247 protein-coding genes, 5 tRNA genes and 1 pseudogene (2 of these 253 cut by a window edge) are annotated in these 228,294 nt (G+C 44.8%); 148 read left to right on the top strand and 105 right to left on the bottom strand.

The genetic code is table 11. The features are described 5' to 3' along the window. The 7 genes from HWN40_RS12560 to HWN40_RS12530 all read left to right on the top strand — a co-directional run. Positions 1-430 carry the 3' portion of a type IV pilin N-terminal domain-containing protein gene (locus tag HWN40_RS12560; protein ID WP_176966052.1) on the top strand. Its footprint begins 221 nt before the window's first position, so only the last 430 of its 651 coding nucleotides appear in the window; its start codon lies beyond the left edge, outside the window; the stop codon is at positions 428-430. Between the two features lie 46 nt (positions 431-476). Next, positions 477-2,666 (top strand): ATP-dependent DNA helicase, encoded by a 2,190-nt coding sequence (locus HWN40_RS12555; RefSeq protein ID WP_176966051.1) that lies wholly within the window; start codon positions 477-479, stop codon positions 2,664-2,666. An 89-nt stretch (positions 2,667-2,755) separates the two neighbouring features. Continuing rightward, complete coding sequence (locus HWN40_RS12550) at positions 2,756-3,190, top strand: GerW family sporulation protein (protein ID WP_176966050.1); 435 nt, start codon at positions 2,756-2,758, stop codon at positions 3,188-3,190. Between the two features lie 51 nt (positions 3,191-3,241). Continuing rightward, positions 3,242-3,961: a DUF2953 domain-containing protein gene (locus HWN40_RS12545; RefSeq protein ID WP_176966049.1), complete on the top strand. Its 720-nt coding sequence runs from the start codon at positions 3,242-3,244 to the stop codon at positions 3,959-3,961. Between the two features lie 49 nt (positions 3,962-4,010). Then, the gene (locus HWN40_RS12540) at positions 4,011-4,970 is read left to right on the top strand and encodes a beta-ribofuranosylaminobenzene 5'-phosphate synthase (RefSeq protein ID WP_176966048.1); all 960 of its coding nucleotides are present in this window, start codon (positions 4,011-4,013) and stop codon (positions 4,968-4,970) included. Next, positions 4,948-5,982: an NOP5/NOP56 family protein gene (locus tag HWN40_RS12535; RefSeq protein WP_246275920.1), complete on the top strand. Its 1,035-nt coding sequence runs from the start codon at positions 4,948-4,950 to the stop codon at positions 5,980-5,982. Before HWN40_RS12540 ends, HWN40_RS12535 begins: the two co-directional genes overlap by 23 nt. After that, positions 5,979-6,677 carry a fibrillarin-like rRNA/tRNA 2'-O-methyltransferase gene (locus HWN40_RS12530; protein ID WP_176966418.1) on the top strand — a complete coding sequence of 233 codons (699 nt, stop codon included), beginning with the start codon at positions 5,979-5,981 and terminating at the stop codon, positions 6,675-6,677. Before HWN40_RS12535 ends, HWN40_RS12530 begins: the two co-directional genes overlap by 4 nt. A gap of 303 nt (positions 6,678-6,980) precedes the next feature. Here HWN40_RS12530 and HWN40_RS12525 read toward each other — a convergent pair whose 3' ends face one another. Beyond that, the gene (locus tag HWN40_RS12525; RefSeq protein ID WP_176966047.1) at positions 6,981-7,574 is read right to left on the bottom strand and encodes a hypothetical protein; all 594 of its coding nucleotides are present in this window, start codon (positions 7,572-7,574) and stop codon (positions 6,981-6,983) included. A 63-nt stretch (positions 7,575-7,637) separates the two neighbouring features. Beyond that, on the bottom strand, positions 7,638-8,465 hold the full coding sequence (locus tag HWN40_RS12520; protein ID WP_218165472.1) for a hypothetical protein: 828 nt from the start codon (positions 8,463-8,465) through the stop codon (positions 7,638-7,640). Between the two features lie 138 nt (positions 8,466-8,603). On the opposite strand from HWN40_RS12520, the gene HWN40_RS12515 reads away from it, so the two are divergent. After that, complete coding sequence (locus tag HWN40_RS12515; protein WP_176966045.1) at positions 8,604-8,909, top strand: nucleotidyltransferase family protein; 306 nt, start codon at positions 8,604-8,606, stop codon at positions 8,907-8,909. 126 nt (positions 8,910-9,035) lie between these two features. Here HWN40_RS12515 and HWN40_RS12510 read toward each other — a convergent pair whose 3' ends face one another. Next, complete coding sequence (locus HWN40_RS12510; protein ID WP_176966044.1) at positions 9,036-9,719, bottom strand: SAM-dependent methyltransferase; 684 nt, start codon at positions 9,717-9,719, stop codon at positions 9,036-9,038. A gap of 106 nt (positions 9,720-9,825) precedes the next feature. On the opposite strand from HWN40_RS12510, the gene HWN40_RS12505 reads away from it, so the two are divergent. After that, entirely contained in the window at positions 9,826-10,314 is a 489-nt protein-coding gene (locus HWN40_RS12505) for a small multi-drug export protein (RefSeq protein WP_176966043.1), read from the top strand. A gap of 40 nt (positions 10,315-10,354) precedes the next feature. On the opposite strand, the gene HWN40_RS12500 is transcribed toward HWN40_RS12505, so the two are convergent. The 3 genes from HWN40_RS12500 to wrbA form a co-directional block, all read right to left on the bottom strand. Continuing rightward, positions 10,355-14,563, bottom strand: a complete 4,209-nt coding sequence (locus HWN40_RS12500; protein ID WP_176966042.1) for an alpha-2-macroglobulin family protein — start codon at positions 14,561-14,563, stop codon at positions 10,355-10,357. Positions 14,564-14,728: 165 nt separating this feature from the next. Next, the gene (locus tag HWN40_RS12495) at positions 14,729-15,328 is read right to left on the bottom strand and encodes a hypothetical protein (RefSeq protein ID WP_176966041.1); all 600 of its coding nucleotides are present in this window, start codon (positions 15,326-15,328) and stop codon (positions 14,729-14,731) included. Between the two features lie 5 nt (positions 15,329-15,333). Further along, positions 15,334-15,951 carry an NAD(P)H:quinone oxidoreductase gene (wrbA, locus tag HWN40_RS12490; protein WP_176966040.1) on the bottom strand — a complete coding sequence of 206 codons (618 nt, stop codon included), beginning with the start codon at positions 15,949-15,951 and terminating at the stop codon, positions 15,334-15,336. Between the two features lie 180 nt (positions 15,952-16,131). Between wrbA and HWN40_RS12485 the strand changes: the two genes are divergently transcribed. The 4 genes from HWN40_RS12485 to HWN40_RS12470 all read left to right on the top strand — a co-directional run bounded on the left by HWN40_RS12485 (position 16,132) and on the right by HWN40_RS12470 (position 17,654). Then, a complete protein-coding gene (locus tag HWN40_RS12485; protein WP_176966039.1) occupies positions 16,132-16,527 on the top strand; it encodes a hypothetical protein in 396 nt (131 codons plus the stop codon). A 22-nt stretch (positions 16,528-16,549) separates the two neighbouring features. After that, positions 16,550-16,756 (top strand): helix-turn-helix transcriptional regulator, encoded by a 207-nt coding sequence (locus tag HWN40_RS12480; RefSeq protein ID WP_176966038.1) that lies wholly within the window; start codon positions 16,550-16,552, stop codon positions 16,754-16,756. 19 nt (positions 16,757-16,775) lie between these two features. After that, positions 16,776-17,324: a TOBE domain-containing protein gene (locus tag HWN40_RS12475; RefSeq protein WP_176966037.1), complete on the top strand. Its 549-nt coding sequence runs from the start codon at positions 16,776-16,778 to the stop codon at positions 17,322-17,324. Between the two features lie 111 nt (positions 17,325-17,435). Next, positions 17,436-17,654: a hypothetical protein gene (locus HWN40_RS12470; protein ID WP_176966036.1), complete on the top strand. Its 219-nt coding sequence runs from the start codon at positions 17,436-17,438 to the stop codon at positions 17,652-17,654. An 18-nt stretch (positions 17,655-17,672) separates the two neighbouring features. Here HWN40_RS12470 and HWN40_RS12465 read toward each other — a convergent pair whose 3' ends face one another. The 10 genes from HWN40_RS12465 to HWN40_RS12420 form a co-directional block, all read right to left on the bottom strand. Further along, positions 17,673-18,788, bottom strand: coding sequence for an SO_0444 family Cu/Zn efflux transporter (locus HWN40_RS12465; RefSeq protein WP_176966035.1), 1,116 nt, complete (start codon positions 18,786-18,788; stop codon positions 17,673-17,675). After that, the gene (locus HWN40_RS12460; protein ID WP_176966034.1) at positions 18,788-19,141 is read right to left on the bottom strand and encodes an ArsR/SmtB family transcription factor; all 354 of its coding nucleotides are present in this window, start codon (positions 19,139-19,141) and stop codon (positions 18,788-18,790) included. Before HWN40_RS12460 ends, HWN40_RS12465 begins: the two co-directional genes overlap by 1 nt. Positions 19,142-19,217: 76 nt before the next feature. Next, a complete protein-coding gene (locus tag HWN40_RS12455) occupies positions 19,218-19,994 on the bottom strand; it encodes an energy-coupling factor transporter transmembrane component T family protein (protein ID WP_176966033.1) in 777 nt (258 codons plus the stop codon). Next, entirely contained in the window at positions 19,991-20,821 is an 831-nt protein-coding gene (locus HWN40_RS12450; RefSeq protein ID WP_176966032.1) for an energy-coupling factor transporter ATPase, read from the bottom strand. Before HWN40_RS12450 ends, HWN40_RS12455 begins: the two co-directional genes overlap by 4 nt. Further along, a complete protein-coding gene (locus HWN40_RS12445; protein ID WP_176966031.1) occupies positions 20,806-21,618 on the bottom strand; it encodes an energy-coupling factor transporter ATPase in 813 nt (270 codons plus the stop codon). The genes HWN40_RS12450 and HWN40_RS12445 overlap by 16 nt, the downstream gene beginning before the upstream one ends. Before the next feature lie 6 nt (positions 21,619-21,624). Further along, positions 21,625-22,170 carry a biotin transporter BioY gene (locus HWN40_RS12440; protein ID WP_246275919.1) on the bottom strand — a complete coding sequence of 182 codons (546 nt, stop codon included), beginning with the start codon at positions 22,168-22,170 and terminating at the stop codon, positions 21,625-21,627. 284 nt (positions 22,171-22,454) lie between these two features. Then, the gene (gene thsA, locus HWN40_RS12435; protein ID WP_176966416.1) at positions 22,455-24,050 is read right to left on the bottom strand and encodes a thermosome subunit alpha; all 1,596 of its coding nucleotides are present in this window, start codon (positions 24,048-24,050) and stop codon (positions 22,455-22,457) included. Positions 24,051-24,244: 194 nt separating this feature from the next. After that, positions 24,245-24,655: a hypothetical protein gene (locus tag HWN40_RS12430; protein WP_176966030.1), complete on the bottom strand. Its 411-nt coding sequence runs from the start codon at positions 24,653-24,655 to the stop codon at positions 24,245-24,247. Positions 24,656-24,873: 218 nt separating this feature from the next. After that, positions 24,874-25,029 carry a hypothetical protein gene (locus tag HWN40_RS12425; protein ID WP_176966029.1) on the bottom strand — a complete coding sequence of 52 codons (156 nt, stop codon included), beginning with the start codon at positions 25,027-25,029 and terminating at the stop codon, positions 24,874-24,876. 170 nt (positions 25,030-25,199) lie between these two features. Further along, a complete protein-coding gene (locus HWN40_RS12420) occupies positions 25,200-26,528 on the bottom strand; it encodes a COG1470 family protein (RefSeq protein ID WP_176966028.1) in 1,329 nt (442 codons plus the stop codon). A gap of 233 nt (positions 26,529-26,761) precedes the next feature. Between HWN40_RS12420 and HWN40_RS12415 the strand changes: the two genes are divergently transcribed. Further along, the gene (locus HWN40_RS12415) at positions 26,762-28,006 is read left to right on the top strand and encodes a PAS domain-containing sensor histidine kinase (protein WP_176966027.1); all 1,245 of its coding nucleotides are present in this window, start codon (positions 26,762-26,764) and stop codon (positions 28,004-28,006) included. Here HWN40_RS12415 and HWN40_RS12410 read toward each other — a convergent pair. Beyond that, positions 28,000-28,383: a hypothetical protein gene (locus HWN40_RS12410; RefSeq protein WP_176966026.1), complete on the bottom strand. Its 384-nt coding sequence runs from the start codon at positions 28,381-28,383 to the stop codon at positions 28,000-28,002. The genes HWN40_RS12415 and HWN40_RS12410 overlap by 7 nt on opposite strands. Positions 28,384-28,472: 89 nt before the next feature. Between HWN40_RS12410 and HWN40_RS12405 the strand changes: the two genes are divergently transcribed. Further along, positions 28,473-28,760, top strand: coding sequence for a hypothetical protein (locus HWN40_RS12405; RefSeq protein WP_176966025.1), 288 nt, complete (start codon positions 28,473-28,475; stop codon positions 28,758-28,760). 120 nt (positions 28,761-28,880) lie between these two features. Here HWN40_RS12405 and HWN40_RS12400 read toward each other — a convergent pair. Continuing rightward, positions 28,881-28,952, bottom strand: a tRNA-Arg gene (locus tag HWN40_RS12400). Between the two features lie 124 nt (positions 28,953-29,076). On the opposite strand from HWN40_RS12400, the gene HWN40_RS12395 reads away from it, so the two are divergent. Next, complete coding sequence (locus HWN40_RS12395; RefSeq protein WP_176966024.1) at positions 29,077-30,258, top strand: redox-regulated ATPase YchF; 1,182 nt, start codon at positions 29,077-29,079, stop codon at positions 30,256-30,258. Positions 30,259-30,293: 35 nt separating this feature from the next. Next, on the top strand, positions 30,294-30,959 hold the full coding sequence (locus tag HWN40_RS12390) for an undecaprenyl diphosphate synthase family protein (protein ID WP_176966023.1): 666 nt from the start codon (positions 30,294-30,296) through the stop codon (positions 30,957-30,959). 5 nt (positions 30,960-30,964) lie between these two features. Here HWN40_RS12390 and rimI read toward each other — a convergent pair whose 3' ends face one another. Further along, complete coding sequence (gene rimI, locus HWN40_RS12385) at positions 30,965-31,384, bottom strand: ribosomal protein S18-alanine N-acetyltransferase (RefSeq protein ID WP_176966022.1); 420 nt, start codon at positions 31,382-31,384, stop codon at positions 30,965-30,967. Positions 31,385-31,459: 75 nt separating this feature from the next. Here rimI and HWN40_RS12380 point away from each other — a divergent pair, with 75 nt between their 5' ends. The 3 genes from HWN40_RS12380 (at position 31,460) to HWN40_RS12370 (ending at position 34,169) form a co-directional block, all read left to right on the top strand. Then, a complete protein-coding gene (locus HWN40_RS12380; protein WP_176966021.1) occupies positions 31,460-31,975 on the top strand; it encodes a DUF5817 domain-containing protein in 516 nt (171 codons plus the stop codon). Between the two features lie 164 nt (positions 31,976-32,139). Next, positions 32,140-33,417: an ATP-binding protein gene (locus HWN40_RS12375; protein WP_176966020.1), complete on the top strand. Its 1,278-nt coding sequence runs from the start codon at positions 32,140-32,142 to the stop codon at positions 33,415-33,417. 11 nt (positions 33,418-33,428) lie between these two features. Next, the gene (locus HWN40_RS12370) at positions 33,429-34,169 is read left to right on the top strand and encodes an MBL fold metallo-hydrolase (RefSeq protein WP_176966019.1); all 741 of its coding nucleotides are present in this window, start codon (positions 33,429-33,431) and stop codon (positions 34,167-34,169) included. Between the two features lie 29 nt (positions 34,170-34,198). On the opposite strand, the gene HWN40_RS12365 is transcribed toward HWN40_RS12370, so the two are convergent. The 3 genes from HWN40_RS12365 to HWN40_RS12355 form a co-directional block, all read right to left on the bottom strand. Beyond that, a complete protein-coding gene (locus HWN40_RS12365; protein WP_176966018.1) occupies positions 34,199-35,113 on the bottom strand; it encodes a DUF5803 family protein in 915 nt (304 codons plus the stop codon). 77 nt (positions 35,114-35,190) lie between these two features. Next, positions 35,191-35,982 (bottom strand): ABC transporter permease, encoded by a 792-nt coding sequence (locus HWN40_RS12360; RefSeq protein ID WP_176966017.1) that lies wholly within the window; start codon positions 35,980-35,982, stop codon positions 35,191-35,193. After that, entirely contained in the window at positions 35,979-36,884 is a 906-nt protein-coding gene (locus tag HWN40_RS12355) for an ABC transporter ATP-binding protein (protein ID WP_246275918.1), read from the bottom strand. The genes HWN40_RS12360 and HWN40_RS12355 overlap by 4 nt, the downstream gene beginning before the upstream one ends. Positions 36,885-37,073: 189 nt before the next feature. Here HWN40_RS12355 and HWN40_RS12350 point away from each other — a divergent pair, with 189 nt between their 5' ends. Further along, positions 37,074-37,481 (top strand): fasciclin domain-containing protein, encoded by a 408-nt coding sequence (locus HWN40_RS12350; RefSeq protein WP_176966016.1) that lies wholly within the window; start codon positions 37,074-37,076, stop codon positions 37,479-37,481. A gap of 50 nt (positions 37,482-37,531) precedes the next feature. On the opposite strand, the gene HWN40_RS12345 is transcribed toward HWN40_RS12350, so the two are convergent. The 3 genes from HWN40_RS12345 to HWN40_RS12335 all read right to left on the bottom strand — a co-directional run bounded on the left by HWN40_RS12345 (position 37,532) and on the right by HWN40_RS12335 (position 39,056). After that, positions 37,532-37,609, bottom strand: a tRNA-Pro gene (locus HWN40_RS12345). A 33-nt stretch (positions 37,610-37,642) separates the two neighbouring features. Further along, complete coding sequence (gene ribB, locus HWN40_RS12340; protein WP_425487357.1) at positions 37,643-38,392, bottom strand: 3,4-dihydroxy-2-butanone-4-phosphate synthase; 750 nt, start codon at positions 38,390-38,392, stop codon at positions 37,643-37,645. Then, positions 38,385-39,056 carry a winged helix-turn-helix domain-containing protein/riboflavin kinase gene (locus HWN40_RS12335; protein ID WP_176966015.1) on the bottom strand — a complete coding sequence of 224 codons (672 nt, stop codon included), beginning with the start codon at positions 39,054-39,056 and terminating at the stop codon, positions 38,385-38,387. The genes ribB and HWN40_RS12335 overlap by 8 nt, the downstream gene beginning before the upstream one ends. A gap of 296 nt (positions 39,057-39,352) precedes the next feature. Between HWN40_RS12335 and HWN40_RS12330 the strand changes: the two genes are divergently transcribed. The 9 genes and pseudogenes from HWN40_RS12330 to crcB (HWN40_RS13695) all read left to right on the top strand — a co-directional run bounded on the left by HWN40_RS12330 (position 39,353) and on the right by crcB (HWN40_RS13695) (position 44,904). Beyond that, a complete protein-coding gene (locus HWN40_RS12330; protein WP_176966014.1) occupies positions 39,353-40,555 on the top strand; it encodes an HD domain-containing protein in 1,203 nt (400 codons plus the stop codon). A 1-nt stretch (position 40,556) separates the two neighbouring features. Beyond that, on the top strand, positions 40,557-40,913 hold the full coding sequence (gene lpdD, locus HWN40_RS12325; protein WP_176966013.1) for a prenylated flavin chaperone LpdD: 357 nt from the start codon (positions 40,557-40,559) through the stop codon (positions 40,911-40,913). Position 40,914: 1 nt separating this feature from the next. Further along, on the top strand, positions 40,915-41,466 hold the full coding sequence (locus tag HWN40_RS12320) for a UbiX family flavin prenyltransferase (protein WP_176966012.1): 552 nt from the start codon (positions 40,915-40,917) through the stop codon (positions 41,464-41,466). A 1-nt stretch (position 41,467) separates the two neighbouring features. Beyond that, positions 41,468-42,241 carry an ABC transporter permease gene (locus HWN40_RS12315; RefSeq protein WP_176966011.1) on the top strand — a complete coding sequence of 258 codons (774 nt, stop codon included), beginning with the start codon at positions 41,468-41,470 and terminating at the stop codon, positions 42,239-42,241. 105 nt (positions 42,242-42,346) lie between these two features. Then, positions 42,347-42,421: transfer RNA gene (locus HWN40_RS12310), tRNA-Pro, on the top strand. Positions 42,422-42,548: 127 nt separating this feature from the next. Further along, a complete protein-coding gene (locus tag HWN40_RS12305; protein ID WP_176966010.1) occupies positions 42,549-42,830 on the top strand; it encodes a ubiquitin-like small modifier protein 1 in 282 nt (93 codons plus the stop codon). A 21-nt stretch (positions 42,831-42,851) separates the two neighbouring features. Beyond that, complete coding sequence (locus HWN40_RS12300; RefSeq protein ID WP_176966009.1) at positions 42,852-44,054, top strand: molybdopterin molybdotransferase MoeA; 1,203 nt, start codon at positions 42,852-42,854, stop codon at positions 44,052-44,054. Between the two features lie 19 nt (positions 44,055-44,073). Continuing rightward, positions 44,074-44,412, top strand: a pseudogene (crcB, locus tag HWN40_RS13700) (fluoride efflux transporter CrcB); the annotation flags it as partial. A gap of 123 nt (positions 44,413-44,535) precedes the next feature. Then, a complete protein-coding gene (crcB, locus tag HWN40_RS13695) occupies positions 44,536-44,904 on the top strand; it encodes a fluoride efflux transporter CrcB (RefSeq protein WP_176966413.1) in 369 nt (122 codons plus the stop codon). 41 nt (positions 44,905-44,945) lie between these two features. Here crcB (HWN40_RS13695) and HWN40_RS12285 read toward each other — a convergent pair whose 3' ends face one another. After that, on the bottom strand, positions 44,946-46,082 hold the full coding sequence (locus HWN40_RS12285) for a cytochrome c biogenesis protein CcdA (RefSeq protein ID WP_176966008.1): 1,137 nt from the start codon (positions 46,080-46,082) through the stop codon (positions 44,946-44,948). After that, complete coding sequence (locus HWN40_RS12280; RefSeq protein ID WP_176966007.1) at positions 46,045-46,497, bottom strand: hypothetical protein; 453 nt, start codon at positions 46,495-46,497, stop codon at positions 46,045-46,047. The genes HWN40_RS12285 and HWN40_RS12280 overlap by 38 nt, the downstream gene beginning before the upstream one ends. Before the next feature lie 159 nt (positions 46,498-46,656). Here HWN40_RS12280 and HWN40_RS12275 point away from each other — a divergent pair, with 159 nt between their 5' ends. Further along, entirely contained in the window at positions 46,657-46,992 is a 336-nt protein-coding gene (locus HWN40_RS12275; RefSeq protein ID WP_176966006.1) for a DUF190 domain-containing protein, read from the top strand. An 11-nt stretch (positions 46,993-47,003) separates the two neighbouring features. Here the strand turns inward: HWN40_RS12275 and HWN40_RS12270 are convergent, their stop codons facing one another. From HWN40_RS12270 to HWN40_RS12260, 3 genes are all read right to left on the bottom strand, one after another. Beyond that, the gene (locus tag HWN40_RS12270) at positions 47,004-47,264 is read right to left on the bottom strand and encodes a YhbY family RNA-binding protein (RefSeq protein WP_176966005.1); all 261 of its coding nucleotides are present in this window, start codon (positions 47,262-47,264) and stop codon (positions 47,004-47,006) included. A 134-nt stretch (positions 47,265-47,398) separates the two neighbouring features. Beyond that, positions 47,399-48,106 (bottom strand): RAD55 family ATPase, encoded by a 708-nt coding sequence (locus HWN40_RS12265; RefSeq protein ID WP_176966004.1) that lies wholly within the window; start codon positions 48,104-48,106, stop codon positions 47,399-47,401. A 182-nt stretch (positions 48,107-48,288) separates the two neighbouring features. Beyond that, positions 48,289-48,828 (bottom strand): MogA/MoaB family molybdenum cofactor biosynthesis protein, encoded by a 540-nt coding sequence (locus HWN40_RS12260; protein ID WP_176966003.1) that lies wholly within the window; start codon positions 48,826-48,828, stop codon positions 48,289-48,291. 45 nt (positions 48,829-48,873) lie between these two features. Here HWN40_RS12260 and HWN40_RS12255 point away from each other — a divergent pair, with 45 nt between their 5' ends. The 5 genes from HWN40_RS12255 to HWN40_RS12235 all read left to right on the top strand — a co-directional run bounded on the left by HWN40_RS12255 (position 48,874) and on the right by HWN40_RS12235 (position 53,429). After that, positions 48,874-49,953: a DUF1786 domain-containing protein gene (locus HWN40_RS12255; protein WP_176966002.1), complete on the top strand. Its 1,080-nt coding sequence runs from the start codon at positions 48,874-48,876 to the stop codon at positions 49,951-49,953. Positions 49,954-50,123: 170 nt separating this feature from the next. Then, on the top strand, positions 50,124-50,642 hold the full coding sequence (locus HWN40_RS12250; RefSeq protein WP_176966001.1) for a 50S ribosomal protein L16: 519 nt from the start codon (positions 50,124-50,126) through the stop codon (positions 50,640-50,642). A 28-nt stretch (positions 50,643-50,670) separates the two neighbouring features. Next, positions 50,671-51,282, top strand: a complete 612-nt coding sequence (locus HWN40_RS12245; protein WP_176966000.1) for a translation initiation factor IF-2 subunit beta — start codon at positions 50,671-50,673, stop codon at positions 51,280-51,282. Positions 51,283-51,445: 163 nt separating this feature from the next. Beyond that, positions 51,446-52,249, top strand: coding sequence for an RAD55 family ATPase (locus HWN40_RS12240; protein WP_176965999.1), 804 nt, complete (start codon positions 51,446-51,448; stop codon positions 52,247-52,249). After that, positions 52,230-53,429: a radical SAM/SPASM domain-containing protein gene (locus HWN40_RS12235; protein WP_246275916.1), complete on the top strand. Its 1,200-nt coding sequence runs from the start codon at positions 52,230-52,232 to the stop codon at positions 53,427-53,429. Before HWN40_RS12240 ends, HWN40_RS12235 begins: the two co-directional genes overlap by 20 nt. Before the next feature lie 14 nt (positions 53,430-53,443). Here the strand turns inward: HWN40_RS12235 and HWN40_RS12230 are convergent, their stop codons facing one another. Beyond that, a complete protein-coding gene (locus HWN40_RS12230) occupies positions 53,444-54,001 on the bottom strand; it encodes a hypothetical protein (protein WP_176965998.1) in 558 nt (185 codons plus the stop codon). A gap of 253 nt (positions 54,002-54,254) precedes the next feature. Between HWN40_RS12230 and HWN40_RS12225 the strand changes: the two genes are divergently transcribed. The 4 genes from HWN40_RS12225 (at position 54,255) to HWN40_RS12210 (ending at position 62,774) form a co-directional block, all read left to right on the top strand. After that, the gene (locus tag HWN40_RS12225; protein ID WP_176965997.1) at positions 54,255-55,553 is read left to right on the top strand and encodes a tryptophan--tRNA ligase; all 1,299 of its coding nucleotides are present in this window, start codon (positions 54,255-54,257) and stop codon (positions 55,551-55,553) included. 18 nt (positions 55,554-55,571) lie between these two features. After that, on the top strand, positions 55,572-57,050 hold the full coding sequence (gene pheS, locus HWN40_RS12220; protein ID WP_176965996.1) for a phenylalanine--tRNA ligase subunit alpha: 1,479 nt from the start codon (positions 55,572-55,574) through the stop codon (positions 57,048-57,050). Positions 57,051-57,340: 290 nt separating this feature from the next. Then, positions 57,341-57,841, top strand: a complete 501-nt coding sequence (locus HWN40_RS13590) for a PEF-CTERM sorting domain-containing protein (protein WP_246275915.1) — start codon at positions 57,341-57,343, stop codon at positions 57,839-57,841. Positions 57,842-58,184: 343 nt separating this feature from the next. Then, complete coding sequence (locus HWN40_RS12210; RefSeq protein WP_176965995.1) at positions 58,185-62,774, top strand: fasciclin domain-containing protein; 4,590 nt, start codon at positions 58,185-58,187, stop codon at positions 62,772-62,774. Between the two features lie 133 nt (positions 62,775-62,907). Here HWN40_RS12210 and HWN40_RS12205 read toward each other — a convergent pair whose 3' ends face one another. Genes HWN40_RS12205 through larE form a run of 4 tightly spaced genes read right to left on the bottom strand, consistent with a single transcriptional unit; the run spans position 62,908 to position 65,469 of the window. Then, positions 62,908-63,654, bottom strand: coding sequence for a DUF166 domain-containing protein (locus HWN40_RS12205; RefSeq protein WP_176966411.1), 747 nt, complete (start codon positions 63,652-63,654; stop codon positions 62,908-62,910). 24 nt (positions 63,655-63,678) lie between these two features. Continuing rightward, the gene (locus HWN40_RS12200) at positions 63,679-64,227 is read right to left on the bottom strand and encodes a DUF531 domain-containing protein (RefSeq protein ID WP_176965994.1); all 549 of its coding nucleotides are present in this window, start codon (positions 64,225-64,227) and stop codon (positions 63,679-63,681) included. Between the two features lie 19 nt (positions 64,228-64,246). Beyond that, positions 64,247-64,672, bottom strand: a complete 426-nt coding sequence (locus tag HWN40_RS12195) for a GNAT family N-acetyltransferase (RefSeq protein ID WP_176965993.1) — start codon at positions 64,670-64,672, stop codon at positions 64,247-64,249. Then, the gene (gene larE, locus HWN40_RS12190) at positions 64,669-65,469 is read right to left on the bottom strand and encodes an ATP-dependent sacrificial sulfur transferase LarE (protein WP_176965992.1); all 801 of its coding nucleotides are present in this window, start codon (positions 65,467-65,469) and stop codon (positions 64,669-64,671) included. The genes HWN40_RS12195 and larE overlap by 4 nt, the downstream gene beginning before the upstream one ends. A 105-nt stretch (positions 65,470-65,574) precedes the next feature. Here larE and glmM point away from each other — a divergent pair, with 105 nt between their 5' ends. Further along, positions 65,575-66,918: a phosphoglucosamine mutase gene (gene glmM, locus HWN40_RS12185; RefSeq protein WP_176965991.1), complete on the top strand. Its 1,344-nt coding sequence runs from the start codon at positions 65,575-65,577 to the stop codon at positions 66,916-66,918. Positions 66,919-66,925: 7 nt separating this feature from the next. Here the strand turns inward: glmM and HWN40_RS12180 are convergent, their stop codons facing one another. Both HWN40_RS12180 and HWN40_RS12175 read right to left on the bottom strand, forming a co-directional pair. Then, entirely contained in the window at positions 66,926-67,516 is a 591-nt protein-coding gene (locus HWN40_RS12180) for an endonuclease dU (RefSeq protein ID WP_176965990.1), read from the bottom strand. A 119-nt stretch (positions 67,517-67,635) separates the two neighbouring features. Next, positions 67,636-68,928, bottom strand: a complete 1,293-nt coding sequence (locus tag HWN40_RS12175; protein WP_176965989.1) for a proteasome-activating nucleotidase — start codon at positions 68,926-68,928, stop codon at positions 67,636-67,638. Between the two features lie 81 nt (positions 68,929-69,009). Here HWN40_RS12175 and HWN40_RS12170 point away from each other — a divergent pair, with 81 nt between their 5' ends. The 3 genes from HWN40_RS12170 (at position 69,010) to HWN40_RS12160 (ending at position 70,897) form a co-directional block, all read left to right on the top strand. Next, entirely contained in the window at positions 69,010-69,492 is a 483-nt protein-coding gene (locus HWN40_RS12170) for a multiprotein bridging factor aMBF1 (protein ID WP_176965988.1), read from the top strand. 41 nt (positions 69,493-69,533) lie between these two features. After that, positions 69,534-70,349, top strand: a complete 816-nt coding sequence (proC, locus tag HWN40_RS12165) for a pyrroline-5-carboxylate reductase (protein ID WP_176965987.1) — start codon at positions 69,534-69,536, stop codon at positions 70,347-70,349. 170 nt (positions 70,350-70,519) lie between these two features. Beyond that, the gene (locus HWN40_RS12160) at positions 70,520-70,897 is read left to right on the top strand and encodes a DUF356 domain-containing protein (protein WP_176965986.1); all 378 of its coding nucleotides are present in this window, start codon (positions 70,520-70,522) and stop codon (positions 70,895-70,897) included. A 21-nt stretch (positions 70,898-70,918) separates the two neighbouring features. Here HWN40_RS12160 and HWN40_RS12155 read toward each other — a convergent pair whose 3' ends face one another. From HWN40_RS12155 to HWN40_RS13675, 3 genes are all read right to left on the bottom strand, one after another. Continuing rightward, positions 70,919-71,368, bottom strand: a complete 450-nt coding sequence (locus HWN40_RS12155) for a toprim domain-containing protein (RefSeq protein ID WP_176965985.1) — start codon at positions 71,366-71,368, stop codon at positions 70,919-70,921. 423 nt (positions 71,369-71,791) lie between these two features. Next, a complete protein-coding gene (locus HWN40_RS12150) occupies positions 71,792-72,115 on the bottom strand; it encodes a DUF167 domain-containing protein (protein ID WP_176965984.1) in 324 nt (107 codons plus the stop codon). Between the two features lie 85 nt (positions 72,116-72,200). Next, positions 72,201-72,323, bottom strand: a complete 123-nt coding sequence (locus tag HWN40_RS13675) for a hypothetical protein (RefSeq protein WP_281361344.1) — start codon at positions 72,321-72,323, stop codon at positions 72,201-72,203. Positions 72,324-72,452: 129 nt separating this feature from the next. Here HWN40_RS13675 and HWN40_RS12145 point away from each other — a divergent pair, with 129 nt between their 5' ends. The 6 genes from HWN40_RS12145 to HWN40_RS12120 all read left to right on the top strand — a co-directional run bounded on the left by HWN40_RS12145 (position 72,453) and on the right by HWN40_RS12120 (position 77,359). Next, positions 72,453-73,556: an amidohydrolase family protein gene (locus HWN40_RS12145; RefSeq protein WP_176965983.1), complete on the top strand. Its 1,104-nt coding sequence runs from the start codon at positions 72,453-72,455 to the stop codon at positions 73,554-73,556. A gap of 38 nt (positions 73,557-73,594) precedes the next feature. Next, on the top strand, positions 73,595-74,050 hold the full coding sequence (locus tag HWN40_RS12140; RefSeq protein WP_176965982.1) for a universal stress protein: 456 nt from the start codon (positions 73,595-73,597) through the stop codon (positions 74,048-74,050). Positions 74,051-74,063: 13 nt separating this feature from the next. Beyond that, positions 74,064-74,918, top strand: a complete 855-nt coding sequence (locus HWN40_RS12135; RefSeq protein WP_176965981.1) for a CBS domain-containing protein — start codon at positions 74,064-74,066, stop codon at positions 74,916-74,918. Between the two features lie 54 nt (positions 74,919-74,972). After that, entirely contained in the window at positions 74,973-75,650 is a 678-nt protein-coding gene (locus tag HWN40_RS12130) for a 2,5-diamino-6-(ribosylamino)-4(3H)-pyrimidinone 5'-phosphate reductase (protein WP_176965980.1), read from the top strand. 110 nt (positions 75,651-75,760) lie between these two features. Beyond that, a complete protein-coding gene (locus tag HWN40_RS12125) occupies positions 75,761-76,681 on the top strand; it encodes a thioredoxin family protein (RefSeq protein ID WP_176965979.1) in 921 nt (306 codons plus the stop codon). A gap of 24 nt (positions 76,682-76,705) precedes the next feature. After that, complete coding sequence (locus HWN40_RS12120) at positions 76,706-77,359, top strand: cytochrome c biogenesis CcdA family protein (protein ID WP_176965978.1); 654 nt, start codon at positions 76,706-76,708, stop codon at positions 77,357-77,359. A 54-nt stretch (positions 77,360-77,413) separates the two neighbouring features. On the opposite strand, the gene HWN40_RS12115 is transcribed toward HWN40_RS12120, so the two are convergent. From HWN40_RS12115 to cbiT, 7 genes are all read right to left on the bottom strand, one after another. Next, on the bottom strand, positions 77,414-78,133 hold the full coding sequence (locus tag HWN40_RS12115; RefSeq protein ID WP_176965977.1) for a precorrin-8X methylmutase: 720 nt from the start codon (positions 78,131-78,133) through the stop codon (positions 77,414-77,416). Beyond that, the gene (gene cobJ / locus HWN40_RS12110; RefSeq protein WP_176965976.1) at positions 78,123-78,914 is read right to left on the bottom strand and encodes a precorrin-3B C(17)-methyltransferase; all 792 of its coding nucleotides are present in this window, start codon (positions 78,912-78,914) and stop codon (positions 78,123-78,125) included. Before cobJ ends, HWN40_RS12115 begins: the two co-directional genes overlap by 11 nt. Beyond that, the gene (locus HWN40_RS12105; protein WP_176965975.1) at positions 78,883-79,236 is read right to left on the bottom strand and encodes a cobalamin biosynthesis protein; all 354 of its coding nucleotides are present in this window, start codon (positions 79,234-79,236) and stop codon (positions 78,883-78,885) included. Before HWN40_RS12105 ends, cobJ begins: the two co-directional genes overlap by 32 nt. Next, a complete protein-coding gene (locus tag HWN40_RS12100) occupies positions 79,233-79,685 on the bottom strand; it encodes a cobalamin biosynthesis protein CbiG (protein ID WP_176965974.1) in 453 nt (150 codons plus the stop codon). The genes HWN40_RS12105 and HWN40_RS12100 overlap by 4 nt, the downstream gene beginning before the upstream one ends. 62 nt (positions 79,686-79,747) lie before the next feature. Further along, a complete protein-coding gene (cobM, locus tag HWN40_RS12095) occupies positions 79,748-80,491 on the bottom strand; it encodes a precorrin-4 C(11)-methyltransferase (RefSeq protein ID WP_176965973.1) in 744 nt (247 codons plus the stop codon). A gap of 15 nt (positions 80,492-80,506) precedes the next feature. After that, the gene (locus HWN40_RS12090; protein WP_176965972.1) at positions 80,507-81,118 is read right to left on the bottom strand and encodes a cobalt-factor II C(20)-methyltransferase; all 612 of its coding nucleotides are present in this window, start codon (positions 81,116-81,118) and stop codon (positions 80,507-80,509) included. Between the two features lie 2 nt (positions 81,119-81,120). Further along, entirely contained in the window at positions 81,121-81,690 is a 570-nt protein-coding gene (gene cbiT, locus HWN40_RS12085; protein ID WP_176965971.1) for a precorrin-6Y C5,15-methyltransferase (decarboxylating) subunit CbiT, read from the bottom strand. Positions 81,691-81,809: 119 nt separating this feature from the next. Here cbiT and HWN40_RS12080 point away from each other — a divergent pair, with 119 nt between their 5' ends. From HWN40_RS12080 to HWN40_RS12035, 10 genes are all read left to right on the top strand, one after another. After that, a complete protein-coding gene (locus HWN40_RS12080) occupies positions 81,810-83,294 on the top strand; it encodes a cobyric acid synthase (protein WP_176965970.1) in 1,485 nt (494 codons plus the stop codon). 229 nt (positions 83,295-83,523) lie between these two features. Further along, complete coding sequence (locus HWN40_RS12075) at positions 83,524-83,760, top strand: FeoA family protein (protein ID WP_176965969.1); 237 nt, start codon at positions 83,524-83,526, stop codon at positions 83,758-83,760. Between the two features lie 34 nt (positions 83,761-83,794). Then, on the top strand, positions 83,795-85,816 hold the full coding sequence (feoB, locus tag HWN40_RS12070) for a ferrous iron transport protein B (RefSeq protein ID WP_176965968.1): 2,022 nt from the start codon (positions 83,795-83,797) through the stop codon (positions 85,814-85,816). A 24-nt stretch (positions 85,817-85,840) separates the two neighbouring features. Continuing rightward, a complete protein-coding gene (locus HWN40_RS12065) occupies positions 85,841-86,302 on the top strand; it encodes a hypothetical protein (protein ID WP_176965967.1) in 462 nt (153 codons plus the stop codon). After that, positions 86,302-86,598, top strand: a complete 297-nt coding sequence (locus HWN40_RS12060) for a FeoC-like transcriptional regulator (RefSeq protein ID WP_176965966.1) — start codon at positions 86,302-86,304, stop codon at positions 86,596-86,598. The genes HWN40_RS12065 and HWN40_RS12060 overlap by 1 nt, the downstream gene beginning before the upstream one ends. Before the next feature lie 177 nt (positions 86,599-86,775). After that, positions 86,776-87,798: an anthranilate phosphoribosyltransferase gene (gene trpD, locus HWN40_RS12055; RefSeq protein WP_176965965.1), complete on the top strand. Its 1,023-nt coding sequence runs from the start codon at positions 86,776-86,778 to the stop codon at positions 87,796-87,798. After that, positions 87,791-88,468, top strand: a complete 678-nt coding sequence (locus tag HWN40_RS12050) for a phosphoribosylanthranilate isomerase (protein ID WP_176965964.1) — start codon at positions 87,791-87,793, stop codon at positions 88,466-88,468. Before trpD ends, HWN40_RS12050 begins: the two co-directional genes overlap by 8 nt. Next, positions 88,461-90,035 carry an anthranilate synthase component I gene (trpE, locus tag HWN40_RS12045; RefSeq protein ID WP_176965963.1) on the top strand — a complete coding sequence of 525 codons (1,575 nt, stop codon included), beginning with the start codon at positions 88,461-88,463 and terminating at the stop codon, positions 90,033-90,035. The genes HWN40_RS12050 and trpE overlap by 8 nt, the downstream gene beginning before the upstream one ends. Beyond that, positions 90,035-90,622 (top strand): anthranilate synthase component II, encoded by a 588-nt coding sequence (locus tag HWN40_RS12040; protein ID WP_176965962.1) that lies wholly within the window; start codon positions 90,035-90,037, stop codon positions 90,620-90,622. The genes trpE and HWN40_RS12040 overlap by 1 nt, the downstream gene beginning before the upstream one ends. A 24-nt stretch (positions 90,623-90,646) precedes the next feature. Next, the gene (locus HWN40_RS12035; protein ID WP_176965961.1) at positions 90,647-91,198 is read left to right on the top strand and encodes an adenylate kinase family protein; all 552 of its coding nucleotides are present in this window, start codon (positions 90,647-90,649) and stop codon (positions 91,196-91,198) included. On the opposite strand, the gene HWN40_RS12030 is transcribed toward HWN40_RS12035, so the two are convergent. From HWN40_RS12030 to HWN40_RS12020, 3 genes are all read right to left on the bottom strand, one after another. Next, positions 91,199-93,322 (bottom strand): PAS domain S-box protein, encoded by a 2,124-nt coding sequence (locus tag HWN40_RS12030; RefSeq protein WP_176965960.1) that lies wholly within the window; start codon positions 93,320-93,322, stop codon positions 91,199-91,201. Positions 93,323-93,622: 300 nt separating this feature from the next. Next, complete coding sequence (locus tag HWN40_RS12025) at positions 93,623-93,916, bottom strand: hypothetical protein (RefSeq protein WP_176965959.1); 294 nt, start codon at positions 93,914-93,916, stop codon at positions 93,623-93,625. Between the two features lie 156 nt (positions 93,917-94,072). Then, positions 94,073-94,402: a hypothetical protein gene (locus HWN40_RS12020; protein WP_176965958.1), complete on the bottom strand. Its 330-nt coding sequence runs from the start codon at positions 94,400-94,402 to the stop codon at positions 94,073-94,075. 261 nt (positions 94,403-94,663) lie between these two features. On the opposite strand from HWN40_RS12020, the gene HWN40_RS12015 reads away from it, so the two are divergent. From HWN40_RS12015 to HWN40_RS12005, 3 genes are all read left to right on the top strand, one after another. Beyond that, positions 94,664-94,736, top strand: a tRNA-Cys gene (locus HWN40_RS12015). Positions 94,737-94,780: 44 nt separating this feature from the next. After that, the gene (gene cysS / locus HWN40_RS12010) at positions 94,781-96,214 is read left to right on the top strand and encodes a cysteine--tRNA ligase (protein WP_176965957.1); all 1,434 of its coding nucleotides are present in this window, start codon (positions 94,781-94,783) and stop codon (positions 96,212-96,214) included. Positions 96,215-96,276: 62 nt separating this feature from the next. After that, a complete protein-coding gene (locus HWN40_RS12005; protein ID WP_176965956.1) occupies positions 96,277-97,065 on the top strand; it encodes a PhzF family phenazine biosynthesis protein in 789 nt (262 codons plus the stop codon). A 124-nt stretch (positions 97,066-97,189) separates the two neighbouring features. Here HWN40_RS12005 and HWN40_RS12000 read toward each other — a convergent pair whose 3' ends face one another. After that, a complete protein-coding gene (locus tag HWN40_RS12000) occupies positions 97,190-97,372 on the bottom strand; it encodes a hypothetical protein (protein ID WP_176965955.1) in 183 nt (60 codons plus the stop codon). Between the two features lie 70 nt (positions 97,373-97,442). Between HWN40_RS12000 and arsM the strand changes: the two genes are divergently transcribed. Further along, positions 97,443-98,474 (top strand): arsenite methyltransferase, encoded by a 1,032-nt coding sequence (arsM, locus tag HWN40_RS11995; RefSeq protein ID WP_281361343.1) that lies wholly within the window; start codon positions 97,443-97,445, stop codon positions 98,472-98,474. A 20-nt stretch (positions 98,475-98,494) separates the two neighbouring features. Continuing rightward, positions 98,495-99,022 (top strand): (2Fe-2S)-binding protein, encoded by a 528-nt coding sequence (locus HWN40_RS11990; protein ID WP_246275914.1) that lies wholly within the window; start codon positions 98,495-98,497, stop codon positions 99,020-99,022. A 33-nt stretch (positions 99,023-99,055) separates the two neighbouring features. Here the strand turns inward: HWN40_RS11990 and HWN40_RS11985 are convergent, their stop codons facing one another. From HWN40_RS11985 to mer, 3 genes are read right to left on the bottom strand one after another with little or no spacing between them, the layout of a single operon-like run. Beyond that, complete coding sequence (locus HWN40_RS11985; RefSeq protein WP_176965953.1) at positions 99,056-99,577, bottom strand: nicotinamide-nucleotide adenylyltransferase; 522 nt, start codon at positions 99,575-99,577, stop codon at positions 99,056-99,058. A 12-nt stretch (positions 99,578-99,589) separates the two neighbouring features. After that, on the bottom strand, positions 99,590-100,618 hold the full coding sequence (gene fpoF, locus HWN40_RS11980) for a F420H2 dehydrogenase subunit FpoF (protein ID WP_176965952.1): 1,029 nt from the start codon (positions 100,616-100,618) through the stop codon (positions 99,590-99,592). A gap of 29 nt (positions 100,619-100,647) precedes the next feature. After that, a complete protein-coding gene (mer, locus tag HWN40_RS11975; RefSeq protein ID WP_176965951.1) occupies positions 100,648-101,628 on the bottom strand; it encodes a 5,10-methylenetetrahydromethanopterin reductase in 981 nt (326 codons plus the stop codon). A gap of 412 nt (positions 101,629-102,040) precedes the next feature. Here mer and HWN40_RS11970 point away from each other — a divergent pair, with 412 nt between their 5' ends. The 8 genes from HWN40_RS11970 (at position 102,041) to afpA (ending at position 106,590) form a co-directional block, all read left to right on the top strand. Beyond that, complete coding sequence (locus HWN40_RS11970) at positions 102,041-102,280, top strand: DUF2180 family protein (protein WP_176965950.1); 240 nt, start codon at positions 102,041-102,043, stop codon at positions 102,278-102,280. A gap of 8 nt (positions 102,281-102,288) precedes the next feature. Next, positions 102,289-102,507, top strand: a complete 219-nt coding sequence (locus HWN40_RS11965) for a DUF2180 family protein (protein ID WP_176965949.1) — start codon at positions 102,289-102,291, stop codon at positions 102,505-102,507. Between the two features lie 42 nt (positions 102,508-102,549). After that, positions 102,550-102,921 (top strand): carboxymuconolactone decarboxylase family protein, encoded by a 372-nt coding sequence (locus HWN40_RS11960; protein ID WP_176965948.1) that lies wholly within the window; start codon positions 102,550-102,552, stop codon positions 102,919-102,921. A gap of 122 nt (positions 102,922-103,043) precedes the next feature. Continuing rightward, positions 103,044-104,438, top strand: coding sequence for a multiheme c-type cytochrome (locus HWN40_RS11955; RefSeq protein ID WP_176965947.1), 1,395 nt, complete (start codon positions 103,044-103,046; stop codon positions 104,436-104,438). 12 nt (positions 104,439-104,450) lie between these two features. Continuing rightward, positions 104,451-104,642: a 4Fe-4S dicluster domain-containing protein gene (locus HWN40_RS11950; RefSeq protein ID WP_176965946.1), complete on the top strand. Its 192-nt coding sequence runs from the start codon at positions 104,451-104,453 to the stop codon at positions 104,640-104,642. 22 nt (positions 104,643-104,664) lie between these two features. Continuing rightward, the gene (locus HWN40_RS11945) at positions 104,665-105,291 is read left to right on the top strand and encodes a flavodoxin family protein (RefSeq protein ID WP_176965945.1); all 627 of its coding nucleotides are present in this window, start codon (positions 104,665-104,667) and stop codon (positions 105,289-105,291) included. A gap of 5 nt (positions 105,292-105,296) precedes the next feature. After that, complete coding sequence (locus HWN40_RS11940; protein ID WP_176965944.1) at positions 105,297-105,995, top strand: ferredoxin--NADP reductase; 699 nt, start codon at positions 105,297-105,299, stop codon at positions 105,993-105,995. A 49-nt stretch (positions 105,996-106,044) separates the two neighbouring features. Then, entirely contained in the window at positions 106,045-106,590 is a 546-nt protein-coding gene (gene afpA / locus HWN40_RS11935) for an archaeoflavoprotein AfpA (protein ID WP_176965943.1), read from the top strand. Between the two features lie 21 nt (positions 106,591-106,611). Here afpA and HWN40_RS11930 read toward each other — a convergent pair whose 3' ends face one another. Together HWN40_RS11930 and HWN40_RS11925 are read right to left on the bottom strand one after the other, a co-directional pair. After that, positions 106,612-107,433 carry a DUF429 domain-containing protein gene (locus tag HWN40_RS11930; protein WP_176965942.1) on the bottom strand — a complete coding sequence of 274 codons (822 nt, stop codon included), beginning with the start codon at positions 107,431-107,433 and terminating at the stop codon, positions 106,612-106,614. A 12-nt stretch (positions 107,434-107,445) separates the two neighbouring features. Further along, entirely contained in the window at positions 107,446-108,549 is a 1,104-nt protein-coding gene (locus HWN40_RS11925; protein ID WP_176965941.1) for an inositol-3-phosphate synthase, read from the bottom strand. A gap of 282 nt (positions 108,550-108,831) precedes the next feature. Between HWN40_RS11925 and HWN40_RS11920 the strand changes: the two genes are divergently transcribed. The 10 genes from HWN40_RS11920 (at position 108,832) to HWN40_RS11875 (ending at position 117,866) form a co-directional block, all read left to right on the top strand. After that, on the top strand, positions 108,832-109,320 hold the full coding sequence (locus HWN40_RS11920; RefSeq protein WP_176965940.1) for a ferritin family protein: 489 nt from the start codon (positions 108,832-108,834) through the stop codon (positions 109,318-109,320). A gap of 13 nt (positions 109,321-109,333) precedes the next feature. Continuing rightward, positions 109,334-110,548 carry an FprA family A-type flavoprotein gene (locus tag HWN40_RS11915; protein WP_176965939.1) on the top strand — a complete coding sequence of 405 codons (1,215 nt, stop codon included), beginning with the start codon at positions 109,334-109,336 and terminating at the stop codon, positions 110,546-110,548. Positions 110,549-110,615: 67 nt separating this feature from the next. After that, positions 110,616-110,891, top strand: a complete 276-nt coding sequence (locus tag HWN40_RS11910) for a ferredoxin-thioredoxin reductase catalytic domain-containing protein (RefSeq protein WP_176965938.1) — start codon at positions 110,616-110,618, stop codon at positions 110,889-110,891. A 107-nt stretch (positions 110,892-110,998) separates the two neighbouring features. Next, the gene (locus tag HWN40_RS11905; RefSeq protein WP_176965937.1) at positions 110,999-111,487 is read left to right on the top strand and encodes a CBS domain-containing protein; all 489 of its coding nucleotides are present in this window, start codon (positions 110,999-111,001) and stop codon (positions 111,485-111,487) included. A 3-nt stretch (positions 111,488-111,490) separates the two neighbouring features. Further along, a complete protein-coding gene (locus HWN40_RS11900) occupies positions 111,491-112,690 on the top strand; it encodes a cation:proton antiporter (RefSeq protein ID WP_176965936.1) in 1,200 nt (399 codons plus the stop codon). Between the two features lie 63 nt (positions 112,691-112,753). Beyond that, positions 112,754-113,218, top strand: a complete 465-nt coding sequence (locus tag HWN40_RS11895) for a PAS domain-containing protein (protein WP_176965935.1) — start codon at positions 112,754-112,756, stop codon at positions 113,216-113,218. 111 nt (positions 113,219-113,329) lie between these two features. Further along, positions 113,330-114,178 carry a PfkB family carbohydrate kinase gene (locus tag HWN40_RS11890; RefSeq protein ID WP_176965934.1) on the top strand — a complete coding sequence of 283 codons (849 nt, stop codon included), beginning with the start codon at positions 113,330-113,332 and terminating at the stop codon, positions 114,176-114,178. Positions 114,179-114,231: 53 nt separating this feature from the next. Continuing rightward, positions 114,232-116,925, top strand: coding sequence for a cation-translocating P-type ATPase (locus tag HWN40_RS11885; RefSeq protein WP_176965933.1), 2,694 nt, complete (start codon positions 114,232-114,234; stop codon positions 116,923-116,925). Positions 116,926-117,014: 89 nt separating this feature from the next. Further along, the gene (locus HWN40_RS11880; RefSeq protein WP_176965932.1) at positions 117,015-117,422 is read left to right on the top strand and encodes a bacteriohemerythrin; all 408 of its coding nucleotides are present in this window, start codon (positions 117,015-117,017) and stop codon (positions 117,420-117,422) included. Positions 117,423-117,494: 72 nt separating this feature from the next. After that, positions 117,495-117,866 (top strand): ArsR/SmtB family transcription factor, encoded by a 372-nt coding sequence (locus tag HWN40_RS11875; protein ID WP_176965931.1) that lies wholly within the window; start codon positions 117,495-117,497, stop codon positions 117,864-117,866. Positions 117,867-117,870: 4 nt separating this feature from the next. Here the strand turns inward: HWN40_RS11875 and nikR are convergent, their stop codons facing one another. After that, the gene (gene nikR / locus HWN40_RS11870; protein ID WP_176965930.1) at positions 117,871-118,290 is read right to left on the bottom strand and encodes a nickel-responsive transcriptional regulator NikR; all 420 of its coding nucleotides are present in this window, start codon (positions 118,288-118,290) and stop codon (positions 117,871-117,873) included. Positions 118,291-118,433: 143 nt separating this feature from the next. Here nikR and purC point away from each other — a divergent pair, with 143 nt between their 5' ends. Together purC and HWN40_RS11860 are read left to right on the top strand one after the other, a co-directional pair. After that, entirely contained in the window at positions 118,434-119,147 is a 714-nt protein-coding gene (gene purC / locus HWN40_RS11865) for a phosphoribosylaminoimidazolesuccinocarboxamide synthase (RefSeq protein WP_176965929.1), read from the top strand. A gap of 58 nt (positions 119,148-119,205) precedes the next feature. After that, entirely contained in the window at positions 119,206-120,654 is a 1,449-nt protein-coding gene (locus HWN40_RS11860; RefSeq protein ID WP_176965928.1) for a phytoene desaturase family protein, read from the top strand. Positions 120,655-120,672: 18 nt separating this feature from the next. On the opposite strand, the gene HWN40_RS11855 is transcribed toward HWN40_RS11860, so the two are convergent. The 7 genes from HWN40_RS11855 to yciH form a co-directional block, all read right to left on the bottom strand. Next, complete coding sequence (locus tag HWN40_RS11855; RefSeq protein WP_176965927.1) at positions 120,673-121,365, bottom strand: TIGR00153 family protein; 693 nt, start codon at positions 121,363-121,365, stop codon at positions 120,673-120,675. Continuing rightward, positions 121,362-122,348 carry an inorganic phosphate transporter gene (locus HWN40_RS11850; RefSeq protein ID WP_425487356.1) on the bottom strand — a complete coding sequence of 329 codons (987 nt, stop codon included), beginning with the start codon at positions 122,346-122,348 and terminating at the stop codon, positions 121,362-121,364. The genes HWN40_RS11855 and HWN40_RS11850 overlap by 4 nt, the downstream gene beginning before the upstream one ends. A 163-nt stretch (positions 122,349-122,511) precedes the next feature. Continuing rightward, complete coding sequence (locus HWN40_RS11845) at positions 122,512-123,750, bottom strand: Nre family DNA repair protein (protein WP_176965925.1); 1,239 nt, start codon at positions 123,748-123,750, stop codon at positions 122,512-122,514. Then, complete coding sequence (locus HWN40_RS11840) at positions 123,747-124,109, bottom strand: transcriptional regulator (RefSeq protein WP_176965924.1); 363 nt, start codon at positions 124,107-124,109, stop codon at positions 123,747-123,749. The genes HWN40_RS11845 and HWN40_RS11840 overlap by 4 nt, the downstream gene beginning before the upstream one ends. 23 nt (positions 124,110-124,132) lie before the next feature. After that, positions 124,133-124,504: an iron-sulfur cluster assembly scaffold protein gene (locus HWN40_RS11835; RefSeq protein WP_176965923.1), complete on the bottom strand. Its 372-nt coding sequence runs from the start codon at positions 124,502-124,504 to the stop codon at positions 124,133-124,135. Between the two features lie 22 nt (positions 124,505-124,526). Continuing rightward, entirely contained in the window at positions 124,527-125,696 is a 1,170-nt protein-coding gene (gene nifS / locus HWN40_RS11830) for a cysteine desulfurase NifS (protein ID WP_176965922.1), read from the bottom strand. Between the two features lie 159 nt (positions 125,697-125,855). Continuing rightward, on the bottom strand, positions 125,856-126,164 hold the full coding sequence (gene yciH, locus HWN40_RS11825) for a stress response translation initiation inhibitor YciH (protein WP_176965921.1): 309 nt from the start codon (positions 126,162-126,164) through the stop codon (positions 125,856-125,858). 83 nt (positions 126,165-126,247) lie between these two features. Between yciH and HWN40_RS11820 the strand changes: the two genes are divergently transcribed. Further along, complete coding sequence (locus HWN40_RS11820) at positions 126,248-126,604, top strand: DUF192 domain-containing protein (protein WP_176965920.1); 357 nt, start codon at positions 126,248-126,250, stop codon at positions 126,602-126,604. Positions 126,605-126,691: 87 nt separating this feature from the next. Then, positions 126,692-128,839 carry a phosphoribosylformylglycinamidine synthase subunit PurL gene (purL, locus tag HWN40_RS11815; protein ID WP_176965919.1) on the top strand — a complete coding sequence of 716 codons (2,148 nt, stop codon included), beginning with the start codon at positions 126,692-126,694 and terminating at the stop codon, positions 128,837-128,839. 36 nt (positions 128,840-128,875) lie between these two features. Here the strand turns inward: purL and HWN40_RS11810 are convergent, their stop codons facing one another. Then, on the bottom strand, positions 128,876-129,076 hold the full coding sequence (locus HWN40_RS11810; RefSeq protein WP_176966409.1) for a DUF378 domain-containing protein: 201 nt from the start codon (positions 129,074-129,076) through the stop codon (positions 128,876-128,878). Positions 129,077-129,254: 178 nt separating this feature from the next. Continuing rightward, positions 129,255-129,905, bottom strand: a complete 651-nt coding sequence (locus tag HWN40_RS11805; RefSeq protein ID WP_176965918.1) for a flavodoxin family protein — start codon at positions 129,903-129,905, stop codon at positions 129,255-129,257. Between the two features lie 125 nt (positions 129,906-130,030). On the opposite strand from HWN40_RS11805, the gene HWN40_RS11800 reads away from it, so the two are divergent. Next, positions 130,031-131,335 carry an APC family permease gene (locus HWN40_RS11800; protein WP_176966408.1) on the top strand — a complete coding sequence of 435 codons (1,305 nt, stop codon included), beginning with the start codon at positions 130,031-130,033 and terminating at the stop codon, positions 131,333-131,335. Between the two features lie 81 nt (positions 131,336-131,416). On the opposite strand, the gene HWN40_RS11795 is transcribed toward HWN40_RS11800, so the two are convergent. Continuing rightward, positions 131,417-131,626, bottom strand: coding sequence for a TRAM domain-containing RNA chaperone (locus HWN40_RS11795; protein ID WP_176965917.1), 210 nt, complete (start codon positions 131,624-131,626; stop codon positions 131,417-131,419). 278 nt (positions 131,627-131,904) lie between these two features. On the opposite strand from HWN40_RS11795, the gene HWN40_RS11790 reads away from it, so the two are divergent. Then, on the top strand, positions 131,905-134,142 hold the full coding sequence (locus HWN40_RS11790; protein WP_176966407.1) for a CDC48 family AAA ATPase: 2,238 nt from the start codon (positions 131,905-131,907) through the stop codon (positions 134,140-134,142). Between the two features lie 48 nt (positions 134,143-134,190). Further along, positions 134,191-134,466: a PRC-barrel domain-containing protein gene (locus tag HWN40_RS11785; RefSeq protein ID WP_176965916.1), complete on the top strand. Its 276-nt coding sequence runs from the start codon at positions 134,191-134,193 to the stop codon at positions 134,464-134,466. A gap of 40 nt (positions 134,467-134,506) precedes the next feature. Here HWN40_RS11785 and HWN40_RS11780 read toward each other — a convergent pair whose 3' ends face one another. Together HWN40_RS11780 and radA are read right to left on the bottom strand one after the other, a co-directional pair. Continuing rightward, positions 134,507-135,202 (bottom strand): phosphoglycolate phosphatase, encoded by a 696-nt coding sequence (locus tag HWN40_RS11780; RefSeq protein ID WP_176965915.1) that lies wholly within the window; start codon positions 135,200-135,202, stop codon positions 134,507-134,509. Positions 135,203-135,288: 86 nt separating this feature from the next. Then, positions 135,289-136,266: a DNA repair and recombination protein RadA gene (gene radA / locus HWN40_RS11775; RefSeq protein WP_176965914.1), complete on the bottom strand. Its 978-nt coding sequence runs from the start codon at positions 136,264-136,266 to the stop codon at positions 135,289-135,291. A gap of 146 nt (positions 136,267-136,412) precedes the next feature. Here radA and HWN40_RS11770 point away from each other — a divergent pair, with 146 nt between their 5' ends. The 3 genes from HWN40_RS11770 to HWN40_RS11760 are packed head-to-tail and all read left to right on the top strand — an operon-like array spanning position 136,413 to position 138,094. Beyond that, positions 136,413-136,874, top strand: coding sequence for a phosphopantetheine adenylyltransferase (locus HWN40_RS11770; protein ID WP_176965913.1), 462 nt, complete (start codon positions 136,413-136,415; stop codon positions 136,872-136,874). Positions 136,875-136,928: 54 nt separating this feature from the next. Further along, the gene (locus HWN40_RS11765; RefSeq protein ID WP_176965912.1) at positions 136,929-137,261 is read left to right on the top strand and encodes a hypothetical protein; all 333 of its coding nucleotides are present in this window, start codon (positions 136,929-136,931) and stop codon (positions 137,259-137,261) included. Then, entirely contained in the window at positions 137,261-138,094 is an 834-nt protein-coding gene (locus HWN40_RS11760; protein WP_176966406.1) for a TIM barrel protein, read from the top strand. Before HWN40_RS11765 ends, HWN40_RS11760 begins: the two co-directional genes overlap by 1 nt. A 22-nt stretch (positions 138,095-138,116) precedes the next feature. Here the strand turns inward: HWN40_RS11760 and HWN40_RS11755 are convergent, their stop codons facing one another. Together HWN40_RS11755 and HWN40_RS11750 are read right to left on the bottom strand one after the other, a co-directional pair. Beyond that, positions 138,117-138,803, bottom strand: a complete 687-nt coding sequence (locus tag HWN40_RS11755; RefSeq protein ID WP_176965911.1) for a HoxN/HupN/NixA family nickel/cobalt transporter — start codon at positions 138,801-138,803, stop codon at positions 138,117-138,119. A gap of 450 nt (positions 138,804-139,253) precedes the next feature. Further along, positions 139,254-140,222: a cation diffusion facilitator family transporter gene (locus HWN40_RS11750; protein WP_176965910.1), complete on the bottom strand. Its 969-nt coding sequence runs from the start codon at positions 140,220-140,222 to the stop codon at positions 139,254-139,256. A gap of 500 nt (positions 140,223-140,722) precedes the next feature. On the opposite strand from HWN40_RS11750, the gene HWN40_RS11745 reads away from it, so the two are divergent. The 3 genes from HWN40_RS11745 (at position 140,723) to HWN40_RS11735 (ending at position 142,490) form a co-directional block, all read left to right on the top strand. After that, positions 140,723-140,917, top strand: a complete 195-nt coding sequence (locus tag HWN40_RS11745) for a hypothetical protein (protein WP_176965909.1) — start codon at positions 140,723-140,725, stop codon at positions 140,915-140,917. A 205-nt stretch (positions 140,918-141,122) separates the two neighbouring features. Beyond that, a complete protein-coding gene (locus HWN40_RS11740; protein WP_176965908.1) occupies positions 141,123-141,677 on the top strand; it encodes a winged helix-turn-helix domain-containing protein in 555 nt (184 codons plus the stop codon). 198 nt (positions 141,678-141,875) lie between these two features. Further along, entirely contained in the window at positions 141,876-142,490 is a 615-nt protein-coding gene (locus HWN40_RS11735) for a hypothetical protein (protein ID WP_176965907.1), read from the top strand. Positions 142,491-142,626: 136 nt separating this feature from the next. Here the strand turns inward: HWN40_RS11735 and HWN40_RS11730 are convergent, their stop codons facing one another. From HWN40_RS11730 to mutL, 7 genes are all read right to left on the bottom strand, one after another. After that, positions 142,627-143,979: an energy-coupling factor ABC transporter ATP-binding protein gene (locus HWN40_RS11730; protein ID WP_176965906.1), complete on the bottom strand. Its 1,353-nt coding sequence runs from the start codon at positions 143,977-143,979 to the stop codon at positions 142,627-142,629. 10 nt (positions 143,980-143,989) lie between these two features. Next, entirely contained in the window at positions 143,990-144,772 is a 783-nt protein-coding gene (gene cbiQ, locus HWN40_RS11725) for a cobalt ECF transporter T component CbiQ (RefSeq protein WP_176965905.1), read from the bottom strand. Between the two features lie 295 nt (positions 144,773-145,067). Continuing rightward, positions 145,068-145,352 (bottom strand): energy-coupling factor ABC transporter substrate-binding protein, encoded by a 285-nt coding sequence (locus tag HWN40_RS11720; RefSeq protein ID WP_176965904.1) that lies wholly within the window; start codon positions 145,350-145,352, stop codon positions 145,068-145,070. After that, complete coding sequence (locus tag HWN40_RS11715; protein ID WP_176965903.1) at positions 145,349-146,044, bottom strand: energy-coupling factor ABC transporter permease; 696 nt, start codon at positions 146,042-146,044, stop codon at positions 145,349-145,351. Before HWN40_RS11715 ends, HWN40_RS11720 begins: the two co-directional genes overlap by 4 nt. A gap of 272 nt (positions 146,045-146,316) precedes the next feature. After that, positions 146,317-146,898: a cobalt-precorrin-7 (C(5))-methyltransferase gene (locus tag HWN40_RS11710; protein ID WP_176965902.1), complete on the bottom strand. Its 582-nt coding sequence runs from the start codon at positions 146,896-146,898 to the stop codon at positions 146,317-146,319. Beyond that, complete coding sequence (locus HWN40_RS11705; RefSeq protein WP_176965901.1) at positions 146,895-147,911, bottom strand: cobalt-precorrin-5B (C(1))-methyltransferase; 1,017 nt, start codon at positions 147,909-147,911, stop codon at positions 146,895-146,897. Before HWN40_RS11705 ends, HWN40_RS11710 begins: the two co-directional genes overlap by 4 nt. Before the next feature lie 41 nt (positions 147,912-147,952). After that, the gene (mutL, locus tag HWN40_RS11700; protein WP_176965900.1) at positions 147,953-149,854 is read right to left on the bottom strand and encodes a DNA mismatch repair endonuclease MutL; all 1,902 of its coding nucleotides are present in this window, start codon (positions 149,852-149,854) and stop codon (positions 147,953-147,955) included. Between the two features lie 161 nt (positions 149,855-150,015). Between mutL and HWN40_RS11695 the strand changes: the two genes are divergently transcribed. Continuing rightward, on the top strand, positions 150,016-151,203 hold the full coding sequence (locus HWN40_RS11695) for a multidrug effflux MFS transporter (protein ID WP_176965899.1): 1,188 nt from the start codon (positions 150,016-150,018) through the stop codon (positions 151,201-151,203). A 27-nt stretch (positions 151,204-151,230) separates the two neighbouring features. Here HWN40_RS11695 and mutS read toward each other — a convergent pair whose 3' ends face one another. Next, complete coding sequence (gene mutS, locus HWN40_RS11690; RefSeq protein ID WP_425487355.1) at positions 151,231-153,891, bottom strand: DNA mismatch repair protein MutS; 2,661 nt, start codon at positions 153,889-153,891, stop codon at positions 151,231-151,233. Positions 153,892-154,056: 165 nt separating this feature from the next. Here mutS and cofD point away from each other — a divergent pair, with 165 nt between their 5' ends. From cofD to HWN40_RS11615, 15 genes are all read left to right on the top strand, one after another. Beyond that, a complete protein-coding gene (cofD, locus tag HWN40_RS11685) occupies positions 154,057-154,980 on the top strand; it encodes a 2-phospho-L-lactate transferase (protein WP_176965898.1) in 924 nt (307 codons plus the stop codon). A gap of 74 nt (positions 154,981-155,054) precedes the next feature. Further along, a complete protein-coding gene (locus HWN40_RS11680; RefSeq protein ID WP_176965897.1) occupies positions 155,055-155,939 on the top strand; it encodes a formylglycine-generating enzyme family protein in 885 nt (294 codons plus the stop codon). Between the two features lie 149 nt (positions 155,940-156,088). After that, a complete protein-coding gene (locus HWN40_RS11675; RefSeq protein ID WP_176965896.1) occupies positions 156,089-156,496 on the top strand; it encodes a hypothetical protein in 408 nt (135 codons plus the stop codon). A 40-nt stretch (positions 156,497-156,536) separates the two neighbouring features. Continuing rightward, positions 156,537-157,658 carry a magnesium chelatase ATPase subunit I gene (locus HWN40_RS11670; RefSeq protein ID WP_246275913.1) on the top strand — a complete coding sequence of 374 codons (1,122 nt, stop codon included), beginning with the start codon at positions 156,537-156,539 and terminating at the stop codon, positions 157,656-157,658. Between the two features lie 13 nt (positions 157,659-157,671). Further along, the gene (locus HWN40_RS11665) at positions 157,672-159,276 is read left to right on the top strand and encodes a VWA domain-containing protein (RefSeq protein ID WP_176965895.1); all 1,605 of its coding nucleotides are present in this window, start codon (positions 157,672-157,674) and stop codon (positions 159,274-159,276) included. Between the two features lie 119 nt (positions 159,277-159,395). After that, the gene (locus HWN40_RS11660) at positions 159,396-159,614 is read left to right on the top strand and encodes a hypothetical protein (RefSeq protein WP_176965894.1); all 219 of its coding nucleotides are present in this window, start codon (positions 159,396-159,398) and stop codon (positions 159,612-159,614) included. Then, positions 159,611-159,865, top strand: coding sequence for a type II toxin-antitoxin system RelE family toxin (locus tag HWN40_RS11655; RefSeq protein WP_176965893.1), 255 nt, complete (start codon positions 159,611-159,613; stop codon positions 159,863-159,865). The genes HWN40_RS11660 and HWN40_RS11655 overlap by 4 nt, the downstream gene beginning before the upstream one ends. Positions 159,866-160,006: 141 nt before the next feature. Continuing rightward, complete coding sequence (gene hpt / locus HWN40_RS11650) at positions 160,007-160,561, top strand: hypoxanthine/guanine phosphoribosyltransferase (RefSeq protein ID WP_176965892.1); 555 nt, start codon at positions 160,007-160,009, stop codon at positions 160,559-160,561. A gap of 1 nt (position 160,562) precedes the next feature. Continuing rightward, a complete protein-coding gene (dph2, locus tag HWN40_RS11645) occupies positions 160,563-161,555 on the top strand; it encodes a diphthamide biosynthesis enzyme Dph2 (RefSeq protein ID WP_176966403.1) in 993 nt (330 codons plus the stop codon). Next, entirely contained in the window at positions 161,556-162,143 is a 588-nt protein-coding gene (locus HWN40_RS11640) for an METTL5 family protein (RefSeq protein WP_176965891.1), read from the top strand. 334 nt (positions 162,144-162,477) lie between these two features. Beyond that, on the top strand, positions 162,478-163,047 hold the full coding sequence (locus HWN40_RS11635) for an exosome complex RNA-binding protein Csl4 (protein ID WP_176965890.1): 570 nt from the start codon (positions 162,478-162,480) through the stop codon (positions 163,045-163,047). Between the two features lie 33 nt (positions 163,048-163,080). Beyond that, positions 163,081-163,359: a DNA-directed RNA polymerase subunit L gene (locus HWN40_RS11630; RefSeq protein WP_176965889.1), complete on the top strand. Its 279-nt coding sequence runs from the start codon at positions 163,081-163,083 to the stop codon at positions 163,357-163,359. A gap of 148 nt (positions 163,360-163,507) precedes the next feature. After that, positions 163,508-164,083: a flavodoxin family protein gene (locus tag HWN40_RS11625; protein ID WP_176965888.1), complete on the top strand. Its 576-nt coding sequence runs from the start codon at positions 163,508-163,510 to the stop codon at positions 164,081-164,083. A 79-nt stretch (positions 164,084-164,162) separates the two neighbouring features. Next, positions 164,163-165,326: an O-phospho-L-seryl-tRNA:Cys-tRNA synthase gene (pscS, locus tag HWN40_RS11620; RefSeq protein WP_176965887.1), complete on the top strand. Its 1,164-nt coding sequence runs from the start codon at positions 164,163-164,165 to the stop codon at positions 165,324-165,326. A 64-nt stretch (positions 165,327-165,390) separates the two neighbouring features. Then, positions 165,391-166,344, top strand: coding sequence for a mechanosensitive ion channel domain-containing protein (locus tag HWN40_RS11615; protein ID WP_176965886.1), 954 nt, complete (start codon positions 165,391-165,393; stop codon positions 166,342-166,344). A gap of 56 nt (positions 166,345-166,400) precedes the next feature. Here the strand turns inward: HWN40_RS11615 and HWN40_RS11610 are convergent, their stop codons facing one another. Next, on the bottom strand, positions 166,401-167,102 hold the full coding sequence (locus HWN40_RS11610) for an alpha/beta hydrolase (RefSeq protein ID WP_176965885.1): 702 nt from the start codon (positions 167,100-167,102) through the stop codon (positions 166,401-166,403). A gap of 206 nt (positions 167,103-167,308) precedes the next feature. Between HWN40_RS11610 and HWN40_RS11605 the strand changes: the two genes are divergently transcribed. The 3 genes from HWN40_RS11605 (at position 167,309) to HWN40_RS11595 (ending at position 170,835) form a co-directional block, all read left to right on the top strand. Continuing rightward, positions 167,309-167,379, top strand: a tRNA-Gly gene (locus HWN40_RS11605). Between the two features lie 667 nt (positions 167,380-168,046). Then, a complete protein-coding gene (gene trkA, locus HWN40_RS11600; protein WP_176965884.1) occupies positions 168,047-169,381 on the top strand; it encodes a Trk system potassium transporter TrkA in 1,335 nt (444 codons plus the stop codon). Positions 169,382-169,401: 20 nt separating this feature from the next. Next, entirely contained in the window at positions 169,402-170,835 is a 1,434-nt protein-coding gene (locus tag HWN40_RS11595) for a TrkH family potassium uptake protein (RefSeq protein WP_176965883.1), read from the top strand. 256 nt (positions 170,836-171,091) lie between these two features. On the opposite strand, the gene HWN40_RS11590 is transcribed toward HWN40_RS11595, so the two are convergent. Then, positions 171,092-171,352, bottom strand: coding sequence for an amino acid permease (locus tag HWN40_RS11590; protein ID WP_246275912.1), 261 nt, complete (start codon positions 171,350-171,352; stop codon positions 171,092-171,094). Positions 171,353-171,589: 237 nt separating this feature from the next. On the opposite strand from HWN40_RS11590, the gene HWN40_RS11585 reads away from it, so the two are divergent. After that, the gene (locus HWN40_RS11585) at positions 171,590-171,805 is read left to right on the top strand and encodes a hypothetical protein (RefSeq protein ID WP_176965882.1); all 216 of its coding nucleotides are present in this window, start codon (positions 171,590-171,592) and stop codon (positions 171,803-171,805) included. A 248-nt stretch (positions 171,806-172,053) separates the two neighbouring features. Here HWN40_RS11585 and HWN40_RS11580 read toward each other — a convergent pair whose 3' ends face one another. Both HWN40_RS11580 and HWN40_RS11575 read right to left on the bottom strand, forming a co-directional pair. Continuing rightward, complete coding sequence (locus HWN40_RS11580) at positions 172,054-172,854, bottom strand: archaellin/type IV pilin N-terminal domain-containing protein (protein WP_176965881.1); 801 nt, start codon at positions 172,852-172,854, stop codon at positions 172,054-172,056. 195 nt (positions 172,855-173,049) lie between these two features. Beyond that, the gene (locus HWN40_RS11575) at positions 173,050-173,847 is read right to left on the bottom strand and encodes an archaellin/type IV pilin N-terminal domain-containing protein (protein WP_176965880.1); all 798 of its coding nucleotides are present in this window, start codon (positions 173,845-173,847) and stop codon (positions 173,050-173,052) included. Positions 173,848-174,208: 361 nt separating this feature from the next. Between HWN40_RS11575 and HWN40_RS11570 the strand changes: the two genes are divergently transcribed. The 7 genes from HWN40_RS11570 to HWN40_RS11540 all read left to right on the top strand — a co-directional run bounded on the left by HWN40_RS11570 (position 174,209) and on the right by HWN40_RS11540 (position 181,228). Then, entirely contained in the window at positions 174,209-174,814 is a 606-nt protein-coding gene (locus HWN40_RS11570; protein WP_176965879.1) for a YkgJ family cysteine cluster protein, read from the top strand. A 181-nt stretch (positions 174,815-174,995) separates the two neighbouring features. Then, positions 174,996-175,772 (top strand): CBS domain-containing protein, encoded by a 777-nt coding sequence (locus tag HWN40_RS11565; protein WP_176965878.1) that lies wholly within the window; start codon positions 174,996-174,998, stop codon positions 175,770-175,772. A 101-nt stretch (positions 175,773-175,873) separates the two neighbouring features. Beyond that, complete coding sequence (locus tag HWN40_RS11560; protein ID WP_176965877.1) at positions 175,874-176,875, top strand: CBS domain-containing protein; 1,002 nt, start codon at positions 175,874-175,876, stop codon at positions 176,873-176,875. 497 nt (positions 176,876-177,372) lie between these two features. Continuing rightward, positions 177,373-178,167, top strand: coding sequence for a helix-turn-helix transcriptional regulator (locus HWN40_RS11555; RefSeq protein WP_176965876.1), 795 nt, complete (start codon positions 177,373-177,375; stop codon positions 178,165-178,167). Positions 178,168-178,754: 587 nt separating this feature from the next. Further along, complete coding sequence (locus HWN40_RS11550) at positions 178,755-179,165, top strand: DUF6144 family protein (protein ID WP_176965875.1); 411 nt, start codon at positions 178,755-178,757, stop codon at positions 179,163-179,165. A 58-nt stretch (positions 179,166-179,223) separates the two neighbouring features. Continuing rightward, a complete protein-coding gene (locus HWN40_RS11545) occupies positions 179,224-180,174 on the top strand; it encodes a mechanosensitive ion channel domain-containing protein (protein ID WP_176965874.1) in 951 nt (316 codons plus the stop codon). Positions 180,175-180,547: 373 nt separating this feature from the next. Next, the gene (locus HWN40_RS11540) at positions 180,548-181,228 is read left to right on the top strand and encodes a PEF-CTERM sorting domain-containing protein (RefSeq protein ID WP_176965873.1); all 681 of its coding nucleotides are present in this window, start codon (positions 180,548-180,550) and stop codon (positions 181,226-181,228) included. A 32-nt stretch (positions 181,229-181,260) separates the two neighbouring features. Here the strand turns inward: HWN40_RS11540 and HWN40_RS11535 are convergent, their stop codons facing one another. From HWN40_RS11535 to HWN40_RS11525, 3 genes are all read right to left on the bottom strand, one after another. Continuing rightward, on the bottom strand, positions 181,261-181,770 hold the full coding sequence (locus HWN40_RS11535) for a gamma carbonic anhydrase family protein (protein ID WP_176966402.1): 510 nt from the start codon (positions 181,768-181,770) through the stop codon (positions 181,261-181,263). Between the two features lie 55 nt (positions 181,771-181,825). Further along, positions 181,826-182,653, bottom strand: coding sequence for a hypothetical protein (locus HWN40_RS11530; RefSeq protein ID WP_176965872.1), 828 nt, complete (start codon positions 182,651-182,653; stop codon positions 181,826-181,828). 1,497 nt (positions 182,654-184,150) lie between these two features. After that, a complete protein-coding gene (locus tag HWN40_RS11525) occupies positions 184,151-186,763 on the bottom strand; it encodes a tetratricopeptide repeat protein (protein ID WP_176965871.1) in 2,613 nt (870 codons plus the stop codon). 453 nt (positions 186,764-187,216) lie between these two features. On the opposite strand from HWN40_RS11525, the gene HWN40_RS11520 reads away from it, so the two are divergent. The 9 genes from HWN40_RS11520 to comE all read left to right on the top strand — a co-directional run bounded on the left by HWN40_RS11520 (position 187,217) and on the right by comE (position 196,505). Continuing rightward, on the top strand, positions 187,217-190,417 hold the full coding sequence (locus HWN40_RS11520) for a tetratricopeptide repeat protein (RefSeq protein WP_176965870.1): 3,201 nt from the start codon (positions 187,217-187,219) through the stop codon (positions 190,415-190,417). Between the two features lie 58 nt (positions 190,418-190,475). Next, entirely contained in the window at positions 190,476-191,123 is a 648-nt protein-coding gene (locus tag HWN40_RS11515; RefSeq protein WP_176965869.1) for an HAD family hydrolase, read from the top strand. Positions 191,124-191,164: 41 nt separating this feature from the next. Further along, a complete protein-coding gene (locus HWN40_RS11510; RefSeq protein WP_176965868.1) occupies positions 191,165-191,887 on the top strand; it encodes a tetratricopeptide repeat protein in 723 nt (240 codons plus the stop codon). 175 nt (positions 191,888-192,062) lie between these two features. Next, on the top strand, positions 192,063-193,319 hold the full coding sequence (locus tag HWN40_RS11505) for a cysteate synthase (protein WP_176965867.1): 1,257 nt from the start codon (positions 192,063-192,065) through the stop codon (positions 193,317-193,319). Then, positions 193,316-194,080 carry an ATP-binding cassette domain-containing protein gene (locus HWN40_RS11500; RefSeq protein ID WP_176965866.1) on the top strand — a complete coding sequence of 255 codons (765 nt, stop codon included), beginning with the start codon at positions 193,316-193,318 and terminating at the stop codon, positions 194,078-194,080. Before HWN40_RS11505 ends, HWN40_RS11500 begins: the two co-directional genes overlap by 4 nt. Beyond that, entirely contained in the window at positions 194,077-194,775 is a 699-nt protein-coding gene (locus HWN40_RS11495) for a GTP-binding protein (RefSeq protein ID WP_176965865.1), read from the top strand. The genes HWN40_RS11500 and HWN40_RS11495 overlap by 4 nt, the downstream gene beginning before the upstream one ends. A 2-nt stretch (positions 194,776-194,777) precedes the next feature. Beyond that, the gene (locus HWN40_RS11490) at positions 194,778-195,413 is read left to right on the top strand and encodes a (Fe-S)-binding protein (protein ID WP_176965864.1); all 636 of its coding nucleotides are present in this window, start codon (positions 194,778-194,780) and stop codon (positions 195,411-195,413) included. Between the two features lie 7 nt (positions 195,414-195,420). Further along, entirely contained in the window at positions 195,421-195,939 is a 519-nt protein-coding gene (comD, locus tag HWN40_RS11485) for a sulfopyruvate decarboxylase subunit alpha (protein ID WP_176965863.1), read from the top strand. Then, complete coding sequence (comE, locus tag HWN40_RS11480) at positions 195,936-196,505, top strand: sulfopyruvate decarboxylase subunit beta (RefSeq protein ID WP_176965862.1); 570 nt, start codon at positions 195,936-195,938, stop codon at positions 196,503-196,505. Before comD ends, comE begins: the two co-directional genes overlap by 4 nt. Here the strand turns inward: comE and HWN40_RS11475 are convergent. From HWN40_RS11475 to mdh, 6 genes are all read right to left on the bottom strand, one after another. After that, positions 196,468-197,751: a methanogenesis marker 16 metalloprotein gene (locus tag HWN40_RS11475; RefSeq protein WP_176965861.1), complete on the bottom strand. Its 1,284-nt coding sequence runs from the start codon at positions 197,749-197,751 to the stop codon at positions 196,468-196,470. The genes comE and HWN40_RS11475 overlap by 38 nt on opposite strands. Positions 197,752-197,849: 98 nt before the next feature. Continuing rightward, the gene (locus HWN40_RS11470; protein WP_176965860.1) at positions 197,850-198,983 is read right to left on the bottom strand and encodes a hypothetical protein; all 1,134 of its coding nucleotides are present in this window, start codon (positions 198,981-198,983) and stop codon (positions 197,850-197,852) included. A gap of 73 nt (positions 198,984-199,056) precedes the next feature. Beyond that, complete coding sequence (locus tag HWN40_RS11465; protein ID WP_176965859.1) at positions 199,057-200,007, bottom strand: tyrosine--tRNA ligase; 951 nt, start codon at positions 200,005-200,007, stop codon at positions 199,057-199,059. Positions 200,008-200,066: 59 nt separating this feature from the next. Beyond that, entirely contained in the window at positions 200,067-200,813 is a 747-nt protein-coding gene (locus HWN40_RS11460; protein ID WP_176965858.1) for a tRNA(His) guanylyltransferase Thg1 family protein, read from the bottom strand. A 7-nt stretch (positions 200,814-200,820) separates the two neighbouring features. Further along, positions 200,821-201,090: a PRC-barrel domain-containing protein gene (locus HWN40_RS11455; protein WP_176965857.1), complete on the bottom strand. Its 270-nt coding sequence runs from the start codon at positions 201,088-201,090 to the stop codon at positions 200,821-200,823. Between the two features lie 100 nt (positions 201,091-201,190). Then, the gene (gene mdh, locus HWN40_RS11450) at positions 201,191-202,105 is read right to left on the bottom strand and encodes a malate dehydrogenase (protein WP_176965856.1); all 915 of its coding nucleotides are present in this window, start codon (positions 202,103-202,105) and stop codon (positions 201,191-201,193) included. A 155-nt stretch (positions 202,106-202,260) separates the two neighbouring features. On the opposite strand from mdh, the gene HWN40_RS11445 reads away from it, so the two are divergent. From HWN40_RS11445 to HWN40_RS11430, 4 genes are all read left to right on the top strand, one after another. Continuing rightward, positions 202,261-203,016 (top strand): ribonuclease H-like domain-containing protein, encoded by a 756-nt coding sequence (locus tag HWN40_RS11445; protein WP_176965855.1) that lies wholly within the window; start codon positions 202,261-202,263, stop codon positions 203,014-203,016. A gap of 1 nt (position 203,017) precedes the next feature. Then, a complete protein-coding gene (gene uvrC / locus HWN40_RS11440) occupies positions 203,018-204,838 on the top strand; it encodes an excinuclease ABC subunit UvrC (RefSeq protein ID WP_176965854.1) in 1,821 nt (606 codons plus the stop codon). An 80-nt stretch (positions 204,839-204,918) separates the two neighbouring features. After that, entirely contained in the window at positions 204,919-205,650 is a 732-nt protein-coding gene (locus HWN40_RS11435) for a glucose-6-phosphate isomerase family protein (RefSeq protein ID WP_176965853.1), read from the top strand. A 60-nt stretch (positions 205,651-205,710) separates the two neighbouring features. Then, positions 205,711-206,463: a DUF128 domain-containing protein gene (locus tag HWN40_RS11430; RefSeq protein WP_281361342.1), complete on the top strand. Its 753-nt coding sequence runs from the start codon at positions 205,711-205,713 to the stop codon at positions 206,461-206,463. Positions 206,464-206,480: 17 nt separating this feature from the next. On the opposite strand, the gene recJ is transcribed toward HWN40_RS11430, so the two are convergent. Then, entirely contained in the window at positions 206,481-207,863 is a 1,383-nt protein-coding gene (gene recJ, locus HWN40_RS11425) for a RecJ family nuclease (RefSeq protein ID WP_176965851.1), read from the bottom strand. A 7-nt stretch (positions 207,864-207,870) separates the two neighbouring features. Beyond that, on the bottom strand, positions 207,871-208,371 hold the full coding sequence (locus HWN40_RS11420; RefSeq protein WP_176965850.1) for a hypothetical protein: 501 nt from the start codon (positions 208,369-208,371) through the stop codon (positions 207,871-207,873). Between the two features lie 100 nt (positions 208,372-208,471). Between HWN40_RS11420 and HWN40_RS11415 the strand changes: the two genes are divergently transcribed. Further along, entirely contained in the window at positions 208,472-208,660 is a 189-nt protein-coding gene (locus HWN40_RS11415) for a hypothetical protein (RefSeq protein WP_176965849.1), read from the top strand. Positions 208,661-208,680: 20 nt separating this feature from the next. Next, positions 208,681-209,097: a secondary thiamine-phosphate synthase enzyme YjbQ gene (locus HWN40_RS11410; protein WP_246276028.1), complete on the top strand. Its 417-nt coding sequence runs from the start codon at positions 208,681-208,683 to the stop codon at positions 209,095-209,097. A 36-nt stretch (positions 209,098-209,133) separates the two neighbouring features. On the opposite strand, the gene HWN40_RS11405 is transcribed toward HWN40_RS11410, so the two are convergent. Continuing rightward, positions 209,134-209,535 (bottom strand): DUF1699 family protein, encoded by a 402-nt coding sequence (locus HWN40_RS11405; RefSeq protein ID WP_176965847.1) that lies wholly within the window; start codon positions 209,533-209,535, stop codon positions 209,134-209,136. A 553-nt stretch (positions 209,536-210,088) separates the two neighbouring features. Here HWN40_RS11405 and HWN40_RS11400 point away from each other — a divergent pair. After that, a complete protein-coding gene (locus tag HWN40_RS11400) occupies positions 210,089-210,907 on the top strand; it encodes a hypothetical protein (RefSeq protein ID WP_176965846.1) in 819 nt (272 codons plus the stop codon). 12 nt (positions 210,908-210,919) lie between these two features. Here HWN40_RS11400 and HWN40_RS11395 read toward each other — a convergent pair whose 3' ends face one another. The 6 genes from HWN40_RS11395 to HWN40_RS11370 all read right to left on the bottom strand — a co-directional run bounded on the left by HWN40_RS11395 (position 210,920) and on the right by HWN40_RS11370 (position 217,557). Beyond that, positions 210,920-211,666 (bottom strand): MinD/ParA family ATP-binding protein, encoded by a 747-nt coding sequence (locus HWN40_RS11395; RefSeq protein WP_176965845.1) that lies wholly within the window; start codon positions 211,664-211,666, stop codon positions 210,920-210,922. 92 nt (positions 211,667-211,758) lie between these two features. Then, positions 211,759-212,100 carry a helix-turn-helix domain-containing protein gene (locus HWN40_RS11390; protein ID WP_176965844.1) on the bottom strand — a complete coding sequence of 114 codons (342 nt, stop codon included), beginning with the start codon at positions 212,098-212,100 and terminating at the stop codon, positions 211,759-211,761. Positions 212,101-212,212: 112 nt separating this feature from the next. Then, entirely contained in the window at positions 212,213-213,865 is a 1,653-nt protein-coding gene (locus tag HWN40_RS11385; RefSeq protein WP_176965843.1) for a tRNA uridine(34) 5-carboxymethylaminomethyl modification radical SAM/GNAT enzyme Elp3, read from the bottom strand. Between the two features lie 38 nt (positions 213,866-213,903). Then, complete coding sequence (locus HWN40_RS11380; RefSeq protein ID WP_176965842.1) at positions 213,904-214,944, bottom strand: AAA family ATPase; 1,041 nt, start codon at positions 214,942-214,944, stop codon at positions 213,904-213,906. A gap of 16 nt (positions 214,945-214,960) precedes the next feature. Continuing rightward, positions 214,961-216,658 (bottom strand): preprotein translocase subunit SecD, encoded by a 1,698-nt coding sequence (locus tag HWN40_RS11375; RefSeq protein ID WP_176965841.1) that lies wholly within the window; start codon positions 216,656-216,658, stop codon positions 214,961-214,963. Continuing rightward, on the bottom strand, positions 216,655-217,557 hold the full coding sequence (locus HWN40_RS11370) for a protein translocase subunit SecF (RefSeq protein ID WP_176965840.1): 903 nt from the start codon (positions 217,555-217,557) through the stop codon (positions 216,655-216,657). The genes HWN40_RS11375 and HWN40_RS11370 overlap by 4 nt, the downstream gene beginning before the upstream one ends. Before the next feature lie 104 nt (positions 217,558-217,661). On the opposite strand from HWN40_RS11370, the gene HWN40_RS11365 reads away from it, so the two are divergent. Then, positions 217,662-218,111, top strand: coding sequence for a deoxycytidylate deaminase (locus tag HWN40_RS11365; protein WP_176965839.1), 450 nt, complete (start codon positions 217,662-217,664; stop codon positions 218,109-218,111). Between the two features lie 27 nt (positions 218,112-218,138). On the opposite strand, the gene HWN40_RS11360 is transcribed toward HWN40_RS11365, so the two are convergent. Continuing rightward, positions 218,139-218,900 carry a coenzyme F420-0:L-glutamate ligase gene (locus tag HWN40_RS11360; protein ID WP_176965838.1) on the bottom strand — a complete coding sequence of 254 codons (762 nt, stop codon included), beginning with the start codon at positions 218,898-218,900 and terminating at the stop codon, positions 218,139-218,141. Positions 218,901-219,331: 431 nt separating this feature from the next. Between HWN40_RS11360 and HWN40_RS13730 the strand changes: the two genes are divergently transcribed. Then, a complete protein-coding gene (locus HWN40_RS13730; protein ID WP_176966401.1) occupies positions 219,332-219,667 on the top strand; it encodes a potassium channel family protein in 336 nt (111 codons plus the stop codon). Between the two features lie 203 nt (positions 219,668-219,870). Here HWN40_RS13730 and HWN40_RS11350 read toward each other — a convergent pair whose 3' ends face one another. Continuing rightward, a complete protein-coding gene (locus HWN40_RS11350) occupies positions 219,871-220,329 on the bottom strand; it encodes an Hsp20/alpha crystallin family protein (RefSeq protein WP_176965837.1) in 459 nt (152 codons plus the stop codon). Positions 220,330-220,476: 147 nt separating this feature from the next. Next, the gene (locus HWN40_RS11345; protein WP_176965836.1) at positions 220,477-221,679 is read right to left on the bottom strand and encodes a cofactor-independent phosphoglycerate mutase; all 1,203 of its coding nucleotides are present in this window, start codon (positions 221,677-221,679) and stop codon (positions 220,477-220,479) included. Between the two features lie 155 nt (positions 221,680-221,834). Here HWN40_RS11345 and HWN40_RS11340 point away from each other — a divergent pair, with 155 nt between their 5' ends. The 5 genes from HWN40_RS11340 (at position 221,835) to HWN40_RS11320 (ending at position 226,225) form a co-directional block, all read left to right on the top strand. After that, positions 221,835-223,001 carry a hypothetical protein gene (locus HWN40_RS11340; protein ID WP_218165471.1) on the top strand — a complete coding sequence of 389 codons (1,167 nt, stop codon included), beginning with the start codon at positions 221,835-221,837 and terminating at the stop codon, positions 222,999-223,001. 102 nt (positions 223,002-223,103) lie between these two features. Continuing rightward, entirely contained in the window at positions 223,104-224,498 is a 1,395-nt protein-coding gene (locus tag HWN40_RS11335) for an aspartate kinase (protein WP_176965834.1), read from the top strand. 10 nt (positions 224,499-224,508) lie between these two features. Continuing rightward, the gene (purM, locus tag HWN40_RS11330) at positions 224,509-225,510 is read left to right on the top strand and encodes a phosphoribosylformylglycinamidine cyclo-ligase (RefSeq protein WP_176965833.1); all 1,002 of its coding nucleotides are present in this window, start codon (positions 224,509-224,511) and stop codon (positions 225,508-225,510) included. 18 nt (positions 225,511-225,528) lie between these two features. Beyond that, entirely contained in the window at positions 225,529-225,810 is a 282-nt protein-coding gene (locus HWN40_RS11325) for a DUF1894 domain-containing protein (protein ID WP_176965832.1), read from the top strand. A gap of 31 nt (positions 225,811-225,841) precedes the next feature. Then, positions 225,842-226,225 (top strand): PspC domain-containing protein, encoded by a 384-nt coding sequence (locus tag HWN40_RS11320; RefSeq protein WP_246275911.1) that lies wholly within the window; start codon positions 225,842-225,844, stop codon positions 226,223-226,225. Positions 226,226-226,235: 10 nt separating this feature from the next. Here HWN40_RS11320 and HWN40_RS11315 read toward each other — a convergent pair whose 3' ends face one another. Beyond that, positions 226,236-226,802 (bottom strand): hypothetical protein, encoded by a 567-nt coding sequence (locus tag HWN40_RS11315; RefSeq protein WP_176965831.1) that lies wholly within the window; start codon positions 226,800-226,802, stop codon positions 226,236-226,238. 445 nt (positions 226,803-227,247) lie between these two features. On the opposite strand from HWN40_RS11315, the gene HWN40_RS11310 reads away from it, so the two are divergent. Both HWN40_RS11310 and HWN40_RS11305 read left to right on the top strand, forming a co-directional pair. Further along, positions 227,248-228,024: a DUF1638 domain-containing protein gene (locus HWN40_RS11310; protein WP_176965830.1), complete on the top strand. Its 777-nt coding sequence runs from the start codon at positions 227,248-227,250 to the stop codon at positions 228,022-228,024. A gap of 257 nt (positions 228,025-228,281) precedes the next feature. Then, positions 228,282-228,294, top strand: the start of a protein-coding gene (locus tag HWN40_RS11305) for a methanogenesis marker 8 protein (RefSeq protein ID WP_176965829.1). It continues 836 nt past the right edge of the window; 13 of the gene's 849 nt are visible here — the first part of the coding sequence; the start codon lies at positions 228,282-228,284; its stop codon lies off the right edge, out of view.

Raw genomic sequence — 228,294 nt, 5'->3', positions numbered from 1 at the left:
TGATCAAAACTACGTGATACTTATTCACAAAGGCGGTGATTCCTTACAAACAGCTTCTACAAAAATAACAATTGGCGGTGAAGGCAATGCTTACATTGGAATTGTTGGTAATGGAAATCAACCTATGGATGGTGAAGTTTTAATTACTTATGATGATCTCACAACCGATAGAAAAAATCCTCCATACGCTTCACATAACCCGGATATTCTTGATGGTATCTGGTCTGCAGGAGAAAAACTTGTTCTGAATGGTAGGGATAGTGTGATCGGAAATGGTCCCACATCAGTACATGTTGTCCTCAACGGAATGACAAACACTTCTGACAATTACGGACTCAGGGAAAACAGCATAATCACGATTAAAATCTTTGACAGTAAGAGTGATAAGATCATTGCAGAGTTTGAGCATGAGGTCACCCCTGCACAGTAAATCACATCAAAACCGTTTAAGTAAGGTGAGCTCATAGGGGAGTGCAATGAGTGCTAAAAGCGGTTACATGAAATACTTCCCCAAGGACGCCTGCTATCCAAATCAGCAGGATGCCATGGATAAGATACATGCTGCACTGATGAATAAGGAAATAATTCTTTTTGAGGGTGCCTGTGGTACGGGTAAGACCCTCAGTGCCCTTGCTCCTGCCCTTCAGGTGGGCAAGCAGCTCCAGAAAACTGTGATCATCGCCACCAATGTGCACCAGCAGATGGTACAGTTCATCAACGAAGCCCGTGAAATAAAACAGGATAATGATGTGAAGGTAGCGGTGGTCAAGGGCAAGACCACCATGTGTCCCAACGGTGTGGACTATGATGAGTGTGCCCTTAAGAGGGAGAACACCTTCGAAGCGCTTGAACTGGAGCGGGAGATCGCCCTGAAGAAACAGGAGATGAAATCCGCAACAGAGAACTACAAGCGTTCCCGGGATCCTGCACTGGTGGCCCTGCGCGATGCCCTTTCAAAGGAACTGGAGGTCGCGGAAGAGAAGATAAGGGAAGTCAGGAACCGCTCCTGTAATCATTTATATGAAGTACTGCGCAGCGACAGCGAATCATTCAGGCAGTGGCTCTTTGCGGACGTACGCACTCCTGAAGAAGTCAATGACTATGCCTTCCAGAAAGGAATGTGTGGGTATGAGCTGCTAAAGCGTGAACTCAAACACGCTGATTTTGTGATCTGTAATTATCATCATGTCCTTAACAGTGATATTTTCATGACCGTCCTGAACTGGCTGGAAAAGGAGCCACAGGATGTAATAACTATCTTTGACGAGGCACACAACATAGAGGCTGCTGCAAGGTCGCATTCCTCGCTGACCATCACCGAGCACACCATCGAGAAAGCTATCTCCGAGATCGAGGCGAACATGGACCAGATGCCCGATGGTGGCTCTCATAATCTTTTCAAGATACTTCTCAATATCATCAAAGACACCTACAACGCCCGCTTCAAGTTCGGCGAGCGTGAGAGGATCGGTCGGAACTGGTACGACATGCGTATAAGTGATCCTTATGAGCGCAATGATATGGTAAGCGGGAAATTCCTCAGGCTTGCAAAAGAATCCGGATTCGGTGGTGAAGAGGAGATCCAGAAGACATTGTCCGAGGCAAGTGCCTTTGGAGCCATGCTTGATGAGAATTTCCGCGAGCAGTACAAGAAGGGTCTGAGCAAGGTACTGAAGCGCTCACACATCCGATATGTGGCGGACTTTATATCCTCATATCTGGTGCTTGCGAACAATCCCAATTATTATCCCATACTGAATGTAAGGCGGGATATGGATAACGAGATATACGGCCGTCTGGAGCTGTTCACCTGTATTCCGAAAAATGTCACAGAGCCCCTGCTGGACTCGGTATTCTCCGCCATACTCATGTCAGCCACCATGAGGCCCTTTGATATGATACGATCCACTCTTGGAATCGGAAGGGAGGTTCGTGAGATTGCCTACGGGACTTCTTTCCCGGAAGAGAAGCGTCTGACAATTGCAGTATCTGTCCCTCCTCTTTTTGCCAAGAGCAGGGATGATCCGCAGACCCTTCAAGCTGTGGAAGAGGTAATTTTCGATGCCGTGGAGAACAGCCAGGGTAATGTCATCATCTTTTTCCAGAGCTATTACGAGGCAAAGCGCTACTACAGTAAAATAGATGCCAATTTCAATATTCCTGTCTTCCTTGATGAGGTAGGCGTATCTTCACAGGAGGTCAGGGAGGATTTCTTCCGTATAGGTGAAGATGGTGGCAAGGCGGTGCTCATATCCTATCTCTGGGGTACCTTGAGCGAGGGCATAGACTACCGTGACGGAAGGGGAAGGACCGTGATTATCGTGGGTGTGGGCTATCCGGCTCTCAATGACCGGATGCATGCTGTTGAATCTGCCTATGACCACAGCTTCGGGTATGGTGCCGGATGGGAGTATGCGGTGCAGGTGCCTACAGTTCGTAAGATAAGACAGGCAATGGGAAGAGTGGTACGTTCACCAGTGGACTATGGTGTAAGGATATTACTGGACGGGCGTTATCTCACAGACGCACCTGCAAAATTCGGCAAGTTTTCGGTATTCGAGGCTTTCCCACCCGAGGAGCGAGAAGAGTTTATCGATGTGGAGCCTGAAAAGGTGAAGTATTCTCTGATGAACTTCTTCCAGGATAATGCAGAAGATTCCTATTAACGTTCTCAGGATTTTCAGATATGTTTTTTAATTATGAGAATCAATGATAAATGGGATTATGTAAATTGTCCTATTAAAGGGGTTATTGCATGGCAGTTGAAGAGATCATAAAAGATATTTCCGGTGAACTTGAAAGACTTGTGAACACAAAGACCGTAGTTGGAGATCCGGTAGTTTGCGGAGATACCACCATAATACCTGTGACGAAAGTTTCCTTTGGATTTGGAAGCGGAGGGGGCGAAGGCAAGAAAAAAGATGCTGAAGAAGGATTTGGTGGTGGCGGTGGTGCAGGTGCCAAGATCGAACCTATCGCATTCATAATAATGTCTCCCGATGGCGTGGAGCTTTTACCGATAACCGGCAAGGGTGGACTTGACAAGATCATGGACTCGGTTCCCGGAATGATAGAGAAGATGAAGTCCATGAAGTCAAAGAAAGATAAAGGCGAGGAAGCTGAAATCTACAGGGAACCCCAAAGCCCTGCTGAAGCTCAGGCCCAGTCCGAATCAAGTGCAAAGCTGTAAGAAGACGTGACCCGTCTTCTTTCCGATTACTGACATCTGTGTGGGGCAGTCATGGTTCTGGAAATTCTCATAGCTCTGCTGATACTATTGCTGCTGTTGATATTATTCGTATCTTTTCATGTGATGCTGGTACTTGACAAAAGAGGGGGAGAATTCCAGCATAAGATACGTATAAAATGGCTTTTTTTAAGCTATTCTGTGGATCCTGTGAAGCTTGCGGGAAAGGACAAATCCGGGAAAAAAAAGAAAACCAGCAAAGCAACTGAACCTCCGGCTGATAAGCCCAAAAAAGAGAAGAGTGAACCGCAGCCTGTTGAAGCAGAGAGGCAAAAAAAGGACGAATCTACTGTAAGTGCTGATCAAAAGAAGGAAGACAAAGAATCTGAAAGATGGTCGGTAAGCAATATAATCAAGATGCTCAGACTGCTTATAGTGCCCGTGATCAGGCTGGCAGAAGGGATACTCGGAGCAATTGATATCCACAAACTGAACCTTGATCTGAAGTTTGGTTTTGATGATCCGGCGGATACGGGTATGGTGGTTGGTTACCTGTATGCTTTAAGAGGATATCTGGAATATCAGTATGAAAGGGTCAGGCTTTACGCGGAGCCCAATTTTATAGAAATGATGCTTGATTTCCACATTATAGGTGATATCAAGTTCAGGATAGCCAGTTTAATCCCTGCTGTCATGAAATTTGTCTTCAACAGAAATGTACTGAGGCTTTCCTGGGCACTCATAAGAAAGAAGGATATTCCCGATCCTGCATGAGTCGAATGTGCTAATTGTTTAATAGTATGTTGAACTGATAGACATTAGCATGATCAGAATAACGTCTCCTTCCAGGTTACACCTTACACTCATCGACATGAATGCATCATGGGGCAGGATAGATGGTGGTGCAGGTATATCCCTGGAATCTCCTCATATTACAATTTCCGCAGAAAAATCCGATCAGATAGAGGTTGCAGGCGATTCTATTCTGAAGGAAAGGATGGAGGCCGCAGCCGGGAAAGTCCTTCCTGAAGGTGAAGGAATAAGAATTCTTATCGAAGAGGATATGTATTCCCACGTGGGTCTTGGATCGGGAACCCAGGCGTCCCTGTCCGCTGCTGCTGCTGTCAATGAGTTGTATGGTCTTGGGATGGGTGTCCGGGAGCTGGCCATTGCCGTGGGACGTGGCGGCACTTCAGGAATCGGCGTAGCGTCTTTTGAATCAGGTGGCTTTATCGTTGACGGTGGACATAAATTCAGCGAAAAAGGTTCTTTTTCCCCGTCCTCGGCAAGCAGGGCCGATCCCGCACCTGTACTATTCAGGCACGATTTGCCTGACTGGGACATCGTTCTTGCACTTCCTGACACTCAGGGTGCACATGATGCAAAGGAGGCCGATATTTTCCGCAAGGTATGTCCCATACCACTGAATGAGGTTCAGGAAGTATCTCATATGATCCTCATGAAAATGATGCCCGCCATAATTGAGGATGATATCGAGGCCTTCGGACGTGCTGTAAATCATATACAGACCCTGGGCTTTAAGAAACGTGAAGTACAGCTCCAGCGTCAGGCTGTAAGGGATGTGATCACCCTGATGCAGGAGTCCGGTGCATATGGTGCGGGTATGAGCTCTTTTGGTCCCGTTGTCTATGGAGTTGTGGACAGCAGGGAAGATGCAGCTTACATCATGGAAGATGTGCAGGACCATCTGGACAGGACCATCGGTGGCAGGGTGATGATAACCCAGGCAAACAATACTGGTGCGGACATCAGGAGGGTCTGAACTGGCTACTGAGTTCAATTCATGGTTTGGCAGTTTCACCCTGGACGCGGAGGGTGAAATCACAACTTACCAGCTCTTTGAAAAAGACCCGGAAATGCTGGCTCTGCGTGTTCTAGAATTGCAGGAGAGCGGTCAGACTATTCCGGATCTGAGGCAGCTTGCCCTGGATTGTGGTTTTGTGGATCTGGATGAGGATTATGATATACTGCTGAGGGATGTCTGTATCAGGGCAGCCAAGAGCCGTATCTCCGGCACAGATACAGATGATGTGCGAATTGTACATGCAGTGGAAGCTCTGGATGATATCGATAAGAATGTCAATGAGCTCAGCGAGCGCCTGCTGGAATGGTATGGTATGTACTTCCCTGAACTGGAGCTTACCGGAGAGCCGCTTGCAAGGTTTGTGATGGCTTTCGGATCACGTGGCAATGTGCCTGAAGATCATCAGCTTTTTGATAAGGCATCAAAGTCCATGGGTTCGGAACTTTCTTTTGCGGACGAGGAGCTGCTGAAGGCATTTGCATCCAATCTCTGTGGCCTGTACGATACCCGCAGGCAGATCGAAAGCTATATTGTTACAGGCATGGGTTCGCTTGCACCGAACCTGACGGATGTTGCAGGCGGACTGCTTGGAGCAAGGCTCATAAGCATTGCAGGAAGTCTGGAAAAACTTGCAGCTTTCCCTTCCAGCACGGTACAGGTAATAGGCGCCAACAGGGCGCTGTTCAAGCACCTGCGCTCGAACACACCATCCCCTAAGCATGGTATTATTTTCAACAACGTTATCATCAAGAACGCACCCTGGTGGCAGCGAGGAAAACTGGCAAGGGCTTTTGCGGCCAAGATCAGCCTTGCGGCAAGAACGGACTTTTATTCAGGTGAAAAGGATCCGTCAATCAAAGAACAGCTTGAGAAAAAACTCAGTGCTATCAGAAAGGCAAATCCGAATCCACCAAAGAAAAAATCAAAGCCAAAGGGTAAGGGAAGGAAAAAGAGAGGAGGTAGACGCTGATGTCTGTTGAAGAGATCAGTGACGGAATATTCGAGATCGACCTAGATGACAGGAAAAGCCTGGCAACCAGAAACCTCATGCCAGGTATCAGTGTCTACGGCGAGCGCCTGATAGAGGAAGAAGACGAAGAATACCGCCTCTGGGACCCAAAACGCAGTAAACTGGGTGCCATGGCTCTGAAGAAGTTCGAGATTCCGATAACTTACGATTCCACGGTACTCTATCTTGGAGCAGCCTCGGGCACAACCGTCAGCCATGTATCGGACATTCTCCGGGACGGCCTGGTCTATGCAGTGGAGTTCTCTCCGCGCACCATGCGCGACCTGCTGCAGCTCTGCGACCAGCGTCCGAACATCATCCCGATACTGGCCGACGCCAACAAACCCCAATCCTACGCCCACATAGTGGAAAAAGCGGATGTGATCTTCCAGGATGTGGCCCAGCCCAACCAGGCCGAGATCGCAGCAATCAATTCAAAGTATTTCTTAGAAGAACACGGCCACCTGATGCTCTCCATCAAGTCAAGGAGTATCGACACCACAGCCAGCCCCAAAAAGATATTCAAGGACGAGGTCCGCAAACTGGAAAACGTCTTTGGTGTGGAGTTTGAGGTGCTGCAGAGAAAAGAGCTCGATCCGTTCCACGAGGACCATCTGGGTCTGGTGGCGCGGATGTTTGTGGATGATGAGGAATGAAATTATTTTAAGGAATAAGGCTTTCAGGATTAGTTCCTGTGCTATCAGCCGCTGCAGGCGGCACGTTTCATTTAAGACATTGAATTGATTTCTATCTTCGATAACTCTTCAATTATCAGTCTCTTTTTCCCAAGATTGCCGTTCCTTTTTCAGATATTTTTCTGAATCTACATTTTTCCAGACTTCTTTATGTAAGCCACGAAGCTTATTTGTGTAATTTTCAGTCATTTTTATTTCAATATTGTTTTTATGTTTAATATTCTCTCAATTATGTATTTTGCTTCAAATGTTGTCATCCATAAATTATCTTGCAAAGTCAACTAATCTTTGAATAATATGTTCTTTCAATTCTATTGTGCTTTTCACTTTTTCCAATGGATAGGCAAAAGTTATAATGCATTTTGAGTTGTTGTAATGTCCAGATGGTATTTCATAAATTCTTGGTTTCGAGATATCATCGTTTAGTATGTTATTTTCTTCAGGATTTTCCACCCAGAACCATCTTTTAGATAACCAGCCTTCAAATTTAAAAGACTTCGGATTATGTGGAATGATGATGCCACAAACAATTAGTGGAACATTGTCATTCATTATTATATCTTTACAGCCACCTTCGTATCTTAAAAAGAGACTAATAAACAAAATCTCATTTGGACTCTTCTCATCAATTTCTGATTCAAGAGCATAAGCTCTGCAGAAATATGAGGGAATCCATGCTTCTGAATTCAGCAAAGATCTACTCTGCTCGTAGATGGCTGTATTCCCATTAAAAGTTGTGTAGCCTTCTTCACCAATCAATCGGTCACAATCTCTTAGTAAAGATGCAATCTCATGAAAAAAATCATTCATATTTTCAAAAGATTGGCTTAATTGCTGGCTGAAATCTATATTCTCCATGTTTTACTCCTTTATTATGGTATTGTATGAGTTTTGAGAATAATTTGTTAATATCATATTCTTCTATGTTTTATCTTTTCTATAATTGTACGATATTGAAGGAATACAGACTAAGAACCGATATCTCATGTCAATGTGGTCTTTAATTTCTGATGTATATGAATAACGTGGGAAATCAAAATTTATGGTAAAAACTCCACTAAACCTTGAAAGTTTCTTGGCCTGTAATACATCTTTGATATGTCTTATTATTCTGTTTTTTGTTTTATCTTCAAAATTGCAGTGTTCTGCTTTAGTTGCGATATGTTCTATTTTCCACCAGGGAAGCCAGTACAAGGGCAGTTCCATAGGTTTTTTATAATTTATTTCTTTAGCCTTTTTAATGAATTCACTAGCAGAGTCAGAAAGTGATTTTTGTGGTATGGTATCGTCGGCAGTTACATAGACCAAGGCTTTTGAAATAATCTCTTTACTTTCAAGCCCTGATAATTGCACATATAGCTGTTGTTCTTCAATTATTCTTAGTTCTCTTGCTAACTGATCTGTAACATCATCTACGTCATAGTCTGCTTCTGATGATTTTCCAGAGTTGTATTTTGCTTCTACAAGAATTAAAGTACATTTATTTTCAGGATGATCTAGGATGATTATAACATCAGGTTCTGTGCGTGTTCTTCCTGTTTTTATCATTGGCCAAAAAATGTATTTATCTGAAAAAACCGGTTCGATAATAGCCAATTTTTTTCCTTCATTAAAATGTATTGCTTCCTTTAGTACGCATTTTAATAATTCTTCGTAGTTCAAGAAAGAACAGCACCCAAGTATGTCTGATGTCAGAAGGTCTTCTGAATTTACAGTTGTCAGTTTGTTATTAATTTCTGAGAAGGTCATATTACTTCTTCTTTTGTTTTAGGAAATCTCATTAAATAAACAGTTTCAATAAATAAAAAATTATTGAAATGAAAGACAAACAACTTATACATATGAAAAATAACATATAAATCAAAAAAGACCTTTCCTGAGGTGACAATGCCAGCCAAAAAAGATGTTGAAACTTACAGAAGAAAACTTCATGAAATGCTACCGGAGTTGAAAGAGGAATACAATGTAAGTTACATAGGTCTGTTTGGGTCCTATGTGCATGGAGAGGATACACCGGAAAGTGATCTTGATGTGCTGGTTGAGTTCAGCAGGAATCCTACTATTTTCCGTTTCGTGAATCTTGAAAATTACCTTTCGGATAAGCTGGGAGTCAAAGTGGATCTTGTTATGAGAAGTGCACTGAAGCCAAACATCGGTAAATACATACTACGTGAAGTCGAAGCGCTAGTTTGAAGATAAAAAATTCTTTATTTTTAAGCCGGTACAAGCACCCGCCGCAGGCGGCACATTCCATTGCTTTGAACTGTATTAAAAAGAGAGTACACCCGTTGGAAACAAATTGAAGTTCAAAATTCTTGTTTAACACTTCAACATCTTCAACATCCTGTTCCCGCCTTTCTGAAACTCATACTTCACCTTCTCTTCACGAACAGAATATCCTTTGTCAGCAACATAATCTATCACTTCATCAACATGCAGAGAACGCCTTGAGTTCAGGTCAAGCAACGGGAATATCCTCACTTCGCCTGCAACCCTGAGCAGTTCATCAACCGCACTAAGATGAAACTCAAGGGACAATTGTTCCGAATACAGGAACAGCAGATGCGATACAAGTGCCATGTCAAAGGAACCGTCAGCAAACGGCAGCTCCGGCAGTTCTCCTGCAACATAGCGTCCTTGCTGTTTGCCAGCCTCAAAGTCATCAAGGAAAAGCTTCATGGATTCCATGCGAATTCTCCCCAGCTCTTCGACCGAGGAAATGTTCTCCCAGACGAACTTATCCTGATTTGCTTTGGTCTGCTCCAGTACTTCAACGTAGGTCCCATAGATTCTTTTTTCGATGGCATCCCTGTCAAAACTGTAGACAGGATCAACTGAAACAACCAATCTTCCCTGTTGTGTCATCTCGTAGTTAAAACTAGCAGGCCCGTCGCCACATCCGAGAATGGATCTGTTCAGATCTTCGTCACTGAGGTGGAACATATCAACGTACTCCCGGAACGAACGACCCCAGGGGACGATATTCTTGTATTTGACAGGCATGAGAAATTGATGTCTCCAATATCACATAAATCAGACGATACAGTCATCCAGTAAAGTTTCGAAGCCTGTAAGAAAATATATATGGTTAGAATCCAATCTCTGGATAATGATTGGACTAGAGTTGTTGGAAAGCTCCGAGGGCTTTGTTGCATATGCACTGGTGTTCATACTAGCAGCTATCCCATGGATAGAGATACTTCTTGTCATTCCGGTGGGAATTGCCATTGACCTCAACCCTCTGGCTGTTGCGGTACTGGCAGCCGTCGGGAATCTGGCAACTGTTTATCTATTGATATTTGCACATGATTCCCTGCATTCTTTCTGGCAAAAACTCAGACTAAACGGTAATGGTAAAAGGCCTGAGGGAAGAAAAAAGAGAGCAATGCATACGTGGGATTCTTATGGCCTGCCGGGTCTGGCAATGCTTGCACCCGTGGTTACAGGTACTCATCTTGCTGCACTCATTGCCCTTGGTCTTGGTTCCAGGCGTTATTCGGTAGCCCTGTGGCTGACCCTGAGCATTTTAATATGGACTGCGGTGGTAACTGCCGCTTCATATTACGGGATCGAGAGCCTGAAATGGCTATTTGGGTAGTGTGGTAAAGCAAAAAAAGAGAGAGGGAGGGGAAATCCCCTCAAACAACAGTCACATTACTACCATTAGATTCAGCCACAACCTCCGGATTGTAGTAAGAGTAAGCCTTGCTCTCAGACACGATGGCCTTCACAGGGAACAGTGCCCGGACCTGTATGCTGAAGCTGATCTCCTCGCCGGGTTGCATGTCATCTATGTAGAGTATCACCTTACGGCCTGCAATCTCGTATCTGGTAATCGTGCCATCTTTCTTGAGTGCATCAAGGCTTGATGATACAGGTGTGAATCCGGTTGGTACCGCGATGTCCACTATCATCATTCCGCTGGAACTCACAGAACCGTCTATTCCCTGTATTCCGTTGTACTTTAGACGGGTATCCACGGTGACTATATCGTTTACCGCGACATCGGTGGAGTCATATTCCACATCAAGCTCGATCTCGTTCTGCTCAACTACCTCCGGAAGGATCACATTGAAGCGTCTTACAAGCTGGTAGTTCAGCTCTCCTGTACCGTCAAGTTCGAGTGTGACATTTGATGCGTTTTTGGGAATCTCCACTATCTGCACGACATCGAAGTTTTCAGAGTTCACATTGATGGATTTGATCTCTTCACCATCTGCAATCACCTGGACTGTAGCATCGATATCCCTTCCTGCAGTAGCTGCTGCGGTCATCAGTGCCCTGAAGGCCATGACCGTATCCTGGGTACTGGAGAAGCCGCCGTTTGAATTACGCTGTGCAGCTATCCATTTCAGTGATGAGCTGGCTGTAGGATTATTTGCCTCTATCAGGGCAAGGGTTGCGTAGGCTGTGGTCTCCACGTTCTTGCTGGAAGGTGCGATGAAGTTGTAGCCTTCATACTCATAGGGTTTTGCCACAGCACCGTCACCGTAGCCCCAATAGGTACCGTCATCATCCTGTTTTGCGATAGCCAGCAGGTCGTTCAGAGCCTCGTCGGCAAACGGGCTGTCAAGTCTCTGCAGGGCAAGGGTGCCGATTGCCAGAGCATAGGGGTCATCCTGGGCTGCAAGATTCTCCTCGAGATACTTCTTCGCATCAGCCATAACAACAGGACTTGCAGAACCGTATTCATCAAGTGCAAGTGTGACATACGCAGTCAGTGCATAGGTGCCACTGACACCTCCCATCATGTCCTCGTGTATCACAAAGCCAACCTGTTCCCAGGAACCATCTTCCTGCTGATGTGATTCTATCCATGAGGCAGATTCCGCAAGAATATTCTCATCAATGGTGGTCAGGTCCCTTGCACCGCTGAACTGGGACAGCACGAAGGATGTCAGCCAGAGGCTGCCTTCTGGATCACTCTCACCGAATGCCGAGAATGAGCCGTCGCTGTGCCTGTAGGTCAGCTCTCGCTGGTAACCTGTGACAATATACATCTCGGCCTTTGCCTTCAGTTCAGGATTATCCTGCCCTGTGGCTTCCAGGTAGCGCAGCACTTCCACATCGGTGGAAAAGAGCATCATATTCTGCTCACCGCAGCCGTAGGGCATTCCAAGCAGGTTGTCCACACCGTTTATGGTCTGGGCGACTATACTCGGGGTAAAGCTCACAAGCGCCTTGCCTGAGTCAGCAACTATTTCCTCAGGCAGGGTCGGATCAAGTTCTACTGAATCATTCTTCAGGACGCCGTTATCCACAATCTCCCTTGTAGCACCTTCCGGTTCGATGATAATTTCCTTGCGAACCGCATCGGCTTTCTCATTTGTCTGGCCTGTGATCTCAATCAGCTGCTTTCCAACATCCGTGGGCTGGATAGTGAAGCTTGCATGGGCCACACTGTTTGCTTCAACTGCTACTTCCTGAACATCATTACCAATAATATCGAACCAGTCTGCATTCGATAGTGTGAGTTTTACTTCCTGTTCCGTGTCAAGATAGTTGTAGACCTGTATTTGCACAGGGAACTCCTCGCCCCTTGTAACCGCATAAGGCAGGTCGGGGTCGATGAAGAAATCCTGGAAAACCGTCAGGCTGGATTCGGAGATCCCTATGCCCTCCGGACCTGATGATACTGCATGCAGTTTCCATGTGGTGATGCTGTCCGGCGCTGTCAGGTCAAGGCTGGCATGTCCCTGATCATCTGTAAGCAGGTCTGGCATCCACAACCATGTTTCGGGGAAGAACTGGCGTACTCTTTCTACTTCGGCAAGCGGCTCTGCACCTGCAGCCGGAGCTTCGGTGGGAACAGCTTCTGGCATTGCCACTTCCTCTTCAACCACATCCATCGCTACTTCATCAACAACAACATCTCCCAGAAAATTCTTCTCTTCAACTCTGTCATAACCGGTCGGAGATTTCGGCACATTGATTCCGGGTGATACCATAACGGTCACACCGGAGTTTTCCAGCATCTCGTATGCTCCTTTCCGATTCCACACCGGATGGGATTCTGCCTGTGGTTCCATGAAGCGCTTTTCAAGTTCATCGAATACCTGTTTCAGGTTGAGCCGTCCCTCGCTAAGAGCATATACCGACTCGTCAACGATGGAAAAGCCGATCATGGATCTGCTGCCTGCATCGAAGTTAACGCTAACATTGTCTCCGGGCTCAACTGAATCGCTATCAAAGGAGCTGGAAAGGTCCACCTTTGTAGAGAACTGCACATCAAATGGCAGCACATCAACAGAGACCTCGCTGTTGGGATTGATCATGTATGCAACAACCTTTGCCTGTGGACTCATTTGCGGGGTGACAGGTATGCTGATATCCTGCTCATTGCTGGTTGCCGAATATACGGTCCTGCCGTTGGCAAAGACATCATAGAACACAGTTCCGGGATTTGTGGAGTATACCCTGAAGGATATGGTATCTCCTACTTCAGGAACTCCTTCGCTTGTCTGGCTGATGTGAATGAAACTTGCACTCGGTGAGTAGACCGCTCCCATCTCCCTGTAGGCTGACGCCTCATTTGCACGGGCATTGAGGTAGCATGCTGTGGTGGATTCAGGGACATCGTATGTTATCAGGGCAACACCATTACTGGTTGTGACTGTATCCTGCTCTTCTGTTTCCTCATAGGACTCGTTTCTGAAGGTAGCATCCATATCCACCTCAGTATCAACAGGATTTCCTCCGGGATCTTTTGTAACTACAAGCACCTGCAGGAGCATTCCCGGCTTGACATAGTCGGATTCAGGTATCAACTGCAAAACTACAGGGGAATCTGCAATCGTGAGTAACTTGTTTGTGGTCTCGCTGTGATTACCTGTGTCGGTCACAGTCACATTGAGCATCAGGCTTGCCTGCCCTCCCGCACCATAAGTGCCGGCTGCATACTCCACTGCCGGGAGCTCGAATTCAAGAGAACCATCTTCAATTTCTCCGCTGAATGTTGCGTACTGTTCCCACTCACCCACATAGCGTGAAGCCTCAACAAGTACCTCACCTTCCACATCCTTGCCGAAGAAGTAGTTTGCCGAAACAGTACCCGTAATCTCATCAGATACCAGGAACCATTCCTGCGGCGTGCTGAGTGAAATATCGAATTTGGGCAGCACATACTTGTCAACTTCGATATCAACACTGGATGTTGATTCCCCGGAAGTTGCGATTATCTTCCATGTGCCAAGATTCAGTTCGCTGGCAAGTGGAATGTCAAAGCACGCCACGCCGTATTCATTGGAGCTCAGCTCTTGTTTGAATACCTTGATGCCTTTGGCATCTGTTATCTCGACATTTATATCCTGCTCCACTGGCACAAGATTGTTGTTCAGGGAAAGTATCCTGCCATGTACTGTCTGTCCCGGTTTGTATATGGGTTTGTCAGTCTCGATGAAGAGCGGATTGTTCTTTACAACTTCCACAGTGGCGGTAAAATTGCGCTCATAACCCGCCGGACTTGCGGTGAGTACATAACTTCCTTCCTCCACATCGGGTACTTCAAAGGATGCCACCGAATTTCCTGATTCGGATGTGGAAACCTTTGTAAGTGGTATCTCTTTATTGTCCTCATCGGTCAGTGTATACTCGATGCAGCGACTTACAGGCTCTCCGGCCTCAAATGCTGCCATGGTAACGGAACTCTCTCCCCCGGAGAATAGCATCTTCGGAGCGAGTATGAAGAACTCGTCACCTGAGTCTGCGAGCTGTCCGCTGCACTGGCCCGCCTGATTGGAGGGCAGTTGTGAGTCGTCGTTATAATTTCCGATACACCCTGAGAACAGGGAGAAAAGGATCAATATGCAAAGTAAATATGATTTTAAACTGTTTCCTTTTAGTTTCATTTTTCTACCACACCCGACATATGGTTAGGATTATTGTTTATGATAGAATGTAGGGGACATGACTGTATATACCTTGCTTAAACTTCAAAGAAGTTCGAAGTTATGTAAAGGGGAGCAGCCTGAAAAGAAAAATTCGAAATATCGGCTATATTCAGAGGGAGTGGATCATTGATTGCGTTCAGTTATTTCTTCCAGAAGCTTGTAGGTATCTTCCAGCTCTTTTCGGATATTTTCAATGCGTCTTTTTGATGGTACGAACAATATATGGTCTCCTGTGGATTCGATCGTGTAGCGCTTTTGAATTGTTTGTGCAAGGCTTTCGGTCATAAAAGAAGAATCCCCTTCCAGGGAAAAGTATTCGTTGTACACTTTCCTGGAGATCGGTGATTTTGTTCGCAGTAAAAAAACAGGTGCTCTTTTTTCAAAGATAATACCTGAGGACTTGTAAGTATTGCCATGTGGTGTTCCGGTTCCATATCCCAGGTTCCCGACGGAGGTATCCATATCGAAAATAATTGTTCTTATTCTCTGAAAAGTACCTGTAAAAACATTGTATATCTTTTGTCGGTTTCCCATTCTTGTTTCTTTGAAACCTTTTGATTCGACTATATCCTTCGAGCCCGGTCTGAAACCAATATCCTGATATTTTTCTAGCAGGGACTTGGAACGTGTTTTTTCCTTCAGGGACAATACTACGATAGCTGACACGAGTATGACCAGTGCAGATCCGAAGAAAACAATTAGAAAGATGATCCTGAAATCCATTTATCTCATTCACCGACAAGCTTCTTTGTGATCTCCGCCACATGTCTTCCCTGGAACCTCGCAATGCCTAGCTCGTTCTCACTTGGTTGTCTTGTATCCGGGCCGCTGCCTGCAACAGTGGAAGCTCCGTAGGGACTTCCTCCAGTGATCTCGGTGAGGATGGACTGCCTTTCTTCTGAATAGGGCACGCCTACGATTATCATGCCGTGGTGCAGCAGTGTAGTGTGAAAACTCAGGATGGTGGCCTCCTGTCCTCCATGCTGGGTGCTGCTGGATGTGAATACACTTCCGACCTTGCCTATGAGAGAACCGTCTGACCAGAGGCTACCGGTCTTATCAAGAAATGCACGCATCTGTGCGGCCATCATACCAAACCTTGTGGGTGTGCCAAAGATTATGGCATCTGCTTCCTCGAGATTCTCGACAGTTGCAACCGGGATGTGGCTGAACCTATTCTTTGATTCAGTGGCTCCCATCTTCTCGAGTATTTCGGGACTAAGTGTTTCCTGTACCTGGAAGAGTCCTATCTCTGCACCCTCAACCTCGCCGGCACCCTCGGCAACCGCCTCTGCCATTTTGTAATTGTGCCCGTAGAGACTGTAAAATATAATATTGATCTTCATTATTTCACCTATTGACTTTAGCAGTATATGGCATCAGTAATTAATAATGGGAATGTGACCTGATAAATAATTTATCTGTTTTTGAGTCAATGCATTGATTTAAATAGGTAATGTTAGATATAGATAACATAATAATAGTAATATCTAACATTATGTTAGAATTATTTCAGGTGATATTTTATGGAAAAACTTGAAAAATATGTACGTGCAGGTTATTCGCTCGGCATTGTGTTCATTCTTACAGGTGTGGCTCTGGTTGTTTTTGCCGAGGAGTATATGAAGGGAGCCATTACTCTGATCAATATCGGGTCTGTTCTTCTTTTTGTTACGTTCCTCAGGGCAAGAAGACACCGCAAAGGGCTGGTGAAGGATGAGAGGACTGTCAGGATCGGTTCATATGGATTATCATATTCGTGGTTTGTCAGTTTTATTGTGCTTAACCTGTTGTTCTGGATAGACAACCTGTCTTTGCTAAAGTTCACGGTTCCTCAGGTGATAGGTATAATGTTCATCGTGATGATCGCAACTGCAAAGGGGTTTCAGTGGTACCTTTTAAGAAAGGGTGATGTGGAGTAGCCCGATAATCCTGGTGAAAAATATGAAGACCCGGATAAAGGAGCTCAGGGCCAGGTATGATATGACCCAGGAGGACCTGGCCAACAGGGTAGGTGTCAGGAGGGAAACCATAGGTTTTCTGGAAAAAGGGAAATATAACCCCTCACTAAAACTTGCCTACAAGGTTGCACTGTGTCTGCAGACGAGCATTGACGAATTATTCATCTTTGAAGAGGATGATCTGAAATAATCTACTATCAGGTGAAAATGTGGAAACCAAAACAAAAGTATGGCTGGCAGAGGATGGAAAACCGGTGATCGGTGCCGGTAAGGTTGCCCTGCTCAAAGCCATTGATGAGGAGAGGTCTTTAAGGAAAGCCTGTAAGAAACTTGATATCTCCTACAAACACGCATGGAATGTGCTAAACAACATGAATGAAAGACTTGGCAGTGATGTTGTAAGGACTGTCAGGGGAGGAAAGGATCAGGGAACTTTTCTAACTGAAGCAGGCAGGCAGCTCATTCGTGAGTATGAACTCAACAGGGACTTTGTCGAGGGTACTATGAAAGACGAAGGTTCATGGGAGAATATCGGATTGAAACTTTCAGCCCGCAATAAGATTCCTGGAAAGGTTGTCAGCGTGGAAAAAGAAGGTCTGGTATCAAAGATCAGTATTGAGATCGAACCTTCCGCCCTTACATCCATTATAACCTCGGAGGCTGTTGAAAGGCTTGACATAAAGCCGGGTGACGATGTCTTTGCAATTATTAAATCCACTGAAGTACTTGTTGGAAAGAGTAAACAAAAGGAAGAATAAGTCCCGGTTAATAAATATTATTCTATGGATATGTAAAAAAAGGTATATAGTTAAAGAAGACATATATAAATCTGTGGGCTCTTTAGCCCATTCTATGGTTGTGGTGTTGAAATGACAGAAAAAAATGATTTCACGTGGGGAAAAGACCGTATCAATAAGAACGGCAACATCGGAAAGATCGTGGTGATCCCACCGGAGTGCGGGGATGAAGAAATAGATGATGGTGAGGCATCTTTTGCCCGTGATGAGGATGTGGATTTCGAAGTTGACGAATTCAAGGAAAAAACAGCAGAGAAGCTATCAAGGGAACTGCATAAGGACCAGTCCTGACCTGGCAGCTTCTTTGAGTTAATGTTTGTATATCCCGTATATCATCAGTGGTATCAGGATCAACGCAAATACAATCTTTACCTGAGCCGGTAATATTTCACTTGCACTGCCTACTATGGATATTGCTTCCACACCAAGCCTGAAATATATCATATCAAGCACCAGACCGAATATTAGTGAACATACAGCTATGGTTGTCAGATAGAGCACCGCACTTCTTTTTCCCAGGAATTTTGTAACCATGGTTATTGTTGCTGCATTGGTTGCAGGACCTGCAAGCAGGAATACGAATGCTGTCCCCGGACTCATACCCTTGGCTATAAATGCGGCAGCCAGCGGGGTTGAAGCCGTGGCACAAATATAGAGTGGAATGCCCACGAGCAACATCACAAGCATAGAGAGGATTCCTCCTCCAAGATAGGTGTGCACGACTTCATATGGTACTGCATATGAGATGATTCCTGCAATGACAATACCGAATACCAGCCATTTTGAGATATCTCCGAGTAGTTCCACATAAGCATACTTCATGCCTTCTTTGAGACGCTGCGATCCGGATAGTTCTGTATTATCTGACGGTACATGGCAGGAACATGAACTGTCTTCGCATGCAGCTGTCGGCTGGGTCATTAGCAGGTTATTGTTCAAGGGTATTTTGTTTTCAGCAGTCTTATTCAAGGCAACCGTTCTTTTCTCTTTTCCAAGAAAATTCTCCGCAATCCCTGCAGAGAGAGCTGTAATCAGTGTTGCAAGCGGCCGGAACACTGTCATGATCGGATCAAGCAGGGCATAGGTTATCGATATGGAATCCACTCCTGTTTCCGGTGTGGAGATAAGGAATGAGAGGGTTGCACCTTTTGTTGCTCCTCTTTTCTGAAGAGACAGGGCTGTGGGAACCACTCCGCATGAACACAAAGGGATTGGTATTCCCATAAGCGAAGCATTAAGTGATGATCTGATCTTTCCTGCGGATTCTCCAAGATACTTGATGATCTTCTCTTCCGGTACGAAGATGTGGAGCAGCCCTGCGACAGTGAAACCAAGGAACAGATACGGAGCCATCTCCAGAAAGAGACTCCATGATTCCAGGGTAATTCCCCACAGTGCGGACAGGATCGTATCGACTAGTGGCATTATTTGCACTCTCCTACGTGCTGTCTGCACATGTCAAGGAAGGTACCTACGTGTTCGTCTGAGAGATGATAGACTGCAAACCTTCCTTCTTTTCTGGACTTTACCAGGTTCAGTTGCCGAAGTGTTCGCAGACTGTGTGATATGGCAGACTGGGAAATATCAAGTGCCATCTCAAGCTCCTTTACGCAGAGTCCACCCTCTGAGAGAAGAAACAGTATCTTCAGGCGTGTTTCAGAATGGAGGGCACTGAGAATATCACATATCCTGCATAATTCCTCTTCTGAAGGAATACCTGCCTTCTTTGAGAATATGGTTTTTTCATCGACGCATGTGTGTTCTCTGCTTTCTTCCATGTATATATGAACATATGTTCATATATTTATTCTTTTTCAGATCCGGACCTTATGTGAAACTTACACGTAGACAATTTCAGGCAAGAAGGACGATACTACCCATAATTAATGCAAAGCCCAGCAGGGCTGCAAAATCCATTCTTTGCATCCGTGGCTCAAAAAGGGAGGTCCTGTTAACTCCCTGGTAACAGCGGCTTTCCATTGCAAGGGATACCTCTCCTGCTGACCTGAATGCTATCTTCATCATGGGGACTGAAAGGGAATAAATTGTCCTGAGAGGATTTTTTTTAAGATCCAGGCCACGGGACATCTGTGCGTCCCTGAGATGTCCGAAATGCTCGTACAAAAGAGGGAAAAAATGTATCGACAGGGACATCATGGTTGCAAGATCAAAAGATGATATGCCTGCCCTTTCCAGAGGTAAATGACGCAGCATGCGCTCTATAGCGACGGTCAGCATTGAAGGTGCTGTGGTTGCAGTGAGGATCGAAGCAAATAAAAGCAGGTACACGAATCTCCAGGTCAGTAGCAGTCCTGCTTGCAGACCTTCCAGTGTGGCATTAAATCCTGCCAGGGAGAAAAGTATTGTCTCTCCCGTAAGGAACAGTTGCATAAGGAAAATAATAATCAGAAATATCATCATGGGTCTGACTGCAGACAGGGGTGCCCTGTAGGAAATACGGGACATAGAGAACAAAACCAGAAAGACAGCTCCGATCAAAGCCATTTCTCTGAATGATCCTGAGTTGAAGATAATTATACTGGCTACCATTACAGAGATTATCTTTGTCCTGGGGTCAAGACTGTGGATAGGGGATGTGCCGGGAATATAACCAAAAAACAGATTGCTCACTGCATACTCCCCGATCTTTCTTTTTTTACACGGATTATCTCGTTAAGGGCTTCCTCCACATCGAAGATATCATCTCTTACATCAAAGCCTTTTTGCTTCAGTTCCTTCATCAGGGATGTTATTTCGGGAAGGGGAGTTGAGGTGGATTTTACATACTCTTCAGGACTTCCTTCAAAGGATATTTTTCCCTTTTTCATCAGGATAATTTTATCCGCAAGGGGCAGCAGGTCTGCTATCAAGTGTGATACGACAATAACGGAGATACCCTGCATGTGAAGACTTTTGAGTATTTCTAGAAGGGATTCTCTGTGCTCGGGGTCAAGTCCCGAAAGCGGTTCGTCCAGTACAAGGTAGTCGGGTCTGATGGCCAGTACACCTGCAATGGCAACCAGTCTCATTTCTCCTCCGCTCAGTGTAAAAGGTGAATGCTCATACAGTTCTTCTCTGACACCTACCATTTTCAGGGCTTTTGTGACCCTTTTCCTGAGTTCATCGCCTTTTTCCCCGAAGTTGGCAGGTCCGAAGGCTACGTCTTCGTATACTGATCTGGCAAAGAGCTGGTTCTGCGGGAACTGGAAAAGGATTCCAACTTTTTTCCTGATTGATTTTACGTGAGCCTCCACGCCGTCCACGCTTACACTGCCTGAAGAAGGCCTGAGCAGACCATTGAAGTGTCGTATAAGGGTAGATTTTCCTGAGCCGATCTCGCCTCCGATCAGTATGAATTCTCCCCTGTCAATGGAGAGGTTCACATTTTGCAGAGCAAGTCTCTCAAGGCTGGTGCCGGGATCATAGGAGAAGCTGACGTTTTTTACATCGATCGACATAGTTCCTCCACAAGCTCTTCCTTTGACAGCACTCCTTTCCGGATAATTCCTTCATCTGAAAGCTTCCTTGATAATTCAAACAGCGGAGGCAGTCTGAGGCCGTGTTCTTGTAGAAGCTCTCGATTTGCTAAAACTTTATTCGGCACTCCTTCAAGAACGATCTTTCCTGAATCCATTACTATCAAACGGTCGGCATCAACGGCTTCTTCCAGCCTGTGTGTGATGTGCACGACGGTAGTTCCATTTTCGTTAATGTTTTTTATTGTTGCAAGGATCTCTTCTCTTGAAGCAGGATCAAGCATGGATGTTATTTCATCGAAGACGACACATTCCGGCTCCATGACGAGTACCCCTGCGATCGCAACCTTTTGTTTCTGCCCTCCGCTCAGGATGCGAGGTGTATATTTTTTGTATCCCGAAAGTCCCATGGAATCCAAAACACTGTCAACAAGCATCCTTATTCTCTGTGTTTCAACTCCTGTATTCTCAAGTCCGAAGGCTATGTCTTCCTCAACTGTCATTCCGGCGAACTGGGAATCGGGATTCTGGAAGACCATTCCTACCTTCCTGCGTATCTGCGGGATATTTTCTTTTTTTGAAGTACAGAGGTCTTTAACTTTGACCGAACCGGATATTGGAAGAAGCAGGGCATTCATATGCTGCACAAGGGTGGATTTCCCACTGCCGTTCCTGCCGGCAATGACAACGAACTCACCTTTTTTGATGTCCAGACTCACCGAATCAAGAGCAATTTTTCCGTCCGGGTATCTGTGGCTTAAGTCGTTGATCTCGATCATGTCTTTTCATAGGGAATATTTTGAAACGATAAACGATGCAAGAGCAAGCTTTAGGAGGTCAGCAGGCAGGAACGGGAGTACACCCAGTTTAAGTGCATTCTCAAATGTAATATTCGCAGCAAAAGCCAGATACGAAGTTCCCAGTAAATATATTATGAAAAGTCCTGCAAGCATAAAGGACGCGTTCAATAGCATGTTTTCGGTCCCTTTCTTATCTGCGAGTGTTCCGATGAGAAAAGCAGCTATTGCAAAGCTGACAAGGTATCCTCCGGTGGGTCCGAGAAGCATCCCGAGTCCTGAGGTACCTCCTGAGTATACCGGCAGGCCGATGATTCCAAGAAGCAGGTATACGATTACACTTAATGTGCCCCATCGTGCACCAAGCATGGCACCGGCCAGGAATACGAAAAACACCTGTAGTGTAATTGGGACGGGGCTGAAGGGAATTGGTATCTTCAGATAGGCACCCACAGCTATAAGAGCGGCAAAAAGCGATGCAAGTGCCATTTTTTTAATGTCACTTCCACTGTATTGGTAATTATTCTGATCCACTGTTTTTTTCCTCTCTTGCTTAAAATCCTATCTTGCTTACAATGACACGTCTGGTTTGTGTAAGAAGTGTTAATTAAACACTATATGTAAGCAGAAGGATTGTTAACCTTTATTTTGTAACTAGTTTACAAAATATAAAAGGCTTGCTCCTCCTGAAAAAGGATGCCTCTCATCTCAGGATCTATTTGTGAAAATAAAAAAGTCCGGTTTACAATGCGGGAGAAAACACAAAAACAGTTAAAGTGCCGGGCTTGCCGGCACATGAAAATGAAAAATCGGGAGATTTACATCTCCATTTCAGGCTGTGGCATTCCAGGTGGCATTGCGCCCTGTTTGGAACTTGCCGCAACCACGTCATCGATCCTGAGGATCATTACGGTTGCTTCGGTTGCTGCATTGAGGGCCTGTGTCTTGATCCTGAGTGGCTCAAGGACGTTGTTCTCGTACATGTCGACGATCTTTCCGGTGTAAACGTCAAGACCTGCCTTCTTATTGCCCTGCTCGTGCTGTGAACGCATCTCGATGATCTTGTCGATCGGGTCAAGACCTGCATTCTCGGCAAGGGTCTGTGGTATGATCTCAAGTGCTTCTGCAAACTTGGCCACAGCAAGCTGTTCTCTTCCCTTGAGTGTTGACGCGTACTCGCTGAGTCTCAGAGCAAGTTCTATCTCCGGAGATCCGCCACCTGCTACTATCTTCTCGTCTTCAAGTGCTACGCCGACCACACAGAGGGCATCGTTTAGTGCACGCTTGAGACTGTCTACGATATGTGTGGTACCGCCGTGGAGTACAAGTGATGTTGTCTTTTCTTCCTTGCATCCTGTAAGGAATGTCATCTTTGCACCGCTGATGCTCTTTTCCTCTACAACAGCAGCTTCTCCGAGATCTTCCGGCCTGACATCAGTGACATCCTGGAACAGGGTTGCACCGGTTGCCTTTGCAAGCTTCTGGAGGTCGCTTTTCTTTATCCTTCTGCAGGCATAGATTCCGGCCTTTTCAAGATAATACTGTGCAAGGTCATCGATTGCCTTCTGGCAGAATACGACATTTGCACCGCTTGCCACGATCTTGTCTACCATTTCCTTGACCATTCTCTCTTCCTGGTCAACGAACATCTGCATCTGATCAGGAGAGGTGATCTTTATCTCTGCATCCTTCTCGATCTTGTGGAACTCGATTCCGAAACTTGCCAGCATGATCTTTGCGTTCTCGATCCTCTTTGGCATGTTTGGTCTTACGCGTTCCTTGTCGATAATGAGTCCGGGTACAAGTTCTGTGTCAAGGATGCTTCCGCCTTCTCTCTTCTCGATAGTGATATCGTCGACGTCAACCGTGATTCCTTCTTCGGTTTCTTCGGCAACTGAAAGTACAGCGTCGATAACCATGTCTGCCAGGAATTCCTTTTGCTCTCCGGCACCTTTTCCTGTAATGGATGTCATGGCAATCTTTCTGAGTGTCTCTCTGTCATCCCTGGAAACATCGATTGTAATCGTCTTGAGGATCTCAGCAGCCTTCTTTGCAGCATGCCTGTATCCTGATGCGATGATTGTGGGGTGTACACCCTTGTCAATGAGTTCTTCAGCCTTGGCGAGAAGTTCTCCTGTAATTACGGCTGCGGTTGTGGTACCATCTCCGACCTCGTCGTCCTGGGTCTTTGCAACTTCCACCACCATCTTTGCTGCCGGGTGCTCGATATCCATTTCCCTGAGGATGGTTGCACCATCGTTAGTAATTACAATGTCACCAAGTGAATCTACCAGCATTTTGTCCATACCCTTTGGGCCAAGGGTGGTCCTTACTGCCTTTGCCACTGCTTTTCCAGCAAGGATATTGATGCCCTGGGCATCCCTTTCCCGCCTTTTATTCCTGTTTCCTAACATGTATGTGGGCTGTTGTCCTGCCAAATTATAACCTCCTTATAATAACAAACCATTGCGTATCGATATAGAAGTTAGCGTTATCTCGATAGAGTATCCTGGATACTCATGCTGAACAATCTAAATGCAAGCAGTTCTATATAAAGATAACCACTGATCAATATGCTTTCAAAAAAGATGGCAGGAACCCTCGTAGACTACTGGTTCCCATATAAGCTGCCAAGATGTGTGCTGATAAGACAGCAAATGTGTCTTCTGTAAAGTGATTCATCGGGTATTGTGAAAATTGCAAGACTTCCTACATTCCAGTTTACGTCTTTGATTACTCCTTTTTCTTCCATCTCATCAACGAGCATCTTCACCTTGCTGAAATCACTGGCAGTATTTCTCCAGTCCCCTGGATGTGTGTCAGAAGAAGCAGTTCCTTTCTTGAGATCAAGTTGCTGCAATGCAAACTCGTATACTTCAAACCATTCTATATCTTCCGGTTTAAGTTCGATCAGGCCTCTTTTCGAGTCCTGGCGTAACCTTTTCATCAATATGGGAAAATCGTAAGATCTCAGGGAATAATTTTGCACTTTACCAAAAACATCTTCCTCTTCACTCATGTTTACACCTGTTATCAGAAATAACTGTCCCAATTTTAAGATGAAGGTCAATGCAAATAAGACTTTTGTCCGCGTTAATTGAAGGTCATTGCCGGGAGACAGTCACTTATTAAAAAAGTAAATCTCATAATTCAACATGGGGTCGCAATGGCTAAAGGCCCCTGCATGATGTGCCGGCGGGCGTCTCCGGCTTAGTTGCTTACTGTGATTCCCATCACTTAGTAAACAAGAAGACTTTTAATACAGGCGTTCTTGATGAACTGGATCATATTATTCCTGAGGAGGAACTCCTGGTCTGAAAGGTCCTCAGGATCAAGATATCTGTTGAACACTTCTTTGAATTCATTGAACGTAGCTTCATCTTTATTATTCATACAAGACTCCCTTTCAGAACTGAATAATAATATTAATACAATTATTATATTATCTGGTATAAATAGTTTGTGTACTTCTGAATTTATTGTATATGACTGAAAGTGAATGCAGTTACGTTTGAATGGAATAATTTTCCTGCTAAAAAAGAAAAAGGGTTAAAACCCTTATTTTAGCTGAGTACTGTAATACTATATTCAAAACTTTCCGTGTTTTCGGGAAGTATACTCAGTGACCATTCTCCTGCCTCTCCGGATACCTCATACACTTCTGTGTAAGTACTGACACCTGTCTGATAATCGTAATTATCCGCAGGCATCAGAGGACGCACTGTTCCTGTTGTTCCGTAATTCACATTTCCTTTGCTTGTGCTGCTGACCAATCGAAGGTTCACTTTCTCTTCAGCCTTATTAAGTGTGACTTCAAAGGAAGGTGCCTCATGGCCTGAAACACTGTTGCCGGAAGCCGGATAATATGTATACTGTGTGCTCGATACTTCTATCCTGATGGTTCCGTTCGAGCTTGTAGTAAATTCCCTGACAAAAGGCTCCTCGGGTTGCTGCCATACAGTGAAGTAGAGCTGGACCTGTTCCTCCCAGTCACTCAGTGCAGGATCATCTATCCCCAGATCCACAGAAGCGCTGAAACTTCCGATCGTTGCTTCAGGGACCTCCAGATGTAGGTTTACAGTCGCAGTTTCTCCCGCTCTGATGACTGACGGAGCATCAAGTGTTATTGCACTTATATCGATTACCTGGCCACTGCTTTCTTCATCGAAACGATAAGCAATGCTCTCTTCGGCGTAGTATATATCACTCAGAACTACCTGCGGGTCCATGGCTATATCCTCCTCACCGACATTGCTAAGCTTTATTTCGTAATCATAGCTGTTCCCGGCTTCAACGCGGTCATTGATGTAATTTGTCAGAACCTGGATGCTTGGAGGTATCCAGACTTCAATGGACAGTTCCATAGAGCCATCGTATCCGGAATATGTACTGTATTCTTCTTCATTATATTCTCCGAAAACAATGAAGGCATTATAATAACCTATATCAGCATCCTCTGGAATTGAAACTTCCACAGTGAACTCCTGCTCTGCATCAGGTATAAGTTCCACACTCTCAGGTGAGATTTCTACCCAGTCGTCTTCCAGATAGTTCTCGGTATATGGTTGCATGACCAGCTTCGGATCAATTGTGATTGTCTCATCTTCCCTGCTGGTAACGCTTACTGTGAATTCCCTGCTTTCACCGGGTTGCAGTTTCAGGCTGGAGTATCCGGGTTTTATAAGCAGCTTGCTGGAGATGCCATCTGGATAAATTACAGCCTCCTCGACTTCTACAGGCATGCTGGAAACCGCATAATCTGATGAAACCAGCTTTGCATCTGTGGTAAGTGGTCGTATCAGAGGGCTTTCCACATCTGCCATCGCACCTGATATGAACAATGAACTGATGGCAATAAGCCCTATGGTTAAGTAAGTAAAGATTTTTTTCATATATCTTCCTCTTTCAGATTTTAGTTCTCAATGGACATATACGCTCTACTTATTAAAGAATTATCTAAACTTCAATGTGGTTCGAAGTTATCAGCTTCTTCAGCTGCCGATAAAAAATTGTGCTGGAAGTCGATATGTGATATTTAAATAATTTTCAGTGTCTAAGCTTTTTATAAAACGTTATCCTATATTGGTCACTTATACACTGCTGATTTTAACTAAAAATGGTTGGTATGGAAACAAAAAAACATCACCGTGATCTCTTCTTGGAATCGGAAAACACAGCGCAATTAAACAGAACAGCAGGTACAGATATATTCAGCAAAGTGTTTGATAATGCACCCCTGCTAATGATAGTTGTAAACCGGGATGGAAAAGTAGAGAATATCAACTACGCCACTTCGGAAGCACTTGGAATAGATAAAAAGGATGCTTTAGGTCTTCTGGGTGGAGAACTGTTCGGTTGTATCAATTCATTTGACGGTGAAGGCTGTGGAATGAATCATGAATGTAGTGAGTGTATTGTTCGCAATACGGTTATGCGGACCTTTATGACCTCGGAGGAGGTCTACAAAAAAGAAGGTGAACTCACAATATGGATCGGTGAAGAATTTTCTACCAGATCGCTGATAATCTCTACAACTTTGATCGAGCCCGGAGATCTGAGCAGAGTATTACTTACTGTTGACGATATCACTGGACAGAAGCTTGTCGAAAAGGAGTTAAGGGAAAGCAAGAAGATGCTTGAAGCAGCAAAGAATGAAGCGGAATTTGCCAATCGTGCAAAAAGTGATTTCCTTGCAAAAATGAGCCATGAGTTACGTACTCCTTTAAACTCTGTTATTGGTTTTTCAGATATGTTGCTGACTGAGAACTTCGGTAAAATGAATGAGAAGCAATCAAGATACGCAAAGCATATATCGTCAAGCGGAAAGCATCTGCTCGGCCTGATCAATGATATTCTCGACATATCCAAAGTTGAGGCCGGAAAGATGGAGTTAAATCTGACATCCTTTTCTGTTCCTGATACCATCCAGGAGATACTGGGGATAATCTCACCACAGGCAGCAGAGAAAAACATTGCTTTGAAAAGCGATATTGACCTGCAGATCGATCAACTGTGTGCCGATGAAGCAAAATTCAAACAGATATTGTTAAATCTTCTCAGCAACGCCGTCAGGTTCACTCCGTCAAATGGCTGTATTAAGATAGAAGGAAAGATTGTCCGTAACATGTTATCGGTTTCTGTAGCTGATAATGGTATCGGGATTGCCCCTGAAAAGCAGAGAACTATATTCGATCCCTTTGAACAGGCCGATCCTTCACTATCCTCTGAGTATGGAGGAACAGGCCTGGGGCTTTCCATCGTCAGGAAATTTGTGGAAATGCACGGCGGGCAAATTTATGTTGAGAGTGAGATCGGAAAAGGAAGTACATTCACTTTTGATCTGCCTCTTTCATACCCTGAATTTCAGTAAACTTCGTAACTGATATCCAGTGAAATATCATCTGTTTCATTGTTTACCAGAACAAGGTACCAGTTTCCCTCATATGGAGCACTGAACTCAATATTGCTGGAAAGGACGTTCTCATAGTATGCGTCATATTCGAAGTAGTTGAGATTTTCATACCTGTAAAGGTTCTCACTGTCCAGAATATATAGATCGACAGGACTGCCGTCTGTCATGATCTCCAGATCAAGATATTCTCCTTCGAGCATGGGGAACTCATAATAAGTGTAGCTTTGTGCTTCAAGTACAAATGATTCCTCTCCCGAATAGGCGGATGTGCAGCCTCCGGAGAGTATTGCAGAGAGCAGCAGTATTGTTGCTACAAAAAGCGGTTTTTGATTCATGGTGATCTCCTTCTGTTAGGTAAAAATTTGCCTGATCTGTAATTTAAAATTAACTGAATATTTATATATCCGGATGCTATGTTAGGCCTATGCAGGAAAAAAGATATCCAAAAGGTCATTTCATGGCAGTGGGAATAGCTATAGGTCTTCCCCTTGGAATCCCAATCGGTCTGCTGTTGGGAATGATCGCAATCGGTCCCGCGATTGGTGTGGCTCTTGGCGTGGCGATTGGGACATATCTGGAAAAGAAATACAATCCTGATCCCTTGCCGGTTTCACCGGAAGATGAAAGCAAAAGAAAAAAGATCATTCTTGTACTTGGTGTAATATTCCTGCTGGGGATGCTTGCACTGGCTTACCTGGTTATGATGAGTTGAGATTACTCTTACCATCAATAAATCTAATATTTATTTTCTATTTGCACTATATTTTATCCATCAAAAAGCTCAAAAAGCTGTCTTCTAGCAGAATAAAATTTTTTTAAAATAAAAAAGGTACGTCCCGACCGAGGATCGAACTCGGGTCTAAGGCTCCGCAGGCCTCAAGGATATCCGCTACCCTACCGGGACACAAGGTTTCTGTTCTAATGTCTTTCTCCAATATAAAGATTATTGGTTAAAACAAGCATTGAATGCTTCACACAAAGCCTTATGCACTGATAAAAGTTAAATCCTGCGACAGTGATTAGTAAGCATGACAATGACAATAGGACTTGCAGGAAAACCCAATGCGGGTAAATCCACATTCTTCAAGGCCGCGACAATGGCGGACGTTGAGATTGCAAATTATCCTTTTACTACTATCAATGCAAATAAAGGTGTCACATATGTGCGTGCAGAGTGTCCATGTGTTGAGCGCAGCAAGCGCTGTGGGCACTGCGTTGAAGGAATCCGCTACGTACCCATAGAAATGATCGATGTGGCCGGGCTTGTGCCTGATGCTCATCAGGGTCGGGGTCTTGGTAACACTTTTCTGGACGAACTCAGGCAGGCCCAGGCAATCATTCATGTGATCGATGCATCCGGCGGAACCGATGTGGAAGGCAACCCTGTGGATGTTGGAGAACACAACCCAATGGATGATGTTGATTTCCTGAACAGGGAAATAACCATGTGGATGTTCGGCATCTTAAAACGCAACTGGGACCGCCTTGCACGTAAGATACAGGCCGAGGGGCTCAAGATCGAGAAAGTGCTCTCGGAACAGCTTGCAGGTGCAGGGGTGGATGAGTATCATGTCATATGCTCTCTGTCCGAGTGCAAACTTGATCATAACCATGTGAAATGGAGTGATGATGATCTTGTCCGTCTGTGTGATGGTATACGTATTATGAGCAAACCCATGATAATAGCAGCCAACAAGGCAGATGTTGCTCCTGGGGGTTTTGTCAGTGATCTGCAGTCCCTCGAGCAGATCGTTGTGCCGACAAGTGCGGCTGCAGAACTTGCTCTCAAATCCGCATCCAAGAGCGGGGCGATAAAATATGATCCAGGCGATGATGACTTTTCCATCATAAAAGAAGATCTGACCCCTGCACAGAAGAAAGGTCTGGAGAACGTACATGCACTGATTGAAAAAATGGGTGGTACCGGAATACAGGATTGTATCAACAGGTCGGTGTTCGAGCTGCTTGACCTGATCATAGTTTATCCGGTGGAAGACGAGGGTAAATGGACCGATAAGAACGACCGGATGCTGCCTGATGCTTTTCTTATGAAGAGAGGTTCCACAGCCCACGATCTTGCATATAAGGTACATTCCGATATCGGTGAAAGTTTCCTTTATGCGGTGGATGCTAAAACGAAGATGCGTCTTGGGGAAAAACATGAACTCAAGGACGGTGACGTTGTAAAGATCGTATCCACAGCAAAGTAAACAGTATCATCTAACAGGGAAGCCAGAGGACGATAATGAGCATTGTTACTTCACTTTATGAGAACTATCTTCTGAGCCAGGTGTCAGGATCGTCCGCAAAGGTTCCCGAGCACGTATCACTGGTACTGTCGGAAAGAGATCTCTTGCAGTCCAACGGATTTGTGAAACTTAAAGAATATATCTCATGGTGTTGCCAGCTGGACATCAGGGTGACCAGTATCTATGTTGATGTGATTGACACAGAAGAGGATCTCAGGTCCGGGATAATTGAGAGGCTTCTGGAAGAACTTGAAGAGCTCTTTCCGGATTTACCCCCGGAGATCGGCTTTGAAGTCTATACCGATGACGGGGATCTCCACCTCAAAAGAGAGGACAGGAAGATGCTTGTCTATGTTTCCGTGGGATTCGGGGGAAGGAAAGAGGTTACAAAGGCGGTGCTTTCCATACTTTCCGATGTTAAGAACGGCAAGATGAGCTCATCGGATATTCTTGAAGAGACCATAGAATCCCGTCTGAAGGTAAAACATGAGCCTGATATCTTCATACGCTCTGGAGGCAAGCATCTCTCCGATTTTCTGATCTGGCAGGCAGTATATTCAGAACTCTATTTTACCGATGTAAACTGGCATAATATAAGAAAACTTGATCTTCTGAGAATAATCAGGGATTTCCAGAAAAGGCAGAGAAGATTCGGGAAATAGTACCATCACAGTTTTCTTCCCATGATTATGGCGTTATCATTTTCATAATAATCCTGCACTTTTCCCCTTTCCTCGAATCCTTTCTTTTTATAGAATAGCTGTGAACCGGTGTTCTTTTCTCTTACTTCGAGCACGATCTCGCGATATCCGTAGAGTCTGACAAGGTCCATACACCATTCAAGCAGTTCCGTCCCGATGCCCTGTCTTCTGGAATCCGGATGTACTGCAATGTTCTGAAGATGGGCTTTTCCATCAGCATCACCTATGATCGCATAGCCAATGAGATTCTTTTCCTTTTCGTAGACCACGAATCCGGGATTATGGAGATGAGCCTTGAAAAGAAAGTCAGGCCATGGAACAGAAAAGCATGCCTTTTCGACCTGCACTATCTTCGGGATATCATCAATAAGAGCTCTGCGTATCATGGTCGATCGGATTCCGGATTCTGATAAAAATATCTCCGGAACTATTATTTATATTTGCTACACCAAGCATAGAGCATGGCTTCCTTTGGAGTAATAGTATGCCCGAAATGCAGGGAACATGCCCAGATAATCGAAACTTCTGGCTCAAAGAATACCAGATGCCAGAAATGCGGTTCAAACCTTGAGATAAGAAAACTGCGTATATTCTTCCAGTCCGCAGACGTGGAGGAAGCCATCTCTGCAAGGACCGTTATACAGGCAAGACTCCATGGTCAGGAAAAGGATTTTGAAGCTGTTTTTTCTGACAGCTTTAATGCTGCGAAAACACCTGAAACTACAAACTTCGGTGAATTCGGCGTTTCACTAAAGGACTTTAAGGACAAGAGGAAACCCCGGAAGCCGAAGAAAAACAAGATTCAGGTAATACTTGATATTCTACGCTTAAACGGTGGCAGGATGGGCATTGAGTCTCTTGAAGATTCTGTAAGGAGATATGGTATTGACGAGGATGATCTTGAAAAGATAATTGAAAAACTGATCAGCTCCGGAGAGATATATGAACCCTCAACAGGCATCCTGAGTCTTATATGAGGGCCGGATATACAGGCTGGCTGTTCCATGAGTTTTTTGCGTTTCCTGATTGATTATTCTATTACTTCTATACAAAAGATATATTTGAAATGAAGCCTTACATGTAATGTCTGAACGATTTCACTTTCAAAGGGTTTCAACTATCTCATCGACCAGGTAAGAACATGTCTGACGTAAAGCTTGATATTATTGAATTATTGCTTACTGCACAGGTATATAACAAATATCCGGAACTGGATGTAAATGACCTTCCAAAACAAATACGTAAATTCTACTGGAGCAGAGAACAGCGAACAGTTCCAAAACCTATCAGGGTAAAGACCACAGACATAGAAAAGTTATTCGAGCTGGATAATGCAGGCATTGCTCTCAAACCCCTGCCCTTTGTTGCAATAGATGATGTGGATTTCTCGGTGAAGATCACAGCCCTTGAAGTAGGTGCCGAATGGTTCCAGAAAAAGGAAGGATCAAAGGACAAAATCTCCCATAATCCGGTACTTGCCTTCTATTATGAAAAAAAACAGGCTGAGGGTGCTGACTACAAGAGTGCGAAGTCCAAGGTCAGACCCAAGGAGGTTGATAGGGAGTGGATCGAATCCCTGATGGAAGAGATATCCAAGGAAGAGGGCGGGGAAGACATGTTAAAGCTTGCCCAGATAAGTGCTCCGGAGGATATCAGGCAAACTCTTAAGGAATTCATCCTGACAAATGAGCAGGAAGAAGAGGTCAAAAAGATTGTCAAGGCCATACAGTATCGTGATTATCTGAGGCGTATCGGTCTCTATGATGTTGGAAAAATACTGATGGTAGGTCCGCCGGGTACGGGGAAAACCTCACTTGCCAAGGCCATGTCGGAACACCTCGCAATTCCCTTTGTGGAAGTAAAACTTTCCATGATAACCGATCAGTATCTGGGTGAGACTGCAAAGAACATTGATCGTGTATTCGCCCTTGCAAAGAGACTGAGCCCATGCATACTTTTTATTGACGAGTTCGATTTTGTCGCAAAGACACGCTCATCCGATGAACACGCAGCGTTGAAAAGAGCTGTCAACACCTTGCTCAAGGCCATAGATGATATCAGCCTCACAAACGATGGTGTCCTCCTGCTGGCTGCAACAAACCATCCAAAAATGCTCGATACCGCTGCATGGAGGCGTTTTGACGATATAATGAAGTTCCCTCTGCCAGACACGGAAATGCGCAAGAAGATACTTGATATTGTAACAAAGGATATAGAAGGGGATTTCGATAATACGGAGATTGCTTCCCTGACTCACGGTTACAGTGGTTCGGACCTTCGCATGGTTATCAGGGAGTGTGTCCTCAGTGCACTTGTACGTGAACGTACGAAACTTACTCAGAAGGATATGCTCAGTGCGGTTGCATCATTTGATGAAAGGGCCGTGCTCAAGACGAATGAATATGATGCGACCATGTGATCGGGGCATTTATGAAGATCACTCTCCTTGGCACAGGTGATGCTACAGGGACGCCTGTTATTGGCTGCAGTTGCAGGACCTGCATGGCTGCACATGAAGGTGGTAAAAGCCGCAGGACCAGATGTGCGGTGCTGGTGGAATCTGATAGTGGTTCAGTGCTTATAGATACCGGTCCGGACCTCCGTTACCAGATGCTGAAGAATAATGTCGGCCATGTGGACGGGGTGATATGGACCCATGGGCATTACGATCATTTTTCAGGCTTTGCCGAGTTTCACAGGGTACAGTACAATGTGGATGTCTACGGACTTAGGGAAACACTGGATTATATCATGGATTACCTGCAGTTTCTCAGACCAAGGAAGCATTATGTATCCATGTACGAGACCTTTGAACTAATAGGCCTGGAGTTCACATTGTTCAAGGTAGTGCATCCCCCTGCAAAAAATCCCATGGGGGTCATAATCCGGGAGGGTGATAAGAAGGTGGTCATCACGGGGGATACCCAGAGAGAAATACCTCAGAAAAGTATGGAAATGATCACGGACCCTGATCTGCTGGTCGCCGATGCGATAGTCCCTCCCACCGTAGAAGTCAAAAAACACATGAATACCCTCGAGGCCATGGATCTTGCAAGAACATTAAGGGCAAAAGATGTGGTGTTCACACATCTGAGCCACTTCTTCAAGCCACACGATGAGGCAATTAAGGAATATCCCCTTGCTTATGACGGTATGGTCTTTGAACTGTAGCCTGGTTATTATTTTCTGTGATAATTATCTCAATCTTTTCCTTTCCCCTTTTTCTCCCGGAACTGGCCTTCGATATCCTCCCTGATCTTACCGAGTTTTCTCTTTTCACGGTAGTATCTTGAAAAGACGATCAGTGCTGCAAGACCTAGTATCCCCACTGCAATTATCAGACCCTGCGGGGCAGATTCAGAATAGTACTTGACACTGATTGCCCTTGGGACCGGCTCAATTTCTGATTCGTTCTCTCCGGAAAAGCTCTGCAGACTCTCCAGGATACCGCTGGTGGACATTACTTCATTGATCCACACAAGGTTTTCCCGGTTCTGTGAATCATAATATCTCTCAGTGGGTTCCGGGTTTGTTTTACCAATGAAAGGGTTGCCAGTGGTATAGCCTTCGGGAAGCACAAAACGTACAACCGAAGGTGGAGTGGTCACGTGTACGAAATCCTGTCCCATTGGTGTGGCCAGGGTGAATGCTACAAATCCTGTAACCGGTTCACTGAATTCGATATAGATGTGTTTCTGTCCTCTGATCACATCTTCGGATAATGTGTAATTGATCTCTGCCGGTTCAGGAGACGTTGATAGTTCTGTGAAATATTCCACAGAAGCATTTGTGGAATTTGCATAATCTCCGACAACCACAATATTGCTTACAGGATCCTGATTGGGTGAGCTGAGATCCTCAAGCGGTATGACATCTATGGTAGTCTCATTTTCAAGAATATGGACTGCTTTTGCATTTTCTTCTGAAAGGTAGAATGTACTGGTATGTAGGAACTCTCCGTCCACGAAACTATTGTTCAGGAAAGGTTGGAACTCATAGGTGGATGCATCCTGTGTTGTGGTCTCCCCGTCCACGGGAACAAGTTCGTCGATACAACCTCCTGCAAGTACACCAAGAAGTGAAATACAAAGCACAAATGTGATCCATTTTCTCATCAGTACACAGATTAACAATGTATTTTATGAAACTATCGCTGATTAACACCGTAAATTACGGGTAAAAGTAACAAGAATCAAACGACAAGTCTCTTTTTCATCATATTTATTGAAAGCACAAAAAGTATGGCGCAGACAATTATTATCCATACCACATCGAACAACAGGGACAATTCCAGCACCCCGTACCCGAGAGACCTTATCACGTTCACAACATGTGTGAGAGGCAGAAAAGCAACTGCAAAGTACTGGATTATCTGCGGAAGGGCGCTCAGCGGGAAAAATGTACCGCTGAACAGGAACATGGGTGTAATGAACAGAAGTACCGGATAGTTAATGGACATGATGTTCGGGGTAACTGCAGTAAAACACATGCCTATAGCTGCAAAAAGCAATCCTCCAAGGAATGCGAAGGGTATTATGAGCAGCGAATAACGTAGGTCGATAAGGCCGAACAGTGCGATAACCGGTATCATCACGGTTGCATTGATCATACTTCTGGTGGCACCCCACAGCATCTCTCCTGCAATCACTTCTTCAATTGTCAGGGGTGTGGCGATGATGGCATCAAAGGTCTTCTGGTAGTACATCCTGACGTAAGAGCCATAGCTGCACTCGAAGAACGATGCGTACATCACGGATATGGATATCAGTGCAGGGGCTATGAATTGTGCATAGGGTACGCCATCAATGCTCTCAACAAAGCGTCCGAGACCAAAACCAAGTGCTATCAGGTATAATATGGGTTCAAGGAAAGGAGGCAGGAAATTCAATTTTATGTCTTTCATGAAAACATCCTTGTTGCGCTGCCAGACCTTGTATGCATTTGAACTGATCCTTGGTATTTCAAAATAGCTCGCAAATCTCATTCCCTCAGCCTCCTTCCGGTGAGTCTGAGAAAAACATCTTCAAGTGTCGCGGGCCTTGCACTGAACTTTGTAATTGAGCACTCCATTGTCAGGTAGTCCGTGATCTGTTTCGGATCATCAGTGTAGATATGTACGAGGTCCCCGATAACCTCATAAGAGGCTTCTCTTTCATTGAGACATTCCAGAAGCTGTGGATCGTTCTCAGCCTCCACAATACCGGATCCCACATATTTTTCAATAACATTTGAGGGGCTGCCTTCCACCAGGATATCTCCGTTATCCATGACAACCAGCCTGTCACATAGCTTTTCAACCTCATCAAGGTAGTGTGAAGTAAGGACTACCGTAACACCGTTCTTCTGAAGCAGGCGCAGTCTGTCCCAGATCAGGTGACGTGCCTGCGGATCAAGACCCACGGTAGGTTCGTCAAGTATCAATAACCTCGGGCGGTTTACAAGTGCTCTTGCGAGAATGAGCCTGCGTTTCATTCCACCGGACAGGCTTTCTGTCATTGTGTCCTTCTTGTCGGTAAGCTGTACGAAATCAAGCAGCTCTTCCACTCTTTCTTCAGCTTCTTCCTTAGGGATATCAAAATATCGGGAGTAGACCATAAGATTTTCATAAACGGTAAAATCCATGTCAAGATTGTTTTCCTGTGGCACGACACCCATGAGCGATTTGATCTCCCTTTGGTGATCTGAGACGTCCATGCCGAATATTTCCAGACTGCCGGATGTTACCGGGGATATGCACTGTATCATACGCATGGTTGTGGTTTTTCCTGCACCGTTTGGTCCGAGAAAACCGAACATCTCCCCCTCTTCAATACTGAAACTGATGTTATCTACGGCAACAAGGTCCTTGAAAGTCTTCCTGAGATCTCTGGCAACGATTACAGGCACTATGAATGATCACCCTTTATGGATGTGGAAGTATATGTATTAACCATTTCGATGCTTTTTTAATTCTGTTTATGTGTGATTTCGGGGATATTTCCAGATATTATTGTATGAAGTGCGTATTGCACTATTTACAATACAGACTGAAACTATTTTTATTGAAGAAAAGCGTTATTCATATCAGAGGATAAAATGGCGGAATTAAACAATCTTATCGATACTGCAAGAGAAAAGGGTTCTTTCCCTACATTGCTCAAGGCTGCTGAAATACTAGGTCTCCTTGATAAGTACAGAAACGAAGGGCCTTATACTGTGTTTGCACCGGTTGAGTCTGCTTTTGACCCGATACCTGATGACGTCATCGATGAATCCTTCGAGGATCATGAATATCTTCTGGGAATCATAAATTATCATATAGCAAAGGGAAAATACACCACTGAAGATCTTAAAAATCTGAATTCCCTTGAAACTGTCAGTGGCAACAACCTTAAAATAAGTTCAAATGGCGGGATAAAGGTCGACACAGCCAGGATAATCGAATCTGATATCGAGTGCACAAACGGTATCATACATGCCATTGACGAGATACTTGTGCCATAAATTTTAAAGAAATTATTCTGATATTAAGATTACTTTATTTAGAAAAAATTTGGTGGGATCGCGGAGATTTGAACTCCAGTCGCTAGACCCCCAGCCTAACAGGATGGACCAGGCTACCCTACGATCCCGCAGGATTGTATCTAGATATACATTACAGTATTTTAGTTTTTCTGAGTCTGTGAACGCAGCCAGATCTCATATGCTTCGACAACTTCCTCGCCTTCAACAAAGACTATGTCATTATCAATTCCGTACTGCTTTGCATCATCTTTCTCGAGTGCTCTGCCGGTATCGTCGTCAAGCATCTCACAGACAACCATTGCAGGTGTTATGCCTGCTATTTTCGCAAGGGTTATGGAGAGCTCTGTCTGCCCCATGCGTTCATGTACCAGTCCCTTTGCAGCGCGCAGGGTTGCAACATGTCCGGGAGTCCTGAACTCACTGCCGAAGTGAATCTCTTCGCCGTTCAGGGTTTTGTCAACAACCTCTCCCAGTTTGTTGATGGTAAGTGCACGGTCGTTGTCCGGGATTCCGGTTCTTGTATCCCTGTGGTTAACCCAGATGGAAAATGAAGAACGGGAATCGTACTTGAGGTCCCCGCCCTTTTCCACGACCTTGCCCAGTGAGATGTTCTGCTGGTTTGCCTCTCTTATTATATCGGCCATAAGGGGCAGACCAAGTTCCTCCGAAGCGTCCGGGTCCAGGGCAACGCAGATAAGACCTCCCGCATCTTTGCGCATCCATCTGACATCAGAGGGCTTGACAGCCATTGCCGGAATGGTGAAGTCGGTTTCAGCCTCACGTCCCTCAAGGTCAAAAAGCAGTATCATCTCACCGTTCTGAAGAGCGGTGATGGCTCTTCTTATATTCTCACTGTATCCGTTTGCACCTGAATCCATTGTATCACTCACATCTTTGAGGGTTCTTCACCACTATCCTTACTTCGTCGCCGTCACTTATATCGAGCGTTTCCCGCAGTTTAAGCGGTGCGATAATCTCTAAAAGGTCTGTGGGATAATGTGTCCTGTCAGGGATTATTGCCGCACCTTTTATGCCTTCTATTTCCACAGAATAACATTTGACCCCTCCAAAGCTTCTCTCACCGTCATTGAAACCATGGACGACCATGGGCTGTATCATGTCCATGTTGTCGCGTAACTGTGCACTCTGATCTTTGAGTCTCACATTAAGTGTCCCCGGGAATGGTCTGAAATCAAGTTTTTCCCTGAACTGGGACATATAGCCTTCCTTTGCAATGTAGTACTGTCCTTCCCCAAGACCTGTGATCACATGTCCGTAGAGTTCAAGGTCCTCATGTTCCCTGCAGAATATCTGCTGATAATCGGTATATTCCCTTTTCAGGATCTCGACTCCTGCTTCAGTCAGCTGGACCATCTGTCCGCCCGCAACAAGCTGTCTTCCGATATAACCATCCTCTTCCAGTTGTTTGAGCACCCTTGCAGCGGTTTTTGAACTTGCGGATATATGGTGCTTAAACTCACTGGATGATATCTTTACGGGTTTTTCAATAGCTTCAAGCAGTGCCAGACTTTTCAGGGATCGTATTGTATACATTGCCGGACCACGCATATCTCATTTTTGAGCAGAATCTCATTTATGAGATGTATGCAGATAAAGCTTTTGACCTGAAAAATAAGGCTATTCACGAGAGGATTCAAATTATATCAAATAAGGCAATAATATGATTTAAATATCAAATTTAAAAAATGCTAAAAGAATGCCTTTACTATCCAGATTCCAGAACTTGGTGGCAATATACGGTAAATGTCACTGAATTGCCGGTAATTTGATATCTGTCCCCTCTGTGTATAGAATAAAAATTCAGCATACACATATCGGAGTTTAAACAAATGAAAGTCATCCGTGATCCCATTCATGGTTACATCGAACTTGACGAACTGACACTCTCTCTTATTGACTCTCCCCCATTGCAGCGTCTTCGTCGAATAAGCCAGTTAGGACTTTCTAACCTTGTATATCCGGGAGCCAATCACACACGTTTTGAGCATTCGCTCGGGGTCATGCATCTTGCAAACATACTTACTTCCGGCATTGATACGGTCAGCCGGGATGAGAAACAGGAACTGAAGGTCGCTGCATTATTGCACGACATCGGTCACGCCCCCTTCTCGCACGTCACAGAGGGTCTGGTTAAGCATTATACAAGACAGGGGCATGAGGACATCAAAGAGATAATGAAAAGGACCGAGATCGCGGATATATTGGATAGCCACGGTATCAATCTTTCAAAGGTCGAGAATCATATACAGGGGAAGACGGACTTTGGGAAAATACTCAACAGCGAGATCGATGTTGACAAGATGGACTATCTTGTAAGGGATTCTCATTATACTGGTGTGGCTTTTGGTCTTGTGGACCACATGAGGCTCATCAATGAGATGCAGTTCTATGAGAACAACCTTGTAGTCACCGAAGGCGGTGTCAAGGCTGCGGAATCGCTGCTTGTCTCACGTTTTCTGATGCATCCTTCTGTTTATTATCATCACGTTTCCAGGATAGCGGAAACCATGTTCACAAGGGCGGTGGATGATCTGATTCAGCAGGGCGTACTTGAGCCATCTGAGCTGAGGAGGATGGATGATTCAAGAACATTTGAGATGATCCGAAATAATGGGGGCTATGCTGCCGAGCTTGCATCCAAACTTGATGACAGGAAATTGTACAAGAGAGCCCTGTATGTGGGTTTTGATGAAGTAGGAGAAGGAGTGCTCAGGCACCGGAAGAACGTCAGGCGTATAGAAGCTGAGATTGCCGATATGGTGGGAATCAACAGCAGGGAGGTTCTGATCGATATTCCCAGAGATCCTGAGATCGTTGAAATGAAAGCCCTCGTAAAGGTGAATGGCAGGATGCTCCGCCTGGATGAAACCTCACATGTGGTGGCAACCCTTGAGCAGGCACACATGGATAACTGGAAAATGGGTGTCTACACCACCAAGGAGCACCGTGAGAAGGTAGGAAAGGCCGCCAGGGATTTCTTCGATGTAAAAAAGACCGTAAAACAGTTCCGTTTAACGGAGCTGGAGGGTTAGAATGCAAAGGCTTGAGAGTAATGCCGGCAGAGTAAACCTTATCCTGGAATGGGAAAAACTGGGTGAGGATCATCTTGTGAAACTAACCGGAGGTGCGGTTCATATCGGGGCTGCAGCCCTGGGTATATTTGACATTGAATCTGGACTTGCATCATCATCTGTGCTGACAGTACCCGGGCACCGTGAAGATGAGATCGTATTAATAGGTGCCAGAAAACTCAGCGAGGCCAGCCGCTCGTCAACTATGTTTCTGGCCGGTATCCACGTGGATGGTATTAACAGAAAAGAGATTGAAGAGATCGTTGCGGTTTCAAAAGAAATGATTAATGAGCTGGCACGTATCCTGCAGGAGGAGTAATATGGAAATAGTTATCGGAATCAGTGGTGCATCAGGGTCCATGTATGGTATAAGATTGCTTGAGATCCTTTCGAAGATGGATATTGTAACTCACCTTGTGATCACAAAAGCTGCAAGACAGATAATCGAAATAGAGACCGATTATTCCGTTATAGAGATAGAGGATCTGGCAAGTCATGTTTACATGGAAGGCGAGTTCACCGCGCCTATTGCAAGCGGTTCTCACAGATTCGCAGGTATGATAGTTGCTCCATGCAGCATGAAAACACTGGGCGAGATCGCAGGCGGTATGTCGGACAATCTCCTGGGACGGGCTGCGGATGTATGCCTGAAAGAGAAGAGAAAGCTTGTGCTTATGCCAAGGGAAACACCACTCAACCAGATCCATCTTGAGAACATGCTCAAGCTTGAGAGAGCCGGTGCTATAATACTTCCCGCATGTCCGGGCTTCTATTCAAGACCACAATCAATAGACGATCTTATAAATTCGATGGCAGGGCGTGCTCTTGATCTGCTCGGTATCGATAACGAAGTTTACAAACGCTGGGGATAGAATGGATCTTACAGAGATGAAAAACTCTCTGAATACAGTCTACACCCTGTGGCTCAGGGAGATGCTCCGCTACAAAAGATCCAGATCCCGGATCATAGGTTCCCTGGCAACTCCGCTTTTTTTCCTGGTAATCATGGGCTCTGCCCTTGGCAGTACAATGACACTGCGTAGCGGCAGATATATCGACTATATGGCACCCGGCATAATCGGGATGTCCATTCTCTTTTCCTCTCTCATGGGAGGTGTTTCCATTATCTGGGACAGGGAGTTCGGTTTCCTTAAAGAGATACTCGTAGCCCCCGTCAGCCGTATCTATACGGCACTCGGCAAGGCAACAGGGGGTGTAACTGCGGCAATAATACAGGGAACGTTGCTGATGGTTATCAGCGGTTACATCGGGGTTAATTACGTATCCGTTATCGGGCAGTTGTTCTGTATTCTGATCATGTTCATTATGGGGCTCGGCTTTATCGGTCTGGGAATAACCCTTGCTTCAAGGATTGATTCTCATGAGGGTTTCCAGATGATGATGACCTTCCTGACCTTCCCAATGCTCATGGCAAGTACTGCCTTCTATCCAATGGAAAATCTTCCTTCCTGGCTTGAGATTCCTGTGCGTCTGAACCCTCTGACATACGGGATCGAAGCCATGCGATGGTCACTGATCGGTGTTTCGGAAGTGCCTCTGATGCGATCTATGTTTGTGATCATAATTTTTGCTTCTGTCATGCTTACCCTTGGAAGCTGGTCATTTGACAGGGCAGGTGATCATTGAAATTTTTTTTATTCCGGTATGGATCATTTTCTTTTTCCGGCAAACGCCGTTCTGCACGCAAAGTATTTATCTGAAAACGTCTATTGAGGAGCTACCCTTCTGAATGGGATAGTAGGGTAGCTTGGTCCATCCTCGAGCGTTTGGGACGCTTGGACTGCGGTTCAAATCCGCGCTATCCCATCATATTTTCTTTTCAAATTCCTGCTAAGTTCCTAATATTATCTTTCAGTATTCCAGTTAGCTATAATTTATACTGCTTTTGAGGTCTGGAATAGGTTTATTAATTATATGTTAAGAATAAAGTTCCATGCCAGAGATTAAAGTCAAACTGTTCGCCAACCTGAGGGAAAAGGCCGGCGAGTCCTCGGTAACGCTACAAGGAGAAACAGTTAAGGATGTACTGTTATCTCTCACGGACCTTCATCCCTCTCTTGAGGAACTGATTTTCGAAAAAAGGGAAGAAGCTGAACTTCACGGCTATATCAATGTCTTTCTCAACGGGAACAATATCAAACACATGGACAAACTTGAAACCCGCTTGAACAATGGTGACGAAATAGGCATTTTCCCCCCTGTGTCAGGGGGATGAACCAGCTCAGAAGGTGTCAGCATGGACAGGATAATGAAAGAGCGTACCGGCGTAGGCTATGCAAAGAGACTTTTCCTTGAAGCGATAATGCCGCTGAAGCGCACCGAAAAGGCCGAGATATCCGATTGTGTAGGGAGGGTTATTTCCAGCAGCATCCTCGCACCAAGGAATGTTCCCCATTACCGCCGCTCTGCAATGGACGGGTTTGCTGTTCGCTCGGCAGACATAATCGGAGCATCTCCCACAAATCCCGTTATGCTGCAGGTATCCGACGATATCGAAGAAGGTAGCAGCGTACAGGTCAGTACCGGTGAATACGTGCCAGATGAGGCAGATGCTGTCATCATGCTGGAAGATACTATTTCCATCGGTGATATGATAGAGGTACGTGCGCAGGTGCATCCAGGGAAGAACATAGGCGATGTAGGGGAAGATGTGAGGAAGAATGAGATAATATTCAATAAAGGACATCAGTTAAGAGCCTGTGACATAGCGGTTCTTGCTTCCCTGGGTATCAAGGAGGTCACCGTTTACTCAAAACCCGTGGTTGCCATACTTCCCACGGGTAATGATCTGATCCCTCTGAAGGATAATGAGGTCCCTTCTCCCGGCAAGACACTTGATATCAACAGCCTGATGATAGGTCTCTATGTCACAAAATGGGGTGCAGAGCCCAGGTACTGTGATATTGTATCCGAGGATCGTGATCTTATTGAGGAAGCAACCAAAAACAATCTTGATGCTGATTTTATCGTAGTTTCAGGAGGAACTTCCGTAGGTGAGAAGGATTTTGTACCTGGTGTGGTGGCTTCCCTGGGCAAAAAACTTGTACACGGGGTCGGCTTGAGTCCGGGTAAACCCACAGCTCTTGGTATTATAGATAATGTTCCCGTGCTCTGTATGCCGGGATATCCTGCTGCGGGACTTGTGGCACTGTTTGCTTTTGGCAAGCCTGCGATCCTGAAGACGGGAAATCTACCTGAAATGCCTGATCTCACTGTAAAGGCCCGGCTCACAGGTAAGATCAATTCCAGGGAAGGATATGTGAGTTATGCCAGAGTCATTCTTGAAGAAGACTCCGGCCAGACTCTTGCCCGCCCTCTTATGACCGCAGGGGCCGGGATATTGAGCTCGATGGCAAAATCAGGCGGTTTTGTGATCATACCCGAAAATGTTGAAGGTTACGAAGAAGGAAACGAAGTGGACGTTGTATTAATTGAATAGCGGTAACACTCTTAATGAAATGTCACTTGCGCTTCTGACAATAGCTGCGGGTGGATTTCTGGGAGCAACATCCCGTTTTGTATTTGCAGGTTATTTCCAGTCATCAGCCGGTACACTGGCGGTTAATGTGATCGGAAGCATGCTGCTTGGTTTTTTAATGTATAATTCCGACTTTCTGGGCTATGTAAGCCCGGGAACCAGGATGTTTTTTGGTATAGGTTTTCTTGGTTCGTTCACGACATTCTCCACTTTTTCGGTACAGACTTTCCAGATGCCTGCAACTCTGGCTCTTCTCAATATTGCTGCGAACATAATGCTGACACTGGCAGGAGTTTTCATTGGAAGGGGAGCTGTAGTCTACCTTGCGAATCTCAGGGATGGATCAGCTTATCCGGGATTTATAACTTCAACATCCGGCAGTAGATATGCCGGTTACATGAAAACGGGTCTTGTAAGCGCATCTATTCTGTTTTTGCCTCTGATGGGAGGTATCTCCGGCCTGGGATTCGAGATTTTGCTCGTGGGTGCCGGAGGACTTATTGGTGCGCCTTCCAGATATTTGGTTTCTGGTGCTATCCCCCGATTAAAGGAAATGCCGATAGGAACCCTTGCCGTGAACACTATGGGTAGTTTCGTACTTGCATCACTTACTTTTTCAACAGTTTCGGGTTCACTTGTGTACTTTCTAAGTATCGGGATGCTCGGTTCGTTCACCACTTTCTCGACATTTGCCTATGAGAGCTTCAGACTTCTGGACGAAGGCGAGACAACTTCTTCTTTGTTGAATATAGTCTTCAACGTAGTTCTGTGTTTGACAGGAGTCGCTGCAGCTTATCTTTTATTCGCTTAGTCCCGGGTCATCGCACTATAGAATACGGGACTAATTTTCTTTCAGATCACATTTAAATATAGCAGGATTGCCAGAACTATGAGTGTTATTCCTGTTATCAGTCGTATCTCGACCCGCTTTTCATCCTTGAAATCAGAAACCCTCTGAGGATCAAGTCCGAATGCAAGAAGACCTCCCAGTATTAATATAGGCAAAACAACTCCGAAATTGTAGACGCCAAGGTATATTGAACCTTCCAGGACATTGTTCCCTGACATCAGCATTTCGAGAATTGCAAGATATACTGCCCCGACACAGGGGGCTTTCACCAGAGAGAAGAGTCCGCCGGCAGCAAATGACAGGATAAGTATGTTCTTCCCTCGGATATTCCCTATAAAATCAATGAGAAAACCAGGAGTCTTGAAGGATGAATCTGAATTTTGTCTCATGTAGTATGCATCGTATAAATGCCAGAGTCCCAGAAAGCCTACAAGAGTTACCATTAACAGATTGATGGCTGCTTCAATGCCGGGGAAGGACTTTACCGTGTTAAGTATGCCGATTCCGAGTATCATATAGGTAATGAAGATGCCTGCACAAAAACCTGCAACAAGTGTGAGCAAATCACGGCGGGTACCGCTTGATGATATTAATACTGAGGACAGGAAAGCCATCACTGCAAGCAGGCAGGGATTAAATCCCGCAAGTATTCCCGCGGCAAACACGAATAAATATGAATTGTCCGATCCATACCATGCTGGCTCTTCCTGGCTGGTCTCTCCAGCCTGGTGTTCGATATTGTTTTTCTCGTCAGGGGCTGGGGGTGCGTTCTCAATACCTTCTATGAGGAGCTTTTCCAGCAATTCGGTGTCGTCCCTGTAATCATTATAGTTTATTACCAGACTTTTGTTTATCACGATCGTGGGAACAACGGTAATATCATATTCCCGGATATACTCAAATGACTCCATAATGTCATATTTGGTATAATTGACATTATCATACTGTCTCACGACTTTTTCTATAGCAGGACTTGCTTTTTCACATTTGAGACAGCCATTCTCATAGAAGAACTCAACCGTCACTGTGCCGGAGCCTGCATATGCGTTGGATGATATCAAAAGCAGAATCAGTAAGCAAAAAATGCTTCGGGCTATTGTCCTAGTGGCAGCTTGTGGAAGAACATGTCGTTTTTTCATAGTCCTTCTCCGGGGCTCTCATGGTCTCGACACTGATAAGATCGCCGGTGTCGGCATCCACGTAAGCTTCTACAACGTAGAGTGTAGATGTGCCTGGACATGCGCAGGTACGTTCCATAATTTCAACTTTCCAGAATCGATCGGCGCCATTCTGTAAGGTGTTGTTTTGATCTTCAGTTGTCTGTTCCATAAAAGTGGTCTTAGTTGCTCTCCAGTCGGAAACTTTGAACTTGTTCTCAATGAACTCACTTGCGTTTGAATCACTTTTGACAATACTTACAGCCTGCGATGAATTGATATTTACGTCAGGTTCCGTATGGATAAGTCCATCCAGATATCCCGTCCCTGCAAAAGTTCCTCCGACAATGAGAATAAAAGCAAAGGCTGAAAGGAACAGGATCTTATTCTTATCCATAAATCTTACTTTGTTGCTTTAGATTATAAGTTTTGCTAAATTCAACTGGCTTCAACTTCTCTACAATATCATCATCCGGACAGGAAGAATAATAAAGCAACCAATACAAGTTCTGTACATACTTTCGATGTAAGTGGTCACAAAAAGAAGGTTATGAAAATGAAAGCATCACTTCTCAGGATATATCTTAGTGAGAATGACAAATATGAGGGTAAAACTGCACACCATGCAGTGCTTGAGTTTCTGAAGGATGCGGGTGTGGCAGGTGCGACAGTACATCATTGTATGGAAGGGTATGGGGTACATAACCGGATACATACGGCAGGTGTACTGAGTCTTGGAACAGACCTTCCGGTAATCATACAGGCAGTGGATAAGGAAGAAAAAATAAAGCTCATCATCCCTCAACTTAAGAAAATGCTTCCCAACGAGCTTATAACTCTCCAGGAGATCGAAATTGTCTCCGGGGAAGGTTTCAGGGATGATATTGGATAGCTATCGCAGGATTATCTGTACAAAACCACTGTATTGCCACGTATCTCGATAAGAGTGGTTTTAGTGGAGTCTGCAAGTTCCTGGGCTGCATCTTTTATATTCTCTGCTCCGGGGGTGGTCTTCAACATCTTTATTTTAACAAGGCGGTTTGCTTTTACCTGTTTTTTCACTTCTTCTATTACCGAATCTGTAATGCCGTTCTTGCCGACATTGAGAATTGGCTTCAGCCCGGAGGCTTCTGCCTTTAATTTGTATAATTTGTCTTTTTCCATGAATTACACCTGATTGCTTATTGATCCAAGTAGTATATGATATTTCATATGGTATGGGAAAGTGTTTTGAAAATTAGATTTTCTCAAGGGAACAATTACGTCCTTGGCCTGATAGCTTTATGACATGACCCTGTTCAGGCATTCCCGGACTCTACCAGGCTGACATCTGTGCCTTCGATGGCGTACTCAAACCATGGTGTGGGCTTTGAGGTCAGGCCAACGACCCTCATTGCATAGGTATCGCCTACTGCCTTTATTTCGATCATGCCATCGAACAGTTGTTTCAGGGTGGCAATGGTCTGTGGATCATGCATCTCGTCCTCGACTACATAAAGACCAAACCCGCCTGCAGCTTTTACCCGCCCTGTGAAGACGTGCAGGAATCTGAAAACAGTCTGCAGGTTAGAGTACATAAGTATGGTGGAAAGTGAGTTGATACAGAGCCTGATCTTGTTCATTTTTTTCCTGACAAGGAATTCTTCCAGGAATTGACTGATCTTCACTCCGATCCCGGTAAGGTCCACAGGACTTGAAGCTCTCTTTATATTTGCTGTATCCGGAGCTCCCATCCCGAGTGTCTTTGTAACACAGTCGACCACCCCTATATTCATTGTAGAGATATCCATGCCCTGTTCCTCGAACCACGAAAGGACACGCTCTCCTGGTTCTCTGGTTGAGACAAGTATCGCTGCATTATCATTGTTGAGGTTCTGGTAAATGATCGCATCAAGCAATTCATCTTTCCGGCTCATGGGTGGACCTATCATCATAAGATTGGTGCCTTCCCGAATGCCGCCCAACAGGTCATCCAGCTCTTTGATACCTAATGAATAAACGGACATGATCTATTGTGTTCCTGACTATGGATTACCCATAAAGATACTTATAATCTCTTAACGAAAGTGCAATGCATATCTTTTATAGATATGTGCGATATATAATTGTTGCCTTTATATTATGACAGGCCAGATGTGTTTCTGAATATTTACAGTAACATATTACAAACAATATTAAAGTTTTTTGTTTACTGTTTTACATGTTTCACGATATGGCCGGCTTCAGGGATAATTATTTCCTTCATGCCCAGTGTTACTGCTGCCGGGGATCCGGGCATACAGAATACTGCTTTACCGTTTATGGTTCCTGCGGATGCACGGGTGAGTATCACAGAGGCACCGATCTGTTCTATACTCCTGTATCTGAACAGCTCTCCAAACCCGGGTATCTCCTTCTCGAACATGGGCGTTACGGATTCGATGGTCACATCCTTTGATGTAAGTCCGGTACCTCCGCTTATAACTATGATATCTGCATCGGATCGTAAAGCTCTGGTAAGCGCATCGATTATGGAGGTCTCATCATCTATAACAAGGGAATAACCTGACAATTTATGGCCTGCTGCCTGAACGAGTTCCTCCATGATCTGGCCGGAGCTGTCTTCAGCATCCTGTGGTGAGGATACTTTTCCGTACTTTTCAAACCTTGAGGTCGATATAGTGATTATATAAAAATTACAGGGACCTTTGCTTTCTTTCTTGTGTTCTTTTACTGTAAAGTCATTCATACGAAGTCTTATACATTAAAAGATATATGAAACACTCGATTCGATATGAGAATACTGGCAATCGATGTAGGTACAGGTACCCAGGACATACTCCTGTACGATAGCGAAAAGGAAGTTGAGAACAGCCTGGTAATGGTGATGCCCTCCCCCACAGTCATAATTGCCGGGAAGGTACGGGAAGCTACTTCCGCCGGAAAGGCGATTTTTCTCAAAGGTGGTGTCATGGGAGGCGGACCTTCTTCTAGGGCCATCAGGGAACATCTGAATCAGGGTCTGGAGGTATACGCGACTCCAAAGGCTGCGTTGACCATTAAGGATGATCTTGACAGAGTAAGGGAAATGGGAATAAAGATCGTTGATGATGCAGGAGAGAAGGTTCCTGCGGAAGATTACGAAGAGATATTCCTGCAGGATATCGATCTGAAATCCATAGAATCCGCACTTAGCTGCTTTGGGGTGGAGATGCCGGAAGTTTTTGCAGTCGCGGTCCAGGATCATGGCAACTCTCCGCATGAGAGCAACCGCATTTACAGGTTCAAAATATTCGAGAGGCTCATTGATGCGGGAGGGAAGTTCTCCGATTTCGCATATAAGCATAAGGATATTCCCGAGGATCTTACACGTATGATCTCCTCCTCAAAAACTCTGTATGGAAAGGAAGCGGTTTTTATGGATACCGGGCCTGCTGCGATCTTCGGAGCACTACTTGATCCGGCTGCCAGGCAACCCTGCCTTGTTGTGAACATTGGTAACGGTCACACTCTTGCAGCCATTGTTAAGGATTACAGGATCGTTGCCCTGTATGAACATCACACATCCTCACTGACAGGTGAAGGGCTTCAGGAGCAACTACTGCGCTTTGCGGAAGGAGAACTTACATTCGATGAGGTCTTTGATCAGGGGGGACACGGATGCTACACCAGAGGGAGTACAGACTTTGATCAGGTGAAGTCGGTTATGATCACCGGTCCCCGACGCAGTTTACTGATGGACATGGAGGAGGATTTAAAGGACAGCAAGCTCTGGGACAGACTGCATTTTGCCGCACCCTTCGGGAATATGATGTTGTCTGGCTCGTACGGTCTGCTCACTCCTTACCTGCCTGGAAAAGTTGATGAGCAATAAGACTTATAAAGTCCAAGGTAGTAGGGGATGAACCGTCCAGATGAAATTGTATCTGACTGATGTTTAACGGCATCAACAAATTCATATACAGACATTTCAATTAAGGACCGTTGCAAAGCGGTACTAGTTGACGCAAATCATTACAATAATTATTCAGGAGATTTAGATTCATGGTAAGAAAACCAGCAAGTATGTACAGGAACGTGAGGCAGCGTTCATACACAAGAAGAAAATACATGGGTGGTGTGCCGGGAAGCCACATCATTCACTACGATATGGGTAACAAGACCGCTGATTTCCCTGTAAAGCTATCTCTGTTATCTGAGGAAAAATGTCAGATACGTCATACAGCTCTTGAAGCTGCACGTATTACAGCCAATAGGGCTATTATGGCATCTGCCGGCCGTGCAGGATATCACATGAAACTCAGGGTCTATCCTCATGAGGTCTTGAGAGAGAACAAGCAGGCAACAGGAGCAGGTGCTGACCGTGTATCCAGTGGTATGCGTGGAGCTTTCGGAAAGAATGTGGGTACGGCTGCCAGGGTTTCACCCGGTCAGAAGATTTTCACCATTTCAGTCAACAAGGAACAGTTCAAGACAGCAAAGGATGCTTTGAGAAAAGCAGGCCAGAAACTGCCAACACCTGTAAGGATAACTGTTGACAAGGGAATGGAACTTGTACAGTGAAAGTGATTACTATTTCGGGAGGATTTGAATGAAAGATTACGAAGCGCTTTTGGACCGTGCTATAGCAAACTTACCTGACAAGGAGACCACGGACACACGTTTCGTGATCCCCGAACCGAAGATCCTGGTTGAAGGTAAGACCACGATCCTTGATAATCTGAGCAATATAGCAGATGTACTGAACAGAGATCCCGATCACCTGATGAAATTCCTTACCCGTGAAATGGGTACTGCAGGTAAGATCGATGGTAACAGGGCTGTATTCCAGGGACGCTTTTCCAAGGAGCAGATCAAGAACAACATACAGGCATATGTAGATGAGTTTGTCATGTGCTCCGAATGTTCAAGACCTGATACCCAGCTGACCAAGATGGACAGGGTACTGGTACTCAAATGTGCCGCCTGCGGAGCTCACAGGCCTGTCAAGAAGAGGCGTGCAACCGCACCGGTCCAGCAACAGGATGCAATCGAGGAAGGTAAGGAATATGAAGTCCGTATCGATGCCGTCGGTTCAAAGGGTGACGGAATTGCCAAGGTGGATAAATATACCATCTTCGTGCCCGGCACTACCAAGGGTCAGACCGCAAAGATAAGGGTCAAGCGCCTGAGCGGTACACTTGCTTTTGCAGAGAAGATCTGATCCGGAAAGGATCTGATTCTTTTCTGAACTTTTCTTTTTTAATCCTGTTTGGATAGTTTCGACGACTTCATAGTCTGTTTTATCTGCTTTTTTAAGGAATAAGTTATATTACATCAGATCTATTAATATAATTACACTCGAAAACAATATGTCGAGGTTTTAAATGGCTCGTATACCCACAGGGATTCCCGGATTTGATGAACTAATAGAAGGCGGTTTCATAGAGAATGATGTAGTCCTGCTAATCGGCGGACCGGGAGCAGGCAAATCCACATTCGGTGCACAATATCTCTACGAAGGCATCACGTCCTATAACGAGCCGGGTGTCTACATCACTTTTGAAGAAACGCCTGCCCGAATCATGAGGAATATGTGGAGGCATGGCTGGGACCTTGAAAGACTTATCAAGGAAGACAAGCTCAGGATAGTGCGTGCCGATCCCATTGCCTATGGCCGCTATATCGAGAAGAACAGGGATCCTGAGTCTGCTAAGGAAACGGACACCACTACCATTGAAACCGTTCTGCGGCAGATATATGCCAGCGTGCAGGAAATCGGAGCCAAGCGTCTTTTTATTGACTCCATGACCTCACTTAAGATATCTCCGGATCCTGTCAATGTAAGGTACATCATTCTTGAATTTATCAAGAACATAGAGAGCTTTGACTGTACCACCCTGATCACAAGTGAGATACACAGGGAGACCAATTACTTCAGTGTTGAGGAGTATCTTGCCGAAGGAGTTATTTGCCTTAAGGTATTCAGGATTGGCGGAGAAAGGATCAGAGCCATCGAGATACTTAAAATGCGAGGCACAAAACACGATGAAGTGCTACGTCCCTATGTAATGTCTGACAACGGGATCTTCGTTTACTCATCCCAGTCCGTCATAGGCAAAGAAGCAGATGTTTTCTCCACCGAGCTATTCAACTCCAGGGGAACATTGGATGAAACAGAATTACGCTGATTCACAGGACGACGAGAAAATTACATTACTTTCGATTCCGGGACTTTCTATTAAAATGGACAAAACAGAGGATTTTGTCCAGCTGAAGGCAACAGGAGGCCTTCGTAAGGCATGTGCTCCTTTTCTGAACAGGATCAATGAAAGGCTCCGGGTGGAAAAACCGGCACTTATCAAAGATGATGAGGTGATTGCCTCTACATGGCTTCCCCCGATTCCCAGTAAAGCCTTCAAGAGACTTCTTATGGCAGAGACCCAGATCGCTCTGGGCAGGTATGTTCCTGAAACAGTTTCTTTTGAGATCACACGCAATTGCAAATGTAATTGCGAGCACTGTGTGGTGAGCGGCGGAGAAGGCGACCTGGACATCGAGACAATGAAGCGTGCCATAGATGATGTACTTGATATGGGAGCCATGGTCATCGTATTCACGGAAGGGGACCCCATGTTGCGCGAGGATATCTACGAGCTTATCGATTATGTGGATAAGGAGCGTGCCATAGTTAACATGTATACTCCCGGTACGGAAATGACTCCGGGGAATGCGCAGCGTCTGAAGGAAGCCGGACTACATAACCTTCTGGTCAGCATATATTCCACAGAAGCCGAGAAGCACGATGCAGTACGCTGCCTGGACGGTGCTTTCGAAATGGCCACAAATGCCATGAAAATGGCACTTGATGCAGGTCTGCTTGTCACCATGGCAACACATGTGTCTCCTAAGAATATAGATGAGTTACCTGCAATGTATGAGCTTGCAAGGGATATCGGGGTACATGAGTTCTCCCTCTGGGAGTCCGTACCCAAAAAGAAAGGTGATGCCATTATCACTGAAGCTGACAGGCAGCAGGTGCTTGAGATGTACCACCGTATCAATTCCACAAAAGGCGGACCAAGAATATTTTCCAATTCCTATTTCGAGGGTGAGATGCTGGGATGCATGGCGGGACAGCGCTGGCTGCACGTTTGTGTTGACGGCTCGGTAAAACCATGTCCTTATATACCTTTCAGCTACGGGAATATTACAGAACAGTCCATGAAGGATATCTGGAGCAAGATACGCAAGGACAGGTCATTCAGGGGACAGCGTAAAACATGCCTGATGCAGGAAAGTGAATACCTGCAGCTTGTGGATAGCATACCTGAGGGTGCGTCTAAACCTTATGATATTGATTTGATATAAGCTACAGAATATTCTCATTCTGTTCCTTTTTCAGAATCCAGCTTTTCAAGCAGTTTTTTGTTCTGGCGATAGTATCCTATTATTACTATACCTGCAATTATGCCCATTAGATAATACTTGCCTGAGAATATGTCGAGCCAGAAACCCGGCCAGATATAGGATGCTATCAGGAACATCAGGAACACGGGTAAAGCAACCCAGATTGATATGATAAGTGAGGCTTTTTTCGGACCGTACTTATGATTCAAACGGTGGAGTAGTTTCCATCCTGTGAAAAAATCTGTGATATTCAGCGGTTCATTATCATTGTCATCTTTTATGAACTTTTCAATTCTCTTATCATGGTTTTTCTGTATCTTTTTGCGGTTTACAATAGTGAATAGTGCTGTGAACAGGAAAGCCACAGAACCATATTGTCGTGGTAATAGCAGTATCAATAGCGTTGATATAAACATCAGGGCTCCAATTATGGCAGGAAAATAACTTTCATTGTACCTGCGGGCTGAACTTATGTTGTATATTGTCATAAAGCCAAAGAATACAATTCCAAAATGAAATATTGTAATATCCATTATTATCTCCGCCACACGTGTCATTGGAATTTTAACTATTTGCTTTTAGAATTGCTTTAATGCATAGAAAAATATGTTGGTTTCATATTCATATATTTACTAAGTGGTGTGTACTTGTTTGCATGGTATATCTTTATCCTCCATTTAGGTCCAATAATAACCTTTACATATCACCACGTGTTCTTACTAACAATTTCATTGACAGAAAAAAGACATGTTCTACCCGAACATCCCATCATACAAGAGGCCCTATATGAATATGAAGATCGACCCATGGAGTGCATTGAGCATCGATGATTATTCCAAACTATTCGAGGAATTCGGGATTTTGCCCTTTGATCAATTGCTTCCTGAGATCAAAGATCCCCACAGATACATGCGCAGGAAGATCATCTTCGGCCACAGGGGATATGATCTGATAAGCGATGCCATGAATAACGGAAAGCCTTTTTCGGTGATGAGCGGTTTTATGCCATCCGGAAAGATACACCTCGGTCATAAGATGGTAATGGAGGAGATCATATGGCACCAGCAGCAGGGAGCCGATGCTTTTGTGGGTATTGCCGACAGGGAGGCACACTCGGTAAGGGGTTTTTCATGGGAAAGATGCAGGGACATAGGCGTTAACGAGTATATTACAAGTCTTATTGCTCTGGGCTTTGAACCGGAAGGACATATTTACTTCCAGTCTGACTCGGAACAGGTCAAGGACCTTGCTTTCGAACTTGGTTCAAAGGCCAATTTTTCGGAACTGAGTGCCATCTATGGCTTCACAGGTGAGACAAGCGTATCCCATATGTTAAGTGCCGTCACACAGAGTGCAGACATATTACATCCTCAGCTTGATGAATTCGGAGGGCCGAAGCCTACGGTGATTCCCGTAGGTGCAGACCAGGATCCTCACATACGCCTGACCAGAGGACTCGGTCACAAGATGAACATGTTCAAGATCGAGGGACGTGAGGATAAGAAAGGCAGGCACTATTTCAGTATCAGAAGCAAATCAGCACCGGAAGATACCCTGAAGGAGCTGGCTGAACGCATCCCCGGAACTACAAAACTGTTCGAGGGTCATGTTGATGTACTGGATTTCGACAACTTCGAGGAACTCTTGAAGACTGTCAGGGCTGTAGAGCTCGAATTTGGAGGATATGCGTTTGTGCCACCGTCTTCCACATATCACCGTTTCATGTCGGGACTGCAGGGTGGAAAGATGTCAAGCAGTGTTCCTGACAGTTATATATCGCTCACCGAGGACCCCAAGGGAGCTGCAAAGAAGGTCAAAAGGGCAAAGACCGGTGGCAGGATAACACTTGAGGAACAGAAAAAGCTTGGCGGTGAGCCAGACAAATGTTCGGTTTACGAATTACTGTTATTCAATCTTGTTGAAGATGATGAGGAACTGGCACAGATCTATAATGACTGTGTCAGCGGACAGAAGGTATGTGGAAACTGCAAGGCTCTTGCAGCGGAAAAAATGGAGAAGTTCCTGAAAGAGCATCAGGAACTGCGTGAAGTGGCAAAGGACAGGCTCGACGAATACGGACTATAGATTATCAAGGTGTAATATATGGCTTCAGATTATAATCTCACACCCAATGAGAAAAACGTGCTGTTAGCACTGGAAGAACTGAAAAATGCAAATCCTGATGAACTTGCACAAAAGGCAGGAATGAAAGTGGAAACTGCCATGCAGGCTGCATTTTTGCTTGATGAGAACGGGCTTGCAAGGGTTGATGAAAAGGTCATCGAGACATATGGACTGACTGACGAAGGTAAAAAGTATGCAGATGAAGGCCTTCCCGAAAGGCAGATCATCAATTCCATCTCCGGGCCAGTATCCATGGATGAACTTAAGGATAAGTTCAATCCTGCCGTAGTCGGCATAGCTACAGGATGGCTGCGCCGCAAAGCCTGGGCTACGATTGAGAAGGGAATGATAGTACCGACAGGAAATGCTGATTCCGGTGATGATGAAAAGGTCCTGGATAAGTTCGGGGGACAGGAAAGAACCCTGGAAGAGCTTGATGCCAGCCCGGCTCTTATGAAGGACATGCTCAAGCGCAAACTCGTAACTAAGAACGAGGACAAGCACAGGTCTGTGAGCATAACTAGCGAGGGGAGCGAACTTGTTGCAGCGGGAATCGAAGTAGAGGAAGAGATCGCACAGATCACATCCGAGATGCTCAAGAGTGGCCAGTGGAAGAACAAAAAATTCAGAGCATACAATATCCAGACTCCCCCACGTCAGATCTACGGGGCCAAGGTTCATCCTTACCAGCGCCTGATCGACCAGATGAGGCGTATCTTCCTTGACATGGGTTTCACCGAGATTAAAGGTGAGATTGTACAGAGTTCCTTCTGGAACTTCGATTCACTGTTCCAGCCACAGGACCACCCGGCAAGAGAGATGCAGGATACTTTCCACCTGTCCAGCAGGTCGGAACTTCCGCCTGAATACAAGGATCAAGTTTGTGCCATGCACGAGCACGGTGGAGATACCGAGTCCACCGGTTGGGGAGGTAAATGGAGTGAGGAGATAGCCTGTAAGAATGTGCTGAGAACCCATACCACAGCACTCACCATTAAATATCTTGCAGATAACCCCGAACCTCCGGTCAAGGCTTTCTCCATTGACAGGGCGTACCGCAGGGAAACGATTGATCCCACACACACTCCTGAATTCGAACAACTGGAAGGTGTTGTCATGGATAAGGATATGTCCTTTGCCAACCTGCTGGGCTGCCTGAAGGAGTTCTATCACAGGATGGGATTTGAGGACGTACGTTTCAGGCCGGGATATTTCCCGTACACAGAGCCAAGCGTGGAACCCGAAGTATATGTTGATGGCCTTGGATGGGTTGAGCTTGGAGGCGCCGGTGTATTCAGGAAAGAAGTAACAGACCCTCTGGGAATTAAATATCCCGTGCTTGCATGGGGTCTTGGTGTAAGCCGTCTTGCAATGCTCAAACTGGGTCTTAAGGACCTGCGTCTGCTTTACCAGTCAGATATCGACTGGTTGCGCAAGAGTCCTGTGTGCCAGCTCTGAATTACTTTTTACACGTCCCTGTTGTTATTTTTGAAGGCAGGGACTTGTTTTTGAACTATAATTTTCTGGAGAAGTTAGCGAAAGCTCTGAAAGGATGTTGGGCAGCAAGTATGCAGCACTTCTGTATTGTTTAGTTGTATGAAGTCTAGGCGCTATATCATCATTATGATAATAATGACTTCTAAATCTTTTAGTTAATGTTATAACTATTGAAGGTAATATTGTTACATAACTATACTCCAAAAATATAGTCCATATTAATGTTTAGGATATAGGAGAGGTGGTACGTTATGAAAAGAATTGTGATACTAACTATGGTAATGCTAGTAGCTGCTATGTCACTGGCAAACGCGGCAAGTGTAGCTCCAGAGCTTTTCGATAATTGGCAATCCGGCGATGCGGAATTTGAATGTGAGGAAGCTGGTGCATGTGACTACTATTCTTATAAGATAGATGAATGGGGAAATGCAAACTATTGGGGAGATAGTGATATGAACGGTACTTATGATGGCGAAAATATCAATATCACTGAATCAACAGAATATCCGGTTTGTGCAGTCATCGTGAAGGCTGGAACAGGTGCTAACGTTTATTATTATCCTGAAGGCACCTATGAAGATACTGGTCTCTATGCATATGATGAAAAAGAAATAAGCCATGTGACTTTCTGTTTCGGCGAAGAAGATGATCCGGGCGAACCTCAGGAAGAAATTCCAGAATTCCCGACAGTTGCACTTCCAATAGCTGCAATACTTGGTCTGGCATTCCTGTTCCAGCGCAGAAAAGAGTGAACTTTTAAGTTCATTTCTTTTTAATTTTATTTTATATTTCATTCATTTATTAATTCTGTATTCTAATACCGAATTTTCTTGTTTTGTAATTTTAGTTTATTAGAGTTGAATTAATACTTCGTATTAATGCTATTCTTTGTTCGAATTTCCATAATGTATCTATGTTCTTTAAGTTTTAAATTTATTTATTATTTTAACATTTAAAATTTTAAAGACATAAGTAACTATACTAATATACTAACATTTTTTATCACTATCAGAATTATGTATTATTGTTTCACAAAGCGCATATATCAGCAAAAAGACAACGTACAGTGACTACAATATAAGTAGGTGGTACGATATGAAACAAAGAATATTTTTGATAACGTTAGCTCTTGCTGTCCTTTTAACCGGGCTTGCGAGTGCGGATTGTTATCTTAATGACGTGCAGGATGATAAGAACCAGTATGAGGGATATCTGAATGTGAGTATGATAGTAAACAATGAATCTACTCCTTATACTGCTTCAATGGAACTTACAGACGACACAATGTTATTCTTCCCTGATTCACAGGTAACAGGTGTAGTACTTAATGTACCTGCGGATCAGATCGCAAATGTTAGCGACTCGGCAGGTAACGAGTGGGAAATAATGGAGGCAGACGAAAATAATCCACTGGGCACTTTCCAGGCTGAGGCAAGTGCACCGGATTCAAATGTCACCCCTCCTGTAGTAGTAACCTTTGAAGACACATGGGACGGGACATTGCCTGCAAATGATGAAGGAAACCCGTTAGCTGTGAATATTGAAAACATTGGAGAGAACAATGAAGATACAGCATGGGTGACCCTGGGATTCTGTGAAGAAACTGGAATTGTTACAGAAGAGGGAGCAGCTGATAATGTAACAGATGATAATGTCACAGACGAAAACGTCACCGAAGGTAACATGACAGATGGAAATGTGACCGACGGAAATGTAACTGACGGTGAAACTACTGATGACAATGTAACTGATGATGGAACAACAAATGGAGACATTGTAGCTACTGATGAGGTCTTAATAACCGACTCAGGTATTGACCCCGCCAATATTCGTGTTCCTGTGGATGAAGGTGTTACATGGACCAATGATGCTAACCAGAGTGCTACTGTAAGCGATGGTTCCTTCGATTCAGGATCAATCGAACCTGGTAACATGTACAGTCGTCTCTTCAGAACTGCCGGAGTATACGAATACACAGTTCAGGTTGGAGATGATTCCTACGATGGTACTATAAATGTCGGTAACGGTGCTGTAGTAACTGAACCTGATTCGGCTAACGAAACAATGGACAATGCTACTGATGACAACGTAACTGACGGTAATGTATCCGACGGAAATATGACGGAAGGAAATGCTACTGATGGAAATGCTACTGATGGAAATATCACCATAGCCGGAACTGTTGCGAGTGACGAATCTTTCTCCACACTATTAACAGCTCTGGAAACAGCTGGTCTTGTTGAGACACTGGATGGAGAAGGTCCATTTACGGTCTTTGCACCAACTGACGATGCTTTTGATAAGCTTCCTGAAGGTACTGTAGAGTCACTTCTTGAAGATCAGGAAGCATTGACCAGCGTTCTGACTTACCATGTGGCTGAAGGAGAATATAACTCCAGTGCACTTGTCGAATTAGATAATCTGACAACCGTTCAGGGCGAGAACCTTAGCATATCTGTTGAAAACGGCGAGGTAATGGTCAATAATGCAACGGTAACTAATGCTGATATTGAGGTCAGCAATGGTGTGATACATGTAATAGATGAAGTATTAATCCCACCATCCATGCAGGAAAATGTTACTGACGGCAATGTCACTGATGGTAACGTAACTGACGGTAATGTTACAGATGGTAACATGACCGATGGCAATGTAACTGAAGGCATTGACTTCACAAACGCTACAACTTGCTATCTCAATATAGTAGAAGATAACAAGAGTCAGTATGATGGTCAACTCAATGCCTCCATGATGGTCAAGAACGAAACTGTTCCTTATGCGATACAGCTGGATCTGACCAATGACACTATGGAAACCTTCCCGGATGCTGCACTCGGCAGTTTCATGCTGAATGTTCCTGCTGACCAGATCATGAATGCAACAGACTCAGCTGGTAATGAGTGGGTTGTAAATAATGTTGATGACGAACCTGACGATAACGTAAGTGCTGAGCTTGGAGGCGAGAATGTAACAATCGCCGAGGTAGCTGCGAGTGCTGACTCACTCGAGACACTTGTCATAGCCCTTGATGCAGCCAATCTTACAGATACACTGGCCGGAGAGGGACCATACACTGTGTTTGCACCAACAAACAAGTCCTTTGACAGACTGCCAGGAAATACGCTTGATATGCTTCTTGAAGATGAAGCTGCATTAACCGGTGTTCTGACCTATCACGTAGTTGAAGGAGAATACAACGCTACTACTCTTGCTGAGACTGACAACCTGACCACGGTTCAGGGAGAAGTGCTCAATGTAACTGAAGAAAATGGCACTATTATGGTAAACAATGCCACAGTAACTACTGCTGATGTTGAGGCCAGCAATGGTGTAATACATGTAATAGACGGAGTACTTATCCCACCAACAACAGAGGAAGCACTCGGAGACCTTTATCCTTTCGGAACCTTTGCAACAGAAGTTGAACCTGGTATGAACGCAACCAACGTAACCGGTCCGGTAACTATCTACATGAATGGTACCTGGAATGGTACACTGCCGGAAAATGCTGAAGAATACATCGTAGCCCAGGATGTCCAGAACATCGGAGAAATGGGCAACGAGAGTGCATGGATTACCGGATATTGTGACAACATGACTGAAAATATGACAGATAGCAACGTTACCGGTGAATGGGAGCTGAGTGATGAACTGCCCGAAGGTGTGATGATTGACTTTAATGTTACATGTACTGATGGGCAGCTGAACATTACAGATGCAAGCGACTATGGTGGTCTTGAAGATGCAAACCCCGGTATTAAATCAATACTTGTCAAGCCGGGATCTGAAAATATAACAGACAGCAACTCTTCAATTGAGTGGGACGTTTCTACAGAGACACCTTTCCCAGGACCATATTCTGACAGGTTTGAAAATGGTGATGCTTACTATGAGATAAGCGCAGCAAATGAAAGAAGTACAGGTGTCACAGTAGAATACGATGAATGTCCGGAAGAAGTCGACCTGGCAATCCATATTCGCTGGGGTGAGGATTCCTCTGTATGGGCATACAACAACATCACAAATGTGACTGTTACTGATGGTGATGCTACGGGTAATGTGACCGAAGGCAACATGACAGATGGTAACGTGACTGATGGAAACGTGACTGATGGAAACGTGACTGATGGAAACGTAACTGATGGAAACGTAACTGATGGAAACGTAACTGATGGAAACGTAACTGATGGAAACGTAACTGATGGTAATGTAACCGATGGTAACGTAACTGATGGAAACGTTACAGAAGGCAACCTTACAATGTGCTATCTTAACGTAGTAGAGGATGAAAAGAGCCAGTATGATGGTCAGCTTAATGCTACACTATTGATAGATACAAGGTCAAGTCCTTACATGGCTGAGATGAACCTGACGAATGATACCATGGAAACGTTCCCTAATGCAACTGTGAATACATTTCTGCTAAATGTCCCGGCTGATCAGATAGCGAATGTAACTGATTCATCTGGTAATGAGTGGGAAGTAACTGCACTTGATACTGAGAATCCATTCGGTTTCTTCCTTACGAGGATAACCACAGAGGAACTAATGGACAATCCATTCGGTGATTTCACTACAATGGTCACAGTGAATGAAACTGCAGCCGATAATGCAACAGGTCCGATATCCATAAACTTCGATGAAAGCTGGAATGGCACACTGCCTGAGAATGAAGAAGGCTATGTGATTGCAACAGACGTCCGGAACATCGGAGAGACAGGAGACGATAATGCCTGGATCACTATCGGAATGTGTGAAGAAGTGGAAGAAGGTGAAGATGGAGTAGTAACTCCTCCGGCTGGTATGGACAATGTAACTGACAATGTTACAGATAATGTCACATGCTACCTTAACAATGTGGAAGAGTCCAAAAGTGAATATCAGGGAGACCTGAATGCAACTCTCATGGTCAACAATGATACCACTCCTTACACTGCGGAAATAGAGATCACCAACCAGACAATGGCAACATTCCCGGATGTCGTGATCAATACAATTCTCCTGAACGTACCAGGGGACATGATCACAAACGTGACCGATAGTCAGGGTAACTGGACGGTATTGAACCAGGCTGAAGGGGCCGTGATCACGAGGATCATGTCCAATCAAAGTAATATGTCCAATGGTCCGATAACAATCTACTTCGATGATTCATGGGATGGTATGCTGCCTCCGAATGACGAAGGATATAGTATCGCAGTAGATTTCGACAATATCGGAGAGATGGGAGACGACAGCGCATGGGTAACATGTAATGACACTGCCACTATGGATGAGAATGCGACCGGGGACATGAATGCGACTACGGATGACACAGCCATGGAAAATGAAACCGGTAACATGACCAATGAAACAATGGAGGACGGAACCTCAGACAATGCAACTGAGAATACCAGTGAGGATTCTCAGGCCACTGTTCAGGGTGAAATTGTGAATACTGACGAGGTATCAATCAGTGAATCTGGCATTAATCCTGAAAACATCCGTGCTCCTGTGGATGAAGGTATTACATGGACCAACACTGGTAGCCAGACTGCTACTGTAAGCGGTGATTCATTCGATTCTGGCTCAATCGAACCTGGTAGCATGTACAGTCGTCTATTCAGAACTGCCGGAGTATACGAATACACAGTTCAGATCGGAGAAGATACATATCAGGGTACTATTACAGTAGGGAACGGATAAAAGCCAAAAGAAACATTTTGAGATATAGTGGAGATACAGAGTTCCTGTTTCCTATCAGGATCTTAAATTTCCACTATATTCTTCCAAATTTTATTTTTTTTTAACTAGCTGTTTTTAATTATCACTTATTAATTTACTCTTCTTCCATTGCATCTTCCACACTTTTCCTGATGATATAGCCTGCTTCATGGAGGATGGTATCTCCAATCTGCGGGTCCTTTTCCATGCTTGCAGTACATGGATACGAATGATGAGCACCGGAAATTGTTTCCTTGTAATCTTTAACATCTGACCACTTGAGTTTCTTTGCAACAAACCACGTGGACCCACATGGTGCATCCCTGAGAACTTCTGTATGAGTGAAAATATTATTCTTTTTATCCAGCTCGATTTTCAAAAGAGGTTTTCCGAATCCAAGTTTCACAAATTCGTCTATTGGGTCTTTTCCTGTAATGTCCAGTGAACAGAAAGGCTTGGGACATTCACATTCAATACCCTTTGCTTCCAGCTCTTTTTTCACCTGTTCGGTCAGGCCTGCGGGTGTTAATCTTGAGTCATCCACCGGGATGATAACACCTTTTGCGCCGGAGTTTTCAGCAATTTCGGGTATTGCCATAAGAAGATCGGGATTGAGGTCAATTGCAAGTATCAGGTCACAATCAGGAATATTTTCCGGCATGTATTCCATGGGCTCTTCCACAAAGTCCGGGAGATCGGTTCTCAGTTCGAATATTCCTGTGATGATATCTGCAAAACCTTTGCGGGATTCCCTGCAATGGTCACACAGGTCTCCACAGGACACACAGAATCTGTCGGAGTTTATGAGGTTTCCAATCACTTTTTTTCCGAAATCGCCTGAATAAAAGACGTTAAGACGCATGTCGGGATTTTTCGGTATCAAATCTTAATTAGGTTTCCCCTGGATACCTGCCTTTGAATTCACAAGTCCCATGAGATATGCCGGAATACACCCGATGGCGGTGCAAGTTTCCAGGGAAATACCATTCCCTGTGATATCAAGATGATATGGTGCCATTCCTAAGAGTTTTTTTGGCAGACCTTTGTGCCCCAGTCCCACAAGCAGCAGGAATGATCTGTTATTCATGATCTCATTAGCCAGTTCTTCCGGGCTTATGGCATTTTTATCCTCGGGTTTTGAGGATGTGACCACAACTGAGCCAAACTGGGCCTGGAATCCTTTTTTTGGGAGGTCGAATACAAAGAGCTTCCTGTTCTCATGCAGCAGGCGAAGGAATTTTCCGGATTCACCGATGGTGGTCTTGTCGGCCACATAGTCCACGAGTTCATCGGCTGTCATCTTAAAGGGAAAATCAAACAAAGCCAAAGAGAATCCGAAGGCATGGCATATGGGAGCAGCCCTTGCAATGGCCCTGTAATGGGCATCAAGAACCTTTATTTTATCATATGTATTCACTATTCCAAGGGTCAGCATAATTTCACCGTTTTCTTTTTTATTCCAGTTTAAGGCACATGACAGATTGATTACATGTATTTAACCTGTTGCATTCTGCACAGTCTTCCCATATTTCTGTCTTTTTCAAAGGATCCGTTTCCACAAACCCTGCCTTTTCAAAAAATCCAGGGGATGTCGTTCTGGCATAAACAGAACTCTCATCCCTGACTCTTGGTAATAGGTATTGTATAAGGGATTTGCCGATTCCTTTTCCACGGTAACTGGGATGCACAGCTATTGAATGGATCTCTGGAAAAATATCATACACAAGGGCACACGCACCTATTATTCTCCCATCGAGTTCTGCAACTGCAAAATTGTCCGCTGGTATTTCCTCTATGTCAAGGAAATATATTGACATCAGTATCTTTATGGCTTTGAGATCATCTTCCATTGCGTCACGAATGGATATATCCGGGTTCACAATATCTCATCCATACTGCCACTTCTGAATCCTTCCAGATCCAGTGTCACATAATCAAAACCAATGTCTTTGAAGTAAGAAACGATATTTTTCCTGTGCATGAGCATATCCCTGAAATCAAAGGGTTTTAGTTCGATACGGGCTATTCCGTTATGATCCCTAACTCTCAGCTCCGCAAACCCCAGATCCGAGAGGAAATTCTCTGCCAGTTCAACTCTTTTGATCGCATCTTCTGTCAATTTATTTCCGTAGGGAAACCTTGAGGCAAGGCAGGGAGATGGAGGTCTTCCGGCAACAGAGAGTCCTGCACTTCTGGCAATCTCACGTATTTCTTCCTTTGTAATATCGAGTTCAAGATAAGGGGAGTAAACGGGCTCAGAGCTTTCCTGAATGGCTTTTCTTCCCGGTCTGTAGACATTCCTGTCTGAAGCGTTACTGCCTTCCATGATAACATTGAACCCGAATTCCTGTCTGACATCATCAAGCAGATGCAGTATCTCTTTCTTGCAATGGTAGCATCTTTGGGCAGTGTTGCTGGCTATTGAAGGTATTTCCAGTTCATTGAAGAATATGACATGGTGTCTGATCCCTATCTCCCGGGCGACATTTCTGGCATGCTCAAGCTCCCTGTCCGGAAATGAGTGTAATTTGACGGTGACGGCCACTGCCCTGTCTCCAAGTACCCTGTGAGCCAGATATGTCAGGGTTGCACTATCAACTCCTCCCGAAAAGGCTACAATGGCACTTTCTTTATCCCTGATCGCAGTTTCAAGCTCTGTGATCTTTTTTTCCATCATATTACTGAATATGGGAAAATGCCTTATTAAGATAATCACATTAAGAATAGCATAAAGTCTTAGTTCTAAGATAATATCTGATTATTGTACACGGGTGATATTTAAATGGCGTTTTTTGGAACAAATGGTGTTAGGGGAATAGCAAACGAATACATTAATCCTCAGCTTGTGATCGATGTTGCCAGAAGTGTTGGTACCTATATGGGTTCAAAGGGAACGGTGGCCATAGGCAGGGATACGAGAGCTTCAGGAGAGATGCTCAAATCTGCTGCTATAGCAGGTGCACTGTCTGCAGGACTGACAGTTATAGATGTGGGAATAGTCCCCACGCCTTCTATTCAATATTATGTAAAGGATCATGCCGACGCAGGTATCGTGATAACTGCCTCGCATAACCCCCGTGAGTACAACGGAGTAAAACTTGTGGCTGCGGATGGTAGTGAATTCTCCAGGGAAGGGGAGAAGGAAGTTGAGAAAATATACTATTCCAGGGAATTCTCAGCCGTATCATGGGAGAGGACGGGAGATCTTAGAACCGATCTCAATGCCAATGAGTACTACCTTAACGGAATAATAAACTCAGTTGACAGTAAAAGTATTCGTGACAAAAGGTTCAAAGTGGTAATGGACACCGGTTGCGGAGCGGGCTCTGTAACTCTTCCTTTCCTTCTCCAGAAACTCGGCTGCGAAGTGATTACTATCAATTCACAGGTGGATGGAACGTTCCCCTGGAGAAATCCCGAGCCAACTCCTGATGTTCTTGTGGAGCTGATCGATCTTGTGAAAACAACAGGTGCCGTTATGGGAGTGGCCCAGGATGGCGACGCTGACCGTGCGGTTTTCATTGATGAAAAGGGCAATTTCATACCGGAAGACGTGCTGCTTGCGATGATGGCAAAGTATGTACTTGAGCGGAAAAAAGGTCATGTGGTAACGCCTGTAAGCTCTTCTTCCAGGATGGTGGATATTACTGAAGATGCAGGTGTAGATCTTGTATGGACGGCAGTGGGTTCTATCAACGTTGCCCGTAAGATGATGGAAATTGATGCTGTGTTCGGTGGTGAAGGCAATGGCGGGCTCATCTTCCCTGAACACCAGTACTGTCGTGACGGTGGCATGGCCTGTGCGAAATTCCTGGAAATCATCGCGAACGGAAAAAAACTTTCCGAACTTGCATCAAGTGTTCCTGTATATTATAATTCCAAAACAAAGATCAAATGTGATGATCTTGAAGATACCATGGAAAAAGTGAAACAGTCTTTTGAAGGCAGTGAAAATAAGGTGGATACCATTGACGGGGTTAAAGTGTGGTATAGTGACGGCTGGGTACTCGTGAGGCCTTCAGGAACCGAGCCCATCATACGCATTTTCGCAGAATCGAAGACACAGGACAGAGCAGAAGCATTGATGCAGGACGGAGTAAAGCTTGTGGAAGAATGCAAGGCATGATGATGCTTCAGGCTTTTCCTCTTGATTCACCGAGAATGATCCCTGTGGCAATTAGATGAGCCACACGCAGAGGCTCAGGTATATTACTTCTTGTGGCGCTGATCCGGACTATTGTGGCAGCGTCCTTCATTTCTATCCCGCTGCACTGGATGTAGACCGGGTTGTTGACATCTCCTGTATTCACCTTTACTATTTTTCCTGCCTTTTTGATTATTTCACTGCGCATTTCTTTATGTGGGAGGTATGACAGTGCCCTGTCTATCATCTCAAAATCAGGAAGCTGTCTCATCAGGACTATTACAGGTATATCGGTTTCCTCATATAGTTGAACTATGTCTATGGTATTGAATCCGCCATATGTTATGCCATCCAGCATTATGATGCGGATCTGAGGATAATGTTTACTGCTTTTGACCATTTCCATCAGAGTATCCGTACCATCCAGTCCGTCCTTTGTAAGGTAGGAACTCATTACACCGTCCATCCACAGCCCTCCCCTGAAAAAAGCCCCTACAACAAGTATCTTTTCACTTATCAGGGCAGAGTCATCGATACCCAGTATGCGAATCTCTTCTTTGATATGAAAACGTCTGCTCACAAAAGCAATTATACAGAAGATTGCAGAAGTAATTTACCGATTGGCAGAGATTTCACTCAGATACAGGATAATTACTGGTCTGATCAATCGAAGCCCGTAAAATAAAAAATGAGGCTGAATTAGCCGAACATTCCTGTTGGTAATTCTTCCTGTTTGCTTTCGAGTTTTGACATGACTTTCCTGGTGGATTCAAGGAAATCTTGCATTCCAATGGATTCCTTGTCGAATCTGACGGCAAGCATACCTGCTTCCATTGCAATTGCATTCAGGTCTGCTCCGCTTGCAGTTTCGGTCATACGGGCAAGCTTTTTGAAATCAACATCCTCTCCAAGGTTCATGTAGCGTGAGTGGATCTTCAGGATATTTGCCCTTGCCTCTTCATCAGGCATCGGTACGTAAACTACCCTGTCAAACCTTCCCGGTCTCAGGATTGCAGGATCCAGTACATCCAGCCTGTTTGTGGCTGCAATGATACGTATCTCTCCCCTGCTGTCAAAACCATCCATCTCTGCAAGCAATTGCATCAGAGTTCTCTGTACCTCACGGTCAGCTCCGTTTGTGTCATTCAGACGTCTTGATGCGATGGCATCAAGTTCATCTATGAATAATATGCTCGGGGATTTCTTTCTGGCCATGTCGAACAGATCCCTTACAAGCTTGGCACCGTCTCCGATATATTTCTGTATCAATTCGGAACCCACTACTCTTACAAAGGTAGCCTGTGTCCTGTGGGCAACGGCTTTTGCAAGTAGCGTCTTACCGGTTCCCGGCTCACCGTACAGTAATACTCCTTTTGGCGGGGATATACCTATACGGGCAAATGAATCCGGCTTTAAGAGCGGCAGTTCCACAGATTCTATCAATTCCTGTATCTGCTCGTCAAGACCACCAACATCATTGAAATCGACATCCTGGGCCTCTACAACTTCCATTGCGGAGACTGTCGGATCTTCGGTAGCAGGAATTACATCGACAATTGCCAGGGTCTGCTGGTTCAAAGCTACCTTGGTACCGGGTACAAGGCTGTCGTCGTCTATGTATTGGGATACATTGACCATGAACTGAGGACCTGTAGAGCTTCTCACAAGGATCTTATCATTGCTGATCACATCCATTATAGTGGCAACTACCAATGGAACGGTCTTCAGACGGTCGATCTCAGACTGAAGCCTTCTGACCTCTCTTTCATATTTCAATTTCTGGCTTTCAACAAAGCGCTTCTCAGATTCCATCTGATCGCATTGTTCTTTTAGCATGCTGTTGCGCGATTCGAGTTGCCTCATGCGGTCAAGAAGGTACTTTGAAAAATCCTCTTCGCTTCCTGCACCGGCATAACCGAATTCCGCCTTGTTAACGCCTGTGAAATCGTATCTTTCGTGATTATTTACATCACTGTCAGTGGTTTCGCTCATATGCCTCCGAACATTATTTAAGCCCGAAGGGTATATAGCCCTTTCGTAAAGACGAGATTTGGCTTGTATGAGTTGAGATCTATGCAATGTGAAATATGTGGCACCGATATTAAGGGGCCTTCTTTTAAAGTAAGTATAGACGGTAGTGAACTCACTGTCTGTGGAAGATGTTCACAATATGGTAAAAACGTGGATAAACGCACACCGGTATCCCGAAAAATAGCACCAACAGCACCTGCTGCCCAGCGGAGGAAAAAATCTAAACCAAAAGGTTTTGAGACCTTTACTGATGAACTTGTGCCTGATTACGATTCTATCATCAAGGAAGCAAGGGAGAAAAAGCAGCTTACACACGATGAACTTGCTCACAAGATAAAAGAGAAGTCATCGCTGGTCAAAAAGCTTGAACGGGGAGATATCGTACCGGAAGAGGATGTCCGTAAAAAGCTGGAAAGGGAACTGGACATCAAGCTTACGGAAAGGACCAGCCAGGATGACTGGAGTGGAGAGCGCCTGAACAAAGGTACTACGCTCGGCGATATAGTAACGATCAAAAGGAAATGATTTATTTTTATTTTTATTGACAAGAGGATCTAGTGGTTATAATGGGCTTGGACGGAAAAAAAATTGGTTTTATCGGAACAGGAAAAATGGGAAGTTCTTTAATAAGAGGTATCCATGCTTCAGGGATCATTCCTGCTTCTGACATATATGCAAGTGATGTTTTCGAAGCATCTCTTAAGGAGCTGCACGATGATCTCGGAATCAACGTATCAACGGATAATCTGGATACAATACAAAATTCTGATATTATCATCCTTGCCGTAAAACCACAGATATTGAAATCCATTCTTCATAATATAAGAGCTGAGATCGGCTCTGACAAACTGGTCGTATCTATCGCAGCAGGTGTCAAACTGGAAGCACTTGAGAGAGAGCTCAAGCCGGATACACGTGTTGTACGGGTGATGCCCAATATTGCCGCAACAGTAGCCGAAGCAGCTTCTGCAATATCGCCCGGTAAAAACGCATCCGTAGAAGATGCTGATGATGTACTGGAGATCTTCGAACTGGTGGGTAGCTCTTTGATCGTGCCGGAACACCTTATGGACGCAGTGACCGGACTCTCTGGAAGCGGACCTGCGTTTATTTTTCCTGTTATCGAGGCAATGGCCGATGGGGCTGTATTTGAAGGTCTTGACAGGAACAGTGCACTGGTACTTGCGGCACAGACCGTACTTGGTGCCGCTAAGATTGCACTTGAGACCGGTACGCATCCCGGAGAACTAAAGGATATGGTCACCTCCCCGGGAGGAACGACCATAAGGGGTGTTCATGTGCTCGAAGAAAGCGGTGTGAGGGCTGCTTTTATGAATGCCGTTATAGCATCTTCTAACCGTTCTAAGGAACTTGGGGATTAATTAATATTTACCTTTTATTATTTTTATACGAATCAAAATAGAAAAGCTTATTATATCGCAAAGTTTTAATAAGATTTAAGCTGGTATTTCTATACTGCCGTGGAGAGGGTAGAAAAACAAAAAGGATTGAAATAAACTAGCAAGTAAAAAAACAGGGGGATAAAATTAAAATGGGGATCGAAGTAAAATCTTTTGCCGTAATCCGGGGCGATAATCCGGATAAAGTAAATGTTGCACTACATGACCTTGAACATTATGGACACATGAGGTTCGCCTCCAAACCAAAACGGATCGAACCAAACTTTGCTGACAACCTGCTTGTAAGCGTTGCCGGCGTTCCGCTCAGGGCTAAATGTAGTTCAGCCGCTCTTGTTGAACTTGACAACAATGCAGGTGCGGCAATAAGCAAGCTTAGGAAGATACATCCACCTGCCCATGTGGTTATAGTCAGCCCGAGGCATGATGTATACACCGAACTGATGGATAAGTCCGAACTCTATCCTGAATTTGAAAGGACGTGGGAACCACATCATAACGATACTTTCTGATCGATCTTAACGAATTTAGTCTTAAAGTGTGGAATATCCTGTTATATGTCTTAATTTCAGGACGTAGGTGGGAAGGCCTTCCACATCTTTTATTTCTTTCTGGACAATAGCTATCAGACGTTCACGTATCCTGACATCGGGGTTTACACCAAGGGAATGGAAATGCTTTGTCAGATCGGACATGAGCATGTTCCCCCGACGGTCCCAGTCTGTCAGGATTATCACATTTTTGCCTGTTTTTGCAATATCCTCGCAGAGATTTGAAGTTGAGCCATGGGTTGCCATTTCAAAATGTCCTTTTATACCAAGCCTGTTAAGTGCTCTGACATCTCTTTTACCTTCGACTATGATCACTGTATCCTCTGGCAGGTGCAGAAGCTCATCAATGATCTCTTCGATATTCTCAAGTCTTTTTTCATAGACATGCAATGGTGCTTTTAGAGATCTGCGGTCTTTTTTATATCTGGACATGAATTCCCTGAACTTCTCTGATTTCAGATATACTTTATATCCCTATATTTCTGTCAGGTTAAGAATAAAAAAACAATGGCCTTAAAAGTTGCTACGTATTTTGATTTAATTATATACGGGTAAGAAAGAAATAAACGGAGAACAAGTGAAAGTAGGCTCCCTGCCGCAACGAAAGCAAACCGTTTGGAATCAGGAGGGATTTGCGGCAGAAGCCGGAATACTATCACTTGTAATAACGAACGAATTCTTCGAACTGTTCATAGTAAGTTGCTCTATCTACCAGATTTTCAAAATATTCATCCATCTGTTTCACCTCAGTCTGTAAAATGGCTTCCCGCATATATTAAGGGACTCCGAGCGGGGTGAAAGTATTCTTTAATTAGTATCTTTATAGATCGTATAAAAAAATCGTAGTAAAAACAGTTATTCGGCTCCCTCAAGGCTGGCTTTGAGAACGGAAATGACCCTGGAAATATCAATACCTTTTACAAGAACTGATTTCCTGGTGCTTTTATGTCCACTGCTGATCGCAACGTCTGATGGTTTCAGGTCGAAAAGAGCTGCGATGTTCTCGATCAACTGCTCGTTAGCCTTACCCTTACGGGCATTTTCCGAGAGCCTGACCTCTATTCTCTTTCTCCAGGGATTGTATCCGCTGGGAATGCATATGTTTCTGGATCCCGGTGTTACTTCCACATGGATGATGACACCGTTCTCAGCCTGTTTTAACGCATCCTCAAAAGACATAACAACGCTCGTAACCGTATATGATTACTTAGACATAAAGAATAAGTGAGATAATGCTGTCGCCTGACGCACTAACTCCGGAAGTTCATCCTCTGGGATTCCCGCTGTCCCTTCCGGTTTCCCTCGTGACAGGCTTGTGTCGCACTATCCTGATGTAGCGTATTGAGGTTGTCTGTACAATCACGGATAGGCTCTGCCATTTTCTCATGCAAGGACCTAATAATACGCAATTCCATAAAGAGGAAATTGGTTTATATATCTGTCGATGCTATGAAAAGCATGTATAATAACTAATATTAGTAGTAAGGTAGAATATCTACTGCTAAAAGATGATTCTATGGTTAGCGAGCAGACAGTCCACGGAACAATCCTTTACGGCCCTGAACTGGAACCTATTCAGGGATATATTGCCATAAAAGACGGTATCATTACCGAAGTTGCTGAAGAGAGGACAAGGTCAGAGAATATCATAGCACCATGTTTTGTAAATGCCCATACTCATATCGGTGACTCGGTGGTAAAGGACCCTCCGCTTGGAAAATGTGCGGACTATTATGTGGAGAGGGATTTGAGTTCACTGGTACAGCCTCCTCATGGCCTCAAACACAGGGTACTCGAAAGTACCGGGCACGATGAGCTTGTGGAAGGCATGAGGCGCTCTATTACGGATATGCTCCGGACGGGAACTTGTGCCTTTGCTGACTTCAGAGAAGGTGGTCTTGATGGAGTTCTTGCACTTCAGGAGGCTCTTCAGGACTCAGAGGTGACGAGCAGGATACTTGCAAGACCCAGGGACATTCATACTGAGAATCAGGAACTGCGCCAGGAGGTCGAGCGCATCCTGCTTGACGCAGACGGGCTCGGAATGAGTGGAGCCAGTGACATGGATATGCGAATCCTTAGAACCGTAGAGCAGCTTACAAAAAGCAATCAAAAGACCTTTGCCATCCATGCAGGGGAAAATGGCAGGGATGATATTGACAAAGCACTTTCCCTGGATCCTGATCTTCTTATACATCTTACACAGGCTGACCATACTGACCTGAAAGAAGTGGCTGATATGGATATACCTGTTGTCGTATGTCCGCGGTCCAATTTCATAACCGGGGTCGGAATGGCACCTGTAAGGGAAATGCTAAAGGCCGGGATTGATGTTGCCGTGGGAACTGACAATGTAATGCTCAACTCGGTCAACATGTTCTCTGAAATGGAGTTACTATCTAAAGTTTTTGGTCTCGAGGACAGACAAGTATTTATTATGTGTACACTTATGGGTGCAGCAGTATTAGGACTTGGTAACATAGGTCCTATTATGGAAGGGAACAGAGCTAAAGTGATGATCCTCAATGGAAATTCAAGTAATCTCTCAGGAATAAAAAACCCCGTAAGCAGCATCGTTCGAAGGGGGAGACCTGACGATATACTATCTGTAATCCTTTGATTCCGTATTATCACATATTATCACATAGGAGAGGGATTATGAAAAGCGATCTCTACAAGAAGATTTTTATTGCAACTGACGGATCCGAGCAAAATAAAAATGCAGTCCAGCATGCACTGGAGCTTGCAAAGACATGTGGGGCAAAACTGTATGCAGGATATGTGGTTGACACGGCTGCTTTTGCTTCGATACCAATGGATGCGGGGTGGGAAATGATGTACGAACTCCTGGAACAGGAAGCCAAGGAATCAACCAGTGTAGTTGGAGAAATGGCGGAAAAAGAGTCTGTACCATTTGAATCTGTAGTCCTTGAAGGACACCCTGGTCCTGAGATAGTCCAGTTCGCAGAGGAACAGAACATGGACCTTGTTGTTATGGGAACTCTTGGAAAAAGAGGACTCGATCACTTTTTACTTGGTAGCGTTGCTGAGAACGTCATCAGAAATTCAAAGGTGCCAGTACTTGTAGTACGTGGTAAATCCTCCGAAGAATAATTGGAGGCTTAAGATGCCAAAGAATGTTAAAGTAATGGATATAATGAGAACGGATGTTGCTTTTGCGACATTGCCCGGTTCAAGGGATGAGGTTCACGCATTGCTCAAAGAGAAAAGGGTATCCGGTGTGCCCGTCCTTAAAGACGGAAAAGTTGTAGGGATTGTCAGCAGGGCTAACCTGCTTAAAAATCCCGAAGAGGAACAACTGGCTTTATTGATGACCCGTAATCCACTGACCATCGATCCGAATGTGGATATCACCGTTGCAGCCAAAACACTGCTTGATAATGGTATCAGAAGACTGCCGGTTGTTGAAGACGGTAAACTCAGGGGAATTATTTCCGTGGCGGATATCGTGGCAGTACTTGCTGAAATGGAAATTCCCGATCATGTTGGACAGTACATGAATCCTAATTCAGTACCTGTATGGACAAACACTCCGCTGAATGTTGTGGCAAGGATAATGGAGCTTGCAAAGTCAAAAGCTGTCCCTGTGATCGACAGTGACCTTGAGGTAGTGGGTATGATCACTGACCGTGATGTCATCAGTGCAAGCGTCATTGAGGATTCAGTTGAAATGTCAGATATGTCAAACGGAGCAGATGACGATGAGTGGACATGGGAATCCATGAGAGACACCATGAGCATCTATTACAGTGTTTCAAGGGTCCAGGTGCCTGCAATCCCCGCAAAGGATGTAATGGTCAGCGACCTTGTAAAAGCCGCTTATATATCCGGTGTCAGCGAATGTGCGCTTAAAATGAAGCGCAATCGTATTGACCAGATCCCTATCGTTAATGCAAATCAGCGTTTCCTCGGTCTGTTGAAGGACCGTAATCTGCTGAAAGCAATCGTTAACGGCAACTGATATGGAACCCCCCTTTGGGTTCATATTTTTCTTTTTTGATTTTGAGTGATTACCATGGGAAGACCTTTTGTATTTATCAATTCTGCGATGTCCGCTGACGGAAAGATATCCACAAGGGAAAGAAAACAGGTACGGATATCCGGTGATATTGATTTTGACAGAATGGATGCTCTTCGGGCAGGTTCGGATGCTATTATGGTGGGTATCGGAACTGTACTTGCAGATGACCCCAGCCTGACAGTCAAATCGGAAAAAAGGCGGGCTGAACGTAAACAGGCAGGACTCGAGGAAAACCCCATAAGAATTGTTATTGACAGTAAAGCAAGAATATCTCCGGATGCCGATATTTTTAAGAAAGGTAAGGGAAGAAGGATTGTAATTGTTTCCGAATCAGCACCATCCTCTAAAGTCAGAGAACTTGGGGATATCGCAACCGTGATAGTTGCAGGTAGGGACAAAGTGGACCTTGTCGCCTCCATGAGCAAAATTAGGGACATTGGTGTCCGAAGACTGATGGTCGAGGGAGGAGCCACCCTTAACTGGGGTATGGTCTCGAGTGGCCTTGTTGATGAGATATATACATTTGTGGGCAATCTGTTGATGGGGGGAATCACGTCTCCCACTTTGATCGATGGCGAGGGTTTTACCGAAGAGGAGACAATAAAACTTGATCTCATGGAAGCAGAAAAAATTGAAGAAGGAGTTCTTCTGAAATGGAAATTGCTGCCCTGAATACCTGATCAATATTTTTTTGATAAAAGCTTTTGTAAGGTGTATCCACAACCATGCATAAATACATGTAAAAAGAAGTCTATAATAATTAAGAAAAGCATGGTAATATTATGAACAAAATAATCTTGCGATCAATATTTATTGTAGCCCTGATACTCCTGTTCAGCGGTTGTGTCGACAATAGTGGTTCGGATGCGAACACATCACAGCAAGGCACGGGTATGGTTGCAGTGACTGACATTGAGGATATCGATCGGGCACTCGAGAGTGGCCCGGTACTTGTGGAAGTTGGCTCTGAGACTTGTTCTGCCTGTGCTGCCCAGAAAGGTATAATGGACGAGATTGCAGCCGAATATGAAGGTCAGGCAAGTGTTATGTATGTTGATACCAGGGATGCCACCCCTGTAGCTCTGATCTTTGGTGGTATTGAATATGTACCAGATTCCTTTGTAATTGTGGATAGGGAAGGCGATCAGTATGTCTATATGGGAGCTGACGGCCAGACCACAACAGACAGAAATAATGAAAGATTTGTGGGCCTGACCAACAAAGAAAGTCTTGTGCAGGCTCTTGATCCTGCAGTAGAGATGCGCCAGGGGGAAAACAGCTCGGTTGAGGCCGAAGCAGCTCCTGTTGAAATACAGGAAAGTGTTGAGATGACAGAGGTCACCACTTTTGAAGAGATAAATCAGAGCCTTGCCAGCGGACCTGTGATGGTGGAAGTGGGTTCTGAGAGTTGCTCTGCCTGTGCTGCCCAGAAACCTATAATGAATGAGATAGCAACCGAGTATCAACAGGATGCCAGTGTGCTGTATATTGATAACAGAAGAGGTAATGAGCTTGCTGCATGGTTCGGGGCAGGCTATGTTCCTGACTCTTTTGTCATTGTGGATATAGAGGATGGACAGTACGTTTACATGAAACCTAACGGTCAGACTACCACAGACAGAAGTACTGCCAGATTCCTCGGGCCTGCTGAGAAAGCTTCGCTTGTGCAGACCCTTGAAGAAGCAATAGAAGTCCGGCAGTAAAGCCAAGCCTTATGTTGAACTGATATGTCCGATACACTGATACTGGATCCCATTGCATCTTTTGTTGCAGGTGTGGTAAGCATACTTTCCCCCTGTGTGCTCCCCTTACTGCCGGTAATCCTCGCATATTCCACGGATCAGAGCAGACTTCGACCGTTTGCCGTTGTCGTGGGACTCAGCTTTACCTTCGTAATTATGGGAATAGCTGCATCTGCATTTGGTGCGATTTTTCAGACCTATATACAGTTCTTCAGAATACTGGCCGAAATCCTGATTATCATATTCGGACTGGCAATGCTAGCGGATTATGATCTATTCGGGGTATTCGCACAATATACGGGAAAACTGCATGTGGAAAAAAAAGGAATGTTTGGCGGCCTGCTGGTCGGCGCTTCACTGGGTATAGTATGGATTCCCTGTGTGGGCCCAATTCTTGGTGCGATACTTATGGGAGTGGCAATTGAAGGAAATATTGTTTACGGGGCAACACATCTTCTAATTTACTCCATAGGTTTTGCCATACCAATGCTTTTGATCGCATATTTTGCCAACCTTTCATCTGCAAGGCTGAATGATATATCAAGGTTTGATGTCAAACTGAAAAAACTGGCAGGTCTTGTGCTTGTGCTGGCAGGTCTGTGGATGATCTATAGCAATCATCTTGTTTTCTACCTGTGAGGATGGATCAATAATAGAATGAATCAAAAATAGTTAGAAATAGGGTGAATGTGCTCAGTCAATCACACATTCATCGTCGTTTGCTATTGCAACAAGCTCATTGACACAGGCTACTGCCATTGGTGTTCCGCCACGTGTTCCCTCACAGGTGATGGAAGGTACCGGTTCTTTCCTGACAGCTTCCTTTGATTCCGCGGCATTGACAAATCCCACGGGAGTTCCTACAACAATTGCCGGCTTGATGCCATGTTCGATCATCCTGCATACTGCGAATGCGGCAGAGGGTGCATTGCCGATGGCAACGATCGAACCCTCAAGGATGTCCTTGCATTTCAAAAAACCTGCTGCTGTCCTGGTGATGCCGTGTTTTCTGGCAAGTTCCGCATCTTCATCTTTATCCAGGACACAGATTACCTCGCAGTTGTGTCCTCTTTTGGTAACTCCTGATTTGACCATGTTTATATCGACAAGAATAGGAGCACCTTTTTTGATGGCTTCAACACCTGCTTTGATAGGATTGTTGACAAAACGCATGAGGTCTGCGACCGCAGGGTCACCTGTTGAGGTTACACAGCGCTGTTTAACTTTATCCTCTAATGTCTCATCACCTACAAGCTTGCGGGCGATATTGCGGCTGGACATGTAGATGGCCTTCGCCTCGTCGGTCTGTGATCCAAGGTCATTACATATGGCAACAAGATCCGGATCGATCTCGGTTGTCATTTCCACAAGTTCTTCGATACCTGTGTTCTTCTTTTCGGATTCAGTAGTCATATTTGCGGTGATACCCCCTGGGAGTGATTATCCTCTTGCCGTAAGGTGAATCCCATATGCGGGAGTCATTGCTTGTGATAAGGATCGTTGTGCTCATGTCCACCCAGTCATTATATTCCATAACTTCACCAAGGGTGGTAACAATATAGTCCTGGTTCTCGTCCCTCAGAGCGTTCTTTACCAGACCAACAGGGACGGAATCATCCTTGTGCTTTCTGATAATCTCGATTGCCCTTGCGAAATTGGACTTGCGCTGGCGACTCTTGGGATTATAGAGTGACATGATAAAATCTGCTGATGCTGCGGCGTCCAGCCTTTTCTCGATGACTTCCCATGGTGTCAGAAGGTCACTGAGACTTACGGTGCACATGTCATTGACGATCGGTGCACCAAGTACACTGGCGGCTGCCGTAATGGCCGTTACACCGGGAAGTACTTCTATCTCGACATCCAGGCCTTCATGTTCTGCAACTTCAAGAACAAGACCTGCCATGCCGTAAACGTTTGCATCCCCTCCGCTAATCATGGATACAACGTGTTCCTGTGCGAGTTCCACTGCCTTGCGTGAGCGGTCAACTTCCTTGCCCATGGCGCTGCGAACGATCTCCTGTTCATTCAGGAGTGATGCCATCTGGTCCAGATAGGTACCGTTTCCTACAATGTAGTCCGAGTTCAGGATTACATCCCTTGACTTAACTGTTAGCTGTTCCACGGAACCCGGGCCTATGCCGATAATGTAAAGTTTTCCTTTACTCTGCGATTGCGATTGTGATCCTTCCATATACTTTCTTCCTTAGTATCAATTCCTTTTTTTCCGACAACGCCAGCGCAGCAGGTTCTGCCACACCTGTAAGCCCGAAGCGTTTTGCCTGCGAAGCCGACGGCGTATCATAGTTATTCAATTCTTCGTGATCTATGAATGTGATTGTGAGCCCGAGTGACTTTGCTGCTTCATGCAGACCTGTTTCGTTCTCTTTTAATTTTGCAGATGCCAGCCCTTCCACTTCATCAATACTTCTGCTTGCCTCCGCAAGTGCATTGTTTATGGCATCGATGGCTTCCTGACTGTCGATACCCCGGCGGGCTCCGATACCTATGATCATGATTTTTTGGCCTTTTCCTTATCTCTTTTCAGGACCGATACATCATCCCCGACAATGACTATTTTAGGACCTTTTATTTCAAGAACCTCAACGTCCTCATCGAGCAGAGCACAGTTCACCTGCACGGTAGATGGCTTGTTGACAATGTCACATCCGAGTGCCTTGGCTATACCTTCCACGGAATTCCTGTTATGGACTTCGGTGGCAGTCGTGACAACGGGAATCGGACCTATCTCCGCGATCTTCCTGACGACCTCATTGCCTCCGTGGTGTCCTCCCAGCAGTGGAATTGCGAAGTTCATATTCGAATCCACCACTATGACAGCAGGGTCCTCCCACTTGTCCTCTATGAGCGGTGCTATCTCACGCACTACAATGCCTGTAGCAAATACAGCTACAATGGCATCATAATCATCAAAGGCCTTTTTGAAGGCACTTTTGTCATACATCAGGACATCGGCATTGAGATGTCCTGCCAGGCGCTCAGCAACCCCAAGATTTCTTTCAAAGGTTATGACAGCGGTTCTTGTGCTACTCCGTATAGGTAAGACCTCCCGAAATTGCCGTATTCCACAGGCTCGACGACTCCGCCTATCAGGATCATTGCAGAGCGCTTGATTCCTGCTTCCTTGACCTTGCCGGCAATATCGGAAACCGTTCCCTTTATGATCTTCTGGTCAGGCCATGATGCATGGAAGACCACCGCAACAGGGGTGTCAGGTGCGTATTCCACCTTCTCCATTATCTGTTCTATCTTCTGGGTTCCCAGGAAGACTGCCATTGTTGCGTTGTGTCTTGAAAGTTCCTTTATCTGGTCCTTCTCTAGTGTCTTGCCTGCAGGGCGTGTGATGATGAGTGTTTCTGAAACATCATTTAAGGTAAGCTGTGTCTGAAGTGCTGCTGCGGTTGCGAAAACTGATGATACTCCAGGTACGATCTCAACCACCACGTCGAACTTCTTGAGCTCCTCGATCTGCTCAACAATCGAACCATAGAGTGAAGGGTCACCGCTATGCAGTCTGACGACCTTTTTGCCTTCTTCGAGATTGTCAACTATGAGCTTGTTGGTCTCGTCAAGGGTAAGCCCGTAACTGTCGATCTTTTCACCCTTGCAGTAATCGAGTACTTCGGGATTCACAAGGGAACCTGCATATATCACGAGGTCAGCTCCTTCGAGAAGCTCTTTGCCCATTACTGTTATGAATTTAGCATTTCCGGGGCCAGCCCCCACAAAGTAGACTTTTCTTTCTGTCATTGGATTCACCTTGGATTATTCCTTTTCCGCAAACACTATACTGAAATAGTTCCCTTTCTCAGGGATCTTCTCTCTTTCTGTGATTATAACTTCCTTGTCGCTGAAAAGACGTTCACAGAAAGTAAACTTGTTAAAACCTTCCTTCTCAAAGGAATCTATGATCTCCACAGGCCTGCTTGCCTTAAGCCTGATCTTATACTTGCTGTCGGAACCATCACTGACCTCAAAAGAAGAATCAACTTCCGATCCGGTCTGTGCTGCAAAAGATGTTATGGAACTGATTCCCGGGATCGTTGTTGTCTCTACATCCGGGTAGAATTTTTTCATAACACGCTTTAAGTGAGTGAATGTTGAGAAAAAGTTGGGATCGCCGATCAGGCCGAAAGCAATAAGCTCTTTCCTTGATTCGTCCGCAAGCATGTCAGCGTTCTTCTTCCAGACCTCATTGAGCACCTCATAATCTGTCAGCATGGGAAACTCGAGGATCTCCGCATCTGCATAGGGTTTTACAAGATCGGCCGCAAGTCTGCCGGGTACGTATACCTTGTCTGCTTTTTTCAGGGTCTCAACGGCCTTAAGTGTCAAAAGTTCCGGGTCTCCGGGTCCAAGTCCTACTCCAACAAGCATTTTCAATCACCATTATTTTTTTTAGCACCTGATCTGCCGACAACCATGTATACCGGATTCTCAGGCTTGAACATGGTCTCACCTGTAAGTGGTGCACCACGTGAAACAATTAAATGCAGTACCTCATCGAATAAGCCAAGTTCTTTCATCTTGTTTATTACATTTACGACTGTCTCGATCCTGACCGCGTTGACCACCACGCTGCCTGCCTTTTTCTCAGCAAGGACCTCAAGTACCCGGGAAATGTTCTTGGTACCGCCGATAAAGGCACAGTCAATACTGCCCACCGGCTGCTTCTCAAGTATCTCAGAGGATTCTCCCGAATAGATGCTTACGTTTTCAACATTGAAAGATTCGAAGTTCTTCCTTGCAACCTCTATGGCCTCTTCCCTGGCATCAATGGCATGTATCTTCAGGTCACGCACCATTTTGTTGGCTTCGATCGACACCGCTCCTGTGCCACAACCTATGTCAAAGAAATTGCTGCCATCCTTCAAATCAAGTTTAGATAGGGAAACTGCAATTATCTCTGGTTTTGTAGGTCCGCCACTTACTCGCAAAAGTTCTGTCATGTTCCACCTTAACTAAGATAAATTTGATTTACTGGAGTTAAGTAGATATAACTTGTCCCTCATAAAACTGTTGCATTATTGTATGATTTATACAGTTCAGACTTAAGGGTTGTTTCAAAATGGCAGATAATAAAAAAGCAAAGAAATTATTGGTCCTTGGTACCGCCTCGGACGTCGGGAAAAGTATAATGGTTACCGGACTTTGCAGGATTCTCTCCAGGAAGTACAAGGTTGCACCATTTAAAGCCCAGAACATGAGCCTGAACTCATGGATCACAAAGGATGGCAAGGAGATCGGAATAGCCCAGGCCATACAGGCAAAGGCGGCTGGTGTGGAGCCGACAGCCGAGATGAATCCCGTCCTGCTTAAACCCAAGGGTGACAGGACCTCCCAGGTGATCGTTATGGGGGAGCCGTATGCCGATAAGTCTGCAGGCAATTACTATGATTCTATCGAGGAAATGCATGAGGTACTCCGTGGAGCCCTGGAAAGGCTGGAATCCGAGTATGATCTTATAGTCATGGAAGGTGCAGGTGGCGCTGCGGAGATCAATCTCTATGATCGTGACATTGTGAATGTGGGAACCGCGCGTATCACGGAAGCGCCCATAATCCTTGTAGGCGATATTGAGTCCGGTGGTGTCTTTGCAAGCCTATATGGTACAAAGGCCCTGTTGCCCGAGGATATCAGCAGGAACCTGAAGGGATTTGTGATAAATAAATTCAGGGGTGATCCCGCAATACTCGAGCCGGGACTCAAACAACTGGAAGATCTGACAGGTGTGCCTGTACTTGGAGTGCTGCCCTATTATAATCTTAAGATCCCTTCCGAGGACTCCATGGCAATCAGGAAAAAGAAGAAGATCGGTGCCGGGGACGAGCAGCTCAATGACGTTGATATTGCAGTCATCAGGCTGCCAAGGATTTCCAATTTCACAGATTTCGAGCCACTTGAGAGGATAGCACATGTCAGGTATGTGGACCTTGATGATCATCTCGGAAATCCCGACTGTGTAATAATACCGGGTACCAAGAACACTGTAAGTGACCTGCTTGACCTGAAAGAGAGTGGCATGGATGCTCAGATCCGGAAGCTTAAAGGCAGGGCAGCAATTTTCGGAATCTGTGGAGGCTACCAGATGCTTGGTAAGGTTATCCATGACTCCGGAATCGAGAACGGGGAAGAGGCTGATTATGAAGGTCTCGGATTGCTGGATATTGAAACAACCTTCGGTGAATATAAGAAAAGGACTATCCAGGTCCAGAAGGAGATCATCGCCGACGGCCCTATATTCAAGAATATCAAAGGTGATGAGATCTGGGGTTACGAGATCCATATGGGAGATACAAAAACCCCGAGGACTGTTTTCGGAGATGACGGCAGCATCGATGAGAGTGGTACCGTGGTAGGTACGTACCTGCACGGCCTCTTCGAGAACGAGAATATAAGGCATGCACTCATGATCTACCTGGCCGAGAAAAAGGGTGTGGAGTATCATCCAGAAGCGGTTACAACCGAGGAAGAAGCCTATGATGAGCTTGCAGAGGTTGTTGAAAGCTGCCTTGATATGAATAAGATATACGAAATAATAGAAGCGCAGTAATCATCTTTTTTGGTCTGCAATAAAATTGCAGATTATGTTTTTCTTTCATTTTTTGGTTTTGATTCTGGTCTTTTAGTGGATCCTTTTCACTAAAAAGCCAATAAACAGCATTTTCTGCACGCTTACTCTTTGTAAACTATACTATCATAGTGTGTAAATCAAAAATAATATATACTTAATTACACATTTTAGGAGTACCTACAAACATTAAACAAACAAAGGTTTTGAAATGAACGAAAAAACACTGGATTTTATTGAACCTGATACGTCAGTAAAGGTTCTGAAAGTAGCAGGCCAGAAATCCTCAAGGAAGCGGATTCTGGATATGGGCTTAACTCCCGGAACAAGAGTGGATGTGGTCCGCAGGGCACCACTTGGTGATCCTGTGGAATTCAAATTGAAAGGGTATAACCTTTCTTTGAGAAAAAGGGAGGCTGAAACGGTCCTTGTTGAGATTGTAGAGTGATTGCAAAAAGGAGTATTATAGGAATGGTGACGCAATGACTGAAAAAATTACTGTGGCACTGGCAGGCAACCCCAATGTCGGAAAGACCTCGATATTCAATGCAATAACAGGTTCCAAGCAGCATGTGGGTAACTGGCCGGGTGTCACAGTGGAGAGAAAGATGGGTAAGAGGGTTCACAATGACCTGGAGATGGAAATTGTGGATCTGCCCGGTACCTATAGTCTGACGGCCTATTCTCTTGACGAGATAATTGCACGTGACTTCATAATAGAGGAAAAGCCGGACATTGTGGTTCAGGTGGTGGATGCAACAAACCTTGAAAGGAACCTCTATCTGACAACCCAGTTGATGGAACTTGGTGTAAACCTTATAATCGCACTCAATATGACTGATCTCTCACTTGCAAAGGGTGACAGGATTGACGCAGATAAAATGCAGGAATTCCTTGAAGTTCCGGTTGTATCGACTATCGGAAGTAAGGGTAATGGTATCGAAGGGCTTCTTGACGAGATCACGAAAGAGTTTCACAGGCCTCAAGAAACCGATAATGTATTTACCTATGATGATGCCATCGAGAAAATATCGCAAGATCTTGAATCCGTTCTCGAATCCGATCCGTTTTTCATTCACTATCCTTCACGCTGGTTCAGTTTGAAATTACTTGAGGGTGACGAGAATATAATCAGAAAAGCAAAGGAGAGTGACAGCTATCATGGCATTGAAAAGATATTGAACAAAGTTGATGCTGAGTTGCTGGAAGCGAAGATCGCTGATCAGCGCTATAAAACAATACAGACCATGCTGCGTCAGGTTTGTAATATCAACACCTGTAGTCTTAGTGGTTCGGACATGGTTGACCGTGTGGTTACCAACAAATATCTCGGAATACCCGTATTCCTGTCTCTGATGTGGGCAGCGTTTGAGGTCACGTTCACCTTTGCCACACCTTTCATGAATATGATCGACATATTCTTTGGGCGGCTTGCAGAAGCTGTTACAAACGTCATATCCGTACCCTGGCTTGCTTCTCTTGTAGGAGAAGGAATGATAGCAGGTGTAGGATCTGTGCTTATATTCCTTCCCAATATACTGCTGCTTTTCTTCATGATATCCCTCATGGAAGACAGCGGATACATGGCAAGAGCAGCTTTCATCATGGATAAACTGATGAGCAGGATAGGGCTTCACGGCAAATCATTCATCCCTCTGGTTATGGGTTTTGGATGCAATGTGCCGGCGATCATGGCAACCCGTACAATTGAAGATACACGTGACAGGCTCATCACCATACTGATCACACCGTTCATGTCTTGCGGAGCCAGGCTTCCGGTTTATGTCCTTCTGGCAGGGGCGTTTTTCGGAAGGGATGCAGGAGTGGTGATTTTCAGTCTGTATGCTCTTGGTATCCTGATCGCGGTCGTAAGTGCAAAGCTCATGCGGGGCACAGTCCTCAGAGGTGAGGATACACCTTTTATCATGGAACTTCCTTCCTACAGGGTTCCCACACTCAAAGGCAGTGCTATACACATGTGGGAGAGGGGTAGGATATATCTCAAAAAAGCAGGGACGATCATCCTCATAGGTGTCGTAGGTGTATGGCTGCTTGCATCAATGCCGGCCCCCGGAAGTAATGCGGTGTTTGCTTCGGATGCGGTATATGGTACCACGCAGTCTGTTATCGGTGTTATCGGACAGTTCATGGAACCTCTGGTCGCCCCACTTGGTTTTGACTGGAAGATAGCGGTGGCACTGCTATTTGGTGTGGTTGCAAAAGAAATAGTAGTTGGCTCCATGGGTGTACTCTATGGGGCAGGTGAGAACGAGGACAATCTATCACAGATTCTTGCAGCCGGAGCAATGACTCCCCTTGCAGGTCTGGGTTTAATGGTGTTCACTCTTCTGTATGCTCCCTGCTTTGCATGTATCGGAGTTATCAAAAGAGAGACAGGGTCCTGGAAATGGACAATGTTCCAGTTATTGTACGGAACATCGCTGGCATGGATATTTGCATTCATTGTATACCAGGCTGGCAGCCGTATGGGATTGCTTGTATGATCAAAGAATTGGAGTGTGATAAAGATGGAATGCAACTATAGTAATAAAGAGGTATTATTTGCAGCACTTGCGGGAGTGCTGTATTCTCTGTTCGGAATATTCAACATTGCAGAAGGTATCGGAGTAAATACGGGATTGGCAGGAATATTATTTGTTCCGGGAGATATCCTTGGAGGAATTTGCCTTGTGGTAATAGGTACTGTATTCCTTTATGGATTAAAGGAGATGCGTCAGGGTATAAATGCCGGTGTATCTTTTGTCTATGTGGGTATACTGTTGTCTCTTGTGTTTATGGCAGTATACCTTCTGATAATGGCCGGAAGCCTGCTGGATTCCTTTATAGTTCCCGATGACTATGAAGGATGGAGCATTATGGAAACATTCAGGCCGGGAATTTACCTGGGACTGCTTTCAATTGCAGGAATGCTCTACTGGAAGGATAGTTTCTCACTACATGAGGTACTTGTTTTCAGGGAGGGGTACTGATGGTGGTAGGTTACAGGTTCTTTCTGAAAAGACTGGCAACGATGATGGATTCAAAGGAGACTCTGTCTGTCACGACGATTGCAGACAGGCTAAATCTGAGGCAGGATGAGTTCAGGGATCTCCTGAACATCATGGAAAGAAAAGGAGATATCGAATGTACTGTTGAGGATGCGAACGGATGCGGAGGGGGGTGTAAAAGCTGCCCGAAGGCCTGCAGGACTCCAGCTCAGTTTACCCGTGGCAGAAACATGAAATCCTACAGGCTGACTGAGAAAGGGAGGTCGTTATGTAAATAGTCTGATTTTTCCTGTAAACACTGCTTTTCTCCGTTAAGTTCTCTGTTTGTTATTTTTCACTTTTTGTTTTTTGCCATTTTGATGGATCGTTTGAAATCCATAAAGCATATATAAAATAAGCACAATTTGAATCAATATTGTACATAATTATACATTGATGCAGTCAAAGGTGCTAAAATGAAAGATTATATTAAAAAAGTAAGTGAAGGGCAGAACCTCAGCCTGGAAGAATCTGAGGATGCCATCACAAAGATATTCACAGAGGCCACCGATGCGCAGATCGCAGGCCTTCTTATTGCCTTGAAAATGAAGGGAGAGACTCCCGAGGAGATAGCGGGTTTTGCAATAGGGATGAAAAAGGCTGCCAATACCATATCGCCTGTTGTGGATGGTGCACTTGTTGATGTGGTCGGCACAGGCGGAGACCTGCATAACACAATTAACGTCTCAACGGCATCTGCCATTGTAACCGCAGCAGCCGGTGTGGCCGTTGCAAAACATGGCAACCGCTCAATTACCTCTCTTTCGGGAAGTGCGGACGTACTGAAAGAGCTGGGCATAAAAGTGGACAAGCAGCCTGATCAAGTAAAGGAATCCATTGAAAAGGCAGGAATTGGCTTCATGTTCGCTCCGATCTTCCACCCGGCCATGAAAAGGGTGGGACCCATAAGACAGGAAATGGGGATAAGAACTATTTTCAATATACTCGGGCCATTGACAAATCCTGCAAACTCAAAGATACAGCTTGTTGGTGTCTTTGACAGAAAACTCTGCGAACCTTTTGCCCGTGTAATGCAGAAGCTCGGAGTTGAAAGGGCAATGGCCGTACATGGTGATGGCATGGATGAGATATCAAACGTCTCTGAAACATACGTATCTGAACTCAAGGACGGTAAGGTTTCCTCCTACACGATCACTCCTGAAGAGCTTGGAATTGAAAGGGCAACAGTAGCTGATATCACAGGCGGCACGCCTCTGGAGAATGCCCGGGACATCGTATCCATATTAAAAGGCGTGAAAGGCCCAAAGAGGGATCTGATCGTAATAAATTCTGCCGCAGCCCTCTATGTTGCAGGCAAGGCGGGGTCCATAAAAGAAGCCATCCCGCTGGTTGAGGAAATAATAGACAGTGGCAAGGCAATGGAAAAGCTGCTTGAGTTCAGTGATGACCCGAAAGTCTGCGAGGCCTTGAATGAGTAAAATTCCCCGGGTGAAGATCTGCGGTATGCGAACTGCCAGTGACGTCGAGATCGCTGTTAACTGTGGTGCCGATGCAGTTGGCTTTATAACAGACGTGCCGGTGAACACTCCGAGGAAGATAGATGCGCAGACAGCATCCGAACTTGTGAAGAAGGTACCTGCCTTTGTAAGCTCGGTACTTGTAATAATGCCGAAAGACGGAGATGAAGCCCTCGGACTGATAGATGCTGTAGGGCCGGATATTGTGCAGCTTCACAATGACATAGGAACGGATGATATCGAGCTTATCAGGAACGAGACCAACCGAAAGCTCGTAAAGGTAATGACAATACCTGTGGGGGAAGAATTTGTTGTTGATAATCTTCTCTCTAAGATTGATTCACTGGCAGGAAATGATCTGGTGGATGCAATACTGCTTGATTCAGGTAAAGCCGGCAGGGCTGGCGGAACAGGAACAGTACACGACTGGTCCGTAAGCAAAGAGATCGTTGATGCGGTGGATGTGCCTGTGATACTTGCCGGTGGACTGAAGCCGGAGAATGTCCGTGATGCGGTGGAACAGGTAAGGCCGTTTGCAGTCGATACGGCATCAGGTGTGGAAACAGAAGGAAAGAAAGATCCTGCTAAAGTGTGCAGGTTTGTAAGAGAGGCGAGGTGTATTAATGGTTGATTTTGATCTTAGTAAAGAAGAATTCATAAAACTGGTCGAGGGCTCGCAGAAACCTGCCATCGTGCAGCTCATGGCAAAGGTTGATAGCATATGCAGTCCCCTCCAGTTATACGCGACCCTGCAGAATGCGGGTCATTCGTACCTGCTTGAATCAGTGGAGAAGGAAAAGAAGCATGCAAGGTATTCTTTTGTGGGCTCCGATCCGGAAATTGTGGTGTCCATCAAGGACAGGTTCCTGACAATAGAGTGCCAGCAGAACTCAGAGCTCACGAAATATATCTATGGCAAGGTCAAAGCTATGGGTGAGACCGAATCACTGATCGGCGGAAAGATCAGGGTGAAAGTTGAAGAGGGAAAAGATGCCCTTGATGCTTTCCGTGATATTTTTCCCACAAGCAACGAAACCGTCCTGCTGAACCAGAAACGTTTTGACAGGCAGACTTTCCTTGGAGGGGCTATTGGATACAACAGCTATGACTTCGTATATGATTCCTGGTTAGGTATAGAGAAAAAGGAAGATGCAGACACCCCTGACATGCATTTTGCAATCATGACAAGGACTTTTGTCTTCGATCATATCACCAATGAGACATATATGGTCGTCACACCATTCATAAGTGATGAGAGTGACCTTGAAGCCGTTTATGAACATGCTCATGCCGATGCCCAGTTGATGGAGCGCTCACTGCACATGTCATCTGTTATCGGGATCAGTGAGGACATACTTGGGAACGTCAAATCTGAGGAGCCTGTTCCAAACACTGATCAGGAGACCTATGAAAAGGCTGTCCTGGCTGCAAAGCAGCATATCATTGACGGGGACATCTTCCAGGTCGTCATATCCAGGAGATATACTGTGAATATGAGCCAGACTCCCCTGCAGCTCTATATCAGGCTCAGGAATATCAATCCGAGTCCTTATATGTATATTTTCAATTTCAAGGATGTGGGTATCGTCGGAGCAAGTCCTGAAACACTGATGACCATGTACAACGACAGGGTCATAACAAACCCCATTGCTGGCACCTGTCCCCGTGGAAAGGATGATGAAGAGGACAAAGAACTTGCGGCAAAGATGCTCAGCGATGAGAAAGAGCGAGCTGAGCATGTGATGCTTGTGGATCTCGGGCGCAATGACGTGAGGATGGTTGCAGAAGGAGGAACTGTCAAGGTCGATGACCTGATGAGCGTGATCAAATATTCCCACGTCCAGCATATCGAAAGTACAGTAAGCGGGGACATGCGGGAGGAGTGCGACCAGTTCGATGCCACAAGGGCGATCTTCCCTGCAGGTACGCTTTCAGGTGCTCCCAAGATACGCGCAATGGAGATCATAGATGACCTTGAAACGGAGTCCAGGGGAATATATGGTGGAGGTGTAGGCTACTATTCCTGGAACGGAGATGCCGACTTTGCCATAGTTATCAGGACCGTGCTGATCAAACAGAACACTGCATACGTGCAGGCAGGTGCCGGGATCGTTGCTGATTCCGACCCCACATATGAATTCGAGGAGACCGAGAGGAAAATGGCTGCAATGATCAAGGCTATAGGAGGGGGCAAATAATGAAAGTATTGTTCATCAATAATAAGGACTCCTTCGTATGGAATCTTGTGGACTATGTCTCCATATTCGAACCTGACACAGTGGTGGTTCCGAATACTATCTCCCTTGAAGAGGTAAGAGAACTCGATCCTGATGCGATAATAGTATCTCCGGGACCCGGTACCCCTCACAAGACCGAGGATATCGGTACATGTCTTGACATTATCAGGGAATTCGGACCGAAAGTGCCGGTGCTTGGTGTATGCCTCGGGCATCAGGCAATAAACACGGCTTTTGGCGGCAGTATAGGACATGCAAAGGGCGGACCTGTTCACGGGAAGACATCTGACATAAGTCATGAGAAGTCGCCTATTTTCCTGGAGGTGCCGGATAATTTCAAGGGAGGACGGTATCATTCTCTTGCCATAGAAGATCTCGCAGACTGTCTCAGGGTAACCGCGAAAACAGAAGATGATATTATCATGGCGATTGAACACAGTGAATACCCTGTATACGGGGTCCAGTTCCATCCCGAATCAATACTTACCAAAGAGGGCATGTATATCATAGAGAACTTCCTGAAGATCGCAATGATGCACAAGGATTAAGTCTTTTCACACATTCTAAAACCCATGCTTGTGGGAATCACTGGAACGCCTGGAACAGGAAAGACTGCTGTAACAGAGTTACTTGAAAAGAAGCGAAAGTATCAGGTTATTCATCTAAATGAGCTGATCCGTAAAGAGAGACTTTACTCCGAAATGGACCGTGAGAGGGACTGCGTGGTTGCTGACATGGACCTTGTGGAAAAAAGGGTAAAGGAACTGGTGAACAGAATATATCCCTTAACCCTGATCGACAGCCACCTTTCTCATTACATAGCCGATACTGTCATTGTTCTGAGGACAAGGCCCGACATACTGCAGGAAAGACTTTCAAAACGTGGCTATTCTGTGGAAAAAGTGGAAGAGAATCTGGATGCTGAAGCACTGGATGTCATACTTGTCGAATCGGTGGAATGGTGCGGGGAAGTCTTTGAGATTGATACCACCAAAGGATCAGTAGAAGATACCCTTGCAAGTGTGGAGGAAATACTGGAAAGTATCCTCCGGGAAAGGGATCAGGAGATTCAACAGCGATACAGTCCCGGCTCTGTTGACTGGAGTGACAGGTTTCTAGATTGATTAGTTGACTTCCTCAGGCATCCTGACTGTTTCTGAATCATATTCGATATTGGGTGCTATCGGAATTGTAAAAGTGAATGTACTGCCCCTGCCATATTCGCTTTTCACACTTACTTCACCGTTATGCATTGAAACGTATTCTTTTACAAGCATGAGTCCGAGTCCCGTGCCTCCCTGCTTGCGGGTAGATGAACCGTCAACCTGTACGAAGGGATCGAATATCCGGTCTATATCCTTGTCCTGTATGCCTATACCATTATCTGTAATCGATACCTGCAAAAATTCTCCTTTCTCCCTGATTTTTAATGTTACCTCCCCTTTTGAGGGAGTGAATTTCAGGGAGTTTTCCAGCAGGTTGTAGAGGATTGCCTGAACCTTACCCTTGTCTGCTGTCATTTCCTGGATATCCGTATCCATATCGACATTCAGGGTGATGTTCTTGATAGAGGCCATTGATTCTATTCCCCGTATCACTTCCTCGACCATCGGCCCGGGCTTGAACTTTTCAAAATGAAGGTCCATGCCGCCTGATTCTATTCTGGAGATGTCAAGCATTTTGCTTATTAGCTTGAGGAGTAACTTCCCGCTCTGGTTAACATGAGACAGATATTTTTTCTGGCTCTGGTTCAGGTTGTCTGACATATCCGAGAGGATGATGTCCGAAAAGCCTATTATGGAGCTAAGTGGTGTTCTCAGTTCATGGTTTGCATTTGCCAGTAATTCATTCTTATACCGGTTCGCCTCTTCAGCAGCCAGCCTGGCGCGCAGCATCTGCTCTTCGGCTTCTTTGCGTTCAGCGATATCCTCGGCAACCGCGAGGAAATAAAGAGGCCTGCCTTCTGAAGAACTGACTATTGATACATTGACGCTTACCCATACAGAACTACCGCTTTTGTGGAGGTATCTCTTTTCAATGGAGTAGTTCTTGCGTTTACCAGCAACGACTTCTTCTACCAGCTCAAGCTCTTTGGGAAGGTCGTCCGGGTGTGTGATATCCCGGAAATTGACGTTCATAAGCTCTTCAGCGGGATAACCGGTTATTTTACAGAAGCGGTCGTTAAACTGGATTATTTTTCCATCAAGATCTGCCTGACAGATGCCTGTGGCAGCCTGTTCAAAGATGGCACGGAACTTTTCCTCGCTTTCACGTATCCTGAAATCTGCCATCTTACGCTCAGTGATATCCATTGTAAATCCATCGATCACAAAACCATTTTCAGCCTCTGCGCTGATTTTTGCATTCATGAGGAGCCACAGGCGCTTGCCATCCTTTCGTTGCGCCTCATATTCGAAATTCTGTACGGAACCTTCCTTTTTTAACATCTTAACGAATTCTTCTCTCTTCTCGGAGTTAACGTAGAGTTGTTTACCCAGATCCGTGTAATGTTCTATTGCTTCTTCAGGAGAATCACAACCTACGATGTGCGCCATCTCGGGATTTATGCTGAGAACTTTACCAGACGAATCTGTACGGAAGATTCCAACCGGGACATTGTTGTAGATATGCTTGATTCTGGCCTCGCTCTCTTTGAGTGCCTGCTGTGCTTTGTTGCGGGCCGTCCGCTGGTTCAGAAGTGTTCCCAGCAGGACAGTTCCTATAGGGTACACCAGTATCACCGGTATTGTGATGACCTTTAGAACTTCGATAGCTGTCTCAAAAGGGAGCGTGAACATCAACAGAAGCATGGAAACATGTACTGCGATACCGAAAACGTAGAGTTCGAAATTTCCAAGTGTCTTTCTTAGATTCTGGCGATGCATTCTCCACAGTAAACCGATGATAGTGGAAGATGCAATCACCGATATTCCGGTAAGAACTCCCGAACCTCCCATGGACAACCGGTATATGGCACTGATCAATGCCGCAATCAGTACCGGGATAAAACCAAAGAAAAGGCCTGTTATACTCAGAAGGATAGACCTGGTATCAAAAACAATGCCAGGAGCAAGTTCCCATGAATTAAATATAAGCGCAACACCGATAATACCTATAATCGATCCTGTAATGACCTTGTCAAAAATAGTTTTATTGCTGACTTTATAGGAAAAAGAATCGTATAGCAGTCCCAGGGCAAGCAAGAGTGCTGCATTGTTGACTATGCCTATCAGTGCTTCGCTGTTCATTCAGCCCTCTTTTGTGCAGGAATATCTTCTGTGTTGATTTCGATGACAGCTTCTTTCATTTTTGACAGGCCTCGGCAGGATTGGATTTTTGGAGTTCCTCATATTTTTTAATACGAATGTATATTATTTCATACTGTATTGAATAACTTTCGCATTATTTATTTTATGATTGCAGGTAGATGTGTAATATTTTTTAAAATTACATAAGTCTTGCGTAATTTATTCTTTAATGTCTCATTTTTTTACTAGAGTATCGCGTTTGCATATAAGGTATAGTATGGGCAAAATATGAACAGCTTGTTATAGTTCTTCAATCAATGCTTTGTTATAAGCCATTGCGAGCATACTGTTTATGAACTTCTGTCCCTCTTCCGGGCTGTCCACCATCCGAACCGTGACTTTGCCATTACTGTAAAAAGTGATCTCTCGATATCCGCTTTTTGCGATAACGATACCAAGATTTTCAGAATAGCGGCCCGGAAGATGCTTTGCAAGTAAGTGCAGGTCGGGCCTTTCATCCAGTTGTGCAATCAACCTGAGTTTCCATGGGTCTGCTATGCAGGGAAGCACCTGTTCAATTGATGTGACTCTCATATGAATACTTCATTATTAATAATGAAGTTATTTCGATAAATCCTTTTTTATATCTGTCTGTATCCTGAAAATTGAAGAGCTGGAAAAGGTCAGGTAATGATTAAAAATGCAGGAAAAAAGGATCGATATGTTCTAAAATAAAAATGTGAGGTTGCATCATTCAGTGCTGACACTGTCTTTGCGGTACTCTGCTGCGGATGTCAGGAACATCACAAAACCCAGGGCTGCGCTGTACTGGCTTTCAATAATATATGCCTGTGAGAATAGTGCAATTGTCAGGGAAACACCTGCAAGTAATTTCAGTAACGCCAGATTATACCTTGACAGGAGCCTCACGGATGCCATGAGTGGTACCAGCGAGACAAATACTATCAAAAGCAGATGATCGCCTCTGCTCAAAAAGAATCCTGCCAAGGCGATTGTTGCTCCAAGAATGAACAACATGATTCCAGCTATGCTCCACCTGTTATCATCTATAATTGACATTCCGTAAACCAACCTGATTCATTATTAAAATATTGAATGTGAATTTATTAAGAATTATACAAATAAAATATTTTCGCTTTTGCTGTTTTATTTTTAGTATTGTAGTGTGCAGTTCGTAATTTGGTGATTGTAGTCATATTTATAAAAACTGTGACAGATTAAAGAAAGAATTTATTAACTGCATGATTTCAATTTGCCGCAATCAAAAACTAGATAAGGCTACCGGTAAGAATTGGAGTAGAACAGGATTTCCTGCAGTCTGCCGAGGTGACAGAGTGGCTAATGTGACCGCCTGCAGAGCGGTTTTTCGGGAGTTCGAATCTTCCCCTCGGCATTGTTTCTATAGTTCTTACTGTTAGTAATGGAGATATTATTTTCATGGTGCTCAGAGTTTATAACACTTTAACAAGGCAGATGGAGGATTTTATTCCTCTGCACGAAAACAAGGTCAATATGTACGTTTGTGGTCCTACTGTGTATGATCATTGCCATCTGGGGCATGCTCGCAGTTATATCTCCTTTGATGTGATCAGGCGCTATCTTGCTTACAGGGGGTATGATGTCAACTACATTTCGAATATAACCGATGTGGATGATAAGATCATAGAACGCGCAGGGGAAAGCGGTGAAGATCCTTTTGAACTTTCATCAAGGTTCACGCAATCTTTTGTTGAGGACATGGACAGGCTCAACGTAAAACAGCCCAACGTGCAACCAAAAGTGACCGAGCATATCCCTGATATCATCGAAACGATAAAAGTGCTCATTGACCGTGGCTTTGCCTATCCTACCCGGGAAGGTAATGTCTACTATGACCTGACAAAATCCCTGGACCGTGTTGGTGTACTGAGCCACCAGACCGTTGAGGGTCTCATGGAAGGTTCGGGAAGCCGTGTGGAAGTGGAAGAGGATAAGAACTACAGACTGGACTTTGTGCTCTGGAAGTCCTCTCCGGAAAATGAGCCCGGCTGGGACAGTCCCTGGAGCAGAGGTCGTCCGGGCTGGCATATCGAATGTTCGGTCATGTCTATGAAATATGGTTCAGATCAACTGGATATTCATGGCGGAGGTGCCGATCTGATCTTCCCTCACCATGAAGCGGAGATTTTGCAGTCCGAAGGCTATACGGGTTTGCATCCCTTCAGTAAATACTGGATGCATAATGGTTTCCTTACCATTGACCGCGAAAAGATGTCAAAGTCCCTGGGCAACTTCTTCACCATCAAACAGGTGCTGGAGGAGTTCCCTCCGGAGGTTGTCAGGTTCTTTATACTACACACTCACTATCGCAATACTATCGATTTCAGTGAGAAACACCTTGAAGAAGCAGGCAGGGCACATGAGAGGATAAAAAATGCCATCATCAATGTGAAGTATGCACTGGAAGATGCATCTGATGAAGATGATGATTTCGGTCTTCCGGAAGAAGTGAACAGGGCCAGAGATTCATTTATCAGATCGATGGATGAGGACTTCAATACAAGGGAAGCCCTTGCGGATCTTTTTGTATTCTCACGTAAGGTCAATGCCATAATATCCGAAAACAATCCCGGTCGGGAATCTCTCAATGAAGTATTTGCTTTTTTCAAAGATGTGGATGAAGTACTGGGAGTGTTCTGCAAGGAGCTTGAAGGACCTGATGAAACAGCCGGCGGACTTTCTGATGAGGATATCGAGTACATGATAAAACAGCGTGAGGAAGCACGGCAGGAAAAGGATTGGGCAAGGGCCGATTCCATCCGCGATGAACTTAAGGAAAAAAGCATTGTAATTGAAGACGGAAAGGATGGTGTCAGATGGAGGCGGGCATAACTCTGCCTGTTTTTCTTGATAAAAAACAGTAAATCTTATCGGCTTTTGGATTTGGTGATAATATGGCCCGGATATATCAGGTTGATTCTTTTACGGACAGAGCTTTTTCAGGAAATCCCGCAGGGGTATGCATCCTTGAATCTGCCGCAGATGAAAAATGGATGCAGAATGTAGCCCGGGAGATGGCTGTCTCAGAGACTTCCTTCCTGTATCCTGAAAACGGAGGGTATCATTTACGCTGGTTCGCACCTGATGCGGAAGTCGATCTCTGCGGACACGGCACACTGGCAAGTGCTCACATATTATGGGAAAAGGGCTATCTCGAAAAGGATGAGACTGCCAGGTTCTTTACAAAAAGCGGTCTGCTCACAGCACGACTCAAGGGTGAATGGGTCGAGCTTGATTTTCCGGTACTTCCGGAAGATAGCCTGGATGCACCTGAAGGACTTATAGAATCGCTGGGTGTTGACGTAAAATATCTTGGTTTGAATGACTTCGATTACATAGTCGAAGTTGAATCCGAAGAAGAACTAAGATCAATGGAACCGGATCTACCCATGCTTGCAAAGGTCACAACCAGAGGTGTGATAGTTACTTCACTTTGCGAATCGGAAGAATATGATTTCGTATCCCGGCTCTTTGCTCCGGCAATAGGTATACCGGAGGACCCGGTCACAGGTTCAGCTCACTGCTGCCTTGGACCTTACTGGATGGAAAAGCTCGGGAAGGACAGTTTTTATGCATACCAGGCATCTGCCAGAGGAGGGTCCCTGAAAGTGAAGGTTGAAGGGGACCGTGTCATTCTTTCGGGACAGGCAGTGACCGTACTTGAAGGAAATATATTCGGTTGAGTATAGTGACAAAACCTGAATATTTGGATATGTAGAATCCTGTTATTGCAATTTTAAAGTCGGCATTTTGGATTACTGAAATTGTCCCGGAGGGTTCCGGCGAAGCCGGCGTTTTCCCACAAGATCAAAGAACAAAATCCGCAAACTGCCTTCTTGATTTCTTTTTCCACAGGATTTCTGTATATTCCGCATAGACTGCCAAAATTAATTCAATGATCTTTAGTACTGCAGCGAAGGAATACGCCGCCTCCGGCGGATGGTCGCGCTGTTCTTTCCTTGTAACGTTTTTACGAAGCCGATTTTTCATATCCTGTTCTCATCTATGATTAATAACGTAGCAATAATTATATGTACATATGTACAAATATACATTTATTATGGGTGAAGATAAAGCCCGATTCTTCAAAGCTCTGGGGGATCCTACAAGGCTTACCATCGTAGGATGTCTTTTGAAGCAAGACCACTGTGCTTGTGATTTTTCAAAGATCTCCGGGAAGGATCAGACAACTATCTCCAGACATCTGAAGGTACTTGTCGAGGCGGGGATCCTCCGGTATGAGAAAGACGGAAGATATGTAATTTACAGTATCAGGGATGATAAGATGAAACAGACTCTTGAGAAATGCGGTGTTGAAAAGGTGGATTCATGCTGCTCGGGAAGTGAAATGGATGCGGATACAAAAAAGGATGTCGTGAAGAAGAATTACGGCAGGATAGCACTGGGGCTTGTACAGGGCTGCGGATGCTGCGATGATCTTACAAGTGAGCAGGTGGCAGCTTCCATTGGCTATTCGCAACAGGACACAGAATCATTCTCTGAAGCAAACCTTGGACTTGGATGCGGGAATCCCACGGCATTTGGTGAGATCAAAGAAGGTGATATTGTTCTTGATCTTGGTTCGGGCGCGGGGTTCGATAGCTTCCTGGCTGCGAGGAAGGTGGGCAATACCGGAAAGGTCATCGGTGTGGATATGACGGAGGACATGATCGCAAGGGCCCGGAAAAATGCTGAAAGATATGGTTTTGATAATGTGGAATTCAGAATGGGGGACATTGAAGATCTGCCCGTTGAAACAGATTCTGTTGATGTGATCATAAGTAACTGTGTGATAAACCTCGTACCGGACAAATCCCGGGTTTTCAGAGAGGCATACCGTGTGCTCAGGGGCGGTGGCAGGATGTATATCTCCGATATTGTGCTTCTGAAAGAGCTGACATCTGAAGAAAGAAATGACGAAGAATTGATATGCTCATGTGTGGGTGGTGCATTGATGAAAGAGGATTATCTCGATCTGATAAAAGAGGCAGGTTTTGAGATAAGTATCATCGATGAGGATAGGGATATCAGCAAGAGGCAGTACTCAGGATATCCGCTGGAAAGCATTAAACTTGAATTGAGAAAAAAATAAAGTTCAAAGGATGGATGATCGTGTCAGATAATTGTTGCTGCCCGGAATCCGGGAAAAGTGCACCAATGATCATTCCTATGGTATGTGGTGATTCTGGTGGAAGTGAGCAGAATAGGTCAGATGAGGTCATCCTGTGTCCTGTCTGTCAGAAGGAAGGGAATCACGTTAGAAATGTCACAGTGCGGCACCTTGTTAAAAAGGAGCTGGCAGGAAAGGCTGGTCAGTGTGACTACCGGATCTGTATGAATGAAAAGTGTGATGTTGCTTACTACAGTGAGGATTTGAGCATCATTTTTGAAAAAGAGGATCTTAAGGTACCTCTATGGTACAAGGAGGATGCAAGTCCCAGATACGCCTGTTACTGCAGCAGGATCACAGAAGAGGATGTTATCAGGGCAGTAAGGGAGCAGAAAATCACAGAAATGAATGCAATCAGGAAACACTACGACCCTGAAGCAAAGTGTCAGTGCAATGTCAAAAATCCCACAGGAAAGTGTTGCACAAATGCTTTTAATAGCTTCATAAAAAAAGCACCGGATGGTGAATAAAATCAAATAATAAGTCTCGAAAGAATTCCGGATTCAGTCGATATCAGTCTTGGATATCTGTTTCATTCTTCCGACACCGTCTATCTCTTCAATTACATCCGCAACAGCAGGAGGTACCAGACTCTTCCAGTCCTCATTGGCGATCATCCTTCTGCGTATCTCCCTTCCTGAATATCCGTTATTCCTATGGTACATTGGAGGCTGTCGTACCTCTATACCCACTTCCCGGAACAGCTGGATAACAAGAGGGTTGTTTGAATAAACTATATCAAAAGGTGGTGTCATAGAAATAATGTGTGAGACCCATACTGCATTTCTCTGAAGGTCCTCGATGGGTATTGCATAATGGGTGGTATCCGCATCCTCAAGGGCATGTCTGATCATCATCACACGTTCGCCCGCTGTAAAAGGATTCCTTGGTTCGTGACTTTTCTGCGCACTACCAATACCGATTACCAGCTCATCCACGTCCCGGGCAATACTGTTTATGATAGAGTAGTGCCCGAGATGGAATGGTTGAAAGCGTCCGATATAGAACGCTCTTCTCATATTCATACGTGATAACCATCAGTGAATGCCACATTCATCGAATGTGAACTTCTCACACACTTCCATGTAGTGTTCTGAGTTGTTATCGTGTTTCATTTTTGCAAGTTTCTTGACAAGGTCTATTCCGGGCTTCGGATCTTCCATAATCTCTACTTTATCCTTGACAAGCTCGAATATCTCCTTGCCCACATCGGTGCGTATAAAAACAGAGTTCCAGCCATCAGGAGCACCTACTGATCCCAGTGATATATCTGCTGATACTGAAGTGTAGTCGCAACAGTGGTGGCACGGATTCCTTGCATGGTGAGCGACTTCAGGGATCTTTACACTGTGTGCTTCACCGTCTTTGGTGTAGTTCCAGAATTTACCCTTGCCGAAGTCCATCTTAACGACATCATCAAGATTCAGTCCCATGATCTCAGGAACGATCTTCTCGGTCATAACGTCATGGTAGAAACTTTCCATACACAGCAGACCAAGAATCACGACTATCTTGTCGCTTGCATTCTCTACAATAAGGCGTGCTCCGTGTGCCTGGCATGGTACGCCGATAACACCGATCTTATCGTATTTCTCAAATGGTTCTTTCAGAGCTGAAAGGACTGAGTCATAGGTATATTTGGTACCTGTTGTCCTGTCAACGTCTTCCGGTTCGGTCATGAGAATAAGCTCGGTACCCCATTTATCATCCTTGGCGATACCGACAATACAGTCTACAGTGCCGGTCTCAAGCAGGGTCTTTGCCAGAATGGATGTTACACCACCATCCTGACCTTCTATCTTACTCTTTGCTCCGAAGAACTCTTTAACGTTTTCAAATTCGTCTTCCACATATCCGTCAATTACGGGGCAAAGTCTTCCGCATGTGAGACATCCTTCACATACATCGGGTGCTGCTCCTTTGACGTATAGTTCTAAATTATCAGGGTCACGGACTTCTGCATGCTTGTTCATGGTGATAGCACCGGCAGGGCATGTAGATACACATGCCCCGCAAGCAGTACAGACGTCGTGTTCAATGACCTCTAATATTTTTGGATGGGCCATTAATTGCCTCCGACGTTCATTTTTTTGTTTTATCCGATTATTTCTTTACCGATGAGCTTGATTGCCTTCTCTTTGTTTGGACCGATCGGGGATCCTGCGACAATCTGTGTTACACCGATGTCAAGCAGGTCGTTGATCCTTGCCTTACAGTCGTCTGGTGTTCCGCAGATTGAGAATGCGTCTATCATGTCATCTGTGACCATACCGCCCATAAGTGCACCGAAGTCACCCTTTGCGATTGCTCCGCCGATATCAGCCTTTGCTGATGGGTCGATGCCGTGGCGCTCAAGTACCATGTCAGGTGAACCTGCAACGATAAATGCAACTACGACCTGTGCTGCACTCTTTGCCTTTGCAGCATCCTTGTCGATTGAGAAGCATGCGTATGCTGCAACGTCAACTTCCTTGGGGTCGCGTCCTGCCTTCTTTGCGCCTGCTGCGATCTTATCTACAGCTACCTCGAAGTCCTTTGGGTGTGATGCGTTGATCAGTACACCGTCTGATACCTCTCCTGCGAGCTCGAGCATCTTCGGACCCTGTGCACCCATGTAGATAGGTACATCGCCGGTCTTGAATGCCATCTTAGCACCGCCGAACTTGACCATGTCGCCATCCTGGGTTACTTTCTCTCCTGCGAGGAAGCCACGGATTGCCTGAATGCTTTCCTTTGTTGTTGTGAGTGGCTTGTCCCATGAAATACCCATTGCATCGAAAGTTGCCTTGTCTCCGGGACCAAGACCGAGAATTGCACGGCCGCCTGAGATCTCGTTAACGGAGCCGATGCTTGATGCAGTCACAGCTGCGTTCCTTGTGTATGGGTTTGTTACACCTGTTCCGAGCTTGATACTGTTTGTGTTCATTGCAAGCACGGTTAAGGTTGAATATACATCACGGTTGTTGTAGTGGTCTGTGATCCATACGTTGTCAAAGCCCTGCTGTTCAGCAAGTTTTGCATAGTGAGCTATTTTTAAAACCGGGTCGCTTGGTACAAATTCAATTCCAAATGTCATTTGAATCCTCCTCTAAAAGTGTGTTCCTATTCAGGTATCTGTATATATTTAAAACTTTGTTGGTTTGATTCGACAGGAAAAGAGGTTATATCTGCCAGATACGGGGGAACTATACAGAATATTTATTTTTTTTAAGTATCCTGTGGACTTTTCCGCTCTTGGTGAACATCTGTGATGAATAGGTTTTTATATCATGATCAGCGGGCGCACAGGATCTGTTTGAATTACGCATTCCACCGTTACAACTATATTGCTGAACTGTCAGATGAGTAACTAGTAAAGGTAAATGTGGAGGTGGATCCCCGAAAATTTGCGGATCAGGGATATTGTCAATAGCAGAGAATTTCATAATCAGGTCTGTTCTGGAAAAAAGTCGTTCTAGTCAAGTTAAATCAACAACAAAGTGATTTCAATGAAATGTTATGAATGCGCAAAAAATGGAAAAGATAGCGACACCGTGGCTATATGTATCGTATGCGGGAGAGGAGTGTGTAAGGATCATCTGGTCAGGGAAGACACTCCTGTGTGGGAAGGAGAGTACAGTATAAAACTTAAGTGCGGCATGGGAGTCGAGTGCAAATATGAGGATGTACAGCACTGGAAGAAAGTGCTATGTATGCCCTGCCATGAAGCTCTGAAGGAGAACTACTAGGTGATACCATGATGAAATGCTATGATTGTATGGAAGACGGAAAAGAAACTGAAGCAGCATGCGTGTGTATAGTTTGCGGCAAGGGTCTTTGCGTAGACCATTCAAATGAATTTGAGCTGCCGGTATCCGTAGGAAAGCCTCCTCATGTTGAAAGGCTTCCGAAGGGACTTCCGAGGCTCATGTGCCGGTATTGCCTGGATCAGACCATGGTAGACGGATTTGACTGATTATTAGATTTTTAGATATTTAGATTTAAAGGAGATGGAATTATGTGTGGAGAAAATAGAGGAAAAGGATGCGGACACGAAGAAATACTCGATGACATGTCAGATAAACTGGGTTTCACACCTCAGATCCTGGAAACGCTGGGGGAGCTTGAGCCTGAGTTCTTGAAGAAGTATAATATGTGCAACAACAAGATCCTCGAGGACGGGGTGCTTCCGGCCAAAACAAAGATACTCATGGCACTTGCAGTTGTTGCATCCAAACAGTGTGAACGCTGTGTCATATCTCAGATGAAGAGCGCTCTGAAGAATGGCGCAACAAAGGACGAGATCATGGAAACCATGGATGTCATTTTCATGACATCCGGCGCTCCGGCTGTTGCAGCATGCAGGGATGCCCTTAAAATGCTGAAATAAGTTGCAGGAAATAAAGGGGATCTCAAGTCCCCTGAAATACCATTTTTATTGAGATAAACGGGAAATTTCCAGGTGTTGAGCACGCTGAACCCACATTGTTCAGGATCTGCAGAGGAAACTAAATGAAACACGTATCAGTCTTTATTTTTATTGCATTGGTCATGCTGTTACTGGGTTTTGCAAATGCAGCAGAACCAACAGCATCAGGCGAATTGTCCTCTTCGGATTTTTCCGAATCTGACAGATGCACGGAGTGCCATGGCATCACTTATTCACAGTGGGACGATACAATGCACGCCAATGCCTATATCGACCCTTTTTACCTTAAGGAATTTGATGCTGCAAGTAATGATACAGACGGACTTGTGGATTCCTTCTGTTCCCGATGCCATACTCCCATCGGGGTTGTCTCGGGAGAGATTCCTCCGGCAGACGGCTCGCATCTGAGCGAGATCGCGAAGGAAGGAGTGAACTGTGATTTCTGTCATACAGTCTCCGCAAGCAACGGTACGGGTAACGCACCGTTTATAGTTACTCCTGGCGATGTGAAATGGGGTCCATTTAAGGATTCTGAATCCGCTTTCCATGAATCTGAATATCTTGAGCTAGAAACAAGAGCAGAGTTCTGTGGTATGTGTCATGAGGTATCGCATCCTGTAAACGGGCTTCTGATCGATGATACCTATCCTGCATGGAAGAACAGTACATATGCTGAGGAAGATGTGACATGCCAGGACTGTCATATGACCCCCGGTATCACGGAATTCGAAGCCAATCCGGGCAGATCCGCATCAGGTGCACCCCGACGGGACCATATCTCCCTGCATAGAATTGTGGGAGGAAATGCATTCATGACCGAAATTCTGAATGCTGATAATGAAAAGGAGATGGCTATCGAGAGGCTCGAGCAGGCTGCAACGCTCAATATGGACTCCCCGGAGATCGCGAACAGAAGTGAAAACGTTACGGTGCAGGTTTCAATTACAAATTCCGGTGCGGGCCATAATATTCCCACAGGTGTCTCCGAGATAAGGCAGATATGGCTTGAAGTAAAGGTTACTGATGGCGAAGGCCGAGAGATATATAATGCGGGAGCTACAGATACTAGAGGAGAGATTGTCTCTGCACATACGGTATATAACAATGTTCTGGGAGATGCTCAGGGGGATGCGACATTGAGTTTCTGGCTTGCGGACAGGGTACTTTCCGATAACAGGATCGGCCCGAAAGAAACAGTGACTGAAGAGCACACATTCCTTTTGCCTGAAGATGCGGAATATCCCCTGACGGTTGATGCAACGCTTAAATACCGTTCTGCTCCCCAGGAATTAATTGACCATCTCTTCGGGGAAGGTGTCCATGAGGTTCCGGTTATAGACATGAAGGAAGTATCAGCTGTCATATATGACCCTGCAACGCCGCCGGAAGAAAGAGTCCCGCCTGAATCAACACCAGGATTCGGTGTTCTTGCAACAGTTGTGGTATTACTTATCGTGTATTTATTCAAAAACAGATAAAGGAGGAAAAATATGCCACCAGAAGTAGATTTGACCAAATGTGAAGGAATCGGCGCATGTGCCGAATCATGTCCGACCGATGTAATAGATATCGAAGAGAATGAGAGTGGAGACCTCAAATCCGTTATCGCACGTCCGGATGATTGTGTGGAATGCGGAATCTGTGTGGATGCATGTCCCACAGAGGCAATAAGCCTTGAGTGAATATTGATATCGGAGTGCCATCATGTCAGAAGATCAAGGTATCCGTTTGCTTGGAATATCAGGAAGTCCTAGGAAAAAGGCCACGGATTATGTAGTGAATGAGGCCCTGCGATATGCAAGGGAAAAATTCGGAGCAGAAACCGAGTACTTCTCGGCCAGCGGAAAAAACCTGAAGTTCTGTATCCACTGTGATTATTGTGTGCGTACCAAGAAAGGTTGTGTACACAAGGATGATATTGTGGATCTCTATGAGAAAATGATATGGGCCGATGCCTGGATCATCGGCACTCCGGTATACCAGGGCACATTGAGTGCCCAGACAAAAACAATACTGGACAGGTGCCGTGCAGTCGTTGCACGCGATCCCAAGGTTTTTCTTAACAAGGTAGGTGCTGCCGCTGCTGTGGGTGGTGACAGGGTAGGCGGGCAGGAACCAGCGATCCAGGATATACATGCATTTTATGTTATCAGTGAAATGATACCCATAGGTGGAGGGTCATTTGGCTCTAACTTCGGAGGAACATTCTGGTCACAGGATAAGGGTGCGGAAGGAGTGGCTGAGGATTCCGAAGGTCTGAGAAGCCTTCGAAGGACAATGAAGAAACTAATGGAAACCGCACAACTGATGAAAAAGATACAACAGGGGTGAGTATCTTGAAATTTGAGGAAGCGGTAATTGAAATTTTACCGCGCAGTAAAAACGTGAAGAGCTTCAGGTTCAAACGACCTGATGATTTTGATTTCAAGGCAGGACAGTATATAATAGTTACAATAAATGTAGCCGAAAAGAAGACCAGCAAACCTTTCAGTCTCTCGAGCAGCCCGACTGAAGAGGACCACATCGAGTTCACAAAAAAACTGACAGGGCATGAATATTCCAATGCTCTTGATTCCATGAGTGTGGGCGATACTGCAAGTATCAGCGGACCCTACGGGAAGATGACCTTTGAAGGAGAATATGACAGGATAGTCCTTCTGAGTGGTGGTATTGGTATCACTCCCATGAGAAGTATCTGTAAATATTGCACCGATATGAAGCTGGACACTGATGTGGTAATGATATGCAGTGACAGAACAGAGGATGATATGGTATTCTGGAAAGAATTGCAGGACATGATGCATGAAAATCGTAATCTTCTGGTGTTCCAGACCCTGACAAGAGCCTCTGAGGGCTGGAAAGGTTCCCGTGAAAGGATAAATGCGAATATAATTGAGGACCAGGTTCCGGATTACAGGACAAGGCGCTTCTTTGTCTGCGGCCCTCCACGCATGGTCGAATCCATGCTGGAAATGCTGAGTCAGATCGGTGTACCTGATGAGAACATAAAAAAGGAATCTATTACAGGATATTGAATATCATTTTAATAGCTTTAACAGTCAGTAAATAAACAGGAGGATTTGAATGAAAAGGATAGCATGGGGCATAACAGGTTCCGGAGATCTGATCAAGGAAACATACGAGGTAATGAGGGATATCAAGAACAGGACCGATATAGAAATGATGGTCTTCCTTTCAAAGGACGGTGAAGTGGTGATGAAATGGTACCGCATGTGGGATAGTATACAAAGAGACTTCCCCAACTTCAAGACAGAGGGCGGTCCCAACTCACCTTTCATTGCAGGCCCGCTCCAGGTGGGATATTATGATGCCCTGATAATAGCTCCGGCCACGGCAAACACCGTTGCCAAGTTAGTCCATGGTATTGCAGATACCCTTGTCACCAATGCAGTATCACAGACAGCAAAGGGGCAAACGCCTATTTATGTGCTTGCTGTTGATCGTGAACGAGGCAGTGTCAAGACCTACTCACCCGAAGGAAGGGAGATGGAGCTCAAGATGAGGGAAGTCGATGTGACAAACACTGAAAAACTCGGACAGATGGAAAATATCACCATCCTTTCAAGCCCTGAGGATATTTACGATATCGTGGGAATAGAGAAAAGCTAAGTTCTTATTTCCGGAGAGTGGTCAAAAGAAAGTATATCCTTCCAGAAGATAGATCGACCGGATCGTCTTAAGAGTATTTTCAAGTCCTGGGATCGCCCTTGAAGTGGCAAATGCCGCGATCATGCTGTCGAGTGCATCGCCGTCGGTATTGCCTATTATAAGCTCCCGTATACGGGCTTCCATGGTGATCCCACGTTCTTGCATTTCTGCAAGGATATATTCCCTTGCTCTTTTTTTCTCAGGGGATTTTCCCTTGTATGGAATATAGAGTCCTTCATTTTTCAAAGTGGATGCCGGACATATCTCCATGAGCCAGGGCTTATCTTCAACAGTCCTGTGCATTGGTATCATGCAGGCACTCTCCTCTTCCAGCAGTGGTCCGAGTACGTCACGGATCCCATAATAGGTCTGGCGGTACAGTCTGAGGTTGTATACGCAAAAAGGAGCCTTTACCTCGGAATCTGTCAGGCGTTTGAGCTCTTTGTTCTGTGTGTATGTCCGCATCTGGTTGCGGAACTGTTCCGGGGAACTGTATCTGTCAGCAAATCCTGATACGAAAGATTCCCAGGTATCGGTGAATAACAATTCTCGGGGCAGGCTGAAAGGGAAATCCATCCCGAAAACACTTTTTTCACTGCCACTGATCAGCTCTCTCAGGGCTTTGAGACATGCATCCCTGTCCTTTTTCTTTCCGTTGACGAGATCCCCTATCGGGAAGGTCCGAAGTATCCTGAGCTTACCTTCCTGAACAAAAGCTTCGCTGATCCATATTTTCTTACACGCTGTCTTCGAGCCACTGAAGTCAACACCGTATATCCGGTGTCTTACTTCAGCAGGGTCCATGATCGATCTGCTTTAATTGGGACGTTCCCCACATATGAACTCAAGTGTCATCTTGTGGGCTTCATCGTCGGTGAACTGCTTTGGCGGGTGCTTCATGAAATAAGACGAAGGTGAATAAAGGATACCACCTGTGCCACGGTTTAAGGCAAGTTTACAGCACCTGATGGCGTCAATGACAACACCTGCGGAATTCGGTGAATCCTCCACTGAAAGACGCAGCTCAAGGTTCATGGGTACATCGCCGAAGAGCCTGCCTTCCATTCTCAGGAAACATACCTTGTTGTCGTTCTGCCAGGGTACGTAGTCGCTTGGTCCGACGTGTATGTCATCATCATCCATTCTCTGGGCGACCACCGACTGTACGGCCTCTGTCTTTGACTCCTTCTTTGATGCCAGCCTGCTCCTGTTGAGCATGTTAAGGAAATCGGTGTTACCGCCTGTGTTGAGCTGGTATGTCCTGTCGAGTCTGACACCGCGCTTGTTAAAGAGATCTGCAAGGGTTCTGTGGGTGATGGTAGCACCAAGCTGGGCTTTGATATCGTCGCCTATGATGGGTATGCCCTTTTCCTCGAACCTTTTTGCCCATGTGGGGTCACTTGCGATAAATACCGGCATATTGTTGATGCATGCGACTCCTGCTTCCAGTGCACAGTCCATATAGAAACGGGTTGCTTCCTCGGAACCTACCGGGAGGTAGTTCAGAAGTATCTCGGCACCGGAGTCACGCAACTCTTTTATGATCTCTTCCTTTGTTGCTTCCGGTTCGTCTGATAATAAGAATGTCCTTTTTTCATCATAAGTATTCATGTGCTCTGAAAAGCCATCAAGAACACAGCCCATTCTGACCTTTACATCCGCTTTCGGGACATCAGGGCAAAAAACAGCAGTACAGTTGGGCAGCTCATATATAGCCTCTGAAACATCCTTTCCTACCTTGCGCTTATCGATGTCAAAGGCTGCGACCACTTCTATATCAAAGGGCTTGTAACCACCAATATCCCAGTGCATTAATCCTATTGCGTCGTTTTCATCCTTGGATTTATAATATTCGATACCCTGAATTAGGGAACTTGCACAATTGCCAATACCTGCAATTGCTATCCTGATCTTGTCCATTACATTACCTCTGCCAAAATAATAGTTTTCAAAATTCTGGGATTCAAATTAAATATAAACTCTTTAATGTTCGATTTTAGATAAAAAGGTTTCTAAATAAAGGTATAGGTAGCCCCATTTCTGATATTGCTAGCATCAGTGAACCCGCTTGTCAGAGGCTACCTTCGTAAGATATATTAAGCCTTAGTCAGATAGGCAAATACAGTGGGTTTTGTTCTTAATTCTGACAAACACGCAGTATTGCTAGTTAAGTTATGATAATAATTTGTCAGGGGTATTAATATGAAAGATGTTCTACATGAAATAGCAGAGAAACTCGACAGGCTGGAATCGATAGATGAAGCAATTGCCATGGCAATTGAACTGGAGGAAGAAGGAAGGGAGTACTACCTCGAAAGGGCTTCAAGTATGGAGCATGAGACTGGTAAGAGCCTGTACAAGTTCCTTGCTGACGAAGAGAAAAAACATGCCGAATACCTGAGGCAGTACAGGGAAAGCAAGAAAGCACCTGTTGTTGAGTTTGAGTATCCTGACTTCAAGGCTTCTTTCAGGGAGGAGTTCTCAGATAAAACACTCGAAGAGGTGGGAGTGTTGCTCGGCGCGCTCAGATTCGAACACAAGAGCGAATTCTTCTACGAAGAGCTTGCAAAGAAAGCCACCGATCAGGAACAGAAAGAATTCTTCGAAAACATGGAAGATGTGGAGAGGAGCCATTACAGGATAATTGAAGAGCTCCTTGACTACGCAACCCAGTTCAGAATGCAGACATGAGTAGGGGATTCCTATGGACGATTATGAGCCATTGAAAGTGGCCGAAGGTATCTACTGGGTGGGTGTTGTAGACTGGAACCTGCGTGATTTCCATGGTTATGAGACTCCCAAGGGTGGAAGCTACAATGCATACCTGGTGATTGACGAGAAGATCGCATTGATAGATACGGTAAAGGCGCCCTTTGCAGAAGAAATGCTAAAGCGCATAAGCCAGATAGTTGATCCGTCAAAGATCGACTATGTTATCTCGAACCATGTTGAAATGGATCATTCCAGTTCCATATCCAGAATAATGGAGATTGCACCTGATGCGAAATTATTTGCATCATCCAAGGGCAAAACAGGTCTTTATGAGTATTATAAGGAAGAAGGATTTGATGACTGGGACCTGCAGGTCGTAGGCACGGGAGATGAGCTGAGCCTTGGAAAGCGGACATTGATGTTCATTGAGGCCACCATGCTTCACTGGCCGGACAGTATGCAGACATATGTCAAGGAGGATAAGATCCTATTCTCCAATGATGCCTTCGGTCAGCATATCGCCACATCAAAGCGTTTTGATGATGAGGTAGAGGATGTGATGGAAGATGCTGCCATCTACTATGCCAATATACTGCTTCCTTTCAGCTCCCAGATCCTGAAGTATGTTGACAAGCTGGGTGAACTGGGTATCGGTACGGATATAATGATAGCACCTGCCCACGGAGTCATATGGCGGAAAGACCCGGCAAAGGTTATAGAAGCTTATGGACGATGGGCAAAGGGAGAAACTTCGGAGAAGGTATTGGTCCTGTATGATACCATGTGGGGCAGTACCGAGAAGATGGCAAAGGAAATAGTAGAGGGTGTACGTTCCGCAGGTGTGGAGGTCAGGCTGCGCCATCTTAGAAAGAATGACTGGAGCATGACCATGAAAGAGGTCATGGAGTCTCCCGTTATTGCCATCGGATCGCCTACAATGAACAATAAGATGTTCTATACGATCTCCGGTTTTCTCACATATATGACGGGACTCCGGCCAAAGGGCAAGAAGTTCTTCCTGTTCGGTTCCTACGGATGGGGAGGAGGAGCTGTTAAGGGTATGGAAAAGGAGCTGGAATCCGCAAGATTTGAAATGCCTGTGGAAAGTCTTCAGGTTAAATTCCGTCCATTCGAGGAAGATCTTGAGGACTGCAAGGCTGTCGGACAGAAACTCGCAGAATTAGCTAAGGAAGAGGCAAAATATTAAATCCATGCGAACAGTTTAATTTGTGTAAATAAAACAGACGTGGTTTAGTTAAACAGAAGTGGTAAAAATGAAATTCGAAGGTGAACTTGAATCTGAATTCTATGAAAGGTCTAAGAAAAATGCAGAGCAAACAGGGTACAAGCTCAACACTGACTGGGATGTGATCACCACAGCGGTAAAGGGCATCGCCAACAATAAGAAACAATACGGAGAATGGTACTGCTTCTGTCAGAAAAGAACCGGTGACAAGGAAAAGGACAAGAAGATCATCTGTCCGTGTGCCGCAAGGGCAAGAGATGTTGAAAACCGTGGTGCCTGCAAGTGCGGACTCTATATTAAATAAAATCCTCCGCGCATTTGCGTGAGGACAGACACCTTTTTTCTTCTTTTTTAGCCAATTCACGGATATTTTTCTTGAAAACATTTGATCAACAGATAAAGGTGATTTAAATGCAGGATGATGCTGAAGAACGAATTTCCTCCCGGGACAGCTCGAAGCTTTCCGATCAGTGTAAAAACATATCCGTAAGTGAGATCATGTCCAGGGACCCTGTGAGTTTCAGGGAGGACGACACTATTGAAAGTATCATCAAAGTGATGCTGGAATACTCATATCATATTTATCCGGTTGTCGATAAGAGAAGAAACCTTGTTGGAACCATAGATCCGGGTAATGTACTTGAATTTCTCTTTTTTGAGAGGATCCCCCGAAACAACCACACTCATCTTATGGCTGTAAGATCTTTAAGTGAGACTGCTGAAAAAATGATGGTAGATCACCCGCTAACTGTCGATCACAAAACGGATTTGTGTGATGTTGCAGATCTTATGATGAAACACCATCTTGAACGCATATGTGTTGTCAACGGCAACAAGCTCCTGGGAGTGGTCTCCAGGTTGGATCTGATAAAAAAGATATGCAGCTTACGGAGCAACTGATGAATGGAAGTCCTTTTTCAGATATTGCTGATACTTCTGTTTGCAAGGTTACTCGGTGAGGCCACAGAAAGACTGGGCCTTCTTTCAATTGTAGGAGAAATTTCTGCTGGTTTTATATTTGCCTTTTTACTGAGGCCCACAAACACGGAGGTCTTTGGTTTTTTTGCAGAGCTTGGGGCTATTTTCCTGCTTTTTACCGCCGGATACAGGGAAGTACATCTAAAGGATCTTGAAGATACTTCTATAAAAGCCCTGATCCCAACGGTGTTTCAGATATTCGTATCTTTTTCCTTTGGATTCCTGATCGGAAGGATCTTTGGTTTTGGATATATCGAAAGTCTTTTCATGGCCGTGGCCTTCAGTCCGACCAGTATAAGTGTGGTCATAAGAACCCTTATAGATTCTGATTACCTTTCCAGCAAAGCCGGTTCACTGATGCTTACATCCACCATATTCGATGACATAATCGGTATATTTCTTCTCTCCATCGTAGTTTCGCTGGCAAACTCAAATCAGCTACTTCCGGGAACTTCTGTTATGGGTATTTCATTCAGGATCATAGTTTTCATAATAATCATGCTGTTACTTGGATTAAAAATACTGCCGTTTGCTTTCGGTTATATCCAGAAGATGCATACAAGGGAATCCCTGTTCTCCTTTGTTATCATCGTGGCTCTTTTCTGCGCCTACCTGTCCCAGGTGTTCGGACTTCATCCGGCTATCGGGGCTTTTCTGGGAGGCGTTATACTTTCTGACCTGCCCTTTGCAAAGATAGATGTCATACAGAAAGAGGTCAACGGTCTGGCTTACGGCCTGTTCACACCCCTGTTCTTTGCTTTTATCGGTTTTTCAGTCGAGATGGCTATAAACGCCACATCTGTTCTTTTCGCTATCTCTGTAGTTGTCATGGCTTTACTTGCTAAGCTTATAGGTGGTTTTGTGGGCACAAAACTGATAGGTTTCGATAATGTGGACAGTCTGATATTCGGTGTGGGTATGATGCCAAGGGCAGGTGTGGAACTTGTAATCATCAGTATTGGAAGGCAACTCGGGGTTATCCGGGAAGAAATTTTCTCGGCAATTGTACTCATGGTGATAGTATCGATCATATTGTCTCCTTTCATGCTTGAAAGGGCCATCCGTTACAAGGAAAGTATCATGTCTTCCATGCAGGAGCCAGTATCTGCGGATACAGGTCAGTAATTACTTAAGCTATAGCATGAAAAATAAATAGTGCAATATTACCAACCATTGGGGGACGGATGTATGGCAAGGCACGAGGTAGAATTTGAGGAGCAGATATCCCTTGAAGACAATTATGACGAAAAAGTAAAGCCTGTGGATACTATACGTGGCTCTGAAATGTATGTGAGGGCTCTTGAGAAGCTAGTCAACCACATGCCTGTGGTTGCTTTTGTTCGTGAGGCCAGGGAGGGAGGAATGGTAGAGTTCATTTCGGACAATATCTCTGAATTCGGATACCGTGCAGAGGATTTCCATTCCGGAAAACTTGCATATGGTGATATGATCGATCCGGAAGATGCTGCAGGGGCTCTGCTTGAACTACAGGAGAACGCCAGGGAAGGAGCCTATGATTTCGTCCAGACGTACCGGATCAGGACCGGTGATGGTCAGGTTAAATGGGTACAGGAGAATACCTGCATTTTTAGAAATGATGAGGGAAGACCGGTCTATTATACAGGTACGTTGAAAGAGATCAAGGAACAGTAACCAGCCGCTGTTCGAGGTGAGAGCATATCCCGGGTTTTTGCTATAAGTGAGACATTCCTGGACATCCTTTTTGAGGCCGGAAGCGTACGCTCTGCCTGTCCTGGCGGGTCCATGCTCAACAGCACAGTATCCCTGGGAAGAGCAGGGGCAGAAGTATTCCTCTTAACAGAGTTTGCAGATGACGATATAGGACATCTTATCTGCCAGTTCCTGAAAGACAATAGTGTTTCCACTGAACTGATATCTATCTATAATGGCAGAAAATCTCCCCTGGCACTTGCTTTTCTCAATGTAGAGAATGATGCCAGATACAGCTTCTATGAGGACTTTCCCGTTTCAAGAAGCCTGAAAACGATAAGTGATCTCTCTTCGGAGGATATCATCATGTTCAGTTCTATACTCGCGGTTTCCAGGGAGATCAGACCCGAACTAAAAACCCTGCTTGATGAAGCAAAAAGTAAAGGTGCTTCCATAATATATGATCCCAATATCAGGCCATCTCATGGCATGTCATCTGAAGATACTGCAGAAATGGTACAGGAAAATATCGCTTATGCAGATATCGTGAGGGCATCCCATGAGGACATGATTAGTTTGGAGGGACTCGTTAATGCCGATGATGCCTATGATTATGTACGGGACAGTGGTTGTATGTGTCTCATATACACCATGGGAAAGGATGGAGTATGTCTGCGCACACCGGAGCTATCAAAGTATTACAGTACTCCTGAAATTGAAACGGCAAGTACCGTCGGTGCCGGTGACAACTTCAATGCTGGTATTGTCTACCAGTTTCTATGTGAAAATATTTCGCCCTCAAAAGCTCAAAGAATGTCCGAATCCGTGTGGGACAGGGTCATCGAAAGAGGCATGGGATTTGCTTCTTATGTCTGCAGAATAAATGAAAACTATATCTCCGGCAGCTTTGCCGCAAATATCAAAAGTTTACGTAAAGGGTGACAGATATAGTTTATTACGTAAGAGCTTGTATAGCTTAATGGGAGGTAGCCCGGGTGGTCGAAGGTTCAAATCAGCTTGATGAAGTATTTACAGAAGTAGACAGTTCTGAAAAAGGACTTAATGAAGAACAGGTACGGGAACGTCTTGATAAATACGGAATGAACCAGCTCAAAGAGGCAAAAAAGACCACCGCAAGGGATATTCTTGTAAGACAGTTCAAGAACTTCATAATCTGGGTACTCATTGCGGCTGCATTTCTCTCTCTTCTGGTTGATGAGATAATCAACTTCTGGGTCATAATGGTAATCGTTTCTATTGTTGTGATACTCGGTTTCTTCCAGGAGTATCGTGCTGAGAAAGCCATGGAGTCTCTTCAGAGGATAGTCCAGCCTGAGACCACTGTGGTAAGGGAAGGCAAACCTCGCAAAGTGAAGAGCAGAGAGGTCGTTCCGGGTGATATACTCATGCTGGAGAGCGGGGACAGGGTTCCTGCTGATGCTGTGGTCTTTGAAAGCGTTGCTTTGAGACTTGATGAGGCCGCCCTGACAGGTGAGAGTCAGCCGGTGGGTAAAGGTATATCAGATAAGATATTTGCCGGTACCCAGATAGTTCACGGAAAGTGCAGGGGCGTTGTGACTGACACCGGTATGGAAACAAAACTTGGTCAGATCGCAGGTCTTATCCAGATGAAGGAAGAGGAGACTCCCCTTCAGAAAAGGATAGCAAAGTTGTCTCGCACCCTTGCCGGTCTTGCACTTGTGGCCTCTCTTCTGGCACTTGCCATCGGGGTTCTCCAGGGTGCGCCTCTTGAAGAGATGCTGCTGATAGCCATTGCACTTGCAGTGGGAGCAGTACCCGAAGGCCTGCCTCTGACCATGACAATGACCCTTGCCTTTGGTATGCGACGCCTGGCACAACATAACGCTATCATCCGGAAGATGCTGGGAGTGGAGACGCTTGGTTCCACGGATGTCATCTGTACGGATAAGACCGGGACGCTGACCCGTAATGAGATGACAGTGGGACGGATACTGGTCAACGAGGAAATAATCGAGGTCACAGGTTCCGGGTATACTCCAAAGGGTGAGTTCCTTGAGAATGAAAAGAATAGGGAAATAAAGCAAGATCCCACTGCATTGAAATTGCTCAAGGCCATAGCACTGTGCAATAACTCATCCCTGGAAAAGAGGGATGACAAATGGGACGTTGTGGGAGATCCTACCGAGATAGCACTCACCGTTGTGGCTGCAAAGGCTGACCTCTGGAAGGACGACCTTGAGGATGATTACCCAAGGGTCGAGGAAATCGTGTTCACATCCGAAAGAAAGTTGATGACCACAGTACACGAGAACGAAGGAGAAACCGTCTCGTTCACAAAAGGTGCTCCAGAGAGTGTTATTGAAGTCTGCGATGACATCGAGATCGATGGTGATATCGTCTCTCTGGACGATGAGATGCGCAGGCAGATAATGGATAAGAACCTGGAGTTTGCAAGTTCTGCCTACAGAGTGCTGGCGGTTGCCTACAGGGAAGATCCGGACACCTCCTCCGAAGCAACCATAGAAGAACACATGACCTTCCTGGGACTTGTGGCGATGATAGACCCTCCCCGCGAAGAAGTAAAGGAAGCTGTGGCAACGAGTCATAAGGCCGGGGTAAGGGTGGTTATGATAACAGGTGACAATCAGGAGACCGCAAAGGCCATAGCCGGTAGTATAGGTCTTTTTGACTACAAGACCAAATGTGGGTTGCCTGAGCATGTGGAGGTCAAAGACCGGGAAAAGGTCATGCGTATTGTCGAAGACTGTGCTATTACGGGGCAGGAACTGGACGAACTGGATGATGAGGAGTTCGAAGCACTGGTGGACCACATCAATATATATGCCAGGACCATGCCCGAGCAGAAACTCAGGATTGTCGGGGCACTTCAGAAACAGGGACATATAGCTGCCATGACTGGTGACGGTGTGAACGATGCTCCTGCGCTGAAGAAGGCCGATATAGGTATTGCAATGGGTATTAAGGGTACTGATGTTGCCAAGGAGTCCAGTGTGATGGTGCTTCAGGATGACAATTTCGCCACAATCGTGGAGGCTGTAAGAAGAGGCAGGGCTATCTACGAGAACATCGAGAAGTTCACCACCTATCTGATCTCAAGAAACTTTACCGAGGTTATACTGATTATCCTGGGTATAACCCTGCTTGGTTACGAACTTATACCGCTTCTGGCTTTGCAGATTCTGTTCATCAATATGTTCAGTGAGATCATGCCGTCCATAGGACTGGGACTGGACCCTCCGGAAGAGGGTATAATGGACCGGGACCCTAGGGACCCGAATGAGAGTATACTCAACAGACGCAACCTTGTGTTGATGATAAGCAACGCTCTTGTTATGGGTTCGGCATCTCTGCTGGTATTTGTATTAAACGATCCTGCCGAGAATACGCAGTTTGCAAGGACAGTAACCTTCGCAACAGTGGTCAGCATGATATTGTTCGTACCCTTTGCGTTCAGGTCTCTTGACAAATCCATATTCAGCAGGGGCTTTCTTACAAATAAGATCATGCTGGTAGGTGTAACGGTGAGCTTCCTGCTGACGCTGTCTGCAATGTATATTCCGTTCCTCAGCAATATTTTCGAGCTGGTGCCCCTGACAGCACAGCAATGGATACTGCCGATCGGAATTGCATTCTCCACAATGCTTGTGATCGAGCTGATCAAGGCTGTAACAAAGGGTATTAAATGAAATAGCGGGTTGCAGTGCTCTAAGGGCAGCAGGTACTTGCTGCCAATTTATTTATATATTTTTATATCAATATTTATTTGTGATTTAATATGGCACTTGTAACCTGGTCTGATAAATACAGCATGAACATAAAGGAAATCGATGAACAGCACAAGAATCTGGTGCGCATGATCAATGAGCTGCATGATGCAATGCTGAATGCCAAGAGCAAGGAGGTTGCCCTTGGAATAATTAATGAGATGGCTGAATATACTCAATATCATTTCTCCACTGAAGAAAAGTACATGGTACAGTACAAATATCCGGAATATGCGGCACATAAAAAAGAACATGACAAATTTATCCAGCAGGTCGGGGATTTCAAAAAAGATTATGAGAGCGGGAAGGCCGGTCTGAGCTTCGATCTACTCAATTTCCTCAAGAACTGGCTTGTGAACCATATACAGGAAAGTGACAAAAAGTACTCTCCATTCTTCAATGAAAAGGGTCTGAACTGATCCATCCCTTTTTTTTTACATGTTCATGAGGGTTACAAAACTTATTAACCCTCAGGGACAATAGTCAAGCAGATGAAAATAGAATCAAGTCAGGAGTGCCCTGAGCCATATTTCCTCCCTGATGATGTGGCCTTAAAGGTCCATGAAGCCATGCAAGAGGACGTAGGCTCGCTGGTATCCCTTTTTAAAGTGTTGTCTGATCCCGTAAGGGTACATATACTTAAAGCCCTTGAGGTAAGCGACCTCTGTGTCTGTGTTCTGGTAGAGATTACCGATTACAAGCATTCGGCACTATCCTACCATCTGAAGATGCTCAAGGACGCAAACCTGGTAGAATCAAAAAGAGAGAGGAATTTCCAGGTATACTGCTTAACGGATTTTGGTAAAAACCTTTTAAGGACGATGGAATCGTCCTTCAGTGAAAAATTACAGGATCAATTGTAGTCCTTCAGGTTTCGGCAGGGAGTGCGGTATTGAGCTTTACGTAGGTAACGCCCTTTAATGACATGATCCTCTCGGCGACGGCTTTAACATCCTCACCCTCTCCGTCAAGGATCACTACCTCGAGGCAGTTATCATGGTCCAGATGGATGTGGATAGCTGACTTTATAAGGTGCGCATATTCATGCTGTATGTCTGTCAGGGCACTTGAAAGACCACGCTTGGTGTGGTCATAGATCAATGTTATCGTGCCCACACGCCTGCCTTTTACATCGCTCATCCATTCGTAGTGTGTGATGTAGTTCCGGATAGCATCTCTTATGCCTTCCGATCTTGAAGAATAGCCTCTTTTCTCAATGATCGCGTCAAATTTGCTAAGCAGGTTTTCGGGAAGTGACACACCTATACGCATAAGTTCCTGGTCCAATAAGATCACCTTCAATAGTCACATATGACTGAAATAATAACATTTCGTATGCATTTATAGTACATATGTTAAAACATAAATAATTATACTATATCAGCATAAAGCATTAGAACAAAAAAAGCCTTAGTCGAGAAGTGATGCCGATGAAAAGAGAAGAATTGTATTCAGGTAAAGCAAAAACAATTTACAAGACAGATGATCCAGCTAAGCTTATTGCCCAGTTCAGGGACAGCCTGACAGCATTCGACGGCAAGAAAAAGAGTGAGGCTGCAAAGAAAGGCTATTATAACGCCCAGATATCCAGAAAGATCTTCGAGATGCTCGAAGAGGAAGGTATCAAGACCCATTATATTGAAATGGAATCCGATACCGATATGCTTGTGGATGCAGTGGAGATAATAGCAATTGAAGTAATACCACGTAATATCGCAGCAGGTTCCATAACACGCAAGTATCCTATAGAAGAGGGAACTGTTTTTGACAAACCTGTGATAGTTCTGGACTACAAGAGCGATGAGTATGGTGACCCGATGCTCAACGAAGATATTACAGTAGCACTTGGTATAGCAACTTACGAGGAGATAGCACAGATACGTGAAATGGCACTCAAGATCAACGATATCCTTGTAAAATATCTTGATGAAAAAGGATTCCTTCTCCCGGATTTCAAACTTGAGTTCGGAAGAAAGGGCGGGGAGATCGTGGTGGCCGATGAGATATCATGTGATACCTGCAGGCTCTGGGACAAAAGTACGGGACAGTCCATGGATAAGGATATATTCCGCTTTGACAAGGGTGATCTTTCCAAGGCATACGAAGAAGTTGCAAGGCGCATAGTACCCGAGATATTCGAGTAAAAACAAATATATACTATTACATCATATTTTTCCATATGAGAAAATTTGAGGGGATTAAATGGAAAAATATGATGTAATAGTTGTGGGTGCAGGTATAAGCGGCCTGCTCTCGGCCCTGGCGCTGTCCAAACACGGTAACAGGGTGCTGGTTCTTGAAAAGAACAGATTTGTGGGTGGAAACTGTAACAGTTATATGGTTGATGGTTTCCAGGTGGACACAGGTGCCCATGCAATTACACATCTTGAAGTTGGTCCTCTGAGAAGGCTGATGGATAACTATTTTGATTATGTGCCGATCTTTGAGGATTATGGTAACTATTATGTGCGTACAGAAGATTCCTTTGTGAAGGTACCGTCCAATGTAAAGGAGTTTGTTACTTTTGACATACTTCCCAAAAAGGACAGGATAGTGGTTACGCAGGCCATTACAAAGGCACTGACATTATGCACTTTCGGGATAGACCTTTCAAAGCAGTCGGTCTATGATTCCATGCCAGGGAATCTTTCCAGGGACACATATGATTTCATGGATGCTATTTCCTATTTCCTTTCAGGCAAGGATATGAAACAGACATCCGCCCAGAGAATACTGGCAGGCAGCAGCTTTGTCAGGGACAGTGTCCCGCAGGAACAGATGGAAAGCATAATGAAGAATAACGAGAAGCCTCAGACGGAACCGGCTCTCAAATCCGTACTACCTACGAACCTGCATACATCCCTGCAGGCAAGAATGGATAGGGTTTCAAGACCGGTGTCATCCCTTGGAAGGCTGGCCACCAACCGTGTAAGCTATTCCCAGGGTTATCCCCGTAAGGGTCTCAAGGCACTCCTTAATGCACTGCTTTTCTCTCTTCCGAGAAGTGTTGAGATCAAAACCGAATGTGAGGTGAGCCGGATACTTACCGCCGACGGAAAAGCTGTTGGTGTCGAGGCTGATGATACATATTATGCAGATACCGTCATACATACGGGTTTTGTCACAGACCTGCCTAAAATGACGGAAAGCCTGCCTGCCTCTTACATGGATGAACTCAAAGGTGTAGTCCATACAAAGAGCCTTACTACATGGCTCGGGCTGGATACTGTAATGGATGAGTTCAGCTATATGGGGTCTGAGATCTGGTTCAAGGACAACCCCTACTGGGCGATGCCTATCAGTAACTATGATGCTTCACTCGCACCAAAAGGCAGACAGCTTATTGGTTTTAGTTTTATAATCAATGACGGAAAGAGCGAGGCTTCCGAGATCAAAAAGGCATATGAGACCATATACCGGGCCATACCTGCCGTAGAGGAGCACGTTGAGATGAAACACGAACAGATCACTGTTCCTGAAAAAGCGGCTGTTACCATTGACGGATACTTTGCGGATATCAGGACACCTGTTAAAAATCTCTATGTTGCCGGCACCGATACTGACAGACGCAGTATGGGTATCACACGTGCATCATATTCTGTAATCGAGTTATTAAAAAAGCTGAATGAGGACGGAAATCTGCACAGATAAAAAAAGGTTTGAGAAGGCTTACCTTCTCATTACCATAGTCCTGAGCCGATCTGCAGCATGCTCTGACTTGTCGGCGATATTACCAATTTCTGTTATGAGCCGCGATAGATGGTAGACACCTGCCCCTCCAAGTGACTCTTCTTCCATGAAGACCTTCTTCATAAGTTCCTTTTCCACAACATCGACCTGATGTTCCATCTCTTCCACTTCCACAACTAGTGCAAGGGTTTCTTCAACATCTCTCTTGCTGAAAGATGTTTCCAGGAGCTCGCTCAGGGTGTCAACAAGTTTCTCATACATCTCGACGGTTTTGAGTGTCTTGTCCATCAGTTCCATAAACCCTTTGCGGATATCCTCGGATGCTTCGAACCTTCTCAGGGTCAGCCAGTATGAGGCTTCCTGCGCATCGTCGGAGATCGAGTCCTGTGGTTTGAGGAAGCTGAGGAGATCATTAGCGTGCACCGGTAGCATTATGGAAGATGACAGTTCGGACCTGATCGTCTGCTTCAGGACATCCGCCTCATGCTCTATTGCATCGATCTCACGGTTGAGCTCCTCCACTCTCTGCATGTCTCCTTCACAATAGGCGTGCATGGCTTCACTGAGTTTTCTTACAGCCTCACCACCTTTGTTTGCATGCATTCCCAGTGGTTTGAACGGTGAGCTTGCAAATATATTCAATACCGAGCGGATATATTCTTTTTTGATCATATTCCAATCCCCATTAGTGCTGTAAATACGAGTGCGGATGTTAATGCCGCAACGGGCACTGTTACTATCCAGGAAACAACTATCTTCCATATCACACTTAAATCAACCGCTGCAAGACCACCTGCAAGACCCACGCCTATAACAGAGCCTACAAGCGTGTGTGTGGTCGAGATGGGAAGGGAGCTGAAACTGTGCAGAACTACCACAGAAGCCGTTGCAAACTCGGCCGAGAATCCTCTTGTGGGAGTAAGTTCTGTTATCTTGGTACCGATTGTTTCAATAACCCTGTATCCCCAGGTTGCAAGACCCAGGATCATACCAAATCCTCCCACTAACATGACCCAGAGCGGGATGGTCAAGCCTGCAAGTTCCAGAGCATGAAGTCCTGCATAGAGTGGTCCGACAGCATTTGCCACATCGTTTGAACCATGTGCGAATGCTATGTAACATGCGGTCAGGATCTGAAGACCCACAAATTTCTTCTCTATATTATACGGATCATCGGTTTTCTGTAATATGAAATACCGGATAAGCGAGAAGATCAAAAAGGCAAGCAAAGCACCAAGAAGAGGAGATACCAGCCAGCTTCCGACGATCTTTATAAGAACTCCCCACTGTATGTCTCCTAAAGCAATAATGCCGTTATATGCAGCTATTAAACCAAAACCAAGAACTGCTCCGACAATTGAGTGGGTCGTTGAGACCGGTAGATTATAAAAAGTAGCCAGCGTGATCCAGAAACCGGCAGCAAGAACAGCAGCAAGCATCCCGATAGCTACAAGATGCGAGTCAAGCAGACTGATAGAATCGATAGGTACTATGCCTTTGGCAATAGTGGTTGTAACCCGTTTTCCAAAAAAGACAGCACCTGCGAACTCAAAGATTGCTGCAACGATAATAACCTGTTTTATAGAAAGCGCACCGCTACCTACAGACGTTCCCATGGCATTGGCAAGATCGTTTGCGCCAATATTCCATGCCATATATAAACCTGCAATCACAAGTAAAATTACCAGCGGATCGAATAACACCATTTATTGTCCTCTATTTAGTTTTAGGTAGGGCAAAGGACCGTATATAGATAAATGTGTCTTGCATAGACTATATAGCAATATTTATTTTATATAGGTACACATGCGCATATGATCAAATATTGAAAAAAGAGTCAAGGGTCCGCTGCGCTTGTAAATCAGATAGCATCATGGCCTTTTCTTTCCATTTTCCATATGGTGTTTTGATACGGGTGGACATATCATTCAGTGCCGATTCCACTGACTCGAAGACCCTGGGTGTTGAATTCATGGCATCCCTTATTCCTTCACGCACTACCCATACACCAAGGGGTGCCCAGTAATCCGGCCTGATCTCCCTGACTGCAAATACCGAGGCCTGTCTGCGAATCTTTTTCAGATATTCAAGAACACCTAATCTGCCGGCGTAGTATCCTCCTGCAAGGTTGGAATACCCTTTTTTCCCTGAAAAACCCTCATTATCAGAATCTATCCAGGTGCTCTGTCCTGACCAGACTGCACGTGGCATCCATACTTCTATGAGCTCGAAGCTAAATGCACGTGGCATGAGCAGAACCTCGAAATGGTTGCCGAAAACACCTCCGCTGAAAACCTGTATATCACTTATTTGCTGGTAGTCTCTTATGTTTCCAAGCAGATCCTTTCCCACAAGGTCATCTACTGCGGTTATTGACCATCTTGTAGGTACAAGACGTCTCTCCTGTCCCAGCAGGCCAATGGAGAAAAGACGTGTGATATGCTCTGCAGGCACGCTGCTATCCCATAATTCCGAGATCGCATCCTTTGCAAGCGCATCGGTATCGTATACAAGAGAATCTACTTTTTTCGGAACCTTCGGGTTCTCAGTGATATCGAATTTCTTCAACTCTCCCGAAGGTCCCATGGGGGTGAGCACATTATCGAATTTGAGCTTGTTCTGTATGGGCTTGCTGAACCAGGCCTCGGTATCCACTGGTTTTTTAGATAGTGCCAGCTCCTGTGATCTTTCTATAAGAGGATTGTCAGGTTTGCGGGCATGCTTTACATTTATTCCGGTGTTTGCCCTGACCAGCCTGGAACGGGATGATATGACGTCCTGGATTCCCATTTTAAGCAGGGACTTAGGGTCTTCAAGCTGAATTGCTTCATCTCCCTCCAGCTCCGGTGGTATCATGGGACCCGCCCGTACCTCCGGATAATTATGTCTGCCTACAAAAACAGAAGGTGGGGATGCTCCGAATATGGATGTTTCACCTGAAGCACCTGGGCTTTTTGAGAATACTGATTCTACTGACCTGAATTTTTCCAGTATTGGGCAAAAAGGACGTCCGCAAAGTCCTTTTCCCTTACATTTGACACATAGGCTGCTGTTCAATTGCTCTCCGGTTCCCCACAAAGGATACATTGCTCAGCATCTGGTTCGTTCCTGTTCAGCCAGCCGGATTTCTGGACGTACTTGCATATATTGCACATCCCTGCAACCTCATCCTTTGGGCTCATGCCTGCAAGCAGCTCAAATGTAAAATTGCGTATCTCTTTGTATGTATCTTCAGAAAAATTGACCTCTGCTCCACGTTTCTCACTAAGATACTGGGATACGGCTGCTCTTGAAAGTCCCAGGACCTCTGCAGCTTCCTGCTGGCTGCGACCATGTTCACTAATGATCACGCGGGCAATTTCAGCACGGATGGCAGGTAAAACCCGTTGCACCATAATCTCACACGTTGTTTTCACAAAATCATCCTCTTTTTCAGGTATTAATCTGCAGTCTTCCCCCTGTAGTCCTCAATAGCCTTATGAAGGGCAACAAGTGCAAAACCCGAGCATCTCGTCTTATCTTCCGGCAGTCCTCCAAGGGCGTCGATCACATCCTTGTTGGTTAACTTGAGTGCTTCATCAATGGTCTTACCCTTTGCAAGCTGTGTGACCATTGTTGATGTGGATATAGCTACCACACATCCGAAGGTCTTGAATTTCACATCTTCCAGTACATCATCATTTACCTTGATATAGATAGTTATTATATCTCCGTCGACCGTGCTGCCAGTTTCACCAACACCGTCTGCATCTTCGATAACTCCTACATTCTTTGGATTGGTGAACTCTTCAATGACTTTTCTTGAATACATCAGCATCCTCCCTTAAAACCTGTCAGCATTTTGAAATAGCAGACATTTCCCTGAGTTTGTCAACACTTTCTTTCAGGGACTGAGCTACGTAATCGATCTCTTCCATAGTGTTATCCTTACCAAGACTTATCCTTATGGTTCCATGGATATAGTCCGTATCAACTCCTATGGAAGTTAAAACATGTGATTCCTTTTTGGATTTGGATGAACATGCGGAAGCCGTAGATACTGCAATGCCCTTGACATCAAGTAACATCTGAAGCGACTCGCCTTCTGCATACTTAAAGCTCAGGTTGACATTGTTTGGTAATCTCTTTTCCGAATGGCCGTTCAGTTGCACATCCTCTATGCTGTCAAATATTTTTGAGATTAGTGAATCACGGAGTTTGAGCATGTGTTCCGGATCGTTTCCGAGCCTTTCCTTTGCCAGGGAAGCAGCCTTCCCAAGGCCCACTATCCCCGGTATGTTCTCGGTTCCGGGTCGAAGTCCCTGCTCATGTCCTCCGCCGAATATGAAGGGTTCCAGGTCGGTGCCTTCTCTTACATATAAGGCCCCAGCTCCCTTCGGACCGTGTATCTTGTGAGAGGAGATGGCCAGCATATCAACTCCCAGGTCATCAACATTGACCGGTATCTTACCAAAGGTCTGTACCGCATCGGTATGGAGATATATGTCGTTTTCCTTTGCGATCTTTGAGATTTCCCTGATGGGTTGTATTGTACCTATCTCGTTGTTCGCATGCATTATACTGATTATCGAAGTGTTATCCTGTATTGAGTTTTCAAACTCATCCATATCCAGGATACCTTCACTGTCCACCGGCACGTATGTAACATCATAGCCGATACTTTCCAGGAAGGAACATGTACTGAGTACTGCAGGATGCTCTATCAATGAAGTGATTATGTGCTGGTCTTTGCCTTTTCCACTGTTCTTTTTTTCCAGAACTCCTCTGATGGCAAGATTGTCGGATTCAGTACCTCCTGATGTGAATATGATCTCGTCTGTTTTTGCACCGATGGACTCTGCAAGCTGTTGGCGGGCTGTGGAAAGTGCCTCTGAGGCTTCCTGGCCGAAGGAATGCAGACTTGATGCATTTCCGAATTTCTCTGTAAAATAAGGTAACATGGAATCGACCACAAGGGGATCTACCGGTGTGGTAGCACTGTGGTCCATATAAATGCGTTTCATAGTACTCATCATTACTAGAGGCTGCATTTCATAAATAGGTAACCTAAGGCCCTCGATTATTGGAAAAGTAGTCTACGGCCTGAGGTAATTGAAATTTTGTGTGAAGAGATGATTCACACAAAAAAACGGATACTGTATTTAGTATTCTATAAAAAACAATTAATCCTTTATTTGATCCGGAGAGAATCCCCGCTCAACAAGAACATCTTTCATGCGTCCTAGGTGGTTTCCCTGCAATTCGACACCATTGCCTTTTACAGTACCGCCACATGCAAACTTAGATTTCAAATATGTAGAAAGCTCATGCAGATCGATCTCATGGGCATCGAAGCCCTCAACAACCGTAACTTCCTTTCCATATCTTCTTCTATTTACTTTTACCGTTATTCTTTGCTGTTCTTTTGCCACTTCTTCACATATGCAAAGTTCCTTTGGCAATCCGCAGACCGAACACATTTCAGAACTCATCTTGTGGTATTTCCTCCGAGTTTATTATCTATTTTAAACACTCCATAGTCTTTAATTAAAATAGATGATTAAAGTAAACAGCGATGATATTAAAATCTAATGGTGAATCCGTTGCTACACACGTCGAATTTGCGTGCAGCATCTTCAAACAGGCCCTGGGTCTTATGTTCAGGAAGAATATTCCTGATGACTATGCTCTGGTGTTTGTAATGAAGAAAAGTCAAAATGTATCATTACATATGCTCTTTGTCAGTTTTCCCATAGAAGTTATCTTCCTTGACGGGGACAAAAGGGTAGTAAAACTTGACAGACTTAAATCCTGGACCGGTTTTAGCTCATCGGATGCAAAAGTAAAATACGTCATCGAGACCAGTACGGGAACACTGGAGAAGGCTGACCTTCATGTGGGTGACATGCTTTCATTCAAAAACGAATGTTAAAACCACTCCTTTCTTAAAGAAACGTTTATTTGCTTCCGGGTGCTTTAACACCCTGATAATTGCGAGTTTAAATACTGAGGCACATCAATGTTACCTGAAAATGACCTTAACATAGTAACCAAAGAGATGGGAAGGGAACCAAACCTTGTGGAACAGGGTTGTTTCCTGAATCTCTGGAGCGAACACTGCTCATACCGCTCAAGCGCACCACTACTCAAGACCTTCACAACCACGGGAGACCGGGTTATCATAGGTCCTGGAGATGATGCGGCTATCATCAGGTTCGGGAACGGCTGGGCTCTTGCAGTGGGTATGGAGAGTCACAACCATCCATCATATGTGGACCCCTACAACGGAGCCGCAACAGGTGTAGGAGGCATAGTGCGTGATATCATATCCATGGGTGCACGTCCCATTGCACTGATGGACCCTCTCTACTTCGGACCACTCGACAACCCGAAGAATCTCTATCTTTTTGAACATATAATCGAAGGCATTGCAGGATACGGCAACTGTATCGGTGTTCCTGTTGTACGCGGAGAAGCACTTTTTGACGAATCATACAGTGGCAACCCTCTTGTGAATGTTGTGTGCGTCGGACTTGCACGTGAGGAGAATATCGTAACCGCATCTGCGCAGAAGGCAGGTAACAAACTCATACTCATGGGCTCCACTACGGGCAGGGACGGACTGGGCGGAGCTTCCTTTGCTTCAAGGGACCTTTCTGAATCATCTGAGGCCGAAGACAGGCCAAGCATCCAGATCGGTGACCCGTTCACAGAAAAGCTCCTGATAGAAGCTACCCTTGAGGCTATCGGAGAAGGATATGTGAAAGCATGCAGGGATCTTGGAGCAGCCGGGCTTGCAGGTGCAAGTTCAGAGATGGCATCCAAGGGTAACCTCGGAATGAAGATCATTGCGGACAACGTAATACTGCGTGAGACTGGCATGACCCCTTATGAGATACTGATCGCCGAATCACAGGAGCGCATGCTGCTTGAGGTAGATCCCGATGATGTTCAGGCCGTACTGGACATTGCAGCAAAATACGACCTGAATGCCAGCTTGATAGGAGAACTCACCGAAGATCTATCATATACCGTAATGTTCAAAGGCGAGGTGGCTGCCAGCATTCCTGTAAAACTGCTAACAGAAGGTGCTCCGACCTTTGAGCGTCCGTCCACGGAACCTGCTCCCCGTGATGCAGGCGAAAAACCGGAAATGCCGGAGGATCTGAAACAGGCGATCCTTGATATACTCTCATCCCACAATGTGGCTTCAAAGAAGTGGATATACAGGCAGTATGACCATGAGGTACAACTGAGAACCGTGGCAAAACCAGGTGATGATGCAGGTGTACTGCGTATCGACGGTAATGAGGGTATAGCACTTTCCTGCGGTTGCAATCCGAAACATACTCTTCTTGATCCATATCAGGGAGGAAAGGGTACGGTCATCGAGAATGCAATGAATCTTGCTGTCAAGGGTGCATACGGAATAGCCCTTGTGGACTGTCTTAATTTCGGAAACCCTGAAAAAGCGGATATCTACTGGCAGTTCAAGCAGGCGATACTTGGTCTCGGGGACGGTGCAAGAGAGCTTTCCATTCCTGTGGTCGGAGGTAACGTCTCTCTGTATAATGAAAGCGAGGAATTCAAGACCGCCATCGCACCCACTCCGTCAATAGGTCTGATCGGATACACGGAAGACGTTACCATTGCTCCTTCAGGTGTATTCACAAAGGAAGGGGACACTATAATCCTTGTAGGGACAACAAAGGACGAGCTTGGTGGCTCTGAATACTACAGGACCATAGGCAAGCGGGAATATGGTATGGCTCCTGCTGTTCCTGAAAATGTTTCACAGATCATCAATTCCCTGATCGAGGCTGTGAAGAGCAAAAAGGTGACAGCCTCACATGACCTGTCCCTTGGAGGGCTGGCTGCAGGACTCTGTGAGATGTGTGAGAATATGGGTGCCACTGTGGATCTGAGTGATATCGAAAATGATCTGAGGACCGATGACCTGCTCTTCTCCGAGTCATATGCGAGGGCGATAATCTGTACTTCGGAACCTGCTGCTGTAAAAGAGCTGTTGAAAGATGTTCCACATACCGTTATCGGCACTGTTGGCGGAAATGAGCTAAAAATATCAGGAAAAGAATTTGATGTATCTATTTCCATATCGGAAATAAATAAAGCAAAAAAGAGTCTCTTAAATCTGATGATGGAATAATTCCATCATCAATATAAGAAACATAAGAATCAATTTTCACTGACTGCTGATCTTGGTAGCGAAGTATATCAGATAAACTGCTGCCAGACCTACAAGGATGTATACCAGCCTTGATATCAGTGACATTTCACCAAAAATGGCTGCCACAAGGTCAAAACCAAATGCACCTACAAGACCCCAGTTCAGTCCCCCAACAATAACAAGGACCATTGCTACCCAGTCAAGACCGTTCACCATTGCCAATTTCTCACCTCCCTGATCACTCCTTTATTAATATCATTTTAGGTGAGCAACAGTATTAAAGACTGATGTAAATATTTTCAGAAATTATCCTACCAATCACTTTTAATAAAAATAGCTGGCAAAGGCTAAATTTGTGAACAGGACTGAATAAAGACGAAAGTCAGAGATTTCTTCAGTCACTCTCTTCTTTTGCCTCTTCAATAAGCTGGTTAAGATTTGTGGGAATAGGATTTTCCTTTAATAATCCGGCAAAGAAAGCCAGGTTATGTGTCATGTAACGGACGGTCTTGTTGGTGTACAAATGTCGCTCGCCACCAGCTTCGATATAACTTGGTCCTGGTCCTGCATCTCCGACCCAGTAACTGTCTGCATTGGGAGGGACTGTGCATCCCAGATGAGTAAGGTTGAAAAGTATGTTGGCAGCAACATCATGTGCTCCGTCTTCATTACCGGTAACAAGTACTCCTGCAACTTTCCCATACAATGGGAACTGCCCGGTTTCGGGGTCACCTTCCATATAGGTTCCGTCAAGCCTTTCTATCACCATTTTTGCGACAGAGGAAATGACACCAAACCATATGGGAGAACCTATTACCAGAATATCACAATCCTTTATCTTCTTCAGTATCTGAGGCCACTCGTCACCATCTCCCTCGTCGGATGTGACCCCGAATTTGACGTTATAGTCAACAACTCTGATGACCTCGCTATCAATTTCCATTTCCGAAAAAAGCCTGACAGCTTTATCGATCAATGCTCTTGTATTTGAAACCTCGGGAGATCTCTTTAATGTACAGTTCAGAAATAACGCTTTTAACCCCATATTAATAAAGAAAACTGGGTACTTTAAAAGTATTTCTGTTTTTGTCCGTGATATGTTTTTAACAAGCATCGGATTTAATTTATAGGATAGCATCAAAGAATAGCAGGTTAGTGGATGGGATAAATGTGGTTAGTTATGAAAAAAACAGTCTGACACTTACAGGTGCCGTATCCCTGGGTACGGGAGTTATGATCGGTGCGGGAATATTTGCTTTGCTCGGACAGATTGCTGAACTTGCCGGAATGATGTTTCCTTTTATCTTTCTGCTGGGTGCGGTTGTGACTGCATTTAGTGCGTACAGTTACATAAAATTTTCCAACACCTATCCTTCGGCAGGAGGGATTGCCATGTATCTTGAGAAAGCGTACGGTAAAGGAGTTGTAACCGGCTTTGCAGCTTTACTCATGGCTTTTTCCATGGTTATAAATGAGAGCCTTGTGGCGCGTACTTTTGGTACTTATACTATTCAGCTTTTCAACATGGACCAGAACACCTATCTTGTTCCTGTTCTTGGTGTCTGCCTGCTGATATTTGCTTTCCTGGTTAACATTTCAGGAAATACTGTTATCGAAAAGTTCTCATTTTCCATGGCATTTGTCAAGATAATCGGCATATCAATTTTCGGTTTTGTCGGTTTGTGGATAGCGGGAGGATCCTTTTCAAACGTAACGTCGGCTCCCATGGATGCAGGCCTGGAAGGATACCTGGCCTCAATAGCGCTGGCTGTGCTTGCCTACAAGGGTTTTACCACTATTACCAACAGTGGATCTGAGATAAAGGACCCGCATCATAACGTGAGCAGGGCAATAATTATTTCTATATCCATCTGTGCGCTTCTCTATCTTCTGGTCTCATTTGCGGTTGCGGGAAGCCTTGATCTGCCTGAGATCATCGCAGCGAGGGATTTTGCACTGGCTGAGGCCGCAAGGCCTGTGTTTGGGAACTATGGCCTCTGGTTTACCGTCGGACTGGCGATCATCGCAACTGTATCAGGTATAATTGCCAGTGTCTTTGCAGTCTCCCGCATGCTGGCCATGTTAACTGACATGAATGTGATACCTCACAGACATTTCGGGATGCCTGGGGACATACAGAAACATACCCTTGTTTACACGATTGTGGTTGCTATATTGCTGACCATATTTTTCGATCTGAGCAGGATTGCCGCTCTGGGAGCAATCTTCTATTTGATCATGGATATTATAATTCACTGGGGACTTTTACGTTATATGCGCGAAGAAATAGAGTTTAAGTCCTCTGTCGTAATATCCGCCATTATCCTTGATGCCATCGTTCTGACCGCTCTGGTGATCTCAAAGGCGTCCAGTGATATGTTTCTAATTGTGGTAGCAGCAGTAATGATGGTAGTTATTTTCGCAGGTGAGAGGTTCTTCATACGCTCTAACCACGATAATAACGGCCAGACCTAAACCCATCCTGCCGGCTTAAAAAAGGAAAAGGGTAAAATAGTAATTTATTAGTGGACAGGCATACCTGCCCTCTTTAAAATATTATTCTTCTATCTCTGAGAATGCGAACTTACGCAGGACCTTTGTGATCTTGATATTTACAGTATCTCCGACTTCTGCCCCTGGCACGAAGATAACAAAACCTTCTATCCTGGCGATACCGTCTCCTTCTCTTGCGATATCCTGTATGGTTACTTCGTAGGTCTCTCCGACAGCTACTGGGGCTGTTGATTCATCGTTGTTTCCGAACAAATATGCACTTCCTTTAAATTCAAATGAAGATTTTCAACCACGCTGGTTATAAAACAATATAAATCTAAATCCTAAATTTACAAATGCTTACAGAATAGTCTCCAATCTACAAAGTAGTAGTATATTCAATTCATATTTAAAGCTTGTTGCCGAAAAAAGGGATTGAGAGCCTAAGCTCTGACCATATCTTTTTTATGCATGGGAGTGAAATAAGTATTTACAATCATAATTAAATTATGCATATATTATATATTTAAAATAATTCTGGGATGAAACCAATGGACGAAGTACAGATCAAAGTAGAAAAAGCGCATCCAAACGACTTTGGAAGGGGTATTGTCAGGCTTGACCCTACAACACTTCTGAGCCTGCAACTGTCACCCGGAGATATTGTGGAGATTGAGGGTAAGAGAAAGACCGCTGCCAAAGTATGGAGGGCTGAGAGGCAGGACTGGGGACAGGGCATAGTCCGCATTGACGGTTTCATCAGGCAGAACGCAGGTGTGGGTATCGGTGAGAGGATCACCATAAGAAAGGCCGAGGTAGAGACCGCAACAAAGGTCGTGCTCGCACCCCCCGAAGGCGTGACAATGGAGTTCGGTGACCATATTAACGAGATAATCAAAAGAAACATTATGAAAAGGCCTCTTGTGGAAGGGGATGTCGTACCTATTATCAGTTCCATGACACAGCCCATGTCCACCCAGATGTCAGGTGGTCAGGCTATACCTCTTATCGCCGTTGAGACCGAACCAACGGACGCTATTCTAATTATCGGAGATATCACCGAGATCGAACTAAGACAGAAACCGGTAAGGGGATACGATGGTGCCACAAGGGGTGTCACATACGAGGACATAGGCGGACTTGGTTCGGAGATCCAGCGCGTAAGGGAAATGATAGAACTTCCCCTGAAACATCCCGAACTGTTCCAGAGACTCAATATCGACCCGCCCAAGGGTATCATCCTCTACGGTCCGCCGGGTACTGGTAAAACCCTTATCGCAAAGGCTGTTGCAAATGAATCCAGGGCAAACTTTCTGTATATTGCAGGTCCCGAGATCATGGGCAAGTACTACGGAGAGAGCGAGGAACGTATACGCAAGATCTTCGAGGAAGCGGAGGATAACGCACCTTCCATCATATTCATAGATGAGATAGACTCCATTGCTCCGAAGAGACAGAACGTTACCGGTGAGGTGGAGAGGAGGGTAGTTGCCCAGTTGCTCACCATGATGGACGGTCTCGAGGAAAGGGGACAGGTAGTTGTCATCGGTGCCACCAACAGGCTGGATGCCATTGACCCCGCACTGCGCAGACCCGGAAGGTTTGACAGGGAGATAGAGATAGGTGTTCCGGATAACGATGATCGCCTTGAGATCCTCCAGATCCACACAAGAGGGGTGCCTCTTAGTGAGGATGTGTCCGAGGAATTCCTTGAATACCTTTCACAGCATACCCAGGCCTTTGTAGGGGCGGACCTGCTGGCACTGGTGCAGGAAGCTGCGATGAAATCCCTCAGGCGTGCTCTTCCCGACATCAATCTGGAGGAAGATGAGATCGCACCTGAGATTCTTGATATCCTGAGTGTTGGCAAGGACGACTTTGAGAATGCACTCCGTGAGATCGAGCCTTCGGCCATGCGGGAGGTTCTTGTGGAGATCCCGGCTGTTAAATGGAATGATGTCGGAGGTCTTGATAAGGCCAAACAGGATGTGGTTGAAGCTGTGGAATGGCCGCTCACAAAGCCGGAGAAATTCCTGCAGATGGGTATCAAACCACCAAAGGGTGTTCTGCTCTTCGGACCACCGGGAACCGGAAAGACTCTCATCGCCCAAGCGGTTGCAAATGAGTCCAATGCAAATTTTATAAGCATTAAAGGACCCCAGATGCTCTCCAAATGGGTGGGTGAGTCCGAGAAGGCTATCCGCGAGACTTTCAAGAAAGCAAGACAGGTAGCCCCATGTATCATATTCTTCGACGAGATTGATTCCATCGCACCCATGAGAAGTGCGATAACAGAGGACGGCAAGGTTTCGGAAAGAATAGTGAATCAGTTACTTACCGAGCTTGATGGTCTTGAACCACTCAAGGAAATTGTGGTGATAGCAGCTACAAACCGTCCGGATATCCTTGACCCCGCGCTTCTCAGATCAGGCAGGTTCGACAGGCTTGTACTTGTGGGACAATCCACATATGCCGGAAGAAAAGCCATCTTCAAGATCCATACCAGAAATATTCCTCTTGGGGATGATGTTACCATTGATGAGCTTGCAAGCGTTACGGAAGGATTTGTAGGTTCTGATATAGAAGCCGTATGCAGGGAAGCTGTCATGCTTGCACTCCGGGATGATTTCAATAATGAAGAAGTAGGTATGAAGTACTTCAAACAGGCACTCAACAAGGTAAGGCCTACACTGACCGAAAATCTGATCGAATACTACGAGAAGATACAGGCTCAGTTCAAGGGCGGTGTCAAAAAAGAAGAACCAAGTGCTTATATAGGATACAGATAAATATATGAAAAATTTAAAAGTCACTATTATATTCAGGGGTGAATGAAAATGGCTAACGTCTTCGCAAAAAACCTTTCCAGTAAACAGGTCATGGCTACCGATGGTACAGAAATAGGCATTCTTTTCAATATTGTAATGGATGCGGCTACGGGAAATCTGATAAACCTGATTGTAAAGCCCGACATGAGTCTGGATACTTCCAAGTACCAGACCGATGATCAGTACATATTACTGCCCTTCGAATCCGTAAGGGCCATCAAGGACTATATTGTCGTTGATAAGAATATGGCAAAAGGTATCCATAACGAAAGTACGCCTCAGTAATGCTGAATGCAAAGTTCAGCAGGACTTTGCAGCCGGTATTCTATTGATCCCTGGCCTTTAACATCCCGTTGGAAACAAGATACTCTATAGCTTCTGCTGTACCCTCTCCATAGGGCTCCCCTGTGACATGGTCTGCGATATCCTTTAGGAAATCATCAGCATTTGATACTGCGATTGAGTATCCTGCCAGCTCAAGTAATTCCTTATCATTCACCGAATCGCCTATTGCTACAAAATCGGATGTCTTTAGTCCCATCATATCAGCCATTCTCACAAGCCCGGTTCCCTTGTTTATCTTTTTGCTTTTGATATGGATCGCAAAATGTGTATCTATTATCTCAACATCCAGATCCGTGTTACTCAGAATCACCCTGGCACGCTCAATATCGAAGTTTCTGTTGAGGACGATCTCTGTTCTCCTGTGGCGAGAATCCAGCTTTTCCATCTTGAATTCTTCGGACAGGATATCATATGCCTGTTCGCATTCGGTGATCACATCGGATACATAGGGCTTCTTATCAAATCCATCTGTCACCACACCACCATTCTCAGCTATGACGTGGCAGCATACTCCTATCAGCTTGGCGGTCGCTTTGGCGTAACAGAGGATATTGCCGGTAGCCAGCACCACAGGTACATCCAGAATACGTAGTTTTTCAGCCGCCCTGAGGCTGAGCCTGCGGTCCATGTGGGTGATAGTGCCGTCGATATCAATGGCAATGGCTTTGAATTGCATAGGCAATAAACAGGAGAAAAAGATAAAAATGTTTTTAGTGGCCCGATCTCGGGCCGTTTTCTAATCTTCAGGCTAACACTGTATGATCAGGGATCACGCAATCCGGGTGTTGTCACGGATATTATTGCCTCGCCATCCGGAAGGTTTGGTGAGTCAACGAGCCTGACAATTCTCTTATCACCCTTTGATTTACGCAGGTATAGCCTGAATGTTGCGGTGTGACCGACGATATGCCCTCCTATCGGCTTTGTAGGGTCTCCGAAAAAGGCATCAGGCTTTGACATTACCTGGTTTGTTACGATAACACTTGCGTTGTTGAGGTCTCCGAATCTCTGCAGACCGTGGAGATGCTTGTTGAGTTTCTGCTGCCTGTCCGCAAGGGTTCCTCTTCCTATGTACTCGGCCCTGAAATGGGCTGTGAGTGAGTCCACAATAAGGAGTCTTACAGGTTTTTCCGAATTCTTTAACTCGTTTGCCAGCTCAAGTGCCGAGTCTACCAGCAATATCTGGTGATTGGAGTTAAAGGCACGTGCCACACGGATGTTCTTCAGGAATTCCTCGTGATCGTATTCTACTCCATATTTTTCGGAAAGGCCGTCTACCATCTGTTTTATCCTTTCCGGTCTGAAGGTGTTCTCAGTATCTATTATGATAACCGAACCATCAAGTCCTCCCTGTTCCGGTGGGAGCTGTACGTTTACGGCAAGCTGGTGTGCAACCTGTGTTTTTCCCGAACCGAATTCACCATACAGTTCGGTGATTGCCTGAGTGTCGATTCCTCCACCCATCATCTCATTGAATTCAATACAACCCGTGGATAATTTTCCCACAAGTTTTCTGCGTTCCATTACCATATCGCCTGTCTCAAAGCCGCCGATATCAGCGGACTGGCGTGCGGCCATAATTATCTTTGCAGCGGTTGACTCTCCAATATCAGCTGCAGTTGCAAGTTCTGCAGGTGATGAGACAGCTATTGCTTCAACGGTCGTGAATCCGGACTCCATCAGTTTCTGTGCGGTAGCCGGACCTACATGGTCAAGGTCTTCTAATAATACTTCAGGCATTTTCTTACTCCTAGGTGCACATGGTTTCCTTTTGGTGCACAATCGTGCTGTTCTATGTGTAAGCTAGTATATATACCTGGAGCAAGCATGGTGAAAGTATTTCAGTGACATAAAACTTATCACAGGAACGCGAGTAATAGCATCCGATGACAAGGGTAGTAGTCGGCGGAACTTTCGAATGTCTGCATAAAGGACATCGTGCGCTTCTCAAAAAAGCATTCGAGCTTGCCGGCAATGGTGAGGTGGATATCGGGCTGACCTCCGATGAAATGGCAAACAAGCGTGACCGCATGGTTCCTGATTATTCCGCACGCAGGTCCCGCTTACTTGAGTATCTGGGTCAGATTGCAGGAGAGGACACGGATTATAATGTCATCGAGCTTAATGACCCCTATGGTAAGACCCTTGATGAGGATTATGACTATATCGTCGTTTCCCCTGAAACCTATCCTGTAGCGATCAGGATTAACAATATCCGCAAAGATAAGAACATGTCTTCTCTTGCTATAGTTAAAGTCGATTTTGTCATGGCGGATGATGAGAAACCGATTTCATCGACCAGGGTCGTACGCGGTGAGATCGATATTAACGGACATCTTGTTCACTGATTCCTATGTACAAGGGGACAAAATTTTATTGAATATGTCCTATAACTAACTCTCATGGGCAGAAAATTTAGTGAAACGGACCAGAAGATCTTTGACAAGCTTGCACCTGAGTTGAGCGGAGACACAATGTCCGCATCAGGACACAATTATCCTTTTATCCTCAGGCCGATATCCCACAAGGTAGCAGAATCCGGTGAGGATTTCAAAAACAGGCTTGAAAAGCTTGACACGGATGAGCTCGATTATCTTGTGCAGCTTGCAATGGAAGGAAAAGAGGATATCAGGTCACTGGAAGAGGAAGACATTGACTCCTTCATGGAAATAGTTGAAGAAAAGTTATCAACAGAGAAAATGAAGGAGCTTAAGGCAAAGCTCGGCCTGGTATGATGAAACCTGAAAAACTTTTCTTTGGCACAGCAGGGACGCCGAAAAGCTCAAAGAAGAGAAACAGTATTGCAGGAATTGAGAGGGTTCAGGAGCTCGGTCTTGGCTGCATGGAACTGGAATTCGTCCGTGGTGTCAAAATGGGAGAGAAGACCGCGGGAAATGTTTTTGAAAAAGCGAAAAACCAAGATATCCTGCTGAGTGTACACAGCCCCTATTATATCAACCTTAATTCCACTGAGCCAGAAAAAGTAGATGCCAGCATCGAAAGGATATACAGGTCGGCAAATATCGGAAGTATCTGCGGTGCCAGGAATATTGTCTTCCATCCCGCATATTATCATAAGGACTCGCCTGAAAAGGTGTATGAAAGGGTCTCTGCAATTCTTAAAGAACTTACTACCAGGCTTGCAGATGAAAACATAAATGTGATCCTGCGTCCTGAAACCACCGGCAAGGCAAGCCAGTTCGGAAGTCTGGTGGAAAACGTGAAACTGAGCCGGGATATTGATGGTGTGCTGCCATGCATCGATTTTGCACACCTGCATGCAAGGGACGGAGAGGTCAATACTTATGAAGAATTTTCCTCTGCGCTTGAACTGGTTGAAAATGAACTCGGGCGTGAAGGACTGGATGATATGCATATGCATGTATCAGGGATCGAATATGGTGAAAAGGGTGAGAAGAATCACCTGAATCTGGAGGACTCCGACCTGGAATATGCGGAACTTATGAGGGCACTTAAGGATTTTAATGTGAAAGGTCTTCTGATATGCGAAAGTCCTGATAATGAAGGTGATGCCCTCTTATTGCAAGAAACATATGGGAGTGTTTGAACTCCCATTTTATCTTCAAATCTCAAATATGCAATGCAGGTGCAAAATTCTCAAGCAGTGGGTGGAGGAGTGTGAATGCGCCTATTACTATGATAATCGTACCACTGATAAGGGGGAGTTTACTGATGTTCTTGCTGCCCATGTAACCTTCGATGAACCCTTTTCCTTTAACGAAGGTAACTGAGAGTGAAGTTATGGCTATTGCCAGTCCCGCACTGAATATAAGCACATAGATAAGACCGTTATACACCTGGTTATTTGCAATACTGAACAACAATACTGCAAGTGCTGCAGGACATGGGATCAAACCTGTGGAAAGACCGATGGCAACAACTCCTTTTTTCGTATCGATGGGATGTTCATGGGGATGGTAGAATTTCCTTAATATCCAGAATCCGACACCTATGAGTATTACTCCTCCGACCACGCTCATGATATCGTGGGTCAGGTCCACGTCCAGCAGGTTCACAAGATAGATGGAAGCAACTCCCAGTCCCAGTACGACTATGACATGGGAGAAAACGATAGTGATGCCCAGCAGAAGTGCATCTTTCAGGTCTGCGTCCGTTCCCATTACAAAAACCGCCATGATGGATTTTCCATGACCTGGCTCCAGTGCGTGCAGTGCACCAAGCAGAAATGCAGAGGCTATTATCAATATATTGAGTTCTGTAGGCAATGTATCAGTTCCCAGTGTTAGAAATTCCATGACCTTTGACCACCTTTCGTAGTTGAGTATTTAAAAGTGTGATTTTATAATGTTATATAGTAATACTACTTTGGCATTGATATATAAATAAGTTATGAATAAATATGTTAAATACTAGTACATTCGTGTTACTATGGAGGATTTATAGTTTTAATATTTTGGATTCCCAAAGATAAATGAAGGTTTAATTTTCCAGAATTGCTGCTTCTTGAGAATTAAAAAGCAATGTAAAGAGCTATTAATTTCTACCTTCAAGAACTTTCTATAAAAATATGGTGGAATTTTTAAAATAGATGATCTAATAGTACTTTGTGTTTTAGTTAAGAATATCATTTATTTTTGTGTTACTTAAGATCATATATTTTCAGGATGGTCGTTTGCGTGTTTTAAAACCTGTTCTGACACAGCTAATTCAATTTTTAAAAGTTTGGATCTCAGGTTTCTGGAAATTTATTCCAGTATGGGATTGCTATGATATTTTTCTCCAGATTCGTTTGAGGGGTCAACGTGAATCGTAGTCCCGGAGAGGTACTTCAGGTGGTTCAGAAGTTCTTTTCTGGCATCATCTGCTATTCGGTGTCCCTCACTAACTGAAAGATCAGGGTCTACTGCTATGTTGATCTCAGCATGCAATCTGTGACCTATCCACCTGACCCTGATGTCGGAAACATCTTCCACACCTTCAACATGCGAGACTGCGTGGCTTAGCTCGTCGATTACTTCCGGGTCAACACCATCCAGCAATCTTGAAAACATCATTTTGCCCGAGTCCCAGACGATCTTCAATATTGCTATCGTAATAATAAGTCCAATTGCAGGGTCTGCCAGTGGATAACCCATCCAGACACCGATCGCACCAAGCAGGACCGCAAGACTTGTAAAACCGTCTACTCTGGCATGGTAACCATCGGCTATGAGGGCTGCACTGCCTATCTCCTTCCCTGTCTTTATCCGGAACTGTGCAACTGCCTCATTGCCCACAAAACCGATAAGTGCAGCGATAGCTACATATCGCAGGAATATTACTTCCCGGGGATTTATCAGACGAATTATGGATTCATAGCCGGCAACAAATGCACTGAATAGTATAAGAACAACGATAAGAATGCCGGCCAGGTCTTCAACACGTCCGTAACCATAGGTATATTGCTTGTTGGGTTTGCGTCTTGCAAGGGAAAAAGCAATCCACAGGGGGATGGCTGTTGCAGCATCACTGTAATTGTGAACAGTATCCGCAAGCAGGGCAACACTTCCTGATATGTATACTATGGATATCTGAAGAAGGGCTGTGACCATCAAGGCTATGAATGACCACTTCACAGCCCGGATTCCCCTGGAAGTAGTGATAATCGAAGGATCTACAGCTCCATGTGTATGTCCATAATTCTTTTCATGATCGTGGGGATGTTCTTCCTTCAAATCTGTTTCTCCGTGAAATCAAGCCTTTATGGTAATTGTTATCTATTAATGTTAGATATATTATGTTCGTTAAAAACATATCTTTCAAAGATAAGGAGTTGTGTCTGATCTTTCCTGTAGTTGCTGCAGGCGGCAACCCTGCCCGAAATCCTCTAGTCTTGTATTTTGCGTATGTTCCAAAAATGCTTTCTGTAACATGAGTACCGGGAAGTTTATTGCTTCTAATGCGCTGTATTTTTCTTAAAGAAATCTCTGTACTGGGTAAATTGTATGTCAGATTATCAAAAAGAAGTAGCACACGACTTTTTGGAATATTTAACTAAAAAAATAAACCACGTTATCCTAAGTTGTTAAAACAGAAATGAAAAACAGAAACAAATATTGCAATTTTAGATAATATGATCTATCTTTTAAGAATAACGAAAGTAATCTTTTAATAGCCCGAAAAGCTTTCCAAAGCATGTGTAAACTTTAAGCTAAGGTGCACGGAGGATTAATAGATGTTATGGAGTTATTCAAAACTTGACGAATCAACAGTAAAGACCATCGAAGAACTTGAAAAGAAACTGGATGTTACACTTCTGGCATTTTCAGGACAGGACATTAAGAATGCCGAGCTGTCTGCTGACGATTTGAAGCAGATAGAGGAAGTTGAAAGCAAACTTGGCCTCTCATTGGTAGCTGTCAAAGCGTAAATTCCTTTTTCTTGAATTTTTGGAGCCTGCCAAATGGCAGGATCTTTTTTTTATTATACTTTCTTTTTGTTAATGTCTCTTTTTATATTCAATTCCTATCCATGAAGATCTTATGGTATTATCTTTTGAAGATATAATCTTTAATTAAAATTGACAATACAGATAAGAACTAAATATATACTTGTTTTGCATTCCATGTATATATATGAGCTCAGAAGCTAACGTAACTGAATATGAAGCTGCAACATTGAGATTCTTAAAATTATTTTATGCACTGGACAGCAAAACAAGATTGAGGATGATCCAGAGTTTGTATGAGAATGAAAAATATATATCTGAACTGGCTCGTGAGCAGGATCTATCGGTTCCCGTAGTATCAAAGCATATAAATATTCTTGAAGAAGCAAATCTCATAAAAAGACATATCTATGGTAAAACGCATGTTCTGGGAATCAACAATAAAGATGTTGCCAGATCACTTGACATCCTCGCACCGACTAAAGATGTGAAAGTAAAAAAAGGTACCAATATCCTTGATATATTGAACGAAGTGGCAATTATCGAAACCAAAAAGTTGAATGGAAAGGAGCAGGTAATCGCAACAAATGGTGATGAAGGATTTTTCATATATGAACTAAACGGGGAGTTCTGCAACCAGACCGTTCAAAAATGTACTATCAGAGAAAACTCAACGGTTGTCTGGAAAAAACTTGAACCCATCGCTAAATTACGCCTGAATATTCGGATTGATGACCAATGATCATTCTCTATGCGTCTTTTAATTGTTTTCCAGCGATCTGCAGGAAGCTGCCAGGCAAAAGTTGTGGATCATAGGCCGGCAGTGGTATTCGCCTGAGTGGTTTTTTGGAAAATTGCTTTTTGCGGTTATTATATATACAATAAACCTGCTTAATGTTAAACAAGTAATATTGATTTAAATCATATTTGGTGGATTTGTGTGATTCCGGCAAACAAAATAGAAAATCAGTGGACAAAAGGGAACATTCTGCGTTTAGCGGCAGCTGAGAATGCTATAGGTCTGCTTCATGCAACAAGAGGAGTTGAAAAAGCCTTCCTTCTTGATGAACATGACATAATACAAATAAGGCAGCTTGAGGTGCAGGATGGGCTAACGGGTTCATCATACTTCGGTAAAAAACGCAATATAGGAGTAAAACAGGCCTTAAGGGCCGATATTTTACTGGCTTTTATAACAAACAAAGACTATGAATGGCCCAGGGATAATCTTAAGATCATGCATGGTGGAGAAATTATCGGAAGGGATATCAGTGATCCTGATGAAATGGACATGTATCAGAATTCCAGTGAACATTGCGTATTCGGAAATATAGTTGTCAATTGTCAAAAGATACGGGAATTGAGGAAGAAGCCTAAAGCTCCAGTCCTTGTGATAAGCGGGAAACCATGGAAAGGAATTGAAAGTATGGATTTTGTTTCTGAAGCTGTGATCGCATCACCCTCGAGACTGACCGATGAGTATCTCAAGTCCAAGATCCTTTCTAAAAGTAAACTACATATCGGAACTTTCCTTCTGGGATTGGATCTGGAATGAAAACATGCGGGAAAAAGAAAAATCACTGTGCTGCAGATTTTGGATACTTAGGATTGTACAGTTCAATGCATGGGAAAATCCCTTCATATTTTGAAGGTATCCAATGGGGCCTGTAGTCAAATAAAAATAATGAGCATCATGTCGTCATGCTTTCGGTGACTTCCTGATTTACTGGCTCATCTGCGCCGGGATTGATAATACTTACCGGAATATTGATTCCACTTTTTTCCAGATAGGCCTTTATCCTGTCCATTGCATGATGTACCATTCCTCCATGTGTGAGGATCAGGCATCTCTGCCCTGCAAGTGCATTGAGTATGGAACGGTCAATGACTCCTGCGGTCACATCGAGGTAAATGTCCTCCTTTTCAGCCAGCAGCTTGCTTTTCTTGCCCATGGCGCCCACACACTCGATACCGTCACGCTTTATGATTTCCGTAAACTCTCCTCCGGAATATCTGGCAGTATCATATACTCCGATAGAGCCTGCCCTGAAGGCCTTCCTGTCCATTTCAACTATGGCAAGGCCATCGTCATGGATGTGGAGTACTTTACAATTTGCGGCTTCATAGTCAGAATTCTGGGCGTATTCGCCATAGAAGACACCGAGGTTGATATAATCTCCCTCTTTTACCTCCGGGGTGACATCCACCCATAGTAAATGCTGGGAACGCAGAGCATGAACAAGATCGGGGATGTCTCTGGGACAACAGTTATTCCTGGCCATCCCTCGCCTTTTGATCTCTTCGTAAATCTCCAGTGTTGCAGGCCTTCTGAGGTGAGCAGCCTTTAACTTCTCGGTCTCCATGAATATCTCTTCCGGCGTGCCTTCGCTGATGATCTTATGCTCGTTCATCAAAAAGATGTAATCTGCCCAGCTATAGGCCAGGTCTACGTCATGAGTTGAAATAATTATGGTCTTTCCAAAATAGCTCTGTTCGTTGAGCAGGTCCATTACTTCATCGGCACCCACCGGGTCCAGATTGGCAAGAGGTTCATCAAGGATGATTATCTCAGGGTCCATGGCCACAATGCCTGCGATCGCAACCCTTTTTTTCTGACCTCCGCTTAAGTGGTGAGGTGGCTTGTCCTTCAGGTGCATCAGTCCGACATATTCCAATGTCTTGTGAACGATCTCCTGTACCTTCTCTTTTGAATAGCCCAGGTTTGTGGGTCCGAAGGCAACATCTTGGTAAATAGTGGGAGCGAATATCTGGTCGTCTGAGTTCTGAAAAACAATACCGATGTTCTTTCTAACCTCTCTGAGGGACTTTGAATCGTATTTCAATGACTTGCCATGAAAGAGTATCTCTCCTTTCTTTGGTCTGTGAGTACCGTTCATTGAAAGGAACAGTGTGGATTTGCCTGAACCATTACGTCCGACGAAAGCTATTTTCTTGCCTTTTTCAATCCTGACGCTAATGTCCTCCAGGGCAACCGTACCGTCCGGATATGAAAATGTAAGATTCTTTGTTTCTAATATCGTCATTGTTTTCACCTCAAACAAAAGGCATGTCCCTGGTAAGGTAGAATACTGCTATAACCAGTGCGAAGTAAGCTGATGTCAGTGCAATCTCTGCCAACTTAACAGGTCTTTTTTCGTCGAATACTATCAGCTTTCCGTCATAGCATCTTGAGTTCATTGATAAATATAGCTTTTCTCCCTGTTCCCATGACCTTATGAAGAGATTTGTGCCGAGCATTACCATTGAATTGAAAGACGTCCTGAAGTCCTTGTATCCAAGCCTGACTGTTTGTGCGTATTTTACACTCATTGCAACTTCCAGAAAGACGAATATATAGCGATACATCATCATCGCGATTTCGATAAAAGAATCAGGGAATTTTGTTGCCTTTAGCACCGAGAACAGTTCTATCATTGGGGTGGTCAGGGAGAGGAAGAACAGACATGACATACCTCCCAGGGTCCTTGCAAGCACCAGCAGAGCCATATTAAGTCCTTCTGAACTTACACCGAGCGTGAAACCCAGTACATCAAATGCAAAAAGGTTAACGCCTTCTCCAAAGAAAAATGCTATTATTATAACACTTACAAGTACAAAACCAGCAGGTACTGCCAGTAATCTCATGTAGAATTTTGCAGGGATCTTTCCAAAAGAAACTGTTGCGAAACCCATGCATAAAGCTATGATTAAAGGAACGAAGGGGGAGTTGGATGAAACACCTGCAAGAATCCCAAAGGTAACTATGGCTAACTTGAGCCAGTTGTTTTTATATCTAAGAGGACTTAGTACGGCGTAGTCATCCAGTATATGAGCCATGTTTCAACCCTGTTTGATTAACTATAAGTAAAATTGATTTTATTTGTTTTTGCTTACATATGTAAGGAAATAAGATATTTTACTTATTGATAAGCATTTCGTTTGAAACCACTATCAGTAAGAAGTTAAATCTTAAAAGTAAAACCACACTGCAAAGTTTGCTTGGAACTATACTGGTAGATATCTTCCATTAATATTAAAGGTAAATTGATTTCTGTAATTAATCTGACATGGCCAAATAAAAAGAAGAAATGAAGGGGGTTATGCCTCTTTCGAAGAGGCATAATGAATGGTGTTAGTTTGCCTCGCTCTTTCCTTTATAATATCCAATCACGTATCCAATTATAACTGCACCGAATGCTGCCTGAAGAGCAAAGAGCAGACTTTCGGTCTCGCCACCAGGGGGTTCAAAGCCGATACCACCGAACCAGGGTTCATAATCGGGATTTATGCTTGCAATTACATCTTCTGCTGCACCGTCTGCACCGCCGAATTCAGAATCCGGGTTGGCCGCTACTCCATAGAGGAACTGTACTGCAAACAGTATCACAATTATGCCGACAATATATTCTAATTTCATTGCATGGTCTCCTTGAGTTTTGTGACAGCAGATGATGTGAGTACATTAAGGTCCACGAGCACATCGCTCTTTATCTGTACCACATACTTCATGATCAATGCAGTGAGTGCACCTTCCATGATTGCAAGGGGTACCTGTGTTGTTGCAAAAACAGCTGCAAATGCTGTGAACGATCCAAGCACGCCGCCTTCTGCCGAAGGGAATGCCAGAGCAAGCTGTAAGGAAGTTACGACATAGGTCACCCAGTCTGCAATGGCTGTTGCGAGGAATACATTCAGATAGAAATTCATGCCTGCCTTTGATGCTGCTTTGTAGAACATGAATGCAACAAAAGGACCGGCTATCCCCATTGAAAACACGTTTGCACCCAGCGTGGTCAGACCGCCATGTGCCAGGAACAGTGACTGGTACAGCAGTACGATTACGCTTAATACGGCAGTAATGGCAGGTCCAAAGAGGATTGCTGACATGCCTGTACCGGTTGGGTGAGAGGAACTTCCTGTCACTGAAGGAAGTTTCAGGGATGAAAGCACAAATATAAATGCACCTGCAACGGCTAGCAAGGGCACTACTTCACGCCTCTCGCTAACCAGTTTGTTCAGCTGGTACATACCATACAATATTACGGGAATAGAGATCACAAACCATATCTGCCACCATGGAGAGGGCAGAAAACCTTCGAATATATGCAACTAGTATCACCTTCTATTTTATAATGAATGCAAATCAACTATATTTGATTTTTACAAATTGTTGTAATTTGTTATTGCATATAAAGATAACGATTCGCTCTATGGATAATTGTCGTAAGCTAAAATAGTAATATGAATATGTGTTTTAGCAACTTATATGTCCTATATAGTCCACGTCTTTCCAGGTTAGTTAATTATCTATCTGAAAATACGCTGAATTGAGAGTGGTGTAATTATATATCTGTAAATAAAAAAAGTAAATTTACTTGATATTACCTGATAACCAGCAGGCAATACATGTTTGATGTGTTTGCAGGGGGTTCAGCTGTGCTACCACAAACCGCTCTCTCATCAGGGTATCCGATATTCTCATAGATGCAGATTCTGGCATCGATGTTCATATCCTCCAGGATCTCCGCCACTTCCACGGGTCCGAATGTATCGGCGGGAAGCATGAATATATTCTTGCCAAGTTCCAGCTCGCTTATCAGTGCTTCCTTTGCGGGAGCAGGATCCCTGCCGTGGGCTGTTATCATGGCAAGGTTTGACATCTCAACATGAAAACGAGCACATGCAGCCTGTATGGACGATACTCCCGTAATTACCCTGTCATTTTCTGATGCGAACTTCCCAAGCCCTGAGAACATAGGGTCTCCTGTGGAAAGTATGACTGCGTCAGCAGGCAGGAGGTGGAGATTTTTGAAACTCTTGATGGGATGGGCTTCAGACTTTATATGGTCCTGCGCAAGTTCGATAGCCCTTTTGGAACCATACACGACAGGGGCATTGCTTATAGCTTCAATGGCTTCCTGTGTAAGCATCTTCGGACCGACACCCACACCCACGACTATCATTCTTTCTCACCGCTGTCCATGAGCACCGTGCCGTCCCTGTGAACGATCACAATACGGGCACCATTTCCTTTTTCAACTGCCATGTTGAAGGCTTTTTTAAGCCGCTCATTTTCAGGATCCAGTTCCAGCATTTCAACGACAGTGGCATAACCGCTGTCTTTGAGCATTTCAGGATCTCCCCATTTGAGGACAAGTCCCGGGAGGCCACATATCACAACATCTCCTTTTGCAGCTTCCAGTGCCTCGCTGATACGGCTGCCAGCAAGTACGACGGTATGGTCCGGGAACAGCATGGTAGAATATCGTATTCCGATCCTTCCGGTTGTGAGTACAACTTTATCGGAATCCCGAATTAGATCGCCTTTCATCTCTCCCAGATGGTCGTTCCAAGGCTCGACAAAACCGGTGGTCCCGAGAATTGAAATTCCGTCAATAACTCCGATACGGCTGTTGAGTGTCTTTTTAGCGATCTCTTTTCCTTCCGGAAGATAGATCGTAACTTCGGCACCCTTTAAGCCCAGTTCCTCCACAGCCTCTTTTATAGATGTCTTTATCTGTTCCATGGGGCGCGGATTGATTGCAGGGTGTCCTTTTTTGGATTCAAGGCCGCTTCGGGTAACAATACCTATTCCCTGACCCGCATAGACATTTATCTCATCCGCTTCCTTTGCATCGGCTACGAATTCAAGGCCTCTTGTAATATCTGACTCATGGTCATTATTGATTTTTTCCACAACCGCATGTCCGTTATTTGCCCTGACATCAATTTCGGCACGCAGTCCCACTGGTGTGGGTACAGAAACATGTTTTATGTCTTTCTTAAGTGACATCACAGCTGCCTTTGCAGCCAGTGCGGCGGTTGTCCCGGTGGTATATCCTCTCTTCAGAACAGAGCCGTCGCTCAACACAACAAGCATTCCGCTCCTTATGCCATCTTCGAGCTCCTTGCGGGGCATTTTTGAGCGATCAAGCCATTCATCTGGAATCTTGGATTTATTTACCGGGTCGATCATCTCAGGTCAATTGTACTCCATACTTTTAAAATTTACCGACCTTATCCGGTTCTTCCGAACATACGTCCCAGTTTGTCTTTCGTGAAGGATATCATGGTTGGTCGGCCATGCGGACATGTATATGGATTTTCACACATCATAAGCTGTCTGATAAGTTCCTGCATCTGCTCAGATGTGCATTCTGCCCCGGCCTTTATTGCCGCCCTGCAAGCCATGGTGCTGCAAAGCCTTTCATAAATTTCAGTATCCTCCTTTACCCTGCCCTGTGAGAGCAGATCGGATATTATGTCATGAACTACCGTTGTGTCCTCTACTTTTCCGAATATGCTGGGTGTTGTTGTAACCACATAGCTGTTCTGCCCGAATTCGGATATTGCAAAACCCATCTGCTCCAGTGACGGGATATAATCCTCGATAATGGTCTTCTCCTTTATACTGAGGTCAAGGGTCACGGGGGTTATCAGTTCCTGCCAGCCCAGCTCCTTCATTTTCAGCACCTGCTCGTACATGATACGTTCATGTGCAGCATGCTGATCGATCAGGATAAGTTTATCTTCGCTTTGGACTATGAGATAGAGGTCTGCGAACTGGCCGTATATACTGACATCACTGGTATTGAGCGGACCCTGTACATCAGAAGCTGTTTCGCTGTCATGCTGGACCTGCAGCCTTTCGCTTTTCTTCAATCTCCTCTGTGTATCTTTAAGGGGATAGTGGTATGCTTCCCTGGCTTCCTTTACAACTGCAGCTTTCTCCCTGACCTCTGCATCAGATATGTAACTCTCTGTCTGTTGCCTGTCATCAGCACTTATGCTTTCTGATGATGCTTCTTTTTTTTCTTCTGCCGTTGATGTGCTTTTCACAGGTCCCGATATGGTTGACTGGAATGCGGTCTCCTTTTTTCCGACCTTTGCCTCGGGGATGAGGTCCGTTGAAGCCAGAGCATCCTCCACCGCCCTGATTATCATATTTTCAATCTCTTTTTCATGACTCAGGCGCACTTCCCTCTTGGTGGGATGTACATTGACATCCACAAATTTCGGGTCTATTGTGAATTTCAAAAAAGCTGCGGGGTATCTTCCCTTCGGAAGCAGGGTGTAGTAGCCCAGTCTTACAGCATTACTTATGAGTCTTGATGAAATGCTCCTGCCGTTTATGAAAAATGCCTGCAGGTCATTCCCGCTTCTTGTAAGTTCCGGCTTTGACACATACCCAGATATGGACACAAGGTCTGACTCGAATTCCAGCGGGATCAGTGAACGCGCCACATCCGCACCATAAAGATGGACTATGCTGTCCAGAAGATCACGTGAGCTGGGCGATCTTACTATTTCTTTGCCATCACTTACAAGGGTAAAGGAAATATCGGGATATGAGATTGCATATCTTGTTACAACATCGGTTATATGTGCCAGCTCGGTCCTCATGCTTTTCAGGTACTTTCTGCGGGCGGGTGTGGTATAGAAAAGGTCTTCCACGGAAATCGTGGTCCCCACCGGAGAGCCTGCGGCTGAAATGCTTTTCAGACCCTTGTTGTCCACGACCACTTTGGTGCCTGATATGTCTTCCTTCTGCCTTGTGACCATCTCCACTTTTGCAACCGAGGCGATGGAAGCAAGTGCCTCTCCCCGGAAGCCAAGGGTCATTACACTATTGAGGTCTTCGATAGTTTTTATCTTACTGGTGGCATGTTTCTGAAAGGCCAGTGATGCATCCTTATGGCTCATTCCTGTACCATTATCAACAATAGTAATATTTTTCGTACCCGACCCCCTTATTTCCACTCGAATATCGGTGGCATATGCATCTATGGAATTGTCAATAAGTTCTTTTACAACGGATGCGGGTCTTTCTACAACCTCTCCTGCTGCTATTTTGTTGATGGTGGAATCATCAAGAATCTTTATTCCGGAACTCTGCGTATCGCATGTCCTGTCAGCCATTTTACTTTCCTCTTATTTCACAGATTTACATTATTAACTCAAAAGGTATCCTGGAATACACATAGTTTTCCTTTATTCTTATACGCTAACAAATGGGTACTATCAGCAAGTATTATATCTGTTCATGTTTGTAGGGACTCCATAAACACAGAAGGTTTTAGATGAGTAATCCCGGAGAACTTAAAAAAATAGTACCTCTACTTGCACTTTTAACAGCCTTCCCGGCATTTTCCACGGATATGATCCTGCCGGCAATTCCTTCTCTTGCAGTAATATGGGACCAGCCTCTGGCAGTGGTCAATCTGATACTGATATCCTTTTTTGTAACCTATGGTTTTTTCCTGCTCTTCTACGGACCAATCTCTGACAGGTACGGCCGCAGGAGACCGTTGATAGCCGGTATTTTACTCTATATACTTGCCAGCATGCTCTGTGCGGTGGCAAACAGTGCTGCTACACTGATATCATTTCGCATACTGCAGGCCGCAGGGGCTGCAGCCAGCGCTTCCCTGTCAATGGCCATGACCAAGGACATCTTTTCCGGAAAAGAGAGGGAAAGGATACTTGCCTATATCGCGATCATCATGGCCCTGGCTCCCATGTTCGCCCCGATAGTGGGAGGATGGATACTGATCTACCTTTCATGGCACTGGATATTCTTTACCCAGGGTATGATGGGTGTACTTGGCCTTCTAGGTGTAATAAGGACGCCTGAGACACTGAAAGAGTTCTCGCAAACCCCTCTGTCAAAGGTCATGCACTCCTATGGGAATCTCCTGCTCAACAAAAGTTACATTGTCATGGTCCTGGTCATGTCCGTCAGTCTTCTGCCATTGTACAGTTTCGTTGCAGGTTCCTCGGATCTTTACATCAACGGATTCGGTCTGAGCGAGCAGACTTTCAGCTACCTGTTCGCGTTCAATGCCCTGGCCCTGATGGCCGGCTCCATGTCATGCCTGAAAATATCTCAGAGAACGGATTCAAAGTATCTGATGACCGCCGGTTTTGGAGGCATCCTGCTGGGAGGTATCCTGATCCTGGTAACAGGGCAGCACGGTCCTTGGAGCTTTGCCATACCCATGGCAATGATCACTTATTCAATCGGTATTAGCAGACCGCCAAGCAATCACCTGGTATTGGAACAGGTTCGCAAGGATGCGGGTGCTGCATCCTCCCTGTTGATATTTACCTATTTCACCCTGGGAGGTCTGGGTATGTGGGTTGTATCCCAGAACTGGATGAACCGGATCGATATACTGGGTGCCATTGCCCTTGGCTGCGGTGCCTTTGTGCTGTTTTCCTGGATGTTATTACAAAAAAGAAGTATCGGTGTTGTTGCCGATGAGTAAAACCGATATGTAGGCTTAGGCTCTCACTTATTTTTCCCTTTTTCCCGAGAGTTTATCCTTGATCCTGTTCAGCTCGTTGAGTGCTTCAAGGGGTGTCAGTGAATTGATGTCAAGAGCCTTTATATCCTCAATTACAGGATCAGGTTCCTGCTCTTCTCCTGATGCGTTCTGGTCAAAGAGGACGACCTGCGTATATTTGGCGCTGCTGCGTTTTTTCCTGTCCGCCCTGTTGCCGTTTCCGATTGCGCTCTCATTCTCTATGTCCTCCAGTATTTCCTTTGCCCTGCTGGTAACATTATGCGGGACGCCTGCAATCCTTGCAACATGGATACCGTAGCTCTTGTCGGTTGCACCGGGAACGATCTTTCGCAGGAATACCAGCTCGTCACCTTCTTCCTTTACTGCGATGTGGAAGTTCTTCACCCTTTTCAGGGCGGCTTCGAGATCCGTTAGCTGGTGATAGTGAGTGGCAAAGAGTGAGCGTACGCCAACCCTGCCTTTGTTATGGATATATTCCACCACGGCCCTTGCAATGCTGTATCCGTCGTAGGTACTTGTACCCCTGCCAACCTCATCAAGCAAAACCAGGCTTTTAGGGGTTGCATTGTTCAGGATATTGGCAAGTTCCACCATTTCCACCATGAAGGTACTCTGTCCGCTGGCAAGATCGTCAAAGGCCCCGACCCTTGTGAACACGCGGTCCACAATACCGATGGAAGCATGGGATGCAGGTACAAAAGAGCCTGCCTGTGCCATTATCACAATCATCGCTATCTGGCGCATGTACGTGGACTTACCTGCCATGTTCGGTCCTGTGATCAGCATGAACTGATTGTTCTGGCAGTCCATTTCGGTATCGTTGGGTACAAAACCTCCAGGTGTTGAGTTTTCCACGACCGGGTGCCTGCCGTCCCTTATGAGCATCCTGCAGTCACTGGTAATTGCAGGGCGTACGTAATTGTTGTTTGCCGCCACTTCCGCCAGGTTTGCAAGCACGTCCAGAGTCCCTATCATGAATGCGGTATTCTGCAATTGCTGTGCATGCTCTGCAACGATGGAATTAAGCTCGCAGAACAGTTCATATTCAAGGGCTGTGGCCTTGTCGTCAGCAGACAGTATCTCGCTCTCACGCTCCTTTAGTTCCGGGGTGTAGAACCTTTCGGCATTTGTCATTGTCTGCTTGCGTATATAGTCGTCCGGAACCTGGGATATATTGGCCTTTGTGACCTCGAGATAGTAGCCGAATACTTTGTTGTAGCCGACCTTGAGTGATTTGATCCCTGTCCTGTCACGCTCTTTCTGCTGGAACTCAGCAATCCAGTGTTTCCCGTCCTTTGAAAGGCTCTTAAGCTCGTCAAGCCTTTCATTGTAGCCGGATTTTATCATTCCTCCGTCCCTGACACTCACCGGAGGCTCTTCAACTATAGCCCTGTCTATCAAGTCTTCAAGCTCGTCAAGTTCGGTGAAGGATAAGAGTTCCGAAGCAACATCTTTCAGAAGGTTGGAATCAGGACATTCTTTTAGTGATTCGATAATCTGCGGTACTGCCTCGAGTGATCTTTGCAGGGATATGAGGTCCCTTGCATTCGAGTTACCATACATCACCCTTCCAACCAGCCTTTCCATGTCCTTTACCTGAGACAGGTGTGACCGCAGGTCAAAACGCACAAGTGTATTGGATTCAAGTTCCGCGACAGCGTCAAGCCTGTCATTGATCTCATCCACTGAGATAAGAGGTTTTAGCAGCCATTTCTGCAACAGCCTGCTGCCCATGGGTGTCTTTGTCTCATCCAGAACATTCAATAAAGTGGAGTCATTTCCCTCCCCCCGTACGTTCTTTACGATCTCGAGATTGCGAAGGGTGATGGCATCAAGCACCATGAACTCGGAATCAAAATAGGTCTTGAGATGCTGTACATGTGAGAGTTCCCTCATCTGGGTATCAACCGCATACTTTAGTGCCGCTCCGGCGGATGATACTGCAAATGGAAGCTCACTGCATCCCATTCCTTCAAGTGTGGACACATTGAAGTGCTCTGTCAGGAGTTTGTTTGCAGTCCCCTCCTCAAAGGCGTACTCATCATATTCATGGATGATGATCTTCAGTTCCCTGAAACGCTCCAGCAGTTTCTCATCTTCTTTAAGTGAAGGCGGCATGATGCACTCGGAGGGGCGCATACGGGCGACCTCGCTGGCTATCCGGTCATAGGGTGCCTCATCCGTAAGCTGTGTTGTGAGGAACTCTCCTGTGGATATGTCCAGGCAGGCCAGCCCGAAATCCTTATCCTCTCCGTACAGGGCCATGAGATAGTTACTGGATGCGTCCGCGAACATGGAGGGATCGATGGCTGTACCCGGGGTGACCACCCTGACAACACCGCGCTTAACAACGCCCTTTGCCTGCTTCGGGTCCTCAAGCTGCTCGCATATGGCTACCTTGTAGCCTTTCTTGATAAGCCGCGGGAGATAATTGTCAATGGCATGGTAGGGGATACCTGCAAGGGGCATCTTTTCCCCATCCTTTCCCTTTCCGCGGGTGGTAAGCGTTATATCAAGCTCTCTTGCTATTGTCTTTGCATCCTCTCCGAAGGATTCGTAGAAATCCCCCATCCTGAAGAATATGAGGGCATCCTTATGCTCTTCCTTGGCAGCATAATACTGCTGCATGGCAGGGGTCAGCTTTTTCATAATAATCGTCAAATGATTTTTTCCCAGACTATCTGGGTGTTAGTATTTTTGTGTTTGCATTGGAAGATGTGGCAAAGGCTCTCTATCCATCTTCAATTTTCAGTATCGTTTTTATTGTTTGGATACGTTTTGCCGTATAAATTCTGACAGTTTACAGGTGAAAAAATGATAATCTTCTCAGGCGGCACAGGCACACCAAAACTCTTGAACGGACTTCGCAGAATAATTCCCGAGCAGGAAATCACGGTAGTGGTGAACACCGCAGAGGACCTGTGGGTATCCGGGAACCTTGTCACGCCTGATATTGATACGGTACTTTATCTCTTCTCCGACAGGATCGACCTGAAGAAATGGTGGGGAATCGAAGGTGACACCTATCGTACCCATGAGGCCATGAAGGCTCTCGGGCACAAGGAAAGAATGATGCTCGGTGATCTTGACCGCGCAACCCATATCATCCGCTCGGACTATCTGCGTAAAGGGTATACGCTATCTGAAGCTATTATTAAGTTATCAGAATCTATGGGCATAAAAGCCAGGGTCCTGCCCATGTCGGATGACCCGGTATCAACAACAATCGTCACACCAGCAGGAAGGATGCATTTTCAGGATTTCTGGATAGGTGAACGCGGAGAACCTGAGGTTCTGGAAGTTTTCCAGGAAGGTATTGCTGCTGCCACCATATCGCCTGAGGTCATGAAGGCTCTGGAAAACGAAGATGAGGTACTGATCGGGCCAAGCAATCCCATAACAAGCATCGGTCCTATTATAGCGATTCCAGGCATGACGGATATCCTCAGGAATAAGAAAGTGATCGCTGTAAGTCCCATTATAGGAAATGAAGCGGTGAGCGGTCCGGCCGGAAAATTGATGCAGGCCAGGAGCTTGGATGTATCTTCGGCAGGTGTTGCGGCTTTCTACAGGGAGTTCCTGGACACCTTTATTATAGACGAAAAGGATACTACGCAGGATGATGCTTTTGAAGATGCAGGCTGCAAAGTGGTGCGTGCGGATACCATGATGAGGTCCGTGGATGTTAGTGTGGGGCTTTCGGAGTTGATTCTCCGTGAGTTTGACGTCATGCGCTAGTTTTAACAGTATCTTGTGAATCCATTTACTTTCTGCAGGAAATTATATGTAATATCCAATTTTTATCAAACATAATGGCCAAAAAGAGATATGGCAAGAGAATACTGGTACTTTTATGGTTGCTTCTCTTAGTCAATGCTTTCTGGTTTGGTCTCTCAGAGCTTAATGAGCCAGACAAAGCTCCTGTTGATCCTCCTGCTGAAGTTGCTGCTCGCGTTGATCACACTAATTCCATTGGTATGGATTTCGTTGAAATACCCGCAGGTGAGTTCATGATGGGTTCCGGAGATGGCCGGGCAGGTCCTGTTCGTAAAGTAACCATCGGTGAATCCTATTATCTTGGTAAGTACGAGGTCACCCAGGAACAGTGGGTTATGGTAATGGGTTATAACTCTTCTTATTTTGATGGTGATAACAATCCGGTGGAACAGGTCTCATGGAATGATGCACAGGAATTCGTTAAGAGGCTGAACGAAATGGAAGGGACTGATAAGTACCGGCTTCCTTCTGAATCCGAGTGGGAGTATGCCTGCAGGGCTGGCACTACTACCTTCTACTCCTTTGGTGATAGTGCATCCTATCTGGATGACTATGCCTGGTATGATACAGATCCATATAATGGTGATCAGCCGGGAGATCGAACTCATCCGGTTGGCTGGAAGAAAGCGAATCTCTGGGGTCTGTATGATATGCATGGAAATGTGCATGAATGGTGTCAGGATATCTATCATGACTCCTATCTCGGTACACCTGATAATGGTAGTGCTTTTGAAAAGATAGATCCAGATGTTGGTGCTTCTGGTGATGCTAGCCTGCAAATAGATCTTAACGTCAAAAGGGTTTTACGCGGTGGAAGTTGGAGTAGCACTCCTCGGTATTGTGGCTGTGCTTACCGTACCTATGATGATACGGAAGACGCCGACTATGACCGTGGTTTTCGTGTTCTTATGGAAATCTAACCATTTATACAGAAATTCAAGGTTCTTGTTTTTTAACTCTGACAGTTTATTTAATAAATACGTTTTTATTATTTTAATCACTAAATACTTGCAGATGTAATTGAAATCCGCTTTAACGAATAATTTTATAAAAACTGCAAGGTGAAAATGTGGGTGATGAATGGAATATTGATCTGAAGATCCCTGACATAGGGACGATGATCACACTACTGTCGACTGCTATATGTTCTGTTATTCTCAGTGCCGCAGAGATCGCATATACGATGATGTGGATCACTGCCGCCTATGAGAGGAACGGTAAGGATTTCTTCATTGATCTTCTGACAGCAGAGACGCTGACATGGACTGCCGAATATATCGTTGTCGCAGGTTCGCTTCTGCTATTGTCATCAATGGTCTTCCTGCTTTCGACGGCATATGCATTGTACGAACTTAACGGACTTTCACAGGATGAGGAAAAGAAGATACACAGGAAAATCCTCTTCGGACTCTTTGCCGTGGGACTTGTATTGCTCTTTATGGCACTGATATCCGCGATTATACTGAGGTACCTGTAATTACGATCATAAAGGATTCTTTGCTCAGGAAGGAGATAAAATGAGCCTGAATATCAGCGGGACCATAAAAGAGGTCCCAAAGCAAACAGAAACTCCTGCGGTTTCACCGGAGGAAGTTGCAAAAACAGCTACCAGGACGGAAAGGGTTCTGTATCCCGTATCTGCCATCGTGGGTCAGCAGAAAATGCTTCGTGCCCTGATTCTGAACACAATCAATCCGTCGATCGGCGGTGTGCTTATACGCGGTCAGAAAGGAACAGCTAAATCGACCGCTATCAGGGGACTGGCAGAGGTACTGCCTGAGATCGAGGTGATAGAAGGATGTCGGTTCAACTGCGATCCCGCAGATTCTGATAAGTTCTGCTGGGAATGCATGGAAAAGAAAATGAACGGCAACCTCCGGGTGCACAAGCGCCAGATGAAGGTTGTGGATCTGCCTGTCGGTGCCACGGAAGACAGGGTTGTGGGCAGTCTTGATATCGAAAAGGCGGTCCGCCAGGGTGTCCAGGCATTCGATCCGGGCATACTCGCTCAGGCCAACAGGGGAATTCTCTATGTGGATGAGATCAACCTGCTTGACGATTTCGTGGTGGATGCCCTGCTCGATGCTGCAGCAATGGGTGTGAACACCGTGGAGCGTGAGGGTGTGAGTGTAAGCCATCCTGCAAACTTCATAATTGTCGGCAGTATGAACCCAGAAGAGGGTGAGCTCAGGCCGCAACTGCTCGACAGGATTGCCCTGCAGGTGGAGGTCACGGGTATCTTCGATGTGGAGCAGCGTATCGAGATCGTTGAAAGGAGAAACCAGTTCAACGATGATCCGAAGCATTTCATCCGTGAGTTCGAGACCGAGCAGGAAAAACTGCGCTCAAAGATACTAAAGGCAGTACAGCTTCTCCCGAGGGTGAGCACCACAAGGGAGAACCTGCGTACCATAGCCGAGATATGTATCGCTTTCAATGTGGACGGACATCGTGCAGATATCATGATAGAGCGTGCGGCCCGCACCAATGCAGCTTATGAAGGACGGGAACGTATCACAAATGACGATATTATCGAGGCCGCAGAGATGGTCCTGCCTCACAGGATGCGCAAGAAGCCGTTCGAGGAAGAGGAATTCAGCGCGGACCAGCTACGTGCGGTAGTCGAGGGCAATATCTGAAAGGAGGCCGGGTATGAGCAGTGAAGAAACCGTCCTGCGCCTGCGCAGGAACCTGTCAGGGAAATATGACATCAGAGTTATGTATGTAGATGAACCTGTACTCGGTCTGCGCATTCCCGGAAGATCCGTATCCGATATCTCAAAGGTGGATACGGATACGCTCTACAATTTGCTGTATCTGAATATCGAACAGCTAAGGCCTGCAGAGATTGAGTCTGTTTACTTAATAGCCGATTCCGATCACCTGAAAGTGGACCCGGTTCTTTTCTTCAAACCATTTCTGCAGGGAGATGCTTCCTATGATCCCGCTATATTCGGGATGGGCGATTCTCTATCCGAAGGTATCGAGGAGATTAAGGAAGACGAAACCCCTGAAGATAAAACGCTCACTGAAGAGGCGGGTAATGAAGTAACTGTTAACAATGAGTTCGATTTGGTTTCGGAGAATGTTTCTCCGGAAGAAAGCTCGCCTGATGTTCCGGAGGAAGGTGATGACAGTTCCATGATGGAAATAGAACTGGGTCCGGCTTACTCTGAGACTAAAGACCTGCCTGATGGCAGAGATGAAATACTGCGGCCGCAGGACGGGGATTGTTCTGAGATATTCTCCCGGCCAGCTTCGGATAGTGATACCGGAGTTGTCGTGGAACTGACTCCCAGGATCTATGTTCCAGGCGGGGAGTACGAATCTGATGACGTCGTATCTTCACAGGAACAGGATGATATCGCCCCGGATAAGATGCCAGAAAAGATTAAAAAGGATCTTCAGGATGACCGGGTTGTGGGAAAGATACTCAACGATTTTGCCAGAAATTCCCAGAAAAAGAGGCTTGCTTCGGGCAGGCTCAAGTCCGGCAGACGTGCTGAAGTGCTGACCAAGGGTAAGCGTGGTCGCTATGTCAGGTACAGGATGCCCGGAGAGAAGATAACGGATATCGCGATAGCACCAACGGTAAGAGCGGCGGCACATCATGCAAAGGACGGGAAGATCGAGATCAAAAAGAGCGATATAAGAGAAAAGGTACGCAGAAGGCGTATTTCCAGCCTGATAAATATAGTCTTTGACACTTCCGGTTCCATGGATGACCATGAGAAGATAAGGATCACAACGGATGTGGTCATAGCCCTGCTGAAAGACGCCTACCAGAAACGTGATAGGGTGTCCCTGGTGACCTATTGTGGCAGGTCCGCAGAACTGGTACTTCCATTTACATCGTCAGTGGAAGCTGCCAAACGCTATCTTGAAAAGGTACCCTTCGGAGGTACGACACCCCTTGCATCGGGTATGCTTACAGGACTGGATACTCTTCTGAGAGAGCTGAAAAAAGAACCCTCCGCAGTTCCGATTATGATACTCGTCACGGATGGAACGGCAAACAGTTCCCTGAATCTTGGTGGCAATATAAGGCGTGAGATCATGCAGGTCTGCAGGCAGATATCCAATTATCACATCAATCTGCTTGTCATAGACATTAGTGAGAATGGTTCAACACTTTCACAGGAAGTAGCCATGCAGAGTGGTGGCAGCTACTATCACCCGAGGTCTCTCAACAGGGAGGATATTTATTCTGCAATATGCGAGGAAAGGAACTCCAGGACAGACTTTGCGGCAGTGTGACTTTTTTTCCTGCATCAAAACATTCGTTTCATCTCTACTTTCAATTTCTGCCTGGTCAACATCACCTTTAATCTCAGAGGTACAAACGTTTAATACGCTATATTGTACTATAGTTCACTATGGCCACGACGATACAGATCAGTGAAGAACTGCGGGCTGAACTGGCAAATCGGAAACTCTTCTCAAGGGAGACCTATGAAGAGGTCATCTGGGACCTGTTAGAGGACACCAAGGAGCTTTCAGCTGAAACTAAAAGAGAGATAAAAGAATCACGTGAGCAGATCAGGGCAGGTAAATTTTCAACTCTGGAAGAGATCAGGGATGAGCTGGGTCTATGACGTATAATATTATCTTTTCTGAAAACGCAAAAAAGCAGTTTCAGAAGCTTGAGCAAAATGTGCAGAAAAGGATAATAGCATCTCTTGAGAGGATCAGGATACGCCCCGAAAGCTATATCTCAAAACTTGTGGGTGACCCGGGTTATAAGTACAGGGTGGGAGACTACAGGATCATCCTTGACCTTGACAATGAGAACCTGTACATACTTGTAATTAAGATAGGGCACAGGAAGAAAATCTATAAGAGATGAATTCTTTCCGTCCAGCTCTGCAGTAACGGATGTCTTGAAAAATAGCCGATACTGATACTCACCAAAAATCATCTAGTATAATCTGCAATTTGCAGGCAATATGGGACCCTCTTTATATAATGTCAGATATTAGCCATAACTATGCTGGAAAAACTTCATGATTCATTACTGAAAGCTCCCATCGTTCACAGGGGAGAATACCACTACTTCATTCATCCGATATCCGATGGTGTGCCGTTCCTTGAACCGGAACTGCTTGATGAGATCACGGAGCATATAATGGAGATAGCTGATACGGATGTTGACAGGATCGTTGCCATTGAAGCAATGGGTATCCCTCTTGCCACTGCCCTCTCTTTGAAAACAGGTATTCCTTTCTCTATCATACGCAAGCGTCCCTACGAGCTGGATGGCGAAGTCATCCTGTCCCAGAAGACAGGTTATTCTAAGGGTGAGCTCTTCATAAATGCGATAAAGAAAGGCGACCGTGTTCTGATCGTTGATGATGTTATCAGTACGGGAGGAACACTGATGGCACTCATCAGCGCCCTGAAAGAGATTGGTGCCGAGGTGAGCGATACGATTGTTGTAATCGAACGTGGTGAGGGAGTTGCCGGCATGCGTGAGCTTGGATTTGATGTCAGGACACTGGTCCGGATAAATGTTGATGAGAACGGTGTCTCTATTGAGGAATGACATGGAAAGAGAGGGTTTTGATTTTCAGATAGATCGTATTATATCTATTGTCAGGGACAGTGATGCAAAACTTGTGGGACTGCAGTTTCCAGAAGGATTCAAGCGCCGCTCACCCGGCATAGCAGCTCGTGTTGAAGAGGAGACGGGAACCAGTGTGATCATATCGGGAAATCCCTGTTTTGGTGCATGCGATCTTGATGTAGCCCTGCTGGACAGGGTTGATATTATGTTTCATTTCGGGCATGCTCAGCTTGATGACAATACACTTTCAGGCAAGGTCTATTTCATTGAAACACGCTCCAGTGCAGCCATTAGTGAGGTTGTTGAGAATGCCATTTCTGAACTAAGAGGACAGAAAATAGGTCTTATCACCACCGTCCAGCATGTACATAAACTGGAGGACGCCTGCAGGATACTGGAAGCCGATGGTAAGGAATGTGTGATAGGTACAGGTGACAGCAAGATAGCATATCCCGGGCAGGTGCTCGGATGTAATTTCTCTGCGGCCCGCAGTGAGGAATGTGACGAATATCTTTACATCGGAAGCGGAGAATTCCACCCTCTTGGAGTTTCACTTTCAACAGGAAAGAGAGTGCTTGTGGCGGATCCGTTTGTCAATGAGATACGTGAGGTCGATCCATCGAGGATACTCAAGCAGAGAAGTGTCGTGATAGCAAAATCCCTGGATGTTAATGTTTTCGGGATAGTTGTATCCTCAAAGCCGGGACAGGAAAGGCTGGAGCTGGCCGGGAGACTGAAAGATATTGCGTTAAAGCATGGAAAGCAGGCCCATATATTGTCCATGGACCTTGTGACACCAGACCAGCTTCTGCAGTTTAAGGTGGACGCCTTTGTGAATACCGCCTGCCCGAGACTTGCGATCGATGAAGTTGGCAGGTTCCATGCTCCCATGCTCACCCCGCAGGAGTTTGAGATTGTACTTGGCGAGAGGGAATGGGATAATCCTGTCTTTGATGAGATAACGGGTGAGTGAGTGAAACAGCGCAGACTTGAGATATTGCTTGAACAGGTGGAGGGCTTTGATTCTCCCAGTGCCGCCCTTGAACAGTACCCCACTCCTGCGGTGCTTGCGGCTGAGCTTCTGCATTTTGCCTATATGCAGGGTGACCTGGAAGATACGGTCTTTGATCTTGGGTGCGGGACCGGGATACTTGCCATCGGGGCCAAACTGCTTGGGGCTGAAAAGGTGGTCGGTTTCGATCTTGATAATAAGGCTCTTGAGATCGCCAGGAAGAATGCTGAAAAGATGGGTGTGGATGTTGAGTTTTTGCATTGTGAAATCTCCGAGGTGCAGGGGCATGCGCATACCACTGTAATGAACCCCCCTTTTGGTGCACAGGCAAAGGGTAATGACCGACCGTTCCTTTTAAGTGCATTGAAGACCAGTGATGTGGTATACTCGATACACAATTGTGGGAGCCATGATTTTATCGAAAAGTTCATAGGAGATGCCAGAATAAGTGACTGGTATACTACGGGGTTTCCACTGAAGAGAACGTTCAAATTCCATAAAAAAGATGTAGAAAGGATTAATGTAGAAGTATATCGTATTATGCGATAAATCCTTAAAGTAAAATGCAGTTTTACTTGAATGAACTATATTCTCAAATTTTGAATCAGATCTCAATACCATAAAGATTTATACGAATTTCAGTTTTATAAGAGGGATTTTAATTAGGATAAGAAATAGAAGAAAAACTTCCCGCAGAAAGATCAAGTCCTCCGGTTCAGGAGATGAAAAGGGCGGTGAAGTTGACAAATCTGCTGAAGCTTCTCAGTCTCCGGATGAGTCTGTAAAGAAGGAAAAGGTCACTGCAAAAGGCTCAGAGAAACAGTCAAAAAAGAGCGATACGTCAAAGAAGCAGCCGGAGAACGTATCCAGGGAAGAAGATAATATGAGCGAAGAAGAAAAACAGTTTGTAATGCCCGGTGACCTTATCGGTACGACTGAAGAGTTCACAGCCGGAGAAGGAACATATGTGGATGTAGGAGACATTCACTCTATCAGCACGGGATATGTGAACATTGACAGAAAATCAAGGACAATCTCCGTAGTTCCTAAAACAAAGACTCCTCCTGAGCTATGTGAGGGCGATATAGTAATTGGCGGTATCACCAACTTGCGCGATTCTGTGGTTCTGGTAGATATAGGCGGGATCAAGGGCAAAGGAGAGCGTGAGTTCCAGATGGATGGCCTTGCAGCGATCCATGTTTCAAATGTGAGGGATTCCTATGTCAAGAACCTTTCACAGGAATTCTCCATGTCCGATATTGTCAAGGCAAAGGTCATTAATACCCAGAACATGAGGCTTACCACATCCGAGAAATCACTTGGTGTTATGAAGGCTTACTGCTCAAGATGCAGGAGCGAGCTTCAGATGGACGGTAAAAGACTCAAATGTCCTTCATGCGGACGCACCGAAAAGAGAAAAGTGTCCTCCGACTACGGAACCGGCATTTTCTGATATTACAAATAATCTGTTTCAGGTGAGAAAAAGATGGAATTAAAGATCATTGACAAGACTGATGACGAGATGCATCTTGAGATAAAGGGAGAGACACATACCCTTCTTAACATGCTCAAATCAGTTCTCCTTGATGACGAGAGGGTTCAGATAGCAACTTACGATATGAAGCATGTATCTATCAGTGATCCTGTACTGTTTGTTAAAACAGATGGTGCTGACCCCATAGACGTCGTGAAGGATGCTCTGAAAGAACTTATTTCCCAGTGTGACGAGTTCGTTTCGGTTTTTACCACTGCAGTTAATGCATAAGTTCAAAAAGACACCTTAAGTGTTCCTTCCTGATAATACGGGAAGGTTTTATTTTTCTATTGTTTTATAAGCCAATGTTTGCGGTAATTTTATACCTTAAGGCATGGCCTAATATTCGATAAATGCAATATTGATCAGAGGAGGTACAATGAAGGTAATTGCTTTTAACGGAAGTCCCAGAAAGGAAGGGAATACTTCCATGCTGGTGAATTATGTTTTTGAAGAGCTCGAGAAGGAAGGGATCGAGACCGAGATGATAAATCTCACAGGCGAGAAACTGCGGGGATGTACGGCCTGCATGAAATGTTTCGAGACCCAGGACAGGAAATGCATATTCGATGATGATCCTGTGAACGGATGGATAGCTAAAATGGATGAAGCTGATGGCATCATACTCGCATCGCCTACTTATTTTTCAGATGTCACAACCGAGATGAAGGCCCTGATAGACAGGGCAGGTTTTGTGTCCAAGGCAAACGGGGATCTTCTTGCCAGAAAGACAGGAGCTGCTGTTGTGGCGGTACGCAGGGCGGGTTCGATCCATGTATACGATACGCTGAACCATTTCTTCGGGATCAGCCAGATGGTGGTTCCGGGATCGAGTTACTGGAACATGGGGCTTGGTCTTGCTGAGGGTGATGTTGCCGGCGATGAGGAAGGAATTCAGACCATGCGCAATCTTGGAAAGAATATGGCGTGGCTTATGCAGAAGCTATACGGATAGTTTTTAACGAATGCTCTTAATTATTAATTAGTAGTATGTGTCTGGAATACCGGACGAACAACAGGAAATCGGTGAACATATGGTACTTGATGATGCAGCACTTCAGAAATTCAGTTTTATCCCACGTGGAATGAAGGACGCGATAAATATCGATCCTCTCCAGACAGGCGGCAAGCTTACGGAAGATGCAAAACGTACACTTCTTGAATGGGGAGACGGCTATTCTGTCTGTGACTATTGTGGCGGAGTGCTGGACCTGATCAAGAAGCCTCCTATCGAGGAGTTCGTGCACAGCGTTCTCCCGGAGTTCTTGAACACGGATGAGGTGAGAGTCACCCACGGAGCAAGGGAGTCAAAGTTTGCTGTTATGCACTCCATGGCTGAGAAGGGTGACTACATTGTGCTGGATGAGCTTGCGCATTACTCTTCATTCGTTGCTGCCCAGAGGGCGGGACTCAATATCAGGACCGTTCCACATAGTGGCAGCCCGGACTATAAGACCGATGTGGAAGCATATGCAACTGTTATCGAGGAAATTACCCGGGAGACCGGTAAAGCCCCTGCACTTGCACAGGTGACCTATCCTGATGGCAGCTACGGAAACCTTGCGGATGTAAACAGGATATCCGATCTCTGCCACAGGTATGATGTACCCCTGATGGTCAACGGTGCATATTCTGTGGGAAGGATGCCCATTGATGCAAAGAAGATGGGTGCTGACTTTATTGTGGGAAGCGGACACAAATCTATGGCTGCTTCCGGTCCTGTGGGTCTGCTCGGTGTGAAAGAGGATTATGCTGATATAGTCTTCAGGAAGTCTCCCACCCACAAGAACAAGGAAGTAGAACTTCTGGGATGTACCGTGAGGGGCGCTCCTATCATGACCATGATGGCCTCGTTCCCGCACGTTGTGGAGCGTACAAGGAACTGGTATGATGAGGTTGCCGATGCACGCTGGTTCTCTTCAAGGTTGGAGGATCTTGGTATCATGCAGATGGGCGATAAGCCCCATGACCATGACCTGATGTTCTTTAAGGCTCCGGTGCTCTATGATATCTCACAGACCGCCAAGAAGGGACGTTATTTCCTGTACAGAGAATTAAAACAGAGGAATATCCACGGCATTAAATCCGGTCTTACGAAATACTTCAAGCTCAGCACTTTCCAGGTGGGTAGAGAAAACTTAAAATATGTTGCAGACTCCTTTGAGGAAATCATTGACAAGTATCAGAAGAAGGAGTAAGGCCCTTCTGATTACTGGCAATAAAATTTGAATGCCTTTTAGCCACGCAAAAAGTAATCAGATAATGCCCGACAAGAAGTCACCCCGAACAACACAAGCTGACGAAGCGTTAAACAAGTATAAAGATAAGGCAAGGACGTTCAGCAAGGATTTCAGTAAACTGATAATCCTTTTTATTTTAGGTGTCCTTCCACTTGAAACTGTGATAATAGCCAACAATCAGGAACTGATAACGGTTCCTGGTCTGGTGCTCGCCTTCCTGGAAACCACTGTCCTCTTATTGATGGCTTTTATTATGGCGACCGTGCTTATAAAACTGACAGTTTACCTGATCCCCGACAGCTTTGGTAATGCAGGCGAGCAGGAAGAGAAGATTCTGTTGAGCAAGATGTATATGGCTTTCATATACTCTGTGGCGGCATTGGTTGTTTTCTGGCAGCTTGGCCTGAGCCTTCAGAACATAGCCATATTCCTTGGTTTGCTTACCACGGGTTTTGCCTTTGCGCTCAGGGATATCCTGCTCTCCTACTTTGCATGGTTCATATTGCTGACAAAGAAACCATTCAAGATAGGCGACTATATAGAAGTGGGCGAGGAAGAGGGAATCGTGAAGCATGTAGGCTTGTTCTACGTTGTGGTAGATCCCTACCCTCATGTGTACAGCGATTTCTATAAGATCCCGAACAAGACCTTCCTTGAGAACTCAATAAGAAACCATGGCAGGGGCAGGTTCAAACTCAGTTTTGACCTCTACCTTGAGGAAATCCCAGCATACCTGGATGAGAGGATCGAGAAGATAAGGGAAAAGGCCGGATCCATCGGTCACGGTGATGCGCTTTTCCATCTTGGCTCCGACCAGGACGGCGTGAAACTTATAACCGAATACAAATCCACCTTCGAGGCCAGGGACAGGATACGCCACCAGCTTATCAGCATAATCCTGGAAGAGCTAGGTCTCACAGGAGCCCCTGATATCGCCGGCATCCACGAGAACAAAGCTGTGAGCTATTCGATCTGAAAGATGGATATGATGCTTGAAGAGCTGACGATTACTAGTAATCGATTCTTCTTTTTTCAGATATGTTCTGTCAACCATTGCCTGTAATAGTTTAGTTGTTCAGGTGTGTGAAAGAAATGTTCGCCATTCTCCATTACTTTCAGGCTGCAATTGAATTCCTTTGCAAAAGAATTCACAAAATCAAATTCGCAAAGTTTGTCTTCTTTTCCGTATAGAATTGCAGTCGGGATATCCCAGCGAACCACAGGATTATCTTTAACATAGCAATAATAATCCCAGTATAATGTCTGTCCGACGGGAGTGGGGATTTCCTTCTCAATCTCTAACTGTTCCTTGCTTACGTTGAACCCTGTCATTAGATTGTCAATGATGCGTTCCATGTTGACAACGGGGGAAAGGAACAGGCATTTCTGTAGGGGCATTTCCTTATACGCAAGCAAACTGAAGTACGCTCCCATGCTGCAGGCAAATAAGGAAATATCAGTAGCTTTTGTTCGTGCATGGTCCATGATTTTACAAAGGTCGCTGACACAGTTCTGAACCTTGCAGGTTACAGGCTCATCTTTTCTGTCTCCATGCTGCGCCAGATCAAAACTAAGTACCTGATAACCCAATGGAATCGTTTCTTCAGCAAGAATGGAAATTGGAGTGTCAGTTTTGTGTGACATGTTTCCATGCACTGCCACATACAGTTTTGAACTGTCCTCACCCCATAATACAGCCGGTATATTGTCGATCATTAAATCGTGTTTAATCATAATTTTCTTCCTTGAGAAGTTTAATTGCTGGATACCTAAAAAAGCTTGCATTGGGAAAAATCCGAAGAAATTGCTGCTGCATTGAATAAAATTAATCCAAAGGATTCGGGTTTAAGCTCAAATATCGTTTTATGTGGGTGACTCTTTCCATCACCACAAAATCTATAATCTCAGTCTGCAATACAAATTATAGATGTTTTTAACGTGCGGCTGTGGTTTAGCGGTATGACAGAGGCTTCCCAAGCCTTTAACCCGGGTTCGAATCCCGGCAGCCGCAATAAAACAATTATATCAATGTTTCTAAATAATCCTGTTATTTAGGATGTTACTAGTATAATTAATTGGAGTTAACACAAAATAATGATTTTTCTAAACCTCGTCTGAAATTAACAGAGATTGTCTTGACTTTTAAATCTCTCATTAATATAATCTGCAGTTATATGGGCGTCTATGGTAAAGCACATACTTTTAATTGGTCGCAAGGAAAGTAAGCTGCAAAATGAAGCTAAAATCCTGACGGGGTAAAACCCGATCATGAAACAAACTTCATTAACTTGTAGTCAAAAATGAAGTAAAATACAGAACGGATTAAAAACCGGTTCTGCAATTGGCTTCATGCCTTGTGACCATCATATTATTCCTTCTCCGCATCGTGACACCAGAACTAAGCAAGATGGCAGATTGTAACCAGTAAAAGAAAATAATTGCTGACCTTATGGTGTCATCTACTCTCTTTCTCCTGGTAATAGGTTTGTGGTGGTAAATGTGGTTTGATAAATCTACAATTTTCATCTGAGTATTCTTCTAAATCCACTCAATCCCTACACTAAGTGTCGAATAAAGCATTTGTACTTTGAAACCAGCTTAGAAAAGTACGGCAAGATTTAAAACTAATATCGTTTATATGAAATGTTTATTCTTTGTATATCATATGAAGGGATAGTATGAAAATTGTAATCATCGGAGCCGGTGAAGTCGGGTTTCATATTGCAAAGGCACTTCATCAGGCAAATGACATCATTATCATTGATCAGAGTGAGCAAGCATGCGAACGTGCTGATCAACTCGATGTTCAGGTCATACAGGGTAATGGTGCTGATGTTTCAATTCTCAATACTGTGCTTGATGATGCTGACCTTCTTGCTGCAGTTACGGGTTCTGATGAGGTAAACATTGTTGCCTGTATGGCATCAAAGCTTCTAGTTAAAGATAGTAGGCATGTGAACACAGTTGCAAGAGTAAGTAATCCGGATTATATTGACAAACCTATTGCTGAACGTCCGCAGATAGGCATAGATACAATGATATGTCCTGAACTGACACTTGCCTCGGAAGTTGCCGAAATTCTGGCAATTCCCTATGCTATAGGTGCTGAATACTTTGCAGAGGGCAAAGTGGAGATGATGGAGTTTTCCATAGCGGAGGATAATAAACTAATTGGTCAAAATCTCCAGGAACTTAATCTTGCCAATTGTTGTATAGTTAGTGCAGTTTTCAGAGATGCACAGGTGATCATACCTCGCGGGCAGGATACTATACAGGAAAACGATCACATTGTCGTCATCGGAAAACCTGCCGCAATGAAAGAAGTTCGTGACATGTTCGGTGAAAAGGCAGGCAAACATAGCGATGTCATGATTATAGGTGGAGGAATTGTAGGCTTCTATCTTGCGAAACTTGTCTCTATGGGTGAATTCAATTTAAAGATTATTGAGGCTAACAAGGCACGTTCTGTGCAAATTGCAGAAGAACTGCCAGACACGCTTGTGCTTAATGGTGATGGTACAGACATCAATCTCCTTAAAGACGAAGGTGTTGGAGATATGGACGTTGTCATAGCGGTGACCAATAGTGACGAAAAAAATCTCCTTTGCGCACTTATAGCTAAACATCTCGGAGCGAAGAAGGTAATAGCCAGGGCTGATCGTTCTGATTATGTTTCACTTTTTGAGATGGTCGGCATAGATAGTGCAGTAAGCCCCCGACAAACCACGGTAAATGAGGTTCTAAAACTCACTATGGACCAGGGAATTGAGACCGTTACGACCATCGAAGGTGAAAAAGCGGAGATCGTTGAATATACAGCTTCTAAGAAATCAAAGATTGTAGGAAAACCATTGAAAAAAGTCAAGTTCCCTTCGGGTTCTATTGTAAGTATGGTTGTCCATAATGGTAACACCGTTGTTCCCCGGGGTGACTATGTTATAGAAGAAGGGGACAGAGTAGTGGTTTTTGCTCTGCAATCAGCAAACACTAAAGTCGAAAAACTGTTCAAGTGAAAGATCAGGAACGTTAAAAAATGAACTATACGATCATTTTTAATTTTGCAGGCAACTTATTGAAGTTTTTAAGCCTCGTAATGGTCGTGCCTCTGCTTGTAGCTGTCTATTATGGCGAATCTTTGTTGCCTTTTGGAATAACAATAGCTATCACAGGTATTCTTGGCATTATCTTATCTCGTGTCTATAGAGTTGAAGGTGAGTGGAAAGTAAAAGAAGGACTGGCAATTGTAGTTTTTGCATGGATAACGGCTGCAATTTTCGGATCAATCCCCTTTATGCTTGAAGGCGTTTCGGTCATCAACTCCATATTCGAAACAATGTCGGGTTTTACATCCACCGGAGCCACTGTTTTGGTCGATATTGAGGCATACTCTAAAAGTCTTCTTTTCTGGCGTAGTATGACACAATGGATAGGTGGAATGGGAATTATTGTATTGTTCATAGCAATTCTTCCTAAACTTGGTGTTGCCGGAAGACAACTGTTCCGTGCAGAAGCTCCGGGACCCATGGAAGACAAATTAAAACCAAGAATCAGGAGCACTGCTAAAACATTATGGTCAGTGTACTTCGTTATATCTTCACTTGAAGTGGTAGCTTTGTTGTTAGCCGGTCTTTCCCTTTACGATGCTGTAACACATACGTTCTCAACAATGGGATGTGGCGGTTTCTCGCCATATGGAGAGGGAATCGCCGCTTTTAATAGTCCTCTGGTAGAAAGCATTATAACTCTGTTCATGTTTGCCGCAGGTGCAAACTTCGCTCTCTATTACAGAACAATCTTTTCTGACAGGAGCAGCCTGATCAAAGATGAAGAGTTCAGAACATATAGCTTAATACTAATATCCCTGACACTTGTATTGTCAGTGGTTCTATGGCAGGATGCTTACCAGAACATCTTTGAATCATTCAGATATGCCATATTCCAAGTAGTTTCCATATCCACAGCCACAGGGTTTGCAACTGTGGACTTTAACATGTGGTCTGATTCTGCCAAGTTTGTTCTGCTTGCTGCCATGTTCGTAGGCGGAACTGCTGGTTCGGCAGCAGGTGGTGTAAAAGTTGTTAGATCACTTTTGTTCGTGAAATTAAGTTTTAGGGAACTGTTCAGGCTACTTCATCCAAAGTCTGTCAGACCTATAAAGTTCAACGGCAAGGCTGTTCCAGAAAACGTTATTATGTCTGTTGTTTCTTTTTTGGGCCTATACATACTTTTATCATTCTTCACAGCCTCTGTACTTGCCCTGCAGGGAGTTGACATTGTAAGTTCGTTGACGGCATCCTTTGCCACCATTGGAAATATAGGCCCCGGATTTAATATAGTAGGGCCTTATGCTAATTTTGACGTAATCCCTTTCCTTGGAAAGGTTATGCTAATAGGCAATATGCTATTTGGAAGATTGGAATTGCTTACTGTCTTTGTTTTGTTCTTGCCTGAGTTTTGGGAAGAATAATCAGAATTGATTTAATTATAATCAATTTCAGACTGTGCCATATATATGGCTATACATCCTGTTCCTAGAGCAGTGATAATTAAGGAAACAGTATTTCCTGTCTGAATATGCCACAATCCTCCCGTAACTGATAACAAGATACCTATACTTAACGCTACATTCTTCATAACAGATATCTATTAATTATCATACTTTTAGAATTCGGCTCACTAATTGAAAGTTATTGAATGGGGGATTATGACATGTTCGCATATAATCACGTTTCCTTGACCCACAGGTAGCTTCCACCGGCTTCGGGAATGGCAGAACCAAGCTCTGCATATGCAAGCCCGGTAAAAGTTGCGATTATACCATTCAATAGAAACGCAAGCAGGACAGCAGGTCCGGCTATTCCTGTAGCGATGCCGGTGAGCGCGAAAATACCCGCACCGATCATCCCGGCAATCCCTATCATCGTTATATCAAAAAGTGTAAGGTCCCTGCTCAGGCTAACTCGGATATCATCATCTATTGGCACATTAGATTAGAAAAACACTCTCATACATAATATTTTCCGTATATGTCCGGTTTAAATACACAATCTCAAAGACAGTCAATTCAACATTTTCATAATTGTTAAATAGGCAATAAATTTATAAAAGGGTTGGAATATACCACTTTATGAGGAATATAAATGTATGTTAACTTCCATTGCATGAATCCGCAATGTAGCTGCCTCATAAACAAGGAAATACGGCAAGATCGTATCGCGTTTATGGGTATGGGGAATGAGGGCACGTTCAGTATGCTTTCACCGTGCCCCAGGTGTGGATATCCCAATACACTGACCATAGGGTCAGGAAGTCAGGTTACGGGGATAGGAAATCAGCAGATAGGAGCAGGAGATCAGTTAATAGGACTGGAAAACAGGCTGATGAAACTCAGGCATCAGTTCATCAAAGCAAATAACCAGCTTATAAGTATAAGCTAAAAATACCGTAAAATATCGCTTCATTGATCAGCAGCCTGTAACGTGCTACGTTACAGCATTTTTTTTACATTCCTGGTCATTTACTTACTTTGACGTTTTTTCTGAAACGAAACTTCAGGCAGATCTTATACCACATTCAGCGTTTTGTGAGATCAAATTTCTTTTAAGAATATGTGAGATGTGGCTGAGAGGAAACAGGTAGCCACGTTTTATTCTTAAAATAGAAAATAGGATTTAATCAGATTCTCTCAGGGGAAGAGTCTGATATTCTCCACGGACCCGTATGTTGAAGGTAATATCATATCAACAGTAGCTGTTGCTCCTGCTTCGGGAGTAAGGACTATCTTCACTTCTGTCCTGGGATAGAGATTGAGTCCTGAATATTTCAGAGGTGCTGCCCCGCCTTCACCGCCTGTGGAATCTACGAGGTAGAGATAGTCGTGTGCAGTAGCTGTTGTGCTTGTAGTAGCTATGTATATATCAATAAGATCGCCGCTGTTCATGGTAGGCGTTCTCTGGGTAAATGACCCGTCTTCATCCCTTACCCTTTCGGCGACAAAGAAATTTCCTGCATTTGACTCTGTTCCTTCGCGAAGAGTAAGAGCTCTGAGGCGTCCTGTCAGGTCCTGGCTTGTATTGTATTCGGGCATGCTTCCTCCCACAGAAGCTTTTTCCTCATTCGCATAGACCAGCTCATTTGTAGTGGTCCCGTCAGTTATGGTAATTATCACCTGTCCGATATCAACAGGTTCGCTGGCTGCGTTGAGTCCGACATTTATCCTGAGAAGATCAACCGTTGAGGACATGTTAGTAGGAGAGGTTCTTGCACGAATACCTTCTATCTCTTTTACCTGGAGATTTGATGACGTTTCCTGCGTTGCCTGCTTACCGGTAGCCTGAGCATTCTGCTGGAGTACGCCGCTTGTCTGGATCAATACCGCAGCCGCAACAGCAGCTACCAAAACCATTGCAATGAAGATGATAAGGGTACCAATACCTATCTGTGCATTGTCGCTCCTTAATGAACGTGGTCTGTTATTTGCCTTCATTCTATCACTCTCAGGACAATGTTATAATATTGTGTATTTCTTACACTGTTTTCTCTGTTTATATATTTATATTTATGTATAAATCTACAGAAAAGTCTCTCTAATATTCAGCATAATACATTTTTGAAATAAAAAGTAAAAGTAATTGTATAAGAGTGCTAAAAAATAATAAAAATGTACTGTAATCTGATAATATCAGGGATACAGCTTAAGATTTTCCACTGAACCGTATGTGGACGGCATTACCATATCGGCAGTGGCTGCTGCACCATATTCCGGTGTCAGTATTATCCTGAGTTCAGTTCGCGGGCTTATTGTGAATCCTGAGGCCTTTAGTGGTGCTGCTCCGCCGGGTCCTCCTGTTGTATCCACAAGGTACAGGTACTTGAAAGCGGTGGCATCTTCACTTACCGTACCCACATATAGGTCAACAAGATCTCCGGTATTGATCGTCGGGTTATTCTGTGTGAACGAACCGTCTTCATCCCTTACCTTTTCAGCTATGAAGAAATGTGGGATATTCGGTGTCGGATCCCCGCGCATGGTAAGTGCTCTTAAGTGGTTGGTGAGGGTGCCGTTGGTGTAATAGTAATCCATCGTCCCTACGCCTGCTTTATCCTCATCGGCGTAGACAAGCTCATTGGTAGTGGTCCCGTCTGATATGCTTACTATCACCTGGCTCAGGTCGACAGGTTCGCTTCCTGCATTAAGCCCCACATTTATTCTCAGCAGGTCCACCGTCAGGGACATATTGGTTGCTGAAGTCTTTGCACGAATTCCTTCTATCTCCTTTATCTGGAGATTTGACGATGTTTCCTTTGTCGCCTGATTCCCGGTGGATTGTGCCTTTTGTTGCAGTACTCCGCTTGTCTGTATTAATACAGCGCCAGCGACGGCTGCTACCAATACCATCGCAATGAATATTATGAGAGTGCCAATTCCTATCTGTGCAGTTTTATCTGATCTGATGTATGATTTTCTGTTTTGTTTCATTCTAACACTCTCTGGCAGCATAAACCGGGTGGTTTTGTTAAAATGTGTATTATTTGAACATTTTTATATGTGTGTTTGTATAGCAAAATTGTATATAAATATGTGGCGGTACTTCTCGTAGATTTTTTTCGATTGATGCTATCGATTTTTGCTATGTTTGTTGGCTGGAAAATATTGATTATTGGAACATCATCAAACATCCCTGATACGTTTTATATCTTTTTTAGTCACTTTTGCACAATTTATATCTTGAAAACTGTATTTCTTCACTTGCTTTCAAGCAAAACCATTATATCTGGTTTTTTTATCTATACAAACGATTCTAAAACGTCCGTAAAGACCTAAAAAAGGTGAAAAAAGCTTGACAGAAATTAGCGCTGCTGTAAAAAAGGCGATTCGCTATAACATTGTTCAGAACATCCTGAAACACTATAAATGCCCTGATAGTTGCGGAGCACACTGTTGCAGCAAAGGGCAGATCCACCTTTTCGAAGACGAAATGAAAATGCTCACAATCCTGGATTCTGTAAAGGCGGGTGCGATTGTTGATGCAGATATCTATCCCGGGCTGTATCTCATGAGCGCACCGTGTTCGTTTCTGAACAGGACCGGCAGATGCGATGTATATGACAAAAGACCTACTGTTTGTGGTCTTTATCCATTTAAGGTAAACAGTTCCGGGAACTCCATTGGCCTGCAGCCGTGTCCCATAGGTTTTTCGATCATACGGGATTTTGCCTCCTGGATTGTGGATTCAAGTACAAAGTCTGGAATATCAGAGGAAGAAAAGCTCAGGATCTCGGAGGAATGGCAGAAAAATATGGAGCTGTATGCATCTGAACTTGAGGAATTTCACTTCAAAACCATATTGAAGGAGATGCAGATCCCCTTTGATGAGCTGGAAATGCTTTCAATGTTCTTAACTTCAAAAAATGCCAAAAAAATTCGGAATGCCCTTTCAAAGTAAGTTCGATGTATTGAGATATTTTCAGAAACAAACTTAATTATTTTCTTTATACGCCTTTGTATAATCTCTACTGGCAAAAGGTGCATTTAAATAATTGCGGGTTCATATTTTTTCCATGGGGAGAAATCTGTAATATCAGCTACTTGCCCCAGGGAGTGAAAAAATAAAAGTCGGCCAGATAATGTCAAAGAACCCTGTATCTGTCAGGGAGGATGATTATATTACCCATGCCAGACAGATCATGAGGGACAATTTCATGAGAGGTCTTCCTGTTCTGGACGGGAAGCAGAGAGTCGTGGGCATCCTGACAGATCAGGATGTACTTAACGTAAAGTCCAATAAATCCAATGTGACAGTCAGGGGTTATGTAAGGGAGTATCCCGCGATCACACCGGATACAGATATAATGGTGGCTGCCAAACTTCTCCTTGAAGCAAAGCAGCATCGTGCACCGGTAATTGCTTCAACTGTTGACAGGACTCTGGTTGGAGTCGTAAGTGAAGCGGATATCCTGAGGCACATACATCCCACAAAAAAATCACCTAAGACTGTGAAGGATGTCATGACAAAATCAGTGGAGACCACATATCCTGACGAGAATATTGCAAAGCTATGGTCGCATATGCTAGAATGGGATTATACGGGCATTCCTGTTGTTTCCCATAAAAATAAGGCTATGGGCATTGTGACCCGGAGTGATATAATAAGGTCGGGATATGCAAGGATAGGCTCCAGTGACATGCATGGCAGGGGCTCGGGTGATGCAGCAAAGGTTGAGAAAGTTATGTCAACTCCTCTTTATTCTCTGTCTCCTGATGCTTCTGTCAGTGAAGCCATCCAGACAGTGCTTGAACGCAATATCGGCAGGATCAGCGTTACGAATGAAAACAAACTGGTGGGAATTGCCGACAGACATGACCTTCTGAAGGCATGTCTTACAGGAACAGGAATCCGGTGATCCTGGTTTTACAGACTATTCAAAAAAACTGCCAAAAAATTTCATTGCGGCATTTTTTGGGATCGAAGGTCAGCTAATCTTAGTGAGTGTGGTGTTATAAAATGAATATTCGTGATAAGCGTTCCATGGAAGATCAGAAAAAGATGAAAGTACGGGAAAAACAAAACTCAGGTGATAGGTCTCTTAATAGTAAAGATCCCCTCAGATACGGAAGTAACGGCATTATCCGTGCCGGTCCTATTGACTTTGATGAAAGGATAGCCGAACATGAAGGCAGTATAATGTCTGTTTCCACCAGGGATGTGGTTATAATCCCGCCGACCACCACGATCATCTCTGCCATCAAAACCATGACAGAGAAGGGTTTCAGGCATATACCGGTGACAGATGCTGGTACGAACCGGCTTGAAGGAATGGTGACATCGGTGGATGTAATTGATTTCCTTGGAGGTGGCAGTAAGAACCTGCTCATTGAGAACCATTACAAAGGCAATCTGCTTGCGGCTGTGAATGCCTCTGTAAAAGAGATCATGCAGAATGAAGCCGACAGCATTTCAGATGGTGCAGCTATTGATGAGGCTGTAAGCAAGATGCTGGATAATATTTCCGGAGGTCTTCCTGTTGTAGACAGTGAAGGACATGTACGTGCCATCTGCACGGAGAAGGACTTTCTCCGTTTTTCAGGGGGTGTCATGACCTCCAAGAGAGTGGCCCACTATATGACCAGGAAAGTGAAATCCGTGGCAACGGACACAAGTATCGGTGCTGTAACAAAGATGATGATAGATAACGGATTCAGAAGAGTGCCGGTGGTGGATAAAGGAAATATAATCGGTATGGTCACAGCTTCTGATATAATGCATTTCCTGGGCAGTGGTGATGCATTCCACAGGCTAATGACAGGAAACGTCCACGAAGCGCTTAACGAACCTGTAAGTTCACTGATAGCTAAAGAACCTGTCAGTATAAACAAGGATGCGGATATGGGAAGTGCTGCACATCTCATGCTGGATAACAACATTGGTTCACTTCCTGTGATGGATAATGGGGAACTTGCAGGGATTCTGACAGAAAAGGACTTCTTGAAGGCAATGTCCGAATAAGGAAGATAAGTAAATAATATCTTCCTTTCGGTTTTGAGTTAATACTGATGTTGTCCTTGTTTTTTTGTTTTTATATCTGCTGAAAATCAGGCATTATTAAAAATCAATACCGCAGATAAATATCACGTCATCTCTATTAAGAGCCCGCTATTGAAAATTAAGTAAGGGATTGCTTAAATAAGAGCAAGCCAAGTATCTTATGTGGGTCGAAATGGAGTATCAGGGGGGAGAATTGTTTTCAGGGGTATTACAGATATCCCGGTTCTGCAAGGAGTGATGCCTGGAAGTGTCTTTCTTCACTTTTAGCTAAATAAATTAAAGGCAGGCAATCAAAGTATTCAGGATTCAATATCGGCTAAACATCTGTGAAACTTATTTTCGAACTGTATGATACTTCTCTGCTTATTCAATTCTACTTCAACCCGCAACAGAAAAATACCCGAATCAGCTGAATTAAGGGCTGGAGCGGGGTTTTTAGTTTTGGGGATGATCGGGAAATGAAAGAATTACTTTTTGACGTACTTTTCATGTCGGATATCAGAAAAGATCTGCTTTTGCTACTTAATGAGGGCCCCAGGGACCTTGATACTATCATGGATATCATGCATATTGAAAAACAGCCTTTAGCCCTTCAAATAAAAATACTGGAGGATCAGTATCTGGTAAAAAAGCAAACGGGTTCTTCCGGATCCTATGCGCTGACAACCATCGGTGATCTGCTTGTCAAAGAAATGAAACCTCTTATGGGTATACTTGATTTCCTTGATTCCAATAACGGCTACTGGGAAGATCACAGGCTGGATTTTATTCCCCACAGACTTCTGGAGAGGATCGAGGAGCTGGGGCCTTTCACAATATCAGAACCACGTCTATCTGAAATATATGAGTTCGATAACACCTTGCAGGAAAAATCCAGGGTTTCTGATTCACTGTATATGGTCACTACATACCTTCATCCCATGTTTATATCTTTATTTCTGGAACTTCTTGATAAGGGTGTGGATGTATCAGTGGTTCTCAGCCGGGGACTGTTTGCAAAGATACAGTCCGAACAACATGAAAAGTTTAAAAGATTGATACAAAATGAGCATACTGATCTGTATATTTATCCGGAAGAAATGCATTTCCTATCTTTTTCGGAAAATGACTACTATGTTCAGTTCATGCTCCTGACAAACGAGAACTACTATGACAACAAACGCTTCATATCCGGTAGTCAGAGCGCTCTTAAATGGGGCAGGGAATTTTTTGACTATTATAGAAATAGCTCTACAAAGGTTATGGATATCTGATCTTTTATTCTGTGGCCACTTAAAAATTCGATGTTTGCAGAGGTGGAGAGTCTACAGCAGATTTTCCGTATGTGAGTCGTGTTCATGCCTCCTGTTGAAAAACAATTATGACTTAATATGAGTTTATATTCCAATCAGGAGGTAGGGATAGATGCCACTAAAATGTCAAACAGGCATCATTGTTCTTGTAGACTCGAGATACGACCCAGATACCCCGACAAGTGCTGTCCCCACTCTGGCGGATTGTGGATAAATCCGCATATAAAAATCTGTCGTTATGGTATTTAACGTAAACCTGATTGAATTTACAACGTTAACTTAAGTTTTAACCTCAATGTAAACTTGAATAAAGTTATATAGTTTACAGGCTGCTGTGGAGAGTGTACTCGGGAAAAGAGATTCAGGGGCAGAATCCAAAGATTTATCAGACTAACCTAATAAATTCAGGACATGATCACAAATAAAAGCTTGAAGACCCGGATAAATACGAAGATAAGTGTTGAATTTACTGAATTTACCTTTGAGATTACAAAGGATAAGGCTGATTTACTTCCATGATAGTATTTTTATTTGAAAGGAGAAGACACATGGATACATGGGTAAAGCAATTACTTAAAAGTCTGGATGAAAATCTGGACGAGAAGGTAAAAATCAAAGTTATGGAATCATGTGGTGAAGAATGTCCGTTCACTCATCTTACGGATGAAAAACTTCTGAATATCAGGGACCTGGCCGCAAACGAAGATGAATTTCTGAAAGAATTATCCCGGCAGTGGAGGGTCAGTATCGAGAACGATGAAGTTTATGTTGTTTTTGACAGGTGCTATTGTCCGCTTGTAAATGAAAATACTGAAGGCGCTTCCAAAACACTCTGCTTTTGCACACTGGGAAATCTCAAGAAAAAATTCAGACTTGGACTGGGCAGGGATGTGGATGTGAAGATGGAAAAGACAATTCTTGCCGGTGATAATGAGTGTCGCTTCCGAATTATGGTGTAATATGATTATATAAAGATTTATAAACTTAAATGACCTGGATATCTAAAAAGGTACTTCCATGTCCAAAGAGCCGTTCACTGAAAAACTAAATTCAAAAAACTTTGATGAAATCAAGGGTAAGTTCAGGCATAAATTTCTCAACAGGACAATACTTCTGTTCCTGCTTCTTATACTGTTGCTGGCTTTGGTTGTTCTTGCCAACCAGCAGAACATTATAAGCATCCCACAGGCGGTTATAGACTATCTGTCCCTTGCGCTGACTATCCTGATGTCCTATGCCCTGGCTTCCATTGTGGCAAGGCTGACCGTGAACAGGATAATGTACCTGTTCGGGGATGCATTCGAGCCCGAACAGAGGATACTGCTCAGCAAGGCGTATATCGCTCTCCTGTATACGATAGCCACGATCTATGTATTTGTAATAATAGGCATTCAAGTTCAGGATATTGCAATATTCCTTGGTCTGATTGCCACGGGTTTTGCCTTTGCGATCAGGGATGTCATCCTTTCGTATATCTCATGGTTCATACTGCTGACAAAGAAACCCTTCAAAATAGGGGATCACATACACATTGAGGGTATAGAGGGGATGGTAAAACATATAGGAATGTTCTATGTGCTGCTTGACGACTCTCCGGAAACATATGATGATTTTTATAAAGTACCCAATAAGCTGTTCCTCGAAAAACCGATCCGCAATTATGGAAGAGGGCAGTTTGCAACTGAATTTGATCTGTATCTCACTAAAACGCCTGTAAATACATCTGGTATCTCTCTTGACCTGAGCACTCTCGCCGAAGAACTCAATACTGAAATAGGAAAAACTTTCTCTTCCAGGATAGATCTAAGGCTGGATTCGGATAAAGAAGGCATGAAGATCAGGGTATACTATCGTTCTTGCTATGCGGACAGGGATATTATTAAGGATAAGATACTGGCTATACTCTACAGGTCTTTACAGAAAAGTTCCAGAACGGGTGATTCAGATACAAGGGGTACAAATTGCTGATTTTTCAGAAGGGTTGGAATAAGTATATGGTAGGTTGAGGCGCCAATAGAATAACAATTACCACGCATCTGGCGCCTCTTTCCTTGCGAAGCCGAGATATATTCCATCTCGCTCCCACTCCCGTCTTCTCTTTCTCACTCCCTAACCCGTAAATCTAAATTAGTTATTTTTTTTTATTTAACCTAATCCTTTTTTACATTTAAACAGCATCTTAATTTTTGAAGTAATTCAAAAACAGATACAGAAAATTATTTCGTATTAATGTTAAGTAATTTAAATTCTATTGCGCCGGCCAATACCTAATTATACAGGATCTGTATATAATTTATATACAGGGTATTATTGTCACAAAACTTGAGTGTCAGGTATGACCATGGAGCCAAAACGTATTATCTCAATACTTGTATTTATATTACTTATTGCAATCGTTTTGCCAGAGTTACCGAAGGAACTGACTGATGATGCACCTGCTCCGATCGATAACGAGACATATCCTCCAGCCCTGATGTCAACACCGGATGACAATGAGACCGGTGCAACGGATACAAAACCCGGTTGGTGGAAACATAGCGGTCACAGTACTGTCACCTATTCCAGGGATAATGAATCCGATTCTTCTCTGTCAACTGAAGATTATGATATCGACATAAGGATCATGCTGGATGGTCAGGATGCAGCTACCTTCCCTGGTCCTTCATTTGTCTCAGGCTCAGAGGTCAATATATCATACATGGTTATCAACAGCGGAAGTTCGGGACTAATTGATGTCTGCGTAACTGACGACAACTTCGGTGATATCGGAGAATGTGACTCTCTCAGTGCAAATGAAAGTATTACTTTTGAACATGTACTCACTGTTCAGGAAGGTAACTTCTCAAGCACCGGAAGGGTAAGTGGAATAAGTGAGAACAGCCTGCAAATGTGCAGTGACCAGTCACAGATTTACTATTCAGGAGTATCCGGATATGAGGAAATACCTGAATTTCCATCGGTTTTCCTTCCTGTATCCCTGTTAATTGCACTAGCATTTGTATTTGGAAGAAAGAAGATATAATCAGGCTGCTTTACCTGTAGAGTATCTCTTCACTACTTTGTACTTTTATATTCTTTTGCAAGACTAACATACTCTGCAGCATTCTCTGATATATTCTGCATGTCCTGATCGGTGGCTTCTCTTTTAACCTTTGCAGGCACTCCCAGTATGATACTGTTATCAGGAAATCGCTTCCCCTCTGGAACAAGTGCGTTTGCACCGACAATTGAGTTCTTCCCAATCTGTGCTCCGTTGAGTATCGTAGAGTTCATGCCTATTATCACATTATCGTCTATCGTACAACCATGAACCACAGCCCCGTGTCCGACAGTGACGTCATTTCCAATATGTACATTCATGGGACTGTCCGCATGGATCACAACATTGTCCTGGATACTTGTTCTGCTGCCTATGCGAATACTGCCCGTATCACCACGAAGTACGGCATTGAACCAGATACTTGAAAAATCTCCGATTTCAACATCCCCTATTATGTCTGCAGAATCAGCTATGTATGCCTGCTCTGAGATTGAAGGTCTCTTATTCTTGAAATCCATGATCATCATATCGTCCTCGTATCATTCTTCTTTCTGTGATCGTTTAATAATTCCTGTTTCCTTATAGTTCTTCAGGCAGCAGTTTCCTGAAAAATATCCTGTACAGGCCTGTACCTGCAAGAACACAGTACATTGCATACAACCATCCATGAACTTCTGTCAGGCTAAAACTAAGAACCACGACCAGTGCCATTAACTGTGCCATCATTACTCTTGTGGGATCTAACTTTTCTTCGGTCCTGTCTGCAATGCTTTTTATTTCAGAGGAACCCATGATCACCGGGAGGAACAGTATCGCTACTATGATCAGTATCGGTAATGTCGAAAATGAGATGTTTGGTAGGATTAAACCTTCAGGTAAAACGGATAATAAGGTAATGATTCCCATAAAGATGCCAGCCCAAAAATGAATTCTGTCAGATGGGGGCAGTTTACTATCAAGCAAAAGCCCAAGCGTTGTAAGAACACCATATATCCAGGATACGGTAGATGTAAGCAGGGTTCCCAATATCAGTATAAAGAACATATCTAAAACGCCGGGTCTGACGCCTGAGCTGCGATTTAAGGTACGCAAGATCAGGAGAATCCAGAATATAGGCAGAACAGATGCCTGTCCTAATAGCGGAATAAATATCAATACCAGGGTTACAGCTACGAATGCGGATAAATCGTTATCCGGATCAAGTTCCCGGGAGACTGCCCAGGTAAGAAACACTATTATGCCTGTCCTGAAACCACTTAATACCGCACTCATGAGCGATTCTGTGGAAAAGTAATGATAAATTACTGAAGCGGGTATTACGCTTGCTGTTATCAGTAGTATAAGGAAGTTTCCCGTATTGTTCAGGTCAAGGGGACGGTTGAAGGCTGCAGTCCTGTGTATGTCCATCAGATAATATTGATCCTTTATTGATTTTAAGATATTCCATATTTTTGATAAAGTATTTATTTTTACTGTCCAGATCCTATTTTCATTCTGAGCATAGTGTTTAAGGTAGTACTAAAAATTCAAAAGCATTCTTATCCGAGCATGCCTTATGAATTTCATTCCAGATTAGCTTAAATAAAAACATGGCACTATAGGCTTATCGGGGATGGCTTCTCAGATCATTTACCTGGGGGGTCCGTATCTATCACTGATACAGTGGGGTAAACAATGAAGCAGTTACAAAAATGTCCGGTGTGTAAATCCCGGTTGGATGAGAATGGCAAAGGAATACAGTTTTGTGAAACATGTGGCTACTGGGCCAGAAAAGGGACAGCAAGACTGGACTCTTCTATGATGATTGTGTGAGGTGGGGAAAATGGGCTTACTGAAATCTAAGGAAAAAAAGAATAAGATATGTTTCCGATGCAGGGAAATGCTGAAAAGACAGATAATGGGTATGAATGTATTCTATTACTGCAGAAGTTGCGGATACCTCGTATCTTCTGACTTTGTTTGATTAGAAAAGGTCCCTGTTAAACAGGGTCCTGTATGTTTATTGATTATTTTTCGTTTTATTGTATTCTTCTCACAGGCTTTTGTGTATATGCATGCTATGTGCATTCTCTGACTTATGAGATACTAAAAAAGTTGTCCGTTTTTGCAGTGTTAACTGTTTTATATGATATGGACCATTTTACCGAAACCACGCAGGACAGATACTCATATTATACGAAGCTATCAACTGGCAAGTATGCTTTCCTGCCGGATTACTGAAAAGTGATTCAATATGGAAATGGAAGACCTTGTGATTTATACCATATTTATTGGCTTGCTTGTTAGCCTGATGTTATGTTATGCAAGCGGAGCTTTGCCATACAATCTGGATTTCATGCGTATATTTGTAATAGGCGGGGTTTGTGCATATCTTTTTAACAAGCTTCCTCTTTATTAGAATACAAGCTCTCATATCCGTTTTCCGATCGTATTTTCTGATATTTTCAATTATGTGGCAACCATCAACACCTCATCATTATGAGTATTATTATATATAATAATATAGATATATTTATATAGTTTGTTTTTATAGTAGGAATTGCAGCCACAAACCTGATAAGACAGGTTGTCTGCAGTGACCAATTTGGATACAGGTTCGATATGGACCTCATCAAAAAACGAAATCTCAAAGGATCCGGGCAAAGTCATCCCCTCAATCCCTCAAAACATAAACTTTGCCTTCATTCCTTTGCCGCAGAAATTCAAAAATGGAGTATGAGCTAAATAAGTGGAGTATGAGCGATGGTGGATACATTCCGGCACAACGCCGGGATGTATGGGGTTATTGTCGTCATCGGTTATTGTCAAAGAAGAATTACCACAAATTCCTCCGTTAAAAAAGAAAACCCGTCTCTTTTTACGATTGTGGTAATTCCTCACACTTATCTGTACAAAATCTTTTTCTCAGCTATTGTCTTCACCCAGCTCCCTTGCTTTTTCATACATCCACAAGGCATCTTTCTCTCTTCCCGTATTCTCAAGTATGTAACCCAGATTATTGAGTGTGCAGGCTGCATTAGCCTTGCAGGATGCGTTGTCGGGTTCGAGGTCAAGTATATGGATGTAGATCTTGAGAGCGTTCTCATACAATGGCTTGGCTTCCCTGAAAAGTCCCTCTTCAAGTAGCAGATAACCCAGGTTGTTCAGTATATATGCTGCATTTTCCTGGTAGGATATGCTGTATGGTTCATCTTCGAGCAAATTCTGGAAGTCATCCAGTGATGATCTGAACATCTTCTCAGCATCTTCCCGGTGGCCGGTATCCGTCAGTAGAGAGGCCAGCCGGCACTTCAGATTACCTGTTTTTACCAGTCCGGAAACCTCAGGAGGTCTGGCGGAGTATATTTGAGTATAAACGGAAAGTGCGTATTCATAATGGTCCCTGGCTTTTTCAGCTGAACCGCTCTCATCATACAGTGCTGCAATCCTCTCCAGTATCTCCGCTTTATCCTCCAGTATACTCTCATCTGTAAGCTCCATGTCAGCAAGCCTGTCGTATACTTCCAGCAGCAGGCCATAATCCCGAATCTGTTTGCTGATGTCAGCTTCCGTTTGAATAGAATTCCTGAACTTTTCCAGGGAATTACTGATCATGGAAATAGCTGAGGGACTCTCCCGGGCTGAAAGCGTAGAGATCAATATCTCTATTCCCTCTCTGGCACGTCCGGTGTCGATAAGTAACGCTGCGATCTTTTCTTTAAGTCTGGTGAAACTGTGATTATATTGTGTGTTACCGGAATCGCTCTCAACTAACTCTTCTCTGATCCCAAGCAGTTTTTTATATTCTGCAAGCAGGCTATCCTTGCTTTTGGTATCCTCTGCCAGCTTCTCCATTTCTGTGAGTGTGGCGTCTATTTTTTCCCCGGTATCCCGGTTTTCCGGTTTCATCCTGAAAAGTCTCAGGTATAGTTCAAGTGAGCCTTCGTGATCCTTTAGTCCGGACTTAAGGTCTGCAAGGGATAAAAGAACAGATGACAGCTTATCCGGATACTCTTCGTTGTCAGGTTCCAGTGAAAGCAGTTCATCATAGATTGCTACAGCTTCATTGAGAATGAACTCAGAATTTTCGTAATTCTCCTTCTCTGTCATTATACCGGCAATTTTTTCCAGAACACCTGCAATAGATGCTTTTACTGTTGTATTTTCAGGATAGGATTCCGCAAGCAGCTCAAACCTGTTCAGGACTGTACCATAGATCTGGAGCTGTTCTTCCCTGTCGTCCAGATGGTCTGCAAAGAGTTCAAGATCATTGATGAGAATACTCACCGAACTTGCGTAAGTATCGTCCGTCTCAAGCTGCGTTTCTTCGCTTGTAATATCTATTGCACTCCTGAGCTCGGAAACAGCTTCTTCATTTCGGTTCAATCCTGCAAGGATATTTCCTTTGATGTTCCGGGAAAAGGCAACATTCAGCCTGTAGGAAGTGTTTGAAGGATCAGTTTCAAGTAATTTCTCAGACAAGCGCTCAATCAGTCCGTAAGAGGAAAGTTTTGCTTCGGATGCTTCTTCTGTTTCCACAAGACTGTTAAGCTCGCCGAGTATAGCAACCGTCCTTCGACGAATTTCGGAATCCGCAGGATTAGCTTCAAGCAGCTTTTCCAGGATGTCCAGGGCTTTTATAAGATTGTTCTTTGCACTTTCATGATACTGCTGTTCGGCAAAGTGGGATGCAAGTTTGTTCAGGATGGTCACTTTCTTCAGAGCGCATTCACTGTCTGGCTCATCGCAAATATCTAGTATCTCAAGTGCTTCTTTGTATGCATCCTTTGATTCATCTTTTTTACCAAGAAGTGCAAGTCTGTCCCCGTATGTGCCAAGTGCCAGTGATAACCTTTCCTTGTAGGATTTCTCTGAAGGGTCTGCCTGGACTATATTCCTGTATGTGTCGACAAGTTGCCTGTATCTGTCCTCTGAATCTTCAAGCTGTCCGGCATCGGCTTCAAGATCAAGGAGGTTTCCTAGAATAGTTGCCATCTTGAACTGGAAACTAATGTCCTGCTTTTTGTCTTCCGGTATTTCTTCCATTATATCAAGGGCTTTCTGAAAATTCTCCTGGGCAGTTTTGTAGTCCTTGTTCTCGGCAAGTAGTGCGCCAAGATTGTTCAGTGTGGAAGCTGCATTTGATCTATGTGTTACATTATCGCTTTCTCTTTCGATAAGTTTCTCATAGGCTCTGACAGAAAGCTCATATTTTTGTATTGCTTCTGACGAGTTTCCTTTCTTTTCAAGTATCGGGGCTATACTACTGAATATGCCTGCGCTTTCTTCGGTGGTCTCGTAGCCTTTTCCGGATAGCTCTGTGATGATCTCTGCTGCCTCAGTGTACTTTTCAAAGGCTTTTTCCTCTTTTCCTTCCGATAACAGAAGGTCTGCATAGCTGTGCAGCACAGTCTCAAGTATATCTGAAGTATCTGTATCCCGTGCCTCTTCTTCTGCCTGCTCCAGGGCCTGGATCGCGTCTGCGTATAACCCCTTCTCAATAAAGGACACCCCTCTGTTCAGGTGCCTGACTGCCATATCTCGTGATCGCTTGGACATAAGGTATTTCTCTGAATATGATTATTAAAGGTATAAATGCCAGACAGTATTCTGGATACTATTATATCTTCTGGCCAACCCGGTATATATTACTGTAACAGGGTTATACATGTAACATTAGCTTGATAACTGCTTTGTTCTGTATCCTGCTTTCAGGAAAGACAATAACGAATTTATCAGTTTTATGAGAGAGTTTGTTTATATATTCGCCTAAAGGATGGTTTAATATATTTTGTTTCCAATAATAATTGAAAACAAGAAAATTTAATATTCAATAATTAACTGAACTTAATAATAATATCTGGTGCCTGCTAAAATTCCTGACAATTGCAGGAACTTGAATCGATATAAGAAACTATTATTCGTTACATGTATATACTTTAGTATCTATCCCCGAGTAACCACGTCCATCACCAAGAAATGATGATGCATATGAAAACAAAAAGGTATCTTATCGGTCTAATATTATTGATTATTGCAACATCTCTTTTTTGCCTTCCTGCAGTCGGTTTAGGACAGGATGCTGAATATTTTAACTCAGAGGGTGTTGCTCTCACGAAGAACGGAAGCTATTCTGAAGCTCTGACATACTACGATCAGGCTCTGGGGATAGACCCTGATTATGATGAAGCGCTGGACAACAAGGTCTCCACGCTCTTTCTCATGGGAAATTATGAGGATGCTGAGGAGCTTAACGATGCTTTGTTAAAGAGATATCCTTCATCTCCGACAGCACTTTTCAAAAAGGGCCTTATATTGTCCGCAATGGGAGATCATGAAAATGCTCTCACTTATTATGACAGGTCTCTGGAGTCCCTTGAGAATGGTAAGAATCCGGACTATGAGACTGGATTTGATATCGGTAGTCTCATGCTGATGAAAAAGTCCGATGCAAAAGAGGTGGGAACCGTTGCATTTGACGCAAGAGAAGCCAGTATCTGGTACCATAAGGGTCAGTCCTTTAAGGAGCTTGGCATGTACAACGATTCTCTTTCGGCCTACGATAAAGTTATAGGAATGAGCTCTCAGCATGTGGATAAACTGCATGAGCGTGCTTTTCGTATGTATGAGGCCGGAGGATATGAGAAGGCACTTGTGATCTACGATATTATCATCGGAATGGAACCGGACAATGCCATGCTGTGGTATGAAAAGGGCCTTGTGCATGATGCAACAGGCGACTTTGAGAATGCCAGTTACTGTTATGGCAGGGTAACTCAGCTTGAGCCTGAGAACAAAGATGCTTTCAGGAACATGGCAAAGGTCCAGGAAAAGCTGAACAATTCTGAATCAGCTATCCAGTACTATGACCAGTTGCTTTCCATCGATCCTTATGATACCGAAGCATGGTACGGAATGGGAAGGAACTTTGAGAAACAGGGGAACTACCAGTATGCTCTGAAGGCATATAACCAGGTTCTGGCATATGATTCCCAGAACAAGGAAGTATGGTCCAGAAAGGGTACCCTGCTTGATGAACTCGGAAGATATGACGAAGCCATTCAGGCATATGACAGGGCTCTGCAGCTTGAAGAGAATAGCAAGGATATGGCCTCTGATACACTGTCTGTCAGGACGATCTTTGCTTCCAGCATAGGTTCCATGCCGGCATATTCTGAAAATCCACAGTTCAGCCAGGAGTCATCCCTTCTCTGGTACAATAAAGGTCTTGCATATGAACGCCTGGCCAGATACGAAGAAGCGGCTGATGCCTATGACAGGGTACTGAACAATGAGCCTGGCTTTGCAATTGTCTGGTACAAGAAGGCCGTTGCACTTGAGAAACTCGAGCAGTATGGTAAGTCTGCAGATGCATACGAAGAGGCTCTGAAAGTGGACTCATCCAGTGCACGTGCATGGTTTGACCTGGGTCAGACCTATGAACGTCTGGGTGATAATAATGATGCACTTAAATCCTATTCAAAGGCTCTGAAGGTAGATTCCAATTTCACGGCCGCCTGGTATGCCAGGGCGGTGGCTCTTGATAATGCAGGTAAATACAGAAATTCTATTGAAAGTTATGACAAGGTTATCGAGCTACAACCGGACTCTGCAGAAGCCTGGTTCAGAAAAGGTGCTGCCTATGATGAGCTTGGTAAATATGAAGATGCTGTTGTATGTTACGAAAAAGTCCTTGAAATACAGCCGGGACACTCGGCTGCCAAGTTCCAGCTAAACGCTGATATGGAAATACTGAATTCCGGTGCTTCGGGAAATAATCTCAGTAAGGGTGCGGGTCTTGTCGGCAAACTTGAAAGTAATGTCCTCTTCCCCAATGCAATGTTCATCTGGAACGATGAGATCCCGCTGGCAACCGGCGGTGTTCAGTCAGGTGTGGACAGCAGGAACTTACTTGGCGGGGTCATAACCTTTGATTCCGTATGGGTTGCCAGGGGTGAGCTCCTGAATGATATGTCCAGACCGGAGGATGCAGTAAAGTCTTATGACAAAGCAATTCTGCTCAATGGCAATTCAAGTTCAGCATGGGCCGGAAAAGCCACTTCACTTGATAAGCAGGACAGGTATTCTGAAGCCATACAGGCATATGAAAGAGCACTTTCATTCGATCCCGATAATGTAGAGATATGGTACAAGAAGGGTATGTCACACTATAATCACGGTGATGACTTGCCTGCGATCACAGCCTTTGAAAAGGTGCTTGAGGAGGATCCGGCGAACAGGGAAGTCCTGTACACCAAGGCCTACGCCAGTGAAAGACACGGTATGTACGGCGAGTCCCTGGAAACATATGACGCTATATTGAAGAAAGACCCGCAGAACACGGATATCTGGTACAGGAAAGGATTTGCCGCCTATCAGGTAGGCAAATACGAGGAGTCACTCAAGGCATTTGACCATGTTCTGAAATATGAACCGGCAAATACCACGGTCCTTATGTTCCAGGGTCAGTCATCAGAGCAACTGGGCAACTACGATGAAGCTATCAGCTATTATAATAGCGTGATAGAGCAGAAGCCTGATGATATTGAAGCAATGTTCAAGCTGGGAACAGCATACGAGAAGAATGGTGATTATGAACAGGCGATTGAGACCTATGACCTGATCACCTCTACAGAGCCGGATAATGTTGCTGCCTGGAACCTGAAAGGATTTGCCTATTACCTCAAGGGTGACCTGGGAACTGCGTCCAGTATATTCGATAAATCTATAGCACTTGATCCGAACAGTGCATCGGCATACTATCATAAGGGAATACTTGCGTATATGCTCAGCAGTGGGGCTGTTGACTACTTTGATACAACCCTTGAGCTCAAACCTGACTCAATCACTGCCTGGTATAACAAAGGTTTCATCCTGAATGTCAGGGGAGATGTGGAAGGTGCTATCGATTGCTACAATAAGGCACTTGAGCTGGATCCAGACAATCCGTCTGTGCTGTACAACAAGGAGTTCGCGCTCTATCGTCTGGGTAGTTATGAGGAAGCAGAACGTGTGCATAGCAAACTGCAGTCTGTGGATCCTGGCTTTGCTGGATCCCTTGATGACAGGGGTACTGCATTCTTCCTTCCTGACACCTACAGTGAAACACTCGATTATGAGCTTCCTGATAGGTGGTATGAGAACGAATCAGAAGAAGCAGCACCAGTGAACAACACGACAGTTTCCGAATAAACAAATATGAGGCTATGAGGTCGCAATCTTTATTGTGCATAGCCTTCTTTTTTCTTTTATGCTAAGCTCACTGATATTTGATATGGATGGCGTACTGCTGGATTCCATGCCACACCATGCAGATGCCTGGATCCGGGTTTTTGATGAATGGGATGTCAGGATCACAAGAGATGACGTCTATGAAATAGAAGGTGCCAACCATCTTCAGGGCCTGCAATGGCTTTTTAACAGGGCAGGCAAAAACATCAGTGCTGAGGACTACGATGTTATACTGGACAGGAAAGTAGAGATATTCTCCGGACTCGGGAGGGTGGAACCCTTTGATGGCATCGGTGATTGCCTCAGTAAACTGAAGAGTTCCTTCCGGCTTGCCCTTGTGACAGGTTCCGAGAGGGTCACCGTGGAAAGGCTGGTAAGTGAGTTCTTTCCTGACATGTTCGATGTTGTTGTCTGTGGTGATGATGTGCAACAGGGAAAGCCCTTTCCAGATCCTTACCTGAAGGCTGTGGAAATGCTTGGTGTGGAAAAAGGTGAATGTCTTGTGGTAGAGAACGCACCCATGGGTGTGGAGGCTGCAAAAAGTGCGGGGCTGTACTGTGTGGGTGTACCCACGTACGTATCTCCTGAAAAGTTATCCCGGGCAGACATAGTTCTGCGTGACCATCTCTCCCTTCCTGAATATCTTATGGAGATGCTTACTAACTGATTTTCGTAAGATATTAAAGTCCGACACTCCACTACTTATGTATGAATGATAATACCGATTCTCAGGAAGACCTTCAGGCCCAGCTAAAAGAGCTTAAAGAAGAGTTCAGTCAGACTCCCAGTATGGATAACCTCTACCAGATCGCGATCACATATCATGCACTGGGGCAAACGGAACGCGGTATTGGCTTTGCGGAAGCTTTCCTGATGCAGATCGAGAATGAAAAGGAACGAATCATCCAGACCACCATGATACTGAGTATGCTCGAGCGGGACGAGGAAGCTACACAGGCTCTCAGGGAAGCAGAGGATAAATTCAGCGATGATCCCCAGATCAAGCGCTATGAGGGTATGCTGCTCAACAAACAGAAAAGATTTGAAGAAGCTGTTGATGTTTTCGATGGCCTGCTGCAGGACAATTCTGATGACCTGGAATCCATATCAGGAAAGGTGATAGCACTTCTCGGTCTTGATAGGAATGACCAGGCTGTAAAAACCTATCAGGCATCCATTAAAGTTACTCCAAAGGAAGCGCCCCAATGGCACTTCAAGGGTATGCTTGATGGCCTGATGCAGGAATACGTCTCCAAATCCAAAGGTCCCGCAGGGGAGCAGAAAAAGAAGATGCTTGAGAGCTTCAAATCCATGGATTCGCTGATCGATAACTTTGGACCCGAGGTTGGGAACTTTTATCGCATGGGCCAGCTTGCAGGAAGGGAAGCTTACGGGTTGATGCTGGAGGAGGAAGAACATACTGAAGAGTAATGTTTTATTAAGGGCATAACGTCCTTATTTTTTCTGCCAGAATATACCGTTTTTTTCTATTTTTGCCTTTATGTTTCCTACATGTAGTATTGTTACTATGTGTTTATCACAATAAGGCAATTATTGCCTCTATCGGGGAAAGTTTTATAATGTTTTTTCTTCCAACCTCTGTACGATGGAGAAATACGTTGTCAGATGTTCAAAATGTGGGGAGGTCCATGGCCCCCATTCGCTGAACTGTAAGAACGGTGATGATGCACTTTTACGCACCGAATATTCAAGTAAGCAACTGCATCCTGCTGACCTGCCGGGTATCTGGCGCTATCAGGACTGGCTGCCTGTCAATGGTATCATTGAGGAAGGTTCAGGGCGAACCATTACCTACAAGAGCCAGGGTTTTGCGGAAGAGTACGGACTTGAGGACCTCTGGATCGCTTTCAACGGATACTGGCCTGAAAGAGATGCAGGGATGATGACCTGTACTTTCAAGGATCTTGAATCCTTCCCGACCATGCAGCTTATCAGGGAATTGAATGAGGAAAGGATCATGGTTGTGGCCTCTGCCGGCAATACGGCACGTGCATTTTCTCACGCATGCACCATAACAGGACAGCCACTACTTCTGGTAGTGCCGGAAAACAGTGCTCACAGGCTATGGACCACACATGAGCAGAATCCATCTGTCTGTCTTGTGACCGTGGAAGGTGATTATTTCGATGCCATATCGCTTGCGGGAAAAATAGCTTCCAGAGACGGTTTTGTAAACGAGGGCGGGGCGAAGAACGTTGCCAGGCGTGATGGAATGGCTACTGTAATGCTTGATGCGGCTCTCACAATGGGAACACTTCCCGACCACTACTTCCAGGCTGTAGGAAGCGGTACAGGCGGGATATCTGCCTGGGAAGCATCCATGAGGCTTGCAGAGGATGGCAGGTTCGGTTCAAAACTTCCGGTACTTCATCTGGGTCAGAACATCCCCTGTGCTCCGCTTTATTCCCTCTGGAGTGATTCTGATGTGGTTTCGGATTCATGCCCGGAAGGCATGTACGATGATGTACTTTTCAACAGAAAGCCTCCTTATTCTGTAAAAGGAGGCGTAAAGGATGCCCTCGATGCTACCGGCGGTATGATGTATGCGGTAAGCAACGACGAGGCATCGGCTTCACAGTCATTGTTCGAAAAAACGGAAGGAATAGACATAAACCCGGCCGCAGCAGTGGCAGTTGCCGCACTTGTGCAGGCGGTAGAAGGGGGTAATGTCTTGCCCGAGGACAGAATAGTCCTGAACATTACCGGTGGCGGACAGAAGAGGTTGATGCAGGATTATCCTGTAAGACAGATCGAGCCGTCAGCAGGGGTTTCGGCAAAGGACCCGAACGCAGAAGATGAGATTTTGAATATAGTGGAAGGATTTTTTGGTGTGAGAATATGAACGAAGAACTAACTCTTACGATTCTTGGCGGTGTGGACAAAGACGGTGTTCCGGAGCCTGTCAGTTCCTTGGATATATGCAAAGGTGAGATCATCGGTATTGTCGGCCCTACGGGTTCCGGCAAAAGTACACTGATCGATGATATAGAACAACTTGCGCAGGGGGATACTCCCACAGGCAGGTCGGTACTCATTAACGGAGAGAGGCCCGATGCTGTGATCCGTGTTGACCCCCGCAAGAAACTTGTTGCGCAATTATCCCAGAAAATGCATTTCCTGGCTGACATGACAGTCCGCGACTTCCTGCAGATGCATGCACGCAGCAGGGGAAAGGGACCTGAACTTGTGGACAGGGTCATAGAACTTGCAAACACCCTGACAGGAGAACCAATCTCAGCCGACAATTATCTCACTGTCCTGAGTGGTGGACAGTCAAGGTCACTCATGACAGCGGATATTGCAGTTATAAGTGATTCCCCGGTTGTGCTCATAGACGAGATCGAGAACGCAGGGATCAAGAAACAGGAAGCGCTCCAGTTGCTCTCAGGCGAGGGTAAGATCGTCGTGGTAGTGACCCATGATCCGGTACTTGCCTTGATGGCATCCCGGAGGATAGTTATTCGTAACGGTGGAATGGTCGATATAATCACCACAAGCACGGGTGAACAGGATGTCTGCGGCAGGATTGCCAAGGTGGACAACTGGCTTATGTCCCTCAGGGAAACGATCCGCAAGGGGGAGGTCGTGGAGGAGCTTGCATGAAACTCGTTGTACTTGCAGGTACTCCGGGTTCAGGTAAAACCTCTGTCCTGCTCCACACCATCAAATCACTTGTCAAGAATGGGAAGAAACCAGCTGTAGTAAAGGTTGATTGCCTCTGGACAGATGATGACCAGCGCTTTGCCAAACTGGATATCCCTGTGCATGTGGGTCTTGCAAAGGACATGTGTCCGGACCATTTCACCATCTACAATACCGAGGAGATGCTTGGCTGGGCCGAAGATGAGGATGCTGATATCGTACTCAACGAAACCGCAGGTCTGTGCCTGCGCTGTGCACCCTATCCCGACGAATGCCTTGCCATATGTGTCATCGACGTCACCACGGGACCGAACACTCCCCTGAAGGTGGGTCCGCTGCTTACCACCGCGGACATAGTTGTCACCACAAAAGGAGACCTTGTATCCCAGGCAGAGCGTGAGGTCTTCAGGGAAAGAGTGCTTGATGTCAATCCCGGATGTTCCATTGTGGAAGCCAACGGCCTGACAGGAAAGGGAGCATTCGAACTTGCCGAGATGATCTCAGAGGGACCTGAGGTTCATGACAAGATGATACTTCGCTACAATCCGCCCCTTGCCATCTGTTCTTTGTGTACGGGAGAGACAAGGGTCGCACGCAAGCATCACATGGGTGTGCTGCGGCAGATAGACGGTTTCATGGAGTACAAGGGTGAATAAAAATGGATGAGATCCTGTCCCTCCTTCCGGGATATAATTGCGGAAGCTGCGGTTTTAAGCAGTGCAGGGACTTTGCCGCCCAACTGAAAAGCAAGGATGATATCCAGAGATGTCCGTTTCTTGAAAGGGAAATGTTCATGGATAACTTCGAGAAGTTATCCGAGCTTGTAAGTGGTACTAGTTCTGCTGAGGAAGCGAAGATCATAGGTGTGATCGATGGCCTTGAGGCGGATTTCATGCTTGCTCCTCTGAAGGATGAATGTTCCTGCAGGGAGTTCATCCATCCCTTTGACGGTTCTGTGGAGATAAATGTCGGTGATTTCCTGCGCTACAGGCCGCTTGGCTGTCCCGTAACACACTTTGCGAAGGTGATAGATATTGACCCTGGAATTTATACAATTCATATGGTGGGTCCCCTGCACAGGTTAGGACGGGATGATTTTGAGTTCAAGGATGCAGGTCTGTGCATGATACTTGCCTTTGAAGGCAAAGTTTCCCGCGGTAAGCTTCCGAAGGTGGGTCAGACTGTGAAATTCGTGCCTGAATATTGTATGATGCAGAAGGTCCACTCGGGAATGGTTGTAGGTGTAGAAGGGAAAGATGTAAGAATAGAAGCCATAGACCTCAAGGTATGGTGATCTGACAATGTCTGCACAAAAAGTGATAACACCTTCTGAAGCAGTATATCAGGGTATAAAAGATGCGGGTATCGACTTTATTGTCAGTGTACCATGTGCCAATCTTAAGGAACTCATTCCAATGGTGGATTCGGATCCTGATATTATCCACGTACCCGTTACACGTGAGGAAGAAGGTGTCGGTGTATGTGCCGGTGCCTACATGGGGGGCAAGAGGCCTGCAATGCTCATGCAGAACTCCGGTCTTGGAAATTCGATCAATGCACTGGCATCGCTTGATATCCTTTATGGTATACCCCTGCTTATGATAATGAGCCATCGGGGTGTGGAAGGTGAGCCCATAGTGGCCCAGGTACCCATGGGTCAGCTTACGGCTCCGCTTCTTGAGACACTCAAAATCCCTTATTTCCTGCCCGGAACGAAGCAGGACGCAACAGACATGATAATCACAGCTATGGATGATGCTTTTAACAAAAATAAACCGGTAGCGGTGCTATTGCCGATTCCATTCTGGAGGCAGGCATGAAACGAATGGACGCAATCTCAGAGATAGCCGAAAAGGCTACAGATATCGATGCCCCTGTGGTAGGTAATATCGGAATCCCATGTAAGGAGCTGCATCAGACATGCGATATCCCTAACAACTTCTATATGCTGGGTTCCATGGGGCTCGCATCATCAATCGGTTTGGGGCTTGCACTATCCCTTCCCGAAAGGAAGATCATTGCTATTGACGGAGACGGTTCGGTTCTCATGAATATGGGAAGTCTTGCAACCATCGCATGGCAGGCACCTGAAAACTATCTTTTGATAATCATAGATAACGGAGCATACGGTTCCACAGGTAACCAGCCGACTGCAACCTCACAGGGAACTGATCTGACCCGGGTGGCAGAAGGAGCGGGCAACCTGAGAGTTTACGATACCGATACAAAAGAAGGTTTAAGGAAAATACTGCAGGAAACCGATAATGGAATAGTTGTTGTCAGAACACTGCCCGGGAATGCTGAGGTTCCCAACATTAAGATGTCTCCTGAAGAAATAATTAAGAGATTTATGGCCGAAGCGTCTCGACCATCCAGCTCAGTTTGAAAGTACCGTCCAGTATCATTTTCTTCAGCTTGTCCTCAAGTTCCAGTGCTCTTTTGCGGTCTGACTGGCGCAGGACTATGGGTACTTCATTCAGTTTATTGTCGGTTTCAAATCTGACTTTCCCAAGTTCTGCCCTGAAAACATCCTCCTTGCAGATAATACTGCACAATCCGCAGTTAAAACACAGATGCCTGTCGAGCACAGGTCTCTCGTTCTTGAAATAGATGGCATCCATGGGACAGTTTTCGGCAGCTCCGCATTCTTTACACCTTATGCATGAAGCGGGTTTGAATTCTACCGAAAGGTCAACATCCTGCCATCCGTCCGCATATGTGGTGTCACTTATGGTCACCCGCCTGTCCACATCCATCACTGGCATAGCTACCTTATGATCGGTCATGGTGATGGCATCAAGTACACCGTCGTTTACAACCGGTATGGGTATGGCCCATGAAGCTATACACTCAGGTCCGGCTGATGTGGCAAATCCTCCCATAAGCTGCGGGTCCATTGTGTGCATGTCGGCAAAACCTGTCATGTTTGGTTTTTCAGGGCTGCTGCGGGTACCTTCTCCTATCACAAAGCCCTCTGCACCGTTCATGAGCATCCTTGTGCCCACGCCGATGGTAGTAAAACCAGGATCGTTCTTCAGGGGATTGATCTGTCCGCATCCGGAGAACGTTGCTGTCTGCATGTCAGGTTCAAATTCAGTAGCATGGAAAATCGTACTCACCGGTTCTGAGGAACAATTTACGAATGCGGCATAGTTCTTGAATGTATGCCTTGTGGCATAGAGCTTCGCATGCGGCATCTCATCCAGTGTGACCGCTGTCTGGAAGGTATCTTCCTCGTCCGTGATGACCGATACCTCGATGGTCTTTCTGTCCACCATGTCCCTGAAAAGGTGTCCTCCTCCGTAATCATGTTCCTTATATGAATGTGCGGTACCGAAAACCATCAGATCAAGCATGCCCAGACTTTCGTTCGGGCAGGGTCCAACATGTGCCGGCACCCCATTTAAGAACACCTTGGATGCTCTTTTAAAACTAAAAGGTGACTCTACGGGAAAAGAAAGCAATGCATAGGTTCCGCTCATAATGGCTCGGGTTGCGGTGGTGACGACATCAACATCCTTTGTGGTAACCTTTTCTCCCTTCTCAACAAGATCGCAGACCTCCTGCGAGGTCATAACTACAGCCGTTTTTTCATCTATCTTCTTGCGGATATCCTCGATTGAGCGTTCCATAAAATTCCCCTCTGGTTAATACTATATCTCCGAATAAGTATAAGTAAAAACGGTTTAAAGCATTAGATTAAGCTGATCTTTGAGTTGATCTTTGCAGATCAGTCAAGGTTGAGGATGCTTGCCAGCTCAAGACCTTCGCTTCCGATCTCGGAAAGTCTGTCAAAGGCCTCTTCCCTGGTGATGTATTTCTCAGTACGGGTGCCGTCGGAAGCCTCGATCTTGATGGTGATCTCGTTCTTGACATAGCCACGGTCAAGTGATTCTTTCACGACCTCTCCGTACTGCTCGGCAATGAGTTTAAGGCAGTCGAATATTTCGTTGTTGCGGACCGCATCCTTTCCGTCAAGCAGTATCTGGGTGAGTTCCTGGGACTTGACGGAGTACCTTATGTATTTTGTGAGCTCGTCCATGAGGGCACTGATGCTCTCAAGTTTTACGGATTTCAAAAGAGTATCGTCTGCTGTAATATCAAGGTTATCGAAGTATATCTGGCAATTTTCTTCGTCACAGCTTATCCTGAACTTCTGATCCTTTTTCTTGCTCTCGAAAGTTGCATCAACATGGCTTCCGCCATCATAGTTTACAGATGTGATGATAAAATCGGACACTTCTATCATCTTGACCTTATTTTCCTTATGAAGTATGCCCGCCTTTGTCCATGTTGGAAGGAACAGATCTCCGTATACATCCTTTACCGTGAGTATGTCGTGCATATATACCAGTTCGGAAGTATACTCCATTCCAAGGAAGAATGACTTCATGGTTCCCCTGAGAACACTTTCCTTCATGGAAACATAATATTTGTTGGTTACAGCATAGCTGCCTGATTTGAAAAGAGGATTAAGTGTAACAAGAATCTCGTTCTCTATCTTGTAAAGATCGCTCTCTGATTCCCTTTTTGTCTGTTCGAGTTTCAGGTTCAACTCCTTCAGACCCTTCGTGGAACTTGCCACACAGGCATCGATCACTGAATTGCGACATTCGAGTATTTCCTTATCCTGGGCGCCTTTAGAGAGTTCGTCCACATAGGTCTGTATATCCTTGCTGAACTTATCCAGTTCAAGTATTCGGGATTCAAGTGAGGATACCTCTTCTGACTCATCCTCGTTTAACTCGATAGCAGTGTTTTCAAGAGGTATTACCTTTTTTGCTATGTCTATGAACTCATTAAGGTCCTGAATAAAATCCCTTTGTAATGGTAAGTCGGTAGAGTCCTGAAATGTGTATCTCATCCAAATCCCCTTTAAAATATATATGTTTAATATATTCTCTTATTCCTGTTATATAAATTTCGATGTAGTTGAATTATATCACTGATCTTACAGTCTCAAGTATTTGATTCATGTACTTTGTAGCGCCGTTCTTAAGATCCATGGGATGAAGTTCTCCTGATACGAAAACCGTTTCAAGTTCATCATATCCCCTGCAGCTCAGGTTTCCTCCGAACTTCTCCGGTCTCTCAAAGACCACTTCCTCGTAGCGCGGGCATATGTGGTATTTGAACAATTCCAGTACCGGATTGTTCTCGGCTTCCCCTGCAGGACAGAAAGCTTTCTTCATCTTCTTTTTGATATCCTGCTCTGAATCATCCACTGAGATATAGTTCTCGTTGGATGATGACATCTTGTTCCCGTCAAGTCCCAGGAGTATCGGTGTGTGGATACATAACGGTGCTTTGTATCCAAGTGAAGGCAATCCTTCTCTTGCGAGCATGTGTATCTTCCTCTGGTCGATACCACCAACGGCGATATCAACACCAAGCAGTGCGATATCCACTGCCTGCATGATAGGGTAGACCATCTGTGATACCTTCGGATCCTCCATCTGGCGTCCTACCTCATCCATGCTTCTTCTTGCCCTGTTGAGGGATGTAAGCTGTGTGAGTTTGAGTACGTTGAGCATGTATTCGGAACTAAGCTGATAATCGGATCCGTAGACAAAGTTCGTCTTCTCGGCATCCAGGCCAAGGGCGATAAAACACCTCTTGTTATAATCTGCGGTCTCGCGGACCTCTTCGAGCGTTCCCTTCTGGTTGAGGTATGCATGGACATCCGCCAGCAGAACGGTAATCTCGAACCCTGCGTTCTGCAGATCGAGGAGTTTGTTCACTGTCAGTACATGTCCCATGTGTATCTTGCCGCTGGGCTCATATCCGACATAGGCTTTTGGATGCTCTTTTGTTTCAAGAATTGCTTTAAGCTCTTCCTCAGTTACTATTTCCTGCACGTTCCTTTTTATAAGCTCAAGTCTGTCCATGAGTTCACCATTTCTAAATCGTGCTCTGTATAATCACATATCCCTTTAAATGCTTTTTCTTATATCGTTTCGGCATTATCAGGACCGATCAGATCTTTGATAAATAGTGCTCCTTCCGGGGAGCTGAACTGCGGGATATCCCAGTTCTGCACAACCTTTTTTCTGGTTGTCATTGTACTTTTCTCCAGATGAGGATCATACCCCTCTACCTCGTATTCTTCCTTCATGATCATCATACCCCTTTTCTGCCATGAAGGGAGCTTTGCGACATTTGTCCCCCTGCTAAAGAGCAGCTCATGCATATCACTGGATCCCTTGTTCCTGAGATACGCTGCTGCATCTGCTTCTTCCATTCCTTCAGATAACAATGCATAGTATGCATGGGAATTTACACAATTTCTCCATGCTTCCGCCTGCCGCCATATGAGGTATTCGTTGATCAGTTTTCCATGGACGGGTATTATTCTCGAGTCAAAAGAAAGCGGTTCTGCAGGTTCAAGTATCATTGTCAGTGCACTGCTGATAAAAGAAGGCACTACGGAATCTATTTTCTCGATCCTTCCTTCAAAGGCAAGCTCCGGGAAGAACAGACTTATCTCATCGGAAAAAATGTATGCGAACAATGGGCTCAGGCCACTGCTCTTAAAGAAAAGTTGTACGGCATCCGCCATGGCAGATGCGAATCTGGTATCATAGGGTTTTTCAAATTCCAGGCGTGAAAGCGCATTCTTGAAATTACGGCCGTCAACGCGGATGATAACAGGCGGTACACAACGCAGATCCGAAAAGATCTCTCGCCTTTTCATATACCGATCAGTCTTCAGGCTCTTTCTTGGGCTGCTTCTTGAATTTGTTCACGATATTTCTTATCAGAACAATGTCGCCAGTGGTGATAACCCATCTGTAGGGGATGATAACGCCCTTCGAGGTCACATCAAAGATGTCCCTGTTGATGGAAGATACGGCTATACCCTTAACTGCCCTTTCGTCGACGTCCAGGACCAGATCGGCAACCTTGCCTATGTATGTGCCGGTTTCAGTGTAAATGTTTAAACCGAAAAGTGAAGTTATGTCTACTCGCATGATATCCCCTCTTACTTATATTTTACTTATATATCAATATTTGTATGTAAGTACAGTGTTTGATTTTTCCTTTTAAGTAATACATTCATCCCTTTTATGGTTATATTTTTGATATTCCACTGCGCACTGTCTCAGCAGATTTGTGAAGCTCTCTTGTCTGCTCTTCCGTTAGTCTGAGTTCTATGATCTCTTCAGCCCCGTTTCTTCCCAGTTTTACGGGAACTCCCAGGCACACATCATCCAGGCCGTATTCCCCGTTCAGATAGACAGATGCAGGAACTATTCTTTTTGTGTCCTTGAGAATGGCTTCGGTCATGCTGGCTATTGCAGCAGAGGGCGCGTAGAATGCACTTCCTGTTTTCAGGTGTCCCACGATCTCGGCACCTGCATTGATAGTTCTTCGGACTATTCTGTCCATTGCATCCTTTTCCATGATCTCGGGCAACGGAATTCCCGATACGGTTGTGTACTCCGGAAGGGGTACCATGGAATCACCGTGTCCTCCCAGCACCATTGCATTCACATCCCTTACCGAGCAGCTAATTTCCTTTGCAATAAAGGATGCAAACCTTCCTGAATCCAGAAGTCCACTCATGCCGAAGATCCTTCCTCTCTCAAGATCTGTGCACTGAATGGCTGCATATGTAACCACGTCAAGTGGATTTGTGACCATCATTATGATGGCTTCAGGGGAGTGCTGCATTATATTGGCGCACACGTCCTGTGTTATTTTGATATTGGTGGCTAGCAGGTCGTCCCTGTCCATCCCCGGTTTTCTGGCGATACCCGCCGTGATCACCACAATATCCGAATCGCTTATGTCGGCATAATCATTGGAGCCCGTAACGTCCACATCATAGCCCATGATGGGTGCTGCCTGGGCGATATCCAGGGCCTTCCCCTGGGGTAAGCCTTCAACAATGTCAAGCATGACCACATCGGCAATGTCAAGTTCCGCAAGACGCTGTACGGTCGTCGCTCCGACATTACCTGCCCCGATAACTGAAACTTTCATTCTTTTATTCCTGTAATTTCTCATACATTAACCTCTCTCCACTCAGGGTTCCATATATAAATGATTACTTTTATCCAACTTGTATATTTCCTGCCAGACACTAGAGTTTATCATATATTAAATCTAAGATTAAAACTTACATACAAGTGAAACAAATGCTTACCAGCACATATATCCATATACCGAGAATCGGGAATACGATCGAGAAAAAGATCTGGAAGAGTGGTGTCCGTACATGGGACGAGTTCGTTGAGAGAAAGGACGATGTCCCTATCTCCCGGTCACGGATGGAATTGATACTTCCGGGTATCGAGGAGTCCAGGGAGAGGCTGGAATGCCGGGACTTCGAATTCTTTGCAAATTCCCTGCCGAGTGCGGAACACTGGCGTGCTTTCCGTGAGTTTTCCGGAAAGGCAGCCTATGTGGATATCGAGACCACCGGTCTTTCACCGGGCAGCTCCCATATAACTGTAATCGGCATATACGACGGAAAAGAGGCAAAGACCTTCATACACGGAGTGGACCTGGATGAGGTGGTGGAAGAGTTTGAGAAATACGAATATCTCGTTACGTTCAACGGTGCAAGATTCGATCTGCCCTTTATCAAACGTGAATTCCCGGAAGTTGATCTTAACAAGTTACACGCTGACCTGATGTATCCTCTCAGGCGAATATCCCTTACAGGCGGCCTTAAGAAGATAGAAGTGGAACTGGGCATCTCCAGAGGAGAGGATGTCGCCGATATCTCGGGTTTTGATGCCGTACGCCTGTGGCACCAGTATAAAAAAGGTGATCAGGAAGCTCTTGAATTGTTGCTCGAATACAACAGGGAAGACACAATGAATCTCAAGACCATAATGGAAATGACCCTTCCCAGATTTATAGATAAGAAATTCTCCGAATGCATCTGATATGGTACCGGACCTGAGCAAGATCCCGGATTCTCCCGGCGTATACCTGATGAAAGATTCTTCCGGGGTGATCATATACGTCGGAAAGGCAAAATCCCTGATAAAAAGGGTACGTTCTTATTTTCAGTCGTCTGCAAACCAGACTCCAAAGACCCGTGTACTTGTCAGGCAGATCGATGATATCGAGTTTATAGTAACCGATACCGAGATTGATGCGCTTGTACTTGAGGCCAACCTGATAAAAAAATACAAGCCCAGGTACAATGTCCGTCTGAAGGATGACAAACGCTATCCATATGTGAAGGTCACGACCAATGAAAGGTTCCCCCGGATATTTCTGACACGCAGAAGACGCATGGATAATGCCCTCTACTTTGGTCCGTACACCAACAGCAGGGCAATTCGCAGCACGCTTGAGGTGATATCAAAGCTGTTCCTGCTGCGCCGCTGCAGAAAGCCGGTAGTTCCGGGAAAGAGCCGTCCATGCCTCAATTATCATATAAAACGCTGCATAGCCCCATGTAAGGCTTCCATTGACGAGGAAGAATATAACAGAAGGGTCATGAAGGCGGTCCGTTTTCTAAAAGGCGATACTGCGGGTCTTCTCAAAGAGCTTGAAGAGAGGATGCAGTCCCTGGCAGAGGATCAGGAATATGAGGCTGCTGCAGAGGTGCGGGACCAGATAGAGGGTCTCAGGTGTCTTACAGAGCAGCAGATAGCGACCTCGGGAATAGAGGACAGGGATGTGATCGCTGCGGTTGCCGATGGTTCTACAGTATACCTTCAAATATTTTACATCCGTCATGGAAGCATGGTCGGTAAAGCCGATTTCAGACTTGAGGATTCGGGCAATGCCGAAATACCGGCTGCATTGGCCGCATTTATAAAGCAGTATTATCAGGATTCTCCTATCCCGCCGGAGATACTCGTGCAGGAAGAGGTCCTTGAAAAAGAACTGATTTCCGGATGGCTTGGTCAGAGATCAGGCAGGGAAATAAAGTTACAGGTTCCCTACAGGACAGAAAAGAAAAAGATCATGGAGATGTGTCTGCGCAATGCCGAAATGGCGATGAGGATATCCCGGTTGGAAAAGGGTCTCTCCGAAGCATCTCTTATTGCACTTAACGAATTAAAGGACGTACTGTCCCTTGAAAAACTGCCACAGCACATAGAAGGATTTGACATATCCAATATATCGGGTACAAATGCCGTGGGCTCGATGGTTGTGTTCAAAGACGGGCTGCCTGCCAGGGATGGGTACAGACAGCACAATATTCGCACTGTAAAAGGCATCGATGATTTTGCCATGATGGCCGAGGTGGTACAGCGCAGGTACTCGCGTCTGATAAAGGAGGACAGCCCTATGCCTGACCTTATACTGATAGACGGAGGTCCGGGTCAGGTGGGTGCAGCCAAGTCATCCCTTGATTCCCTGGGTCTCGATATTCCCCTGATCGGTCTGGCAAAGCGTTTTGAACATATAATCACTCCTAATAAGGGGTCTGATGAGGTTATCATCCTCCCGAAGACCTCTCCTGCCCTGAAACTGCTTATGAGGGTAAGGGATGAAGCCCACCGTTTTGCAGTAACATCCCATCGTCGCAGGAGGTCTGCAACACTTACACACTCCCAGCTTGATGCAATACCGGGAATAGGCCCCGGTAAAAAGAAACTTCTCATCGAACACTTCGGCTCGGTTGAGAATATGAGGTCCGCTACCCCTGAACAGCTGATGGAGGTTAAGGGTGTGAGTAAAAAGATAGCAGAGCGCATACAGGAGCATCTGGGAGGCGGCTCATCAGTGGATGCCGACAGCGGCTAAGTTCAAATATATTGGGTTCATATATTTTGTTTAATAAATTTGGAAGTTGATGTATTCTGCTTATTAGAGGGTGAGGTTAAATGGGTAACGAGCTGGATTTCCATGGCAATATCAGGACTCCTGATATAAGGATGCTATACGATATGAAAGAAGTTCTCTATGACAGGGAATGGCTGGACAGAGCCAGTAATGTCGAACTTTATTATATGTACAGGGACCTGTATAAAGACGAATCGAACCTTGAGAAGATGAAAGAACATAATCTCAGGTACGATATAACTGTCATACCTCCCAGAATGCTTGGAAGGGAATATGTAAAGACGGCAGGTCACTATCATCCCTATGTGCCGGGAACGGAATTGTCCTACACGGAGGTCTATCAGGTACTTGAAGGAAAGGCCACCTATCTTCTCCAGAAACAGGAAGGTGACCTGGTAACTGATGTGATGGTCTATAATGCAGAGGCAGGTGATTGCATTGTAATTCCTCCCAACTACGGGCATATAACCATCAATGCCACCGGTGATACCCTGAAGATGGCAAACTGGGTCGCAAGGGATTTCTCATCGGTGTATGGTCCCATCAAAGAGCTTTCAGGTGCTGCATATTACCTTCTGGTGGACGGCTTCATCACGAATCCGGATTACGGCGAGGTCCCGCCCATAAGATCCAGGGAAACAATGGATTATCCCGAATTCGGGCTGTCAAGCGGAGAGGACATGTACGATCTTGTAGATGATATGGATAAACTTGCATTTCTCACAAGACCTCAGGACTATACTTCCGCTTTCAAAGAAATAGTCGGAAAGTAAGGTTTTTATTATGTGAACCTATAAATGGGTGCAAGTTGCTTAAACGGTAGAGGTGTATTGTTGCTACAAAACAGCCGTATTCAGTTTACGTCTTCCAAGATCGAGGATCTGATGTTCAGGACGACATTCAATCCAAAGACCATGGAAGGCGATGTAATAGTCAACCTTTCCCTGATCCACAAAGAGGATTTTGAGGATGTACTAAAGATATTCAGCCTTGCCATCAACAGTGGTCTTGCCGTAAGTCCGATGCTTAAGGTATTGCATGAAGGCGATTCTATCGGGGACAGGGTCATCGGCAAGGATGAAGTCGGCTTTGCAACAGTATGCAGTATCACCATCGACGGTATTCTTTTAAAAGCCGGCGTGATGGTCAAACCCAGATTCGGCGGTCTTGTGGAGATCCGGGATGGTGCACCTATTCGTTTTACCAATGTCCTGACATACCAGAGTACAACCATTGACCCTCTGGAAGTATTAATGTCACAGGAACTTACATCGGTTATGGAGATGCTCAGGACCGGTACCGGAAAGATCCTCGCGAACCTGAGGGAAGCTCCCATGGTTGCAAGGGATGTGATCGACAACACCCTGTCAGACATGGTCGATGCCGGTATAACCGGAATTCTGGAGGTTGGGGAACCCAACACAAGAATACTGGATGTGCCTGTGGAGAGGGATCATCTGGGAATTGTTGTGATTGGCGGTACGAATCCCATGGCTATAGTTCAGGAGCATGGCATTCCCATCAGGACAAATGCGATGTCAACACTGCTCAACATCAATGAACTGAAGCACATCAACGAACTGTAGAATTAATAATTTCTTTTTTATGCCCTGGCGGCTATCTGTGATGCTATCACGGAATTCAGTTTCTCTATAAATTCCTGTTTTTTACCAAAGGGCACAGTTGCACCTGCAGCAATATCATGCCCGCCGCCCGCTCCTCCAATCTCCTGGCAGACCTGTCCTATGGCTTCCGAGAGGTTCAGACCCCTGTTTACAAGTTCCTGGGTCCCTCTTGCCGAAACCTTATGACCGTCCTCCTTGTTCGCAAAGGCTACAATAGGAAGATGACGGTTATTGGAAGCATGGCTCATTCCCGCGACAATACCAACGATGGTCTCCGGGATACTGCTGCCGGCATCGAAGAACTGCAGATGGGAAAGCTGGGTGACTCCGTTGTCCTTTACGAAATTCAGCCCGTCAACAAGGTTCTTCCTGTGCTCGTTAAGCAATCTGCTTGCAGAATCATAGGCCTCTTCCCTGTCTCCCATGCAGACTGCCATACCGACCTCTGCCTGCATGTATCTGCCCGTAGCATTCAGAAGAGTGGAATACTCGCTGGCGTCTCTCATTTCGGTGCCCTCTTCTTCCTGTAATAACAGGTAGCATTCTCCCACAAGGCGGTTGACATTGTATGAGGACAGCCCGTTCTGAACTGAGTACTGCAGCAGTGAGGAAGTGACCCTGACCTTTTCTCCCTCATCCAGGTCTATCCACCGACGCCACTTCTCATCATTCCCTGACCGCAGCCCGATCCTGTGCAGAAAATCAATACAAGCGTCCTCGCTGCCAGAAAGTCCCGGAAGGTATGGGTCAGATGAGAACTGGAGCATCTTGAATACGGGTCTTGTCTGTTTTCCATAGAGGGAAATATCTTTTTTAGCTTCTATGATGGTGGGATTTGCTTCAAGGATCTCCCTGTTCAGGCTGACAAGTTTCCCGTACTTGCGGTATTGCATATCACCCACACAGCCGACAATTGCCAGGTCTGCCAGGTCACTGTTGTTGCCAAGCTGGCCGGCAAGTATGAATGTGGTTCCGGAACCACTTATCTCAAAGGAACCGTTTGCCCCGAAAAGATGTGGGTTCAGGTGCAGGTCTGTATCTCCCTGTGGTCTGTGATGATCTGAAATGATCGCATGCAGTCCATAGTTACTTATATGTTCTATCTGGCCACTGCCAAGATCGGTAAATATTGTAAGTTCCGGATTCTTGTCTGCAAGCTCACTGACGATATTCTCATCAAGCTGCTTTACAAAGAGCATCTCATACTCTATACCGGCTCTCTCAAGGGCTTTTGCTATAATGGCTCCTGATGTTATTCCGTCGGCATCGATGTGGGATACCAGTTGTATCTCCCTGTGCTTTTTTATCTCTTCAGCACACTTTTTGGCACGCTGTGCCATCTGTATCATGGTTTCGGACATCTTTCCCTCACGAGATTATCCTTGACCCTTTCTTCCATCCCTCAGGGTCAATGACATATTTGTTTGCTTTTCTTTCCATTCTGCAGAAGTCCTGTATCTCATCCACCGTGAATTTTGTCCTGCCATCTTCGTGGAACCTGTCCCGGAGTACATCCCATGGTATTATGTATGCTTCTCTGGCTTTACCGACTCCCATTCTAAGTTCTATGGCAAGGAAACCCGTTCTTCCTGATCTGATCAGGTAGTCGGATATGCGGTCTATCTGATGTATCCCTTTCTTGTCGGTTGTGAAATGCTGGGTGAAATAGAGTGCTTTTGCTCCTTTGTCCACTGAGATGCTCTTGCATTCGATCCCCATATAGTAATCAGGGTCCAGTGAATCCACCAGCACATCCAGGAACTGTGGTGTGAACCGGTGCTGTTTCAGGCGATGTGCTATGCCTTTTATGTCCTTTTCTTCAAAATATGTGTTAAAAGACTGAACAAGTGTCCTTTCGAACTCTGTCATGAAATACCCGTGTTTTTTTGAAATAAGATTCACTTTATATTATTAAAAATGCTTTGTTATCTGCGTTAAATTGATGTACTTGTCATTCAATTACTCACTGATGAATAAAAAAGAACTTGAAATTATAGCCTCCATTGGCTCAGTAATCCTGTTGACAGTACTTTTCGTACTGGTGCATCAGACCATGCAGGGCATGCAGCAGTTACAGGAATACGGCTTTGTGGGCGCACTTGTTGTCTTTATTATAGTTACTTCGGCAATAGGCCTGAAGATAAACCAGATGGACTGATAGGGTGTTTTTGTTTGGTAGTGGTAAGCGAATATATAGAATTTGATACGAAAGGGAATGCGGATATAATCGATATCACTCCTGATGTGTCGGATATCGTCGCGTCATCGGGGATCATGAACGGCATAGCCATGGTGTTCGCGCCGGGTTCTACTGCTGCCATAACTACTATTGAATATGAATCCGGTCTCATATCTGACCTTCAGGAGACGCTGGAAAGACTGGTGCCGCAGGGTATCACATACAAGCACAATGAAAAATGGCATGACGGAAACGGACATTCTCATGTCAGAGCTTCACTGATCGGTCAGAGTGAATCTTTTCCCCTGCTCAACGGAAACCTTCAGCTCGGGACCTGGCAACAGATTATATTTATAGACCTGGATAATCGTCCGCGTTCAAGAAAAGTACTCGTCCAGATATACGGTGAAAAATAGTAATAAATAATTGTGGGCCAGAGGCCCTTTTTAGTTTTAGTTGTTCTGCCTGACAAGGAACTTAATGAAATCCGGACTGAGTCTGGTCTCTCTTACCATTTTGTCCTCGATCTCATCTTCTGAGAATCCTTCTTCCCTGTACTGATCAATGCGGTCGTAAACGGTCTGTGATACTTCGGAGTATTCGTTTATATCTTTCCTGTGGCCCCATACATCGCCTTCAAGGAGGTCGATTCCCTGCATCTCGAGGTACATCTTTGCGGAATTGGAAATCGTCCTCTTGTATGAGCTTGGTATGTGGAGCGCCTTGACACTTGGGCATTTCATTACCAGTGAAAAAATATCGGTGTTTGAAGGTCTGAATGCAAGATGCACGATCTCTTCATTTGGTCCAAGTGTGTTGATTTCCTCTTTTGAACTTACAACTCTTATTTTCATCTTAAATCTCCATTTATTGTTTTTAAAATCTATGAATTTATAATCATGAACACATCATTTTATACTGTGATAACTTACTGTATATACAAAGTTTTATTTAAAGGTATCCCGAAATATAAGATTATATTCATGATATGATATTAGTTTAATAGTATAATTTTTTATTTTTTTGTAGATGCTTGTGTCAGAATAAGTATCATGAGGCTTTTTACTGAAATATCATCTTTTTCCGTCATTTGATAAATTATGTTCTATATATTACTTTTGATAGTAAATACAAATTATATGTGCCTTATATTTTTATAATTTAGTTTTATATTTTAAAATATTGGCTATAGAACAAATTAATTTACACTATTAATATACAGTTAGAATCTGGTGTATCTAAAAGTGATTCAAGTTCTTGTATTATAGAAGTAAAAAATTATATGTGCAGAGAATCATTTTTCCACTAATAGCTGATTATAATTATTTAAAAATTTATTTCAGAACACCTGAAGGCAGGTTCCAATGTAAACTTATATATAAATTACTTTCCTTGATTGGTTCTGATATGCCACCAATGCTTCCAAAACTGAAGATCAGGAAAAATGTCAGTTTCATCTATCTTCTGTTTGGTATTATTCTTACGTATTTCTCCAGCTACCTGCCTGACCTGACAGGTGTGATAGGGATAGATGGTACAAGGATAAGTTCCATTGTTGCCTTTGGTTCATTGAATGGTATGCTCTACGGGCCTGTATGGGGCGCATTAATATCTTTTATTGGCTTATTTCTGCATGAGCTCAATAATCCCGGCTACATAAGCAGGGATGCTTTTCGTATGCTTTCACCGTTTTTCATAATGCTTGCTTCGGTTGTGTCTGGTCTTATAGTCAACAGGCAACAAAAGGCAGCTTTAAGTATATTCGGAGCACTTATCTTCATCTGGTACCTGTTTCCTGTGGGAAGAGAAGCTTTTTTCTATCCATGGTTCCATATTGTTGTGTTGATAGCTTTCATTGCTTTTGAAAAGAACAGCATAAAATCTATTCATTCCCGAGTCTACATATTTGTCTCACTTTTCTTTGCAGCTTTGATCGGTATTCTTTCTGATCATCTGGTAGGCAGCATCGCATATGCCTATATCTTCGACCTGAACGCTGAAATGTTCAATTCGGTGATACTCCTATATCCGTTTGAAAGAGTGGTTCTGGCTCTTAGTGCTGCATTTGTAGCATTTTTCTTCTTCTCTATAGTCAAGGAGATAATACTATCATCAGAAGATATAGAAGAGGATTTCAGCAGGATTAGATCCGAAAATATGGACGATTACCTGTATAATGAGGTACTTCCTATAATCGAGCAAAAAGACGATGATAGGAAAAAGTGAATGCAGTCAGTTTTATCGGTAACGGCGGTCTATTTTCTCTTTTGCACTATATATCGACTTTGAGAAAACATGTTCCGGCTCGGCCAGTGTGAGTATCTCTCTGTTTCTGGTGGCCACGTTGCACATACATGGTATCCGTGCAACTACGTCGATTCCGAATTTTTTCTCATCCGGAGTCTCGAGGACATTCTGATGATACATATTATCGACTATTGCACACTGTTTGTTCAATGGTGAGTATATTCCCTGGATCAACTGATCGGTACAATTGTCACATGCGGCAGAGGAGTTGTGTACTATCAGTACAAGATCGGATGCAGCAACTGCGTTGATAGACTCATATTTGACTCCCGGGCTTGTGTCAAAGATGATTATGTCGATGTTCTTGCTTGCAAGCTCTTTTTTCCCACTGATAAGGTTTCTCAGTGCAGTGGATTGCCAGTTACGGTCTTTTCTTGCAATCTCACGTATTTCATTGATATCTGGGTTGGAGTAACCCACAAAGAACTTACCTTCTGTTCCGAATTCATCACTGACATCATGTATGGTGTCATTTATACCTCTCTTTCCGGATAGCAGGTCATTTACCCAGAAATAGGTTTCAGGTTTGAATATACTACACAGAGAAGGTCCCCTGATATCTACATCCAGAAGACATACGTTTTTTCCATCCTGCGCATATGCTGCCGCAAGGTTGACTGCAATACTGGTTTTCCCGGTGCCCCCCTTTGAAGAGTGTACGGCCAGTGTAAAAGTCATCTTTATTTCCTCTTTGATTTGTTCGTCCTGTGCAGTTCTAAGTTTTTATCTCACTCTGGAAGATTTTGTCATAGCTTAAAAAGCTTCTGATTTTATTTTTCCCTGATACGGAAATAGATCTTTCTTCCCTCTCTGTATTTTTCAACATGCTCCATTCTGACCAGTTGATTGAGATAGTTACTTTCAACCGCTCTTTCCTTGAATGTCACTTTGGATACTTCCTCTGCGGTTGCAGGCCCGATCTCAAAAAGAGTTGTAGCCGTGGTGCGCAGATGATCCGGAAGCGAGAGCAAGGTCATGATATCCAGCGAATCTGTGATATCTTCCTTTTCAGGCTCGGAAAATGACTCCTTTTTTCCGACTATCCTGTCAAGTTTTGTGTTTATGGCTTGCAGGTTTTTCAGTATTTCTTCAAGAAGTTCATTTTCTGACATTAAGTCTCCTTTTTATGTATGCCATGATTCGCATATAATAGGAACAGGCAAGGTTTTTATTTTCTTTCTCTGGTTTATAACTTTCATCGGAAATAAATATTATCCCGCCAACCTACAATCTTTTCGACATATACACTCCGTCACGTTCATAGCCGAGGCGCTGATAGTATCTCCTCACACCTATGCCACTCGTTATTGCCAGTTTGCTGTAACCCGCATCCCGGGCTATCTTCTCTGCATGTGCCACGAGCTCGGCTCCGTATCCTCTGTGCTGCCAGTCATGGCCCCCGGCCTTATCACCAACAGGCACCATGGAGCCATATACATGCAGCTCTCTTCCCAGGGCTGCGCTCTCCAGCTCATTCCTGTGAGGTCTGTTAGGGAATCTCAGTCTTATAAATCCGATCAGGATGTCCTGAACCCTGTCTTCGAATGCTATGAAGTGTTCCTTACCGCCGCAGCAGTCATAACTCATAGTCTTGAGGTCGATATTATCCACATCGGGCTCTCTGCCCTGCAGGATGTTATGTCCGACTTCCCGGCATCTGATACACCGGCAAGTTTCTCCGTTTTGTATCAGACGCTCCCTGGCAAGCTGTCTTATATTGCTCTTTCTGACTCCGTCCAGTATCTGCTGGGCGGGTATGTCGCGCTGGATACGCTGCATTCGCACCCATTCCGGTACAAACGACTTTATATCGGCAAGCAATCCCACTGCATCCTCATCGCTGATTGCCCGGTACTCTCCGCGAGCCCACATTTCATTGAGTTCGGTGCCTTCCGTGACAAGCGTGGGGTATATCTTAAGATAATCTGGTTTAAATCCGGGATTGTTGAACACCCTCTTAAAGTTTCTGATCTCCCTTTCCTCATCCATTCCGGGAAGTCCGGGCATCATATGGAATCCTACTTTCAGGCCGCTGTCCCTGAGAATACGGTTAGCTTCAATACTGTCAGCCACCGTATGTCCTCTTTTCATCCGGGAAAGGACGAAATCATAGGTACTCTGTACACCGATCTCCACCTTGGTAGCTCCGAGTTCGAGCATCCTGTCCACATGTTGGGTCGATGTCCAGTCAGGTCTTGTTTCAAAGGTAATGCCCGTATTCCGGATAGCTGCGGTCTCGTTCATCCGCTGCACATCTTCCAGGGTCACATAGGGTAACTGCTTGCCTATGGTATGAACTTCCTGGCGCCAGGATTTCCCGTAAAAGTCATTCATTGCTTCCAGACAGCGTTTTGTATACCACTGCTGGTAATCGATGGACCTGGCAGAAAAAGTGCCGCCCATGACGATTAGCTCGGCTTTTTTTACCTCATGTCCTATCTGCTTTAACTGTTCCAGTCTTCCGGTAACTATCCTGTATGGGTCGTACTCATACTGGATCGCACGCATCGTGGAGGGTTCTCTGCCCATATAGCTTTGCGGCGAATGGAATTCAGAATCCGGTCCGCCCGGACAGGGCAGGCAGACTCCGTGGGGGCAGGGTGCCGGTGAGGTCATTGCTGCAATGACGGCCACACCCGATATGGTACGTACAGGTTTGCGGCGCAGAATATCCCTGACGGTCTCCTGCTCTTCATCGTTTCCGGTAACTATTATATCGGCGTTTTTAGGAAGGCAGGAAAGTCTGTACTTCTTGGAAATCTTCTTCTTTGCCTCGTTTAACTGCTGCTTGTCGGTGATCTCTTTTTTTATCACCATCTCCAGGATTTCCCTGCATGCTTTAAAAAAGTCAGGATCGGGATTTGCTTTTGCTGTCATTTGCACCAGATAGATTGTTTCTGATAGATTTTGGCTTTTCAGGAGCTGATCTGCTGGTTGAAACCGGCAACAAGTGCTTCGAGCTGTATTCTTTCGTTAGCCGCCTCTGTCATATAAAAGTCGGTATCAGCCATTTTAATGATCCATTGTGCAACCACAGGGTCGCTTTCATTGGAATCGATTGCCATCTGGTACAGCTTCAGGAGTATCTCCTGTCCGGACATGCCATCTTCGAGTATCAGGGCATCAATGGCTTTTCGGGCATCCAGAATGTTCTTTGATACTGCCGCATTGAAAAGATGGGTTATATTATCTGATTTTTCCATGAAGGTGGCATCATATATCTCCTGTGCACCGATGGTCCCGTTGTCCGAGCTTATGGATGCAAGCTGCAGGGTGTGCAGCGCCTTTGCAATATTTCCCTTTGCATGGTAGCCGATTGCATAGACTCCGTCATCGCTTAGCGAAAGACCTTCCCTGTCAGCTATATCCCTTATGAACTTTTCAAGCTTGTCATCGGATACATGCGTGAAGAAGAGTTGTAGGCCTCTTGAGCGTAAGGGGGAAATGAGCTTTGAAGCCTGTGTGGTGGAAAGTATGAACCTGCATGTTGCAGTATACTTTTCCATAATCCTTCTTAGGGCATGCTGGGAATCGGAATTCAGTGACTCGGCATTGTCTATGAATATTACCTTAAAATCCGAATCCAGGGGCCCCATACTTGCATATTCGTTGACAACTTCCTTGAAAATGGAGATAACACTCTTCTTTATCTTTTTTGGATCATCTGTTCCGATTATACGGACAAACCTTTTATCCCTGACAATGTAGCGTTTTCCCTGCTCGAAAAAGTCAGATGCGTTAAAATAGGTGAAATTCCGCTGGTAATCATCTCCATATATCTCGCTGGCCATGGCAAAGGCAGCGGATGACTTACCGGTGTTCTCAGGCCCGTAAAGGACAAGGTGAGGAAGATTCTTTGAATGTATGAGCTTCCTCATAGTATCAATGGATCCTTCATTGCCAACAATGTCATCGAGTTTTGAGGGCCTGTACTTTACGGTCCATATGTCTCTCATTTCCTCACCTTATGTCTTACTCAGCAGTTTTACTTGCTCTTGATTCGAGTATCTCATGGATAACCTTCCCGTATACCGGCCTTGCGATCAGTATGCCTATCAACACACCTACGATAGTCGTAATGGCAAATCCCTTGAGGGCTCCGAATCCCATTACCACAAGTGGTGACATGGCAATGATAGTTGTCGCTGCGGCGGCAAATATTATGCTGAATGCCTTTGTTATCCTTGAAAGATATACTTTTCTTGGAGGAAGCTTTCCTTCATAGAGCACCTCATCCGTGATGATCACAAGGTGGTCAATACCGGTACCGATTACCGCGATAATACCTGCGATACTGGGCAGGTCGAGCTGCCAGCCGATGGCACCTGCAAAACCAAGGATCATGATAACCTCACTGACAGAGGTTCCCACCATTGGTATGAGTATCTCTGGCTTATGGTAGCGCCTGTAAACAACGAATGCAACTGCAAACAGTGCAAGCAACCCTGCGATAACTGCCTGGCTTTTGAACTGGGCACCAAGGGATGCGTCCACATGTCCCGAACCCATAAGTTCCACATTTACAGGAAGCGCACCTGCACGCAGGTGTATCTGCAACTGTTCAGCCTGTGCCTGACTTTCCTCGTCTCCTCCGGTGGAAGCCTGCCATGAGTATATAGGGTACTGTTCAAGCCTTGCGGCAGCCGACGGACTCAGGGGTGCACTGTAAACCTCCTCGTCATCAAGGTACATGACAAGGTTGTGAGCCATAGGGTTCGTTGTTGCTCCGGTATCTATGGCAGTTTCCTGAAGTGCCTCTGCTCCTGCATCAGTGAGTGTGAAGGGAGTATACCACTGACCGTCGTTATCGTTGTATCCCGCGATACCGACGCTCTGGATCGCATCACCGTACAGCACGTGTCTTGATTCGTTGCCTTCTGTGATGATGCGTATCTCGAACTTACCGGGTTTTTCTGCGATATCCTTAGCAGTTGCAAGGTCGATGCCTGCAAAATCAATAAGAATGTAATCCTCGCCTACGGTTGTGACAGGGATGTCCTTAAGTCCCAGTGCATTCAGTTTATCGCTTAGTATCTGTTTTGTAAGGTCTCTTGTCTCGGTCCTGACGCCTTCCCTGTAGATAGGAGTGCCCTGGTCATCGGTGACTATATTTCCTCCGACCTCTTCCATCAACTGCTGGAGCTCTTCCTCCGATACAGCGGTCCTGATCTCGTATTCCACGCCGTTTTCGACCGCAAGTGGAACTACCTCGGCGTTCAGGGCATCTGTAAGATAGGTTGTGATAAGCGTGGACTCGGATGTATGTAAAATGACCTGTGTGGTATTGTCAGATCTTGTTATCGTGGATTCTCCCACACCAAGCTGGTCCATATGGTTACTTGAAAGCTGTGCAGGTGTGGTGAATGTGACAGTAAGTCCTCCGTTATTGGTATCGATCTGCCGGATTTCCACGGTATCATCAATACCATTCTGCAGGACAGTCTGTGCAAGCTCTTCATTATCTGCATCCAGTTGCGCTACAGCACCCTGCAGCCTGATCTGCAGCCATGATCCGCCCTCAAGGTCAAGTCCGTAGTTAAGACCTGTATTGAAACCTTCCTCTGAGGAATATCCGGGCTGGATGAAGACAATGGAAGCCAGTATCGCTATTATGAATACTATGACCCTGATGTCTTTTAAGAGACTTTTCTGGTCCTCATCACCGTTCATGCCTTTCGCCTCCTTGATCCCTGATTACCTGCATACCATCTCAGGATCGATGTGTTAAGCAACCATGTATTCATAAGATCTGCCAGCAGTCCGAATATCAGTACAATGGATATGTCCGAGAGCAGGTTTATCTGCGTGAGGGACGGACTGAGCACATATGAGTATGTGGAAACCAGGTACATTACAACAAGTGCTGCAAGTGTTGTCGTTGTCATCGTGATACCTGTGTGCATTGCGTTTGAGATGTTCTCCTGGGGTGTTCCTCTGCGCTTTAGCACTCTTGTTGTGAGCAGTATGTCACTGTCCACAGAATAACCGATCAGCATAAGCAGGGCTGCAACTGTACCAAGGGACAGCTCGATGCCTGCCACGTTCATAAATGCTGCTGCTATCAGTATGTCGGAAAGCGCGGAAAGTACGACCGCTACAGACGGTACGAATGTCTTGAATATCAGGAATACCACAAGGGCCATTCCTATGAAAGATATTATTACAGCCTGTACGGCCTGTTGCTGCAGGCTTGCTCCGTATACCGGTCCTACCTGCTTGATCTCAACACTGGAATAGGTGGATGTCACATCCCGTACAAGCTCGCTTTGCTGTTCGTTGTCCATTGGTCCGAACTGCATGATCACACGTGATCCGGCCTGGCGGGCGTCAACTATCGGATAGTCGGCATATTTCTGTTCAAGGGATGCGGCAGTTTCCTGGCTTGCTACCGATATCTGTGTTCCTCCCTCAAACTCCATTCCGAGTTTCACAGGTGCGCCACTGCTTACAAACACTATTCCAAGTACAACTATCGATACAAGGAATATGGCAAGCGGTATTGTCGCAAGCTGGCGATCGCTGTGATTTCTTACAAACGAATCCAGGCGTTCAGTCAAACCGACTTCCATTTTAAAGACTCCATAATTATTTTCAAAATCTCCCGTTGTTAATAAAGTAGTTGTCAATCCATACACTACAACTTATATATACTACTTACTGTCTCTCTTAAGCGATGACCGACAGACCCAGCATTGACGAATATTTTCTTGAGATCGCCACTGTTGTTGCCAAACGTTCCACATGCCTGAGGAACAGGGTAGGTGCTGTGATTGCAAGGGACAAAAGGATCCTTTCCACGGGCTATAACGGTGCACCGCGCAATATGGAACATTGTCTGGATATAGGCTGCATAAGACAGCAGAACAATATAGAGTCCGGTACCCGTCATGAGAAATGCCGGGCGGTCCACGCAGAGCAAAACGCCATCATACAGGCTGCAATACACGGTGTTAGTACTGATTTTGCAACTCTTTACTGCACACACCAGCCATGTATTCTGTGTGCAAAGATGATAATCAATTCCAATATCAAAAAAGTAGTTTACATACAGCCATATCCTGATACTGATGCGCTGGATTTCTTTGCCGATGCGGATGTTGAAGTAGTAAATATTCCATTCTGAATACTTATATAATTAGTATCATACTTCTCAGGAATCCCTGAGACAGCGAAGTCCTTTTTTTATGAGATCTTCCCTGTCAGTTCTGTACATCTCTTTTACTGATGTGCTATCTTCGGAACGCAGTTTCAGACCCCTTATAATGACAACCGGACAACCGCCGTCTCCTTCTCCCATCAGCAGATTTGCAGCACCTGCAATCTCATCGGCAACGGCTTCCTGTGTTATCTCCAGTTCATTCCCGAAGAGGTCCTTCTTGCCTACCCAGTTCAGGATGGGGTGTATCATGTATAGACCGACAGCTATTCCTGTCTGTCCTATCTTGAAAGCCCTTCCGTTGGTGTCTGTCACAATGACGCTCACCTTCTTACTGGTGTTCATCTCCACTGCTTTTCCTATATTCTCGGCACTGGAATCCGGATCTTCCGGCAAGTCTGCAAGGTATCCTCCTTCAACATTGGATTCATCAATGCCTGCCTTAATGCAAACGTGACCGTTCTTTGTCTCCACAAGCAGTATTGGAAACTCCATGAGCACTTCATTGCTTCTGTCAAGGACCGCCTGTATGAATTCTGGGTCAAGATCATGTCTTGAAGCAATTTCTTTTGCCTTTTCGCCGGCTTCGATGTCCTCCAGCCTGAAAACCCGGCCTTCGGACTTGGCGACTATAGTGGAAGCAATGACTATGATATCGTAATCCTTAATTTCTGCATTGTCACAGATGATTGACGCGATGTCGTCTCCCTCTTTGATAAGAGGCACATTCTCAACAGTAAAAGCTTCCATCTTCACGGCTCATTCCTCAGGGAAGTAACGGTATTGTGGGTAGATAATGTTGTTGGCGCATTTCACTATTCATCAGACCGAAATGCATGTTTAAGTATCGTCTGAATGGATGGATCTACAATATGTTCCTTTTTTCTATACCAGATCATAATTCTAAAATGCACAACAGTTAGGAGAAATGCTAGGATGAATATTGTCGAACCTTTTATATTGAAAGTTCCGATTACCATATTCAAAATCCCTATTATTAAGAAGGAGTAAAAGTATACTGGAATTGAACGCCATAACTCCTCTTCTATGATGTAGTCCATTTTGGTATCCTGGCATTTTTGCCACATTCAAACTGGGTTTTTTATGATTAACATTTAGCAATTTAGTGGAATAACATCAATTTATTAATGTGTACTTATTATATTTTAATGCATGACATGTAAAATATTGAAGGAAATTCTGCGTGCGAGTTTCAGAAAAATATTTCTATTTCTTTTAATAGTACTGTTACTGACAGTACTATCAGGTATCCTTATGTATTTTGTAGAAGGAGCAGCCGGTGGTTTTACCACAATTCCTTCAAGCATCTTCTGGCTTCAACTACACTTCTGTCTATAGGATTCGGGGATATAGTTCCGCAAACAGGTCTCGGGAGATTTGTTGCTTTCATTCTCCAATTGCTGGGATATACCATCCTGATAGCGCCAATAGTAATTGTCATAGCTGAAACGTTCATTTCTCTCTGCGATTCACTTTCTAAGAAGAATGAAGATTTTGAATAAAGGTTGGCAAAGGAGATCAAAAGAAGGTTTTTAATACCATTATCCGTAATGATAATCCGCGGCGATGATGATAGTTACCCCCACTGAGCAAAGTATGATGATAACTCTTACTGATGCCGCAACAATAAATGCCTCCAGCTCAGTTCAAAGCATTTAAAAAATAAAATAAAGTAAATGTTTTTACGTATATCGGCAAGACCAAATTATTCTATCATGATCTTTTGCTTTTCCTCAAGCTGTGACTTCGGAAGTGTCACAGTGAGCACTCCGTCCTCCAGTTTGGCCTTTGCACCTTCTTCAGTGACATTTGCAGGCAGGCTGAACGAACGTGCAAACCTCTTGAAAGAGCGTTCCTTCATGGAATAGCCTTCCTTTTCTTCCTCGGCTTCCCTGTGGGTATTGGCGGTAATCCATATCCTGTCACCTTTGATATTGATATCCACATCCTCCTTGCTGACGCCGGGAAGATCGGTCTTCACAACGATATCCTTATCTTCCTCTTTTACATCCACCAGTGGACGAAGGGTCTCAAAATCCATCCAGCTACCTCTTTCACCTTCACCGAACATCTCTGAAAGACGATTTTCCATTCTGCTTAACTCTTCCATTGGATCCCATACCGATCCGGAGGCAGGGCTCCAGCGTGTTAAACCATATCTCATATTCATCACTCCTCATTTTGTGGTGGGCTGAACTCCCATTTTACCCACCATGCACCTATTATGATTGAGACTATTTAAGATTGATTCAAAAAATTAATTAGCAGGAGCATTGCTCCTTATATAACGACCTGGCGAGAAAAATTCCTCCTATTTTTTTGCCATTTTTATCAACTTGCCCACCAGATCGGCAGCATAAACAGTACCCAAGGAACCCTCTTTAACAGATTCTTCATCAAAGGCCTTTGCATCGTCTGGCTTATCTTCGGCAGTGGAGTAGACGGCAAATGGGATGGGTACGGATGTGTGTGTCCTGAGTGCTATTGGGGTCGGGTGGTCCGGCAGCACCATTATGGTGACGTCCTCTCCGTATTTTTTAGAGGCTTCAAGCACAGTACCCACGACCTTTTCATCAAAGTCCTCGATGGCCTGTATCTTGGCCTGCATGTCACCCATATGTCCTGCTTCGTCGGGTGCTTCCACGTGAACAAAGACAAAATCGTGATTCTCCAGAGCATCCATGGCGTATTCAGCCTTACCCTTATAGTTAGTATCCAGGTATCCCGTTGCACCGGGAACCTCGATCACATCAAGTCCTGCATAGATCCCGATTCCCTTTACAAGGTCTACTGCTGATATTATTGCTCCGTTCAGTCCGTAGAGTTCCTCAAAAGGAATGAATGCAGGTGCATATCCCTGACCCCAGAGCCATATGGAATTGCCGGGATTCTTACCTTCCTCTATTCTCTTTTTATTGACAGGATGATCTTTCAGTAATCCCATGGATTTTTCAGCCAATTCGGCTATGACTTCGCTATCTTTTCCCCGGGGCATGTGGTTATGTCTATTCTCGTCAATTACGTCATGGGGGGGAGTGCATTCGGTATCCGCTCCAAGACCGTTTTTTGCTATCATCAAGTGCCGGTAGCTGATTCCCGGATAAAAACTAAAAATTTCATCTCCGAGGGCAGAGTCGATGCTTTCGATCAGTTCTTTTGATTCCTCGCTGGTGATATGTCCCGAACTGTGGTCTGCAATGATGTCATCCTTGATGGTGATAAGGTTGCAACGGAATGCAACATCATTCTCTTCGAGTTCCACTCCCATGCTTGCAGCCTCAAGGGGAGCCCTGCCCGAGTAGTACTTCTCCGGATCATAGCCGATTATGGACATGTTGGCAACATCGCTTCCGGGTGGCAGTCCTTCGGGCACCGTTCGGGCAAGTCCTGCCCGGCCGTTCATGGTAATATAATCCATGTTTGGTGTACTGGCCTTCTGGAGAACAGTCTGATTTTCCAGCTCCTCAAGTGGCTCATCTGCCATGCCATCTCCGATGAGTACTACATATTTCATTATTTTCACCTATATTTATAGAAATAGATAAAAACCATTAGACAATAATATGCTTGAAAAACAAGATATTAAGATGTCATTTTTATCCGGTCCTATGATTTGAGGTTTCGATGAAATATATACATTTTGTAATTACAAGTATCTGTATCCTTTTAATGTGCATCACTCCCGCAGCCGGTCTGAAAACAGAGGCCATGATACACTATTCGGAACCGGATGTAAGTATCGGGGATGAGATATTTCTGGAGCAGGGCTACTCTGTGAAAGTTCTGGACATGAACAGTAACAGCGGCGATATCTGGATCGAACTGTACCGTAATGGCGATAAGGTGGAGCTGGATGACAATTTTGCTAAAGAGGATGAAGCCCTCGAGTATATCCGTACGGTTATTGAGGATGAGGATGACGATAAAGAGGTGGATTACTTTATTCTGAGTATAATCTCGGAAGGTTCGGTAAAAGAATCAGACGGGGAGATCTATTCCACCATATATATCGAACAGTATCTCGATCCTGTGGAAGATTTCAATGACTACCTGCTTATGGACAGGGACTTTTCCCTGAAAGCCGGCTCAGAGCGCAGACTTTCCGGTCTTTATACCATTGAAGCAAGCGATGTTGATGATGGCGAAGTTACCCTTGAACTAAGGTTTGATGACAGGCTTCTGAAAGAGGATGAAGTGGAAGAAGACGATTATTTCTATTACACCGTATACTCCGAAACCGGACCACAGACAGTTTTTCTTGCTTATCTGGAAGGTCTTTTCGAGACCGACGGGGGAACAACTGTCTTTATCGATCATGTATTCCTGCAACAGGACACTGTATCCGGGATTACGAATGTTCCGGGGAGCATTGATATTGATGTCACATCTCCGCTTGGTGACGGCTTAAAAGCGGGGCGTATTGCCATCGTTGATTATTATCTGGACGATTCTTATGAAGAAGTACGTATCCTGCTTGACGGAGAAGTTCTGGATACAAGAAAAGAAGTGAGTCCCGGGACCTATAAGGCTGTGACCGGGGAACTCGATTCAGGCATACATAAGGTTACGCTGATGACACTGGATGAAAACGATGACATTTCCTATTATTCGGAAGAATTCTCGGTATCTGTCAATATACAGGATAATATCGGCGAATCTATCGCAGAGCTTGCAAACTCAGCAGCAGAAGGGCTTGGTAAGGATAATAGTTCTGCCAATTCGTCATCTGATATGTCTGGACCACTCTTGCCTTCTGATATCTCGAATATTCTTTCCCTTCTTGTAAGTGCCTTTGTATTTGTTGTACTTATCTGGTTCTTTAAAAAGTTCCTGTAGGCCTGTTTTTAGACTCCCGTCTCTGCGGGCCTTACACATAATCTTTATATTGCTCTGTATTGTTTATAGTCCAAATCAGTCGAAAAACCAAACGTGATTAAAATGAGAATCGTAATGAAATTCGGCGGCACATCGGTTGCCAACGGAGAGAAGATCCGGCATGTAGCTGAACTACTGAAACGTTATCATGACGACGGTAATGAACTTACTGTGGTAACTTCGGCACTGGGCGGTGTAACGGACGGCTTACTGAACACGGCGAACGAAGTATCCGTAAGCGGAAAAGTAGCTCATGTGAAAGAATTCATAGCCGACCTGAAAAAAAAGCATTACGATGCCATTAACATTGCAGTGGATAGTGATGAACTGAAGTCCTTATGCATCGAGTCTATCGACAAGCGCGTTGATGAACTTGAAAAGGCTCTTATAGGCATCTGTTACCTCGGGGAATTGACTCCACGTTCCATAGATTATATATCTTCCTATGGAGAGCGTCTTGCAGCTCCTATCGTAAGCTGCTCTATCTGCTCTCTGGGTATAGATTCAAAATCATTTACAGGTGGCGAGGCGGGAATAGTCACCGATTCAAATTACGGTAGTGCCAAGGTACTTGAGGAAAGTTATACAAGGATCGATGAAAGGCTCTCTTCTTTGCTTGGACGCAGTATTCCTGTTGTTACAGGTTTTATCGCCCACAACCAGCAGGATATAATCACCACACTGGGACGTAGTGGTTCTGATTTCTCAGCATCCATTCTCGGTGCTGCGCTCAAGGCGGATGAGATCTGGCTGTGGAAAGAAGTTCACGGTATAATGACCACTGATCCCAAATTCGTTCCCGAGGCCAAATGCATCCCGCAGATATCCTATATCGAGGCCATGGAACTGTCCTATTTTGGTGCAAAGGTCCTTCACCCAAGGACAATTGAGCCCGCCATCAAACACAAGATCCCCGTGCGTGTGAAGAACACCTTTGAACCTGATTTCGAAGGCACGCTGATCGTTGCCGAACAGAACCAGATAGAGGATGTCGTAAAGGCTGTTACCCTCATTTCCAGGGTTGCCCTGATCAACATCTCCGGTGCGGGGATGGTAGGTGCTATCGGTACTGCAGCAAGGGTATTTTCCGTACTTGCAGGTGCCGGTGTGAATATTATCATGATCAGCCAGGGTTCCTCTGAAGCTAACATGACCTTCGTGGTCAATGAGGACCATCTGGAAAGGGCAGTTGCAGCTATCAGGTCCGAGTTCAGCAATAACTTCATCGGCGATGTCGCATATGACAGGGATATCTGTGTTGTTGCGGTTGTCGGTGCGGGTATGGACGGTATCCCGGGAGTTGCAGGCAAGGTATTTTATGCCCTTGGAAATGGCAATATAAACGTAATTATGATCAGTCAGGGTTCCTCACAGCATAACATCTCCTTTGTCGTGAGTTCAGAGGATGCCATCGAGGCTGTACAGATTTTGCACAGGGAATTCGAACTGGAAAAATAGTCGTGATCATATGAAAGACAAACATCTCACCTATGCGGAATCCGGAGTTGACATCGAAAAAGAGGAGACGACCATCCAGGCCCTGACAAAGGGCATGACCTACAGGCGTGAAGGCCTGGGGGCACCTTTGACGGGTATAGGACATTATGCAGGCCTCATCGATTTCGGAGAATATGCCCTTGCACTTGCCACAGATGGTGTGGGTTCCAAGGTTCTGATCGCAAATGAGATGAAGCGCTGGAATACGGTCGGTATTGACTGTATCGCAATGAACGTCAACGATCTGCTGGCAATAGGTGCCGAACCTGTATCCTTTGTTGATTATCTGGCACTTGAGAAGCACGATGAGGAATTCGCCGCTCAGATCGGCGAGGGTCTGAGAAAAGGAGCCGAAATCTCCCGCATGTCTATTGTAGGTGGCGAGACCGCGACACTTCCGGATATCATAAAAGGTTTCGATCTTGCAGGCACATGTCTTGGAATGGTCAGAAAAGAGGATATTATCACGGGTGAGAATGTACGGCTCGGCGATGCCATAGTAGGGATTCCGGCAGCAGGTGTCCACAGTAACGGCTACACTCTTGTGCGAAATATCATCGAACAATCATCATATTCATATCAGGATGCTTTCCCGCTGGACACTTCTACTACCATAGGAGACGAACTCCTGATACCCACACGTATCTACATGGAAGTTCTGGACGTTATCAGGGAATGTGATGTTCACGGACTTGCCCATATTACGGGTAGCGGTCTTCTGAAACTCAAACGTGTTACAGAACTCGGTTTTGACTTCCACGATCCCATCGAACCAAATGCAATCTTTAAGTTCCTTCAGGAGGAAGGTAATGTGGATGATCTGGAAATGTACCGGACATTCAACATGGGCATGGGTTTTGTGATCATCTTACCACCGGAGCAGGCCGAAAAGGCAGCTGAGATGACAGGTGGCAAGGTTGTCGGAAGGATAGTGGAAAGTGGTATAAAGGTATCTAACCTTGTTATTGTTTAATAGGAAGGAAATCCAAGCATGGCATGTATAAGCGATCTTCCCTTTGAGATACTCCTGAAAGGAGGTACACCTGCCCAGTGTGAGGCACTGATCAGGGAAAAGTCCGATGAAGTATATCGTGTACCGGGCGGCTATACCATACGCGGCGTGCTTCTTCAGGGTGATTCCATACCAATTGGTGTGAAAGGAGATGAGCTGTTCTTCCAGTATATCAAGCCATGTTTCGGACTTTTTGTCCTCAGGTTGCCAAATGCTGCCGATGAGGTCGAGAAGCTGCGTTCTAAATTCAAGAAAAAATGAATGTCTTCCAGGCATCTGAGGTCTTATTTTTATGGAAAAAAGTGATCAGGAAACTCCCGATTTCGGTACCTATCTTCTCTGGGGCCTGATGGGCGGTATCATACTCGGTGTGCTAATTGAGGATTACGGGCTTGGCATATCCCTTGGCCTGCTTGCGGGAAGTTTGTTCTACTATCAGAAATTAAGGGATAGTGGTCATGAGATAAGTTCAAAGAAGCTTTACAGGAGTTCTGATGACCGTATGATAGCAGGAGTATGTGGCGGTATGGCCGAGTATTTTGATGTCAAACCCTCTCTTGTAAGAATCGTTTTTGTGATTTTCACTCTGGTTACAGGTATCTTCGTAGGAGGATTACTATACCTGCTTCTGGCCATTCTTGTGCCGGAAGAGAGTTCCAGGGACAATACTTATTGACCGGGAATATTCATATCTTCGTACTTTTTGCAGTTTCGACTACCCATTTAAGGAAATCCCCTGAAGGGAATTCGTGTATTGTGGTTGCAATGATCATTCCTTCCCCAAACTTTTTTACCACCATCAGGGCATTTCCATCCTCATCCCTGAATATGACATCTCCCTCGGTATCCGTGAAATAACCGTCAAACTCCACTTCTGTCTCGGGATCTTCCACAAGGCATCGGGCACTATGCTCTTTTGTAATACAGATATTTGCTGACATCTGCTTTTGCACATACCTCAGCTTCATCGGGAGCCAGGGATATTCATATTCACTTATCATGGGTCCGAATATGACTAGGACTCCTCCTTTTTCCACAAATTTCTCAAGCTTTTTTTTGCTTCGCTCGATACCATTCAGTACCTTTGTATAATCGGTATTGGCAAAACCTGTGGGGATCATCAGGCATTTACTTGGTGGAAGAAAAGGTGTTCCAAGGTTCTCAGGGGCTATTCTCTGGCACTTGATATCATGTTCGAGGAACAGTTTCTCGAACAAGAGGGCATTGTCCCATAAAAGCATCACGTCGGTCATGCAGTGAGATATAATCTACTGATTTAATTGTTTTTCCGGAAATCCGGGAACAATGTTTGATTATAATTTTAAATAATATATTTATCATTATAGATTTTGGGATGCTGAAAAATATACTTATACTATCGAGTAATTGTATCTTTGCAATACAAAAGCACAGATTTGTGTTGTACCCTATAAGCTGGTTGGGGAGTGGGTTTACCCATCCGGCTTTGATTCTTTCATTTTGTATTACATATACGGAGTATCACTGATTTTGTTCCTAACCTCTCCCGGGTGAAAATTCAGACCTGCTCCATGGAATTTCTTCCCGGCATCTATACAAAGAAGAAATTTCTACATGATTATGACGCTTAAGTATATCTTCATGTACCTCATTTTGTTATTTGGTGCTGTGATCCGATTTTAAAATCTAAACGACTACATACAAAAGGAGATGTGACCTATGCCTGTACTTTCTTTCATTGCCTGTAGGATATTCGAGGACGAGATCGTCCATATTATTGAGAATGATAATGCAATACGGAATTTACTGATAGTGAACAACGAGGATGCCCGCATGCTTGTGGATAAACTGGAGGATGCAGGCTGTGATTATACGCTTGTTTCAGATGATGTGCTCCCGGATTGTCCGGAAGATGATGGCTTAACTCTTGTTGTGGAGATACTTGAGCTTGCCCTGCATGCCACCCCGGACGATCTTAAAGAGGCCGTATATTCAAAAGCCAGAGAGAAATCAGAGTATTCGGATGGCATTTTACTACTCTATGGCCTTTGTGGAAATGTGCTGGACAAAGTGGATAAAGATCTTGCTGACCTTCCATGTCCAGTCCATATACTAAAAGAAGACAACGGAGATATAATAGACGATTGTATCGGTGCGGTGCTAGGAAGCAGAGCTGCATATCTTGAGAAACTGAAAAGCTTCAATGGTGTCGGTACTTTCTTCATGACTCCCATGTGGGCTGCCCACTGGCGTGAAATGGTGAAAGCGGCAGGTCTTACGAACAATCCGGATGATATAAAGATGTCAAAGTTTGTTTTTGACTATGCAGGCTATAAGACCGTAGCTAAAATGGATACCGGTCTGTACTATGAGAAGAGTTTCGATCCCATGGTTGAAGAATTTGCAAGGCTCTTTGAGTTTAATATCATAGAGATGAAAGCAAGTCCCAGGCTGCTGGTCAATTGTTACGAGCGCATAAAAGGTGAAGTCCTTTAAATATTTTAATCTGACCTGCTGGTGTAGAGGTGCTATCCCGGGTTTGTGCGAAAACAAATCCATTTCTTATTAGTTGGGAAGAGTAGAAGTTCCTGAATATATGCTTTCGCAGATGCTGTAGCACAGATACTTTTCAAAAGTGTTAATATGGTTACTTATACATAGGTAAGTAAGCTTATTTTAGCCGACAAGTATCATATACTAAAAAGAAAATTGTTTTCTTGAATTTGTTTTGTTAAGTTAAAAAGGTGCAAATCATGCCTCATATAA

The sequence above is a fragment of the Methanolobus zinderi genome (assembly GCF_013388255.1).
GTDB lineage: Archaea > Halobacteriota > Methanosarcinia > Methanosarcinales > Methanosarcinaceae > Methanolobus > Methanolobus zinderi.
Note: the sequence above shows the minus strand (reverse complement) of the source record. Positions and strands in the feature narration are given on the sequence as shown.

Bases quoted from the DNA above. Each gene is read 5' to 3' on its own strand.
- HWN40_RS12555 (WP_176966051.1), top strand. From the start codon at position 477: ATGAGTGCTAAAAGCGGTTACATGAAATACTTCCCCAAGGACGCCTGC.
- HWN40_RS12550 (WP_176966050.1), top strand. From the start codon at position 2,756: ATGGCAGTTGAAGAGATCATAAAAGATATTTCCGGTGAACTTGAAAGA.
- HWN40_RS12545 (WP_176966049.1), top strand. From the start codon at position 3,242: ATGGTTCTGGAAATTCTCATAGCTCTGCTGATACTATTGCTGCTGTTG.
- HWN40_RS12540 (WP_176966048.1), top strand. From the start codon at position 4,011: ATGATCAGAATAACGTCTCCTTCCAGGTTACACCTTACACTCATCGAC.
- HWN40_RS12525 (WP_176966047.1), bottom strand. From the start codon at position 7,574: ATGGAGAATATAGATTTCAGCCAGCAATTAAGCCAATCTTTTGAAAAT.
- HWN40_RS12520 (WP_218165472.1), bottom strand. From the start codon at position 8,465: ATGACCTTCTCAGAAATTAATAACAAACTGACAACTGTAAATTCAGAA.
- HWN40_RS12515 (WP_176966045.1), top strand. From the start codon at position 8,604: ATGCCAGCCAAAAAAGATGTTGAAACTTACAGAAGAAAACTTCATGAA.
- HWN40_RS12510 (WP_176966044.1), bottom strand. From the start codon at position 9,719: ATGCCTGTCAAATACAAGAATATCGTCCCCTGGGGTCGTTCGTTCCGG.
- HWN40_RS12505 (WP_176966043.1), top strand. From the start codon at position 9,826: ATGATTGGACTAGAGTTGTTGGAAAGCTCCGAGGGCTTTGTTGCATAT.
- HWN40_RS12500 (WP_176966042.1), bottom strand. From the start codon at position 14,563: ATGAAACTAAAAGGAAACAGTTTAAAATCATATTTACTTTGCATATTG.
- HWN40_RS12495 (WP_176966041.1), bottom strand. From the start codon at position 15,328: ATGGATTTCAGGATCATCTTTCTAATTGTTTTCTTCGGATCTGCACTG.
- wrbA (WP_176966040.1), bottom strand. From the start codon at position 15,951: ATGAAGATCAATATTATATTTTACAGTCTCTACGGGCACAATTACAAA.
- HWN40_RS12485 (WP_176966039.1), top strand. From the start codon at position 16,132: ATGGAAAAACTTGAAAAATATGTACGTGCAGGTTATTCGCTCGGCATT.
- HWN40_RS12480 (WP_176966038.1), top strand. From the start codon at position 16,550: ATGAAGACCCGGATAAAGGAGCTCAGGGCCAGGTATGATATGACCCAG.
- HWN40_RS12470 (WP_176966036.1), top strand. From the start codon at position 17,436: ATGACAGAAAAAAATGATTTCACGTGGGGAAAAGACCGTATCAATAAG.
- HWN40_RS12465 (WP_176966035.1), bottom strand. From the start codon at position 18,788: ATGCCACTAGTCGATACGATCCTGTCCGCACTGTGGGGAATTACCCTG.
- HWN40_RS12460 (WP_176966034.1), bottom strand. From the start codon at position 19,141: ATGGAAGAAAGCAGAGAACACACATGCGTCGATGAAAAAACCATATTC.
- HWN40_RS12450 (WP_176966032.1), bottom strand. From the start codon at position 20,821: ATGTCGATCGATGTAAAAAACGTCAGCTTCTCCTATGATCCCGGCACC.
- HWN40_RS12445 (WP_176966031.1), bottom strand. From the start codon at position 21,618: ATGATCGAGATCAACGACTTAAGCCACAGATACCCGGACGGAAAAATT.
- thsA (WP_176966416.1), bottom strand. From the start codon at position 24,050: ATGTTAGGAAACAGGAATAAAAGGCGGGAAAGGGATGCCCAGGGCATC.
- HWN40_RS12430 (WP_176966030.1), bottom strand. From the start codon at position 24,655: ATGAGTGAAGAGGAAGATGTTTTTGGTAAAGTGCAAAATTATTCCCTG.
- HWN40_RS12425 (WP_176966029.1), bottom strand. From the start codon at position 25,029: ATGAATAATAAAGATGAAGCTACGTTCAATGAATTCAAAGAAGTGTTC.
- HWN40_RS12420 (WP_176966028.1), bottom strand. From the start codon at position 26,528: ATGAAAAAAATCTTTACTTACTTAACCATAGGGCTTATTGCCATCAGT.
- HWN40_RS12415 (WP_176966027.1), top strand. From the start codon at position 26,762: ATGGAAACAAAAAAACATCACCGTGATCTCTTCTTGGAATCGGAAAAC.
- HWN40_RS12410 (WP_176966026.1), bottom strand. From the start codon at position 28,383: ATGAATCAAAAACCGCTTTTTGTAGCAACAATACTGCTGCTCTCTGCA.
- HWN40_RS12405 (WP_176966025.1), top strand. From the start codon at position 28,473: ATGCAGGAAAAAAGATATCCAAAAGGTCATTTCATGGCAGTGGGAATA.
- HWN40_RS12395 (WP_176966024.1), top strand. From the start codon at position 29,077: ATGACAATGACAATAGGACTTGCAGGAAAACCCAATGCGGGTAAATCC.
- HWN40_RS12390 (WP_176966023.1), top strand. From the start codon at position 30,294: ATGAGCATTGTTACTTCACTTTATGAGAACTATCTTCTGAGCCAGGTG.
- rimI (WP_176966022.1), bottom strand. From the start codon at position 31,384: ATGATACGCAGAGCTCTTATTGATGATATCCCGAAGATAGTGCAGGTC.
- HWN40_RS12380 (WP_176966021.1), top strand. From the start codon at position 31,460: ATGGCTTCCTTTGGAGTAATAGTATGCCCGAAATGCAGGGAACATGCC.
- HWN40_RS12375 (WP_176966020.1), top strand. From the start codon at position 32,140: ATGTCTGACGTAAAGCTTGATATTATTGAATTATTGCTTACTGCACAG.
- HWN40_RS12370 (WP_176966019.1), top strand. From the start codon at position 33,429: ATGAAGATCACTCTCCTTGGCACAGGTGATGCTACAGGGACGCCTGTT.
- HWN40_RS12365 (WP_176966018.1), bottom strand. From the start codon at position 35,113: ATGAGAAAATGGATCACATTTGTGCTTTGTATTTCACTTCTTGGTGTA.
- HWN40_RS12360 (WP_176966017.1), bottom strand. From the start codon at position 35,982: ATGAGATTTGCGAGCTATTTTGAAATACCAAGGATCAGTTCAAATGCA.
- HWN40_RS12350 (WP_176966016.1), top strand. From the start codon at position 37,074: ATGGCGGAATTAAACAATCTTATCGATACTGCAAGAGAAAAGGGTTCT.
- HWN40_RS12335 (WP_176966015.1), bottom strand. From the start codon at position 39,056: ATGTATACAATACGATCCCTGAAAAGTCTGGCACTGCTTGAAGCTATT.
- HWN40_RS12330 (WP_176966014.1), top strand. From the start codon at position 39,353: ATGAAAGTCATCCGTGATCCCATTCATGGTTACATCGAACTTGACGAA.
- lpdD (WP_176966013.1), top strand. From the start codon at position 40,557: ATGCAAAGGCTTGAGAGTAATGCCGGCAGAGTAAACCTTATCCTGGAA.
- HWN40_RS12320 (WP_176966012.1), top strand. From the start codon at position 40,915: ATGGAAATAGTTATCGGAATCAGTGGTGCATCAGGGTCCATGTATGGT.
- HWN40_RS12315 (WP_176966011.1), top strand. From the start codon at position 41,468: ATGGATCTTACAGAGATGAAAAACTCTCTGAATACAGTCTACACCCTG.
- HWN40_RS12305 (WP_176966010.1), top strand. From the start codon at position 42,549: ATGCCAGAGATTAAAGTCAAACTGTTCGCCAACCTGAGGGAAAAGGCC.
- HWN40_RS12300 (WP_176966009.1), top strand. From the start codon at position 42,852: ATGGACAGGATAATGAAAGAGCGTACCGGCGTAGGCTATGCAAAGAGA.
- crcB (WP_176966413.1), top strand. From the start codon at position 44,536: ATGGGAGGTATCTCCGGCCTGGGATTCGAGATTTTGCTCGTGGGTGCC.
- HWN40_RS12285 (WP_176966008.1), bottom strand. From the start codon at position 46,082: ATGAAAAAACGACATGTTCTTCCACAAGCTGCCACTAGGACAATAGCC.
- HWN40_RS12280 (WP_176966007.1), bottom strand. From the start codon at position 46,497: ATGGATAAGAATAAGATCCTGTTCCTTTCAGCCTTTGCTTTTATTCTC.
- HWN40_RS12275 (WP_176966006.1), top strand. From the start codon at position 46,657: ATGAAAGCATCACTTCTCAGGATATATCTTAGTGAGAATGACAAATAT.
- HWN40_RS12270 (WP_176966005.1), bottom strand. From the start codon at position 47,264: ATGGAAAAAGACAAATTATACAAATTAAAGGCAGAAGCCTCCGGGCTG.
- HWN40_RS12265 (WP_176966004.1), bottom strand. From the start codon at position 48,106: ATGTCCGTTTATTCATTAGGTATCAAAGAGCTGGATGACCTGTTGGGC.
- HWN40_RS12260 (WP_176966003.1), bottom strand. From the start codon at position 48,828: ATGAATGACTTTACAGTAAAAGAACACAAGAAAGAAAGCAAAGGTCCC.
- HWN40_RS12255 (WP_176966002.1), top strand. From the start codon at position 48,874: ATGAGAATACTGGCAATCGATGTAGGTACAGGTACCCAGGACATACTC.
- HWN40_RS12250 (WP_176966001.1), top strand. From the start codon at position 50,124: ATGGTAAGAAAACCAGCAAGTATGTACAGGAACGTGAGGCAGCGTTCA.
- HWN40_RS12245 (WP_176966000.1), top strand. From the start codon at position 50,671: ATGAAAGATTACGAAGCGCTTTTGGACCGTGCTATAGCAAACTTACCT.
- HWN40_RS12240 (WP_176965999.1), top strand. From the start codon at position 51,446: ATGGCTCGTATACCCACAGGGATTCCCGGATTTGATGAACTAATAGAA.
- HWN40_RS12235 (WP_246275916.1), top strand. From the start codon at position 52,230: ATGAAACAGAATTACGCTGATTCACAGGACGACGAGAAAATTACATTA.
- HWN40_RS12230 (WP_176965998.1), bottom strand. From the start codon at position 54,001: ATGGATATTACAATATTTCATTTTGGAATTGTATTCTTTGGCTTTATG.
- HWN40_RS12225 (WP_176965997.1), top strand. From the start codon at position 54,255: ATGAATATGAAGATCGACCCATGGAGTGCATTGAGCATCGATGATTAT.
- pheS (WP_176965996.1), top strand. From the start codon at position 55,572: ATGGCTTCAGATTATAATCTCACACCCAATGAGAAAAACGTGCTGTTA.
- HWN40_RS13590 (WP_246275915.1), top strand. From the start codon at position 57,341: ATGAAAAGAATTGTGATACTAACTATGGTAATGCTAGTAGCTGCTATG.
- HWN40_RS12210 (WP_176965995.1), top strand. From the start codon at position 58,185: ATGAAACAAAGAATATTTTTGATAACGTTAGCTCTTGCTGTCCTTTTA.
- HWN40_RS12205 (WP_176966411.1), bottom strand. From the start codon at position 63,654: ATGCGTCTTAACGTCTTTTATTCAGGCGATTTCGGAAAAAAAGTGATT.
- HWN40_RS12200 (WP_176965994.1), bottom strand. From the start codon at position 64,227: ATGCTGACCCTTGGAATAGTGAATACATATGATAAAATAAAGGTTCTT.
- larE (WP_176965992.1), bottom strand. From the start codon at position 65,469: ATGATGGAAAAAAAGATCACAGAGCTTGAAACTGCGATCAGGGATAAA.
- glmM (WP_176965991.1), top strand. From the start codon at position 65,575: ATGGCGTTTTTTGGAACAAATGGTGTTAGGGGAATAGCAAACGAATAC.
- HWN40_RS12175 (WP_176965989.1), bottom strand. From the start codon at position 68,928: ATGAGCGAAACCACTGACAGTGATGTAAATAATCACGAAAGATACGAT.
- HWN40_RS12170 (WP_176965988.1), top strand. From the start codon at position 69,010: ATGCAATGTGAAATATGTGGCACCGATATTAAGGGGCCTTCTTTTAAA.
- proC (WP_176965987.1), top strand. From the start codon at position 69,534: ATGGGCTTGGACGGAAAAAAAATTGGTTTTATCGGAACAGGAAAAATG.
- HWN40_RS12160 (WP_176965986.1), top strand. From the start codon at position 70,520: ATGGGGATCGAAGTAAAATCTTTTGCCGTAATCCGGGGCGATAATCCG.
- HWN40_RS12155 (WP_176965985.1), bottom strand. From the start codon at position 71,368: ATGTCCAGATATAAAAAAGACCGCAGATCTCTAAAAGCACCATTGCAT.
- HWN40_RS12150 (WP_176965984.1), bottom strand. From the start codon at position 72,115: ATGTCTTTTGAGGATGCGTTAAAACAGGCTGAGAACGGTGTCATCATC.
- HWN40_RS13675 (WP_281361344.1), bottom strand. From the start codon at position 72,323: ATGAGAAAATGGCAGAGCCTATCCGTGATTGTACAGACAACCTCAATA.
- HWN40_RS12145 (WP_176965983.1), top strand. From the start codon at position 72,453: ATGGTTAGCGAGCAGACAGTCCACGGAACAATCCTTTACGGCCCTGAA.
- HWN40_RS12140 (WP_176965982.1), top strand. From the start codon at position 73,595: ATGAAAAGCGATCTCTACAAGAAGATTTTTATTGCAACTGACGGATCC.
- HWN40_RS12135 (WP_176965981.1), top strand. From the start codon at position 74,064: ATGCCAAAGAATGTTAAAGTAATGGATATAATGAGAACGGATGTTGCT.
- HWN40_RS12130 (WP_176965980.1), top strand. From the start codon at position 74,973: ATGGGAAGACCTTTTGTATTTATCAATTCTGCGATGTCCGCTGACGGA.
- HWN40_RS12125 (WP_176965979.1), top strand. From the start codon at position 75,761: ATGAACAAAATAATCTTGCGATCAATATTTATTGTAGCCCTGATACTC.
- HWN40_RS12120 (WP_176965978.1), top strand. From the start codon at position 76,706: ATGTCCGATACACTGATACTGGATCCCATTGCATCTTTTGTTGCAGGT.
- HWN40_RS12115 (WP_176965977.1), bottom strand. From the start codon at position 78,133: ATGACTACTGAATCCGAAAAGAAGAACACAGGTATCGAAGAACTTGTG.
- cobJ (WP_176965976.1), bottom strand. From the start codon at position 78,914: ATGGAAGGATCACAATCGCAATCGCAGAGTAAAGGAAAACTTTACATT.
- HWN40_RS12105 (WP_176965975.1), bottom strand. From the start codon at position 79,236: ATGATCATAGGTATCGGAGCCCGCCGGGGTATCGACAGTCAGGAAGCC.
- HWN40_RS12100 (WP_176965974.1), bottom strand. From the start codon at position 79,685: ATGTATGACAAAAGTGCCTTCAAAAAGGCCTTTGATGATTATGATGCC.
- cobM (WP_176965973.1), bottom strand. From the start codon at position 80,491: ATGACAGAAAGAAAAGTCTACTTTGTGGGGGCTGGCCCCGGAAATGCT.
- HWN40_RS12090 (WP_176965972.1), bottom strand. From the start codon at position 81,118: ATGCTTGTTGGAGTAGGACTTGGACCCGGAGACCCGGAACTTTTGACA.
- cbiT (WP_176965971.1), bottom strand. From the start codon at position 81,690: ATGACAGAACTTTTGCGAGTAAGTGGCGGACCTACAAAACCAGAGATA.
- HWN40_RS12080 (WP_176965970.1), top strand. From the start codon at position 81,810: ATGGCAGATAATAAAAAAGCAAAGAAATTATTGGTCCTTGGTACCGCC.
- HWN40_RS12075 (WP_176965969.1), top strand. From the start codon at position 83,524: ATGAACGAAAAAACACTGGATTTTATTGAACCTGATACGTCAGTAAAG.
- feoB (WP_176965968.1), top strand. From the start codon at position 83,795: ATGACTGAAAAAATTACTGTGGCACTGGCAGGCAACCCCAATGTCGGA.
- HWN40_RS12065 (WP_176965967.1), top strand. From the start codon at position 85,841: ATGGAATGCAACTATAGTAATAAAGAGGTATTATTTGCAGCACTTGCG.
- HWN40_RS12060 (WP_176965966.1), top strand. From the start codon at position 86,302: ATGGTGGTAGGTTACAGGTTCTTTCTGAAAAGACTGGCAACGATGATG.
- trpD (WP_176965965.1), top strand. From the start codon at position 86,776: ATGAAAGATTATATTAAAAAAGTAAGTGAAGGGCAGAACCTCAGCCTG.
- HWN40_RS12050 (WP_176965964.1), top strand. From the start codon at position 87,791: ATGAGTAAAATTCCCCGGGTGAAGATCTGCGGTATGCGAACTGCCAGT.
- trpE (WP_176965963.1), top strand. From the start codon at position 88,461: ATGGTTGATTTTGATCTTAGTAAAGAAGAATTCATAAAACTGGTCGAG.
- HWN40_RS12040 (WP_176965962.1), top strand. From the start codon at position 90,035: ATGAAAGTATTGTTCATCAATAATAAGGACTCCTTCGTATGGAATCTT.
- HWN40_RS12035 (WP_176965961.1), top strand. From the start codon at position 90,647: ATGCTTGTGGGAATCACTGGAACGCCTGGAACAGGAAAGACTGCTGTA.
- HWN40_RS12030 (WP_176965960.1), bottom strand. From the start codon at position 93,322: ATGAACAGCGAAGCACTGATAGGCATAGTCAACAATGCAGCACTCTTG.
- HWN40_RS12025 (WP_176965959.1), bottom strand. From the start codon at position 93,916: ATGAGAGTCACATCAATTGAACAGGTGCTTCCCTGCATAGCAGACCCA.
- HWN40_RS12020 (WP_176965958.1), bottom strand. From the start codon at position 94,402: ATGTCAATTATAGATGATAACAGGTGGAGCATAGCTGGAATCATGTTG.
- cysS (WP_176965957.1), top strand. From the start codon at position 94,781: ATGGTGCTCAGAGTTTATAACACTTTAACAAGGCAGATGGAGGATTTT.
- HWN40_RS12005 (WP_176965956.1), top strand. From the start codon at position 96,277: ATGGCCCGGATATATCAGGTTGATTCTTTTACGGACAGAGCTTTTTCA.
- HWN40_RS12000 (WP_176965955.1), bottom strand. From the start codon at position 97,372: ATGAAAAATCGGCTTCGTAAAAACGTTACAAGGAAAGAACAGCGCGAC.
- arsM (WP_281361343.1), top strand. From the start codon at position 97,443: ATGGGTGAAGATAAAGCCCGATTCTTCAAAGCTCTGGGGGATCCTACA.
- HWN40_RS11985 (WP_176965953.1), bottom strand. From the start codon at position 99,577: ATGAATATGAGAAGAGCGTTCTATATCGGACGCTTTCAACCATTCCAT.
- fpoF (WP_176965952.1), bottom strand. From the start codon at position 100,618: ATGGCCCATCCAAAAATATTAGAGGTCATTGAACACGACGTCTGTACT.
- mer (WP_176965951.1), bottom strand. From the start codon at position 101,628: ATGACATTTGGAATTGAATTTGTACCAAGCGACCCGGTTTTAAAAATA.
- HWN40_RS11970 (WP_176965950.1), top strand. From the start codon at position 102,041: ATGAAATGTTATGAATGCGCAAAAAATGGAAAAGATAGCGACACCGTG.
- HWN40_RS11965 (WP_176965949.1), top strand. From the start codon at position 102,289: ATGATGAAATGCTATGATTGTATGGAAGACGGAAAAGAAACTGAAGCA.
- HWN40_RS11960 (WP_176965948.1), top strand. From the start codon at position 102,550: ATGTGTGGAGAAAATAGAGGAAAAGGATGCGGACACGAAGAAATACTC.
- HWN40_RS11955 (WP_176965947.1), top strand. From the start codon at position 103,044: ATGAAACACGTATCAGTCTTTATTTTTATTGCATTGGTCATGCTGTTA.
- HWN40_RS11950 (WP_176965946.1), top strand. From the start codon at position 104,451: ATGCCACCAGAAGTAGATTTGACCAAATGTGAAGGAATCGGCGCATGT.
- HWN40_RS11945 (WP_176965945.1), top strand. From the start codon at position 104,665: ATGTCAGAAGATCAAGGTATCCGTTTGCTTGGAATATCAGGAAGTCCT.
- afpA (WP_176965943.1), top strand. From the start codon at position 106,045: ATGAAAAGGATAGCATGGGGCATAACAGGTTCCGGAGATCTGATCAAG.
- HWN40_RS11930 (WP_176965942.1), bottom strand. From the start codon at position 107,433: ATGGACCCTGCTGAAGTAAGACACCGGATATACGGTGTTGACTTCAGT.
- HWN40_RS11925 (WP_176965941.1), bottom strand. From the start codon at position 108,549: ATGGACAAGATCAGGATAGCAATTGCAGGTATTGGCAATTGTGCAAGT.
- HWN40_RS11920 (WP_176965940.1), top strand. From the start codon at position 108,832: ATGAAAGATGTTCTACATGAAATAGCAGAGAAACTCGACAGGCTGGAA.
- HWN40_RS11915 (WP_176965939.1), top strand. From the start codon at position 109,334: ATGGACGATTATGAGCCATTGAAAGTGGCCGAAGGTATCTACTGGGTG.
- HWN40_RS11910 (WP_176965938.1), top strand. From the start codon at position 110,616: ATGAAATTCGAAGGTGAACTTGAATCTGAATTCTATGAAAGGTCTAAG.
- HWN40_RS11905 (WP_176965937.1), top strand. From the start codon at position 110,999: ATGCAGGATGATGCTGAAGAACGAATTTCCTCCCGGGACAGCTCGAAG.
- HWN40_RS11900 (WP_176965936.1), top strand. From the start codon at position 111,491: ATGGAAGTCCTTTTTCAGATATTGCTGATACTTCTGTTTGCAAGGTTA.
- HWN40_RS11895 (WP_176965935.1), top strand. From the start codon at position 112,754: ATGGCAAGGCACGAGGTAGAATTTGAGGAGCAGATATCCCTTGAAGAC.
- HWN40_RS11890 (WP_176965934.1), top strand. From the start codon at position 113,330: ATGCTCAACAGCACAGTATCCCTGGGAAGAGCAGGGGCAGAAGTATTC.
- HWN40_RS11880 (WP_176965932.1), top strand. From the start codon at position 117,015: ATGGCACTTGTAACCTGGTCTGATAAATACAGCATGAACATAAAGGAA.
- HWN40_RS11875 (WP_176965931.1), top strand. From the start codon at position 117,495: ATGAAAATAGAATCAAGTCAGGAGTGCCCTGAGCCATATTTCCTCCCT.
- purC (WP_176965929.1), top strand. From the start codon at position 118,434: ATGAAAAGAGAAGAATTGTATTCAGGTAAAGCAAAAACAATTTACAAG.
- HWN40_RS11860 (WP_176965928.1), top strand. From the start codon at position 119,206: ATGGAAAAATATGATGTAATAGTTGTGGGTGCAGGTATAAGCGGCCTG.
- HWN40_RS11855 (WP_176965927.1), bottom strand. From the start codon at position 121,365: ATGATCAAAAAAGAATATATCCGCTCGGTATTGAATATATTTGCAAGC.
- HWN40_RS11850 (WP_425487356.1), bottom strand. From the start codon at position 122,348: ATGGCATGGAATATTGGCGCAAACGATCTTGCCAATGCCATGGGAACG.
- HWN40_RS11835 (WP_176965923.1), bottom strand. From the start codon at position 124,504: ATGTATTCAAGAAAAGTCATTGAAGAGTTCACCAATCCAAAGAATGTA.
- nifS (WP_176965922.1), bottom strand. From the start codon at position 125,696: ATGAAACGCATTTATATGGACCACAGTGCTACCACACCGGTAGATCCC.
- yciH (WP_176965921.1), bottom strand. From the start codon at position 126,164: ATGAGTTCTGAAATGTGTTCGGTCTGCGGATTGCCAAAGGAACTTTGC.
- HWN40_RS11820 (WP_176965920.1), top strand. From the start codon at position 126,248: ATGATATTAAAATCTAATGGTGAATCCGTTGCTACACACGTCGAATTT.
- purL (WP_176965919.1), top strand. From the start codon at position 126,692: ATGTTACCTGAAAATGACCTTAACATAGTAACCAAAGAGATGGGAAGG.
- HWN40_RS11810 (WP_176966409.1), bottom strand. From the start codon at position 129,076: ATGGTGAACGGTCTTGACTGGGTAGCAATGGTCCTTGTTATTGTTGGG.
- HWN40_RS11805 (WP_176965918.1), bottom strand. From the start codon at position 129,905: ATGGGGTTAAAAGCGTTATTTCTGAACTGTACATTAAAGAGATCTCCC.
- HWN40_RS11790 (WP_176966407.1), top strand. From the start codon at position 131,905: ATGGACGAAGTACAGATCAAAGTAGAAAAAGCGCATCCAAACGACTTT.
- HWN40_RS11785 (WP_176965916.1), top strand. From the start codon at position 134,191: ATGGCTAACGTCTTCGCAAAAAACCTTTCCAGTAAACAGGTCATGGCT.
- HWN40_RS11780 (WP_176965915.1), bottom strand. From the start codon at position 135,202: ATGCAATTCAAAGCCATTGCCATTGATATCGACGGCACTATCACCCAC.
- radA (WP_176965914.1), bottom strand. From the start codon at position 136,266: ATGCCTGAAGTATTATTAGAAGACCTTGACCATGTAGGTCCGGCTACC.
- HWN40_RS11770 (WP_176965913.1), top strand. From the start codon at position 136,413: ATGACAAGGGTAGTAGTCGGCGGAACTTTCGAATGTCTGCATAAAGGA.
- HWN40_RS11765 (WP_176965912.1), top strand. From the start codon at position 136,929: ATGGGCAGAAAATTTAGTGAAACGGACCAGAAGATCTTTGACAAGCTT.
- HWN40_RS11760 (WP_176966406.1), top strand. From the start codon at position 137,261: ATGAAACCTGAAAAACTTTTCTTTGGCACAGCAGGGACGCCGAAAAGC.
- HWN40_RS11755 (WP_176965911.1), bottom strand. From the start codon at position 138,803: ATGGAATTTCTAACACTGGGAACTGATACATTGCCTACAGAACTCAAT.
- HWN40_RS11745 (WP_176965909.1), top strand. From the start codon at position 140,723: ATGTTATGGAGTTATTCAAAACTTGACGAATCAACAGTAAAGACCATC.
- HWN40_RS11740 (WP_176965908.1), top strand. From the start codon at position 141,123: ATGAGCTCAGAAGCTAACGTAACTGAATATGAAGCTGCAACATTGAGA.
- HWN40_RS11730 (WP_176965906.1), bottom strand. From the start codon at position 143,979: ATGACGATATTAGAAACAAAGAATCTTACATTTTCATATCCGGACGGT.
- cbiQ (WP_176965905.1), bottom strand. From the start codon at position 144,772: ATGGCTCATATACTGGATGACTACGCCGTACTAAGTCCTCTTAGATAT.
- HWN40_RS11720 (WP_176965904.1), bottom strand. From the start codon at position 145,352: ATGAAATTAGAATATATTGTCGGCATAATTGTGATACTGTTTGCAGTA.
- HWN40_RS11710 (WP_176965902.1), bottom strand. From the start codon at position 146,898: ATGATAGTCGTGGGTGTGGGTGTCGGTCCGAAGATGCTTACACAGGAA.
- HWN40_RS11705 (WP_176965901.1), bottom strand. From the start codon at position 147,911: ATGATCGACCCGGTAAATAAATCCAAGATTCCAGATGAATGGCTTGAT.
- mutL (WP_176965900.1), bottom strand. From the start codon at position 149,854: ATGGCTGACAGGACATGCGATACGCAGAGTTCCGGAATAAAGATTCTT.
- HWN40_RS11695 (WP_176965899.1), top strand. From the start codon at position 150,016: ATGAGTAATCCCGGAGAACTTAAAAAAATAGTACCTCTACTTGCACTT.
- mutS (WP_425487355.1), bottom strand. From the start codon at position 153,891: ATGAAAAAGCTGACCCCTGCCATGCAGCAGTATTATGCTGCCAAGGAA.
- cofD (WP_176965898.1), top strand. From the start codon at position 154,057: ATGATAATCTTCTCAGGCGGCACAGGCACACCAAAACTCTTGAACGGA.
- HWN40_RS11680 (WP_176965897.1), top strand. From the start codon at position 155,055: ATGGCCAAAAAGAGATATGGCAAGAGAATACTGGTACTTTTATGGTTG.
- HWN40_RS11670 (WP_246275913.1), top strand. From the start codon at position 156,537: ATGAGCCTGAATATCAGCGGGACCATAAAAGAGGTCCCAAAGCAAACA.
- HWN40_RS11665 (WP_176965895.1), top strand. From the start codon at position 157,672: ATGAGCAGTGAAGAAACCGTCCTGCGCCTGCGCAGGAACCTGTCAGGG.
- HWN40_RS11660 (WP_176965894.1), top strand. From the start codon at position 159,396: ATGGCCACGACGATACAGATCAGTGAAGAACTGCGGGCTGAACTGGCA.
- HWN40_RS11655 (WP_176965893.1), top strand. From the start codon at position 159,611: ATGACGTATAATATTATCTTTTCTGAAAACGCAAAAAAGCAGTTTCAG.
- hpt (WP_176965892.1), top strand. From the start codon at position 160,007: ATGCTGGAAAAACTTCATGATTCATTACTGAAAGCTCCCATCGTTCAC.
- dph2 (WP_176966403.1), top strand. From the start codon at position 160,563: ATGGAAAGAGAGGGTTTTGATTTTCAGATAGATCGTATTATATCTATT.
- HWN40_RS11635 (WP_176965890.1), top strand. From the start codon at position 162,478: ATGAGCGAAGAAGAAAAACAGTTTGTAATGCCCGGTGACCTTATCGGT.
- HWN40_RS11630 (WP_176965889.1), top strand. From the start codon at position 163,081: ATGGAATTAAAGATCATTGACAAGACTGATGACGAGATGCATCTTGAG.
- HWN40_RS11625 (WP_176965888.1), top strand. From the start codon at position 163,508: ATGAAGGTAATTGCTTTTAACGGAAGTCCCAGAAAGGAAGGGAATACT.
- pscS (WP_176965887.1), top strand. From the start codon at position 164,163: ATGGTACTTGATGATGCAGCACTTCAGAAATTCAGTTTTATCCCACGT.
- HWN40_RS11615 (WP_176965886.1), top strand. From the start codon at position 165,391: ATGCCCGACAAGAAGTCACCCCGAACAACACAAGCTGACGAAGCGTTA.
- HWN40_RS11610 (WP_176965885.1), bottom strand. From the start codon at position 167,102: ATGATTAAACACGATTTAATGATCGACAATATACCGGCTGTATTATGG.
- trkA (WP_176965884.1), top strand. From the start codon at position 168,047: ATGAAAATTGTAATCATCGGAGCCGGTGAAGTCGGGTTTCATATTGCA.
- HWN40_RS11595 (WP_176965883.1), top strand. From the start codon at position 169,402: ATGAACTATACGATCATTTTTAATTTTGCAGGCAACTTATTGAAGTTT.
- HWN40_RS11585 (WP_176965882.1), top strand. From the start codon at position 171,590: ATGGGTATGGGGAATGAGGGCACGTTCAGTATGCTTTCACCGTGCCCC.
- HWN40_RS11580 (WP_176965881.1), bottom strand. From the start codon at position 172,854: ATGAAGGCAAATAACAGACCACGTTCATTAAGGAGCGACAATGCACAG.
- HWN40_RS11575 (WP_176965880.1), bottom strand. From the start codon at position 173,847: ATGAAACAAAACAGAAAATCATACATCAGATCAGATAAAACTGCACAG.
- HWN40_RS11565 (WP_176965878.1), top strand. From the start codon at position 174,996: ATGTCAAAGAACCCTGTATCTGTCAGGGAGGATGATTATATTACCCAT.
- HWN40_RS11560 (WP_176965877.1), top strand. From the start codon at position 175,874: ATGAATATTCGTGATAAGCGTTCCATGGAAGATCAGAAAAAGATGAAA.
- HWN40_RS11555 (WP_176965876.1), top strand. From the start codon at position 177,373: ATGAAAGAATTACTTTTTGACGTACTTTTCATGTCGGATATCAGAAAA.
- HWN40_RS11550 (WP_176965875.1), top strand. From the start codon at position 178,755: ATGGATACATGGGTAAAGCAATTACTTAAAAGTCTGGATGAAAATCTG.
- HWN40_RS11545 (WP_176965874.1), top strand. From the start codon at position 179,224: ATGTCCAAAGAGCCGTTCACTGAAAAACTAAATTCAAAAAACTTTGAT.
- HWN40_RS11540 (WP_176965873.1), top strand. From the start codon at position 180,548: ATGGAGCCAAAACGTATTATCTCAATACTTGTATTTATATTACTTATT.
- HWN40_RS11535 (WP_176966402.1), bottom strand. From the start codon at position 181,770: ATGATCATGGATTTCAAGAATAAGAGACCTTCAATCTCAGAGCAGGCA.
- HWN40_RS11530 (WP_176965872.1), bottom strand. From the start codon at position 182,653: ATGGACATACACAGGACTGCAGCCTTCAACCGTCCCCTTGACCTGAAC.
- HWN40_RS11525 (WP_176965871.1), bottom strand. From the start codon at position 186,763: ATGGCAGTCAGGCACCTGAACAGAGGGGTGTCCTTTATTGAGAAGGGG.
- HWN40_RS11520 (WP_176965870.1), top strand. From the start codon at position 187,217: ATGAAAACAAAAAGGTATCTTATCGGTCTAATATTATTGATTATTGCA.
- HWN40_RS11515 (WP_176965869.1), top strand. From the start codon at position 190,476: ATGCTAAGCTCACTGATATTTGATATGGATGGCGTACTGCTGGATTCC.
- HWN40_RS11510 (WP_176965868.1), top strand. From the start codon at position 191,165: ATGAATGATAATACCGATTCTCAGGAAGACCTTCAGGCCCAGCTAAAA.
- HWN40_RS11505 (WP_176965867.1), top strand. From the start codon at position 192,063: ATGGAGAAATACGTTGTCAGATGTTCAAAATGTGGGGAGGTCCATGGC.
- HWN40_RS11500 (WP_176965866.1), top strand. From the start codon at position 193,316: ATGAACGAAGAACTAACTCTTACGATTCTTGGCGGTGTGGACAAAGAC.
- HWN40_RS11495 (WP_176965865.1), top strand. From the start codon at position 194,077: ATGAAACTCGTTGTACTTGCAGGTACTCCGGGTTCAGGTAAAACCTCT.
- HWN40_RS11490 (WP_176965864.1), top strand. From the start codon at position 194,778: ATGGATGAGATCCTGTCCCTCCTTCCGGGATATAATTGCGGAAGCTGC.
- comD (WP_176965863.1), top strand. From the start codon at position 195,421: ATGTCTGCACAAAAAGTGATAACACCTTCTGAAGCAGTATATCAGGGT.
- comE (WP_176965862.1), top strand. From the start codon at position 195,936: ATGAAACGAATGGACGCAATCTCAGAGATAGCCGAAAAGGCTACAGAT.
- HWN40_RS11475 (WP_176965861.1), bottom strand. From the start codon at position 197,751: ATGGAACGCTCAATCGAGGATATCCGCAAGAAGATAGATGAAAAAACG.
- HWN40_RS11470 (WP_176965860.1), bottom strand. From the start codon at position 198,983: ATGAGATACACATTTCAGGACTCTACCGACTTACCATTACAAAGGGAT.
- HWN40_RS11465 (WP_176965859.1), bottom strand. From the start codon at position 200,007: ATGGACAGACTTGAGCTTATAAAAAGGAACGTGCAGGAAATAGTAACT.
- HWN40_RS11460 (WP_176965858.1), bottom strand. From the start codon at position 200,813: ATGAAAAGGCGAGAGATCTTTTCGGATCTGCGTTGTGTACCGCCTGTT.
- HWN40_RS11455 (WP_176965857.1), bottom strand. From the start codon at position 201,090: ATGCGAGTAGACATAACTTCACTTTTCGGTTTAAACATTTACACTGAA.
- mdh (WP_176965856.1), bottom strand. From the start codon at position 202,105: ATGAAAGTTTCAGTTATCGGGGCAGGTAATGTCGGAGCGACGACCGTA.
- HWN40_RS11445 (WP_176965855.1), top strand. From the start codon at position 202,261: ATGCTTACCAGCACATATATCCATATACCGAGAATCGGGAATACGATC.
- uvrC (WP_176965854.1), top strand. From the start codon at position 203,018: ATGGTACCGGACCTGAGCAAGATCCCGGATTCTCCCGGCGTATACCTG.
- HWN40_RS11435 (WP_176965853.1), top strand. From the start codon at position 204,919: ATGGGTAACGAGCTGGATTTCCATGGCAATATCAGGACTCCTGATATA.
- recJ (WP_176965851.1), bottom strand. From the start codon at position 207,863: ATGTCCGAAACCATGATACAGATGGCACAGCGTGCCAAAAAGTGTGCT.
- HWN40_RS11420 (WP_176965850.1), bottom strand. From the start codon at position 208,371: ATGACAGAGTTCGAAAGGACACTTGTTCAGTCTTTTAACACATATTTT.
- HWN40_RS11415 (WP_176965849.1), top strand. From the start codon at position 208,472: ATGAATAAAAAAGAACTTGAAATTATAGCCTCCATTGGCTCAGTAATC.
- HWN40_RS11405 (WP_176965847.1), bottom strand. From the start codon at position 209,535: ATGAAAATAAGAGTTGTAAGTTCAAAAGAGGAAATCAACACACTTGGA.
- HWN40_RS11400 (WP_176965846.1), top strand. From the start codon at position 210,089: ATGCCACCAATGCTTCCAAAACTGAAGATCAGGAAAAATGTCAGTTTC.
- HWN40_RS11395 (WP_176965845.1), bottom strand. From the start codon at position 211,666: ATGACTTTTACACTGGCCGTACACTCTTCAAAGGGGGGCACCGGGAAA.
- HWN40_RS11390 (WP_176965844.1), bottom strand. From the start codon at position 212,100: ATGTCAGAAAATGAACTTCTTGAAGAAATACTGAAAAACCTGCAAGCC.
- HWN40_RS11385 (WP_176965843.1), bottom strand. From the start codon at position 213,865: ATGACAGCAAAAGCAAATCCCGATCCTGACTTTTTTAAAGCATGCAGG.
- HWN40_RS11380 (WP_176965842.1), bottom strand. From the start codon at position 214,944: ATGAGAGACATATGGACCGTAAAGTACAGGCCCTCAAAACTCGATGAC.
- HWN40_RS11375 (WP_176965841.1), bottom strand. From the start codon at position 216,658: ATGAACGGTGATGAGGACCAGAAAAGTCTCTTAAAAGACATCAGGGTC.
- HWN40_RS11370 (WP_176965840.1), bottom strand. From the start codon at position 217,557: ATGGAAGTCGGTTTGACTGAACGCCTGGATTCGTTTGTAAGAAATCAC.
- HWN40_RS11365 (WP_176965839.1), top strand. From the start codon at position 217,662: ATGACCGACAGACCCAGCATTGACGAATATTTTCTTGAGATCGCCACT.
- HWN40_RS11350 (WP_176965837.1), bottom strand. From the start codon at position 220,329: ATGAGATATGGTTTAACACGCTGGAGCCCTGCCTCCGGATCGGTATGG.
- HWN40_RS11345 (WP_176965836.1), bottom strand. From the start codon at position 221,679: ATGAAATATGTAGTACTCATCGGAGATGGCATGGCAGATGAGCCACTT.
- HWN40_RS11340 (WP_218165471.1), top strand. From the start codon at position 221,835: ATGTGCATCACTCCCGCAGCCGGTCTGAAAACAGAGGCCATGATACAC.
- HWN40_RS11335 (WP_176965834.1), top strand. From the start codon at position 223,104: ATGAGAATCGTAATGAAATTCGGCGGCACATCGGTTGCCAACGGAGAG.
- purM (WP_176965833.1), top strand. From the start codon at position 224,509: ATGAAAGACAAACATCTCACCTATGCGGAATCCGGAGTTGACATCGAA.
- HWN40_RS11325 (WP_176965832.1), top strand. From the start codon at position 225,529: ATGGCATGTATAAGCGATCTTCCCTTTGAGATACTCCTGAAAGGAGGT.
- HWN40_RS11320 (WP_246275911.1), top strand. From the start codon at position 225,842: ATGGAAAAAAGTGATCAGGAAACTCCCGATTTCGGTACCTATCTTCTC.
- HWN40_RS11315 (WP_176965831.1), bottom strand. From the start codon at position 226,802: ATGACCGACGTGATGCTTTTATGGGACAATGCCCTCTTGTTCGAGAAA.
- HWN40_RS11310 (WP_176965830.1), top strand. From the start codon at position 227,248: ATGCCTGTACTTTCTTTCATTGCCTGTAGGATATTCGAGGACGAGATC.